We start from the raw sequence: 227,147 nt of genomic DNA, 5'->3' as shown, positions 1-227,147 counted from the left end.
CATTCCAGCATCTGCGCCACCGCCGGACGCTCCAGCCGCACCCGCTCGCAGACCAGCGCGTATTGGCCCAGCGCGGTCATGCTGGAGGTGAACGGGCGCACCAGACGCCCATTCTGCAAATCCTCCTGCGCCGTGAGGTTGTCGCCCATCGCCACGCCCTGCCCTTGCGCCGCTGCCTCCAGCGCCAGACCGGCGTGGGCGAAATACAACTGTCGTTCCGGGCGCAAATCGCCGGCATGGCTGGTGAGCCACGCGGTCCAGGTCTTGCCGTCCTGATCGTCGTGCAGCAGGCAATGTCGGGCCAGGTCCTTCGGGGTCTTCAGGTTGCCCTGGTTGAACAGGCCGGGGCTGCACACCGGGAAGAACTGCAACGCCGGCAACGGACGGACGAAATACGCGCTGCTGTCGACCGGGCCGGTGCCGTAGGTGATGGCCAGATCGATGTCTTCGCCGGGCGCCGTGGCGTCGATCGGTTGCTCATAGAGATGCAAGGTGATGTGCGGATAACGCGCGTAGAAATCGGTGAGACGGTTCATCAGCCACTTCTGCGCCAGCTCCGCCGTGACCGCCAGCCGCAACACGGCGAGCGAGGACGGATCGCGCAACTCGTCGCAGGCATCGCCGATCAGCTCGAAGGCCTGTTGCAGGCTCTGCATCAGGCGCCCGGCGGCGATGGTCGGGCGAATCTGCCGGCCCTCGCGGATGAACAACGACACGCCCAGTTGCTCTTCGAGCTGGCGGATCTGATGGCTGACGGCGCTGTCGGTGACGCACAGCTCGGCGGCGGCACGACCGAAATGCGCGTGGCGGGCGGCGCATTCGAAGGTTCGCAGGGCGGCAAGGGAAGGTAGTCGGCGCATGGGTTTGGGTCCCTTTTTTTGCGGACATGCTGACCGGGCTTTGCGCGGGCGTCCAGTTGCACCGCGTTATCGTTCTTCGCGAGCAAGCCCGCTCCCACACTTGAAATGCGCTCCCAATGTGGGAGCGAGCCTGCTCGCGATGGCGGCAGCACATTCACCCCATCTCCTCTAGGCTGAACCGCATCGACAAAAACATTGGAGGCCACTCATGCACCTCGAAGGCTCCTGCCACTGCGGCGCGGTTTCATTCACTCTCGACAGCGCCCACCCCTACCCTTATCAGCGCTGCTACTGCTCGATCTGCCGCAAGACCCAGGGCGGTGGCGGCTTTGCGATCAACCTCGGCGGCGACGCGGCCAGCCTCAAGGTGCGCGGGCGCAAACACATCACGATCTACCACGCGAAAATGAAAGGCGAAGGCGATGCCCGCGCCCACCGCAGCACCGCCGAACGGCATTTCTGCTCGCTGTGCGGCAGCGGTCTGTGGCTGTTCAGCCCGGAGTGGCCGGAGCTGATCCACCCGTTCGCCTCAGCCATTGACACGCCGCTGCCGGTGCCGCCTGAACACACTCATCTGATGCTCGGCTCCAAGGCGCCGTGGGTCGAAGTGCAGGCGAGCGCCAGGGATCAGCAATTCGACGTCTACCCCGAAGAGTCCATCGCCCAGTGGCATGAACGCCTTGGCCTGACTCGCTGAGCATCGATTCCGTTTATTTTTCAGACCCCGGTTCCCTTTTGCATCGCTCGTTCGGTTAACCCACCAGAAACACTTCAACTACCGATCGATTCGATGCAAAGGGATCTCCATGTCGCACGTCCGTTTCCGTTTTGCCTTGCGCCCGCTGGCGCTGGCCGTTGTGAGTTTTGCCGCCACCGCCCACGCCGCTGAAATCCCGGCGAAAAAAGAAACCCTGCAACTGGGCGCGACCAATATTTCCGCCCAGGGCCTGGGGGCGACCACCGAAGGCACGCAGTCTTACACCACCGGTGCGACGTCCTCGGCCACCGGTCTGCCGCTGTCACTGCGCGAAACGCCGCAATCGGTGACGGTGATCACCCGCCAGCAAATGGACGACCGTGGAGTGCAAAGCATCGGCGATGCGCTGCGCAACACTCCAGGCATTTCGACCCAGAAATACGACAGCGACCGCACCGAGTTTTCCGCTCGTGGTTTTGCCATCACCAACTTCCAGTACGACGGCGTCAACCTGCCCTACGACGGCGTCTACGGCGAGAACCCGAACAACGGCGACGACGCCTCCAGCATCGACCGTGTGGAAGTGATCAAGGGCGCCACCGGCCTGATGACCGGCTCGGGCGATCCGTCGGCCACGGTCAATTTGATCCGCAAGAAGCCGACCAAGGAGTTCAAGACCTCGATCAGTGGCACTGTCGGTTCGTGGGACGCTTATCGCACGGTGGGCGATATTTCCGGTTCGCTGACCGATTCGGGCAATGTGCGCGGCCGCTTTGTCGGCGCGTATTCGGACAAGAATTCCTATCTCGATCACTACAGCCAGAAGAAGGATCTGTTCTACGGCATCCTCGAAGCCCACCTGACCGACGACACCCTGCTAACCTTCGGCATCGACAAGTCCAGCACCACCCCGCGCGGTACGTCGTGGACCGGCAATCCGGTGTATTTCGCCGACGGCGGCCGCACCGACTTCCCGCGCCACTTCAACAGCGGCGCCGACTGGAGCCGTCGCGATTTCGACAACATCACCTACTTCGCCTCGCTGGAACAGGCGCTGGCCAACGACTGGAAATTCAAGGTCAGCCTCGACCAGAAAACCACCGACCACGACACTCGACTGGCCTCGGCCAGTGGCGGTAACCCGGATCGCGCCACCGGCGAAGGCATGTTCCTGTACTGGGGCCGCTGGGAAGGTCATCGGGTGCAGAACACCGCTGACGTCAACGTCTCCGGCCCGTTCACCCTCGGCGGCCGCGAGCATGAGCTGATCGCCGGCGTGATGACTTCGCACTCGCGCCAGACCGGTTCGACCTACGACACCAGCGCTTTCGAACTCGTACCGGGCAGCATCTACGACTGGAACGGCGACCTGCCGAAACAGGACTTCCCGAAGAACGGCAAATACGAGCGCACCCAGAGCCAGAACGGCGTTTACCTGGCCACCCGCCTGCACCCGACCGACGATTTGTCGGTGATCCTCGGCAGCCGCCTGAGCACCTTCAAATACAACGAAGACTACCGCTACAACGCCGGCGCCGGCCTCGACGACACCAATGCCAGCTACAAGGAACACGGCGTGGTCACGCCGTACGCCGGGCTGGTCTATGACCTCGACGACACCTACTCGGTGTACGCCAGCTACACCAGCATTTATCAGCCGCAGACCTACAAGGACATTAACGGCTCGACCCTGGCCCCGGTGGAAGGCGACAGCTACGAAGCCGGTCTGAAAGCGGCGTACTTCGACGGTCGCCTGAACGCCAGCCTGGCGTTCTTCCGCATCGAACAGGACGGGGTCGCCGAGTCGATCGGCACCAACGCCGTCACCAACGAAGGCATCTACAAAGCCATCGACGGCGCCACCACCAAGGGCGTCGAGCTGGAACTGGCCGGCGAACTGGCCGACGGCTGGAACGTCTCCGCCGGCTACACCTACGCCCGCACCCGCGATGCCGACGAACAGCGGATCTACGGTTATCCACTGTCCACCACCAAACCGGAACACGTGGTGCGCACCTTCACCACCTATCGTCTGCCGGGCATGCTCGACAAGGTCACCGTCGGTGGCGGCATCAGCTGGCAGAGCGCGTTCTACGGCAAGATCTACAGCGCTCCGGCCGGCGATTACACGCGCATCAAACAGGGCGGCTACACCCTCGTCGACCTGATGACCCGCTATCAGTACAACGAGCACCTGAGCTTCACCGTCAACGCCAACAACGTGTTCGACAAGAAGTACCTGACGGGGCTCGGCAACTTCGACACCACGTTCTACGGCGAGCCGCGCAACTTGATGCTCACCACCAAGTGGGACTTCTGATTCAGCACAACCGGCGGCTTCACAGTCTTTGACAGTTTCCCGACAAAGCTGCCAAAGATTGCCGGCCGCCACCTCACTAGCATGGGCGCATCCAACCTCCCCCTCGGGTGCCCCATGCCGGTTTCGTTACGCACATTTTCGCTGTCCCTGACTTCCCTCTGCCTGCTGCTGCCGGGCGATTCGCTGCGCGCCGAAGACTGGCACGCCACCCTGCGTGCTGGTGCGGCCAGTGCGCCGCGTTACAGCGGCAGTGATGAACGGGTGATGGCGCCTTTGGTGGGTGTGGAAATTGTCAGCCCTTACGGCGTGTTTCTCGACAGCAGCCGAGGCCTCGGCTGGGGGGTCGACGAAGAGGATTTCGGCCTCAGCGTCTACGTCGGCGCCAGCGATGTGCGCAAGGATCGCAAGACCGGATTCAAAGGTTCGGACGAGCTCAACGGCATGGGCTCGATCAAGTCGCGCCCGGTGATCGGGCTCGACGGGACCTATCACATGGGCCCGATCATTCTCGGCGCGAGTTTCGAGCATGCGCTGGAAAAGGACGACGATGACCACGATACCGGCTCGTCGTGGAACCGCCTCAAGCTGAGCATCAGCGCGCCTTTCTACGAAGGCCGTTACGGCAAGGTTACCGGCGGCCTCAACAGCCAGTTCGGCGACAGCAATTACATGCGCACCTGGTACGGCGTCAGCGATGCCCAGGCCTCGCGCAGTCAGTTCCGCGCGTACAAGGCCCGGGCCGGGTTGGTCAGTCGCGGTGCGGACCTGACCTGGTCGTTGCCGCTGGATGAGCAATGGAGCGTGTCGACCGTTCTGGCGGTGCAGTACCTGAGCCACGAAGCGGCCGACAGCCCGATAGTCGAGCGCCGGTTGCAGGCCTCACTCGCCGGGCAAGTGGTCTACACCTTTTGATCGCGCTCAGAACAGCTCGCTGAACGGGATGAACCGCAGCGGATCGCCCCTCTGCAAGGTGCTGTTCTCGGGGATTTCCACCAGCCCGTCGGCCCAGGTCGCGCCTAGCAGAACCCCGGAACTCTGGTTCGGATACAGCGCCGCCTGCCCGCCCTCCAGGCGCACCCGCAGGTATTCACGACGGCTGCCGGGTTTCGGCCAGTCGAAGCCGGCGTTGACCGTGAAGCTCAGCGGCACCACCTCTTCCACGCCTTGAATGCGCAGCAGGTACGGGCGCGCCAGCAGGCCGAAGGTCACCAGCGCCGAGGTCGGGTTGCCCGGTAGGCCGATCACCGGCACTGTGCCGAAATGGCCGACCGTCAGCGGTTTGCCGGGTTTGATCGCGAGTTTCCACAGCAGCGGTTTGCCGTTGTCGCGCAGCACTTGGCCGAGGCAGTCGGCGTCACCGGCAGACACGCCGCCGGTGGTCAGAATCAAGTCGGCCGCGACCTGCAGTTGCTCAAGTTTGAGCCGGGTCTGCGCCGGACGATCGGGAAGAATCCCGGCGTCGATCACTTCGCAACCCAGTTCGCGCAACCAGTGGTCGAGCAAGGTGCGGTTGCTGTTGTAGATACTGCCGGGGCGCAACGGTTGCCCTGGTTCCACCAGTTCATCACCGGTCGACAGCAATGCCACGCGCGGGCGACGCACCACCGGCAGATGAGTCATGCCCTGTCCTGCGGCGACGGCCAGTTCGAACGGGCCGAGGCGTTTGCCGGCGCGCAGCAAGGTGTCGCCGACGCGGTTCTCCTGGCCCTGGGGACGGATGTTCTGCCCGACCTTCAGAGGTTGCAGGAAATGTACGCGACCGTCCTCCAGCACTTCGACGTTTTCCTGCATCTCCACGCAATTGGCGCCCATGGGCAACGGCGCACCGGTGAAAATCCGTGCGCAGGTGCCGGACAGCAAGGCGTCCGGCGCCATCCCGGCATAGATCCGTTGCGACACGCTCAACGGCTGGCGATGTAGGTCGGCGAGGTTCAAGGCGTAACCGTCCATGGCGCTGTTCGGCCACGGCGGCAGATCGAGTGTGGCGACCAGATCGCTGGCCAGCACTCGTCCGCGCGCCTCGTTGAGCGGTACCGATTCGCTGTCCGGCAGACGTTGTTCATCGGCCATCGCCAACAGTTGGTCGAGGGCGTCCTCGACCGGCATCAACCCCGGCTTGCTCATCCGCGCGGCCCGCAGGCTTGCACCGGTTTGAGGTGCGGAACGAAGTTGCACGGGCGATGGCGGTTATCCAGTTGTTCGGCAAGGATGCCTTCCCAAGCCGTGCGGCAGGCGCCGGTGGAACCCGGCAGGCAGCACACCAGCGTGCCGTTGGACAGCCCGGCCAGCGCGCGGCTTTGTACGGTGGAGGTGCCGATGTCGAGAATCGAGATGGCGCGAAACAGCTCGCCGAAACCGTCGATCTGCTTGTCCAGCAGGCAGGCCACGGCTTCCGGAGTGCTGTCACGCCCGGTGAAACCGGTGCCGCCGGTGATCAGCACCACTTGAATGTTGTCGTCGGCGATCCAGTGCGCAACCTGGGCGCGGATCTTGTACAGATCGTCCTTGAGCAGATTGCGTTCGCTCAAGGTGTGGCCGGCCTCCAGCAGGCGGCTGACCAGCAACTGGCCGGAGGTGTCGCTGGCGTAATCGCGGGTATCGCTGACCGTCAGCACGGCAATATTCAGGGGAACGAACAAGGCATCCGATTTAACACTCATGGCACTCTCCGGCCGTCGTCAATTCAATGGATGACGAGCCTAAGTGCCGCTTGTGAGGACTGTCTAATCACTCTGGCCAACCACACTATCGACCTGCTCTATCGGTGAATTTTTTCAGCGCCTCGACCGCAGTCCGGCCCAATGAAACCGGGCGTCATCGAAATCCTCGATAGGCTCTTAAACACTGCCGATTGGACGAAAAAAGCCCTCGATGGGATCGTCGCTTCCTGCGCTTTCCGTGCGCCGTACGCATCTGCGTCAATACTCAATCAAAATTCCTTATCGAGCAGGTGCCGTCGTGGACATCAAACAACTCAAGTTCCTGATCGCGCTGGACGAAACCCGCCACTTCGGCCAGGCCGCCGCGCGCTGCCACATCACCCAGCCGACCCTGTCGATGCGCCTGCGCAATCTGGAAGACGAGTTGGATCTGGTGCTGGTCAATCGCGGCCAGCGCTTCGAAGGTTTCACCCAGGCCGGCGAGCGCGTGCTGGCTTGGGCCCGCACGTTGCTGGCCGCCCACGACGGGCTGTTTGCCGAAGCGGCAGCCTGCCGCGGGCAACTGGTCGGTAGCCTGCGCCTGGGGCTGGTGCCGCTGAGCAACTTCAATCCGGTGAATTACATTCAGGGTTTGTCCGGGACTTATCCGGAGCTGAAATACAGTCTGTCGTCGCTGAGTTCGGACGAGATCATCGAGGGCCTCGGCAACAATCAGCTGGACCTGGGCGTGTGTTATCTGGACCACGTCAACCCGAACTATTTCGAGTTTTTCGAGATTGGCGAGACCCGCGTCGGCCTGCTCTACGACACCCGTCACTTCCATTTCGAAGGCCCGGAAATGAGCTGGGAAGACGCCGCCGAACTGCCGCTGGGGATGATCACCACCGGCATGCACTACCGAAAATCCATCGACCTGAGTTTCCGCAGTCGCGGGTTGAATCCGCAGCCGATCATGGAAAGCGATTCGACCTATCAATTGCTGCAGGCGATTCACCAGGGCTTCTGCTGCTCGATCATGCCGCTGGACAGTGGCCTGGAAGAACCGATCGAACACCTGGCCTTCATCAACCTGCCGGATGCCAGCGTGCTCGCGCCGCTGGGGCTGGTGATGCGCAAGACCGAACCGCGCTCGGCGATTGCCGAGAAGTGTTTTGCCGAGGCGCGCAAGATGTTCGGGATCGAGGCGCCTGTCGTTTAATTCTTTGCGCTTGAGTCCGCCTTCGTCGGATCGCCGCCCGGAGCAAGCTCGCTCCCACAGGTATCGAGTCGCGCCACAGATCTGTGCGCGCCACAAAACACTGTGGGAGCGAGCTTGCTCGCGAAGGGGCCGGAACGGTCATCGACCAATCCAATCACTGCATCGGAACAAGCGATTGGACGCACTTTTCCCTGCCCCGTAGCCTGACTCCACTTCAGCGCTTCGGGGACTTTTCAAGATGCTGTGCCAAGTTGAACAACTCATCGAACCGGGCGACGCCAACGCCCCCGCGCCACAACCAGCGCAAGTGGCCTACCGCGAATACCTCGACGACGCGCCGGTGTCCCACGCGGCGCTGGCGGCCGAAATCGCTTTGGCCATCAGCTACAACGGCTTGAATCAAGCGGTGATGATGGTCTCGCCAGGCAACATCGAAGACTTCGTTCGCGGCTTCAGCCTGAGCAACGCCATCGTCGACCGCCTCGACGATATCCATGACATCCGCCTGACCCATTTCGACCAGGCCTGTCAGGCCGACGTGCAGATTTCCAGCCGTGCGTTCTGGGCGCTGAAGGATCATCGCCGGCAGATGGCGGGCACCAGCGGTTGTGGCCTCTGCGGCGTGGAAGCCCTTGAACAGGCGCTGCCGCAACTGGAGATCCTGACCCCGACGCCGCTGCCACCAGCAGCGCATTTCGACGGTATCCGCCAGCGCATCGAACAGGCCCAGCAACTGGCCCGCAGCAGCGGCGCCCTGCACGCAGCGTTGTACTTCGATGCCGACGGCGAAGCGCTGCTGTGCCGCGAAGACATCGGCCGCCACAACGCCCTCGACAAACTGATCGGCGCCCTGCAGTTCGAAGGTCTCGATGCGCGTCAGGGCTTCGTCGTGGTCACCAGCCGTTGCAGCCTCGAACTGATCCACAAAGCCGTGCGCGCCCGCCTCGGCACCCTCGTAAGCCTGTCCGCCCCTACTGCGCTGACCGTGCGCTGGGCGCTCAAGCACCACTTGAACCTGATCCACGTCCCGCACCGCAACGCCCCCCGAATCTACAGCCCGATCCAGGAGCCCACCGCATGAGCAACAGCCTCACCCACCTCGACGATCAGGGCCGCGCCAACATGGTCGACGTCAGCGACAAAGCCGCAACCCGCCGCGAAGCCACCGCCCAGGCCTGGGTGCAGATGCGTCCGGAAACCCTGCAAATGATCCAGTCCAACGGCCACCCCAAGGGCGATGTATTCGCCGTGGCGCGGATCGCCGGGATCCAGGCGGCAAAACGCACCCACGAGTTGATTCCGCTGTGCCACGCGCTGCTGCTCAGTTCGATCCACGTCGAGCTCAAGGCCTGCGAACCGGACCGCGTGCAGATCACCAGCACCTGCCGCCTCACCGGCCAGACCGGCGTCGAGCTCGAAGCCCTGACTGCCGCCAGCGTCGCCGCGCTGACCATCTATGACATGTGCAAAGCGGTGGACCGGGCGATGGTCATCGGCGACATCCGCCTGCTGAGCAAACAGGGCGGCCGCTCGGGCCACTTTCAATGGGAGAACCCGCAATGATTCTGATCAACTACTTCGCCAGCTACCGTGACCGGCTCAATCTGGGCGGTGAAAAGATTCCGGCCAGCGACACCCTCGTTTGTGTCGAGGACGTGCGGCAGCTGTTGATGCAACGTGGCGATATCTGGCGTGAGGTGCTCGGCGCCGGCAACCTGATGTGCGCGGTGAATCAGGAGCTGTGTCAGCCGGATCAGGTGATCGAGGATTTCGACGAGATCGCGTTTTTCCCGCCAGTTACGGGGGGTTGAGGCATGGGTGTTCGAGTCCAGCGTAAAGGCTTCGATGCCGGTCAGTTGATTGCCGACCTGCATGCGCGCAATCCACGGGTGGGCGCAGTGGTGGATTTCATTGGTTATGTGCGGGATCTGAACGTCGGGCAATCGGTGACCGAGCTGTTTCTGGAGCACTATCCGGGCATGACCGAGAAGGCTCTGGAGCAGATAGCCGAACAGGCTCGCGAGCGTTGGCCGTTGCTGGCTGTGGAGATTGTGCATCGGGTCGGCGCGCTGTCGGTGACCGAGCCGATCGTGTTCGTTGGCGTCAGCAGCAAGCATCGGCATGCGGCGTTCGAGGCCTGCGCGTTCATCATGGATGTGCTGAAGACGCGGGCGCCGTTCTGGAAGCGTGAGACTACGCCTGAGGGTTCGCATTGGGTCGAGGCGCGGGAGAGTGATCAGAATGCGGCGTTTCGCTGGAGTCTGGCGCATGCCTGACCGGGTACTGTCGAATGCGACAAAAGCCTGATTAGATAGCAGCTCCCGCCGATTCGAACGTGGAGCCACACTTGAGCCAGACACCAAAGGACTTGCCCCGCCCGCAACCCATCACCCTGCGCCAGGCCTGGCCCTTCTGGCTGAAGCTCGGCTGCATCGGCTTCGGCGGCCCCGCCGGGCAGATCGCGATCATGCATCAGGAACTGGTGGAGCGCCGGCGCTGGATCTCCGAACGACGTTTCCTGCATGCGCTCAACTACTGCATGTTGCTGCCCGGCCCCGAGGCCCAGCAACTGGCGACTTACATCGGCTGGCTGCTGCACCGCACCCGTGGCGGCGTGCTGGCCGGGGCGCTGTTTGTGTTGCCTTCGCTGCTGATCCTGATCGCTCTTTCCTGGGTGTACATCGCGTTTGGCGACGTGCCAGCGGTGGCCGGGGTGTTTTACGGGATCAAACCGGCGGTGACCGCGATTGTGTTGCACGCGGCCCATCGCATTGGCTCGCGAGCCTTGAAGAACAGCTGGCTGTGGGCGATCGCCGGGGCGGCGTTCGTGGCGATCTTTGCCTTCAACGTACCGTTCCCGCTGATCGTGCTCGGCGCGGCATTGATCGGCTATTTCGGCGGACGCTGGGCGCCGCAGCGGTTCAGCAACGGCGGTCATCGCGGCAGCGAAAAGTCCTTCGGCCCGGCCCTGATCGATGACGACACCCCGCCACCCGAACATGCGCGGTTCAGCCTGCCGAGGCTGCTGCGTCTGCTGCTGATCGGTGCGTTACTGTGGAGTCTGCCGATGGCGCTGCTGACGGCGCTGTTCGGCTGGGGCGGCACCTTCACGCAGATGGGCTGGTTCTTCACCAAAGCGGCGCTGCTCACCTTCGGCGGCGCTTACGCTGTGCTGCCTTACGTGTATCAGGGCGCGGTCGGGCATTACGGCTGGCTGACGCCGACGCAGATGATCGACGGCCTGGCCCTGGGCGAAACCACGCCGGGGCCACTGATCATGGTGGTGGCGTTTGTCGGGTTCGTCGGCGCTTACGTGCAACCGACGTTCGGCCCGGAACACGCGTTCGCCGCCGGCGCGCTGGCCGCGACGCTGGTGACCTGGTTCACCTTCCTGCCTTCGTTTCTGTTCATCCTCGCTGGCGGGCCGTTGGTGGAGTCGACGCACAACGAACTGAAATTCACCGCACCGCTGACGGCGATCACCGCAGCGGTGGTCGGGGTGATCCTTAATCTGGCGTGTTTCTTTGCTTACCACGTGTTCTGGCCCAACGGTTTTACCGGTCAGCCCGATGTTTTTTCGATCGTGCTGGCCCTCATGGCCGCCCTCGCCCTGTTCTTTTTCAAGCGCGGCGTGATCGAGGTGTTGATCGTTTGCGCCCTCGTCGGGCTGGGGTTTTACCTGCTGCGTTGAACCGGGGGGCACGCCACCGCTCGCGGAATCAGGCGTTTACTTATCCGGGGATTCCCCCTTACTATCCAGCCACACCGGCATGGCGGGACTCTCCCGCCGCCGACGTTTTCCGCCAACGGAAACACGCGTCATGAGCACGTCACTCCAACAATCAGAATCGTTGAACGTCTCTGCACTGTGCGCCCTCCTTCACAGGGGCCGCGCATGAATCGCATCGTCAATCTCCCCATGGCCCTGAGCCGTTCCAAGCTGCGTCACTCCGCACGCCCGCCGGATATCTGCCTGCCCGTCTGATCGCGCCGCTAAAAATCGCGACAGCTCCCCCTCTTTTTTCGATATCCCTGCCAGGACGCCCGCGCCTTTTGCCGAGCTGCGTCCGGCCTGAATCTGCGCGCCTGTGCGGCGCCATCGTGAGTGATTGATTATGAAATTTGCAGCCATTGAAGACGCCCGTCATTTCCTCGAGCAGAACCCCGACATCGACATGATCGAGCTGTTCATCCTCGACGCCAACGGCGTGCCGCGCGGCAAGCTGTTGCACCGCGAAGAACTGCTCGCCGTGTACGAAAGCGGACGCCCGCTGCCAAGCACCATTCTCGGCCTGACCGTGCACGGCGAGGACGTGGAAAACTCCGGTCTGGTCTGGGACGTCGGCGATATCGACTGCCGCGCCTATCCGCTGGAAGGCAGTCTGGTGCGCTTGCCGTGGCGGCAGATTCCGACCGCTGCGGTGCAGGTCAGCATGCACCCGGAACAAGGCATGCCGGCGAGCATTGCCGACCCTCGCCACCTGTTGATCAAGATCATCGACCGCTTGAAAGCCGAGGGTTACCACCCGGTGATGGCCTGCGAGCTGGAGTTCTACCTGCTCGACGCCAAACGCGATCACAACGGTCGCCCGCAACCGGCGCTGGATGCCGACGGCGGTCGACCGAGACACACCCAGGTCTACGGTTTGCGTGAGCTGGAGCAGATCGAACCGTTCCTCGCCGATCTTTATAGCGCCTGCAAACTGCACGGCATTCCGGCGCGCACGGCGATCTCGGAATACGCGCCGGGCCAGGTGGAAATCACCCTCGAACACGGCGATGCGCTGGAGGCGATGGACCAGGCTGTGCGCTACAAGCGGCTGGTCAAAGCGGTGGCGCACAAGCACGGCATGCAGGCGACGTTCATGGCCAAGCCGTTCGATCACCTGGCCGGCACCGGCATGCACATGCACGTCAGCCTCGCCGATGCCGAGGGACGCAATCTGTTTGCCTCCGAGGACCCGGCCGGCACCCCGCTGCTGCGCACGGCGATTGGCGGGATGCTCGCCTCGTTGCTCGATTCGCTGCTGCTGTTCTGCCCGAACGCCAACTCCTACCGGCGTTTCCAGGCCAACAGCTACGCGCCACTGGCGCCGACCTGGGGCGTCGACAACCGTACCGTCAGCCTGCGCGTGCCCGGCGGCCCGGCCAACACCCGGCACATCGAACACCGCATCTGCGGCGCCGATGCCAACCCGTACCTGGCAGCGGCGGCGATCCTGGCGGGCATTCATCGCGGGATAAAAGAAGACATCGATCCGGGCGAGCCGGTGGAAGGCAACGGCTATGCCCAAGCGAAAGAATTGCTGCCGACCGACTGGCTGACCTCGCTGACCGCGTTGGAAAATTCGGTGTGGGCGCGGGATGCGCTGGGACAGGAATTTCTTGGGGTGTATCTGGCGGTGAAACGCGCGGAATACCGGCAGTTCATGGCCGAAGTGGGCGAGCAGGACTGGCGCTGGTACCTCACAGAAGCCTGATAAATCACTCCGCCCCCTTGTGGGAGCGGGCTTGCCCGCGAAGGCGTCGTCACATTCAACACTTCAGGTGACTGACACATCGCTTTCGCGAGCAAGCCCGCTCCCACAGGGTTCGTGCACCGACTCCCGAATCTGGACACTGAAATGACTGAACGCAGCAATTCCTACTACACCGCAACCCTCAACCGCGACACCGACTACCCGACCCTGGAAGGTCGGCACAAGGTTGATGTGGTGATCATCGGCGGAGGTTTCACCGGCGTCGCCACAGCCGTCGAGCTGGCCGAAAAAGGCCTGAAAGTCGCCATCGTCGAGAGCCACAAGATCGGCTGGGGCGCCACCGGGCGCAATGGCGGTCAGGTCACCGGAAGCCTGTCCGGCGACGGTGCGATGCGCAAACAGATGCGCAACACCTTGGGCGATGAGGTCGACGATTTCATCTGGCACCTGCGCTGGCGCGGCCACGAAATCATCAAGCAGCGGGTCGAGAAATACGCCATCGATTGCGACCTCAAGCACGGCCATTTGCACGCCGCTTATAAGCCGAGCCACATGGCCGGTTTGCGCAGCGACTACGACGAAGCCGTGCGTCGCGGCATGGGTGATGAAGTCAGCCTGCTCGACCGCAGCCAGGTGCGCGACCTATTGCAAAGCGAGCTCTATCACGGCGCAATCAAGAACACCCGCAACATGCACCTGCACCCACTCAACCTGTGCATCGGCGAAGCGCGGGCGGCGGAAAGCCTCGGCGCGCTGATCTTCGAAAACAGCGAAGTGCTGGAGATCATTCACGGCGACAGCCCCGGCGTGCGCACCGCCCACGGCCAGATCGACGCCAATCAGGTGCTGCTGGCCGGCGACGTCTACCACAAGCTCGAGCCGGCTCAGCTCAAGGGCAAGATTTTCCCGGCCATGGGCGGCATCGTCACCACCGAACCGCTGGGGTATCTGGCCAAGCAGATCAACCCCGAAGACCTCGCCGTTTACGACTGCCGCTTCGTCCTCGATTACTACCGCCTCACTGCCGACGGCCGCCTGCTGTTCGGCGGTGGCGCCAACTACAGCGGCAAGGATTCACGGGACATCGCTGGCGAACTGCGGCCGTGCATCGAACAGACCTTCCCGGCGCTCAAAGGGGTGAAGATCGATTACCAGTGGAGCTGCGCGATGGGCATCGTCATCAACCGCATCCCGCAACTGGGCAAGCTCTCGGACAACGTCTGGTATTGCCAGGGCTACTCCGGCCACGGCATCGCCACGACCCACATCATGGGCGAGATCATGAGCCGGGCGATCACCGGGCAGATGCAGCAGTTCGACACGTTTGCCGCGTGCTCGCACATTCGCGTGCCGATGGGCGAACTGCTGGGAAATCCGATGCTCGCGGCGGGCATGTGGTACTACCAGATGCTGGAAAAACTGCGCTGATTTATCCCTCAGCCGCATGCCGGTTTATGCATTGGGGCGACTGGCCTCTTCGCGGGCAAGCTCGCTCCCACAGGGTTTGGGGTGTACCTGCGTTTTGAGTACGCCTCGGACACTGTGGGAGCGAGCTTGCTCGCGAAGAGGCCTTTAAATTCACCACAAAACTCAATCCTGCAGTTGTTCGACCTCAATCCCCAACCGCCGATAATCCTCGACACTCCCCGACGCCACATGCCGTTCGGTGATCAGCGTGTGCAAGCGCTCGCACGGCGCCACCACAAACGGTTCGACCGCACCAAGCTTGTCCGCCGTGGTCACGGCAATCACCCGCGCCGCACAGTCCAGCAGCGCCTGCTTGACCGGCACTTCATCGAAATGCAGCGAGGTGATACCCACCTCCGGATGAATCGCACAGACCCCGGTGATCGCCAGATCAGCCTTGATCCCCGACAACAGCCGCAGCGCCTCGTGACCACCGGCGGACATGGTTTTCGGATTCAACTGCCCGCCCGCCAGAATCACCTTGATGCCCGGGTATTCGGACAACGCAATTGCCGTCATCGGTGATGCCGTGACCGCCGTGAGGCTGATATCCCTGGGCAACGAGCGCGCCACCTGCAAAGAGGTGGAACCGGAGTCGAACATCACCGTTTGCCCATTCCGAATCTGCTGCGCCGCCAATTGCGCCAGACGAATCTTCACCTCGTCGATCTCGTCCAGCCGGGTGAAGTAGTCCTTGCCGGTGTCCTTGGGCCTCGGCAGCGCGCCGCCGTGCACGCGCTGCACCAGTCCGGCGTTGTCCAGTTCAGCCAGATCGCGGCGAATGGTGTCTTCCGACACCGCAAAATGCTGGCTCAACTCGGACGCCATGACCTTGCCGTCACGTTCAAGGATCAGAAGGATCTTCTGCCGGCGCAGAGAGGGAAGCTCGGAAGCGGAATGATCGTGCATGGTTTTGCCTGTTTGTGCTTTTAATTGCAGGTTTGCGCGAGCTTAGCCAAGCAAACCTGCAAACACAACGCCGGTATCAATGGCTTCGATCATTGGAATCACGAAGCCGAATTTTTTCTTTTGACCCGCCCCCGGCAGAATGGCCCCACTTTCAAAAGGACCAGGATGAACACCCCATGAACCTCAATTTCGCTTTCGCCTGCATGGTTGTCGTATCGTTTGCCATCGCGCTCGGGCACGCCTGATCAGACCGACGCCGCCAGATGCTCGCGAAACCATTTGTGCGCCGGGTCGCGGTGCGAACGCTCGGCCCAGAGCATGGCCATTTCGTAGCCCGGCACTTGCAGCGGCGGCTCGACCACTTGCAGCGCGGGATTGCCGCGCGCCAGCCTTGACGGCAGCATCGCCACCAGATCGGTGCTGGCCAGCACCGACATCAGCAACAGAAAGTGCGGCACCGACAGCACTACGTTTCGCGTAAGCCCCACCTCCGCCAGCACCTTGTCCGTCACCCCGAAAAAACCTCCGCCCTCCGGCGACATCAGCACATGCTCCAGCTCGCAGAATTGCGCGCGGGTCGGCTTGCGTTGCAGTTTCGGGTGCCCGGCGCGACCGGCCAGCACATAACGTTCGGTGAACAGCGCACGCCGGTGCAGTTCCAGCGGCGCGTCCTCGCTGGTGTGCAGCGCCAGATCGATCACACTCTGCTCCGTCTGCTTGACCAATTGCCGAGGCGACAAATCAAGCACCGCCAGCCGTGTGCCCGGCGCCTGACTGCGCAGCCCGCCGAGGGCCGGCAGCAGAATGGTCGATTCACCATAGTCCGAGGCCGCAACTTTCCAGGTATGGGTCGCCTGCGCCGGGTCGAACGGACTGGCCGGTGCCACCGCCCGCTCCAGCGCTTCCAGCGCCTCGCGCAACGGTTCGCGCAATTCATCGGCCCGCGCCGTCGGGCGCATGCCGCGAGGACCCGGCAGCAACAGCGGATCACCAAAAATCTCCCGTAACCGGGCCAGATGCACGCTCACCGACGGCTGCGACAGATGCAGCCGTTGCGCGGCGCGGGTGACGTTGTGCTCGGACAGCAGCACATCGAGGGTCAGCAGCAGGTTGATATCCAGCCGTCTCAAATTATTCATGGCTATACCAGACATATCAGACATTCATTTCCAATATACCTGCCGGGCGCCGATCCTGCTGTCACTCAGCAACGGAGCCTCACCATGAATGTGCTACTGGTCTACGCCCACCCCGAACCGCAATCGCTCAACGGCGCGCTCAAGGACTTCACCGTCCAGCGCCTGGAAGCCGCCGGCCACACCGTGCAGGTTTCCGATCTCTACGCGATGAACTGGAAAGCCAGCCTCGACGCCGACGACAGTCCCGGCCGCGACAGCACTCGCCCGTTCGACGCGTCCCTCGATTCGAAACTCGCCTTCGAACAAGGCCGGCAAGCCGCCGACATCACCGCCGAGCAGGCAAAACTGCTGTGGGCCGACACCCTGATCCTGCAGTTTCCGCTGTGGTGGTTTTCCATGCCGGCGATTCTCAAGGGCTGGGTCGAGCGCGTGTACGCCTACGGATTTGCCTACGGTGTCGGCGAGCATTCGGATTCTCGTTGGGGCGACCGTTATGGCGAAGGCACCCTGAAAGGCAAACGGGCGATGCTGATGGTGACCGCCGGCGGCTGGGAATCGCATTACAGCCCGCGCGGAATCAACGGCCCGATCGATGACCTGCTGTTCCCGATTCATCACGGGATTCTGTATTACCCCGGCTTCGAGGTGCTGCCGCCGTTCGTGGTGTATCGCACCGGGAAGATGGATGAAGCGCGGTTTGCCCAGACGTGCGAAGAACTGGGCGCGCGGCTGGATGAGTTGCGGAGTACGCGGCCGATCGGATTTCGGCGGCAGAATGCCGGGGATTACGAGATTCCGGCGTTGACCTTGAAGGACGATATTGCGCCGGGCAGCGAAGGCTTCGCCGCCCACCTGAAATAGCCGCCCACCTCAAAAAACAGGGGGCCTGGCCCCCTGTTCTTTTATTCCACCACCACCCGCGCCTTGCGCACGAACAGCGCATGCACCTTGTCCCAGAAATTGCCGCCCAGCACGAAGAAGCTGCCGATGAACATCAAGTCGCCCAGCGCCTGCATCTGCCAGAGGTTGGGTCGTACGCCCGGGAAAAAGTTGTCGAAATAAGGTTCCAGAAAGGATGACAGCAGCGGCAGGCAGAACATCACCACGCCGATCTTGTGGCGCATCGGGCTGACTTCGGCCACCGGGGTCGGAATCACGCCGGAAATATAGTGGCCGATCGTGCGTTTGAGTTCGGCGAACCCGGCCTTGCCCATCACCGCGATCACCAGCAGCAACAGCACTTTATTGCTGATGAACAACACCCCGGTCAGCGCCGCGACTTTCGAGCCCGGCACGTCGAGGGCGGCGGCGATCGGCACCATCAGCCACGAACCGAGCATCAGGCAGATGATTGCCACGCCGACCTTGAAACGCCAACTGGCGCTGATGGGGGCAAGCGGTTCTTGAGCAGTGTCCATGGCTTCCTACCTTTTTATCCGGGGCCGGGTTCGGTGGCGTTCGCCTGAAAAAGCGTAGCAGCTGATTGCTTCGAACAACCCGCAATCTGCGGTCTATGCTCCAGTGACATTTCCCGCTGGGGCCTCCCGGTATGCCTGCAACGCCAGCCCTGCTGATCCGTCCCGGCCACCTGCTGCTGCTCGGTGCGCTGAGCCTTGGCGGCTGCCTGCGGCTGGGCCCGGATTTCCAGCCACCGGCGGAGGCCTGGAGCAAGCAGTGGCAAAGTCCGGCGCTCGAGCAGGCCAGCGAACGCGGCACCGTGCCAGATCTTCGCCAGTGGTGGCAGGTGTTTGCCGATCCGATCCTCGACCGTTTGATCAGCGACGCCGAAGCCCGCAACAGCAGCCTGAAGATCGCCGGCCTGCGAGTCCTCGAAGCCCGCGCGCAACTGGGCATCGCCGACAGCGGACGCTACCCGCAGCTGCAACAGGCCAGCGCCGACAGCCTGTACATCGACCGCCACCAGTCCGGCGGCACCAACCCGCAGGACTTGCACTTCTGGCAGCACAGCGCCGCGTTCGATGTCGGCTGGGAGCTGGATTTCTGGGGCCGTTTCAGCCGCGCCATCGAGTCCGCCGACGCCAGCTACTTCGCCGCCCAGGCCAACTACGAAGACGCCCTCGTGCTGCTGCGCGCTCAAGTGGCCGACACCTACTTTGCCCTGCGCACCACCGAAGCCCGGCTGCGCGTTGCCCGGGAAAACGCCGCGCAGCAAAAGCGCAACTTCGAGATCACCGAAAAACTCTTTCGCAGCGGCCAGACCGCCGAACTCGACCTGCAACAGGCCAGAACCCAGTACCTCGGCACCCTGAGCAGCATTCCGGCGTTCGAAGACCAATTGCTGCGCACCCGCAATGCGCTGGCGGTGCTGGTCGGCCAGCCGCCCGGTGGCGCGGCGTTTCTGGCGGAGCAACCGGGGCTGATTCCGCTGGTGGATCGCGCCGTGTTGCAGGACGTCCCGGCCAACCTGCTGCTGCGCCGTCCCGATGTGCGCGCAGCGGAACTGAACGTTGCCGCGCAATCGGCGCTGGTCGGTGTGGCTGAAACCGATCTGTACCCCTCGCTGACCTTGCTCGGCAGCATCGTCTGGTCCAGCGACACCCTCGGCGCCACCCCGCGCAGCCTCGACCTAATCGGCGGCCCGAGCCTGCGCTGGAACCTGTTCGACTACGGCCGCATCCACAACAACATCCGCGTACAGGACGCGCGCTTGCAGCAACTGATCGAGGCCTATCGCGACAAGGTCCGCCAGGCTGCCCGCGAAGCCGACGACGCCGCCAGCGGCCTGACCAAAGCGCTGGAACGCGAGCGCATTCTCGGCGAGGCCGAAGGCGCGGCGCGGCGTTCGCTGGTGCTGGCCAACACCCAATATCGCGAAGGCTATTCGGACTTTCAGCGGGTGCTCGACGCCCAGCGTGCGTTGCTGGAGCTACAGGACAACTATCTGGTCAGCCGCAGCAACGCCGTGAGCAACCTGATCGCGCTTTACCGCGCCGTCGGTGGCGGCTGGCAAAGCGCCGGGCCGCAGATCGATCCAGCGACCCGGCAGCAAATGCAGCAGCGCACCGATTGGGGCGAACTGCTGAGCGCCCCGCCGCCCCAACCGACCTATCCGATTCCCTCGCAGGTAGACCGCCATGAGTGATGAAGCGCCGCCGGATCCGGCGAAAAAAGGCATCCGCTGGGTGCTGCTGGTGATTGTGCTGAGCCTGGTCTGGTATCTGCTGGCCGACCGCTTTACGCCGTATACCCAGCAGGCGCGGGTCGGCGCGTTTGTGATCCCGGTGGCGACGGAAGTCGCGGGCCGGGTGATCAAGGTCAACGTGCGCAACAATCAGGACGTGCAGGCTGGCGACATCCTCTTCGAGCTCGATCCACAGCCGCTGCAAATCGCCGTCGACCGGGCCCGCGCCGATCTGGAAAACACCCGGCGCACGGTCGGCGCCAGCACCGCCGGCATCGCATCGGCACAGGCGTCTTTGCGGGCCGCGCAAGCCAATGAACTCAAGGCGCGCCAGGACAATCGACGGCTCGAGGGCCTGTACAAAGAAGATCCGGGCACGGTGTCCGTAAGGCTTCTGGAAGTCTCCCGGGCCAACCACGAAGCGGCGGTCAGCAAGGTCGCCGCCGCCAAGGCCGAAGTGCTGCGCGCGCAGGAGCAGGAAGGCGGCAACACCGACACCAACGCCAAACTGCTCAGCGCCGCCGCCACTTTGGCCAAGGCTGAACTTGATCTGGCCAACACCCGCATCGGCGCGCGTTCGGCGGGGCTGATCACCGACCTGCGTACCGACGTCGGCCAGTTCGCCGCTGTCGGCAGTCCGGTGATGACGCTGATCACGATCCAGGATGTGTGGGTCAGCGCCGACCTCACCGAGAACAACCTCGGCCGGATCAAGCCCGGCACGCCGGTATCGATCATCCTCGACGCCCTGCCCGGCGAAGTGCTTGACGGCCGGGTGCGCAGCGTCGGTTATGGCGTCAGCGTCGGCCAGACGCCGCCGCCCGGTACCCTGCCGACGATCCAGAACAGCCGTGACTGGCTGCGTCCGGCGCAGCGTTTTCCGGTGATCATCGAGTTCAGCGAAGAGGCGAAAAAGCGCTTGTTCGAGAGCCGTTCGATTCGCGCCGGCGGGCAGGCGGAAGTCATGGCGTTTCCCAGCGAAGGCAATCTGCTCAATCCACTCGGGCGGCTGTTTGTCTGGCTGATGAGCTGGCTGTCGTATGCCTATTGAACGCAGCGTCCCGGCGCAACGGGCCTTGCGCCTGGCCTGCGGTACGGCGTTGTGCACCGCGGCGAGTTACGGGCTCGCCTTGCCGCTATCGTTTCTGTCGCCGGTGTTAGCGGTGTTGCTGCTGGCCAGCATGCCTCGACCGTTGCCAGTCAAAATGGCGCTGGTGCTGACGTTGGTCGCCGCATTCACAACCAGTCTCGGGCTGTTGCTGGTGCCGTTGCTGCGTTATTACCCGGTATGCGGCGTGCTGCTGATCGGTGTCGGGCTGTTTCTGGTGTTCACCTACGGCTTGCGCGGCGGCAACGTGCTGATCATGACGTTTCTGGTGATCGGCATGACCATGATTTCCGCCGCAGGCTTCGCCTCATTCGAGCTGGCGATGGCGGTGATCGGCGCGCTGGTCAAAGGCCTGTTGCTGGCCGTCGTCATCGTCGGCCTGAGCCACGTCCTGTTCCCGGAACCGGCCAACAGCCCCGCGCCACCACCCGCTCCCGCCCTGCCCGCCGAAGACGTGCCCCGCGTAGCGATGCACGCAACGCTGATCGTGCTGCCGACCTTCCTGCTGGTGCTGATCGACCCGGCCAGCTACCTGCCGATCATCCTCAAAGCCGTCAGCCTCGGCCAGCAGAGCACCACCACCCGCACCCATCACGCCGGACGCGAACTGCTCGGCTCGACCTTATTGGGCGGACTGCTGGCGGTGCTGTTCTGGTGTGCGTTGAGTCTGTTCGTGCACCTGTGGATGTTCTTTCTGTGGATGCTGCTGTTCGGGCTGTTTGTAGCGCGCAAACTCTATCGGCTGCACCCGACGCAACTGACGCCGGGGTTCTGGCTCAACACCCTGATCACCATGATCATCCTGCTCGGCCAGTCCGTTGAGGACAGCGCGGCGGGCAAGGACGTCTACACCGCGTTCGCGGTGCGCATGGGCTTGTTCATTCTGGTGACGCTCTACAGCGGCGTGATGATGCTCCTGCTCGTCGCGCACCGGGAAAGCCGTCAGGGCGTGACCTGATAACCCCGCCCTTGCAGGCAACCTATGTAGGCGCTTGAACTGGCTGAAGCATCGTTCCGGCGCTGCTCGCGCCGATCCTGCCGCTGCCGCGCACCGCCAACCACCGCACCGGCGGCAGCCGTCTCTTTGGCTCGGTTCTGGCGGTAATCCTGCTTGCGATCATCGTCCACAGCTTCGTAGAACTCGTCGTGCTGACGACCGCGCACTTCCGCGGCGGTGGCGCCGGCAGCGGCACCCACGGCAGCGCCCTTCAACCGACCGCCGGCCTGGGGTGTCGACGTGGTTGAAGTGGACGCGATGGAATGGCAGTCGTTGATGTCGATCTGGGTTTGCTGGGAAGTCTGGCCTTTGAGCGGGACGACGGATTCAGCGCTGGCCTGTGTGGCGCACAGGCACGCTGCGATGAACAGTGAATGGCGGAACATGATGACCTCCGACGCGGCGGGGTTTGCATCGGGGGCGGGGTAATCTGGGAGTGTAGTTCATGGGGGTTCACAACTCCGGGCGAACGCATCAATGGTTCACACCCCGCTTGTTGGGTACCATCCCGACACGCCAATCTCTTTGTGTCCCCCATCCCGATGAATCTACTCAGCCGAATCATGGCTTTCGCGAAACCCGCAAGACGAAAGCTTTTTGCCGGTTACAGCGAGCAAGCGCTCAAGACCCGATTCGCCTCACCGTTACCAAGCGCCAGCCTGCCGAAACTATCGACGGTGGTATCTGTAGCAGCGTCCGGGATCAATGCTTATTACAGCTCCCTTCTGATGGTCGCCGATGACTTTTGCAAGTTTCAGCGACTGGTGGAATCACATTTCCAAAAGATCGACGAGCGCAGATTCAAAGACCTGACCGTTTTTGAATACGAAGATGTCACGAAGCAGGAGCTGTTGATTTACTTCCCCTCCACCACCGAGTTCAACGCGCTGACCATTCGTATCTTGACCAACAGCGTCGAGTTTCTGAGTAGCCTTGGAAATCAGACCTTTTGCGTGCCTCCGCCCTGGATTGCCTTCGACGATTACCCCGCCTCGTGGTGGGGCGGCAATATGCAGGGCACGCAGGGTTTCTATAACGACAACTACTTTCTTCCGTATTTCATCCGACTCGGTGACGCTGAGAAACAAGCGTACTTTGCAAGATTCCAAGCCCCTACCGAGTGGATTGAACAGTTAGCACTGATGTATGCCGACGGATGTTGAACCCTGAAGGTGGCTATCGAAGTCCCGGTCAGACGCCCTCCCGCACCCGCCGAACCTGCACCAACAACGCCGGTGCGAAGTGCAGCACCACCATGCGCGCCAGATGGTGAGTCAGGATAAACACCACATTCAGCCCGCCGGCAAACGCCACAATCGCGATGGTTTCGATGGCCCCCGGCATGTACGCGAGCCACAGCGACAATGCATCGCTGCCCAACAATCGCGCGGCCGCCAATGCAAAAACCGCCGCGACCAGAATCATCAAACCCACCGAGACCAGTGCCGTGCGGCCATGACGTCCCAGTTCCGCGAGGCCAAGTCCCTGGAATCGCGAACCGATCCGCACACCCAGAATCAGCGCCGCCAGATTCAGGCTCCAATCCGGCATGTGAAAGCCCTGCAGCCATCCTGATTTCACGAATACGGCGGTGATGATGATTGCCGTCAACATGAACGGCGCCGGCACGCCAACGGCCAGCAGCAAACGCCCGACCACCACGCTCAAACCGATCACCGACAGCACGGTCAACGCCATGCCCGTCGACAGCGGCTCGACCTCGGCCACGGCAACCGGTGCCATTCCGGGAATCAGCAAACTCACCAGCACCGTGATCAGCAGCAGCCGCATCAAGTGCACGATGATGACCTTGCTCGATGCCTGATGCGATTCCAGCAGATCGAACACCGCCGCCAACGCCCCCGGATACACGGCCAACAAGGCATCCGTGCGATTCCACCCTGCCCCGCGCGACAGCCACCACGCGGCCAGCGCGACTTGCACTGCCAGGCACAGCAGCAATACGCCGAGGCTCGGTAACATCGTCGAAACGGTCGCGCTGTCCCACGCTTCGAACATCAACCCGGTGGCAATGCCCAGCGTGACCTGGATGTAGCCCAAACCATAGGGCGTCGCTGGCGCGAATTTGAATTTGGTGACGACCAGTGCCGTCACAAGAATCGAGCCCAACAGCAAACCGTGGGGCACGCCTTCGAACTGCAACAGTGCGCCGAAGCCGGCAGCAATCAACAAACACAGAATGGATTTCATGGTCGCCTTCCTGGCTATTAAAAGGAGTTACGAGCGCAACCGTCCAATCGCCCGCCGATATTTTTCGATCCGTTCCAGATCCTCCCAACTTGGCGAGGCGATCCGCGACAGGTCGCTGTTTTCTTCCAGATCCGCCAGCTTCACCACCCGCCCGATCGGGTTCTGCGCCGCGCGCTCGACGAAGTCCTCGTAGGATTCACCCGGCACTTTGGTCACCGATTCGATGGCGGACAAAACGACTTCGCTGAAGCCTTCCTTGCGCAAATCCTCCAGGCTGATGCCGCAGTCCTCGACCACATCGTGCAGCACCGCGACGATGCGTTCTTCCAGGCTGCTCATGCGCAACATGACCTTCAGCGGATGCAAAATATACGGCGCACCGCCCTTGTCCACCTGCCCCGCGTGGGCTGTGGCGGCAATGGCGATGGCGCGTTCCAGTGTCTGAGTCATGGGCTTTCCTCGGGTCAGACGCCGTACCGGCCGCCAATATAGAAGTGACGCTTGAACCAGCGCCCAATCGCCTGCAAACGCCCGGCTGGCTGCGCCGGCTCGGCGTAGCGCTGAAGGATCAGCGAGACCAGATCAGCCTGGCTCTCCCTCGGATGAGCATCCAGCAACTCAACCACCCAGGTGCATCCGGCCTTCTTCAAATGCTCACGCCACTCGCCGGGCCAGCCATCCAGCTCATCCAGCGCCAACCACCGCGCACCACCCTGCTCGACATGCCCGCCGCCAATCGATTGCTCGAAACAGAACGGCGTCGCCGGGCGGGACAGGTCGATGCTGAAGACGTAGATGTCCTGGGTTTTGTGTTGCAGCGTGGGGGCGTTGTTGCGGCTGCCGATTTGAATCATGCGCACTGCTCCAATCCTTGGGTGCCAAGTGTGTCCGATTGTTTCTCACTCTGTGCGCCCGGCGCAAATCAAAATCCTGATGGAACCTCCCGAGCCCGCCCCATCTCGAAACCATAAGCGCCCCGCTCAAGATCAAACACGGGGCCATGGGAGAGTTCCGCGATGAACATCCGACTGTTGCTTCTGATCGCCACTTTCAGCGTCATCCCCACCTGCGTCATGGCTGAGGGCTGCGACGTCAAGACCCGCTCCTCCAGCCCCTCGGTGCCCGCCGTCGAGACGCACAGCTGCTACGAATACGAAGGCATGCCGGTCAACGCCATCGACTGGTCATGCAGCAACGAAAGCAAGGACATGCTCAACAGCAGCAAAACCAAGGTCGAACACTGCGCCGACCACTATCAGGCCTCGTGTATCGCCACCCTCACCCAGGAATCCCTGGCCAACCCGCACTCCACCAGCAAGGACAAAAACGCCAAAGCGCTGAACATTCCGGACAGCGCACAAGTGACCACCTATTACTACGACGTGGAGCATCTGGCGCAGGCGCGGATTGATTGCGAGAACGGGGGTGGGCATTGGAAGGCGAAGTAACGTCGTCTAAGTGCGCATGAAAAAGGGACGCCTATGGGTGTCCCTTTTTGTTCTCAATGGCGGGTGGATTCAGCGTTTCATGGCCTCACACTGACTGCGCAGATCATGATCGCCGATTGACGAACAACTACTGCCCTTCTTCGCTTCACAAAGCGCCCGCTGGTCATGATCACCAATGCTTGAACATGAACTGCCCTTCTCCGCTTCGCAGGCCGCGCGCAGGTCGTGATCGCCGATGGAGGAACAACTGCTGCCCTTTTTGGCTTCGCAATAAGCGCGCTGGTCATGATCGCCAATGCTTGAGCACGAACTGCCTTTCTCCGCTTCGCAGGCCGAACGCAAATCGTGGTCGCCGATGGAAGAACAACTGCTGCCTTCCTCCCTGGCCTGGCAGTAACTGCGTTTGTCGTGATCACTGATGCTGGAGCAACTGGCGGAAACATAACCGCTGAACAGCAACAGCATCGCTAGAATCAGTTTCATCTCACACTTCCTTGGGCTTGCCGGGAAACAGCCTGGCACTGGTTGACGCAATCAAAACCAGATCAGCGCTTCATAGCCTCACACCGCGTACGCAAATCATGGTTGTCGATATTCCCGCAACTGCTGCCGCCCGTGGTGGCATTGCAGTAGGCACGCTGGTCGTGGTCGTCGATGTTGCCGCAGGAACTGCCACCCTGCTCCGCGTTGCACCGCGCACGCAGGTCATGATCATCGATGTTGCCGCAGCTGCTGCCGCTCTTTTTGGCGTTGCAATAGGCACGCTGGTCATGGTCGTCAATATTGCCGCAGGAACTGCCCCCCATTTCCGCGTTACACGCCGCCCGCAGATCGTGATTATCGATGTTGCCGCAACTGCTGCCGCTCTCCCTTGCATTGCAATAGGCACGCTGATCGTGGTCATCAATGTTGCCGCAACTGGCAAAGCTGTAGCTGCTGAACATCAACAACATTGCGAGTAATAGTCTCATCACACACTTCCATGGTTGACCAGGAACCAGCCTGGCACTGCTTGAGCCGATGAATGAGCGTCGCGACACGCCATCAAATTGACATCGGCTTTGTGGAAAGTTCCGGGGCGGGGATGCGTGATGATTTTTTGGATCTGAAAATGCCGTAGGAAATCACTCGATGTTGTGAGGGAGCTTGTTCTTGCGGGGATGCGAAGCGGGCCGAAATCTGGCAAGTCGCTTTCCCCTGTTACTCCGCAGCCCTTGATTTACGCCGGTTGCGCCGCCGAACGCGAGCGAACTCTCTGGCCAGACGTGGTGATTTAGCGTCCTACAGGCTGATTGCGACGGTGGGAGTCGGTGCCTAGAGTGGGTCTGTCGCTGAACAAATTTGGCGATAGGGTTTCGCAGCCCTTAAGATTGACACCCTGTTCCGTCTGGCACGGCCGACTCTCGGCTGCGCAATCTTTATGGCGGTTGTGCGTGGGAGACCTTCGGGTCTGCCGGGTCTTGGTGTTAATCCTCCGGTCTGCGAACCCGCGCATAGCTGCCACCCATTTTGTTTCGCAGCAGAACGGTGGCAATTCTTCTCATTAAAGGATTAGCACCATGGCGAACAAAAAACCGCTCTACTACTGCGCTGACATGTCCTATCCGGCTTCGGATCACCCTGTCCTGCTGATTAATGCCGAAGCCCCCTTAAGTGACCTACATGCCTGCGCATCCGAACGCCTTGAGGCAGTCCTCAAGTATCTAGATCTCATGGCGTGCACCAGCCTCCCCGACCATTCCGAACACGACATCAGCACCATCACCACGATCGCGAGGATACTGGTGCAGGACGTTAGGGATGTATTTCGGGTAATTGGGCAACGAGCAATTGAATCCTGACCCAAGCGCTCTGCCCCCCCTTTGAAACCATAAAAAACCGCGATACCGCGGTTTTTTAGTCCCTTGGATGGGTCGGAGTAAAAACTCAGTCGCAAAGTCGGCTGAGCCTCCGCCGGCTATCGACTTTGGTCTCAGCGTCTTCCACTGACAAAAACTTAGTGGCACTCTGATATCCAGCAATTGATCGGTGTACTGAGGATCTTCGATCCTGATCAGCGACAATCACGGCAACAGTAGACTAGGGAAGGATATCTCCATGAAAAAACTGCTCTTCATTCTCACACTCTTCAGCTCATTTTCTTGCACCGCCGCGACAATTCTCAATCCGATGGATTTCGACGGTTCAGAAGCACAGAAACAACAGGTCATTGATTCCATCACCGCAACGGTGAGGAAGGATTACTGCGAAAAAATCGACATGTGTCAGGAAAGCACTCTTCGCATGATGGAAAAGAAGAATCTTGACTCCTTCAAAGAAGCGACCAAAGCCACAGATCGAAAAATAATGAACGCAGTTATTCATGACTACTGCGAGAAAATTGACATGTGTAATTACAGCACTATATGGATGATGTATAAGAAAAATTTTGAAACCAAGAACAAAAGCCTTACATGGTAATTAAAGTAAGAAACTTAAAGGTGACAGACCTATAAAACACCACACAAATAAATCTGTCACTTTTTCACTTTTTCACTTTTTCACTTTTTCAGCAAGAATACAAGCGATCATAAGTCAGCCGAAAAACGGATATTAAAATGAGCAATAGTTCTGAAAAAAACTGGTGGGAATTTTACGGAATAAGATATGCACAAGGAACTGTAATTGGTGCAATGATCGTATATTTTTTATTTTCACAAAACAGCAACTTAAAAAAACTTCTATTCATGCCCACAGAGGCTAAAAGACTTCGGAGTGGCTCACCTCACACTGCTCGCGATATATGGCCTGACATATTGCTACATTGCAAGCGCGCCAATTCTAGTAATGCATGCGGGTCGAGCCTTAATATTTAAAAGCGCTGTGAATCCCAAACCTTATAAGGGAGCATCAATACGCACCCTATCGTTACTCACAATATCAATAGGTATCCCCGCTTTTCTTTCCTCAACCAATAGAATAAGCAATGCAGAAACCGGAGCACTAACCGCGTACCTAATACTTGTATTACTTCAACTGCAAATCGTTACAAGAATTATAAGTGGCAGCTGGAGCATAGCAATAACATTTTACACAGCAATCATAGACAAGAGAAAAGAGCCCAAACACGCCGAATACATCGAATCCTACAGACACATGAGAGAACACGGCAATTCTTTTCTAATTGTTATATTTCAAATGCTACTCGCAGTCCCTTTATACATACTTGCATGTTCCCCAGAACTCCCAGCAACAACCTCCATAACCAACTTATTTATGATAATTTTTTTCTGGACGGTTCCCGCCGCTTTCATTTGGGCGTACGCCACGAAAATCGAAAACAATATTCAAAATCTATAACCGCACACCCAAAAAAGCAAAAACATGGAAGACAACATGACAGATGAAACCGAAGAAACCCCTAACAAATCTCATTACGAACTATTGCTTAGATGTGCACAAAAAGAAGACTTTAGCGAGTGGAACGACTTCGTATCTATTAGTGATGACGTTATAAAGCTTCGTGGAGCTGACTTAAGCGGGCTCACGTTAACATCCATTTTACTCACAAACAAAAAAGGCAAAGGCGCAGATCTTTACGCCGCAAACTTAGAAAACTCAAAAATTGATACAATCGACTTCTCAAAGGTACACCTTTCAAAAGTAAATTTTCGAAATGCTAAAATTTCAAACTGTTTATTTTCAGAAAGCACCTGCATAAAAACAAATTTCACAAGCGCAACATTTGTACTTGTAAACTTTTCTCGGGCAAACTTACATCAAGCAGACTTCAGAAACACTGAATTTTATGAATGCGACTTTTATGAAGCATTATTTACGATGGCAAATGTGGAGAGTGCAAAATTCATGGGAGGCGGACGCAACCCTTTTTTAAAAAAAGAGCAACGACGAAACATGTGCGGAGCATCGTTCAACAGAGCGAAATTTAACAACGCCACTTATTTCGATTTATTTAACATATCTAAAAACACTGATTTCAGATCTAGCACTTTCGAAAACTCGACATTTTCGTGTGGCCTTAAACAATCACTACAATACTGCAATCGCCGACACAATTGGATAGATTGGTATAGAGATCAAGGACACCTTAAAAGCTTTCTGGTGAGAACATTCTGGTTACACTCCGACTATGGAAGATCAGCAAGACATGTTATCTATGCCTTCCTAATCGCCTCCATATTTTTCGCCTCAATATATTTTCTCTTTCCAGGACTCATCAAAGGTCTAGGCACGCACGAACCCGTACAATCTCTTTATTTCTCCATAGTTACGATGACAACATTAGGCTATGGAGACATGTCAGCATCTCTAGGCAGTTGGACAGCCCAATGCGTAATAATCGCGCAGGTTCTTTATGGGTATGTATTACTAGGCGCATTAGTATCCCTTTTAGCAAATATTTTCATTGCAGACGGACCTCCTCGCGGCCTGATCAAACATCCGGCTCCTCCGGTAAAAATAATGATAAAAACAATAAAGTCTATTTAGCGATCAGCCCACGAAAGCGCATGTAAACTTAAAAATAAAAGACGTCTAAAAAATATAGCCTAGAGGCAATTAGCCGACAGCAAGAAACCATCTATTGTAGTAGCTACGAAAAATTTAGCCGGCAGTATTTGCACGCCGGCTTTTACTTTAAACATAAAATTATTCACGCGCTGCAGTTGTACGAATCAAAAATTCGCCGGCGTATTCGCACTAATAATCTCCGCCTCATCCGCCCCAATATTCCGGAACTTATGCGGCAGCGTCGTCGGAAAATAATACCCATCCCCCGCACTCAACACGCTCACCTGTCCATCCACCGTCAACTCCACGGTGCCACGGGTCACCAACCCACACTCCTCACCTTCCGAGTGCACAATCGGCTCTTCCCCGGAACTCGCGCCCGGCGCGTATTGCTCGCGCAGCAAGCGCATCTGGCGGCTGGGGACCGAGGCGCCGATCAGGAGCAAGCGCAGGCCGTGGCGGCCGAGGTCGGGTTGTTCGCTGGCGCGGAAGACGTATTGGTGTTCGCGGGGGGGCTGGTCGAAGGTGAAGAAGTCGGCCAGGGACATCGGGATGCCTTCGAGCAGCTTTTTCAGTGAGCTGACGGAAGGACTGACACGATTCTGTTCGATCAGGGAGATGGTGGCATTGGTCACGCCGCTACGCCGGGCCAGCTCGCGCTGGGAGAGTTTGTAGCTTTCGCGTACTAGTTTGAGTCGAGAACCCGTATCCATGACAGCCTTATGTGAGAACGACTTAAGGGTAATGGGGGTGGGTGGCGGGTGCCGCGCAGGTCGCGCGGATCACGTTGCTCCCGTGTCCCGGAACCGTGAAAGGCGGCTATTAAATCACGTTTGTCGGTGTTGCTCAGCAGGTTCGATGGACGGCACATGAAAAAGCCGGCGACGCCCTTTTTGGGGGCGCCGCCGGCGAGGTTAATCAGATGCCGAAACGGTCGCGCAGCGAGTAGTACACGGCGCCGAGGGCGGTCAACGGCGCGGAGAAGGTGCGGCCGCCGAGCATTGGCATGTGCGGAAGCGAGGCGAAGGCGTCGAAGCGTTCGGCGTCGCCGCGGATCATTTCCGAGATCAGTTTGCCGGCCAGGTGCGAGCAGGTGACGCCGTGGCCGCTGTAGCCTTGCATGTAGTAGGCGTTTTTCTCGATGCGGCCGAATTGCGGCATGCGTGACATGGTCAGCAGGAAGTTGCCGGTCCAGCGGTAATCGATTTTCACGTCCTTGAGCTGCGGGAAGGTCTTGAGGATCTTCGGGCGGATCAGGGTTTCGATGTCATCCGGTTCACGGGCGCCGTAGACCACGCCGCCGCCGTAGAGCAGACGGTTGTCAGCAGTGAGTCGGTAGTAGTCGAGCAGGTAGTTGCAGTCTTCGACGCAGTAATTGTTGGTGATCAGGCTGCGGGCCTGCTTCTCGGTCAACGGTTCGGTGACGCAGATCTGCGAGCCGCACGGCATGCTCTTGGCCGTCACGCGGTTGTCGAGGCCTTGCGGCAGGTAGGCGTTGCCGGCGATCAGCAGGTACTTGGCGCGGACCTGGCCTTTGGCGGTGCGCACAACGTTGGGCTCGCCGTATTTGATTTCCACCGCAGCGGACTGCTCATAGATCTTGCCGCCCAGACGCGCGATGGCCGCGGCTTCACCGAGAGCCAGGTTCAGCGGGTGAATGTGGCCGCCCTGCATGTCCAACAGACCGCCGACGTAGGCGTCCGAGCCGACTTCGCGACGGATGTCCGCAGCGTCGAGCATCTTCAGGTTTTTATTGCCGTAACGTTCCCAGCTACGTTTTTGTTCGGCCAGGCCCTTGAGCTGTTTGTTGTTCATCGCTGCAAAAATGCCGCCCGGGCGGTAGTCGCATTTGATGTCGTATTCCTTGATGCGCGAACGGATGATGTCGGCGCCTTCGAAGATCATGCTGCCGAGGATTTCGGCGGTCTTGTCGCCGTAGCGCTCTTCGATCACGTCGACGTCGCGGCTGTAGGAGTTGACCAGTTGGCCGCCGTTGCGACCGCTGGCGCCATAGCCGACTTTCGCCGCTTCCAGCACCGTCACTTTGTAGCCGGCTTCGCTCAGGAACAGTGCCGAGGACAGGCCGGTGTAACCGGCGCCGATGATGCAGACATCGCACTCCACCGACTCTTCGAGGACCGGAAAATCGATCACTTCGTTGCGGGTGGCGGCGTAGTAGCTGTTCACGTGTTGTTGTTTCATTTTTTTATTCTCCGAGGGTCACCGGTTGCAGGCGACCACCGCTGTAAAAGAGTCAGAGCTTGATCCAGGTCGCTTTCAGCTCGGTGTACTTGTCGAACGCATGCAGCGATTTGTCGCGACCGTTGCCCGACTGCTTGAAGCCACCGAACGGCGCGGTCATGTCGCCGCCGTCGTACTGGTTGACCCACACGCTGCCGGCGCGCAGGCCACGGGCGAAGGTGTGGGCCTTGCTCAGGTTGCTGGTCCAGACCCCGGCGGCGAGGCCGAAGATGCTGTCGTTGGCGATGTGCAGTGCTTCTTCAACGGTGTCGAAGGTGATCAGCGACAGCACCGGGCCGAAGATTTCTTCCTTGGCGATGGTCATGGCGTTGGTCACGCCGTCGAAAATCGTCGGCTCGATGTAGGTGCCGCCGGTTTCTTCGAGAGTGCGCTGACCACCGGCGATCAGCTCGGCGCCCTGCTCGCGGCCGATGCTGATGTAGCGCAGCACGTTGTCCAGTTGACGCTGATCGACCACGGCGCCGACGGTGGTCGCCGGATCCAGTGCGTGACCCGGTTTCCAGGCTTGCAGCGCTTCCACCAGCAGCGGGATGAATTGCTCGCGGATCGAACGCTCCACCAGCAGGCGCGAGCCGGCGGTGCAGACTTCGCCCTGGTTGAACGCAATGGCGCCGGCCGCTGCTTGTGCTGCCGCGCGCAAGTCCGGTGCGTCGGCAAACACCACGTTCGGGCTCTTGCCCCCTGCTTCGAGCCAGACGCGTTTCATGTTGCTTTGGCCGGCATAAATCATCAGTTGCTTGGCAATCGCCGTGGAGCCGGTGAAGGCCAGCACGTCGACGTCCATGTGCAACGCCAGCGCCTTGCCGACGGTGTGGCCGAAGCCTGGCAGGACGTTGAACACGCCTTTCGGAATGCCGGCATCCAGCGCCAGTTGCGCGATGCGGATCGCGGTCAGCGGGGATTTTTCCGAAGGCTTGAGGATGAACGAGTTACCCGCCGCCAGGGCCGGGGCGAATTTCCAGCTGGCCATGATCAGCGGGAAGTTCCACGGCACGATCGCAGCAACAACGCCGGACGGCTCGCGGGTGACCAGACCGAGTTGGTCGTGCGGGGTGGCGGCGACTTCGTCGTAGATCTTGTCGATGGCTTCGGCGCTCCAGCGGATCGCGTTGGCGGTCGCCGGGATGTCGATGCTCATCGAGTCGCTGATAGGTTTGCCCATGTCGAGGGTTTCGAGCAGCGCCAGTTCTTCCTGGTGTTGCAGGATCAGATCGGCGAAGCGGATCAGGATGCGCTTGCGCTCGGCCGGGGCCTTGTTCGCCCACACGCCGGAGTTGAAGGATTGGCGCGCGGCTTCGACGGCCAGGTTGGCGTCGGCTTCATCGGTGCTGGCGACGGAGGCCAGGAAACGGCCGTCGACGGGGCTCAGGCATTCGAAGGTTTCGCCACTGATGGCCGGACGATATTCGCCGTTGATGAAGGCACGGGATTCGAGGGTCAGGGACTGGAAGCGTTGTTCCCAGTCGTTGCGGGTCATGGTCATGGGGGTGACTCACACAGAGAAAGAGGTGACCGCCGCTCCCACGGGAGCGGCGATGCTTGTGAGGTGAGCGCTTGAGCGTCAGACGGTATGCAGATACCAGTTGTACTCAAGGTCAGAGATCGAGTTTTCGAACTCGGCCAGCTCGCTTTCCTTGCACGCGACGAACACGTCGATGTACATCGGGTCGATGTAGCGGGCCATGACTTCGCTGTCGTCCAGCTCACGCAGGGCGTCGCGCAGGTTGTTCGGCAGGCTCTGTTCGTTCTGCTCGTAGCTGTTGCCTTCGACCGGGGCGCCCGGCTCGATTTCGTTCGTCAGGCCGTGGTGGATACCGGCCAGCACGGAAGCCATCAGCAGGTACGGGTTGGCGTCGGCACCGGCTACGCGGTGCTCGATGCGCACGGCATCCGGCGAACCGGTCGGCACACGGACGGCCACGGTGCGGTTGTCGATGCCCCAGCTCGGCGAGTTCGGCACGTAGAACTGTGCGCCGAAGCGGCGGTACGAGTTGACGTTCGGGCACAGGAAAGCCATTTGCGCAGGCAGGGTCTCCAGCACACCGCCGATCGCGTGGCGCAGCGCGGCGTTCTGCTCGGGATCCTCGCTGGCGAAGATGTTGTTGCCTTCTTTGTCCAGAATCGAAATGTGCACGTGCAGACCGTTGCCCGCCTGGCCCGGATACGGCTTGGCCATGAAGGTGGTGTCCATCTCGTGGTCGTAGGCGATGTTCTTCACCAGACGCTTGAGCAGGACGGCGTAGTCGCACGCCTTGATCGGGTCGGACACGTGGTGCAGGTTGACTTCGAACTGCGCCGGGGCGCTTTCCTTGACGATGGCGTCGGCAGGAATGCCCTGCTCTTTCGCGCCTTCGAGGATGTCTTGCAGGCAGTCGACGTACTCGTCGAGGTCGTCGATCAGGTAAACCTGGGTCGACACCGGACGCTTGCCCGACACCGGCGAACGCGGCGATTGCGGACGGCCGTTCACGTTGTCCTGGTCGATCAGGTAGAACTCAAGTTCGAACGCGGCGCAGATGGTCAGGCCCATTTCGTCGAACTTGCGCACCACGTTGGCCAACACTTCACGCGGGTCGGCAAAGAACGGCTCGCCTTCCAGTTCGTGCATGGTCATCAGCAGTTGTGCGGTCGGGCGCTTCTGCCAAGGCTCGATGCTCAGGGTGCCGGGGATCGGGTAGCAGATACGGTCGGAGTCGCCGATGTCCAGGCCCAGACCGGTGCTTTCCACCGTGGAGCCATTGATGTCGAGGGCGAAGAGCGAGGCCGGCAGATTGATGCCTTTCTCGTAAACCTTATGAAGACTGGTGCGCTCGATGCGCTTGCCGCGCACCACACCGTTCATGTCTGCAATCAGAAGGTCGACGTACAAAACCTCAGGATGTTTCTTAAGGAATGCGTTTGCTTCGTTGAGTTGAACGGCACGCAGAGGGACCGACATGATGCACCTATTTAGCTGTTAATTATTATGTTCACTGCTGTTTCGCCGAGCCAGTCAACCCGAACGGCAAAGTGAAGTCAATAGCGAACACAGGGCCGCTCAGCGTTTATTTTTCGGGCTTTTTTTAACACTACCGTGCCAATGCAGGCGCCAGAGCCCCGGTCTTGATGAAGATTTGATGAACGGCGTTTAGAATTTTTTACATGGGAGTTGTTAATTAAAATCAACGAGGCTAAGCTCCGGAAAAGCTCGTTCAAGTGTCAAACTTCGAGGTGAATAAAAATGGCATTCAAGCCATTGATCGGCGTTACTGCGTGCGTCAAACAGATTGGCCTGCACCCCTATCACATCAGCGGCGACAAGTACGTTCGCGCTGTCAGCGTTGCGGCGCTGGGGTTGCCCGTCGTCATTCCTTCCCTTGGCAAACTGACTGAAATCGAAGACCTGCTGGGTCAGCTCGACGGTCTGTTGCTGACCGGCTCGCCGTCCAACGTGGAACCTTTCCACTATCAGGGCCCGGACAGCGCTCCCGGCACGGATCACGATCCGGCGCGGGATGCCACTACCCTTCCTCTATTGCGTGCAGCCATCGCCGCGGGCGTTCCGGTACTCGGCATTTGCCGGGGTTTCCAGGAAATGAACGTGGCGTTCGGCGGCAGCCTGCACCAGAAGGTGCATGAGCTGCCGGGCATGCTCGATCACCGCGAAGCCGACAGCCCGGATGTCGCCGTGCAGTACGCCCCGGCCCATGCCGTGACGGTGCTGGCCGGTGGCGTGTTCGAAGCGCTGGAGTTGCCGGGTGAATTCCAGGTCAACTCGATTCACAGTCAGGGCATCGACCGCCTCGCTCCCGGCCTGCGCGCCGAAGCCGTGGCGCCGGACGGCCTGATCGAGGCGGTCTCGGTGGAGCACAGCCCGACCTTCGCCCTCGGCGTGCAATGGCACCCCGAATGGCAAGTGCTGGACAACCCGAACTACCTGCGGATTTTCCAGGCGTTCGGCGAGGCCTGCCGCCAGCGTGCGGCGCGACGCAACCAGCGCTGACGCCACCCAACGATTGCAAAACCATTTACTGCCCCCGCGGGGTCGGCGGCTGCGCGTTTGCGCATCCGTCATCCGCGATCAGCAACACACCGCGAAAACAAAAAGCACCACCCGGCAGCCAGGACGGCGGCGCCGAACAACCCGCACGGTGCGGGTCTGCAATCCACTCTTAAGCCAGGCCGCGTTGGCCCGGCGACTGAAACCTGTTGGGAGTTTCACATGGCAAACGCCTCCAGCACTTACAGGAAGGCTCTTGAAGGTCATCAGCAACCGAAAAAGGTTCTGGTGAAGGTCGATCGAGTCACCAAGAAGTTCGACGAAACCACTGCGGTGGACGATGTGTCCCTGGAGATCCATCAGGGCGAAATCTTTGCCCTGCTCGGCGGCTCCGGCTCGGGCAAATCGACCCTGCTGCGCATGCTCGCCGGTTTCGAACGGCCGACTGAAGGACGCATTCTGCTTGACGGTGTCGATATCACCGACATGCCGCCGTACGAGCGGCCGATCAACATGATGTTCCAGTCCTACGCCCTGTTCCCGCACATGACCGTGGCGCAGAACATCGCCTTCGGCCTCAAGCAGGACCGTTTGCCGGCCAGCGAAATCGATGCCCGCGTCGAAGAAATGCTGCGTCTGGTGCACATGACCCAATACGCCAAACGCCGCCCGCATCAACTGTCCGGCGGCCAGCGCCAGCGCGTGGCCCTCGCCCGCTCACTGGCCAAACGTCCGAAGCTGTTGCTGCTCGACGAACCGATGGGCGCACTGGATAAAAAACTGCGTTCGCAGATGCAGCTGGAGCTGGTGGAAATCATCGAGCGCGTCGGCGTGACCTGCGTGATGGTGACCCACGACCAGGAAGAGGCCATGACCATGGCCGAGCGGATCGCGATCATGCACCTGGGCTGGATCGCCCAGATCGGCAGCCCGGTCGACATCTATGAAGCGCCGGTCAGCCGCATGGTCTGCGAATTCATCGGCAACGTGAACGCCTTCGACGGCACCGTGGTCGAGGACCTCGAAGGTCACGCGATCATTCACAGCCCGGACTTGCAGCAAAAGATCTACGTTGGTCATGGCGTCAGCACGTCGGTGCAGGACAAGTCGATCACCTACGCGATCCGCCCGGAAAAAATGCTCGTCAGCACGATCAAGCCCGAGACCCGCTACAACTGGTCCGAAGGCAAGGTGCATGACATCGCCTACCTCGGCGGCCACTCGGTGTTCTACGTCGAATTGCCGAGCGGCAAGATCGTCCAGTCGTTCATGGCCAACGCCGAACGCCGTGGCGCGCGTCCGACCTGGGACGACAAGGTCTACGTCTGGTGGGAAGACGACAGCGGCGTGGTACTGCGCTCATGAGAACCTTCAATCAGCAATTCCTGCGCCTGGTGCCCAGCGGGCGAAAGTTCGTCATCGGCATCCCGTTCATCTGGCTGTTCCTGTTCTTCATGCTGCCGTTCTTTTTGGTGATGAAGATCAGCTTCTCGGAAGCCGCGCTGTCGATCCCGCCGTACTCGGAGATCTACACCTACGCCGAACAGAAATTCCAGCTGTTCCTGAACATCGGCAACTACACCATGCTCGGCGAAGACGAGCTGTACCTGTCGGCCTACCTCGGTTCGCTGAAAGTGGCGCTGCTCAGTACGCTGATGTGTCTGGTGATCGGTTTCCCGATGGCCTATGCGATCACCAAGACCGGCAAGGAAACGCAAAACGTCCTGCTGCTGTTGATCATGATGCCGACCTGGACCGCGATCCTGATCCGCGTGTATGCGTGGATGGGCATCCTCAGCAACAACGGTCTGCTCAACGCGTTCCTGATGTGGACCGGGCTCACCGATCACCCGATCGAGATCCTCAACACCAACACGGCCGTGTATATCGGCGTGGTCTACGCCTACCTGCCGTTCATGGTGCTGCCGCTCTACGCCAACCTGGTGAAGCACGACGGCAGCCTGCTGGAAGCCGCGCAGGATCTGGGTTCGAGCAACTTCAACAACTTTTGGAAAATCACCGTGCCGCTGGCCAAGAACGGCATCATCGCCGGCTGCATGCTGGTGTTCATTCCGGTAGTGGGCGAGTTCGTGATTCCGGAACTGCTGGGTGGCCCGGAGACCCTGATGATCGGTCGCGTGCTGTGGCAAGAGTTCTTCAATAACCGCGACTGGCCGGTGGCGTCTGCCCTGGCGGTGGTGATGCTGTTGATCCTGATTGTGCCGATTCTGCTGTTCAACCGCAGCCAGGCCAAAGAGATGGAGGCACGGGGATGAAACGCTTCGGTTTTGCAAAGTTCATGTTGATCTTCGGCCTGACGTTCATTTATCTGCCGATGCTGATTCTGGTGATCTACTCGTTCAACGCATCCAAACTGGTGACGGTCTGGGGTGGCTGGTCGGTGAAGTGGTACGTCGGCCTGCTCGACAACACCCAACTGATGGGCTCGGTGGTGCGCTCGCTGGAAATCGCCTGCTACACCGCGATTGCCGCCGTGGCGCTGGGCACCCTCGCCGCCTTCGTGCTGACTCGTGTAACGCGCTTCAAGGGTCGCACGCTGTTCGGTGGTCTGGTCACCGCGCCGCTGGTGATGCCTGAGGTGATCACCGGTCTGTCGCTGTTGCTGCTGTTCGTGGCGATGGCGCAACTGATCGGCTGGCCGCAGGAGCGTGGCATCGTCACGATCTGGATCGCCCACACCACGTTTTGTGCCGCTTATGTGGCGGTGGTAGTCTCCGCCCGCTTGCGCGAGCTGGACCTGTCGATCGAAGAAGCGGCGATGGATCTGGGCGCGAAACCGTTCAAGGTGTTTTTCCTGATCACCATTCCGATGATCGCGCCGTCGCTGGCGGCGGGCGGCATGATGTCGTTCGCCCTGTCGCTGGACGATCTGGTGCTGGCGAGCTTCGTGTCCGGCCCGGGCTCCACCACCCTGCCGATGGAAGTGTTCTCGGCGGTGCGTCTGGGCGTTAAGCCCGAGATCAACGCCGTGGCCAGCCTGATTCTGCTGGCAGTGTCGCTGGTGACCTTCCTGGTCTGGTACTTCGGCCGCAAGGCAGAAGCCAGCCGCAAGCGTGCGATTCAGGAAGCGATGGATCAGACCGCCAACGAATCGTGGCAGCAACCGCAACCTCAACGAGTGGCAGCGACGGCCTAGGGCCGTCGCGTTTACGGCTTTGCGCTTTTGCTTAAAAGCTTTTGAATAAAAAGAATGGAGTTTCACCGATGAAAATGTTTGGCAGGACTCTGCTGACACTGTCCTTATTGGGCGCAATCGCCACGGGCGCCCAGGCCAACGACAAGGTGCTGCGCGTTTACAACTGGTCGGATTACATCGCCCCGGACACCGTCAAGAAGTTCGAGGACGAGACCGGCATCCGCGTGACCTACGATGTGTTCGACAGCAATGAAACCCTCGAAGCGCGTTTGCTCGCGGGTAAATCCGGCTACGACATCGTGGTGCCGTCCAACAGTTTCCTGGCCAAGCAGATCAAGGCCGGGGTCTATCAGACCCTGGATAAATCGAAGCTGCCAAACTGGAAAAACCTCAACCCGGTGCTGCTGAAAAACGCCTCCGCCAGTGATCCGGACAACGCCCACGCGTTCCCGTACATGTGGGGTTCGATCGGCATCGGCTTCAACCCGGACAAGGTCCGCGAAGTGCTCGGCAAGAATGCGCCGACCAATTCCTGGGACCTGCTGTTCAAACCGGAGAACGCCGAGAAGCTGAAGGCCTGCGGTATCAGCTTCCTCGACTCGCCGACCGAAATGCTCCCGGCCGCCCTGCACTACCTGGGCTATCCGGTGAACGACAAGGACGTGAAGCACATCGCCGAAGCCGAAGCGCTGTTCATGAAGATCCGGCCGTCGGTGGCGTACTTCCATTCCTCCAAGTACATCTCGGATCTGGCCAACGGCAACATTTGCGTGGCGGTCGGTTACTCGGGTGACGTGCTGCAGGCCAAGGCCCGCGCGGTCGAATCGGGCAACAAGGTCGAGATCGACTACAGCATTCCCAAGGAAGGCGCCGGCAGTTTCTATGACATGGTCGCCATCCCGCGCGATGCCGCCAACGTCGAGAACGCCTACCTGTTCATGAACTTCCTGATGCGCCCGGACATCATCGCCGAAGTCACCAACAGCATCGGCTACAGCAACGCCAACGAAGCCGCGACGCCGCTGGTAGACGAAGCGATCCGCAACGACCCGGGCTCGTACCCGCCGCAAGCGGTGATGGCCACGCTGTATGCGGTGCCGGATCAACCGATTGCCACGCAACGGATCATGACCCGGGGCTGGACACGCGTGAAACTCGGCAAATAAATCCGGAGTGCTCGCGGTAATCGTTCCCACGCTCCGCGTGGGAATGCAGCCCGGGACGCTCCGCGTCCCAAAGCGGACGCAGAGCGTCCATTGAGGCATTCCCACGCAGAGCGTGGGAACGATCAGTCAGAAAGAATTGATGATTTTCCGTTCACGTAGCGCCTTACCACCGCTGCCCCCTGCTCTGAACGGCCTCACCTGGCTTCCTCGGTTCAGGTGAATTCAGGCGCCCTCGGGCGCCTTTTTTTGTGGGCTCAGATCAGTGGCCAGTCGGCCAGCGAGCGGTAGCGGCCCTTGTGGGATTCGAACAGCGCAAAGCGTTCCGCCCGCAGAAAGAACTCCGGTGGCGTGGCGGATTCCGGTTCCGGCGCCCGGTAGTCCCGGGCCAGCGTCAGGTGCGGGCGATACTCGCGCGTCGCCTCTTCAAACCCGAACGGCAACATTGCCTGCTCCAGCGCATACACCAGCCGCAACAATCCCTGCGGCGCCTGTTCCGGCGCCAGCGACAACACCCCGGCGCGCCGCCAGACCTGCAACCGATCCAGTGAAATCCTCAGCGCCTCACCCGGCGTGCGCACCTTCGCCGCCGCCTCGCAGACTTCGCCAATCTGCGCCAACGGCACCGCGCCGAGAAACAGCAGCGTCAGGTGAAAGTTGTCCGCCGGTACCGGTTTGCCGGTGCGCAACCCCAGTTCGCTGCGCCACTGGGCAATCGCCTTGCGCTGCGCCGGCGGGCAGTCCAGGGCGAAGAACAGCCGCTTGACCGGTTGATCCCCGCGCGTTTCGTCCGTCATGGCCACGCTCCTTCGTTCGTCGAGATCCGTGGATTCTACACGCCCGTTTCTGGCGACTCTCGGCATGGGGTTTATAGTTCAACGATTGCCATCAACCGGAGGACGTCATGCGCGAGATCCTCAGCAAAGAACCCTGGTGGGCCCGACCGCCGAATCCCGGGCAGGATGAAAGCGAACTGGAATGGGGCTGGCTGGTGCATTACAGCGAAGGTGAGCCGCGTTTCGAATTCGTCCGCGAGCGGCCGACGGACGAGCAGATCCGCAACCGCAAAGGCTGCCGGATCACCCCGTCGGCGGAGTGACCCGGCAACGCGGCATCAAGGCTCGAGAATGTCCTTGAAGCCACCGAAGATCATCCGCTGCCCATCGAACGGCATCGGATTGACGTCCGGCTGCATGCGCGGGTCTTCCATCATTTTTGCCATGCCGGCATCGCGGGTGGCCTTGTCCGGCCAGACCAGCCAGCCCGCCGATACGGTTTCGCCTTCCTTGAGTTTCACCGCCATCGGGAATGAGGTGACCTTGCCGTCCGGCACGTCATCGCCCCAGCCCTGAATCACCTCCAGCGCACCGTATTCCTTGAACAGCTTCGCGGCGATCTCGCAGTGTTTCTTGTACTGCTCGCGATTGGCATTGGGCACGGGCGCCACGAACACATCGATGTAAGCCATGATCATTCTCCTTGCAGGGTGGGTTCGATCTGCTGAGTAGTCGACTCGGGCGGCCGCCATTCGACACGATTGACGCCCAACCCGACCGACGGCTCATCCCGCCCGCCAAGATTGCCCTCGACCTGCGCCGCCATGTGCAGCGTGCCGGCCATCACGCCGGTGGTCGGGTTCTGCACCAGTTTCACCCAGGCCTTGTCGAACGTGTTGCCCAGGCTGCTGCGGATCAAGGCCTCGCTGTCGGGGCGGTCATTGGCCTGAATGATCGCGCGGATGCCCGCCACACCGACCGAAATCAGCGCCCCGGCCAGTTTGCCTGCCGCTGCCGCCACCGCGCTCGCGGCGCCGCGCGGGGCAATTTCCGCCTCCATGCGCTGACTGGCGCGCTTGGCCACCGGCGCCATCGCCGTATCGGTCGAGGCCACGCCTTTCGAGCCGCCGTCGGTGTGGATCTTGTCGATCAGCGCGGCGTAGGCCGGCAGCGTGTTCAACGGCTGCGTGCTGACAACCTGGTACAACGAGGCGTCCCGGGCTGGCGGCGGGCCAAGGGCGATGGCGGGGATTTTCTGCAACCGCCCGTTGAGCTGGGCGATGGGCACGCCGTGGCGCTGGGCGATGACCGGCATTTGCTGCGCCATCAGTTGCGCGTAGAACGCGGTGGACTGGCCGAGGATCGCGTCCGGGTCGATCTCCACCGCCACCGGCGCCAGCACCCGTTCCTGATATTGCTCCAGCAGATAGGCCGCCAGACGCTTGGCCGAGGCATCCTGCTCGCCGCTGGCACTGATCGTGTACCAGCTGACCTTCATCGACAGCCATTCCTGGGTCCAGTAACTGCTGAACCACGGGATGAAATTTTCTTCAGTTTGCTCATAGACCCGAATGCGCCAATGTTCCATCGAGCCACGGGCGAACAGCTTGACCTGCTCGGTGGCCTGCTTCGAGGCGCTGACGATTTCCCGGTCGATCTGCTGCCAGGTGGCCGGCGAGACCACCACCGCCGGCGCGCTCACCGGGGCCCGCGCCGTGGTGGCGCAGCCGGCCAGCAACACCAGTGCGGCGACGAGCAGCGCACGCAGGTTCACGGTGGCGGTCCTTATCTGTTCTTCGGGCAGGAGACCTGAAGAATCCGGGAGAGATGAAATGAGTATAGGTGCGTGCGGTGCGCCGTTTATCCGCTGGTCAGGGCTGCATCAGTCCAACCATCAATGGCGTCGATATTCACCATTGCGACGATTGCCTTCCGCCGACCGCTCGCCAAAGGCACGATTAACCCATCCGAAACACACAGCACGAGGAGTTCACATCATGATCAGTACCGTCACCCTCGCCGTGAGTTTCCCGGTCTTCGGCAGCAACTACTACGATCAGCACGCCGTGTCGCGCAAGACCCAGGCGTTGGTGTTCGACGAAGCTTTCGAAGATCTGTTGATGCCCGCCGCGAGCAATCATTTCAGCAATGAAGTGGTCGGCCTCAACGATCAGTTCCGTTTTCTGAGCGACATTCTCGCCACCCATTTGCTGGACATCGAGGCCTCCGTGCCTGCGCGATCCAGCGTCCGGGCGAGCGCTCATTTTTAATGCCAGAGGGCGTTCCGGTCGGGGAACGCCCTCTTCGTTTCAATCAGTCATCATCCCGGTCGCGGTGATAACGACGCCCGTCGCGGCGATCGTCGTCGCGGTCGTCCCAGCGTCGGTCATGATCGTAGTAACGGCCATGATCGCGGTCGTAATGCCGGCCATGGCGATGGTCATCATCGAAATCCGCCACACAGCCGCCCAGCAATACGGCGGCGGAAACAGTCAGCAGCAGGCTTGTTGCACGCATCATTCAGAATTTCCCTAAAACCAAGGTCTTGACGTCGGAGACAGTCAGCGCGGGTGCACGCTGGCGCAGATACGACCGGGGAAAAAGGCTTTGATTCACTGGCCACCAATGACCGTTCATCGCCCATCCTCCCGCGTCCGGCCCATTCACCCAGTGGCCATTTGATGGCTTTGACTAGGGCGAAATCCGACAAAACCTTTTCCTCCCCCCTGCGGTCACTCCTAGAACAGACCAAGACTGGCTACCACGCCGGCGTGCCCTGGCGGGTCATTTGCAACCTGCCGACCTGATCAGAGGAAGCCCAGCCATGAACGACCATCCGCCGTTGGCGATTTCCCGACGCCGTTTCCTGATTCTCGGGGCCGTGACCGCGACTGCGTTCGCGATGCCGCCCTTCATCAGCCTCAAGGCCTACGCGGCCACTCTGGAGCAACCGGCCATGGCCAAAGTGACCCTTGAAGTCAACGGCAAGCCGCAGACGCTGGAGATCGACACCCGTACCACCCTGCTCGATGCCCTGCGCGAACACCTGCAGCTGACCGGCAGCAAAAAGGGCTGCGACCACGGCCAGTGCGGCGCCTGCACGGTGATCGTCGATGGCCGGCGAATCAATTCGTGCCTGACCCTGGCGGTAATGCAGGACGGCGCCAAAGTCACCACCATCGAAGGCCTGGGAATGCCAGACCACCTGCACCCCATGCAGGCGGCGTTCGTCAAACATGACGGTTACCAGTGCGGCTACTGCACGCCGGGGCAGATCTGTTCGGCGGTGGCGGTGCTTCAGGAAATCCGCGACGGCATCCCCAGCCACGCCAGTCCCAGCCTCACCGAAGCACCGCAACTGATCGCCAGCGAATTGCAGGAGCGCATGAGCGGCAACATCTGCCGCTGCGGTGCCTACTCGAACATCATCGAAGCCATCAGCGAAGTCGCGGAGGTGCCAGCATGAGAGCGTTCAATTACAGCCGCGCCGACTCCCCTGCCGCAGCCGCCGCCCAAGCCGCGCAAATCGAAGGGGCGCGTTTCATCGCCGGCGGCACCAACCTGTTGGACTTGATGAAACTCGACATCGAAACGCCACAGCAGCTGATTGACGTCAATCACCTGGGTCTCGACCAGATCGAAGCCACCGAGGACGGCGGCTTGCGCATCGGCGCACTGGTGCGCAACACCGATCTGGCCGCGGACAGCCGCGTCCGAAAAGACTACGCGCTGCTCGCTCGCGCCTTGCTTGCCGGTGCATCGGGCCAGTTGCGCAACATGGCGACCACCGCCGGCAATCTGCTCCAGCGCACGCGCTGCCCGTATTTCTACGACACCAATCAGGCCTGTAATAAACGCAAACCCGGCAGTGGCTGCACGGCAATTGGCGGTGTTAGTCGACAACTCGGGATCATCGGTGTCAGCGACGCCTGTATTGCGACCCATCCGAGTGACATGGCGATTGCGATGCGTGCGCTCGATGCCCAGATCGAAACGCTCAAAGCCGATGGCAGCACCCGGCGCATCGCCATCGCGGATTTCCATCAATTGCCCGGCGCCACCCCGAATGTCGAAACCAGTCTGACGCCCGGCGAACTGATTACCGCCGTCACCCTGCCCGCGCCGGTGGGCGGCACCCATGTCTATCACAAGGTGCGCGACCGCTCGTCGTACGCCTTCGCCCTGGTTTCCGTCGGCCTGATCCTGCAGAAGGATGGCAGCGGTCGCCTCGCCGTCGGCGGCATCGCGCCGAAACCCTGGCGGGTCGAAGCGGCGGAAGCGCTGTTGCCGCAAGGCGCGAAAGCCGTCAGTGCACGTCTGCTCGACGGCGCCACACCGACCCCGGACAACCAGTTCAAAGTGACGCTGGTCGAGCGCACGATTGCCTCGGTGCTGGCCCAAGCGAGGGACGAAGCATGAAATTCGACACGCCCGCCACGACCAACCCGATTGATCAGCTGAACGTCATCGGCAAACCCACCGACCGCATCGAAGGTCCGCTGAAGACCAGTGGCCAGGCGCCTTACGCCTACGAGCAACATGAAGCCGTGAAGAATCAGGCCTATGGCGTGATGGTCGGTTCGGCCATTGCCAAGGGCCGCATCACCCGCATCGATCTGGAGGCCGCCCGCGCCGCGCCGGGGGTGCTGACCATCGTCACCGCCGCCAACGCCGGCAAGCTTGGCAAAGGCAAATACAACGCCGCGCACCTGCTGGCCGGGCCGCAAGTGCAGCACTATCACCAGGCCGTGGCGCTGGTGGTCGCCGAAACCTTTGAACAGGCGCGGGCCGCCGCGCAGTTGGTCAACGTCGAATACGCGACCGACAAAGGTCAGTTTGATCTGGCCAGCGTGCGCGATCAGGGCGTGGAGCCGAAAGACGAATTGCCGGACGTCACACACGGCGATTTCGCCACCGCCTTCGCCGCCGCGCCCGTGCAGTTCGACCAGACCTATACCACGCCGGATCAATCCCACGCGATGATGGAGCCCCACGCGACACTCGCCGCCTGGAAAGGCGATCACGTGACGCTCTGGACCTCCAACCAGATGATCGCCTGGAGCGTCGGCGACATCGCCGCCACTCTCGGTCTACCCAAGGAAAACGTGCGGCTGATCTCGCCGTACATTGGCGGCGGTTTCGGCGGCAAGCTGTTCATTCGTGCCGACGCGATCCTCGCCGCCCTCGGCGCACGTCTGGCGAACCGACCCGTGAAGGTCGCCCTCGCGCGCCCGCAGATCGCCAACAACACCACTCACCGCCCCGCCACCGTCCAGCGCATCCGCATGGGCGCCACGGCGGACGGCAAACTCACCGCTATCGCCCATGAAGGCTGGTCGGGCAACCTTGCCGACGGCAAGGTCGAAGTCGCGGCGCAGCCAAGTCAGTTGCTCTACGCCGCAGAAAATCGCCTTGTGAGCATGCGCCTGGCACCGCTGGATCTGCCCGAAGGCAACGCCATGCGTGCCCCCGGTGAAACGCCGGGACTGATGGCGCTGGAGATCGCCATGGACGAGATGGCGGAACAGCTCAAACTCGACCCGATCCAGTTCCGCATCCTCAACGACACGCAGGTCGATCCGGTGAAAACCGAGCGGCCATTCTCCCAGCGGCGACTGATCGAATGCCTGCAAACCGGCGCCGAACACTTTGGCTGGGATAAACGCAATGCAACGCCCGGCAGCCGTCGCGAAGGTCGCTGGCTGATCGGCATGGGCGTCGCGGCGGCGATTCGCAACAACCTGCTGGTGAAGTCCGGCGCGCGAGTGCGGCTGGAGCGCGACGGCAAGATCAGCGTTGAAACCGACATGACGGACATCGGGACCGGCAGCTACACGATCATTGCCCAGACCGCCGCCGAAGTGATGGGCGTGCGTCTCGACGATGTGGCTGTGCATTTGGGCGATTCGAACTTTCCGGTGTCGTCCGGCTCCGGCGGCCAGTTCGGCGCCAACTGTTCGACCGCCGGGGTCTACGCGGCTTGCATGAAACTGCGCGAAGCGATCACGGCCAAACTCGGCATGAGCGCGGGTGAGGCGCAGTTTGCCGATGGCCACGTGCGGCTGGGCAGCAAGAACGTGCCGTTACGTGAGGCCGCGCAACACGCCCCGATCGAAGTCGAGGACAGCATCGAATTCGCCGACCTCGCCAAGCAGTACCAGCAGTCGACCTTCGGCGCGCACTTCGTCGAAGTCGCCGTCGATGCCGCCACCGGCGAAGTCCGCGTAAGGCGCATGCTCGCGGTCTGCGCCGCCGGGCGGATCCTCAATCCAAAATCGGCCCGCAGCCAGGTGATCGGCGCGATGACCATGGGCGTCGGTGCGGCGTTGATGGAAGAACTCGCGGTGGACAAGCGCCAGGGCTTTTTCGTCAACCATGACCTGGCGGGCTACGAAGTGCCGGTGCACGCCGACATCCCGCATCAGGAGGTGATTTTCCTCGATGAAACCGACCCGATTTCATCGCCGATGAAAGCCAAGGGTGTCGGTGAACTGGGGATCTGCGGCGTGAGTGCGGCGGTGGCGAATGCGATCTACAACGCCACGGGCGCGCGGGTGCGGGAGTACCCGATTACCTTGGACAAGATTCTCGCGTCACTGCCGGAGATGATTTGATTTGTGGACTGGCCCCACGGTGAAGACGTTCGGTCTCACCGTGGGCGACTTGTTGATTATCGGACGTCGGGATACTCCGACTCTCCCACCTGCTCCATCCAGTCCACCACTTTGCCATCCAGCATTTCAGCAATGGCGATATGCGTCATGGCCGTGGTCGGCGCCGCACCGTGCCAATGCTTCACGTCGGGCGCGATCCACACGGTGTCGCCTGGCCGAATCACCCGCACCGGCTGCCCCCATTCCTGCACAAAGCCTGACCCAGCGGTAACAATCAGCGTTTGCCCCAACGGATGGGTGTGCCACGCCGTACGCGCTCCCGGCTCAAAGGTCACGGTGGCGCCGCTTATCCGCGCCGCATCGCTGCCCTTGAACGGCGCATCGACCCGTACCGTCCCGGTAAACCAGTCGCTCGGGCCTTTGGCCGACGGTTGTGAGCCGTTGGGGGTAACGGTCACGCGAGATGTTTCGCTGGCCTGGACTTCGCCCGCCAGCAGGGAAAGGGTCAGCGCCGAAGCGGCGATCGGATTCATGTTGAGGCTCTCCAGAAAAGGGACAGCCTCCACTTTAACCAGCCCGACTCTTCAGATAATCGACTAGAATTCAAAAAAACTTATGCAGGGTACTCATTAATGCTTCGGGAAAATGCCAGTGATCTGCTCGCTTTCCTCGCCGTGGCGCGTGAGCGCAGTTTCACCAAAGCAGCTGCCAAACTTGGCGTTTCGCAGTCGGCGCTCAGTCATACGATCCGCAGCCTTGAAACCCGGCTGGGCCTGCGCCTGCTGATCCGCACCACCCGTAGTGTCTCTCCCACCGAGGCTGGTGAGCACTTGCTGCAAACCATCGGCCCGCGCTTCGAAGAGATCGAATCGGAACTGGCCGCCCTCAGCAACCTGCGGGAAACGCCCGCCGGCAAGATCCGTCTCAGCGCCACCGATCACTCGCTGAACTGGCTGTTGCGACCGGTCCTCAAAGAATTTCTTATGCAATACCCGGACATCTCCGTCGAAGTCAGCTGCGACTACAGTTTCGTCGACATCGCAGGTCAGGGTTTCGATGCCGGCGTACGGCTGGGCGAGGATGTCGCACAAGGCATGATCGCCACTCGTATCGGCCCGGACATGCGCATGGCGGTGGTCGGCTCGCCCGCCTATTTCGCCAGACGTTCCGTACCGAAAACCCCGCGTGATCTGACCGACCACGCTTGCAATAACTTGCGCCTGCCTACCAACGGCGGTCTATACGCCTGGGAGTTCGAGAAGAATGGCGAACGCTTGAAGGTGCGAGTCTGCGGACAGGTCACCCTCAACGGCGTCTATCCATTACTGGACGCCGCACTCGACGGTTTCGGCCTGAGTTACATCCCGGAGAACATCGTCGCCCCCTGTCTGGCTGAAGGTCGCCTGATACAAGTACTGGAGGATTGGTGCCCGGTGTTTTCCGGATATCACCTCTACTACCCGAGCCGGCGCCAGACAGCGCCGGCTTTTGCATTGTTGCTGGCGGCGCTGCGCTATCAAGGCTGAAACCGTCTAGTCCACCAGCGCAATCAACTGCTGACGCTGCGCATCGGTCAGCATCAGCCCGAACCCGGCGCCGGCGTTGTCGGCCATGTACAGCGGATTGCTGGTGCCGGGAATCACACAAGTCACCGCTGGGTGCGCCAGCAGGAATTTCAGTGCCAGTTGCGGCCAGCTCTTGGCCCCGACTTGCGCGGCCCAGCCCGGCAACGGTTTGCCCTTGAGCCGCGCGAGCAGGTCACCGCCGCCGAACGGCCGGTTGCAGATCACCGCCACCCCGCGTTCGCGGCACAGCGGCAGGATGCGCTTCTCGACCCCGCGATCATCCAGGGCGTAGTTGATTTGCAGGAAGTCCAGCGGCTCGGCTTTGAGTACCGCTTCGACCTCTTCATAGGCCGACGGCGTGTAGTGGGTGATGCCGATGTAGCGGATGCGGCCCTGCTCTTTCCAGTCGCGCAGGGTCGGCAGGTGGGTTTGCCAGTCGAGCAGGTTGTGGATCTGCATCAGGTCGATGCGCTCGGTGCGCAGCAGACTGAACGACTGCTCCATCTGCGCGATACCCTCCTCGCGGCCTCGGGTCCAGACCTTGGTCGCCAGAAACGCCGGCGAGCGCGGTTCGTGGATCGACAGCAATTCACCAGTGGTTTCCTCGGCGCGGCCGTACATAGGGGAGCTGTCGATCACCGTGCCGCCCTTTTTGAACAGCTCGCCGAGCACCGCCGGCAATTGTTTGTAGACCGGATCGCCGGGGGCGACATCGAAACCGCGATAAGTGCCCAACCCCACCAGCGGCAGTGGCTCGGAGCTCGAAGGGATGGCGCGGGTCTGCATGGTCTGGGCTCCTGTGGCGTTCGGCAACGAAATGGCGGCCAGCGCCCGGTCAAAGGTGAAAACCGCTGACACCCCGGCTGCCAGCGTCAGCAACCGGCGGCGGGAATATCCCTCAGTGTGGTTCATGCTGGCGCCCTTGCCCCGTGGATCTGTTGCACCTTGTGTTTTGATGCAGCCCGCAAAACCGTTGGACTACACTGCGACAGCCAACCTGCGCGCCCGGTTAAAGTTAGTCGAATGTCCAGAACCCTGTTGTCACTCGTCGCATTGATCGTCGCCGTGTACCTGATCCTGTGCGCGGCGCTGTTCGTTTTTCAGCGGGCGCTGATTTATTTTCCGCAGCCCGCCAGCCTCGATTCGCCAGAGTCACGGCTGACGCTGGCCATGCCCGACGCCGACGTCCGCGTGACGGTGCGCGAGCGCGCCGGGCCCAGAGCGCTGATCTATTTCGGCGGCAATGCCGAAGACGTTTCGCGCAATCTGCCGGAGTTTTCCGAGGCGTTCCCTGACTATTCGTTGTATTTGCTGCATTACCGGGGTTTTGGCGGCAGTGGTGGCTCGCCTTCCGAAGAGGCGATCGCCGAGGATGCGCTGGCGCTGTTCGATCAGGTGTACGCCAGTCATCCGCAGGTCGCGCTGCTGGGACGCAGCCTCGGTTCCGGGGTCGCGGTGCGGCTGGCCAGCCAGCGGCCGGTGGAGCGGCTGATTCTGGTCACGCCCTACAACAGCCTCGAGGAAATTGCCGCCCGTCAGTACCCGTGGGTGCCGGTGCAGTGGTTGCTCAGGGATCGTTTCCGGTCAGGTCAGTACGCGGCGCATATCCGCGTGCCGACGCTGTTGCTGGCGGCGAGCGATGACGAGGTGATTCCAAGGGCCAGCACCGAACGCTTGCTGCACAGTTTTCCCGACGGTGTGGCCACGCTCAAAGTGGTGAACGACTCGGCACACAATTCGATTTCCGAACGGCCGCAATATCTGCAATGGATCGAAGATGTGTTGAATCGCTGAGCACTTCGTCGGCGGCCGTTAAAACCCGCCAGCGCTTCGTGAACCAAGTGCAAAAAGGCCAGTCCTACCCGCGCCGCGTTCTGCGGTTCACTCCCCTTCTGTTTTGTCCTTTTTCAGAGCTTTGCGTCCCATGCGCCACGCCGTTCGTTCGTCTCGCTTCGTTTCGCTGTGCCTGTTGATCCTTTCTCCCCTGCTTTCTCCCTCTGCCCACGCCGGCGCCGAGCGGCAACTGGTGGCTGCCATCAACGACTACCGCGCCCATCCGCAACGATGTGACCGACGCCCGGCCCAACGGCTGGCGCCGCTGACACTGAAGTCGAACCTGGCGTTACCGGTCGGCTATGGCTACGGCGGTGGATTGCGCGAACGATTGAAAGACTCCGGCTATGCCGCCGTGGCGGTGCGCAGCATCCGGATCGTCGGTGCGCAGGACGCCGAAGAGGCGTTCGAAATGCTGCAAGACGATTACTGCGGTGCGCTGCTCGACGGTCAATACGCCGACATCGGCATCAGCCGCGCCCGCAGCGAATGGCAAGTGGTGCTGGCGCGGCCAGTGCTCGACAGTCGCGTCGGCGACAACCGCAGTGTCGGCAAGGCCTTGCTGGCCGAGGTCAACGCCGCCCGCGCCCGACCGCGCATGTGCGGTCGCCAGCGCTTCGCCGCCGCCCGCCCGTTGAGCTGGAACCCGGCACTCGGCGCCGCCGCTCAGGGGCACAGCAAGGCCATGGCCTACGGCAATTATTTCGCCCACCGCGACCCGGACGGCGACGGCCCGGCAGATCGCGCCCGGGCGGCCGGCTACCGTGGCCGACAGATCGGCGAAAACATCGCCGCCGGGCAAAGCTCACCGGGCAAAGCCATGGCCGGCTGGCTGGCCAGCCCCGGACACTGCGCCAACCTGATGAACCCGATGTTCACCCAAGTCGGCGCCGGGTTTGCCAGTGAGACGCGCAGTGATGAAGGGGTGTATTGGACGATGCTGTTCGGGGCGCCTTGATCCGGTTCCTTTCAAAACGTTGAAGAACGCTGCATGCCGCAACGCAACAGCTGATCGTCAGACCGGAGAAATCGTGGCAAGGACGCCAATCATGATGGTCAACACAAGAAAGCCGCCGAGGAAAATCGCCATCTTAGCCATGAAGGCCTCCTGAATACTGAATGTCCGGCGCACCGGGCGCTCCGGAATGAAGCGCGTCGCGTATGGCCGAACGGCAGGGGTATTTTGGGCGCATGGCTGAGATGGTTACAGATGCAGATTCGACAGGAAAAAGCGGATCAGATGGATCGGGCTGGCGCATGGGTCGACATTCAGATCGGTACAGATGGTTTCCATTGCGCCGCTTTGATCTAGAGTCATGGGCGCCGCGCAAAGAACAACAAAAATACAGGAGTGAAACCATGTCCGACCTGAACCTGCACCCCCACGCCGCCGAATCCCTGAACCGCTGGCACGAGATGATCCGCACCGGCAACCTCAAGGCCCTGCCCGAGCTGCTCGATTCCAAAGCGGTGTTCCGCTCACCGATGGCCCACACACCTTACCCGGGCGCCCCCGTGGTCTCGATGATCCTCAACACCGTTTTCGAGGTGTTTGAAGACTTCAAATACCACCGTGAACTGGCCACGGCCGACGGTTTGAATGTGGTGCTGGAATTCAGCGCCAAAGTGGGGGCGAAAGAGCTCAAGGGCATCGACATGATCCGTTTCGATGAACAGGGCAAGATCGTCGAGTTCGAGGTGATGGTACGGCCGTTGAGTGGGTTGCAGGCGTTGGGCGAAGAAATGGGCCGGCGGCTGGGGGCTTATCTGGCGGCCGCCAAGGCCTGAAACCCGGACACAAAAAAGCCCACTGACCGTCGCCGGTTCAGTGGGCTTCGTGTGTCAGGCGTCTAGTTACAGAGCCATGTCACGTGCAGCGCTTTCTTTTGGAGCCGGGGCTTTTTCAGCCGAGGCGTCCGCCGCTGGAGCTGCAGCCTGGCCAATCACCGGAGGGGTTGGCAGTTGCAGGATCTTGGCGGTGTAAGCCCACTCTTCAGCCACTTTGGCTGGATCGTTGTTCAGCTGGGTGCCGTAGCTTGGAACGATCTGGTGCAGCTTGGCTTGCCACTCAGGGCTGGCGACTTTGTCCTTGAAGACTTTCTGCAGCACGCTCAGCATGATCGGTGCAGCGGTCGACGCGCCTGGGGATGCGCCCAGCAGACCGGCGATGGAGCCGTCTTTGGAAGCAACGATTTCGGTGCCCAGTTTCAGCACGCCGCCAGCAGCTTCATCACGCTTGATGATTTGCACACGCTGGCCGGCTTGCCACAGGCGCCAGTCTTCGGCCTTGGCGTTCGGGAAGTATTCCTTCAGCGCGTTCAGACGGTCTTCATCCGACAGCATCAGTTGACCGGCCAGGTACTCGACCAGCGGGTATTCCTTGATGCCGACCTTGGTCATAGGCCAGATGTTGTGGGTGGTAGTGCTGGTCAGCAGGTCCAGGTACGAACCTTCTTTCAGGAACTTGGTGCTGAAAGTTGCGAACGGGCCAAACAGGATGACGCGCTTGCCGTCAAGGACACGGGTGTCCAGGTGCGGAACGGACATCGGAGGCGCGCCAACCGAAGCTTTGCCGTAGGCCTTGGCCAGGTGCTGTTCGGCGATGGCCGGGTTATCGGTCACCAGGAACGAGCCGCCTACCGGGAAGCCAGCGTATTCCTTGGCTTCTTCGATACCGGACTTCTGCAGCAGGTGCAGGGCACCGCCGCCGGCACCGATGAACACGAACTTGGCGTCGGTTTCAGTCTTGGTGCCGTCTTTCAGGTTCTTGTAGCTGACGCGCCAGGTGCCATCGGCATTCTTGGTGATGTCCTGCACTTCGCTGGACAGCTTCATGCTGAAGTTAGGCTTGGTCTGCAGGTAACCGGCGAACTGGCGGGTGATTTCGCCGAAGTTCATGTCGGTACCCAGCGGGCTCCAGGTGGCCGCGATTTTCTGGTTCGGGTCACGCCCTTCCATCATCAGCGGGACCCACTTCTTGATCACAGCCGGGTCTTCGGAATACTGCATGCCGGCGAACAGCGGGCTCGCCTGCAGGGCTTCGTAACGCTTTTTCAGGAACTTGATGTTGTCATCGCCCCACACGAAGCTCATGTGCGGAGTGGTGTTGATGAACGAACGAGGGTCCTTCAGGACGCCTTGACGAACCTGCCAGGCCCAGAACTGACGGGAGACCTGGAACGCTTCGTTGATCTCGACCGCTTTCGGGATCGTGACGTTGCCCTTGTCGTCTTCCGGGGTGTAGTTCAGCTCGGCCAGGGCGGAGTGACCGGTACCGGCGTTGTTCCAGCCGTTGGAGCTTTCCAGGGCGACGCCGTCGAGGCGCTCGACCATTTCCATCGACCAGGTCGGTTCCAGCTCATTGATCCACACACCCAAGGTGGTGCTCATGATGCCGCCGCCGATCAGCAGGACGTCGACTTTCTTTGCTTCTTCGGCATTGGCGGAAGACATCCCCATCGCCAAAGCCAGCCCCAGCAAGGCTGTGTTCACTTTTTTAAACATCTGTTGCACCTATGATAAAACGCCTTCCGCCCGCCGCTGTTGTACGTATGAGGTCCCCTTTTTTCGCGACACTCAGGCCAGCGTCGCGGGTTCCGGCACACTTCAATTTTGACGGGTGGGCACACAAGGCCGACAGGCTGCGTCGACCTCAGTTATATGTCCCTTCTGAACTGACTTCTTATCATTATTGGCTTCAGCTACTTGAGCGACAGGGGTTCTGTCTGGCCCGCCGAAAAGCGCGCCAGACTGAATTAGGTCAAACCAAGTGGGGCGAAGAATATCACGTCATGGCAAACCCGCGCGTCTGTTCGCGACCGGATAGTTTTCAATAGGTTCCTTGAGCGCTTTCTAACGTTGGTGCATTCCTGCTAAGTTGTACGACGACTGACAAATTAGCCAGTCGTCTTCATTACCTACAACAACAAGGAATACCCATGAACAAATCCAGACTGCTGCTCGGTCTCATCTGCCTCTTCAGCGGCTACGCCGCCGCCGCCCCGGCGGAACAGGACGTCGCCCAGGCCGTTGATCACCTGACCCAGGCGATGTTGCACAAGGACATCGCCGAACTGAACGCGCTGACCGCCGACAACCTCACCTACGGCCACTCCAGCGGCAAGATCCAGGACAAGAAAGCCTTCATCGACGATATCGAAACCGGCAAGAGCGCGTTCAAGACCCTGGAGATGCAAAACCAGACCATCACCCTGTCCGGGGACACCGCGCTGGTGCGCCATCATTTTTCAGCACAGGCCCTTAAAGGCACCGAGGTCGTGCCGACGGAAATCGAGAACTTCCAGATCTGGCAGAAGCAGGCTGGCAAGTGGTTGCTGGTGGGGCGTCAGGCGTACAAGTTCTGATGCATGAGTTCTGCCGCCAATGCGGCGGCAGAGCCTGCTCTCACAACCGAAACCGATCCACCGACTGCGCCAGCCGCCCCGCCAGACTCGACAGCTCGTCCGTGGTATTGGCCGTCTGGCCGATCACCTTGCTGTTGCCCTCCGACATGCCCGCGATCATCTCCACCTGATGGGCGATCTCGTTGCTCGCCTGGCTCTGTTCGCCGATGGTGCGGGTGATGTCGTTGACCAGTTGCGTGGTGCTGAGGGTGGCGTCGAGGATTTCGCGGATGGCGCGTTCGACGTCGGCGGTGACCGCCATGCCCTTGTCGACCTGGGCCACACCGGCCTCCATGCTGCTGACGGCCTCGCGGGTGCTGTTCTGGATGCGCGCGACCATCGCGGCGATTTCCTGGGTCGAGGCGCTGGTGCGCGCCGCCAGACTGCGCACCTCATCGGCCACCACCGCAAAGCCCCTGCCCTGCTCGCCCGCCCGGGCTGCCTCGATGGCTGCATTGAGCGCCAGCAGGTTGGTCTGGTCGGCGATGCTCTTGATCACCTGAATGATGTTGAAGATGCCCTCGGATTCCTGATCGAGGGTGCGGATCACCTGCGCCGACTGCTGGGCGGAACGGGCGATGTCGTCCATGTCGCTGACCACCTGATGGATCACCTGCCCGCCGTTTTTCGCCAGTGACTCGGCCTGGCTGGCCATGTTCAGCGCGCGCTCGGCGTGACGTGTGATTTCCTCGATGCTCGCGGTCATCTGGCTCGCAGCGGCAGCCATGGTCCCGGCGGCGGTGCTTTGCTGCTGGCTGCTGTCGGCCACCTGATGGCAGCCGTGGCTCAGTTGTTCGCTCATGCCGCTGACGCCGTGGGCGTTGCGTCGCACCACGTCGATCATGTCCCGCAGGTCGCGCTGCATGGTGGCCAGCGTGCGGATCAGCGCACTGGCTTCGTCCTTGCCGGACGGTTCGACGATCGGTTCGCTGAGGTTGCCGTGGGCGATGCTTTCGGCGATACGGCTGGCGGATTTCAGCGGCCCCATGATGCTCAGGATCACCCAGCGGCCCTGGGCCAACAGCAGCAACAGGCTGGCGATCAGAACGATGCCGAGCGCGACATTGGCGTTGTGGATCGCCGCCTCGGTGCCTTCACTGGTCTGCCGGGTATTGGTTTCGATCAGCTCGCTGAGGGCGGCCATCTGTTCTTCGAGCTGGCTGAATGCGGTGCTGAAGGTGCCGAGATGCTGCTGGGCGCTGTCCGGGTTTTCCAGTGCAAGGCCGACGATCTGCTCGCCGGCGCTGATATAGGTGTCGAGGCTGGGCTTGATCTGCTCCAGCGCGGACCTGATCGTCGGGTTCACCGGCAGCTTGAGGTTTTCACCCAGCACCTCGCGAAAATGCGCCGCATGCTCTTCAACCGAATTGCGTACCTCGTCCGCCGAACTCGTGCTTTTGCCCAGCCCCACCAGCATTGCCGAATACACGTCGGCACGCAGGGCGTCGTGCATCATGTCGGCTTCCATGTGGTTGCGCAGCGCGCTCATGCTGACCGCATTGTCACTGACCGCCGAAGCCATCCGCTGATTGCCGACGTAACTGACCAGGCTCACGATCAGCGCCGTCAGCAGGCTGGTCGCAATCAGCAACACCAAACGCAGTTTGATCGACACCGTGATTTCCTCCCTGGTCGCGCCACACGGCGCCTTTCAACGCTTCAGTTAAGCCTATTTGGGTAAATCCGCCGCTTTAGAGCGTCGCAGGGTGTGTCGTTACATCCGGTAAAAATGAGGACTGTGCGGCGGTTCTCGTTCTGTGCCCGCTACCGCTTGGCCCGGCGCATGGAACTCCAGCGCCGTCCGGCACCTCTCACATTATGTGGTACTTCCTTTTCGCTTTACGCTGCTGGAGGAACACCGTCATGCGCCGTTTATTACTCGTTTCGTCTCTCATGCTGTGCCTGCCGTTCGGCTCGGCCCTTGCCCGCGTGGACGCAGGGGATGTCGCCACCTCGGCGGGGGTTTCGGCCTCGCTGTACTCGACCTTCAAGGATCACAAAATGGTGATTCCGGCCCGTGACGACTTGTCCGCATTCGTCGCCAGCGGCGGAACGATCCGTGGCGTGTATCTGGAATCGGTGCTGCAACAGGTGCGTCAGGAAAATCCCGGCCTGAACGCCAGCGATGAAGAGCTGGCCAATGCCATCCTGGTTCACTACGAAGGTTTGTCGCAGTAACCACGGCACGTTCGATGATGGTGGCTGACGGACTCGCCACCGTTGTGCCCTGCCGATGGACGGCTGGCGAACGGCCATGGGCAAAACCGTCGAACGGCCTCTATGATGGAGGCCATGACGATTTCCGCCTCCCTTCGCTCCCCTTGCCCGCCGGGTCTTTGCATTTGCGGGCGTGATCCGCTGCTGGATACACCCGGCGCGGACGTGCGCATCTTGCTGCTGACCCGCGAGGAAGAAAAGCGTCTGCTTGAACGTCTGGAAAACCTCAAAGACCTCGCCGACCTCGAGCGCCTGCAAGGCAAGATGTTCGATCAACTAGGGATTCGCGTTCTGATCGCGCCGAAGTTCGGTGAGGTGCGGACCGTTCGCGGAGGCATCGAAATCGAGGTCCAGGACCTGCCGGGACTCTGCCGCAAAACCCGCAAAACCATCCCGGCCGCCATCCGCCGTGGCCTGGAAAACAATCCGCAAGTCGCCTTCGACCTGCTCAACGCCCACGACTTGCTGCGCGGCACCTGATCATTTCTTCATGCCCACCCGCTTGCGCATCTCGGCCGTGATGCTTTGCCGGGTTTTCTTAATGTCCGCCCAGGGCTTATCGCCCACTTCCGCCAGCCGTTCGTGAACGTTGCGCACGTTCCATTGATCGGCGCCTTTGATCTCGCCGACCTCTTCCCGAAACAACGGCACCGACACCGGCAGCCCCTCGCGGGTGCGCGCTGCGTAGGCACAAATGGTGGTGGCGCCCAGACCGTTGCGCAGGTAATCGATGAAGATCCGCCCGACACGATTTTTCGGCCCGGACACCGCTGAAAAACGCTCCGGCAAAAGCTTCGCCATGTGAGTGACGATGGCGTGGCTGAAATCCTTGACCTCCTCCCAGCCATGTTTGCGGGTCAGCGGCACCACCAGATGAATGCCCTTGCCGCCGCTGGTCTTGAGAAACGCCTTGAGGCCCAGTTCATCGAGCACGGTCAGGGTCAGCGCCGTGGCTTCGACCATGCTTTTCCAAGGCAGCGCCGGATCCGGGTCGAGGTCGAGGACAAAGCGGTCGGGCTTGTCCAGATCCGTCGTGGTGGCGTTCCAGGTGTGCAGTTCGACCGTGCTCATCTGCACCGCGCCGATCAAGGCTTCGGCGTTGTTGATCAGCATCACCGGCTGGCCGGTCAGCTCTTTGTCGAGCGTGCGGATGCCGGGGATCGCCAGGTTTTCGGCGTTCTTCTGGAAGAACAGATCACCGGCGATACCGTCCGGCGCACGAACCAGCGCCACCGGGCGATCCTTGAGCTGCGGCAGAATCCATTCGGCGACGCTGGCGTAATACTCGGCCAGCTGCATTTTGGTGGTGCCACTGCTGGCGTCGATCACCCGGTCGGGATGAGTGATCCGAACCTTGCCGTCGGCCAGATCGGATTGGGACGGCGCGGTAGTTTGAGCCTTTGAAGTCTTCATGGGTTTGGCGCGCTCCTCGGTGATGTCCTTGGCCGGTTTGTCCTCGCGCAGGCCATGGAACACGGCGTGGCGCACCGAGCCGTCCTGGGTCATTTCGGCAAACGCCACTTCCGCCAGCAGACTCGGCTTGAGCCAGTGCACACCCTTGGCCTCGAACCCCGTGGGCGGATTGACCACCGCCGGTTTCTTCACCCGCAACGGTTTGAGTTGCGCGAGGATGCTCTTGAGGGTGGTTTCGTTGAACCCGGTGCCGACCTTGCCGGCGTACCGCAACTCGCCGCTGTCACGATCATGCAGACCCAGCAGCAACGCGCCGAACGAACTGCGCGCGCCTTTCGGATCGGTGTAGCCGACGATCACGAATTCCTGACGATGCTTGCACTTGAGCTTGATCCAGTCGCTGCTGCGGCGCGACACGTAAGGCGAGCCGAGGCGTTTGCCGATCAGCCCTTCCATGCGCATCTGACAGGCGCTGTTGAGCAATGCCTGCGGGGTTTCGTCGAATGCTTCGGAAAAGCGCAGCAACGGATCTTCATGGGCTTTCAGCACCGTGCCCAGCGCCGCGCGCCGCTCCTGCACCGGCACTTCACGCAGATCGACACCGTTGAGATATGGCAGATCGAACAGGTAATAGAGGATGTTTTCACTGCGGCCCGCATCAAACGCGTTTTGCAGGGCCTGGAAATCCGGCACGCCGTCCGCGTCGGCGACGACCATCTCACCGTCGAGCCACGCCGACTCCAGGCCCAGTGCCGCCAAGGCTTGCGCCTGCTTCGGCAACTTGTGCGTCCAGTCATGACCATTGCGGGTGAACAACTGCACTTCGTCCTGATCGATGCGCGCCATGATCCGATAGCCGTCGAACTTGATTTCGTACTGCCAATCCCCTTCCGGCGCACTCTCCACCAGGGTGGCCAGTTGCGGTTTGAGTTGCGCGGGAATCCTGGCCTTGTGCGCCCCGGCGAGTTTGCCCGAAGCCGGCTTGCGCGGTGCTTTCGGCGAGGCTTTCAGCGGCTTGACCTGCTTCGCACTGAGGCTGGGTTTGTCGACAATCGTGCGTTCACTGAGCACGCTGTCGGGCTCGGCGACCAGCACGTCGTAATCGCTTTGCGGGCGCGCGGCGCTGTCCTGATGCTTGATCAGAAACCACTGCTCTTTCTTGCCCGGCATGTGGGTGCGCACCAGATTCCACACCCCGGCGAGCTTCTCGCCTTGCAGTTCGAATTTGAGTTTGCCCTTGGCGTAGGCCTTCTCCGGGTCTTCCAGCGGAATCCACACGCCGCGATCCCAGACGATCACATCGCCGGCGCCGTAATGCCCCTCGGGAATGCTGCCCTCGAACGTCGCGTAGTCCAGCGGATGGTCTTCGACGTGCACGGCCAGGCGCTTGACCTTGGGATCCAGCGACGGCCCCTTGGGCACCGCCCAGCTCTTGAGCGCGCCGTCGAGCTCCAGTCGAAAGTCGTAATGCAGGTGCGAGGCATCGTGCTTCTGAATACAGAACTGCAGGGCATGGTCGCCGGCGGATTTTTTGCCCCGACGGCGTTCAGCCGCCGGTTCAGAGGTCGCGGAAAAGTCGCGCATCCGGTTGTAGTCGTCGAGATTCCTGCTCATCCTGCACCTGCCTTGTTTCAGCCTGTTCGAGTCACAGTCAGTGCGACCACGGCAATCCGGTCGACGCGCTGATAGCCTGGATTCAGCAACTCTTCACCAAACACATCGGGATCGAGTTCGCGGTAGGTCCAGCCGAAGCGTTTTTCATCCAGCCGTGGCAATACGGTTTCGAGGAAGGGATCGCGGCCATCGACCATCGCCACACCGGTGTACAGCAGCAGCGAGCCGCCGGGTGTCAGGCGATTGAGCGCCTGCTCGACGATCCGCAGCGACAGGCCCGCCCCCAGCGTCCCGCCACCGTGGCGGTAAGCTCGCCCGGCCGGATCGGCCATGTAGGGCGGGTTGGCGACGATCAGGTCGAATTCGCCGTCGACGCCTTGCAGTACATCACTGGCGCGCACTTCGACATTGGCCACTTCAGCCAATGCCGCGTTGATCGTGGTCAGGCGCAACGCGGCGGGGTTGATATCCACCGCCAGCACTTGCGCTTCTCGCCGGGCACGGCCAATCAGGATCGCGCCCACTCCGGCGCCGCAACCGATGTCCACCGCACGGTGGATGGGCGCAAAGTTCTGCTGCAAATGGCTGTGGATCAGTTGAGCAAAGCGATAGGTGTCCGGGCCGAAGAACACCGAATCGGCTGCGTCGGTGGGAAACCCGGAATGCACGAAAAGCAGGTCATTCAGGCTCGACCAGCGCACCCGGCTCTTCAAGTGCCCGTCGAACTCATCGATCACCTGGGCTTCCTGCAATTGCCGCTGTTCATCGGCAGACAGAAGGCCCGGTTCGAACGGACGCGACCATCCGAACACATCCCGCAGGCAATCGGCTGGTTGTCCTTCGTCGCGCTGGTTGACCCGTTGATGAGTCAGCGGCGTCGGGGTGATGAAACGATAGCCGTCGGCCTGCAAGCGCCGCCCCAGTTGCAGCAGCACGAGATCGTTGGCAGACAGTTGTTCTTCCTGATTCATTGATGACTTCCTTAGCGCAGGCCGGATTTGAGTTGGATGAATCGGCGAGTGGCAAGCAGCCCGGCCGGATGCGCATGGCGTGCCGGTGCGAGCCAAGGGATCAACGTTGCGATTTGGGTGTGAGCGTCCTGCCCTTGCAGTGCCGCATTCAGGCGCTGCACATCGGGGTCCTGTTCGGGCACCTCGATCGGTGCAGGGACCGAGGGGCGGCGGCGGAACGCGACGGTTTTTTCTGCAGAAATCCAGTCACCGGCAATCCAGTCGTGAACCAGTTGCTTTTCATAGGCGCTGAACACGCCGAACATCGCCGCACCATCGCCATCGATCAATTGCCAAAAGCGGCTGCCCTGCGGATCTTCGTTGCGCTTGATCCAGCCCTTGTCCTGCAAGGCTTGCAGGAACCCGGGCAACTGCTGCGGATCGGCCAGCCATTGATTGACGGTCTTGCCTTCGAAGCGGCAATAGTCGGAATGCATGTGCTGAGCGAATGGACACTTGCGTTCAAGCATCGCCAACAATTCGCGCTCCAGATCGAACCCCTCGATGATTGCGCGGCTGCCCTGCCCCAGGTCATTGAGCCGATAACCCAGCGATACCCGGCGCAGAAAATCGCTGCGATCGGCCTCCAGAGGCAGAAGATCAAGAACGGCCTGAACGGCTTTTTGCGCATGGCCCGTACTGGCGTTGTCGATGGTCACGTGCAGGGTGAAATAGTAAGGATCGATCCCCAGCTCACTCAGCTCGTAACTGCTGATCAGCAGGTGCAAGGGCAGTTGCTCGTAACCCAGGTTGTAACCGATCACCTCCGGCAGAAAATCCATGCCGCCGGCACCGAGGGCCAACTGCAGCGCGCCTTGCAGATAGCGCTCGTCGGGCAGCGGGCTGCCGGGCTCCAGACCGTGTTCGGCGAGCAGTTGCCGGTAGATCACCACGTGATTCTGCGCCGGATTGCCCTCGCCCAGTTCTTCCAGATAGGTGCTGATCAGACTGCTGAATCGCGGATCGCGCCATTGGGCCAGCAAGCCGTAAAGCCAGGCGCCATCAACCAGTTTGGTGGGCGCCACCGCTTGCAGGAAATACAGCGCATGAGCCTTGCAACTGAAGAATTGCCGCGATCCTCCAGCCTTGCGCTGTTGCAGATAGTCGGCATATTGCTGGGCAACATCGGCACAGTGCTGCGCCACCCAGGTGTGCCAGAGCGCTGGATCTGACGGCAGTTCTTCCTTCAATTGCGCGGCGTGCTGGAGATGGTGTTGCAGAAAAGCGCGCGCCAGTGGCTGCGGATGCTCGTCGGATAAAAGTGCTGCGTGGATGCGCCGCCACTCACCCAGTGAATCGAGCGGTTGCGATTGGGCAGGTGCACCTTGCAGGCGTGTCAGGACAGTCATGGCAATGTTCTCGGTCGATTGGCAGGACGCTCAGTCACTCGCCTCTAATGCAGCAGAGAGGCGGCGCCTGCCGAAAATTCAATCGACGTTAAATTTGCCCGGACGGACGGAACCTTCGGCACGTCACTGGCTTGAACAGAAGCGGTCGAAGGCTGCGAGGTTTTGCGGTCAGGCCGTGCCCTTGGCCTGCTGCTCGAGGTGAACCTGCAACTCGGGGTCGATCTGCAACGCCGCCGCCAGTTCATCCAGATAATTGCGCTCGGCGTCCTGCTGATCGTCCACCAGCATCACGCTGGCCAGGTACATCTCGGCGGCCATGGCCGGATCGTTCTGCGCCGCCTGCGCCACTTCGGTGGGATCCAGCGGTTTGGCGACTTCGTCGTCGAGCCATTGCTGCAGGTTCGGGTCATTGGTGTGCTTGCCGATTTCACTGCTGATGAGGTGTTTTTCCGACTCGTCGATCCGCCCGTCAGCCTTGGCCGCCGCGATCAATGCACGCAGGACGGCGTGGCTGTGTTCTTCGACTTGCGGGCCCGACAGCAGATCCGCGGTTTGCGGGGTTTGCTGCGGCGCAGCAGAAGCCTGACTGCGTTGCCAGGCCTGATACGCCTGGAAGGCCATCATGCCCAGCGAGGCCAGTGCTGCGTAATTGGTGCCACCGGAACGACGCTGAGCCCCGCCGCCCAGCGCCCCGCCACCGCCGAGCAATCCGCCGAGCAGCCCGCCCAGGCCACCCAGTCCTCCGGCAGGAGAACCGCCGCCACTGCCGCCGCCCAGCAGACCACCGAGCAACCCGCCAAGCCCACCCGCTCCCCCGCCGGCCGACGCGCCACCTTGTTGTCCCGCCGAGGCCTGGCCTCGCAGCAGTTGTTCGAGCAGATCACTGGTGTTCATGACGTCGTCCTCAGGCAAAGGGGTATGACTGCGTCAGGCAACGATAGCCCTCCTTATGCGTTGCGCCAGCACCGTTGGGCTGACGTGGCCATTGGCGAGTGATTCTCCAGAGAAATTTTTCCCCAGGCAGCTAATCTTCACGAATGGGTGAACCTTGACCCGGCCCGACCGGTCGATAGCTGCAACCCCGACCCGGTTAGTCGCCGCCCTTGCTGCCCAAGGGTCTACGCGGCTTGCTGCACTTTCTGGAGAACGCCTTCGTGATATCGACCGTCCACATCGCCAGGCTCAAGGCCTGGGGCGCCCATGGTTTCACCGCGACCGGCGTGGTCACTGCCTTTCTGGCCACCCTTGCCCTGCTGGAAAACCAGCCGACCCACTGCCTGATGTGGCTGGGCGTGGCGCTGATCGTCGACGGCCTCGACGGGGCGCTGGCGCGCAAGGTCAACGTGCAGTCGGTGCTGCCGAGTTTCGACGGATCGATCCTCGATCTGGTGATCGACTACCTGACCTACGTGTTCATCCCGGCGCTGTTCATCTATCGCTACATTCCCCTGCCCGACTACACCCTGCTGCTGACCGTGTCGCTGATTCTGGTGTCGTCGCTGTTCTGCTTCTGCAACGTCAACATGAAGAGCAAGGACAACTATTTCGTCGGTTTCCCCGCTGCGTGGAACGTGGTTGCGTTGTGTCTGTACATCATCGATCCGGGGCCGTGGATCACCTTTCTGACGGTGATCGGCCTGGCGCTGTTGACCGTGACCCGAATGAAGTTTTTGCACCCGTTCCGGGTACGCCGGTTCATGCCGATCAACATTGCGGTAACGGCGATCTGGCTGCTGTGCAGTCTGTCGCTGGTGCTGAACCACCCGGTGATCAACCCGCTGGTGATGGGCCTTTGGCTGCTGGCGTCGGCGTACTTCCTCGGCATCTGCATCTGGCGCACGGCGCTGGAATGGTTTGACAGTGCGCATCTGAAATAGAAAAACCTGTGGGAGCGAGCCGGCTCGCTCCCACAATGGCTTCAGCGTTTGGTAATCACCACCTCCAGATATTCACTCGGCAGCACCATCGATTCCGCCCCCGCCCGATTCAGTCCGTCGATCAGTAGCGTCAAATCCCCTTCCAGCGCCAACCCGCTCTCCGGCGGCAACGCCGCGAACGCCTTGTGCACCGGGCCGTACCAGTGGCGAAACACATCAATGAAATGCGCCGCCGAGCGGTAGCGAAAGTTGAAGTGGCGGCGAGTCACCTGCACCTGGAACTGGCGATCGTCGAAATGCGAATGCAGCCAGGCTTCCGCGCCCCAGTTCGAGGGCGGTTGCGCACCGGGTGGCGGTGGCAGGTGCCGGCCAAGGGTCTTGAACATCTGGCCGACGAAGCCTTCCGGCGTCCAGTTGGCCAGACCGATCCGTCCGCCGCGACGACAGACCCGCGCCAGCTCCTTGGCCGCTTTCGCCTGATCCGGGGCGAACATCACGCCGAAGGTCGACAGCACCGCGTCGAAACTGGAATCGGCAAACGGCAGCGCTTCGGCATCGGCGACCTGAAAAGTCACGTCCAGATGCTCGGCGCGCGCCCGGTCTTGGCCGCGTTCCAGCAGCGCCGCGACATAGTCGGTGGACGTCACCAGACAACCGCGGCGCGCCGCCGCCAGCGTGGCATTGCCGTTGCCGGCGGCGACATCCAGCACTTCTTCATCGCAGCGCAGGTCGCAGGCTTCGGCGAGGGTTTCGCCGACGATCTGCAAGGTGGTGCCGATCACGGCGTAGTCGCCACTGGCCCAGGCGACTTTTTGGCGTTCCTTCAGGGCAGTGAGATCAATGGGGGTACTCATGAATGGGTGCTCCACGGCAGAGGGGTCAATCGGCGGTGGTCGGGTCGATGATGCTCGTCACCCGGGACACGCTGTTGGCCGGAAATCCCCCACGCTTGGCGTGTTCGCGCACCAGCTCTTCGTTGGGTGCGATGTACACGCAATAGATCTTGTCGGCAGTCACGTAACTCTGCAGCCACTGCACCTCTGGCCCGAGCTCACGCAGCACGTTGCAGGACGTTTGCGATACGGCCTTGAGTTCTTGCTCCGATAGCTTTCCGGCTCCTGGAATCTCGCGTTCAATCACGAACTTCGGCATGGCAACCTCGCTTTCTTCTTATGGATGTCAGAGCCGTGGCGGCCCTGCTCGCCCACTATCGCGCGGGCGCTGTACGGCGTCCCTGCCAATCGTCCGGAGAGCCCGTAAAACCGGGCGCTGGCCGATGAATGGCGTGATTCTGTAAAGGCCCCGAAACACTGTCGGGGGGTTGCCAACGCGCCGGCTGATCGGCTCTCATGCAGGCCCTCCCCCGGAACGGAATTCGATCATGTCCTTGCGCTTCGAATGGCTCGCCGATCACATGCAGCACAGCGACACTTACGCGGCATGGATCCACCAACAGTTTCATTACGAATATGCCGAGCAGCCACTGGCCGAATGGCAGCGCGAATTTGCCGAGGGCCAGACCAATGGCGACTGGCGTTGCCTGATTGCGCTGGACGGGGATCGACTGCTGGGCGGTGCGGCACTGGCCCGGGCGGACCTTGCCCTTCGACCGGATCTGGGGCCGTGGCTGGCCTGTGTGCTGGTCAGCCCCGAATCACGCGGCCAGGGTCTGGCAGAAAGGCTGATCGAGGGCATTGCCGAAGAAGCGAAACACCGGGGCCTGCCGCGTTTCTACTTGCACACTCAAAGCAAACAGGACTATTACGCCAAACGCGGCTGGACGGTGCTGGAGCGTTTTCACGCCTGGGGCAACGAACAATGGCTCATGGTGCGCGACCTGTGAGCCATTGAGTTTTGCGGTTTACGCAGCCGGCGCCTTGGCCTCTTTGAGCAGTTGCTGAATCATCTGCTCCTGCGCCTGATAACTGCCCTCACCAAAGTGGGTGTAACGCACTTGCCCCTTGGCGTCGACCAGGTAATGCGCCGGCCAGTACTGGTTATCGAAGTTGCGCCAGATCGCGTAGTTGTTGTCGATGGCCACCGGGTAGGTGATGCCGAGCTTCTTCACCTGATCCTTGACGTTGTCGATGATCCGCTCGTAGCCGTATTCCGGGGTGTGTACGCCGATCACCACCAGGCCGTCCTTGCCGTACTTCTTCTCCCACTCCTTCACATACGGCAGGGTGTGCTGGCAGTTGATGCAGTCGTAGGTCCAGAAGTCCACCAGCACTACTTTGCCGCGCAGGGATTCAGCCGTCAGTTCCGGTGAGTTCAGCCATTGCACCGCGCCGGACAGCGACGGCATCCCACCTTTGCCGGCCTCGTCTTCAGTCGAGTCTGCACGGACTTTGCTGACAAAGTAGTCCACCACCTTCGGCACGTTTTCCAGCACGCTTTTCTCGACCGACGCCACGCCTTGGGACGAGGTGTTGGCCAGCAGCAGATTATCGGCACCGGTGGCGATCACCGCCGCCGTCGCCAGCACCGCGACACCCGCACCGCGACGGAACCAGCCGGTGAACGGAATCGACGGTTTCAGCCGATTGACCAGGCCGCGACCGGCGAAGATCAGCGTCCCCAGCGACAGCGCACTGCCCGCGCCGTAGGCCAGCAGCAACAGACTGGTCTGGGCGTTGGCGCCTTGCAGCATGGCGCCGGTAAGGATCACGCCGAGGATCGGCCCGGCGCACGGCGCCCACAACAGACCGGTGGCCACACCAATCATGATCGACGCCATGGGGCCGGTCTTTTTCCGGCTGTCCGGGTCGAGGCGATTGCCCAGCAGCACGAAGGGTCGGGCCAGCCAGTCACCGATACGGGCGGAAATCAGCGACAGCGCAAACAGCACCATCACCGCCAGCGCAATGTGGCGACCGGTGTTGCTGGCCTGGATCACCCACTCGCTGCTGACCACCGCCAGACTGGAGATCAGGGCAAAGGTCAGTGCCATGCCGCCGAGGGTCAGCAGGATCGAAGAACGGGTGCGGTCGGCACCGGCGAACAGAAACGGCACCACCGGCAGGATGCACGGACTGAGGACAGTCAACAGACCGCCCAGGAAAGCGATGAGAAACATGAGGTTCACCTTTTGAATGAGGGGTGGTCTGTCGACTGGATCGGGGACCGTCTGTTACAGGCAGCACCCTTCGATCCTCAAGCCGTCTGGCTGTCCAGCCATTGGCTTTGTGGCGTACGGCTGGCACCGTTTTCAGCCACCATCTGGCCTTGCGGCGTATGGCTGGAACCGTCGGCGGCCAGTGTCTGGCCCTGTGGCGTGCGGCTGGAGCCGTCGGCAGCCAGTGTTTGGCCTTGTGGCGTACGACTGGAACCGTCGGCGGCGATCAGGCCGTCGCTGCCCGGCTTGGCCACCGGAGCCAGTTGGAAGCAGGTGCTGCTGCCACAGCTGTTCTGTTCGACGGCAGCGTTGGCGTGGGCTGCGACGCCGGCGAGGGAGAAGGCAACAGCGGTCAGATAGCGCGATACGTTGTTCATGGCGATGTTCCTTTTATAGAGGTGGGTAATCAGTTGTCTTCGTTGCAGCCGTCGGCGAATTTGCGGTAGTCGAGCACCTGGGTCTTGCCAGCCGAGTCCAGGTAGGTCAGGCGGGCGTCGACGATGCCGCAGGCCATCGAGTTGTCCTGTTTCAGCGACAACACTTTCTGGATGTCCAGGTGGCTGCCGTAGGAGTAGGTTTGCGGGGTGACATCGGCTTCGGCGCGGGCCGACAGGGTGCAGATGTTCAAAGCGGCAAACAGGCAAGCGGCAGCGATGGATTTGGTCTTGGTGTTCATGGCGTTTTCCTCGGGCTTCAATGGTTGAATCGTTGATTTGGCCGAGGCGTTCTGTGTGTGCCTCGATGGAGCTCATTTAAAGCTCGCGAGGTATCGCGCATGTGTCGGCAAATGCCGTGTATAAATCGCTACGTATCCGCACGCGCCCGGGATACACAGCGATACAAAACCCTGTAAAAATCCGCTTTTTGCGTCGGCGTGTATCCGTCACAGCGCTGGATACACTGCAATACAAAGGCAGGCAGGCGGCCTCGCGCAGGCTCGATAGACTGCCCGGCAATCCCCTTTGATTGAGGTTTGGCCCCATGGAACATGTCGATCACATCCTGATCGTCGACGACGACCGCGAGATTCGCGAACTGGTCGGCAATTACCTGAAGAAGAACGGCCTGCGCACCACAGTGGTTGCCGATGGCCGGCAGATGCGCAGTTTTCTGGAAGCCAACACCGTCGACCTGATCGTGCTCGACATCATGATGCCCGGCGACGACGGCTTGCTGCTGTGCCGCGAATTGCGCTCGGGCAAACACAGGGCCACGCCGATCCTGATGCTCACCGCGCGCAATGATGAAACCGACCGCATCCTCGGCCTGGAAATGGGCGCCGACGATTACCTGACCAAACCCTTCGCCGCCCGCGAACTGCTGGCGCGGATCAACGCCGTCCTGCGACGCACACGGATGCTGCCGCCGAATCTGGTGGTCACCGAAAGCGGTCGGCTGCTGGCGTTCGGTCGCTGGCAGCTCGACACATCGGCCCGGCATCTGCTGGACACCGACGGCACCATGGTCGCGCTGAGCGGCGCGGAATACCGTTTGTTGCGAGTGTTCCTCGACCATCCGCAACGGGTGCTGAGCCGCGATCAATTGCTGAATCTGACCCAGGGCCGCGACGCCGATCTGTTCGACCGATCCATCGATCTGCTGGTCAGCCGCCTGCGCCAGCGCCTGCTGGATGACGCCCGTGAACCGGCCTACATCAAGACTGTGCGCAGCGAAGGCTATGTGTTCTCGCTGCCGGTCGAAGTCCTCGGAGCCCCCGCATGAATGTCGCCCTGCGCTGGCCGCGCACCCTCGCCTCACGTTTGTCGCTGATTTTCCTGGTCGGCCTGATCCTCGCCCAGGCGCTGTCGTTCGGCGCGCAATATTACGAGCGCTACGAAAGCGCGAAAAACACCATGCTCGGCAACCTCGAAACCGACGTCTCGACCTCGATTGCCATCCTCGACCGCCTGCCCGCCGAAGAGCGCCCGATGTGGCTCAAGCGCCTGGCCCGCAAGAATTACGGCTATCTGCTGAGCGAAGGGGAACCGGGCACCCCGCTGGACCCGCAGGACGTGCCGATTGCCGTCACCTCGATTACCGATGCAATTGGCGAGGCCTATCCGCTGACGTTCACCGACATTCCCGGCCCGAAAAAACACTTTCAGGGCCACCTGCGCCTGAGCGACGGCAGCCCGGTGACCATCGATGTACGTCCGTCGATGGTGCCGCTGTCGCCGTGGCTGCCGGTGGTGTTACTCGGGCAACTGGCGCTGATGCTCGCCTGCACCTGGCTGGCGGTGCGCATCGCCATCCGCCCCCTCACCCGCCTCGCCAACGCGGTGGAAACCCTCGACCCCAACGCCCACCCGATCAACCTCGACGAAAAAGGCCCGAACGAAGTGGCCTACGCCGCCCGCGCCTTCAACTCGATGCAGGCGCGCATCGCCGCGTACCTGAAGGAGCGCATGCAACTGCTGGCAGCGATCTCCCACGACCTGCAAACCCCGATCACCCGCATGAAGCTGCGGGCGGAGTTCATGGACGATTCGGCCGAGAAAGACAAACTGTGGAACGACCTCGGCGAGATGGAACATCTGGTGCGCGAAGGTGTGGCATATGCCCGCAGCATCCATGGCTCGACCGAAGAAAGCCGGCGCACCAATCTGGATTCGTTCCTCGACAGCCTGGTGTTCGACTACCAGGACATGGGCAAGGAAGTGCAGTTGAGCGGCAAGAGTGAGGCGGTCATCGACACCCGCCCCCACGCGTTGCGTCGGGTGCTGGTCAACCTGACCGACAACGCACTGAAGTTCGCCGGGGCTGCCGAGTTGCTGATTCAACGGGACAAGAACGGCCTTTCGATCAAGGTCATGGATCGCGGCCCTGGCATCGCCGAAGAAGAACTGGCCCAGGTGATGGAGCCGTTCTACCGCGTGGAAAACTCGCGCAACCGCAGCACCGGCGGCACCGGGCTGGGGCTGGCGATTGCCCAGCAACTGGCGATGGCGTTGGGCGGTTCGTTGACGCTGAGCAATCGCGACGGTGGCGGATTGTGTGCGGAGCTGAAATTGCCACTGAGCTGAGCGCCAGCGGTCGCTACTGTCAGATCTGACAGTAGCCGGCCCGGCAGAATTATTGTGGGATGACACCTCGCTCAGCCGTCGCGTGGTGGCCCATGTCTCTGCTCGAAATTGTCAATCAAGCCTGTCGGCGGCTCGCGCCGGGCGGCTGGCACTCGCTGTTGCTGGCCCATGGTCTGGATATTCTCGCGGTACCGCTCAAGGCCGAACTGCTCAAACCGCTGCGTATCGACCGGTCCGTTCTCGGTTTCGAAGACTTTTGCCCCACCGGCAATCGGGCGATCGAGCCTGCCCGGCCGGCTCAAAGCCTGCTCTTTCATGCGCTGGCGTCACCACGGGTCACGCGCGACTCGGGGGGGCAGCCTCTCCAAACGTACCCAACCCCTACCGAAATCGAGGCGGTTCTGAACTATGTCTTTGGCGTCCGCCCGCCCACGCTCAAAGATTTGCAGCGACAAGTTCAGGGCGAACCGCTGGCCGTGGCAGTGTTAGCCTGCGAATACCGTTGTGCCGCCGACACGGTGCATGGTGAGCACGCCGATCTGTGTTACTCGCGTACAGGAGTTGCCCGGGTGGGCAATACCGACGCACTGTACTCCCCCGGTCTGCGCTCTTTCCTGCCGCTCGTAAAGAATGACGCCCATGGCATTCGCATAATGCCGGTGCGTTACAGCGCCTATATCGCCGTGCAACGGCAAGGGAATCACAAGCAGTTCGGACCGATGGATTTTCAGCCGGACGTCGATCCCGCACTGAAATTCTGGGTGCCGATACACAAGCTGTTCGATGGCAAGGAATGCCTTGCGGGACTGGATCTGGACGTGAGATTCAAAGCTTTTCATATCAATGAAAAGATTCGCCACATCCATCTGCGTCACAGCGGCACCGGCTGGCAAGAGCCGGATATTTCCCAATACCCCTTTGTCATCACCGATGGTCTGGCAACGCTGGAGGTGGAACCCGGATCGGGGTCGGGTCTGCTGCTGCCCCGGCCCAGACCCCGGCTCACCGAGCAGGCCCATTATCGGGGCCAGTTGTTGTCGTTCACGATGCCCAGGGACTCGGGAGGCATGATCAACGGTCGATCAATGCTCCACGACGATGGCACCATCGAAGATCTGAACCACCGCGAGGGTGTCGCCGAGCTGGTGAGACAAGGCGGCTATCGCGCCCTGCACTATCGGGACGGCACCGCCGACGGTTATATCCGTGCGCGCTGCACGTCGCTAGGGCACCTGCACTCGATACCGGCCTATTCGATCATTGCCCCCCCGGATTTCTTTCCGTTTTGCCAGCCGCGCCGCCTGATGCACTGGGCCAGCCAGGTGCCGGCCTTTACCGACCCGAACATCTGGCATGCCCGACTGCAGGCGTTATCGAATGTGCGCTATTGCGCCAACCTGACACTCGAGGGTCAGCCATTCTCCCCGGAGGATCGGGGCGTCACCGCGATTGTCGGCTTGCCGCGCAAACAGGGCTCACCGCCGTTGGCCGGCACACACCCTGCGGGCATTGACCGTCCTGTCACATTGCCGGACGGCGAGGCCGGACTTTTTGCTCCGGGGTGGGGGGTAGGCTGGGTTCGTGAGCAAAGTCCGGACGGCAGCTGGATCAACCGTCTCGCCGGTTACCAGATGGCCAGCCCTTTTCCCGAGGACGCTAAAATCTGCGCAGCATTGGGTTCTTTCTGGCCAGGCCTGGCACCCGATTCCGCTCGCACGTTCGAGCCCCGATCCAGCCTGCACACCATCATCCCGTTGACCGATGCGGAAACCGGAACCGGCAACGTCTCCTGGGACAATCAGCCTCCCCCGCAACTGATCCAGGATCAGGGCCGGACGTTCGTTCGTTACCGCGCCTACGAATACAGCGATTACACACAAGTCGCCCTTGAAAACAGACTCTCCCTGCAACAGACCGGCGCAATCACCCAGCAGGAATACCAGAACCGGGTGCTCTCGATGTACCGCGTATACAACGTACTCGGCGCAGGAACCGACAAGCCCCTGCGTCATGCGTGGCCGTTGCTGTCTTTCATCCACGTGCAGCGCCCAGACCCGGAACTTGATTCGGCGCAACAGCAGGTCGGCATAGTGTTGCGCGGCTGGGTCTTCCGCTTCCTGATGTACGAACGAGGAACCGAAAGCATCCCTGCCGAAGACTTCAGATGGAGGGATGTGCAGGTCACGCAACAAGTTCGACTGTTCGTCAGCGCCGAAACGATACTGGTCAAACACGAAAATGCTGCGTGGCAACTCGCCCTTGAAGCCCTTTGATGTCGTGGTGATCGGCGGCGGTCCGGCAGGGTCTGCTGCGGCGATCAGCTGCGCACAGCGTGGCCTGCGAGTGGCCTTGATCGAGCGTCATGACTTCCCGCGTTTTCGCCCCGGTGAAAGCCTGCATCCAGGCGTCGAACCTGTACTGCAGCAACTGGGCGTCGCCGGAAAACTGTGCGCGCAAAGTGCGTTGCGTTTCGACGGGTACTGGGTGGAATGGAACGAGCCGTTGCGTTTCATCGGTTTCGGTAGTGACGACAAGGGTCCATGGCAGGGCTTTCAGATTCCCCGTGAAACGCTGGACACGACGTTATTGCAGCACGCCGCAGCGCTGGGAGTGATAGTGCGTCAGCCCTGTCACGCACTCGCAGTCCTCAACGAAAAGAATCGCGTGACCGGCGTGCGAACCGATTCAGGCCCGTTGCACGCCGACTATGTGATCGATGCCAGCGGCGCCTCCGCCTGGTTGCATCGACAGCTGGGGTTGACCATTCGCCGCTGTTCACCACGTCTGATTGCCCGGTACGGTTATGTCCGGGGTTGTCCACCCGGTTATCAGCATGCACCGCACTTATCGGCGGGCCCCGAGGGGTGGACGTGGATCGCAAAAGTGCAGGCGCAATTGACGCACTGGACGCATCTGGCATTCGACGCGCCAGATCTGCGCTGCCCGGCCGTTCCCGAACCGCTGCAACACTTGCCCACGCAGGGCGCCATGCACGGCGCCGATGTGACGTGGCGCATCAGCACGGCAGCAGCCGGTGTTGGTTACTTCATGGTCGGCGACGCGGCCAGCCAGCTCGATCCGGCGTCTTCGCATGGTGTGATCAAGGCCTTGATGACCGGAATGCAAGCCGCACAGGCGGTGTACGACTGCCTCGGGCAACCCTCTGTGCAAACGTCAGCTCAGCGGCAATACAAACAATGGCTGGGCGACTGGTTCGAGAAGGACATGGCACAACTTCGTTGTTTCTATCGCCTTCATCCCGATCCGCCACGCTGGCTGCAACCTCACGACTGACTCAGACAATGCCGATCACCCCGTCCTCATGCAGTTGCTGCAACAGCGCCAGGCCGCTGTCCATGAACGACACCGTTGCCGGCAACCCCGCCTCCAACGCCAGCCCTTGCAGTTGCTCGCGACCGCTCAGCAACGGGAACTCCTCGATCCGCTGCAACAACCGCCACGCCAGCAGACTCAGCTCGGAAAACTTCACGCTCCAGTCCACCGTTCGCCGAACCAGCAAAAGCGTCGGCTGAGCTGGCGGTGTGGCCGGTTGATGATCCGGCCCGAGCATCTGCACCGGCCAGGTGTACGCTAATGGCCAGGCCAGTGCCGAAACCTGCAACGGCTTCTCCAGCAACTGCGCCGGATCGCTCGCAGGCAAAGGCTCGGCGTCGGACTGCTGCAACACCATTTCCACCCATTCGTAATGCGCCAGTTCGACGAGAAACGCCGGCCATTTTCCGTCGTTCAATACGGCCGGCTCCGAGGCGAGGTAACCGACGAACTCCTCGGCGATCTCGCCGAATTTCGGCGTCTGCGCGCGGTAGTCCCGCAGGAAACCGCGGATCAACGTGCGCCAGCGTTCCTGGCCGATGATCCGGATCAGCACCGGAAACGTACCGCCCAGCAGTTGCGAGACGTTGTTGAACACCAGATCGCGATAGACATTGACCCGCGCCGCGTTCATGTCGGCTGGCGGCGCTTCGTGTTCTGGATCGCGCAAATAGCGGGTCAGGGCCTGTTGTTGCAGCAGAAGATTATCCACGCGAGCCCCCTTCGGCTTGCAGGCGGCGGATGGTTTGCAACTCGGCCACCAGTTCAGAAAACGCCGGGAAATTGAAATCCCGCTCCAGCAAGGTCGGCTGCGCGCCGAATCGCGCATAGGCGTCGGCCAACAACGACCAGACAACTGGTTTGACCGAGGCACCATGGGTGTCGATCTTCAACGTGTCGGACTCGTCGAAATGCCCGGCCACGTGCATCCCGACCACCCGGCCCGGCTCGATGGCAGCCAGAAATGTCTGCGGATCGAAACCGTGGTTGATCGAGTTGACGTAGACGTTGTTCACGTCCAGCAGCAAGTCGCAATCGGCCTCGCGCAGCACGGCGTTGGTGAAGGTCACTTCGTCCATGTCCTGCCGGGGCGCGGCGTAGTAGGAAACGTTTTCCACCGCCAGCCGCCGGCCGAGAATGTCCTGTGCCTGGCGGATCCGTGCGGCGACGTGGTGCACCGCTTCTTCGGTGAACGGCAACGGCAGCAGGTCATAGAGGTGACCGTCATCGCTGCAATAACTCAGGTGCTCGCTGTACAGAGGCACTTTGTGATGATCGAGAAAGGTCCGCACTTCCCGGAGGAAACCGACATCCAGCGGCGCCGAGCCACCGAGCGACAACGACAACCCGTGACAGGACAACGGATACCGCTCGGCCAGGTCGCGCAGCGCAGCGCCGTGGGCACCGCCGACGCCGATCCAGTTTTCGGGGGCGACTTCAAGAAAGTCGAAATCGCCAGTACGTGCGGCCTGCAGGTCTTTCATCAGGCCGCGACGCAGGCCGAGCCCGACACTGGCCTGCAAGGTGGGGTGGGGAATCTGCATGGGCAAGGTCTCTGCTGAGGAGCCGCCGGGCGTGGCGACTGACAGGCTCAGTTAAACTGGCGGGTGTATCGCAGCTGTGTGGGTAATGCGCGGGAAGTGGCGGGATTTGTATCGGAGGTGAGCCTGTACACAATGGGATACAGAACCACTGCCTTCTCCTGAACGGCGAGTTCATCGGTTTAAACCAACTCAAAAACTGCACACACAACCCTGTATATCCAGAGCTTACGGATGACACCTACAGATGCAGACGAAATGCCCTACCTTCGCACGAGAACCAGCTGCGACATCAGGTACTGAAAACACTGCCCAAGATCTCAAACTTACCTGCTCATGGTGGGTAAAAATTGCATTGCAAGGACAGAAAAAGCTCAATAGCATGACTTCCACGCCAGTGCTTCCGGTGAGACGCACTAAGCCTCAGCCGCAATCTGAGGCTTGCTAAAAAACCGCCCCGCAAGGCGGTTTTTTTTCGCCCATCATTTGCTCCAGGCGGACATGGGCCAGCGCTTTGTCTTGGCCTCTTGGCGAGATCGCCCTTAGTCGGATCGTTTCGCATAAGACAGGAACCGTCGGCGAAAAAATCGGGAGCCCACGCTGGAGTGGGAGAACGCACCATGGCGATACGAGCCCCGAAATCCACACAGCCCGCTCCCACCGGCGCCAACAGCGGCTAGACTCAATCAGTACCCAGTCGAGGGGGACGCAGGACAGCAGTGTCGCCCTGCCCGTTTCCACGACCACCGCCCGGTGGTGAATGCCTCGACCCCCAACGCCACCGGACTGTGATCCTGTCAAAGGAGCACATGAAATGGACGAGGCCAGACTCAACGAATTCATGGGCAAACTGGTCAACGACATGGGCGGCGCGGCGATGCTGGCCAATGTCATTGTCGGCGAAGAACTCGGCCTGTATCGGGCAATGGCCGACAGCCAGCCGGTCAGCCCCGAAACCCTCGCTGCAAAAACCACCTGCAATCCGCGCCTGGTGCGCGAATGGCTGAGCGCCCACGCGGCGTCCGGCTACATGGAACACCACGAAGGCAAATTCCGCCTGCCGGAAGAACAGGCGCTGGCGCTGGCCAAGGAAGATTCGCCGGTGTACGTGGCCGGCGGCCTCGGCGTAGTGGCGTCGTTTTTCCATGACAAGGACAAACTGGTCAAAGCCATGCGCGGCAACGGCGCCCTGCCCTGGGGCGATCACCATCCGTGCATGTTCACCGGTACCGAGCGGTTCTTTCGTCCAGGTTACAAGGGGCATTTGATCGCCGAGTGGCTGCCGGCGCTGGACGGCGTGGTGGCCAAACTTGAGGAAGGCGCCAAGGTCGCCGACATCGGCTGCGGTCACGGTGCGTCCACGGTGATCATGGCTCAGGCCTATCCCAACTCGCGGTTCGTCGGCTTCGACTATCACGCGCCTTCGATCACCGTTGCCACCCAAAGGGCCGAAGAAGGCGGCGTCAGCAGTCGCGCGCGGTTCTTCCAGGGCACGGCGAAAAGCTATCCCGGCGATGACTATGACCTGATCTGCTATTTCGACTGCCTGCACGATATGGGCGATCCGGTCGGCGCTGCCAAACATGCCTTTGAATCCCTGAAAGACGACGGCACGGTGCTGCTGGTCGAGCCGTTCGCCAACGACACCCTGGACGAAAACATCACGCCGGTCGGGCGCTTGTTCTATGCCGCGTCAACGTTCATCTGCACGCCAAACTCGCTGTCCCAGGAAGTGGGACTCGGTCTCGGTGCGCAGGCGGGCGAGTCGCGCTTGCGCAAAGTGTTTACCGAAGCGGGCTTCAAACACTTCCGGCGGGCGACGCAGACGCCGTTCAACCTGATTCTGGAGGCGCGTAAATAACCGCCCCACGTTACCCGGTCAACAGGACGTGACCGGGTAAACACTTGCTCCCGTCATTTGTCGCCTGGAATGTAACCATTGACGAACCAATGGTATTCACCCTCAAACGCCACCGTTTCCAGCACGACATCCCCCGGCTCGCTTGCAATGGCCTGCAGGACAACTTCAGGTATCACGATTTTGCCGCGTTTGAAGATTAACGCAGGTACCCGGCGGGAGGTGCCGACATCGGCTTTATATGCGTCAGGCACAGGGTCCTGCCTCCATGTGGTTTCTCCGGCTTTGCGTCTGAAAACCAGATTGTCTCGCATGGAAAACTCATTCATGACGCTTGTGTCGAACAAGGGGCTGCTGGTCAAGGCTCTTATCCGTAAAAACAGCGGCAATGCCTGCTCTTTTTCCATTGGAGCCATGCGGACAATCGCATCATCTTCGCGCTTGAATCCTTTGGAATAAGGCGAAGGTGCCCCTAACAGGTGGTCGAGTTTGCCTCGTGAGTCGTGCAAACCATCGCTGACCAACCGCATGGCACTCGCCCCGCCGAAACGCCCGCTGGCCCACTGCTTCTTCATGACTGCATTGAGATCAGACAGATCGTCAGTGCAGTTATTCAGACATGGGGTCTTGAGTCCCATGACTTCGATGATGTTGGTGGCTATTTTGGTAACCTGCGGCCCCGAACCGGAATCGTAGGAATCGCCCAGGTCGGAATGAGCGCCTGGCAGACGAACCGTGAAGATCCGTTTGCCCAGCTCTCTGGACATGTATCCGGCGGCATACCCCTCATACTCGGAATCGTCGTCGATAATTGGATGAAACAGGGTTCGCGTTTCATTCTTTGCCACCAGGTGAAGGCCGAATTCAAGGTTGGGTGGAAACGCAAGGTTCAGCACATCGCCCTGGCCGGTTGCCACGGTATCAATGAGGATTGCCGACGACCAAACAGGCGCGTCAGTGCCTAACACATGCTCCACAGACGCTTCGTAAACCTCATTCAAGAAGTGCTTGGCGGTAGCGGCACCCCGACTGAAACCGATGACCACGACCTTGACCTGAGTCGCCGATGGATTCTGCGCAATGAATTGCTTGAGTTGGGAGAATGCGTCGGCTGCAACACTTCGAGAGCTGAATGCGAAGGCTGCATCCAGGGCGCACAGCCAGCTGTCGGCGCAACCCGGACCGCGAATATAGGCTTTGCGGATCGCCGAGCCCGGGTACTGAACCGGTTTGTCGGCCAGGTTGCCCTCAATCCTGTCAAACAATTGGGCAACAACAGTTTGAGTTTCGCCATCAGGGACTTGTTCGCGGTCGTTGTTGGTTCCGTCGAAACTCATGACAAAGACGATCGTACCGGGCTGTTTGTCATTGACCCTCGGTATCTTTTCCAGAAATCCTTTGGTTGCCAGGACGTTGGTCAAGTCCTCCATGGACGACTGGCTGATCGGGACATTGCGAGAACCTGAGAAAAAACCGCTGCAGCCACTGAGTGCCCCCAACAGGATCAAGGCTCCAAGCGTCCGTCCACCGATTGAAAAGGCATTAAAAGTCACTGGACCTTCCATGATTAAGGAGAGAGAGTTGCATCCATGCAAACCTTTGGTCGGCCTGCAAAACCTGCGTGCTCGCTTATCGGCCGGACACCGGCAAACTTAACGATGCAATATCATCCGCCGCATGGCTGGAGAGCGCTCTGGAGTTGACTGATGTCCCATCAAGACCACCTGAATGAAGTCGAAAGATTCCTCGATCAAGGCGCGTTTCTCGTCCTCACCGGTGCCGGCATCAGCACGCCGTCAGGCATTCCGGACTACCGCGACACCGACGGCGTACGCCGTGGCCGGCAGCCGATGATGTACCAGGAATTCCTCGCCGCCCCGGAATCGCGCCGCCGCTATTGGGCCCGGGCCATGCTCGGCTGGCCGCGCGTGCGCCAGGCACGGCCGAACGCGGCCCATGAGGCGTTGGCCAGTCTGCAAAGCCAAGGGCGGATCGGCGGTTTGATTACCCAGAATGTCGACACCCTGCACGATCAGGCCGGCAGTCACGACGTCATCGAACTGCACGGCAGCCTGCACCGGGTGCTGTGCCTGGATTGCGGTCAGCGCAGCGAGCGGGATTCGATTCAGCACTTGATGGAAACGCAGAACCCGTATCTGGCCGGCGTCGATGCCGTGCAGGCACCGGACGGCGACACCCTGCTCGACCCGGCTTTCGAGGCGCGCTTCCAGGTGCCGCACTGCCCGTATTGCGCAGGCGAGCGGATGAAACCGGACGTGGTGTTTTTTGGTGAGAACGTCGCGCAGCCGACAGCGGCGCGGGCCATGGCGCTGGCGGAAAATGCCGCCGGGATGCTGGTGGTCGGTTCGTCGTTGATGGCGTATTCGGCGTTTCGCCTGTGCCGGGTGATTGCGGATCGGGGCAAGCCGCTGATTGCGATCAATCTGGGGAAGACGCGGGCGGATGAGATGCTGGATTTGAAGATTGAGGGGTCGTGCGAACAGCTATTGCCGCTACTGGCACAAAGCCTCAATGCTCAGCCTTAAGGATGTCGAACAACGCCTGCGCCGCCGCCGACAATTCATTCCCCGGATCCGTCAGCACGCCAATCGCCCGCTCCACCACCGGCTCGTGCAATGTCAGACACCGCGCACCCAATTCGCGCATCTGCCCGGCACACAACGCCGGCACCGCACTGACGCCCAACCCGCTCGCCACCATCCGCCCGACCGTCGCCAGCTGATGGCTTTCAAACTCCACCGGCAGTTTCATCCCTCGGGCCTGCAAGTGTTCCTCCAGCATCACCCGCACCGTGGACGGTCGTTGCAGGGTGATGAACGGTTCCTGCAGCAAGGTCTGCCAATCAATGTCGCTACGGGCGGCCAGCGGCGAATCCTGCGGCACCACCGCAACGAAGCGATCCTTATAAAGAGGCGTGAAGGTCAGCGAGGTGTTTTGCATCGGCTCGAAGGCCACGCCGAGTTCGACCTGGCGATCGCGGACCATCTCCAGCACTTGCTCATTGATCACGTCATTGACCGTGACGTTGACGTTCGGATAACGCGCGCGGAAGGTCTTGAGGATCGGCGGCAGCAGGTTGCCGGCAAACGATGGCATCGCCGCCAGCGTCACCCGCCCGCGCTGAAGGCTGAAGCGCTGGCGTATTTCGTCTTCGGCGTTGTCCCAGTCGGCGATCAGGCGCCGGGCCAGCGGCAGCAGCGATTCGCCCTCCGGGGTCAACGCCACGTTGCGCGTGTTGCGGCTGAACAGACGCCCGCCCAGACCTTCTTCCAGCGCCTTGATGGTCAGGCTCAACGCCGATTGAGAAAGGTGCAGGCGCTCGCAGGCCACGGCAAAGCTCAGGCTCTGGGCCACGGCGAGAAAAGCGCGGATCTGTTTGATGGTCATGAACGATTCACTCAAGGGACTAGGCTGAACACCTCATTGATCGTTCCCACGCTCTGCGTGGGAACGCAGCCCGTGACGCTCCGCGTCACTGGGACGCGGAGCGTCCCCGGAGGCATTCCCACGCGGAGCATGGGAACGATCAACGAAGCCAATTGTTGAGCTTTATCAATTAATCAACCTTAAAAATCAACTTAACAAATATATCCTTCAGCGCGACACTCCAGTCATTCGGCTAGCCAGCCGCCCGACAAACAATAAAAGAGGTGCATATGGCAGGTTTCGACAAGCGCGTGTATTCCTACGAGGAAGCCATGGCAGGTCTTGAAGACGGCATGACCGTGATCGCCGGCGGCTTCGGCCTGTGCGGCATTCCGGAAAACCTGATCGCCGAGATCAAGCGCAAGGGCACCCGCGACCTCACCGTCGTCTCCAACAACTGCGGCGTGGATGGCTTCGGCCTCGGCGTGCTGCTGACCGACCGCCAGATCAGCAAGGTGGTCGCCTCCTACGTCGGCGAAAACAAACTGTTCGAAGAGCAACTGCTCAAAGGCGACATCGAAGTCGTCCTGACTCCGCAAGGCACTCTCGCCGAAAAAATGCGCGCAGGCGGCGCCGGCATCCCGGCCTTCTTTACCGCCACGGGCGTTGGCACTCCGGTCGCCGAAGGCAAGGAAGTGCGTGAATTCCACGGTCGCAAGTACCTGATGGAAGAGTCCATCACCGGCGACTTCGCCATCGTCAAAGGCTGGAAAGCCGACCACTTCGGCAACGTCATCTACCGCCACACCGCCCAGAACTTCAACCCGCTGGCCGCCACCGCCGGCAAGATCACCGTGGTCGAAGTCGAAGAAATCGTCGAACCCGGCGAACTGGATCCGGCACACATCCACACGCCCGGCATCTACGTCGACCGGGTCATTTGCGGCACGTTCGAAAAACGCATCGAACAACGCACCATCCGCAAATAATCCAGGCTGACGGAGAACAAGAACATGGCACTTACCCGCGAACAAATGGCTCAACGCGTCGCCCGCGAAATGCAGGACGGCTACTACGTGAACCTCGGCATCGGCATTCCGACCCTGGTCGCCAACTACATCCCCGAAGGCATGGAAGTCATGCTGCAATCGGAAAACGGCCTGCTCGGCATGGGCCCTTTTCCGACTGAAGACACCATCGACGCCGACATGATCAACGCCGGCAAGCAGACCGTGACCGCGCGCATCGGCGCTTCGATCTTCAGCTCTGCCGAATCCTTCGCAATGATCCGTGGCGGTCATGTCGACCTGACCGTGCTCGGCGCCTTCGAAGTCGACGTGCAAGGCAACATCGCCTCGTGGATGATCCCCGGCAAACTGGTCAAGGGCATGGGCGGCGCGATGGACCTCGTAGCCGGCGCCGACAACATCATCGTCATCATGACCCACGCCTCCAAGGACGGTGAGTCCAAGTTGCTGAGCCAGTGCAGCCTGCCGCTGACCGGCGCCGGTTGCATCAAGCGCGTCCTGACCGACCTCGCCTACCTGGAAATCGAAAATGGCGCTTTTGTCCTCAAGGAACGCGCACCTGGCGTCAGCGTCGAGGAAATCGTCGCCAAAACCGCTGGTAAACTGATCGTCCCGGATCACGTACCGGAAATGCAGTTCGCTGCCGAGTGAGGAATTCGAAAATGCAAGACGTCGTCATTGTTGCCGCCACGCGTACCGCGATCGGCAGTTTCCAGGGATCGCTGGCCACCGTCTCCGCCGTGGATCTGGGCGCAGCGGTCATCCGCCAGTTGCTTGAGCAGACCGGTCTGGACGGTGCTCAGGTCGATGAAGTGATCATGGGCCAAGTGCTGACCGCCGGCGCCGGCCAGAACCCGGCGCGCCAGTCGGCGATCAAGGCCGGCCTGCCCCACGCCGTACCGGCCATGACCCTGAACAAGGTCTGCGGCTCGGGTCTCAAGGCCCTGCACCTCGGCGCCCAGGCGATCCGTTGCGGCGACGCTGACGTGATCATCGCCGGCGGCCAGGAAAACATGAGCCTGGCCAACTATGTGATGCCGGGCGCGCGCACCGGTCTGCGCATGGGTCACGCGCAAATCGTCGACACCATGATCAGCGATGGCCTGTGGGATGCGTTCAACGATTACCACATGGGCATCACCGCCGAGAACCTGGTCGAGAAGTACGAGATCAGCCGCGAGCAGCAGGACGCCTTCGCTGCCGCGTCGCAACAGAAAGCCGCCGCCGCCATCGAGGCCGGCCGGTTTGTCGATGAAATCACCCCGATCCTGATCCCGCAGCGCAAAGGCGATCCGGTGGCGTTCAAGGTTGACGAGCAGCCACGCGGCGACACCACCGCCGACTCCCTGGCCAAACTGCGCCCGGCTTTCAAAAAGGACGGCAGCGTCACCGCCGGCAACGCTTCGTCGCTGAACGACGGCGCAGCTGCGGTCATTCTGATGAGCGCCGAAAAAGCCAAGGCCCTGGGCCTGCCGGTGCTGGCGAAAATCGCCGCTTACGCCAACGCGGGCGTCGACCCGGCGATCATGGGCATCGGCCCGGTGTCAGCCACTCGTCGTTGCCTGGACAAGGCCGGCTGGAACATCGGCCAACTCGACCTGATCGAAGCCAACGAAGCCTTCGCTGCGCAATCGCTGGCGGTGGCCAAGGATCTGCAATGGGATCTGGACAAGGTCAACGTCAACGGCGGCGCCATCGCCCTCGGTCATCCGATCGGTGCGTCGGGCTGCCGTGTGCTGGTTACGTTGCTGCACGAAATGATCAAGCGTGATGCGAAAAAGGGTCTCGCGACCCTGTGCATCGGCGGCGGCCAAGGCGTGGCCCTGGCGCTGGAACGCGCGTAAGCGCAAAGAGGTTCAACAGCGGGCAGTGGATCCACGACATCCATGGCCCGTTGGCAACAAACCCGGTACGACTCACGTCGCACCGGGTATTTTTTTGCCCGGCCGTCAGCCAAATTTCACCAGATTCAGCACCGGCAACGGCCCGCCCGGGAACTGCACCAGTCGTGCACCCACGCTCAACTCACCCAGATCGATACCGAAGAAGCCGAGCTGATCGATCAGCGCACCCACTTCAGCCTTGGCCTGCGGATCATCCCCGGACAGGAACAACACGCGCTTGCCACCCTCCGACGCCGGATCCGCTTCCAGCAATCGCGCCAGCAAATGGTTGAACGCCTTGACCACCCGCGCGCCCGGCACCCACTCGGCGAACACTTCGCTGGAAGGTCGACCCTGCAAGTCCACCGGTTTGAACGATGGCGCTTCAATCGAGTTGTTGGCGTCGATGACGATCCGCCCGCCGAAGTCCGGCAGCCCGGCCAGTGCCGTCGGCAGTTTCGACCAGTTCACCGCGACCAGCACAATGTCCTGGGCCGCCGCTTCTTCACGGGTAACGGCACGGGCAGTCGGGCCGAGTTCTGCGACCAGTTCAGCCAGGGTCTCCGGCCCGCGACTGTTGGCGATGACCAACGGGATGCCCTGACGCGACAAGGCTTTGGCAAACGCTGAACCGATGGCGCCAGCGCCGATGATTCCGATAGTGCTCATGGTGTTCTCCTCAAAGTGGGGTAAGACTCGAAACGAATCTTGCGCTTGCCATTCCCACTTGATTAGCCGGCAATGCCTTGAATGATCTTCAAGCATCGCTATCAGGTCGAAACCATGGAAACCCTCGCCAATCTTGAATCCTTCGTCCGCAGCGCCGAGACCGGCAGCTTCTCTGCTGCTGCGCGGTTGCTGGCGCTGACGCCGGCGGCGGTCAGTCGCAACGTGGCGATCCTTGAGCGCAACCTCGGCGTGCGGCTGTTTCAGCGCTCGACCCGCAAGCTGTCGCTGACTGAGGCCGGTGAAGGTTTTCTGGCGAGCATCGGCGGCAACCTCGACGCCTTGCAGGCAGCGATTGCAACGGTAGCGACCGAGCGCAGCGAGCCGGCGGGTGTGCTCAAGATCAGCCTGCCGCCGACATTCGGCATCGATCACATGCTGCCGCTGCTGCCAGAGTTTCTGGCGCGTTATCCGCTGATTCGCCCGGAATGGCACTTCGAAAATCGTCAGGTGGATCTGATCGCCGAGGGCTACGACGTGGCGATTGGTGGCGGCTTCGAACTGACGCCCGGCGTGGTCGCCCGGCCATTGTCGTCCGCCGAAGTGCTGGCGGTGGCGTCGCCGGCGTATCTGGCCGGCCGCACACTGCCGCGACATCCGGCTGATCTCGCCGATCACCACGGCATCGTCATGCGCGGCCTGCGCACCGGACGCCTACGCCAATGGCAGATGCACAACGAAGCCGGCGAACAGGCCAGCGCCCTGCTCAACCCGAACATCGTCCTGAATGACCCGATGGCCATGCGCAAGGCTGCGCTGCTGGGCTTGGGCGTGACGATGCTGGTGCTGCCCGATGTCAGCGCGCAGATCGAACGCGGTGAACTGGTGCGGCTGCTGCCCGACTGGCAATGCGATGCCGGGGCGATTTCGCTGTACTACCCGAGCAGAACCTTGCTGCCGGCCAAGACCCGGGTGTTCATTGATTTTGTGGTCGAGGCGTTTGGCCGTTAGGCCGCTAGCTGCAGAATCAGCCACGCATTCGCGCCGCTGATCACCACAAACAATCCCCACGCGAGAACCTTGGTTGGCAACCGATTCACAAACGGTCCCATCAGTTGCTTGTCGTTGGTCATGCGAATCAGCGGATACAGCGCAAACGGCAGTTGCAGGCTCAACACCACCTGGCTCAGCACCAGCAACTTGCCCACCGCGCCGTCGCCCATCAGCCACACGCCGATGAATGCCGGGATCAGCGCCAGCCCGCGGGTGATCAGGCGCCGCTGCCAGCAAGGGATTCGCAGGTTCAGATAGCCTTCCATGATCACTTGCCCGGCGATGGTGCCGGTGAAGGTCGAACTCTGCCCCGACGCCAGCAGCGCCACGCCGAACAGCACGCTGGCCAGCGCGCCGCCCACCAGTGGGTCGAGCAAGTGATAGGCGTCCTGGATGTCGACCACGTCGGTGTGTCCGGACTGATGAAAGGCTGCCGCCGCGAGAATCAGGATCGCCGCGTTGACCAGCAACGCCAGCGCCAGCGAACCAATGGTGTCGATGCGCGCCAGTTTCACCGCGTCTTGCTTGCTGGCCAGATCCTTGCCGATCAGTCGCGTCTGTACGATCGAAGTGTGCAGGTAAAGATTGTGCGGCATCACCGTGGCCCCGAGGATGCCAATGGCCAGATACAACGGCGCGGCATCGCTGATCGCCGACAGCGACGGTTTGAAGCCTTGGGCGACGTCCGGCCAGTACGGTTTGATCAGCAACAGCTCGACGAAGAAACACGCGCCGATGGTGCCTACCAGCACCAGCATGATCGCCTCGAGCCGGCGGAAACCACGGTTTTGCAGGGCCAGCACCAGCAACGTATCGAATGCGGTCAGGGCGATGCCGAACGTCAGCGAACAGCCCAGCAACAGGTGAAACGCCAGCGCACAGCCGAGCACTTCAGCCAGGTCAGTGGCAATGATCGAGATTTCCGCCAGCACCCATTGCAGCCGCGCCGTCGGAGTGCTGTAGCGTTCGCGGGACAACTGCGCCAGATCGCGTCCGGTGGCGATGCCCAATCGCGAGCACAGGCATTGCACGACCATGCCCGCCAGACTCGCCAGCAACACCACGAACAACAGGCTGTAGCCGAAGCGCGAACCGGCCTCGATGGCGGTGGCCCAGTTGCCCGGATCCATGTAGCCGATCGACACCAGCAAACCGGGGCCGGCAAAGCGCAGCACGCGTTTGAAGAACGAGGCGTTGGGATCGACCGGGACACTGCCGGCCACCTCCGGCGGGCAGAACGGCGCCGTGGCGATTTTGGGCAAGCTGAATTTCACGCACACATCCAGAAACAAGTCGAAAGACGCAGCTTAGACGTTTCAGTCGATGTGCCCAAGCGCAGATGTGCTGCGCTCAGGGTTTGGCGTTGCCGAGCAATTGCTGGCGCAGCTCGGGACTGCGCGTGCGCGGGTCGAGCCAGATGTCGAAAAACGCCCGGGCAAACTGCGGATCATCGATTTCATGCTGCAACTGTTGGCCGACAAAGAACCGTGCGCCCTGCCCCGGCAGATATACCCCGGTGATCCGTGTGCCGGCCTGGACGTCGACGAACGATTGCTGCATCTGGGTTTGCCACACGGCCAGTTGCACCGGGCTGAGGGAAGCACCGGCCAGACGCCTGATCTCATCGACGCTGGCCTTCACCAGGTCATCGCGGGAAATGGAGCGACGGTAGATCAGCTCAAGGGCAAAGGGCTGTCCGTCGGCCAGCGGTCGCGCCGCGCTCCACAACCGGGCGTTGTAGACGTCGAAACCGAACACGCTGAAATCGCCGGTGCCGATGATCTGTGCGCCGGGCACCGCGTCCTGCCAACTGGCCCAGGTGGGGGTCAGCAACAAGGCCCACAAGCCGATCCCGCAGCATCCACGCAACACCTTCGGTGTACTGCTCATCGCGGCATCGACTCCGGTAAACCCTGATACTCAGAGCATAGCCCGCTATCGCGCTCGGCATTTTGTATACATCTTTTGCATACAAGTGCAGCAATCCGTTCACGACAATGCTAACGTGGCCCTCATTCAACCCCACGGAGACACCTGCGTGCTGATCCTCAAACTGCTGCTGATTCCCGGTTTTTTGCTGCTGATTTCCCTGGCCGGGAAGCGTTGGGGCCCCAGCGTTGCCGGTTGGCTGTCGGGATTGCCGGTGGTGGTCGGGCCGATTCTGTTTTTCCTCGCCATCGAGCAAGGGCCGGCGTTTGCCGCGCAATCGGCGGTCGCGGCGCTGTCGGCCATGTTTGCGATGATCGCGTTTTGCGTCACTTATGCGCAGGTGGCGCAGCGGGCGAACTGGCCGCTGGCATTGGTGGTTTCGTTATCGGTCTGGGCCGTGCTGGCGTTGATCCTGTCGCTGATACCGGCCTCTCTGCCCTTCTCGATTGCCGCCGCTGCAACTGCCCTTCTCGCCGCGCCATACCTGTTCCCCAAGGTGCAACCGGTGGTCGGTGGCTCGGCGCCGAAGTCGGACAAACTGGTCTGGCGGATGATCGCCGGGGCCGCGTTGACGCTGGTGGTGACGATGCTGGCCAGCACCGTCGGCGAACGCTGGAGCGGTCTGCTCGCGGTATTCCCGGTTCTGGGCAGCGTGATGGCGGTGTTTTCCCAACAAACCCGTGGTCCGGCGTTCACCGCTGCGTTGTTGCGGGCGACAGCGACGGGGATGTATTCGTTTTCGGCGTTTTGTCTGGTGCTGGCGCTGACGGTTCCCAATCTGGGTTTCGGTGGCTTCGTGGTGGCCGTGGCCGTTTCGGTGGCGATGCTGGGCGTCACCCGGCAGTTGCTGGCCAAACCCGCGCCGGCACCGTCGCCGAACTGAGCCCGCCCGGACAAACCGCTCTGGAGTGCCGGGTGTGCTCCGTGGGATGATCGCCGCCCAAGCGCGACCATCCCTCGGAGATTCGAATGTCATTGCTTAGCAAGAAAGCCGTCGTCCTGTTGTTGGCGGCGGTGGCCGGTTTCGGCGCCATCAATGCTCAGGCAGCCAAGGCCAAAGAGAAGGCTGTCACCGAGAAGGTCTCGATGCTCGACGGCAAATTCAGTTTTGTCCTGCCCAAGGGCTTTGTCGGCGACCCGCTGCCGGCCGGGCCGACCGGTGCCAAGGGCACCATGTACAGCAACGATGCCACCAAGACTGTGGTCATCGTCGCCGAAAACCAGATTCCCGAAGGCAACAACGTCAAGGACAACGACAGTGCGTTCCTCGACGGCACCGTCTCCGATTTCATCGACGCCCAGCGCAAAGCCCTGCCGGACTTCAACAAACTCAGCGAAAAGAGCCTGACCCAGAAAGGCAATGGTCTCGGTCTGCGTCAGGTCGACAGCACCGCCACCCAGGGCGGCGGCCAGACTCTCAACACCACGTTGCTGGCCGGTTCCGGCACGCGCATGGCGCTGGTCCAGGTGATTTCCCGGGCCAGCGACAAGAGCGGTCACGAGGCATTGGTGAAAACCATCCTCAAGGAAAAGTGATTTTCAAGGATTGAGTTGCTGCAACCAGTCGTTCAAGTCCCGAAGTTCGGCCGCGCTGATGCTGTGGCCGACGCCGGGATAGGCATGAAATTGCGGTTTGTACGACAGCTTCTGCAACAACGCATCGGCCTCGGTGCCACCGCTGTACGGCACTCGGTCATCCGCGGTGCCGTGGCCGATGAAGATTTCCAGCGGCGGATGCTGTTGCTCTGACTTCAGCTCGCTCTTGAGCACCGGCAACACCCGCCCGCTCAACGCGGCAATGCCACCCACCGCCGCTGGCTGCCGCAGCCCGACCTCGTAGGTCATCATCGCGCCCTGGCTGAAACCGATCAGGTACACCTTCTCCGGTTGCGCGTGATATTTCTGCGCCGCAGCGACAATAAAGGCCCGCAGTTTCTGGCTGCTGGCCTTCAGATCGTCGGTCTCGCCGTTGTAGGCACCTTCGCCTTTCTTGCGAAACCACTGGAAACGCCCTTCCCCCAACGCCATCGGTGCCTGCACCGACAGGTAGTTGTACTGCTTGGGCAGCTGAAATTTCATACCGATCAAGTCTGCTTCGTTGCTGCCATAGCCATGCAGGAAAATCACCAGCGGACGCTGTTCGGCGTCCGGGTGCACCTGGGCCAGGTAGTTGAGCGGCAGATCGTTTTGCAACGAGGTCTGAGCCTGAACGGCAGTGGACGCGAGCAGCGTCAACAGCGCAAACACCTTCAACATAAGCCTTCCTTCACACAGTGCAGGGTTCGGGGCAGAGCCTAACACTGTGATCCGGAGGATGGGGTGTCAGTCGTTGATCAGCTTGCCGACTCGAATCGGCTCGCGCCCCGCCACTTTCGCCTGCCAGATGCCCGGCTGGGTGTAGCGGCCGCGATCGATGGCGAACAACACGCCGCTGGTGCCGGCGCGCACGGTGGTCACGCGATCGTTCAGCGGATCGACCACTTCGAATAGCGCATCGCCGCGCTCGACCCATTCACCGGCATTGCGCAGGAAACTCACCACGCCATGATGCGGTGCGAACAGGTATTCGGTGCCTTCGAACGGCATGCCTTCGCAGCATTCGTCCGGCGCTTTCGGCCAATCGCCGCTGATGAAGCCCTGCTCGGCCAGGAAGCCGAGGATCGCCTCGCAATTGGCCTGAGCTTGATCGACGCGGGTGTCGCCCATGCTGCCCAACTCAAGGGTGGTGGCGAGGTTGGCCGGTGGAATCGCCGCGTCCGGGAAGGCCCGGGCCAGGCGCAACCACGGCGAAGAGCAGGACTCATCGAACGAGCTGCCGCCGGAATCTTCACACAACAGCGCCACGCCAGCCTTCAGGCGTGCGGCGAGGGACTGCCACTGCGGCCAGTGTTGCGGCAGTGCGTAAATATGAATCGCGGCGTCGAAATCGCAATGCAGATCGAGGGTGATGTCGGCCTCGCAGGCGTGGCGCAGCAACAGGCGGTGCAGCGCTTCCAGTTGCGAGGCCGGGGCTGGCAGTTCGTCGAGGACCTGGCCCATGGTCTGGCGGATCAACGCAATGTTGGCTTGGGCATCACCACCCAACTGACTCCCGATGCGCTCGGCCACCGGCGCGCTGAGCTCGACGAAGGAGCGGTTGAAGTTCTTGCCGCTGCCCAGCTCGAAACGCCCCATGTGGCTGCCTTGCAGGTGCTGATCGAGGCCGATCGGGTTGGCCACCGGCACCAGTTCGATCACGCCTTGCAACTGACCGTTGCTTTCCAGCTCGGCCAGGCGCTTTTTCAGTTCCCACGCGGTGCGCATGCCCGGCAGTTCATCGGCGTGCAGGCTGGCCTGGATGTAGACCTTGCGCGGGCCGGCGCCGTAACGGAACACGCTCAGAGAACGTTCGCTGCCCAAGTGGCTCCAGGGCAGAAGATGATCGATGCGTTGCATGGGGAACTCCGGGAATTCTGTGGTCGTTGCCGGGGCAATGACTGCATTGAAAATGTGCTGACAGGATAAATCACGGGCGAAAAAAAAGTGGCCACCGCGCAAACGGGGCCACTTTTTTCTACGGCGTATTAATGGCCGTACACGTCAAAGTCGAAGTACTTGTCCTGCACTTGCTTGTACTTGCCGTTGGCGCGGATTTCGTTGATGGCGGTGTTGAATTTCTCCGCCAGCTCGGTATCGCCTTTACGCACGGCAATACCGGCGCCGCCGCCGAAGTACTTGGCGTCTTCGTAGGTCGGGCCGACGAATTCGAAGCCTTTGCCGGCGTCGGTTTTCAGGAAGCCGTCGCTCAGGTTGACCGAGTCGGCCAGCATCGCGTCGATACGACCGGACACCATGTCCAGGTTGGCTTCCTGCTGCGAGCCGTAACGCACCAGCTCGATCCCGGCCGGCACCAGCACTTCGGTCGCGTAACGGTCGTGGGTACTGGCGCGCAGAACGCCGACTTTCTTGCCTTTGAGCTCGACCAGCGGGTCTTTCACGCCCGAGCCTGCCTTCATCACGAAGCGCGCCGGGGTGTGGTAGTACTTGATGGTGAAATCGACGTTTTTCTTGCGGTCGTCAGTGATGGTCATCGAGGACAGGATCGCGTCGATCTTCTTCACTTTCAGCGCCGGGATCAGGCCGTCGAATTCTTGCTCGACCCAGGTGCATTTGACTTTCATCTGCTCACACAGCGCATCGCCGATGTCCACGTCGAAACCGGCCAGTTTGCCGTCAGGGTTTTTCATCGAGAATGGCGGGTAACCGGCTTCGATACCGATACGGATCGGTTTGGCGTCTTCGGCCACGGCGGTCAGGGACAACATCGACAGTGCCAGGGCACCGAACATAACCAGCTTTTTCATTTATTACTCCCGTGTGCGGAGGCTTTTATTGGCAGCTTTCGATTGTCAGGTTCGGCCTTGAGCTGTGTAGCGCAAAGAAACCGAAGTGGCCGGCAGTCTATGGCGGCGCGCACGGGGCAAATTGTGTTTGAGCGACAAATACTTACAGAAAATCGGCGAGTGCCATCACGTGGGAAAAGTGTGCGCCAGAGCGGTGCAAGGGTTGTAGGACAAAGCCGACAAAACTGCCGCCGAAGCGGCAACCCTCCGGCTATCAGCAATCGCAGGCGATCGGTGCTGTGGCGACACGCGGTGTCGCGACACTCAACTGAAATCCTTCATCCAGCCATCCAGTCACCCCGCCGATCATCTCCTTGACCGGATAACCCAGCGCCGCCAGTTTCACCGCAGCCTTGTTGGCGCCATTGCAGTGGGGGCCGGCGCAATAAACCACGAAAAGTGTGTTTTTCGAGTAGTCCACCAGCCCTTCCGCCGTCAGCAAACGCCCCGGAATATTGATCGCGCCTGGCACGTGACCCCGCTCGAAGGCCAGCGGCCCGCGCACGTCCACCAGCACAAAGTCGACTTCGCCGGCTTCCTGGCTGCTGAGGACGTCGGAACAATCGGTTTCGAAGGTCAGACGGTTGCTGAAATGCATCAGGGCAATGGCCGAAGGGGCTGCAGGAATTTCGCGAACCAGGCTGGGCATGTTGAATCACTCCGTTGTCTGTGGGGATGAACAGACTTTATCGAGCCGCCGCTTGCCGCTACAGTGGCGCACAAGACACTTACCGGGAATTTTCCGCCAAATGCCTGATTCACCTGGATTGGTCGCGATTCTGGCCTACGACGGCCTCTGCACCTTCGAGTTCGGCATCGCCGTGGAGATCTTCGGCCTGGCCCGGCCGGAGTTCGATTTCCCGTGGTACGAGCACTGCATCGCCGCCGTGGATCAAGGGCCGATGCGCGCCATGGGCGGGATTCAGGTGCTGGCGGACGGTGGCCTGGAATTGTTGGCGGATGCGCGCACCATCATCATTCCCGGCTGGCGTGACCGAAATGCGCCGGTGCCGGAAGTCCTGCTCGACGCATTGCGTGATGCACATTCACGCGGCGCCCGATTGCTGTCGATCTGCTCCGGGGTGTTTGTTCTGGCCGCCAGCGGCCTGCTCGACGGGCACGGCGCCACCACCCACTGGCGCTACACCTCGGAGCTGGCCGAGCGATTCCCGGCCATCGATGTCGACCCGGACGTGCTTTACGTCGATTCCGGCCAATTGATTACATCGGCCGGCAGCGCGGCCGGAATCGACGCCTGCCTGCACCTGGTGGCGCGGGACTTCGGCACCCAGATCGCCAACTCGGTGGCGCGACGGCTGGTGATGTCGCCGCAACGTACCGGCGGCCAGGCGCAATTCATTCCGACACCGGTCAGCCCAACGCCGCGCAGCGACCTGTCGCGCGTGATGCAGTGGGCCCGCGAGCGTCTGCACGAACCGCTGGAAGTGCGCGATCTGGCCAGCGAAGCGGCGATGAGCGAACGCACCTTCCTGCGAAGATTTACCGAAGCCAGCGGCCAGTCACCCAAGGCTTGGCTGCAACATGAACGACTGGCCCGGGCCCGGGAATTACTGGAAAGCACACCGCAGAACACCGAGCAGATCGCCCTGCGTTGTGGCTATCGCTCGGTGGAAAGCTTTCGTGTGGCGTTTCGCAGCGTGGTCGGAGTGCCGCCCTCTGTGTATCGCGAACGCTTTGGTCGCGAGATCAAGGCTTGCGCAGAAGATAAGTGTCCATGATCCAGCCATGCTCGGCTCGGGCAGCCTTGCGCACCCGTTCTATCTCATCGGCAACTTCGCCGAGCTTGCCATGGATGAGGATTTCATCCGCCGTGCCGAGGTAGGCGCCCCAGTAAATCTCGGTCTCCTGATCCGCCACGTGGTGGTAGGAATCTTCCGCGTCGAGCATCACCACCAGACTGTCGGTATCACTCACCTGCCCCGCCGCCAGGCGTCGGCCGGTGGTGATTTCAATCGAGCGGCCGATGGTGTTCAACGGCACCTTGTGCTGCGCCGCCAGAGCCTGAACGCTGGTGATGCCGGGAATGACTTCGAATTCAAACGCACATCGCCCCGAGGCCAGAATCGCCTGCAGAATACGAATCGTGCTGTCGTACAACGCAGGATCGCCCCACACCAGAAAACCGCCGCACTGCCCGTCAGACAATTCGTTATTGATCAGGCGTTCGAAGGTTTGCTGCTTGGCGCGGTTCAGATCATCGACGCTGGCGCTGTAGTCCACATCGCCGCGCTCGCGTTCCGGGCTGTGGGCTTCGGCGAAACGGTAGGTACGATCGGTGATGTAGCGCTCACAGATTTCGCGACGCAGGTCGATCAGCTTGTCCTTGCTCTGGCCCTTGTCCATCAGGAAAAACACGTCCACCTGATTCAGCGCCTTCACCGCCTGCATCGTGATGTAGTCCGGGTTGCCGGCACCGATGCCGATCACCAGCAATCGCTTCATTGCTCTGCTCCTTCCAGGCTCATGCCGGACAAGCGTAGCCGCCAGCGCCCGGTAAACTGCAGATCGACCGCCGCCAGCGGCTCGACGTCGATGCTGTGAAACGCCGCACCCTGCACGACCTGCATCAATGCAGCACGAATCACGAACGGATGGGTGACCGCCACCACGTGTCCCGGCGTGGCTTGCAGTGAAACCAGCCACGCCGCCACCCGTTCACGCAGTTGCGCCACCGACTCACCGCCGTGGGGTGCGGCGTGCGGATCCTCGAGCCAGGCTTGCAATGCCTCGGGTTCGTGTCGTTGCAAGTCCTTGATCGACTGACCTTGCCAGCGTCCCCAGTCGCAATCACGCAGGGCCTGATCGATTTGTGCTTCATGGCCAAACCACTCCGCTGTCTGGCGGGTGCGCAGCTCCGGGCCGCAAATCAGCCGTGAAGCTGTGTTGAAACGCGAAGCCAGCGAGCAGGACGCCAGCCCCGTTTCTTCAACAGGTTCGTTCGTAGGAAAACACGCCAATTTTTGTGCGACTGTTCTGGCATGGCAGATCAATGTCAAACGGGTGGTCTGCACGGGAAGTCACTCGGCTGGAAAACAGGACGGTCATCGGTGTAATCGCGGATAGAGCGGCAATTGTGCCGTAAACCGGGAGATTCCGGGCAAGTCGATTGGGCGACTCGAGCGTATGAAAGCGGCAATGTCTGACACCACTATGGGCAATGGACTACAAGACTGATCGACATCCGTGTAACCCTTGCGTTACGGGCTTCCCGCCCCATTTTGGGGCTTGGTTTAAACGCCGAAAAATTCGCTAGACATGTAGCATCAGTTACATAAATACTGTTTTAACGGATTATGAAGCGAATTCAACACCCCATCCAGCAGGAGCCCGGATGCCCCCTTTAAGAGACCTGATCACCGACCCCGGCCTTGACCTGACGCCGTCGGAGCGCAAAGTCGTTCGCGCCTTGCTCGATCAGTATCCACGCAATGGGCTTGGCCCGATGGCGCGCCTGGCCGAACATGCCGGCGTCAGCGATCCGACCATCGTACGGCTTGTGAAAAAGCTCGGTTTCGGTGGTTACGCCGAATTCCAGGACGCCCTGCTCAGCGACATGGACCATCGCCTGCGCTCGCCGCGCACGCTGTTGCAGCCGCGCTCGCATCAGAACAAGGACGATGCCTGGAGCCATTACCTGGCTCACAGCCACAACCTGCTGGCCGAAACCCAGGCCCTGACCCAACCGGAAGACGTGCGAATTCTGGCCGACTGGCTGCTCGACACCCGGCATCAGGTGTACTGCTTCGGCGGGCGCTTCAGCAGTCTGATGGCGACTTACCTGCTCAATCATTTGCGCTTGCTGCGCCCCGGTTGCTTTGCGCTGGAGGACAACGCGCAACTGCCCGACCGCCTGTTCGACCTGCAACGTCAGGATGTGATGCTGGTGTTCGACTATCGCCGCTACCAGACCCAGGCCCTGCGCGTAGCGAGCGCGGCGAAGAACAACAACGCTCGCGTCGTGCTGTTCACCGACATCTATGCCTCGCCGCTGCGCGAACTGGCCGACATGATCATCAGCGCTCCGGTGGAGTCGGCCTCGCCGTTCGACACCATGGTCCCGGCGCTGGCCCAGGTCGAGGCATTGATTGCCTGCCTGACCCTGCGTTGCCCGGACCTTGCCGATCGCCTGGAAGGCATCGATGCCCTGCGCAACGACTTCGACACCCATTTGCTGGAGGATAAATAAGGATGTTCAGCCTTCCCCATCGCTCGCCGCGGGACTTGCCGTTTGTCACCGACCACACCGCTCTGTTGCTGGTGGACATGCAGCGCGCCTGGCTCGAGCCGCAGTTCGACCCGCACCTCGAAGGCCCGGATGCCGCGTACTTCCTCAACCGCACGCGCTCGCAAGTGGTGCCCAATCAGGTTCGGCTGCTCAACGCCTTCCGCGACGCACGGCAGAACGTACTGCACACCCTGATCGAAAGCCTGACCGCCGACGGCCGCGACCGCTCGCTGGATCACAAACTGTCGGACATGCACCTGCCCAAGGGCAGCCCGCAGGCACAGGTCATCGCCGAACTGACCCCGGCGGAAAACGAAATCGTGCTGCCGAAGACCTCATCCGGAGTCTTCAACTCGACCAACGTCGACTACGTGCTGCGCAACCTTGAAACCCGTCACCTGATCATCGCCGGCATCGTCACCGACCAATGCGTCGACATGGCCGTGCGCGATGCCGCCGACCGTGGCTACCTCGTCACTCTGGTGGCGGACGCCTGCGCGACGTACACCGAAGCACGCCACGACGCCTGCCTGAACGCGATCAAGGGCTACTGCTGGATCACCGACACCGACACCGTACTCGGCCGGTTGCAGGAGATGCAGCCATGAGCGAACGCCTGTCGCCGTTGCCGATGACCACCATCGTCACCACCGACCTGATCGGCGTCACCCGTGGCCGTTCGTTTCCCACCGATGAGCTGGAGCACTATCAGGCCGCCGGTTGTGGCTGGGTGCCGGCCAACAGCGCGCTGACGCCGCAGGACATCATCGCCTCGACCAGTCCGTGGGGCGCTTATGGCGACCTGCGGCTGATTCCCGATCTGGCCAGCCGTGTCACCGTCGGCAATGGCCCGGACGCCGCAGCGCCAGCACTGGATTTTATCCATGGCGACATCCGCGAAACCGATGGCCGGCCATGGGCGGCGTGTCCGCGCACCCTGCTGCGTAACGAGGTCGAGCGCTATCGTGATGAACTCGGCTTGCAGGTCAACGCCGCGTTCGAACACGAATTCAACCTGCACGCCGGGTTTGCCGAACATCTGGCGTTCTCGCTGGAAGCCCAGCGCCAGGGCGCCGAATTCGGTGGCTGGCTGCTCAGTGCGTTGCGCGCCGGTGGCGTCGAGCCGGAAATGTTCCTGCCCGAATACGGCAAGCATCAATACGAAATCACCTGCCGCCCGACCCTTGGCGTGGCGGCGGCGGATCGCGCGGTCAACGTGCGCGAGATCACCCGCGAAATCGCCCGGCAGATGGGTCTGGATCTGAGCTTTGCGCCAAAAACCGCTGCCGACGCGGTGTGTAACGGTGTGCACCTGCACGTCAGTCTGCTCGACTTGGCCGGTCAGCCGATGCTCTACGACGCCGGCACCAGCAATGGCCTGTCGACCCTCGGCCAGCACTGGGCGGCGGGCGTGCTGCATTATTTGCCGGCGCTGTGCGCGTTCACTGCACCGACACCGGTGTCGTATGAACGCTTGCAACCGCATCACTGGAGCGCGTCCTACGCCTGCCTCGGCCAGCAAAACCGCGAAGCGGCGCTGCGCATCTGCCCGACCGTGAGCCTGGGCAACAAGCCCGTGGCGAAACAATACAACCTGGAATTCCGCGCCATGGACGCCACCGCCTCGCCGCATCTGGCAATGGCCGCACTGCTGATCGCCGGACGCCTGGGGATCGAGCAGCGTCTGGCGCTGAACGCGATCACCGATGAAATTCCTGATTCACTCAATGACGAACAACGCAAGGCCCGGGGCATCGTTGCCCTGCCCGCCTCTCTGGCTCAGGCACTGGATTGCCTGCGTCGCAGTGAAGCGCTGGTCGAAGCGCTGCCAAGCGCGTTGCTCGAAACATTTTTCGCCCTTAAAACCGAGGAACTGGCGCTGACGGAACAGCTCTCGCCCGCTGACCTTTGTGAGCACTATGCACGCCTGTACTGAATCCGCCGAGCTTGGGTTGTACACCCGACCGGTCTACAACCTGAGCCGTGAAGATTCGACGCACCCACTGATTCTGGTGTGCGAACACGCCAGCCGCTACATCCCCGAGGCCCTGAACAATCTGGGCCTGGATGACACAGCCGCGCGCGAACATATCGCCTGGGACATCGGTGCCCTGGCGCTGGCCGAGCAACTGTCGGAGCAACTGGGTGCGACGCTGCTGAGCGCCAACTACTCGCGCTTGCTGATCGACCTCAACCGCCCCCGGCATGCGCCCGACAGCATCCCGGCGCAGAGCGAGATCTATCAGGTGCCGGGTAACCGCGAGCTCGACGAAGCCACCCGCGAATACCGGCGCCAGTGCCTGTTCAAGCCGTTTCACACGCGGCTGCAACAACTGATCGATGCCCGTCTGGCCGAAGGTCGGCCGGTACGGGTGGTAGGGATTCACAGTTTCACCCCGGTGTACTACGGCCAGCCGCGTGAGCTGGAAGTCGGCGTGCTGTTCGGTCAGGCCAAGGCCTACGCCCAGCGGATGCTCGACGGTCTGGAACGACACCCGCTGAAAGTCGCCGGCAACCAGCCGTACAGGATCGACCCGCTGGGCGACATGACCGTACCGGTGCACGGCGATGCACGGGGCCTGGAGTCGGTGTTGATCGAAGTGCGCAACGATCTGCTGCGCAGCCCGGAAGCGGTAACCCGCTGGGCGGATTATCTGGCTCCATTGCTGTAAGGATTGTTGTAACCACTGCTGACGCTGTAAACGACGGACCGATATAACAACTAAAACGACCGATTGGCTGACAAGGAGTTGCGCTTCATGGAAATAGAAGAGTTCGGCTACAAACAGGAGTTGAAACGTAGCCTGACACTAACCGACCTGGTGGTGTACGGGATGATCTTCATGATCCCTATCGCCCCGTTCGGCGTGTATGGCTACGTCAACGCCGAGGCACCGGGGATGGTGCCTCTGGCTTACATCATCGGCATGGTGGCGATGGTCTTCACCGCGCTGAGTTACGGCAGCATGGCCCGGGCCTTTCCGATTGCCGGATCGGTGTATTCCTACGCGCAACGGGGCCTGAATCAACACGTCGGTTTCATCGCCGGCTGGCTGATGCTGCTCGATTACCTGCTGATTCCGCCGCTGCTTTATGTATATGCGGCGATGGCGCTCAACCATTTGTATCCGGACATTCCGAAAGTCGGCTTCATTCTGGCGTTCCTGGTCAGTGCGACCTTCGTCAACCTGCGCGGCATCACCTTTACCGCGCGCATGAACATTGTGTTCCTGCTGGCGCAGTTGGTCGTGCTGGGGATTTTCCTGTTCTACGCCTGGAGCGCCCTGCACAACGGTGGCGGCAACGGCCAGTTGACCCTCGCGCCGCTGTATCACCCGGAAACCTTCAACTTCGCCCTGCTAATGCAAGCGGTGTCGATTGCGGTGCTGTCGTTCCTCGGCTTCGATGCGATCTCCACCCTTGCCGAAGAGATCAAGGGTGATCCGGGTCGCAGCGTCGGCAAAGCGGCACTGATCACGCTGGTGGTGATGGGTGTGATTTTCGTCGCGCAAACCTGGATCGCTACCGATCTGGCTGCGGGCATGGGATTCAAGTCCGCCGACACCGCGTTCTATGAAATCGCCGAAATCGCAGCTGGCAGCTGGCTCGCAACCTTGACCGGTGTAGCCACGGCCCTGGCCTGGGGTGTGGCGGTGGCGATCACTTCGCAAGCGGCGGTCTCGCGCCTGCTGTTCGGCATGGCCCGCGACGGCAAGCTGCCGAAAGTGCTGGCCAAGGTGCACCCGAAACACAACACGCCGTACCTGAGCATTTATCTGGTGGCCGTGCTGTCGCTGGTGATCTGCTACTTGTTCATCAATTCGGTGGACACCCTGACTTCGCTGGTCAACTTCGGCGCCCTGAGCGGCTTCATGCTGCTGCACCTGACCGTGATCAACTACTACTGGCGCCGGCAGAAATCCGGGCAGGTGATCCGTCACCTGATCTGCCCGGTGATCGGCTTCATCATCGTCGCGGCCATCATGTACAACATGGGCGTCGATGCACAGAAACTCGGCCTGATCTGGATCGTACTGGGTCTGGTGTACCTGTTCTTCCTGAACAAGCTCGGCGCCAGTACCGCGCTGCCTGACCCGAGCAATGGCTGACAAGAAAAAGAGCGGCGTCTGACAACAAATCAGGCGACCGCCGCTTTAACGCGTGGAAACCGACAGTGATAGTCAGGTTCGGCGAATGGGCCGAACCTTTTGATACAGGAGTGCATCCATGCTGGTCTTACGTCCAGTCGAGCCAAACGACCTGCCTCAATTGCAACAATTGGCACGCGACAGCCTGGTGGGCGTCACATCCCTGCCGGACGACAGCGAACGCCTGGGCGAAAAAATCGCCGCGTCCTGTGCCTCGTTCGACAGCGATGCGGCGGTTCAGGGCCCGGAGAATTACTTCTTCGTGCTGGAGGACATCGACAGCCATCGACTGGTCGGCTGCTCGGAAATCCTCGCCACCGCAGGTTTCAACGAGCCGTTCTACAGCCTGCGCAACCGCCACTTCACCAGTGCCTCGCGAGAGCTGAACATCGAGCACGGCGTGCCGGCGCTGTCGCTGTGTCACGACCTGAGCGGGCATACACTGCTGCGCGGTTTTCACATCGATGAAGCGCTGGTGCGCACGCCGTTTTCCGAATTGCTGTCGCGGGCACGCCTGCTGTTCATTGCCGCCCACGCGCCGCGCTTTGCCGAAGCGGTGATCACCGAAATCGTCGGTTACAGCGACGAACAAGGCCATTCACCGTTCTGGGATGCGCTGGGCAAACATTTCTTCGACCTGCCCTACGTCGAGGCCGAACGTCTGTGCGGCTTGCAGAGCCGTACGTTTCTCGCCGAACTGATGCCGCAATACCCGATCTACGTGCCGATGCTGCCGCAAGCCGCGCAGGACTGCATTGGCCGCATCCACCCGGACGGCCAGGAAGCCTTCGACATCCTTGAGCGCGAAGGTTTTGAAACCAACAGCTACATCGATCTGTTCGATGCCGGCCCGACCTTGTATGCCCGCACCGCCAACATCCGTTCGATCGCGCAGAGCCAGACAGTCACGGTTCAGGAGGAACCGCTGATCGATGCTCGCGGTCGCTATCTGGTGAGCAACGATGCTCTGCATGGCTTTCGGGCGGTGGTCGCCGAGCTGGATTTCCAGCCCGGTCAGCCCCTGGCGCTCGATCCGGCCCTGTGCGCGGCGCTCAACGTCCGCGCTGGCGGCACGATCCGGTTGATCGCCCTGTGAACCGCGCCCCTACCCAACGACAGTGCCTGAGCAGGCGCGCAAAAGGAGTTGCAGCATGATTGTCCGTCCGGTCCAAGTCAGCGACCTGCCAGCGTTGATGACGCTGGTGCAACAGGCCGGGCCGGGGTTCACCACCCTGCCCGCCAACGAAGATCGCCTGGCCCACCGGGTACGCTGGGCACAGCGCGCCTTCGCCGAGCAGGTCGAACGGGCCGATGCCGATTACCTGTTCGTGCTTGAAGACGACGAGCAGCGAGTGGTCGGGGTCAGCGCTCTGGCCGGGGCCGTCGGCCTGCGTGAGCCCTGGTACAACTATCGCGTCGGGCTGACCGTCAGCTCGGCGCCGGACCTGGGCATTCAGCGGCAGATCCCGACGCTGTTCCTCAACAACGAACTGACCGGCCAATCGGAACTGTGCTCGCTGTTCCTGCGCCATGACCAGCGCCACGGCAGCAATGGACGTCTGCTATCGCTGGGGCGCTTGCTGTTTGTCGCCGAATTCCCGCACCTGTTCGGCGAGAAAATGATCGCCGAACTGCGCGGCAGTGCCGACGAACAAGGCTGTTCGCCATTCTGGGACAGTCTGGGCCGGCACTTCTTCCAGATGGACTTCAGCCATGCCGACCACCTGTCCGGGCTGGGCAACAAGGCGTTCATCGCCGAACTGATGCCGCGCCAGCCGCTGTACACCTGCCTGCTCACCGAGCAGGCTCAGGCCGTGATCGGCCAGGCCCATCCCAACACCGAACCGGCCCTGAAAATTCTTCAGTCCGAGGGTTTCGCTCACAAAGGCTACATCGACATCTTCGACGGCGGCCCGGTGATCGAAGCACCGATCCGCAGCATCCGCACCGTGCGCGACAGCCTGGAACTGACCCTGAGCATCGGCACGCCGGACGATCAGGCGCCGCTGTGGCTGATCCACAACCGCCGCCTGGAAAACTGCCGCATCACCGTCGCGCCGGGACGTCGGGTCGGCAGCAGTCTGGTGATCGACCGCCTCACCGCCAAACGCCTGCAATTGCAGCCGGGCAACTCGGTGCGGGCGGTGCCGCTGCCCAATCAACAGCAGCAGGCGGTTGCGGCCTGAGCGCCTCTGCCTGCTGCAAGAAAGCCTGAACAGGATTTTCCTGGTTAACTTCCTCGTTAATTCGTCATGATCCTTGACCCATTGGCGTGATAGCCTTTTCACCTTCGGCGTTGACACCTTTGCTCAAGCCTTTCCATTCCTTTGTATTGGTGGAACTCGTATGACCAGGCTTTCTCATCAAGATTTGCGCCGTAACTTCCGTCAGCTGCTGGCTTCCGACACCTGCTATCACACCGCCTCGGTGTTCGATCCGATGTCCGCCCGCATCGCCGCTGACCTGGGTTTTGAAGTAGGGATTCTCGGCGGCTCGGTCGCCTCGTTGCAGGTGCTGGGTGCCCCGGACTTTGCCCTGATCACCCTCAGCGAATTCGCTGAACAGGCCACCCGCATCGGCCGCGTGGCCCAATTGCCGGTGATCGCCGACGCCGACCACGGCTACGGTAACGCGCTCAATGTGATGCGCACCATCGTCGAACTGGAACGCGCCGGCGTCGCCGCGCTGACTATCGAAGACACCCTGCTGCCGGCTCAATTCGGCCGTAAATCCACCGACCTGATCACCGTCGCCGAAGGCGTCGGCAAGATCCGCGCGGCACTGGAAGCACGGGTCGATTCGGAGATGGCAATCATCGCCCGGACTAACGCCGGCATCCTGCCGAACCAGGAAATCATCAGCCGCACGAAGCAATACCAGGCCGCCGGTGCCGACGGTATCTGCATGGTGGGTATCCAGGACTTCGATCAGCTCGAGCAGATCGCCGAACACCTGACCGTCCCGTTGATGCTGGTGACCTACGGCAACCCGGCACTGCGCGACGACAAACGCCTGGCCGAACTGGGTGTGCGCGTGACCATCGACGGCCACGGTGCTTATTTCGCGGCGATCAAGGCGACTTACGACAGCCTGCGCGAACAACGCCAGATCTTCACCCAGGCCTCGGACCTGAGCGCCACCGAACTGACCCACACCTACACCCAGCCTGAGGAATACATCCTCTGGGCCAAGGAATACATGAGCGTCAAAGAGTAACCTCGCAACACGCTACAAAGAGGCAGAGCGGCCCGACGCCATCACGAGTCCACTCGCATGGCGCCCGCCGCGAAACCGCTGCCTGCCGTTACCGTTTCGCCAACTCCATAATCATCCGCGACAACAGATAAATTCGCGGCGCCACGCTCTCCACCTCCGCGTATTCCTCCGGCGTATGAATGTTGCCGCCGACAATCCCGAACCCGTCCAGCGTCGGCGTCCCAACCCCGGCCGACAAACTGGCATCCGCCGCCCCACCGCTGCCTTCTTCGGTCAACTTGCGGCCAATCTCACCGTAAATCCCCTGGGCCATCGCCATCAAACGATCCGACTCCGCCGTCTGCGGCATCGGCGGCAAGCCGCGTTGCAGCGAGGTCTTCACTTCGGTATCGGGGATCAATTTGTCCTGCGACACCCGCGCCAGATCCTTCTCGATCCGGTCGAACTCTTCCGGCACCGCCGCCCGCACGTCAGCCTTGGCCGTGGCCTGATCCGGGATCACGTTGGTGCGGTCGCCGGCCTTGAGCACGGTAAAGTTGATGGTGGTTTTCTTGGCCTCGTCGCCGAGCTTGCCCAGTTGCAGGATCTGGTGCGCCGCCTCCATCGCCGCGTTGCGCCCCAATTCCGGCGCGACGCCGGCGTGGGCGGCCTTGCCCTTGACCTCGACCAGCGCGGTGGCGCTGCCCTTGCGCCACACCACCAGACCATCCGCCGGACGGCCCGGCTCAAGGTTGAGGGTAACGTCGTGGAGTTTGGCGGTTTTCTTGATCAGGTCGGTGGCGACGTCCGAGCCGGTTTCCTCGCTGGCATCGAGCAGGAAGGTGATTTGCGCGTAGTCCTTGAAGTCGAGGTTCTTGAGGATTTTCAGCGCGTAGATGCCGGCGACGATCCCGCCCTTGTCGTCCATCACCCCAGGCCCGTAGGCGCGGCCGTCCTTGATGTGGAACGGTCGCTCGGCGGCGGAGCCTTCCTTGAACACCGTGTCCATGTGCGCCATCAGCAGGATTTTCGCCTTGCCGGTGCCTTTGAGCGTAGCGAGTACGTGGTTGGTTTTTTCCGGGGTGTTGGGCACCAGCTCGATGGTGGCACCGAGCTTTTTCAGCTCATCGATGGCGATGTCGCTGACTTGCTTGAGCCCCGGCTCATAGCCGGAACCGGAGTCGATATTGACCAGGCGTTCGAGCAGTTTCAGGGCTTCGGGTTTGTACTGTTCAGCGTCGGACAGCACCTGTTTGTGCGGTTCGGCGAAGGCGCCAGCGGTGGCGAAAGAAAGGGTCAGGCCGAGACCGGCGGCCAGCAGGGAACGAGGGAAATTGAACGTCATGAATCAATCCTTGTTTCGTGTCGGGTACTGAACCGTACCTGACATCGCGCCAAGGCTCTATCCCGGATGCGACACCCAATCCGTTCAAACCGAATCGAATACCTCGCGCCGCGGCTTGTCGTCGCTGCAGCAGATCACCCGGTTTCGCCCGCCGGCCTTGGCTTCGTACAGCGCCTGATCGGCGTCATCCAGCCAGCGTGTCGCGTCGCCGTGAGCCGGATCGAGCGCCGCCAGACCAATGCTCAGGCTGACTTTCAGCGCCGGGTTCTGTTCGTACACCAGAAAGGAAAAACGCTCACGCAACGCTTCCATCGCCTGCGCCGCGTTGAACAGCGGCAAGTCCGGCAGGATCACGCAAAACTCGTCGCCGCCGTAGCGCCCCGCCACATCGGCCATACGCAGGTTCTGCTTGAGCATCTTGCTCAGCTGGCGCAGGACGATATCGCCGGCCACGTGGCCGTAGGTGTCGTTGATCGCCTTGAAGTGGTCGATGTCGATCAGCGCAATCGCCGCACCTGTCTGCTGGCGTTTGCAGCGCTCGAATTCGACTTCCAGTTGATCCTTCCAGGCGCCGTGATTGAGCAGACCGGTCAGGCTGTCGGTGCGGCTCAGGGCCAGCAATTCACGTTTATGCAGACCGAGGGTGTAGGCCTGGCGAAAGCAGATCCAGCCCAACGCCAGCGGATACAGCATCAAAAGCGGCAGACAGGCATAGAGTTGCGCCGGCGTGGTGATCGGGACGAACGCGGGGGCAAACACCACCAGTCCAACGCCGACGCCGAGCAACTGCGCCGCCGCCCCGGCCAGTAGAAAACGCACGCCGCCGATGGCGACGTTGTTCATCGCCATCATCGAGATGGTCGTGGCACTGGGCAAGGGATTGAAGTGCATGGCGGCGACCCAGAAGCCACCGAGGAAGGCGTCGATCAACAGGTTGCGGTGTTCGGCGTGGTAAGGAACCTTCGCCCGGCGGGCCCATTGATACGCGAGGTGCGGCCAGACCAGTCCGTTGAACAGCATCAGCGCCCAGACCCAGGCCGGCGGGTCGAGCGGGTACATCGCGACGCTCACGCACAAAAGCCCCAGGACCAGCCCGAGGGTTCGCGATGTATAGAGCCTCCTGGCCAGTGAAAGTCCCTTTCCTCCCGTTCTTCCCATAGGGGCCTCGACCACTCGACGGCACTGCGCAGACCGCAGACCGGATGTGCTGGGAGTCTATCAGGGCGACGTTAAATAGCCATCACCGGCCAGCGGGCCGAATACCCCGTCGTTACCGCCATACGGCAGGCAAATGTTTGGCTATACATGAAAGTAGGAAAATGGAAAAAAGACTCTAAGAAGGAGGCCCATGCAAACCTATCGAGTGTTGATCATCGGCAGCGGTTTTGGCGGCCAGTGCGCGGCGGTCAATCTGCTCAAGGCCGGTATCGACGACTTTCGCTTGCTGGAACGCCGGGACTTTTTCGGCGGCACCTGGTGCCAGAACACCTACCCCGGCGCGGCGGTGGATGTGCCGTCGCCGCTGTATTCCCTGTCGTTTGCGCCTTACCGCTGGACTCAGATGTTCGCCGAACAGGCCGAACTGCACCGCTACACCGACCATGTGCTCGAGCGTTTCGGCCTGCGCGACCGGGTAGAACTGCAGGCCAACGTCGAACGCGTCGAATGGGACGACACCGAAAAACGCTGGGTCGTACACACCGGCACCAAAGGCATTTTTTATGCGCAGTTCCTGATCAATGCCACCGGGCCGCTGAGCCAGCCTGTCGTCCCACACTTCCCCGGCCAGGATCGCTTTCAGGGCAAGACCTTTCATACAAACAATTGGGATCACAGCTACGACTATCACGGTAAACGGGTGGCGATTGTCGGCAGCGGCGCCAGCGCGGCTCAGGTGATTCCGGCGATTGCGCCGAAGGTCAACCGATTGCATGTGTTTCAGCGCACCGCGCATTGGGTGCTGCCCCGCGCCGACCGCACATTCGGGCGATTCCAGCGCTGGTTGCTGGGTCTGAAACCGGCCTACAAACTGCTGCGCTGGATGATTTACTGGCAGTTCGAAACCCGAGTCATCGCCTTCAAGTATTCGAAACCGGCGATTCACATGGTGCAGCGCCAGGCCCTGAAGTTTCTCAAACGCCAGGTGACGGACCCCGAGTTGCGGAAAAAACTGACACCGGACTTCACCATCGGCTGCAAACGGATACTGCTTTCCAGCACCTATTACCCGGCGCTGACACGGCCCAACGTCACGTTGCACAGCCGCGAACAGGGCATCGCCAGCCTCGACGAAACCGGCATCGTCACCACGGACGGTCAGCACATCGACGTCGATCTGATCGTCTGGTCGACCGGATACGACGCCACCGATGGCGTGATTTCCTACCCGGTCAGCGGAAAAAACGCTGTGCAACTGCGCGACGTTTGGGCGCAATACCCGCGCGCCTACCTCGGCACCAGCCTGCCGGACTTTCCCAACCTGTTTATCGTCACCGGGCCGAACACCGGCATCGGCCACACCTCGGCGCTGTTCATCATCGAATCGCAGATGAACTACATCCTCGACTGCATCCGCACCTTGCAGGCCAAAGGTCTGTGCAGCATCGAAGTTCGCCCCGAAGCAGAACGTACCTACACTCAGATGATTCACCGGGAAATGGAACGCACGGTCTGGAAAACCGGCGGCTGCCACAGTTGGTATCAAAGCAAAAGCGGTCATGTGATCGCGATGTTCCCCGGCTTCAGTTTCAGCTACCACCGGTTGACCCGGGCGCTGAAACCGGCTGACCACATTCTGTCTTGAACAAGGAAGACCCACGATGCTTTTGCTGTTTGTCGCCCTCGCGGTTTTCGTGGCCTGGAGCTGGTTGAGCTACCCGGCGGTCGGCCACTGGCTTTACGATCTGAGCGCGGCCCTGGAGGCCAGGCTGTACCGGTTGCACAAGATTGAAGTGCCGATTGCCGAAATGACCGTGTCGACCTGGCAAGGCGGGCCTTATGAAGCGTCGAGCAGCATTCTGATGCTGCACGGCTACAGCGCCGAAAAGAACCTGTGGCTGCGCTTTGCCCGGCATTTTGTCGGGCAGTACCGGGTGATTATCCCGGACCTCGCCGGCCACGGAGAAACCGGCTTCAAGGCCGGCGGCGGTTACGATATTCCGGTGCAGGCCAAGCGCATGATTCAGTTGCTCGACGTCTGCGGCGTCGAGAAGGTCCACGTGATCGGCAACTCCATGGGCGGTTACATCGCCGCGTGGCTGGCGGCGACCTACCCGGATCGCATCGCCTCGGTGGCGCTGATCGACCCGGCCGGCGTCACCGCACCTGAAGCCAGCGACATGGAGCGCCACCTGGCCCGTGGGCACAATCCGTTCCTGATCAATTCCCGGGAAGAATTCCGACGTTTCTATGCGATGACCATGGCCTCGCCACCGTGGGTGCCCGGTCTGGTGCTCGACGCGATCGCCCAGCGCTACGAACAATGCCGCGACGAACTGGAAGAGATCTTCCGGGATTTTCGCGCCAGCCCGCCGATGGAACCGAAACTGCCGGACATCAAATGCCCGGCGCTGTTGCTCTGGGGCCGCAAGGACCGGTTGATCGACGTCAGCAGCGTGCCGGTGTGGAGCAAAGGCATCAGCAATTTGCGGGTCGATGTCTGGGATGGGGTCGGCCATATGCCGATGGTCGAACAACCGTCGAACACGGCACGTCTGTATCGGGAGTTTCTGGGGGAGAATTCGCGTCAGGACAGGTAAACGGTCAGTCGTTGGCAGAATGAAGTTCGTAGGATTCTTCGTTTGCCCGTGTCGGCGAAGGCTGCGATCTTTTCCGACATCCTTTACGTGACCGCGCCAGGAATTTTTTTCATGACCGTGCAGCCTTTCGTCAGCCCCGACCTGATTCGCCAACGCTTCTCCAAAGAGATGTCCGACATGTACCGCGAAGAAGTGCCGCTGTACGGCGCCTTGATGGAACTGGTGGAACAGACCAACCGCGACGTGCTGGCACGCGAGCCGCAAATCGCCAGTCAACTGCACAGCACCGGCGAAATCGAACGGCTGGACATGGAGCGCCACGGTGCGATTCGCGTCGGCACCGCCACCGAACTGGCCACCCTCGCCCGCCTGTTTGCGGTGATGGGCATGCAACCGGTGGGTTATTACGACCTGACCCCTGCCGGGGTGCCGGTGCATTCCACGGCGTTTCGCGCGGTGCATGAAGATGCGCTGCAGGTCAGCCCGTTCCGGGTGTTCACTTCGTTGCTGCGACTGGAGTTGATTGAAGACCCCGAGCTGCGGGCCTTTGCTCAATCGGTGCTGGATAAGCGTTCGATCTTTACGCCTTCGGCGCTAAGGCTGATCGAACAGGCAGAAGCCGCTGGCGGCCTGAATGAATCCGAGGCCGAGGAATTTGTCCTGCAAGCGCTGGAGACTTTTCGCTGGCACCACAGCGCCACCGTCACCGCCGCGCAATACCAGACCCTCAGTGCTCAGCATCGTTTGATCGCCGATGTCGTGGCCTTCAAGGGCCCGCACATCAACCACCTGACCCCGCGCACGCTGGACATCGACATCGTCCAGGCACAGATGCCGCAGCATGGCATCACGCCCAAAGCGGTGATCGAAGGTCCACCGCGTCGGCAGCACCCGATCCTGTTGCGTCAGACCAGTTTCAAGGCGCTGGACGAGCCGATCGCCTTCACCGACCAGACGCAAACCCGCGGCAGCCACAGCGCCCGCTTCGGTGAAATTGAACAACGCGGCGCGGCGCTGACACCCAAGGGCCGTGCGTTGTACGACCGCCTGCTGAACGCGGCGCGTGATGAGCTCGGCGACTTCCCCAACGAAGCCAATGCCTCACGCTACAACGCGCTGATGACCCAGCATTTCAGCGAATTCCCTGACAGCCTCGATGGCATGCGCGAGCAAGAACTGGCGTACTTCCGTTATTTCCTGACAGACAAAGGGCTGGCGGCGGGTCATCCCGCTGATGTTTCGCTGCAGGCATTGTTGCGCGACGGCTATGTGAAAGCCGAACCGCTGGTGTACGAAGATTTCCTGCCGGTGAGTGCAGCGGGGATTTTTCAGTCGAACCTGGGAGACGCAGCGCAGACGCACTATGGCGAGCATTCCAACCGACAGGCGTTCGAGCTGGCGTTGGGGCGTTCGACCATTGATGAGTTGGGCCTGTATGCCGAAACCCAGCAACGCTCGATCGAGGAATGCCTCGCTACAATCACCCGCTCCGTGTGAAAAGCGGCGATTGGCCATACTGCGCAAGAAGTTGCGCACTTGCTCCCTGAAAACGCTCACCGATTCCGCTGGAGGCCATGTTTTTCAAGGCCTCCAGCCAAGTGCGCAAGAAGTTGCGCAGTACTGCGCAACTTCTTGCGCACTTCCAGCCATTTCGCTGTTCAAAAAACGCTCAATGCCGCGAAACAGAGCGGCGAAGTCCCCAGCTCCCGGGGATGTGCCAAAAGCTGGCACGCTCCTTGATAACAGTCAGCCACCCACCGGGCGATTTCGCCTCCCGGGCACCCTAACTTTATCCGCAAGGAGCACCTCCCATGGCAACACCAGCGTACATGTCGGTTACCGGCGAAAAACAAGGCCTGATCACTGCCGGCGCTTTCACCGCCGACTCCGTTGGCAACACCTACCAGGAAGGTCACGAAGACCAGGTCATGGTTCAGGCGTTCAGCCACGACGTGATCATCCCGCGTGACCCGCAATCCGGTCAGCCAACCGGTCAGCGCGTTCACAAGCCAGTGATCATTACCAAGGTCTACGACAAGGCTTCGCCACTGCTGCAAGCTGCTCTGACCTCCGGCGAGCGCATGAGCGAAATCGTTATCCAGTGGTACCGCACTTCGGCTCAAGGTACCCAAGAGCACTACTACACCACCAAACTGGAAGACGCGATCATCGTCGCCATCAACAACAAAATGCACAACTGCCAGGATCCAGGCAACTCGCACTTCACCCACCTGGAAGAAGTGCAGTTCACCTACCGCAAAATCACCTGGACCCACGAAGTATCCGGTACTTCGGGTTCCGATGACTGGCGTGCTCCAGTCGTTTAATTACGGCTGATCGTTTCAAGCATCGGCCAGCTCTGCTGGTCGATGTTGTTTACGCCCCTCCAGAATTTCGCGTGCGTTGAACCGCCTGGCGGTCGTCGACACACGCCGTATGCAGCACGAGGAACAAGGGATGTTCGCGCCGGCCAATGAAACCCACTTTGCCCTGACCATCGAAGGTCTTTCCGCCGATTTCCAGGTGTTTACCCTCACCGGTCGGGAAGCCGTCAGCCAGCCTTTCGTATTCGAGGTGGAGCTGGTCAGTGAGCAGCCGTCGCTGGACCTCGAAACCCTGCTGCACAAACCGGCCTTCCTGCAACTGTCGCCCGACGGCAGCGGCATCCACGGCCTGATCTACCGCGCCGCGCAAGGCGATTCCGGCAAGCGCCTGACGCGCTACTCCGTGACCCTGCGCCCGCAACTCGCGTACCTCGCCCACCGGATCAACCAGCGGATCTTCCAGAACCTCAGCGTGCCGAAAATCATCGGCAAGGTGCTCGAAGAACACGGTATCCAGGGCAATGCCTATGAGTTTCAGACCGGTTCGATCTACCCCGATCGCATCTACTGCGTGCAGTACGACGAATCGGACCTGCATTTCATCCAGCGCCTGTGCGAAGAAGAAGGCATTCACTACCACTTCCAGCACACCGCGACGGCGCACAAACTGGTGTTCGGCGATGACCAGACGGTGTTTAAGAAACTGGCGCCGGTGGCCTATCAGCAGGACTCCGGCATGGTCGCCAGCGACCCGGTGATCAAGCGCTTCGACCTTCGCCTGGAAACCCGCACCAGCCGCACCACCCGCCGCGATTACGACTTCGAAAAACCGCGGATCACCCTCGAAAGCGAAAACCGTGGCGACGCCCTGCCCGACCTCGAGGACTACGATTACCCGGGCCGTTTCGTCGACCGCGAACGCGGCAAACACCTGGCCAAACGCGCCCTCGAACGTCATCGCAGCGACTTCCAGCTCGCCGAAGGCAAGAGCGACCAACCGTTGCTGGTCAGCGGCCATTTCCTCGCATTGAAAGAGCACCCGAAAGCCAAGTGGAATGACCTGTGGCTGCTCACCGAAGTCCTGCACGAAGGCAAGCAGCCGCAGGTGCTGGAAGAGTCGGTCACCAGTGACACCACCGCGCTGAAAGACGATTTCCATCAGGGTTACCGCAACCGCTTCCAGGCCACCCCGTGGGACGTGCCGAACCGTCCGCCGCTCAATCATCCAAAGCCGCGCATCCTCGGCAGCCAGAGCGCCGTGGTCACCGGCCCGAAAGGTGAAGAAATCCACTGCGACGAATACGGCCGCGTGAAAGTCCAGTTCCACTGGGACCGCGACGGCCTCGCCGACGACAAGACCAGTTGCTGGCTGCGCGTCTCCAGCGCCTGGGCCGGCGCCCAGTACGGCGGCATCGCCATCCCGCGCATCGGCATGGAAGTGCTGGTGACCTTCCTCGAAGGCGACCCCGACCAGCCGCTGATCAGCGGCTGCCTGTACCACAAGGAAAACACCGTCCCCTACGCCCTGCCGGCGAACAAGACGCGCACCACCTTCAAGACCCTGAGCTCCATGGGCGGCGGCGGCTTCAACGAACTGCGCATCGAAGACAAGAAAGGCCAGGAACAGATCTTCCTCCACGCCCAGCGCGACTGGGACGAGAACATCGAACACGACCAGAAAATCCGCGTCGGCAACGAACGCCACGACGTCGTGGAAAAGAACAGCTACACGGAATTCAAGGCCGAAGAACACCACACCGTTTACGCAGACCGCAAAGTCGAAACGCGAGCCAACGACCACCTGACCGTGGGCGTAAACCAGCACATCAAGATCGGCACCGGACAATTCATCGACGCCGGCCAGGAAATTCACCTGAGCAGTGGCATGAAGGTGGTGCTGGAGGCTGGGGCTGAACTGACGCTGGTCGGCGGTGGCAGCTTCATCAAGATCGATGGCGGCGGCGTGACCATGAGCGGGCCGGCGATCAACATCAATTCGGGCGGTGGACCGGGCAGCGGCACAGGTGCCGCGCCATTGATGCCGGGCGTGCTGAAACAGGCGGATGCCGACAAGGCTGGCGCCGTACTCACGCCGGCGCAAATCAACACCCTCAAACGTAATGCGCCGTTCTGCGAAGAGTGTGAAAAATGCAAGGCAGGTGCCTGTGCCATCTAATCGACTGACACCCAAAGACTGGCTGGCGCAACAGCCACTGCAGAAAGACGAACGTCTGTATCTGGTCATCAGCGCCGCGAGCGATGCAGAAGCGCTCAAGGCCTTGTATCAGAGCGAACCGTCCGTGCAGGCCATTCCCGTCTGGGGCGGAACGCCCTACTCCACCTGGCAACCGGTGATGCCTTACGTCGCCGAGCTCAAGGCCAACTCGGCCTTCCTGCCCTGGATCACCGAAACCGACGCCCTCGACTGGGGCTGGCTGGCGGTCTCCCGCTCGGAGCCCAACGAAGTTTTCGAACACCTGCGCAGCTTGACCCAAGTGAAGATGCCGGACGGGACCGAAGTGTTTTTCCGGTTCTGGGATGGGCGGCATATCTATCCGATTCTTGAAGGGTTGGGTGAGACGGCCGGGGAAGTGTTGCCGGTGTTTGAGCGGTATCTGATCAATGGGCGGAGGCTGGAAGTCGGGCCGCGGGTGGTGCCGAAGGCGAAGGATTGGCCGTGGTGGGAGGTGCCGAAAGACCTGCTGGACAGCTTGATGGCCGAAAACCCTTCGACCGTGATCGGCAACATGATGCAGTGGCTGCTGGACGAACATGCCGACCTGTACTTCTCGTTCCCTGAATCGAACCTGCAAAAGAAAGTGGCGCGTTTCGTAAAACGCACGCCACTCACGGAAGAAAATTTTACCGGCCTGCTGAAGGCCCATCTGGAAAGTGAGGTGGCTGTATGAGCATTTTGATGGGTGAGATTGTTGCCAATCTCAATGCAAAACAGCCTGATGCTCAGGCCATCATCAGCGACTTCAAGAAGTGCCTGAAGGATTATCGCGAGCATGCCGAAGCCTGGTACGGCGGCATTCTGGACGCAGAGCAACAGTTCAAGGTCGGTGACGAAGTCGGTACGGCGGACAAAGACAGCAAAAAGGAAAATACCCTTTATGCCAACTGCCCTGCCAACGGCAAACTCAAACTTGTACATAGTTTTGAGTCTGCGCGTTTTGTACCTATCGGCAATACGCCGGTGCGACTGGTGCCGGTGGAGAATGGCAAGCTCTACGGAAAGAACGAAGTCGGTCAACCGATCAACGTCAAAATCGGTCCAAGCGGGATTCTGGAGGTCACTGGCCTCAAACCGCATCAGCAATATGAAATCACTTTTTTCCCGAATCCCACCAAGGCTCAGATCGATAGCCTGTTCAACTCCTATCAAGGCGTAATCGGGGACCTTAGCGGCTGGCTGCAAACAGAGTGGACCACCGACTTTCTGCCACTTTGGCAAGCGCATACCAATGCATCCATGGCTGGACGGGCATTGCAGCAATTGGAGTCGGCGTGGAAGGGGTTCCTCAAGGCGATTATGGGGCTGTGGGGGGACATCAAAAGTCTCTACGACCTGGTTGCACACCCTCGGGAAAACTACGAAAAACTCAAAAAATTCTTCACCGAAGAACAGATAAAGAAGATCTATAACGCTTCAAAAGAAGCCATTCAAACAGCCCTGCTGATCGCCAGTGACGAGCCACTTATGTGGATCTACGTCGCAGCTATCGTAGCGTGGGTCAAAATGCTGCCTCCGCAGACCTGCACTGAAGTGCTGGCAGAACTGACTACGGAAGTACTGCTGAACATCCTGATCGGTATTGTTTTGACGGGCGGGATCGGTTTGGCCGTCCGTATTGGCACCAAGGGCCTTAATGCTGCAAGGAACAGCGGCAAGGTCATGACACTGATTGAAGACTTCACGTCGATGCTGATGAAGATCAGCAAGAAGAATGCGACAGCACACGCCGATACGGCGAAACCGTTGATGCTCAACGGCAATTCGCCACTGAACCAGGCGAGAAAGGCGAGCGTAGAAATTGCGCCTCCAAAACCCGCAGAGACCGCCACACCACCAAAGAAAAAACCACCCGTTTCCGGAGGTGCTGTAGAGACGGATGCGCAGATTCATGCACGCGGCAAGAAGGAAAACAGCACCCGCGCTCAACAACAGGAAAAAGTAGACAACGCGCCCAACCAGTCCAAAAACCCAGCGGATCAACCTGCTCAGTGCGCCGATAAGACCTGCACTAACGGTGAACCGGTATCGATGGTTACCGGCGAGGAATTGCTGACGCTCACTGACGGCGTATTGGGTGGGCTGCTACCCATTGAATGGACACGTCTCTATCGCAGCAGCGCGGTTGAAATCGACGGGCGTCTCGGCCATGGCTGGAGCCACTCCCTATCCCATCGCCTGCAAATCAACGATGAAGGCGTGTTGTGGACTGATAACGAAAACCGTCAGACCCGCTTCCCGATGCCGACCGAACAACGTCCAGCCATTACCAACAGTCTGGCTCAGGCGGCGATTTATCTGGGCAGCGCGCCGGGTGAACTGATCCTCACCCAAGCAGGGGCAAAACCACGCTTTTATCACTTCCGCGCAGACCGCCTGACGACGGTCAGTGACTCGTACGGAAATCAGGTGCATATCAGCTATGACCTCGTGGGGCGGATCCAGCGCATCGATAACGGTGCTGGCCGCGCGTTGCTGTTGCGCTACGACGATCGCCATATCGTTGCCGTGGATCAGCAACAACAGCGTTCCGAGTATGACGAGCGTGGTGAGCGCCAGGATCCGTGGCTGACCATTCAGACCCTCGTCACCTATCGCTACAACGCTAGCAATCAATTGGTCTCGGCCTCCAACGCTGCAGGCGAAACCGAGCATTACCGTTATAACGATCAGCACGTCATTCTTGAGCGGCAACTGGCCGGTGGCGCCAGTTTCTTCTGGGAATGGGAACGTGAAGGCAAACTCTCCCGCTGCGTACGTCATTGGGCCAACTACTCCCAACTGGAAGCTCGCTACGAGTGGGATGACAAGGGCACGGTAACGGTTCACAACGCCGATGGCAGTGAACAGGTTTACTTGCATGACGAAAATGCACGCCTGATCAGTGAAACCGCTGCCGATGGTGCTGAAACGCAAAACGCCTATGACGCTGAGGGGCGTCTTGTTGCTGTAAAAGATCCAATGGGGGCCATCACCGAGTATCAATACAGCGATGCCGGACGATTGATGGCTGTCATCCCGCCGGAAGAAGAACCGACCCACTACAACTATTTCGATGGTCAACTGATTGAAGTCAAACGTGGCAAGGCCCGTTGGCAGTACGACCGCAATCAACAAGGCGACATCACCCAGCAAATAGACCCACAGGGCAACGAAACCCGCTACAGCTACGACCGCCAGGGCCGCTTGCTAGAAATTCACCATCCTGATGGCAGCCGCCATCAACTGGGCTGGAACAACCTCGGCCAATTACTGGAGGAGCGCCTTCCGGACGGTGGTCAGCGCAAGTATCGCTATGACGCACTCGGACGCCAGATCACCCGGCAGGACGAATTCGGCGCCATTACCCATTACCAATGGGACGCCGTCGATCGCCTGACCCAGATCACCCTCCCCGGCGGTGCCACCCGGGCTTTCACCTACAATCCCTACGGACGCGTCACCGCTGAACGCGACGAGCTCGGCCGCATTACACGCTACGAATACGCCGACAACCTGCATCTGGTCAGCCGCCGCATCAATCCCGACGGCAGCCAGCTGCGCTATCGCTACGACAACGCGGGCCTACTGCTCACTGAAATCGAAAACGAACGCGGCGAGCACTACAAGCTCGACTACTACGCCAACGGCCTGATCCAGCAGGAAACCGGATTCGACGGCCGCCGCACCGCGTACGAATACGATCTCAATGGCCAGTTGCTGAAGAAGACCGAATTCGGCGATGACGGCAGCGAACTGGTTACCGAGTATCAGCGCGATGCTGCCGGTCGACTGCTGGTGAAAACCCTCGCCGATGGCGAAGAGATTCACTACAGCTACGATGCCCTGGGCCGTCTGGTGAATGTCAACGACGGGCACTGGCCGCTTGCCTACGAATACGACGTGCAGGATCGCCTGATCACCGAACACCAGGGTTGGGGCACCACACGTTACGAATACGACAGCGTCGGGCAACTGAGTCACTGCCGCCTCCCCGACGGCAGCACACTCGACTACCGCCATTTGTCAGGCGGACGTCTGAGTAGCATCGACCTCAACGGCTCACGCCTGACCAGCCACCAATTCAATGCCGGTCGCGAGCAGCAGCGTCAGCAAGGACTGTTGCTCAGCCAGTACCAGTACGACGAACAAGGTCGCCTGCAAGCGCACAGCTTCAGCCAGCGTGAAAAAAACCTGTTCCAGCGTAGCTATAACTACGACGCAAACGGCAACCTCGCCGGCATCGACGACAGCCGAAAAGGCAACCGCAGCTTCCACTACGACCCGCTGGACCGCTTGACCAGCGTACGTGGCGCGACACCTGAAACCTTCGCCCACGATCCGGCCGGCAACCTGCTCGGCCAGAACAACGAAGGCACAGCCAACCTCGCCAACGTCAAAGGCAACCGTCTGCTGATGCAAGGCGACCGCCACTACGACTACGACGCCTATGGCAACCTGATCCGCGAACGTCGCGGCACCGGACAGAAACTCGTCACCGAATATCGCTACGACTGCCAGCATCGTCTGGTCGGTGTCAGCCTGCCGGGCGGTAGCACTGCATCCTATAAGTACGACGCCTTCGGTCGTCGCATCGAGAAAACTGTCGATGGCCAGACCACCGAATTCTTGTGGCAAGGCGAACGCCTGATCGCCGAAAGCGGTGAAACCCGTTATCGCACCTATATCTACGAACCCGCCAGCTTCCGCCCGCTGGCGATGCTCGACGGCGAAGGCCCGCGCAAGGCGACGCCGTTCTATTACCAACTCGATCACCTCGGCACACCGCAGGAACTCACTGACTACAGTGGCGAGATCATGTGGTCCGCGAAGTACCGTGCATACGGCAACCTCGCTGCGCTGGATGTCAGCGAAATCGACAACCCTTTGCGGTTCCAAGGTCAGTATTTTGATGCCGAGACGGGCCTACACTACAACCGTCATCGCTACTACAATCCGGGTACTGGGCGGTTTTTGACACCGGATCCGATCAAGCTCGCGGGTGGGTTGAATAGCTACCAGTACGTGCCTAACCCTACGGGGTGGGTGGATCCGTTGGGATTGAGTTCTAATTGCCCTGGAAAAAAAGATAATCCAGTAGAAAGCAAACAGAGTGAGCCTTCACCACCAGAACTTTCTCGTAGCGGCGCCTTTAGGCAGGCAAAATCAGAGGCTGGGATTCCAAGATCGCAAAACCCTGACCCAGTATTTGACCCTACGACAGGAAAAACACAACAATACAAGTACGTGCGAATGACGGACAAGTCTGGAGAGAGCATCTTAAACAGTGATGGGAAACCAGTTCTTACTAGAGAATATCAATTCACACGTGCTGATGGTTCCAAAGTAGTCATCCAAGATCACTCAGCAGGGCATCAGTATAATGAGCCGGGAAATAAAGGTGACCAAACAGCACACTTCAATCTCAGGCCAATTGAAAATACGAGAACAGGCAAGGTTCCTGGTGCAAGAGATCACTATTATTTCAAGGAAAAAAAATGAATTCCTGGAACGAATTAGACGGAAGCAATTTTTTTAACAAGGTATTCACCTCACCCATCCCAATCGGGGAGATAGAACTGTTCTCCATAAATATTGACAACAGTAGACCAGTTATAATAATGGAGTTTGATATTCCAGATTACCCAGATGCACCGCCAGCCAAATGGAAGCAATCTGGATTTAACACCTGCCGCATAGGTTTAAATTGCAGCAACATCGAAGACCTTTTAATAAAAAATATTCCCACCCATGAAAAAATGACAATCAAAATCACATCCAACGAACAAAAATTCAGAGTAATTGCATCCAGTGAAAATTCATTAATTGAATTCACTACTAAACATCCGCTACTTTGCGGCCCATCCGCCTACTTGAACGCCCCAGAATAACCAAAAAACCAAAGGGGACGAATAAATATCAAAACGGGGGCAGATTTATTTTCTTTTAAAAATGAATCCGCGCCCTTCCCAGTTAACTTGAAGAACAAAAATGAGCTTCCAGAAGACAATCCTTAGAAAAACATGGTGGGGGTTTGGACCAAAGAAGGGGACAGATTTATTTTTCTTCGGACAAAATACGTCCGCCCTCCTTTCAATATGTAACACACGGATTTCCGGCATCTCCAGATCAAGTTCAAAAACAAATGGAAAATACCAAACAATATGAGAAGAAAACTTAAATACGAACTCCAACCCCACCGAGTACCCAGCGGATGGACAATCACAATCAACAACCTTTACGAGGTTGATCTCACCCCCGAAACTGCAGATTGGTTTAGTAGCTCAGTTTTACTAGGTGGTGCACGACAAACTACGGGACACTGCTTTGACTCCAGAGTTGAACCAGAAGGAGATCCATCGGGGGAGTTTGTAGTTGATTTCCTGACAATCAAGTATGACAACAAAGGAAAACCTCTAAAAAACTCTGAAATATTCCTAGGGGAATTCAGAACAAAGGACAAGATGGAATACATTAAGAAAATCGAAGACTTTATGCTTGAAGCATAAATTAAAGGAGACCGGTTTATTTTTCGCTGAAAAAAAAATAGAAAATCAACCTGCCCCCTATTCAGCCCCATATGTCGCCTACTATTAAAATTGAGTAACAATCATGAATAGCAAGGCCTTCGATGAATACAACTACTGGCTGGGACAAAGCGAGGATTCTAACTGGAATGAATACATTACAGAGCAGGTAGCCAAAGGAGTTCTAGGAAAATTCAGCGCTGAAGACTGGAACCGACTTAATGACACGATCCTATCAAGGAAAGAGTATTGGCAGGAGCGAAGTGCTGCGGCTCTTGGAGAGAATCGCTCCACTCAGGCAATTGAAATTCTAAAGAAACTTTTGGACTCTCCATTTACCGAAGTATTAATAGTCTCTGCCTCAGAACTGGATTGGAGCGAAGTCCCGATCGAGAATAAATACGCAAAAAAAATACAAGCTATTATTAACTCCCTAACCCACGAAGAACTTGAATCCTACCCCGAACTTGAAAACCTTCTAAAAAAATCCAGCAGCGCGCAACTTTAAATAGAACCAAATTGAAGAGGGCAGATTTATTATTCGTTAAAGAAAATAAATCTGCCCCCGTCCCTTTTCCGCATTTCAAAACCAACAGGCAAAATGAAAATTTCTCTCAACATTGAACACCTGAAAAACTTCAACTTCCCTAGTACATTCATAGAATTCGCGACTACGGAACCTGAACCGGACATTGAGCCTTGGTGGTTACTAATATATCAAGAGGGAAAAATAAATTACTGGCACAACACGCTAAAAAACCTTTACCCAAACCGCACTAGTTCCTTTCGCTAAATTCAATGCGAATGATGATATTGCTTGCTTTGACGGAGATGATTTATCCGGCAATCCAAAAGTGCTAATAATACATGCATATGCTTCAGAGGGATGGAAGCTTCACGGAGAACATCCTGACTTTAGCGCATGGCTAAAAATAGCCATTGAGCCCCATGCGGAATGGAATGAAGAAGATTAAAAACATCTACATCCAACATCTTATAGGTGTATTCAGTTCTCGCTGGAGAGCGCAATGATTTTCTCAATTGATATCACAGAGTGCTTTGGCGCAATCGACTCCGATAACGCAGGCGGGATTATAAGCTGTATCAGCATCCCACCCATCGAGAATCCTCAGGAAAAATTTCGCCTTAAGCTATCAAATTTTGTACTTAACCTGATCGACGAGCCCCTCATCGAGTCGATCAACAGGCAGAATTCAACGTTTTTGAAGAACATGACCGAAGACGGCTTCCTTATAATAAGACAAGCCAGCATTTCCTTTGAGTCAATAAAAGGCTACGAAAAACTACTGCGACGATCAAACCAAGATCACGGATACTTAATCCACGAGTGCTACGGTCAAAAATTAAATACCGGAGACAAGATTTACGACATCAGCGGAAGAGCTTTTTCGACCCCTGAGCTTTTGATTAACTTCGCATTCATTTCACCCAACACTGTAACACTTGAATTTAACTCATCAGACCACACATACATAGAAAGCTACCCAGAGTTTCAAAAGGCTTTAGAAAAATTAAACTCAAGAGAAAAACCTACTCAACCACCCCTCACAGGCCTATTCGACCCCACATATAGCAACACTCACACCACTATCAACCTTGACGCTGGCTATCGAATTTACAATCAATAATTAAAACACTTCAAAAAATGGAACAGGCTCACTTCTATTTATGCTTCAAAAAACAACAGGAATACCTCGATGAGTTACTTGGAAAAAGAAATCATATCTGCACTTGAAACAAACCATCTAAAAAACCAGCAACTCAAAGACAATGAATTAGAAAAAACAATCTCAAACATAAAAGCCTGTTTCCTTTGCTCCAACACAAATACCCTTGACCCCTTGAATCTAAAATCCGTAACAAAACAACACGACCCAGACTTTTGGAAAAAGGTCGATCTCCTATACCCTTCTGAGAAACCAACACTATTAGTCCTCGACAACCAAATCCATGCCTGGACGCTTCAGTCATCATCCGATTTGAAAATATTGCTTTCAGAAACAACTGGCTTTCCATTCTGGATAACCAATACAGCCCTTAGCTTCTTAACTTATGTAGACGACCACAATTGCGTACATACAGCATACCCTTCGTTTCCTCCCGCGATTAAAAAATCATGATCTTCAAATCCGAAAACAAAATCATTGACCCAATCTCTGTAACCTACCGCAGCCTTGGCTTCAGTGAACCTCACTCCAACAATGCCAAAAAATATACTTTATCAATAAAAATTCACGAACTGCCCGAGCAATTCTACGAGCTGACAAATGCATTCATCGCCGAATGCATACAAGACGATAACGAACAAGGCTACGCCGACATCCCGGCATTACGAGATTGCAACTACCCGCCATTTTCAACCCTGATAAGAAACCACCCAGACGTAGCGGTAATTCTCATCAAGGACTATTTATTCTTTGAGCTGTTCTATTTGCTATTTCCATCAAAGGAAAAACTCGAACTGGTAATAAACTCGATTTCCAGAGTTTATTATCTGGACGATACGTTTCACCTATGCGGCGAAACGTATCCCTACAGAAACCTGTAATTGCGTTATTTCCTTCACACGGTAGAAACCCTAAGGCAAAAAACACAACCTACTGCTGCCTTTCAATGACTTGTTCCCTCACCTCATACATAACCACCACCCGATTCCCATACAACCGCTCCCTCTCCACCAACGCCCCCACCTGCCCCTTTTCCCTCACCTCCCGCCAAATTTCATTCTCCCGATAAACCCGCTCCCCCTCCCGCACAAACCGATGCCCCACCTCGAACACGTGATACCGATAAGCCCGCTCCCGATCACACAACAATTCCCCCTCCAGCTGCGTCTCCCCGACCTTCAGCTTCAGCTGAAAGCTGCGATCCGTCGGGTTGTGCAGTACCAGGTCGATGTAGTTGTAGAAGATCGCCGCGCCGGAGCCGAATGGCAGGACGCGGCCGTCGTCCGGGAAGGGGTCGAAGCTGTGGTTGGCGCGTTCGATGACGACCAGCGGTGAGTGAATGGCCATCCAGTGGATGAGGTTGCTGAGTTGGCAGATGCCGCCGCCGATGCCGGTGCGGGCTTCGCCGAATGAGAGTTCCATGCCTTCGAGGTAGCCGCGTTGGCGGGTCGGGCGGCCGACGAGGCGGCAGAAGGAGAAATATTCGCCGGGGGCGATGGTGACGCCGTCGATGGCGCCGACGGCGAGTTTGAGGTTGATGACTTTGTTGTGTTGCAGCGCAAGGTCGGAGTCGCCGAGTTTGCGAATCAGTTTTGAGGTGTGTTTGAGGTAGCGGTAAGGCAAGCGCTCGGACGTCGTGGCAGGCCGCGCATAGCGTTTGCTCGAGCAGTGCCAGGCGATGTGGCGGAACAGTCTTTTTTGCCACACGCGCAGCCAGTAAAGGGCCGGGTGGTAGAGGGAAAGTGGTTTCATCCTTGGCGAACGGCGCGGGCCGTTGTCTTCCTTGAGCTTGAAATGGCGGCGCATCTTACCGTGTAACCGCGCTTGGTCGCCAAGCGCCTCGCCGTCGTCGCAAGCGGTAACAAGTCGCCCGGCCCGGGCGCTCGAAAATTAAGTTTCAACTAAGGTTGCGTCCCTACCATCCGGGCCACAAAGCAGCGGTTCTGTGTGCTGATTGCCGTCAGCAGAACCCTTCAACTTGAAGTGAGCCCGGACCATGAGTGCGATCGATTCCACCTCTAAACAACTGCCCGCCTTCAGTCTTGTATTGGTCAATTACAAGACGCCGGAAATAACCCGGATGTGCCTGGAGTTTCTCCAGCAATACGTCAAGGAGCATCAAATTCCGGTGTGGGTGGTGGACAACGATTCCGCCGATGAAAGCCTGATTTACTTGCGGTCTCTGGACTGGATCAACTTGATCGAGCGCCCTTCTCCCGGCAAGGAAGCGGGGCATATTGCTCATGGCAAGGCACTTGATCTGGCACTTGCGAAAGTTGAAACCGATTACCTGTTTTTGCTGCACACCGACACTTTCGTTTTTGACAGTACTGTCTTTTCAATGATGATGAATGAGTGCATGCAATCTTTGGATACCGCGGCGGTCGGTTGCGTCGAGCAATTGGATCGCGGCGTCCTTAGAGACACCTGGCGTTTGTCTTCTCGTTATTTCAAACACTATTTCCGCCGGGCAAAACAGCACTTGGGGTTGCCGTCCCGAGATCCAAAACCCTACCGGGAAACTCACCTGAAAAGCTTCTGCACCTTGTGGAATGCACGGTTGATCAAGGCTCACAGGCTGCATTTTTCGATGGACGACCGGGTCCCGGGATACACGCTGCAGGATCGTTTAAGCAGCCTTGGCTACGGCGTCAAATGCCTCTCTCCGCGGACGATCTTCCGCTACCTGGATCACATCCAGGCCGGCACCGTGGCCGCGATCGGTGGATACGGCAAACAGCACCGCCGCACCACCATGTATCAGGAAACGCTCAAGCGCCTTCAGTTACAACAGGGCATGCGACCCGCCAAATCGTAAGACAATAAAAAAGGGCGACTTCAAAGTCGCCCTTTTTGCATCTGAATTCTTTGGCCTCCATTCCGAGGAGGTGTTCGCCCAGTGTAATGGCCTGGCAATCCATGCACCGGTAAAGAGCCCTGACACTGGGCGAACGGGAGGGATTTTAATGGAAGTTGGCGGATATGTCGTGCTAATTGAAGATGAAATTTATGTACTGAAAAGTTAAAGGACATTGCTTACCGATTTTTCCCGACAAACTTTCTGACATCATCACCTCGAATACTTCATATGACTGTTCTCATACAATTACTTGTACAAGAACAGCCATTCTGTAGAGTCAATACTCAACTTTCATGCTGACTGGTCACTTTTAATACATCGGTGTAAGTGACCACGACGCTTTGCCCGACTTTCAAATCTTTCAGTTTGGCCTGAATCTCAGGCTTTTCGACGTTGAGGGTTTTCGACTGGCCCGACGGGTTTTCCAGGGTCACCTGGTTTGTCGCCAAATCAATTTTGGTGATTTTCAACTGGACCTGAACCTGGCGGAAAGCCTCGCCACCGGGGTTGCTGCTACCCACGGCGTTGCGCAGTTCACCGGTGCGCTCGGTGGAGCCAGGCAGACCTTTATCCACGTCGGTGTCCAGATAAGCGGCCACAGAGCGGGTCACTTCGATCTGTACCAGATCGCCCACTTTCAAATTACCGAGGTTTTTCGCCTTGTCGCTGAGCTGAATGTGCACCTGGCGACCTTCCGCGCCTTCCAGAACCACTTGATGATTGGCCGGGTCAACCGCCAGCACTTTGGTGGTGACCCGGTCGGCCTCGACAGCGGCCGAAAGCGGTATATCGGCGGCCACCGCCGAAAAGCTGGCAGTAGAAAGGACAGTGGCAAGTGCAATGGCGTGCGTCAGTGCTTGGAGCTTCATAAGCGGTACTTTCCCTGTGATGGATGGCAACACCCGGCGCCAACGTGGTCCGCGACGGATGTGCCAGTGAGCATAGACGCGCTTCAGGGTTTGTTCCGCGATCGTTGCGCAGTGTCCTGCGCCGTGGACTCGCCACTGGGGGTGCCTTTACCGGAGCTCTGCCGCTGTTTGGGATCGGTGGGGCGCAGCGCGTCGTTGTCGCGCTCGGTTTCACCCGGCGGACGAGGTTCGTCGGGGTGCTCGTTATCAGGAACAGTCTTCATGTCGGACCTCCTCAGGCTTCCGGGTCATCGAGTTCCCGCGTGACGTTCACAGCAGGTGAGTCCTTGTGCAGGTCATCGGCTTTGGCTCTAAGGATCTGCCACTGCTCAAGATCGATTGCACCTTGACCAAGCAAATCGTCAGCAATGCGCTGCAGATCGAAGTAATGGGCATCCGGGGATTGTTGCCAGTACGTCTGATCGTCAAACATCTGCTGCCAGGTCGTCAGGTCTGGAGATTTCAGCTCCTCGCTCATGGATCGGATCCTCGGCCATGTTCCTCGGTAGAGGTGGCATCCCGGACAGAGTTCCAATCGATTCCTTCGCGGCACGGCGCGCGGAATCAATACCCGGTCATCTCCAGATAACCCTGCCCGCTCCGATTGCCGCTCAGGCGCACCGGCCCTTCCCAATACGGAATGCGCAGGTTCATCCAGGCGTCGGGGTTGATTGCATCGAGGGTGATCTGCAGGTTTTTTTCCGGAATGCCGATCGACCAGCGCACCGGCATCGAACGGCCGGCGACCTTAGCAGTGTCCTGCGGGGTCAGCTTGATCTGGTCGGCGTGCAGGGTTTCGGTCTGGCCATCGGCGGCAATCCACGTGCCGGTGAGATATGGCGCCCCTTCCTTCTGGCGCATGCGGTACAGCATGACGTGTTCGCCGCTGTCCAGATGCAGGGAGAACCAGTCCCAGCCCGTCTGGTTGGCGGTCAGCGGTTGACTGCTCCATTCGCGATCAAGCCACGCCGGGCCGTTGACGGTGTAGGTCTGGCCGTCGATCTGCAGGGTGCCGCTGGCCTGGAAAAACGGTTGGCTGTAGTAATACGACGCCTGGCCCTGTTCGGATTTCTGGCTGAAACCCTTGTCGCCCTGCAGCACCAGCGGGCGGCTGGAGGTCAGGCGCAATTGATAGCTGAAGTTCTTGTCCCGGGCGCTGAGTTGCAGGTCGGCCAGCGGATCGCTCGCCTGACTGATGAAGCGCCAGTCATCGATCCACGCCTCGAACGGCGCCGCACGCACCCCGGCCTGCCCGACGCCGCCACGGGCGTAACGCTCGGCGGCGTGGTGGACGCTGGCCGAGGTCACTGCCGCATGCCCGAGCCAGATCGTCTGGTTGGCCCAGCCCGGCTGCTGCGGCGAGGCGTTCAGAGCGCTGCGAAACAACGTCCACTGCACACCGAAATCGTTGCCCTGGGCATCCTTGAGATTGGCCGTCACGTACCACCATTCAATGCGAAAACCGTCATGGGCGCCGTGATCCGCCGGAAAACTGAATACCCGCCCCGGCACCACCGGCGTGAAGGCCTGTGCCTGAGCGCCCATCCCGGCGAAACCCTTCTGCTCCGCTGTGGGGTTGTCGCAACCACTCAACAACAACGCCAGAAACACCAGCGCAAACCTAGTCCTCATGGGCAAACGTCCTCAGCAGGTCCGCCGGTTGCGTGCGGTACAGCGAATACAGCGGCCACGCCGAGGCCAGCAACGTCGCCAGCAGCGCCAGCCCCATCAGTTGCAGCAACTGCAATGGAAACACCCGCAGCGGCAGACGCCAGCCGAAGGCCTGAACGTTGATCACCGCGTCCAGACACCACGCCAGGCCGATGCCCAACGGCAAGGCCAGCACCAGCGTCAGCAGCGCCAACAGCCACGTTTGCCCGAGGTTGAGCAGCATCAATTGCAGTCGCGTCACGCCCAGGGCCCACAACGGTGCGAGCTGGCCGAGACGGCTCTGGCTCTGGGTCAGCAGGCTGATGAACAGCGCCACGCCGGCAACGGCAAGCGTCAGGCTATTCAGCGCGGCAGTCGCGGCGAAGGTGCGTTCGAAGACTTGCACCGACCAGCCCTTGAGCCGCGCCTGATCGACGATCCGGCTGTCATCGAGCTGGAAACGTGCCTGCAAGGCCGTGAGCAACGCCGGGATGTTCGGCGGGTCGATGCGCAGGTTGAAGCGGTTCGGCGTCAGCTGCGGCCAGCCGCGCAACAGGTGATTGCTGTTGACCAGCACATGACCCTTGGGATTGCCGTAATCGGCGTAGATCCCGACGATGCGCGGCGACCATGACCCGCCCGGCGTGGGGATCGTCAGGTGATCGCCCGGCGTCACTTTCAAGCGACGCGCCAGTTGTTCGCTGAGCATCACTGCATCGTCCTTGGCCAGCGCCGCCCACGAGTCGTCTCCTCGAGATTCGAGCAACGGCCAGTGCTGGCGATAGTGCGGATGATCAATGATCCCGAATACGTCCGCCGGCCAGCCTTGCAGCGTCACCGAAACCTGCCAGTTGGGCATGATCGCGGTGACGCTCGGTTGCTGTTTGAGCCAGGTGTACAGCTCTCGCGCCTGCGCCGGGTTGCTCGGGTTCAGATAGAGCTCGGCGGTGAGCCGTTGTTCGAGCCAGTCGTTGAAGGTCTGGCGGAAACCGGCGGTCATGCTGCCGGCACCGATGTTCGCCGCCATCGCCAGCAGCAACGCCATCAACGCCAGGCTCAGCGCCGGCAATTGCTGGCGGCAATCGGCGAGAAACCATTGCCCGAGCACCGAGCGGCTGCGACCGAGCAAACCGTTGAGCAGCGCGCTGAGCAACACCGGCAACGCCAGTGCGGCGCCGAGCAGAAGCCCCGCCATCAACACAAAACCGCTGGCCAGGCTGTTGCCCCATACCAGCGCGGCCAAGGCAATCACTGCACAGATACCCGCGACCCAACCCTGACGCCGCAACCAGCGCGCATGTTGCTGATGCCAAGCCTGTGGATCCGCCACCGCCAGCAACGGCAGACGCGCCGCCCGCAGCAGACTGTTGGCCCCGGCCAGCAACGCGCCGAGCAGGCTCAAGCCGATACCGCTGAACCACCACCACGGACTCAGGCGCAACTGCCCCGCCACTTCTGCGCCGTACAGACCGCGCAGGCTGGCCGCGACGTCCGGTAACAGCACGCTCGCCAGCCAGTAACCGCTGACCACGCCGAACAATCCGCCGATCAACGCCAACGCGCCAAGCTCAACGATCAGGCAAGTGATCAGCATTCGCGCGCTGACCCCGCAGGCCCTCAAGGTGCGCAGCAATCCCCGGCGCTGCTCCAGCGCCAGACCGATAGCCGCGTGAACAATGAACAAGCCGACGATGAACGAGAGAAAACCGAGGGCATCGAGGTTGAGGTGGAAGCTCTCGGTCAGTCGCGCAAGGTTGTTTTCCTCGCCACTGCTCTTGAGCTGCAACTGGCCTTTGAACGCGGCCGGGACGTCGGCGTGAAAATCCTTCGGCAACAGCAGGCGCGACAGTTGATCGGGTTGCTCGAGCACGCGCTGAGCAACGCCAATATCCACCAGCAGCACGCCGGGGGCCATGTCGGTTTGCGCGCGCAGCGGCGGCAGCGTCTGACCGGTTTCGGTGGCCGGGGTCGCGCCCTCGGCGAGGTTCAGCGCCCGCAAGGTTTCGGGAGAAATCCAGGTGCTGCCCGGTGGGCTGAAGAATTCGACAATCCGCTCGATCGGCATCGCCTGCCCGGCCACTGCACTGTCGCCGGGCAAAGACAAAGGCTCGATGCCCATCAATTGCAGACGCTGGTTTTCGTGGTCCTTGAGCGTCAAGCGCCCTTGCAGCACCGGCGACGCCGGCCAGCCCAGACGCCGCAGGTCAACGAACCATTGTTGCGGGAACGTCGCGCCGTTCGGCGTGCTGAGGCTGGCCTGAGGTTCGCCGCCGATCAACTGGCTGGCCCGGGCGTAACTGTCCCGCGCCTGACTGTTGAGCGCTTCGACTCCGGTCAACAGACTGGTGGCCAGCCACAACCCGGTCAGCACGCTGAAAAACTGCACCGGATGGCGCCGCCAGTGACTGAGCAGCGCCATCAGCGCGGGGCGGAAAACCTTCACGTCAACCGACCGCTGGACAGCACCACGCGCTCCGCCAGCCGCGCCGCCACGCGCTGACTGTGGGTGACCATCAGCAAGGTGGTCGGCGTGTCGTCGAGCAATTCCAGCAACAGTCGCAGCACTTCGTCGCTGGTGGCTTCGTCGAGGCTGCCGGTGGGCTCGTCGGCCAGCAGCAGTTTCGGTTGCGCCGCCAGCGCCCGGCCGAGCGCAACCCGCTGTTGCTGGCCGCCGGAGAGTTGTTCGGGATAGCGCTTGAGTAATTCGCCCAGCCCCAGACGCTGCACCAGATGACGCTGCCAGCGCGGATCATGCCGCCCGGCCAGCCGCGCCTGAAACGCCAGATTGTCTTCGATGCGCAGGCTGCCAATCAGGTTGTACTGCTGGAACACCAGACCGATTTCGGTGCGCCGCCAGTTGGCCAGTTGCGCCTCGTTCATCCGGTCCAGCCGATGTTCGCCGCTGCTGATGCTGCCGCTGTCGACTTTGTCGAGCCCGGCGATCAGGTGCAGCAGCGTGCTCTTGCCGCTGCCCGACTCGCCCATCAGCGCCAGGCTGCTGCCGGGCTTGAGCGTCAGGTCGATGCCTTGCAGCACCGGCAACGGGCCTTGCGGGGTGAGGTAGCTTTTGAAGACGTTTTGAACCTGGAGCATGCCGCCATCCGATCGATCCGTGTCGGCCAAGGATAGCGGATACAAGGAATGGATCTGAACTCTACTGTGTTTGATCCGCCCTCATCGCGAGCAAGCTCGCTCCCACAGGGAACTGCATTCCAAATGTGGGAGCGAGCTTGCTCGCGATGAGGCCAGCCAAGACAACCAATAAATCACTGCCCCACCGCCACACTCGTCGGCGCCTCACCCGGCGTCACGATGCTGTTCAGGTCGATGTGCTTCCACTCGGGTTTGGCCCCCAGCCGTGCGTTGAAGCGGTAGTTGAAGGTGAATTCGTCCGCCGTCGCCACGCTCAGCGGTTTGCCGTACACCGCTTCGATTCCCGGCAGGTCGTAGCCCATCAACTGCAAGAGGGTCGGGAAGATGTTGTAGTGACTGGAGCGATCCTTGTTCGCCGCCAGTTGCGCCGACCAGTCGAGTGTCTGCAACTGATCGCCCTGAATCACCACCAGCGGCACCAGCCCTTCTTCCTCCACCGGGTCGCCGCCGCAGTGGGTGTTGAGTCCCGGATTACCGCGCTCGTGCAAATCCTGGCCGTGATCCGAGGTGTAGATCAGCAGCGCGTTGTTCAGATTGGCCTGGGCAAACACCCGCGAGAAGAACTCGCCGACGTTCCATAGCACGGTGTTCTTGTAGGCATTGCGATACAGCATCCAGTCATCCGGCTGGCCGTTGAAACCGGTGCGTTCGCCGGTGTCGGCGACTTCCGTGAACTGCCCGCGCGGCAAGGTCGGGCGGTAGGCCATGAAGGCGTCCGGGTATTTGTCGTGCACCGGAAAATGCGCGCCGACCTTGTTGATCAGCACCAGCTCCGGTTTGTCGTCGTTGAGCAGTTCGATCAGCTTGGCGGCGGCGGCCATGTCGCGGTCGCGCACGCTGGTCTGGTCGAATTGCACGAATTCGTCGATGTCCTTTTTCTCGGCATCGTTCATCAGGTTCTGCAGGTTGCCGCCGGTGCGCTGAGCGTCGATGTAGACCGTGCGCATGCCGGCCTTCTTGGCGTACTGCCAGATCGACGGCAGCGTGCTGTTGATCCGCATGTAGTCGGCGCGGGTGCCGCCGTAGCGCAGGGTGATGTTGGTGTCGGCGCTGCAATTGGCGATGGACGCCGCGTAGCCGTAATTGAAGATCTCGACGCCCGGACGGGCCTGCTTGAGGTTGCTGTGCACACCGAACGGCGCGTTGATGTCCAGGTAATTGCCGGAAATGCTCTCGTCGATGATCAGCACGATGTCGTGGCCGACCGCAGGACCATTGCGCGCCAGGGTCACCGGCTCACGCGGGCCGACGGTGTTGTGCAGCGCTTCGTAGCCGAACAGGTTCAGATAGGCCAGCGGCGTGTACATGATCGGCAACCCGCGCGCGCCCTCGCCGGCCCGCACGAACAACACGGCGCTGAGCAGCAATACACCGCACAACGGCGCAGCGATCCGCAAGGCATTGGGCACCGGGATCGCGTGCCGGGGCTTGAGACCGATCCCGAACAACAGCAACAACCCGTTGAGCAGCCCGTGGATAATCGCCCCCCGGTACTGATACGCCGCCTCCTGGATGAAGCCGCCGGAGTACACCAGCGAGACGAAACTGCTGTAGGTCAGGTAATCGGCGGTCACCCTCGTATAAACATCGAAGAACACCGCCGAAACAAACAGGGTTAATGCGAACAAATGCCGAATGAAAGTCTGACGTATATAGGCTGTTAGTAATAATGCGAAAGTCAGCGTCAAAAACATCGCGCCAAAAAGAAGTACTGCCAACCCCATACCCATCGCATTTAAGCGGTCAAGGTAATATTCGAAATAAAGCAGCAGATAAATAATTAAAAGCAGTTCTTTCAGGTATCGAAACATGGCAATTCCGGGGCGCGTCCGACGAGACATGGTCAATCATTTGTCGGTCAAAATCTGACACTAGCACCGGGCCATCAAAGCGCAAGAAATGTCGGACATAATGCAAAAGCGTCAAAAAACTGTTGACTCAAATCTGACACACCCAAGTCGTTAAAACCCTTGAATTTCGCGGCCTACGACCGTTTATCGTTTTCTTCGGAATGTGAAAAACCCGTCAAGAACGGGACAAATCCATCTACAGCAAGCACTTGATGGCCTTTCGCCCCCAAAAATGGGGGTGTTATACCCTTGCAACATGTCATTTTGCTGACACGCTTTCCCCACGCTGCGCTATACCCCTTTTGACAGTTCCATTTCGATCTTCCATCACCGTCTTACGAGGCACGCCAATATGGACGTGAGCGTATTTGGTACGGGCTATGTTGGCCTGATACAAGCAGCCGCACTTGCCGATGTCGGACATCGCGTATTGTGCGTCGATATTGACCCGAACAAGATTAAACAACTGCAACAGGCAGTACCGCCTATTAGCGAACCGGGTCTTTCGGCAACTTTGGAAGAAAACATCAAGGCCGGGCGTTTGCTGTTCAGCACCCAGGCCAGCGATGCGGTGGAACATGCCGCACTGATCTTCATCGCCGTGGGCACACCGGCCGACGAAGACGGCTCCGCCGACCTCAGCCATGTACTCAACGTGGCGCGGCAGATCGCCAGTTTCATGGACGACGATCGCACGCTGATCATCAAATCCACGGTGCCGGTCGGCACGGCGGATCAGGTGCTGCACACCGCTGAAGAAGAACTGCAACGGCGCGGCAAAAGCGCGCTGGCGGTGCGGGTGGTGTCCAACCCCGAATTTCTCAAGGAAGGCAGCGCCCTCGCCGACTGCATGCGGCCGGACCGGATCATCGTCGGCACCCAGGACGATGAGGCACGGGCGCAGATGAGCGAGCTGTACGCGCCGTTCTGCCGCAACCACGAAAAACTGATGTTCATGGACAACCGCAGCGCCGAGCTGACCAAGTACGCGGCCAACGCGATGCTCGCCACCCGCATCAGCTTCATGAACGAGCTGGCCAACCTCACCGAACTGCTCGGCGCCGACATCGAAGCGGTGCGCAAGGGCATCGGTTCCGACCCGCGCATCGGCTATCACTTCATCTACCCGGGCTGCGGCTTCGGTGGCTCGTGCTTTCCCAAGGACCTGCGCGCCCTGCTGCACACCGCCGAACACAACGGCATGCCGCTGAAACTGCTGCGCAGCGTCACTGACGTCAACGATGCGCAGCGGCACATCCTGTTCAGCAAACTCAGAGCGCAATTCCCACAAGGCCTGGCCGGCAAGTCGATCGCGATCTGGGGCCTGGCGTTCAAGCCGAACACCGATGACATGCGCGAAGCCCCCAGCCGTTATCTGATGGAGGCGCTGTGGGCCGAAGGCGCCAGCGTGCAGGCCTACGATCCGGAAGCCATGTCCGAGTGCCGGCGCATTTACGGTTACCGTAATGACCTGCACCTGTGCGCCACTCGCGACGACACCCTGGAAGACGCCGACGCTCTGGTGATCTGCACCGAGTGGAAGAATTTCCGCGTGGTGGATTTCGAGCTGCTGGCCAGCAAGCTGCGCTCGAAAGTCATCATCGACGGACGCAACCTCTACAACCCGGAACAAGTGGCGGCCGCCGGCCTGCACTACAGCGGCATCGGTCTGCGCCACATCGCGCCTGACGGATTGCGGCCATGAAAATCCTCGTCACCGGTGCGGCCGGGTTCATTGGTGCTCATGGCGTGCTGCGGCTGGTGCGCGACGGGCATCAGGTGATCGGCCTGGACAACTTCAACGGCTACTACGATCCGCAGCTCAAACACGATCGGGTGGACTGGGTGCGCGAGCAGGTCGGGGATTTCCAGCTCGCCACGATTGATCTGGCGGATGCGTCGGCGCTGGAAGCGCTGTTCGTCCGCGAACGGCCGCAAGTCGTGGTGCACCTCGCAGCGCAGGCCGGGGTGCGTTATTCGCTGGAGAATCCACGGGCCTATCTGGACAGCAACCTCGACGGTTTCCTCAACATCCTGGAGTGCTGCCGCCGGCACCCGGTCGAGCACCTGATCTACGCCTCGTCCAGTTCGGTGTACGGCGCCAACCAGCGCACGCCGTACTCGGTACAGGACGGCGTCAATCACCCGCTGTCGCTGTACGCCGCGACCAAGAAAGCCAATGAATTGATGGCCCACAGCTACAGCCACCTGTTCGGTATTCCTTGCACCGGGCTGCGGTTTTTCACGGTCTACGGGCCGTGGGGCCGGCCGGACATGTCGCCGATCCAGTTCGCCAAGGCGATCAGCGAAGGTTCGCCGTTGAAGCTGTTCAACTACGGCGAGCATCAGCGCGATTTCACCTACATCGACGACATCATCGAAAGCATCGCACGCCTGATCGAGCGGGCGCCCCGGGCCAATCCCGAGTGGAACCGCGAGCAACCCGACCCGGCCAGCAGCATGGCCCCGTGGCGCCTGTTCAACATCGGCGGCCAGCACCCGGTGGCGCTGAAAACCTACCTCGCCCTGCTGGAAAAACACCTCAGCCAGAAAGCCGTGGTCGAGTTGCTGCCGCTGCAGCCGGGCGACGTACTCAACACCTGCGCCGAGGCCAGCGACCTGGCCCAGGCCACCGGGTTCCAGCCCCGGATCGAGCTGGATGAGGGACTGGGGCGGTTCATCGCCTGGTTCCGCGATTACTACCCCACTGCCTATCGCCCACGCGCCGCACGCGGCTGACCATCAGCGGAGGACTCCATGACTGGACATGAGAAAGGTGTACCGATCCAACAATTGGTGCGTGACAAACGCATGGATCCGGAACAGCGAATGCGCCTCGACGCGGCGATCCATCGCCAGGGTCAGGGCTGGATGACCGGCCGCGAAGGTGGCCGGCCGTGGCAACTGTCGCGCACCAATCGGGTAGTCGCCTGTCTCGGCGCACTGATGATTCTGCTGATGATTTCGCCGCTGCTGATCGGTCTGGCGCTGGCCATCAAGTTCACCAGCAAAGGCCCGGTGATGTTCGTGCAAAAGCGCACCGGTTATCGCGGGCGCAAGTTCGGCATGTACAAGTTCCGGACCATGGTCGCCAACGCCGAAGAGCTCAAGGAGTCGCTGCGCCACCTGAACAAGCACGGTGCCGACGCCATCGACTTCAAGATCGACCAGGACCCGCGCATCACCGGGATCGGCGGCTTCCTGCGGCGCACCAGCCTCGACGAGCTGCCCAATCTGATCAACGTAGTGACCGGCGACATGCGCCTGGTCGGCCCTCGCCCGACCTCGTTCAACGCCTACCGCTACAAGGACAGTCACCTCGCCCGTCTGGCGATCTACCCCGGCATGACCGGCCTGTGGCAGATCTCCGGACGCAGCAATATCGACTTCGACCAGCGCGTTGAGTTGGACCTCAGCTATATCGCCGAGCAGAGCCTTTTGCTTGATCTGAAGATTCTGTTGAAAACCCCCTTCAAAGTATTCAGCGGCCACGGAGCAAGCTAATGGACGGTTCAACCAACAAAAGCCTGAGCATTGCCAGCCCCAGCGAGTCGAACCTGACCTCGACCGTGCTGGACCTGGATCTGCGGATCCTGTTCCTGACCGCCGCCAACCCCGGCGCCGGCACCACCACCAGCGCCCTGGCGCTGGCCAGTCAACTGGCGCAGATGAGCAGCGGCCAGGTGCTGTACGTCGACGCCAGCCAGTCGGCGAGCAACCTGACCCAGCAACTGAACCTGAGCAAGGAGCGCGGCCTGCGCGACCTGCTGTTCAACCCGGACAACCCGCCGCTGCTGCAGGACTGCGTGGTGCAGGTGTCGAGCCTGCCGTTTCATGTGCTGCCCAATGGCCGGCCGATCCGCACCATGGAACACCTGACCGCCGAGCGCCTGAGCCCGCTGCTCGATCAACTGGGCGCTCAGTACCGCTTTGTGGTGATCGACGGCGACGCGGTGTATTCGGCCGCCGACACGCTGGTCATCAGTACTCAGGTCGACGGCGTGGTGTTCGTGGTACGCGCCGAAGACACCCGTTGGGAAGTCGCGCAAGCGGCGGTGCAGCGGTTGACCCAGGCCGGGGCGAAAGTGGTCGGCAGCGTGTTCAACCGGCGCAAGTACTACATGCCCAAATGGCTCTACAAAAACCTGTAAGCAACCGCAAAGGATGACGCCATGAACGCCAGGATTCTTGTGCTGCTGATGCTGCCGCTTGCAGGCTGCTCGAGCACCTCCGAAACCCAGAACATGCCGGTGAACATTCTCACCGCCACCCCGGCCAACGCCCAGGCCACCGACATGCCGAAGATCGAGCAGACCCTGCGCCCGCAGGATGTGCTGGACGTGATCTTCCACATCAGCACCAGCGGCTCGGACGCCTACCGCGTGCAGTCGGGTGACCAGATCGGCCTGAACTTCACCGCCGCCAGCCAGCTCAACGGCAACCAGTTGGTGCTGCCGGACGGCACCATCGAACTGCCGGGCGCCAACACCTCGGTGAAAATCGCCGGGCTCACCAGTGAAGAAGCGCGCCAGGAAATCCAGCGCGCCTACCAGCGCAAACAGCTGTTCCAGCCCAACCGCAATCAGTTGACGGTGCAGATCATCAGCCCGCTGACCAACGAGCAGAACCTGAAAAACGCCCTCAACCACCCGGCCACCGGCATGAGCCGCGAGATCACCGTCGGCACCGACGGCTACGCGAGCTTCCCGGAAATCGGCGCCGTGCCGCTGCAAGGCATGACCGTCAACCAGCTCGAAGCGTTCCTCAACAAGAAGTACGCGCAACTGCCAGGAAGGATGACCGTGGACGTGCTGCTCAAGTCCACCGCCGGTAACGAGATCTACGTGCTGGGCGAAGTCGGTCAGCCGGGTTCCTACCCGATCCGCCGGCCGGTGTCGGTGCTTGAGGCACTGACCCTGGCACGCGGCACCAACGTCAAGGCGCGGCTCGATTCGGTGGTGATCATGCGGCGCAACGGCAATCAGGTGCAGGCCGTGCGTTACGACGTCGAGAAAGCGTTGTCGGGCGAGGCGCCGCAAATCGCCTACCTGCAACCGGACGACATGCTGTACGTGCCGAAAACCAAACTGGCCAGCGCCGGCGAACTCGCCCGGCAACTGGCCGACGTGGTGCTGTTCCAGGGCGTGGGCTTCAGCTTCGGCTACCGCGTCGACAACAAAGACAGCAACAACAACTGACTCTCAGGTGACCGACCATGAATCCAAAGGAAAACTACCTGCATGAGTTCTTCAGGATCTTCTTCGCCAACAAGCAATTGGTGAAACGGGTCTTCCTGGTCTTTGCAGTGATCGCGCTGGTGCTGCCGCTGCTGCTCAAACAGAGCTTCGATATCACCGCTCAGGTGATCGTGCAGTCGAAAAAACTGTCGCAGGGCGACGCCACCACGTCGCTGACAGTGGACAACGCCACCTTCATCCCGCCATCGCTGGCGGACATGGAAACCGAGAGCAACATCCTGCGTTCGCCGGCGCTGATCCGTCAGACCATCAGCGAGTTGCGCGACAAGGGCGAATACACCCCGTCGCCCGGGATGTTCAACAAGCTGGTGAGCGAGCCGTTCAAACGCTACATCAGCTCGCCGCTGCGCCAGTACGTGATCAACCCCGTGCGCAACGCTTTGGGGCTTGAGACCGATCCGGTACGCGACACCGCGCTCGATGCACTGACCCAGCAAGCCATCGACAGCCTGAAAATCGAGACCCTGCCCGGCTCCAACGTGATCTCGATCGTCTACAGCTTCCCCGATCCGCATCAAGGCACGACTTTCGTCGCCGCCCTGTTGCAGAACTATCTGGTGAGCCGTCAGGCGCTGCAATCGATCGACCTCCCGCAGTCGTTCTACGAGTCCAAGAAGCAGCTTTATCAGGTGCGCCTCGATGGCCTGGAAGGCAACCGTCAGGCACTGCTGGAAAGTGTCGGCTCGTCGGATCCGAAGGAAGAAATCACCTTCCGCCTGAACGCGATCAACACCGAAGAGCAGGCGCTGAACCTGTACCAGGATCGTCTGCTGCAAAGCCAACGCTGGCTGGAGTACCTGAAAACCAGCCTGGCCGCCGCCAGCAACAACAAACTCAATGACTACACCTTCCCCTACACCTTCACCACCACCGTGGACAACGTGGCGTTCGAGGACCGGGAAATCAAACAGCTCGGCGAGCAACTGACCACTCAGGTCAGCCGCTACATGAACGATCTGGCGGTGTTCCAGCCCGGCAGCGAGCCGATGCTGCTGACCCGCGAGCAGATCGCCCGCACCCGCCAGCAGTTCCTCAAAGTGGTCAGCAACCGCATCCAGGAACGCACCAACGACCTGGCCGTGGTGAAACAGGTGATCGATCAGAAAACTGCGCGCATCGCCGAGTTCAAGAACCGCATCCACGAGCTGCAGCAAACCCAGAGCAAGCTGCGGCAGATGGACACCGAGATCGACGCCATGCACGCCGCGTTCTCGACCTACGCCCAGCGTTTTGCCGAAAGCAGCACCACCCGCTCGCTGAACGACGACTTGTCCAACGCCCGGGTCTTGAGCCCGCCGTTCGAACCGACCGAAGCGGCGTTCCCCAAACCGATGCTGATCATTCCGTTCGGGCTGTTCACCGGTCTGTTGCTGGCGATTGCCCTGGTCTATGTGCGTGAGTTCTTCGATCACCGCTTCAAACACCCGGCGCAAATCAGCCACGAGCTGGGCCTGCCGGTGCTGCTGGTGATCAACGACCAGAACGCGCTGCCGAGCAATCCGCACAAGAACTGGACCGTACCGAGCTTCCTGCACTGGGTGCGCAATTGAACACGCCCTCCACCCAGAACGCCGCGCTGCCGATCATGCATTTGCTCAGCAGTGGCGGGTTCTACGGGGCCGAGCGGATGTTGCTCGATCATTGCCTGGCGACGCCGGGGCAGCACCAGGTGCTGTTCCTCGACGCGCCACCGGAACTGATCGCGCGCTTTCGCGAGGCCGGCGTCGATGCACAAGGCTGCGCAGGGCTCGCTGCCCTGCTGCGGCACTTGCGTCAGCGGCGCGGTGAACGGCCGTTGATCAACACCCACAATTTCAAAGGCCTGTTGTTCGGCTGGGTCGGCGCCACGCTGTTGCGCCTGCCGCTGGTGATCACTCAACACGGCTTTACCCCGCGCAGCCGCAAGCAGAAGTTCTACACCTGGCTGAGCCTGCAACTGTGCCGCACGGCGTCGGTGGATCGAGTGGTGTGCGTCGCCGAGAGCATTGCGGTGTTGCATCGTCAGGCCAGCGTGCGTGCGGAGAAGTTGCAGGTGATCCCCAATGGATTGCCGGCAGCCGCTGCCCTGCTTTCCGATGCGCCAAGACAACGCTGGCTCGCCGGCTACGTCGGGCGTCTGAGCAGTGAGAAAGGTCCGGATCTGTTTCTCGACGCGCTGATCCCGCTGTGTCACCAGCACCCGCAACTCGACGCGGTAATGCTCGGCGACGGCCCGGAACGCGAAGACTTGCAGGCGCGAATCGACGCTGCCGGTTTGCAGCAGCGCATCCGCTTGCCGGGTTATCAGACCGACATGCGGCACTGGTGGCAGCAACTCGATGCGCTGGTGATCAGCTCGCGCACCGAAGGCACGCCGATGATTCTTTTGGAAGCGATGCAGGCCGGGGTGCCGGTGGTGGCATTCGGTGTCGGCGGAATTCCCGATGTGCTGGAGCACCGCCACAACGGCTTGCTCGCTGCCCCGACCGACAGCGCCGCCCTCGCCCGCCAGCTCGACACGTTGCTGTCAGAGCCGGGACTGGCGCGGCAACTGCGCGACAACGCAAAACGCACGCAACAGGACCGCTACGACCTCAAGGCCCTGGCCGAACGCTGGTCGCAGCTGTACATCCGCACGGCACGGGAGGCACGCGCATGATTTTCCCGCTCTCGATCGTCAGTCTGCTGGGCCTGGCCTGCATCGCTCTTTTGGCCAGCCCCTGGCCCTACCTCGCACCGGGCGCAGTGCTCGGTCTGGTGGGGTTCGCGGTGTTGTACCGCAAACCGACCTGGGGCCTGCTCGGCATTGCCACGCTGGTGCCGTTCGAGGGCTTCTTCAAGGACAGTTCACTGTCAGGCAGCAAGCTGATCGGCGCTTCGCTGGCGGTGATCCTGATGCTGCAACTGGCGATGCACCAGATTCCCTCGGATCGACTGCGCAGCAATATCTGGCGCTTTCTGATCGCCTTCATGACCCTGTACTTTCTGAGCCTGCTGAACACCGATGACATGGGCATGTCGCTCGGTCACCTGCGGGAAATCAGCGTCGGCCTGATTCTGTTTGTCATCACCCTGCTGATCGGCCGCGAGCTGAACCTCGACCTGTTCGCCCGACTGGTGACCCTGGCTGTCAGCACGACCTGCGCCATGGCCATGTTCTCCACCAAATTCCAGGATCAGGGCCGCGCCGCCGGCCTGCTCGAAGACCCCAATGCCTTCGCCCTGCTGATCGCCTTCGCCATACCGCTGGGGCTGCTGCTGGTGATCCGCAGCCCGAACCTCTTGCATCGGCTGTTCTGGGGTGGTTGCTGCCTGCTGTTGCTCGGCGGCATGACCAAGACCGAATCGCGCTCCGGGCTGGTGGTGCTGGCCTTGAGTCTGGTGATCGGTTGGTGGCACTACCGTGCGCAACTGGCACGGATTCGTCCGCGTCACCTCGGCTTCGCCATGCTCGGAGCAGCAATCGTGATTCCACTGGCGATCTACGCGATGCCTGCCGGTTACATCGCCCGTATCCAGTCCCTCAGCGTATTGAGCGCCGGCGCCAAGGGGCACAATGACGAATCCCTCGGCCGCCGCGCCTCGTACATCGTGGTCGGCAGCCAGATGATCCGCGAGAACCCGCTGCTCGGTTCCGGCCCCGGCACCTTCCCGCTGCACTACGCCACCACCGGTTATGCCAAGGCGTTTTCCGCCAACCGCAAGATCGGCGACCTGTACCGTCGGGCGCACAACACCTACCTGGAAATCTTCAGCGAACTGGGGGTTCCCGCCGGTTTGATGTTCGTCGGCATGCTCGGGCTGGGCCTGTACAACCTGGCGCGGGCACGCAAGGAATGGATGCTGCGCCGCAACTGGCAGCAGGCGGATCTGATGACCCACCTCGGGGTGAGCTTTCTGTCGCTGACGCTGTTTCTGATGTTCCTCAGCGCGCCGAACCAGAAATACCTGTGGATCATGCTCGCGCTGACCAGCGTCCTGCGCCTCAAAGCCGAGCAGGCACCGATGACGGAGGCCAAAGCATGAGCCGGATCAGTATCGTCATCCCGATGTACAACGAGGCCCGGCACATTGGCCGCACCCTGCTGGCCGCGCAAAAAGCGGCGCATGCGGCGGATGTCGAATGTGAGCTGATCGTGGTCGACAACGGTTCGAGTGACGAAGGTCCGCAGATCGCCCGGCAGTTCGGCGCCCAGGTGCTGGTGATGCCCGGCCTGCTGATCGGCGCGCTGCGCAATCGCGGCACGGCAATCGCCACCGGGGAATGGCTGGCGTTCATCGACGCCGACATCGAAATGCCCGAAGACTGGCTCACGCAACTGTTCGCCCTCGAAGCCGAAGGCCAGGCCGATGTGTTTGGGCTGGACCTGCACACCCCCGCCGCCGCGCCGTGGTACGCCACCGCGTGGCAACGCCGCACATTACGCCCGACCACCCAAACCAGCCATGTCGTCGACTGGCTGCCCAGTGCCAACCTGTTGATGCGCAAGCGCTGGTTCGACAAGGTCGGCGGTTTCAACGAAACCCTGCGCACCGGCGAGGACAAGGAGTTCACCTTGCGCCTGAGAGAACACGGCGCGCGGCTGCTCTCGATCAATGAAAGCGTGGCCCTGCACTGGGGCTACGAAATGAACTGGCGCGAGTGGATGGGCAAGGAACTGTGGCGCCAGGGCAGTCATCTGCAATTGCTGCGCAGCCACGGTTTCAGCCTGCGGCTGCTGCGATTTCCAATGTTGTCGATCTTCGTCTGGATTCTCGATTTCCTGGCGATATCCGCGCTGCTCGACGGTTTTCCCCATCACGCCGCGATCATGGTGATGTTGACGCTGGTGCCGGGGCTGGTGCTCAGCGTGCGTCAGAGCGCCAAGCATCAAAACGTCTGCCTGACCCTGCAACTGTGGGGCCTGCACTGGGTGCGCCTGCACCTGGCGGGCGCCGCGTTCATTCTTAGTCTGTGTCATTGGAACGCCAGGAGGCCTGCCCGTGGCTGAATTCATTTTCTGGATGTGCCTGCTGCTGCCGGCGTACGCCTATGTCGGCTATCCACTGCTGCTGACGCTGCTGGCGCCGCTGTTCCCGGCGTGGCGCCACAGCCCGGCACCGCCGCTGAACATCAGCATCGTCATCGCCGCCCACAACGAGGCGCGGCATATCGAACACAAGCTGCGCTCGTTGCTGTCCCAGGATTATCAGCCGGCTACCCTGCAAATCATTCTGGCCAGTGACGGTTCCACCGACGACACCGTGGCCTGCGCGCACAAGGTTGTCGACCCGCGAATCACCGTGCTCGACCTGCCCCGCCAGGGCAAGGCCGCCACGCTGAATGCCGGCGCGGCGCTGGCGACGGGCGACATTCTGGTGTTCACCGACGCTGACAACCAATGGTCGCGGGAAACCCTCGGCTACCTGCTGGCGCCCCTGAGCGATCCGCAGGTCGGCGCCTGCGCCGGGCACATGGTGATCCCGGTCACCGGTGGCGGCTTGAGCATCGGCGACAGCCTTTATCGGCACTACGAAGGCTGGTTGCGTCGGGTCGAGAATCGCACAGGTTGCATGGTTTCCGCCGACGGCGCCCTGCTCGCCCTGCGCCGCGAACTGTTCGAGAATGTGCCGGCCGAGGTCAACGACGATTTCTTCATCAGCACCTGCGCGCCAGTGAAATTCAAACGCATCGTCTACGTGCCCGAAGCGCAAGTGATCGACCACGGCGTGGACGAAGCGGACAAGCAATTCCGCCGTCGCCAGCGGGTCACCGTCGGCGGCCTGCAAAGCCTGGCGCAACGCAGTGAACTGCTCAATCCGTTCAAGCATGGCCTGTATTCGATTGCGTTGATCAGCCACAAGCTGATCCGCCGCCTGGCGCCAATCCTGTTGCTGCCGCTGCTGCTGAGCAATTTCTGGCTGTGGGAAGAGCACGGTTTCTATCGCCTGAGCCTGATCGCGCAACTGGTCGGCTACGCCATCGCGATTGCCGGCCTGCTGGATTCGCAACACCGCTTACCCAAACCGTTCCGCCTTGCGGCATTCCTGCTGGTGACACTGGCGGGCATGAGCATCGGCCTGTGGCAGTTCCTGCGCGGCCAGCGTTACGCCCAGTGGAACCCTGACCAAAACCGTTGAAAGGGACAGAGCCATGGCGATCAAACAACTGATTAAACGCACCAGCGGCTGGCTCTATCTCAACTCGTCCGTGGGAAGAAACCAGTTACACGGCGCCGGCGTGATCCTGATGTTGCACCGGGTGCTGTCCAACGACCGCGCCGCCGACCTGCCGCACCGCAACGAACTGTGCGTCGGGCCCAAGGCCTTCGAGCACTTGCTGGTGTGGCTGCGCAAGCATTTCGATTGCGTGCCACTGATGGAAATCCTCCAGCCCAACGCCTTGCGCACCGAGCGCCCGCGAGTGGCGCTGACCTTCGACGACGGCTGGCGCGACAACGCCGCCAACGCCTTCCCGTTGCTGCAGAAACATCAGGTGCCGGCGAGCATTTTTCTCTCCACCGATTTCATCGGCAGCCGTCAGCGTTTCTGGTGGGAAAGCATCGGCGAAACCCTGTGGGGCAGCCACGGCGAAAAACCGCGCATGCACCTGATCGAATATTTGCAGTCGATCCATCATCCCGTGCCGGTGCTGCTGGATGACATCGACGTGGACCGGCGCAGTCTGACCCTGTTGCATTACCTGCAAGGGCTTAAAGCGCTCGACCCGATGATGCTCGAACGCCTGACCGACGAATGCCCGCAAGAGTCGCAGCCTCAGGCACTGGACTGGCATCAGGTGCGGGCGATGGAGTCTTCCGGCCTGGTGCGTTTCGGCCCCCACGGCGCCAGTCACGCGATCCTCACCGGCCTTGACGATGTACGCCTTGGCGAAGAAATCAGCCGCAGCCGCGATGCCATGCTCAACGGCTGCAACCGGCCGCTGCCGGTGTATTGCTACCCCAACGGCGACAACGATGAGCGGGTGCGCGAACAGATCGCCCATCACGATTACCCGTTCGCCCTCGGCACTGGCAGCGGCATCTATCGCGGTATCGGCGATCCGCTGAACCTGCCGCGCTTCGGTGTCAGCCAGCGCACCGCGCGCAATCCGGAACTGCTGTCGTGGCGGATCTATCGCGGGGCGCGGCCATGAGTCGAAGCAGTTACCTCAAGCATCTGGCGCTGAGCATGGGCACCAAACTGGCGATGATCGCCCTGCGCCTGCTGAGGAATGTGCTGCTGGCGCGAATTCTCGGGCCCAGTGAGCGCGGGCTGTTCGCCCTGCTCAGCACCCTGCCCGATCTGATCAGCGCGGCCACCAGCGGCGGCTTGAATTCTGCTGTTGGTTATCAAGCGGCCAAGCAACGGCCGATGGGTTTGTTACTCGCGCAGGTGCTGGTGTTCGGTTGTCTGCTGGCGGGTCTGCTGACCTTGTTGGTTGTGGCGCTGGTGCGCGAGTTCGGCAGTGAACTGGACGTGACGATGCAACTCGGGCTACTGGCGTGGCTGTTGCTGCTGGCGGTGCCGTTGACCGTGCTCAAAAGCGGTCTGCTGACCTTGCACAATGCGTCCGGCGGCGTGGTCGCGTTCAATGCCTTGCGACTGGTGGAATCTCTGGCGCCACTGCTGCTGTTTCTCGCGCTGTTCTGGATGTGGAAAGAAGCGGCCCTTGAAGCGGCGCTGATCAGTTGGTTGGCCGGCATCAGTCTGGTGGTACTGGTCGGCTGGTTGTGGCTCAAACGCGCGCAGCCGTTGCAGCTGCAATGGGATCGCGCCAGCCAGAACGAACTGCTGCGCTTCAGTGCGCGCAGCCACCCGGACTTGCTGTTCCAGCAAGTGATCCTGCGCTCCGATTACCTGTTCATCGGCGCCCTGCTCGGCAGCACAGCCCTGGGGCATTACGCGATGGCCAGCGCCGCCGCCGAGTTGCTGCTGATCGTCCCGGAAGCGGTGACCACGCCGCTGATGAAACGCCTGCTGCAACAGGACGAAGGCATGGACAAGGTCACGCCGCTGGCCCTGCGCCTGACCGCCACGGTGATGCTCGGCGCCTGCCTGACCATGGCCGTGATCGGCGAATGGCTGATCGTCACCCTGTTCGGCGTCGCCTACCAACCGGCATATCCGGCGCTGCTCGCGTTGCTGCCGGGGCTGCTGGGCCTGTGTTACGCGAGCATCCTGCGCCTGGACCTGATCGGCAAGAATCGCCCCGGCACGGTGTCGCTGCTGATGGGAATCGGTGCGCTGCTCAATCTTGCGCTGAACCTGCTGCTGATTCCGGCCTACGGCATCGTCGGCGCGGCGGCGGCTTCGTCGATTGCCTATCTGGCGGTGACCGTGGCGATGCTGGTGTTGTACTGCCGGTTGAGCGGCGTGGCGTTCTGGCAAACCCTGATCATTCTGCCCAGCGACCTCACGCCGATGTGGCTGATGTTGCAGCGTCGTTTTTTACAACGGAAATCCGCATGAAAGGCCTGGCCCTGCTGCTCGGTCTCGGCCTGTCGCTGGACGCCTTCGCGGCGTCGATGCGCTGGGGCGACATTCGCGACGGCAGCCTGTACCTGCAAGCCGATCGCCCCGACACGGTGACCGTGCGCTGGGCGCCGGCGTGGCAGGCGGAGGCCAACGAAGAGCACATTTTCCTGCTCGACAGCCGGGGCCAACTGCAGGGCGAGCGCTTCATCAAGGCCAGTGAAACCCGTGGCAGTCAGAGCTGGCCATTGGCGCCGGGGGCCGCGAGTTATCAGCTGGAAATCCCCGGCTACAGCTTCCGCAGTTACCGGGTCGAACACGACGAAAACACCGTGGCCCTGTTCGCCCCGGCCAAGGTGCATTTCAGTGCGGAAACCCATAACGGCGATGAACTGTATTTCAAGGTCGCCGCCGGTGAGCACGCGATATTGGCGGGCAAGTTCCACGGCGGGGTCAGCGCCCTGCAAGCGCAGCGGGTCGGTGACGGGCAGCCCCTGACATTGGCGCTGAAACCCTATCGCGCCTATTGGCAGTTCGATCAGGTGGCGTTGCCGGTCAGCGAACGCGAGCAGGTCTGGCGCCTGCGTCTGCAAGGCAGCGGCAAAGCGGCGTTCTGGCTCGACGGCACGGCCAATCTGTTCGCGCAAACCCCGCAACAGCTCAAACCGTTGCGTGAAGACGACGGCCAGACGCGCCTGACCCTGCACGACAAAGTCCTTGGCCGCACCCCGGATCTGGGCATCGCCCTGCCCTACGTGATGCCGCCGCCCGCCAGCCATCCGGTGCTCGATGCGCTGAAACCGACGGCCGCCAGTTACTACAGTTTCGTCGACGTGACGGCGAAAAAGCCGCACTTCGAAGATGCGTTTCGCCAGGTCTATCAGGATCGTTTCGGCATTCGTCAGGACATCACCTTGCTCGCCGGCAGTCAGCGCCAGGCCGATCTGCGCGCCGACGTGCAAAGCAACAGCGGACTCGACGCCTGGCTCGCCGGCACCCGTGCGCTGGGCGGCAAAGGCACGCACTACATCGGCTTCGCCGACGAGCCCAACCTGAATTATTCGAGTTACGAGCAATACCGTTCGATCTTCACCAGCATGGCCCGGCAAGTGCGCAGCGATCCGGCGAATGCCAAGGCCGGCGTGCGCATCGCGATGCCGGCCAGTTCGCGATTGGTCAACGGGCCGTTCGCCGACAACGCGGCGAACAAGCGTGGCATCGACTGGGCCCGGCGCCTGCTGAGCGAATCCGCCGATCAGGTCGATGCGCTGGCCTGGCACGAATGGATGATTCGCGACCTGCTCGCCACCCGGGTCTACCGCGACAGCGTGCGCCGCGCGGCCGATCTGGTCGGCCTCGACGCCAAGGGCCAGCCGCGCAAAGCCTTGCTGCTGGACCAGACCAACCTGTCCAGCGGTTCGAGCCTGAGCCCCTACGATCAGGAAACCCATTTCACCTCGCTGTGGTGGGCCTCGGTGGTGATCAACGCCTCCCAGGACGGTTTGCTGACCATGCTCAACTGGTTCCAGGCCGCCGATGAGCCGCAGTACCCCAAAGGCATGTTTCGCGTCTCCGCGGATTTACAGCACTTCGAACTGAAACCGGTGGGTCTGGCCCAGCAGTTCATCCAGCAACACTGGCTGCACAACGTGCTGTGGCTGGAGAACGATGCGTTCGAAGTCGATGTGCTGGCGATGGCCGGCGACGATCAACGCGGGCTGCTCGGCGTGAACAAGGGCACGCGTTTGCAGCGTGTCGATCTGGCAGGCGCCAAATGCCCGCTGAACAACGGCGCGCTGCGCTACTTCGGCGCCGACAACCGCAGCCGCGACGCGCCTTTTCGCTGTCAGGACGGTCGCGTGCGCTTCGAGCTGCCGGGACAGACTTTGTTTGCCCTGAGCTGGAGCGCCTCATGACCGCCCTGTTGATGTCCGGCCGCGCTGGCCTTTGGCTGCGCGATGACTCGTCATCAGGAGCAACGACCATGAACATGCTGCGCAAACTGACTGAAAACCTACGGCAGAAAGGACTCACTGCCACCGTGAAAAAGATCTGGAAGCACTGCATTTTTTCTCACCAGGAACTGCTGTGGATGGAGCGCGATCTGGTCAGTCCGGTGCCACCCCACAGCCTCAAACCCTATCCGCCGCTGCGGGTGGTGAAGATTACCCCGGACAACGTCAGCGCCTTCGCCCGCCACTTCGGTGACCGCGTCGGCACCATGGCGGAGCTGGCCCGGGAACATCACACCGGGCACATGCACCTCGACGATCAGGGCCATGCGGTGGCCTTCATCTGGGGCAGCGCCCGGGATTACTTCGACCGGCACTACTACGGCTGCATGTTCCCGGTGAAACCCGGCGAGTTCTTCGAGTTCGGCGGCGAGCTGACCCGCTCGTACTGGGGCACCGAGTTGTCGGTGGACCTGCAACTGGAACTGTGGAAAGCCATGGCCGCCCAGGGCTGCGACAAGGTCGTGGACGTCTGTGAGTTCCACAACATCCCGGCGCTCAAGCTGCACCTGCGCATGGGCTATACCGAACAGGGCCGGATCATGAATGTGTATGAGTTGTTCGGTCGCTGGCGCTTCTACCGCGAAACCCGCTACAGCGGCTCGCGCCTGGATGCGCTGCGCAAACCTTCCCGTCCACCTGTCACAGCAACGGCGACCTGAGCCTATGGCGCAATTCGAATGGCGCACCTCGTTGTGCGCACCTGACTTCCCGGCGGCGGCCTATGAAGCGCTGCGCCTGCGGGTGACGGATCACACGCCGTTCAACAGCCTCGACTGGCTGTGTGCGGCAGAGCAGGCGCTCGACGCGCACGAGCGGCTGCATGTATTGCTGGGTTGGGAAGCAGACGAATTGCGCCTGTGCCTGCCACTGGTGGCGAGCCGTGAGCGGTTTTTCGGTTTGCCGTTTCGGGTGGCGCATCACCTCGGTTATCCGCTGGCCGATCGCCTCGCGTTGCTATCACTGCTGGACGCCGAAGACATGCGTCAGGCCCTGCGGCTGATTCGCCAGCGAGTGCCCCACGCCCTGCTGCAACTCAACGAAATCGCCGAGCCGGTCGGCGACGAAAGCGTGCTCACCGAATGGATGGCCCACAGCTCCACCGGCGAACGTCGCTTGAGCTGTCGGGTGCCGGTGCACCTGATCAGCGACACCGACCGTCAGGAAGTCTCGGGCGATCCCCGCTACAAACTGCGCCGAGCCCGCAAGCGGATTGCCGCGTGCGGTGCCGAAGTCCGGCGGATCATTCCCGATGCGACCAGCATGGGCCCGTTGCTGCAGGCCATCAGCGAAGTCGAAGCGGTGAGCTGGAAAGGCGACGAAGGCGTCGGGATCTTTGCCAGCGAGCGCAGCCGCCGTTGCATGGAAAACGCCTTCACCGCCCTCGCCGCTTCGGGCCGGGTGCGCGTGGTGATGCTGGAGCTGGACGGACGTTGCATCAGCTATCGACTCGGCCTGTTCGAGCAGGGCCGGCTCTACGATTACAACCTCGCCTTCCTGCCGCAGTACGCCGACCTGGGCAGCGGCCGGGTGTTGCTGGAGGAATGGATTCGCTGGGGGCTGGACGATAACTGGCGCTGGATCGATGCCTCGCGGGTCAGCCTGGAAAACTCCAGCCATCAACTGCACGAACGCATGACCGGGCAACTGGAACACTGGCGCTGGAGCTTCTACTCGTGGCGCCCCAGCGGCCTGTTGCTGGGGCTGGGGCTGCGTGTCTGGCACCGGCTCAAGCCCTCGTTGCAACAATGGCGGGCGAAGCGTGCGGCGGCCAAAGCGGCAGTCATTGCGACACCTGTGATCAACCCCACCAAGGAGGGCGAACATGCCTCGCCAAGTCATTGTCAACGCTGACGATTTCGGCCTGAGCCCGAACGAAAACGCGGTGATCCTCGGCGCGTTCGAGGCCGGGGTCATCAGTTCCGCCACCGCCATGGCCAACATGCCGGCGTTCGAAGCGGCCTGCGCCATGGCCCGGCTGCCGTTGCTGGAAGGCCGGATCGGCCTGCACTTCAACCTGACCTACGGCCGGCCCTTGAGCCGGGCCATTCTCGAACGTCGCACCTTCTGCGACAGCCACGGCGTGTTCGACCTCAACCTGCCTCGCCACAGCCTGTGGCTGGGCCGGGAAGATCGCGAGGCGGTGCAGGAAGAATTGCAGGCGCAGTGGCAACGCTGCGTCGATCACGGCGTGCGTCCCAGCCACCTCGACTCGCATCAGCACGTGCACAACATCTGGCCGATCGGCGAGATCGTCGCGCGCTTCGCTGCCCATCAAGGGGTGCCCGTGCGCCTGGCGCGCAACCTGGGGCAAAACCTCAGCCTGCCCAAACGCGTGTTCAAGGGTTTGCTCAACCGTCGGTTGCAAGGTCTGGCCGGGGCCACGGCGGATTACGTCTGCACGCCGGTCGACCTGCGCAACGCTGGCGCGCCGACCGACGGCGTGCTGGAAATCGTCGCCCATCCGAACCAGCTCGGTGCGGATTTCGGTGACGCCTATCTGCAACCCGGAGAGTCCCTGAGCCGCGTGCTAGAGCAGCGGCTTGCAGGCGTCCCACGGGTTTCCTATGCCGATCTGAACAAGGATTTTTTGCGGGGTGCCGAAGCGATCTGAGCCGTTACACAACTTGCAATATTTTCAAAGCCGGCGCTTTGACATGCATTTGCCGGCTTGATCTATACCCACAACAGCGTCATCCACAACACCCGGGCTCCGGCCTCGGAGGGCATCATGAGCGTCATTGAAAAGCTGCGCGAACGTATCAAGCAAAAAGGCCTGGGCCGTACCTTCGGCACGTTGTGGAAACGCTACGTGTTCTTCCATTGGGAACTGTTGTGGATGGAGCGCGACCTAGTCAGCCCGGTACCGCCGCACAAGCTGCGCCCCTACGACGGCCTGCGCAAAGTCGACATCACCGCCGAGAACGCCGGCGCGTTCGCCAAGCACTTCGGTGACCGCGTGGAAACCATGGCCGAACTGGCCAACGAGGGCCACACCGGGCACATGTACCTGGACGCCGACGGCCATGCGGTCGGTTTCATCTGGGGCAGCATTCGCGACTACCACGACCGCCACTATTACGGCTGCACCTTCCCGGTCAAACCCGGCGAGTTCTTCGAGTTCGGCGGTGAAATGATTCGCGCCTACTTCGGCAGCAGCCTGTCGGTGGACGTCCAGGTCGCCCTCTGGGAAGCCATGGCCGCCCAGGGTTGCAACAAGGTGGTTGACGTCTGCGAAACCCACAACATCCCGGCGCTGAAACTGCACATCCGCATGGGCTACCACGAACAGGGCCGCGTCACCCACGTCTATTGCCTGTTCGGCAAATGGCGCTTCTTCCGCGAAACCCGCTACGAAGGCTCACGCCTGGACCCGCTGCGCAAACCGGGACGGCCGGTGGTGACGGCGGCTGCGCAGGCTTGAGGGGTTTAACCTGCGGCGGCCGGGACGGCGCCGCAGAATCTTCCTACTCTCGTAAAGGAATCAGCGTCATTCAGTTTCGGCTCCATCTGGGTGATCGCAATCATGTGAATGAATACATTCATGCAGAAACGCAGAGACAAACCGATGGAACAAAACACATCCGATTTTGAAATGACGGCACTTCTGGTTGATCTGAATACCATCCGTGAGTACCTCTCTCAGGTACTGGCAGAAGGTGACGATGAAGAGTTGTTTCGAGCAATCGGATACGTGACGCAAGCCCGTATCCGACTCACCGAAAAAGTAACAGCGCCTCTCGCCTCCCCCTCTTGTACCTGCCTCAGCGCTTCACCCCCACCCACGTAAAACACATCGGCATCTGCGCCTCGCGGTTCTGGTACTGGTCATACACTTCTTCCCGGTTCGAGTGCGGGTGCTCCTTGAAGTGCGTGATGTTCAGGCCGGCCTCGATGGCGGCGGTGAAGATTGCGCCGAGGGTGTGCACGAACCAGTAGGACTTGGCCGCCGGCTGTTCGACCTTGCCGACGTAGACGATCGGTTTTTCCAGCACGAAAGGTTCTTCCCGAAAGTAAGAGGTGGCGAGGCGAAACGGGTCTTCGGCCTCGGGGTCGACCATTTCCAGGAACGGGTGGGTTTCGTAGATCACCAGTTGTCCGCCCGGTTTCAGGGTCGAGGCGACGTGGCGAAAAAACTCGCCGATGTCGGGCATCCAGCCAAAGACGCCGATGGTGATCAGCGCGACATCGAAACGGGCGCGCAGCGATTCAGGCAAATGATGAATATCGGCTTCGATGAACTCGGCACTGTGCGGCGAACGCTTGTTCAGTTCCCGGGCCTGTTCGAGAAACGCGTTCGACTGATCGATACCGACCACGCTCCGTGCGCCGAGGGCGAACAGTGACAGGCTTTCGCGGCCGTTGTTACAACACAGCTGCACGACGTCTTTGCCATCGACACCGACCTGCTCGAGCAAGCCGCGAAGGGTGTCGTCGAGGCAGGAAAAGTCAGCCTGCGTGACTTCGGTCAGCAACGCCTGCCAGTCGGGGGAATCCTGGTGATGACGGGCGGAATCGTTCCACGCCTGACGATTGCTCTCGACGGCATTTTTATTGTTTGGCACTTCCATGGCGCACTCCGGGCGATGCTCTTGATTTAGCGTCCCGAGTCTAGTTCAGCCTCGCGCAACAGGTTGTTGCGAACTTGTAAGCCGACAACGCCTGCAACAACGCCGTGCACCACGGGCAGCTATAGTTAATAGCCTTGGGGAAATCCGCTTCCACAGGTGCTGCCATGGGAATGTTCAATCGACTGCTGTTATCCGCCTGTCTGCTCGCCGCCACCCAGGCGCAGGCGCTGGACAGCAACTTCAACTACTACGGGGCGGACCAGCCCTTTGCCCACCCTGCTCCACCGTCGCTGTCGGCCCAGCCGCCCCGGCCGTTCGATGACACGCCGCCACAGGACTTCATCGTCATCCCGGATCGCCACGTGTTCCATGACTCGCAACTGCCGACCGTGGCCGATGCGACGGTGCGGGTGTTTATCCGCACCTACGATGCCGAACGCGGCATCTACGTCAACGACGAAGTGCTGGACCCGACGTGCGTGCTGGAATGCCTCGGCACACCGAGTCCGCGCAGCAACGCGGTCTACCACTGACGCTTGTCCGGACGGGCCAGGCCGAGCTTTTCGATGCGGTAGCGCAGCATGTCGCGGCTCAGGCCCAGCAGGCGCGCCGATTTGGTGACGTTCCAGTCGGTCTTGTCGAGCATCTTGCGCACCATGTCGCGCTCGACCTCCGGCAGGTTCATCGATTCGGTGTTGCTCGCCGGGCGCGGTTCGAAGTGCGTGTGCGGCACCTCGTGCTGATGCTGCGGTGGCAGCTCATCGCACAGGCTCATGCACACGTTCAGTTGATGCGCGGCGATGGTGTCGCTCGGCGCCAGTAGCACGGTCTGTTCGAGCATGTTGCGCAATTCGCGCACGTTGCCCGGCCAGGTGTAACTGAGCAGCAGCTCTTCGGCCTGATCGCTGAAGTGCAGGTTCGGTTTGCCATAGCGCTTGCCGTGGCTGGCGAGGAAGTGCCGGGCCAGCAGCAGGATGTCTTCGCCACGGGCGTACAGGCGCGGCACCTTGATCGAGATGATCCGCAAACGGAAAAACAGATCGCGGCGGAATTTGCCCTGCTGGACCATCTGCTCAAGGTTGCAATTGGTGGCGCTGATCACCCGCAGGTTGACCTTGCGTTCCTTCACCGAGCCGACCCGGCGAATAGTGCGATCTTCCAATAGCTTGAGCAGTTTGGCCTGCAGCAACAGGTCCATTTCGCCGATCTCGTCGAGAAACAACGTGCCGCCGTCCGCCGCTTCCACCAGCCCGACCCGGCGATCCTTGGCGTCGGTGAATGCGCCTTTCTCGTGGCCGAACAGTTCCGATTCCACCAGGTTGGACGGAATCGACGCGCAGTTGAATTCAATGAACGGGCCTTTGCTGCGCGGGCCGTCGAAGTGCAGCGCGCGGGCCACCAGTTCCTTGCCGGTTCCGGTTTCGCCCTCCACCAGCACCGGCGGCAGATCGGTGTTGGCCATGCGCCGCTCGGCGTCGAGCAACTGGCCGATGGTGTTTTTCAGGTACTGCATCGGCGACGACTCGCCGATCAGCGCCTGCACCCCGGACTTCTGCGCCTCGCGCTCCTGATAGAACGACAGCGTGCGCTCCATCCGTTCAGTGGCCAGGGCCTTGTCCAGCAGCAGTTTGAGTTCCGGCAGCGCGACCGGTTTGGTGACGTAATGAAAGGCGCCCTCCTTCATTGCGACCACCGCGTCTTCAACATTGCCGTAGCCGGTCATCATGATCACTTTCAGGTCCGGCGCGCTGATGCGCAGCTTCTGGATCAGATCGTGACCGCTCATGCCCGGCAGCGAGTTGTCGGTCAGGACGATGTCCGGCATGAAGCTTTCCAGTTGCCCCAGCGCGTCCTCGGCCGAGTGGCAGACCGTCACCTCGAAGTCTTTGCGCTCCAGGTAGGTCTGAATATTCTCGGCCAGCAGTTCGTCATCCTCGACCAGCAGAATGCTGTGTTCCATATTCCCCTCCCGATGCCACTCTAAAGTTGAGACTGACGCGGGTTCCTTCCTGCTCCCGGCTGGTCAGAATGACCGAACCCTGAAACCGCTCCATGATTCTTTTGACCAGCGCGAGGCCAACCCCGAGGCCGCCCTGCTTGGTGGTGAAAAACGGCTTGAACACCAGCTGTTGCTGCTGCGCGCTCATGCCTTTGCCGGTGTCGCTCAGGGTCATGCGCACATGACCGGTGTGCGGTGTTTCAATCTCGACAGTCAGTACGCCCCCCTTGGGCATCGCTTCCAGGGCGTTGGCAAACAGGCTATTGAGTATTTGCGTCAGCAGCACCTTTTGACTGACGACCGGCGGGCAATTTTGTGGCGTGAATCGCACTTCGACGCCATTGCGCCGGATCAGCGCGTCAAACGCCCCCAGGGTGTCCTCGACCGCCGCCAGCAATTCCACCGCCTCGCCGTCGTCACTCATCGGGCGCAACGACACCAGCAGTTCGCGCACCCAGCGCGACATGCGGTCAACCTGGCTGATGATGTCGCCGATGTTGCGTTGCGCGCCGGGGCTGGCGATTTCCTGGGCCAGTTCGGCGCTGGAACGAATGGTCGCCAGCGGATTGCGCAGGCTGTGGGCCACCGCCGAGGACATCTCGCCCAGGGCGACAAAGGTTTCGTTGCTGATCAGCTGCTGTTGCTGGCTTTGCAGCAGCGTCGAGGCGCGCCGCACGATCCAGAACAAGCCGAGATAAATCGCCGCGCCGCCAAGAATGGTCGCGGCCCAGATCGAAGCGAACCCACGGTCGATACGGTCCACCAGATCCGCCGGCTCCTTGTAGATCTCGACCATGGCGACGACTTTGCTTTTGTCGGCGTTGAACATCGGAATGTAGTTTTCGATGAACAGGTATTTCGGTTCGCGGGACAGCTTCTGCTCGGGCTTTTCGTCGTCGATCTTGTGGTAGCTGGAAGAGACCGGCACCTTCATTTCGAACGACTCGTCCAGCTCGTCGTCGTCTTCGATCCTGACGTTGATCAGCTCTGGGTTGGTCGACCAGATAATCGTGCGGTCCAGGGCGTACACCGTGGCCAGCAACACGTCGGGCAAGTGTTCGACATGATCGAGAAACTCGGCGCGGGCCGACGCATGGGCCAGCGGGTCGACGTCGGGGTAGTTCCCGTCCTGGCGCGGGTCGAGCATCTCGCCCATGGTTCGTTGCGGCGTGATGTTGGCGTGGCGCATTTCCGCATCGCCGATGGCCTGCACGAATTGCGCGGTGAGCAGCGCATCGCGCTCCACGCTTTCGGTGACCACGAAGCGCGTGGAGATATACCCCAACCCCAGCGCCACGGCCGCGATGATGAAAAAACTGGCCAGCGAGAACCAGCGCAGCAGATTGAACTGCCCGCCCCAACTCTTGATGGCTGCCAACGCCACGTTCGGCGCTGCTGTTTTTTGTTCTTCCAGTCGCTGCATGGGAATGCCCTGGCGTTTTTGTGTCGAGCCCGTTACAGCCGCCTTCTCGAATGAGTGTAGGTGGCAATGACCGTGACACACGGTTCAATGATGCTATTTAGCCGCTACTGCATACGACTCACCGCGTCGCTCGCAGAACCCGGTTTTACTGGCGTCAACGCCCCGTCGGCCAAGGGTTGCACGGACGGATGCTGACGCTCGGTTTCGGCACTCAGAAAGTCGATGATCGACTGCGCCGAAGCTTCATCCAGACGCAGGTTGGGCATCGGGATGCGCTCGTATTGCTCGAACAGTTGCAGCGCGATCGGGTCTTTCTCTGCCAGCACGCGATCCGGTTCGCGGATCCAGCGATTGAGCCAGGCCGGGTCACGCTGGCGGGTCACGCCGATCAGATCCGGGCCGATGTTGCGCATGCCGATGCCTTCGCCATCCTGCGGGCCGAGGCTGTGACACGAAGCGCAGCGGGTGCGGAACAGTTCTTCGCCATTGCTCGGCGGACGAATCTGCGGAGCGTCGGCGTAGCTTTCTTCGGTGCTGGCCTGTTTCCAGTTCTGCAAGGTGTTGGCGAGCTGGTCGGCGAGGATCCACGGGTTCTCGAACGGCGAGGCTTTCATCCAGCGCCCGGTGCTCTGGTTGCCGACGATCAGGCTCAGGTTGTGATCCTTGGTGCGGCCGTTGTCGACGCCTTCGATGAACAGCCCGAGCTTCTTGCGCAGGTCGGTGACGTCTTCGAACTCGCCGGTGAGGAATTTCCAGCCGGGGCCGACCTTGAAGCGTTGCGAATAAGCCTTGAGCACTTCGGGGGTGTCGCTCAGTGGATCGATGGTGATCGAGTAGAAAAAGATGTCTTTCCCGACCCGGTCCCCCAGCAGTTTCTGCACCTGGCGCAGGCGCGCGGTTTCCAGTGGGCAGGAGTCGCTGCACGAGGTGAAAATGAAGTTGATCACCACCACCTTGTCTTTGATCAGGTCATCGAAAAAGCGCACCTGCCGACCGTCCTGGTCGGTCAGCAGGGTGTTGGGGAAATAGTCGCCACCCCACGGGGTGGCCGATTCACTGGCGCCTTCGGGCTGCGCCTGATGGGCGATGAGCACCTGACTGCCGAGCAGGCAGGTGACCAGCACCAGAATCAGGTGCATGCCCAGGGCGCGGGAGCGCGGCGTTGGCTGTGTCATGTCGGCTCCCTCCCTGCTCATGGTTTCACGGTCACTTGCGGGCCGAAGCCGTCGCCGGTGCGGAAGGTTGGCAGCGCGGCGGAGTTGACGTAGCGCACGCCATCCCAGCTCGGCAGCGGCGTCGGCATCAACTGCAGTTGCCCGGGTTTCTCGAGGTCCCAACGCAGCAGCATCGAGTTGTCTTCATGCTGGGTGTTGTGACAGTGCTCCATGTAAGTCCCGGCAAACTCGCGGAAGTTGATCGCCATTTCCACGCTGTCCAGCCCGTCGGCCTCCGAACCGATGCGATAGACGTCCTTGCGCGCCCATCTTTCCCACTCAGGCGGGGCCTTGCCGCCACGGCTGAGGATGATCCCCTCCTCGAAGTGCACGTGTACCGGATGGCTCCAGCCCGTGCCGCCGGCCTTGATGTTCCACACTTCCAGGGTGCCGATGCCGCTGACTCCGGCGTCGGTCGGGCCGCTGGCCAGTTTGGTCGAGGCATTCAGCCGGCGCGGGTCCATGTGGAAGCCGAAACCGCCGTCGGTCTTGATCGTCCATGGCGCTTCATCGGTGCCGTCGGAGCGGCCGAAGATAAAGGTCCGGTGCAGCGCCTTGGCGAGCAAGGCCTTGTCGGCAGCGTTGTCGCGATGGATCTTCAGCGGAATCATCACCATGCCTTCGGCCTTGCCCGGTTTGGCCGGTTCGTAGGCCGCCGGGTTCATCGACAGATCCTGGCCGGTATAAGCCTTGACGTTGAGTTGCAGAACCTTGCCTACCACCGGGTCGCCCCGGTCCCATTGCGGGCCTTTGCTGGTCTGCTTGATGACCGCCAGATATTTCTCCGAAAGCACGTCGGCCAACGGGATCACTTCTTTCGGGCCCTTGCCGTCGTCCTGGGCTTGCAGGTTGACGAAGAACAGCTTGTCACCCGGCTTGATGCCGTTTTTCGCGAAGTTGACGATGATGTCGAACCGCTCGGCGATGCCTTGGGTCGGCAGGATCGCGTTGTGGTTCTGTTTGTCGCCATCGGCATCGAGGTCCATCGAACCGTCGAACGGCACGCTGTGCTCCATGATGTTGCCGTCGTTGGCGATCATGTGGAACGGCACGCGGGTGTACGAAACGCCGGAGTTTTTCGGCCCCTGGAATTCGCCGCCGCTGCCTTTGACTTCACGCACCAGTGCAAGCTTGAAGTAGCGCGATACCGAACCGTTGAGGATGCGGAAGCGATAACTCCGGGCCCGCACGTCGAGGGTCGGTTTCCACTGCCAGTTGACCAGCACCTGATCGCCGATGAAGCCGTCGGTGTTGAACGGGTTGAACCACAGCTGACCTTGCTGATCCCAGGCCTTGTCGGCGAACACCAGGTTGACGTCGTAGTCGCGGTTGCCCCACGGCAAGGCGCTGCCGCTGGGGAAACGCAGGTTGACGCCGTCGTTCACCGATTCGTTGCCACGGTCCAGGGCGCTGTAGTAGTTCATCATCGCCGCGTTGCCCTTGTAGACGTTCTGCGCGGTGAAATCGAGCATGTGGTCGTGGAACCAGTGGGTGCTCATGGTTTCGCGCCAGTCGCCGCGAATCTTGATGGTGCCGTGGTCGCAGGTCTTTTTCGCAGGCTGCAGGTCGTTGACCCACAGGGTTTCCCCCGGTGCGCACGGGAACGCCGCGCGTGGATCTTCAGCCTTGGTGTTGATGCTGTCGTAACCGGCGAGCTGGATCGGCCAGCGATAATCGTAGTACTGGCCGGGGAAGAAGAACGCGTTGGCATAACCGTCGCTTTCCGCCGGCGCGTGGCCGTTGTGCTCGTGGGTGCTGATGGTGTGCAGACCGAAACCACGGTTGGCCGACGGATCGATCGGCAAGCCGTTGTAGTGACGCATCAGCACCGGCTGGCCGTAGCGCACCATCAACAGTTTCGGCGGCAGCGTACCGTCGAAGGTCCACACCGAGTTGTGGTCCTGCACCGGCATTGCCGGGTGGAAGCGTGGGTCGACACCTTTGGCCGTGCCATCCGTCGCCGGCACGCCCGCGACGTTGTGGTACAGACCGCCGGGGCCGAATTCGCCGAGCGCATAACCGTGCATCTGTCGGCTGTCACGCAGGCCGCCGTTCAGGCGCGCACCGGTCTGCACGGTCTTGTAGGCGACTTGCGGGTAGAACTCGTTCCAGCGCTGATGGGCCCAGCCTTTTCCCGGTGGCCGGCCTTCGGCAGACGAACCGATGTGCCGGTTGAGGAACAGTTCGATCTGCGCCTGCCAAGGGTTGCGGTCGACCGTGTTAGCGAACTGACTCGGAAACGGCGTGAGCCCCGGTTGACGCAGGAACGCATCCAGCGCGGTGCCGGGAGGCGCACTGCGGGCGATGTTGTTCGGGTCTTGCGCCGGCGCCGGGCCGATAGCCGCCGGCGGAAAACTCAACGGCGCGGCCGGTGTGGTCGGGTCGAGTTTTTCCGGGCCGAACTCTTCGAACAGCACCAGTTGCTGAGTGAACGGCTGGGCACCGTACAGCGGGCTCGGCTTGCCGTTCGTTGGGTAATTGAAACTGGTCTGGACGGTGGGCGGCAGGATGTTTTCCGTGCGCGTCGTGTTCCGCGTGCCTTTGATGCCATCGGGCAGATCGAAGGAGTCTTCGTTGGCCTCGGGCATCGTCAGGATCGCGTTGAGCGCGCCGGCGCGGTCTGCGGGCTCGTCGTAATAGGCCGACGGGTCAGACGTTTCCGGCTGATTCTCGTCGTCGATCGGGCTCGCTCGGACCGCGGACATCTGGCCTAGGGTCAACATCAGAAAGACGCTCAATGGCGTCAACAGGAACAGCTTTTTGGGGTCACGCATTGCTCTGTCCATCACCAGCCGCCTCATCTAAGGAAGGGGTGATGGTGTTTTGCAATTACCTCGCCAAAAAATCATTTCCAGTTGTTACAGGGACTTGGACGCGCTGTTGCATTCCCCACTCCCCGGTGACCGGGGCCTGACACCCACTGCTGGGGGAAAGTTCACCCCAATTTACTGGATGAGCTGAAATGCCAGACGAACGGTGGTGCCCTCGCCTTCGCGGCTGTCCAGGCTCACGCCGCCGCCGAAGCGTTCCATGATCCGTTTGACCAGCACCAGCCCCACGCCGAGGCCGCCCTGCTTGGTGGTGAAGAACGGCCGGAAGGCCATGCTGCGCTGCTCCTCGTTCATGCCTTTGCCGGTGTCGCTGAGCATCACGCTCACGCCACGGCTGTCGCTCGGTTCGAGGGTGATGGTCAGCGTGCCGCCCTTGTCCATCGCCTCCAGCGCATTGGCCAGCAGGCTGTTGAGGATTTGCGTGAGTTGTACCGGCTGGCTCAACACCATCGGCGTCTGCTGGGGTTGAAACACCACCTGCACGCCAGCCCTGGCGATCTGCTGCTCGAACGCCATCAGGCTGTCGTGCAGCGCCGCCACCAGGTTCACCGGTTCCGGTTCGTCATTGAGCGGGCGCAACGATTGCAGCAGTTCGCGCACCCACTTCGACATGCGGTCGACCTGGCCGATGATGTCCTTGATGTTCTTCTGCGCCGGCCCCGCGTCGAATTCCAGCGCCAGTTCGGCGCTGGAACGGATGGTCGCCAGCGGGTTGCGCAGGCTGTGAGCCACCGCCGATGACATCTCGCCCAGCGCGACAAAGGTTTCGTTGGCGATCAGTTGTTTTTGCTGGGCCGCCAGCAGAATCGCCGCCCGCCGCACGATCCAGTACAGCCCCAGGTAAATCAGCCCGCCGCCCAGCGCGGTGGCCAGCCAGATCAGCGTCAGCCCGCGCTCCATGCGGGCGATCAGGTCTTTGGGCTCTTTATAGATCTCGACCATCGCCGTGACGTTCTTGCCCTCGGCGTCGAACAGCGGGATGTAGTTTTCGATGAAGATGTATTCCGGCGGCACCACGAACTTCTGTTCTTCACGGCCCTTGTCCACATCGTGATAACTCGCCGACACCGGAATCTTTTCATCGAACGCCCGGTCGAGGTCTTCGTCGGCATGAATACGGGTGTTGACCAGCGCGGGGTTGGTCGACCAGATCACGGTACGATCCGGCGCATATATGTTGGCGAGGATCACGTCCGGCAAATGCTCGATGTGATCGAGAAATTCGCCCCGGGCGCTGGCTCGGGCTTGCGGGTCGACGTCGGGAAAGTTCTTGTCCTGGCGCGGGTCGAGCAATTCGCCCATGGTGCGGATATTGGGGATCGAGACGTGGCGCACTTCCGCCGACGCGATGGCCTGAATGAACTGCGCGGTCAGCAAGGCATCACGCTGCACGCTTTCTTCGATCACGAACCGTGTCGACACCGCTCCGAGCGCCACGGCCACGGTGCCGATCACTGCCATGCTGATCAATGAAAACCAGCGCAACAGGTTGAACGGCTGCTTGCGCGAGTTCAGCCGCTGGCTGCTCTCCTCGATCGGTAGCGATTTTGACTGCATGTTCATGGCGGCGACTTCCCGATACGTCCCTATAGGGTTATAGCCCACGGTTGGGTGTTTGCCCGGATCCGGGGGGTGAACGGCCCCACGCTCGGCCGATTTCCCGGTCATGCAAAAACCGCCAGGCGTTCATGCCCCCACAATCCCCAATGCTGGGGACAGTCGCCCTATCCGGGCTTGCGCCCTTTCCCCCCACGACAAGCCGCGAACCCTTGCGCCACGGGCGTTTGCGGCCGGTTGGTCCGTCGTTGGTATGGAAGTTGTAAAGCCCTCTGCAACTGACCCATCCCCAAGGGGCAGGTACTTTGATAGAGGGATTAACTCATGCACCCTTTACTGTCCAAAACCGCGACCGTCCTGGTCGTGAGCGCCTTGGCCCAGGGCATTGCCCAGGCCGCTCTGTTCGCCGTCGATCCGGGTCCCTACACACCGGCCAATGGCGGTTTCGCCAGCTGGTATCAGGACACCCACGGTCGCACCCTGGATCTGTGCCTGTCCAAAGCACTCAGCTCCCGCGTGCCGAGCACCCCGGGCGCCCCGTCGTACATGTGCTCGCTGCTGCCGACCCCCGGCGTGTTCGATGACGCGCAGCCGATCGTGTTCCCCAGCAACTTCCCCGATGAAGCGTTCTGGTTCACCGGCGAGACCTCGCTGGTCGATGCCGCGCGCGGAATCAACCTCGGTTACGTGAGCGCCATCGAAGCCGCGTTCGCCGCCGAAGAACCGGTGGAAGGTGATCAGGTCAGCTTCGCGCGGATCCGCATCCGGGTCGACGTGCCCACCGCTGGCACCTACGTCATCACCCACCCGTACGGCGTCGATGTGTTCACCGTCGATACCCCCGGCCGGCGCGCGATCAACATGACCCGCGACATCGGCATCGGTACCCCGCAAACCTACGACGGCGCGCTCAAGGGCGACATCGGTCCGTTCCTGCGCAGCGTCAACGGGCCGTACACCGAGACCAACCCGGTAAGCGGCGCGGCCGAGCAGTTTGTCGGCGACCCGAACCTCAACGAAGCCGTGACCGGCAGCCCGTTCAACACCAACTACGTGCGCATCGAAGGCCCGGGCGGCATTGACCTGCGCACCACGACCTTCGCCGTGTCCGGCAAGTTGTCGACGGTGGTGCGGCCGACCCCGCTGATCCCGCAGCGCAGCACCTACTCGCGCAAACCGGGCGACAGTGCGCCGGTGGCCCAGCAAGACGTGTTCGTCCAGGCCCCGCCAGCGCCGGGCACCGCCGCCATCACCAGCAGCACCCCGGTGGTGAACATGAAGGAAGCCGACAGCACCGGCAGCTGGTACGCGCAATCGGCGGTCAACCCGACCTTGCCGACCGTGCTGCAAGTGACCGCCGACAACCACCTGGCCATTGCGACCAGCTCGCCCACCACTTTGCCCATGACCCTGACCGACCTGGTGGTGATCCAGCGCGCCGAGTACAGCCTCAGTTCCGGGCAATTGACCGTGGTGGCCTCGACCAGTGACGAAACCTCGCCACCGGTGCTCACCGCCACCTCCGGCACCGGCGCCACCATCGGTGCGCTGGGCGGTGACGGCGCGGTGAAAACCCTGGCCACCGGGATCACGCCGATTCCACCGGCCAAGGTTCGGGTGACGTCGTCCAACGGCGGCAGCGATACCGAAGAAGTGGTCATCGTGCAATGAACGCTCACATGCCCAGATCCGCATCAGGAGGCATCATGAACAAGTGGCCACGCTTCGCGCTCAACGCGCTCGGGCTGACAATCTCGCTGACCGGCAGTGCGTTCGCGCAACTGGCCGCCGTCGATCCCGGCCCTTACACCTTCGCCACCGGGAAATTCCCGATGTGGTACCAGGACAACAACCTGCTGTCGATGGAACTCTGCCAGTCGCGCGCCGCCAGTTCGCGGGTGCCGGTCAGCACCCCGCCGGCGTACATGTGCACCCTGCTGCCGGAACCGGGCGTGTTCGATGACACCCTACCGATGGTGTTCCCCGACAACTGGCCGCCGGAAGCTTTCTGGTTCCTGGCTGAAACCGCGATCCCCAACAACGGTGCCGGTTTCGGCGTGGACGCCTACGTCGCCGGCATCGAAGCGGCGTTCGCCTCGGAGAATCCGGTCGATGGCGATCAGCAAAGCTTCGCGCGGATCCGCATCCGGGTGAACGTCCCGGTGGCCGGCACCTACACCATCACCCACCCGTATGGTGTTGAAACCGTCAACGTCACCACACCGGGGCGGCGCGCGATCAACATCACCAAGGACATCGGCATCGGCGCGCCGGGCAACTTCAGCGGTGCGCTCAACGGCGCCATCGGCCCGTTCCTGCGCAGCATCAACGGCCCGTACACCGAAGTGAACCCGGACACCGGCGGCATCGAAACCTTCGTCGGCGACCCGAACCTCACCGAAGCGGTGACCGGTAGCCCGTTCAACACCAACTTCCTGCGGATCGATGGTCCGTCGGGTGCCGGCTCGATTCAGACCAACCTGTTCACCGTCGCCGGCAAGGTCCTCGACAATCGTCAGCAAACCCAAGTCGCCATCGACCGCGCCACCTATCGCCGGACCTCGGCCGGTGTGCGTGCCGAGGTGTTCGCCAAGGCTGACAGCAGCTCGACCCTGTGCTTCCGCGAAACCGTGGCGCTGCTGCCCGGCCCACCACCGACGCCGTGCCAGACCAGTCTGCTGGGCGACAACAACGGGCTGTTCTTTGGCCAACGCCTGGGCACCGGCACCCTGCCGTCGGTGGTGGTCGTGACCGCGACCAACCCGGCCGGCACCACCCGTCCGACCGCCGTCTCGGCCAAGCTCACCGACGTGGTGAAAATCCAGACCGCCCGCTACAGCTGGGCCAACCACAGCCTGCTGATCGAGGCCACCTCGACCGATGAAGTCGCGGTGCCGGACATGGTTGCCCAAGGCTACGGACGCCTGTCGAAAACCGGCACGCTGCAAAAAATCACCGTCGCCGACCTGACCCAGCCACCCGCCACCGTCACGGTGAAATCCGCCGCCGGCGGCAGCGATACCGAGCCAGTCGTAGTGGTCGGTGCAGCACCGGACACCGGTGAGAACCAGGCGCCACTGGCCAACGCCGACACCGGCAGCACCAGCTTCGGCGTGCCGATCACCCTCAGCCTGCTGACCAACGACAGCGACCCGGACAACAACGTGCCGCTGACCATCACCGCGCTGACTCAACCGGCCGCCGGCCAGGGCACCGTCGCGCTGAGCGGCACCACCTCGGTGGTCTACACCCCGCCAGCCGTGGTGACGACACCGTTGACCACGACCTTCACCTACAAGGCGCAAGACAGCAAAGGCCTGGCCTCGGCCAATCCGGCGACCGTGACGGTGACCGTCGCGCCTAACCGGCCACCGACCGCCGTCGCCGACAGCGTCGCCACCCTGGGTGTCGCAATCCCGATCAACGTCCTGGCCAACGACACCGATCCGGAAGGCAACACGCCGCTGGGCGTCGCCAGCCTGACCCAACCGCCGGCAGGACGCGGCACGGTCAGCACCGACGGCACGGTAATCACCTACACCCCACCGGCCACCGTGACCACGGCCTTCACCACGACCTTCACCTACATCGCCCGGGACAGCTTCAACGCCCAGTCGACGCCGGCGACCGTCACGGTGCAAGTGTCGCCACGGCCAGCGGCGGAAACCTTCACGATCACCACCTCGACCGTGCAGGCCCGTTCCGGCGGACGCTTCAACTGGGACTTCGCCGGCACCTCGTCGGTGACCACCGGCAACACCATCACCGTGCAGGTCACCACCCCGACCGGGCTGGTAACGCTGGGCACCACCACGGTACCGGTGACCGGACGCTGGCGGCTGACGCTGAACAACACGCTGGTCGTGCCATCAGCCAACCCGACCGCCACCATCCGTTCGTCCCAGGGCACCGTTCGCACCATCTCGGTGACCACGCTCTGAGCCCACGCCCCACCCGACCCACACCGCCTGGCGCGGGGTGGGTGGGGCTGACTCAGCCGCGATTCCGGATTTGAGCAACATACAACACAGGACAACGCCATGAACACGCCGACCGCCGCCCTGCTTTGCCTGCTCGCCCTGTGCGTCAGTGCGGGCGTGCGCGCCGACGACCTGATGGAAAACGATGACCTGGCGCCCAACAGCGCCGATCTCGGCGAACTGCCACCCCCCGTGGGCCAGCAAGCCCTGATCGACCAGAACGGCCAGGTCAACCTCGCGCTGCTCTCGCAGAACGGTCAGTCGCTTCTGGGCAAGATCGTGCAGTCGGGCAGCAATCAGGAGGCGTACATCCTGCAACAAGGCAGCGACCTGATGGCCTTGATCACGCAAAACGGCTCCGGCAACGCCGCTTCCATCACGCAAACCGGCAGCCACAACCGTGCGCAGATTTCGCAAAACGGCAACAACAACGACGCCAGCATCGAGCAGGCCGGGACGGGGCTGCAAAGCGCCGTGACCCAGTCGGGCAACGGCATGAGCGTTTCGGTCAAGCAATATCGCTAAGCACTGCAATCATCGGAGAGTTCATCATGTTCAAACTGACGCCCCTCACCGCCGCCATCCTGGTCATGATCAGTGCCCAGGCCATGGCCGACGACAGCCTTTCCACCCAGAGCCAGCTCGGCACCGCCAACATCGCCAACGTCAAACAGACGCAGGCGCCGTTCAGCACCGCCACCCAGACCCAACTGGGCCAGGGCAACGACGCCGCCGCCGTGCAAGACACCGCCACCAGCGTCATCACCCAGGACGCGGTCGGCGACTACAACGCCGGTTACGCCGAACAGCTTTACGAAGACAACAGCACCATCACCCAGCAACAGGTCGGCGCCTTCAACACCACCCACGCCAGCCAGTCCCTCGGTTTCGGCGCCGGCAACCAAGCCCTGCAACAACAGCAAGGCACCGGCAACTTTTCGTTCGTCTATCAGGACTCGCAGAACGGCAGCGAAGGCAAGACCTTCCAGTTCGGCGACAGCAACGAAGCCAACATCGAGCAACTGTACGAAGGCACCGGCAACAGCTCGGTGATCACCCAGTACGGCACCGCCAACTACGGCACCGCCGAACAAGTGCTACACAACGGCGGCCAGATCGGTATCAACCAGGCCGGCGAAAACAACTACGCCTACGGCGACCAGCGCAACGGCACCGGCGGCAACATCACCATCAACCAGTTCGGCAACCTCAACGGCACCGAAATCTGGCAAGACTCGCAACTGGCCAGCCAGGCCACCGTCAACCAGTACGGCGACAGCAACGAAACCGTGGTCGACCAGAGCTTCGGCGAAAACAACACCGCCGCCGTCACCCAGGTCGGCAACACCAACGCCATCTATGCCGACCAGTTCGAATCGGTCAACTCGACCCTGGCGCTCTATCAGGTCGGCAACGGCAACGTGCACTTCACCTACCAGAACGGCGACAGCCACACCCTCAACGCCACCTCGGTGGGCAACGACAACAAGGTCTACGCCAGCAACTGGAAAGGCCCGCAACTGGGCGGCCAGTTCGGCAGCAGCCAGCGCGCCACCGTCACCCAGGCCGGCAACGGCAACATCGCCAGCTTCAAACAGGACGGCATCGGCCACATCATGACCACCAACCAGACCGGGACTGGCAACAAGACCACGGTCAGCCAGGCTGATTCCTACAACGAGCTGTACTTCGATCAGAACGGCAGCGACAACATCCTCATCGCCGACCAACGCGGCACCACCAACCTGGTCCAAGGCTCATCGAACGGCTCGGGCAACAGCGCCGAATTCGATCAATCCGGCACCGGCAACCAGGCCTACACCGCGCAGCTGTATGGCAGCGACAACATGATCACCGTGAAACAGGCTGACACTATGAACGTGGCGTACGTGACCCAGGGCGGGACCGGGAACATTGCCAATGTGGATCAGAGCGGGATGACGCAGACCGCGACGATTCAGCAGTTTGGGTCGGCTAACCAGGCGACGGTTTTGCAGCAGTAAGTGTTGGGTGTTGGAAAACCGCGATCTTGAGGTCGCGGTTTTTTTTGCGCTGATGATTGGGTATTGATCGTTCCCACGTCGAGGCGTCGAACCGTCTGCGTGGGAATGCCTCGAGGGACGCTCCGCGTTCCAACTCGCGAATTTGACGCAGAGCGTCAGGGGCTGCATTCCCACGCAGAGCGTGGGATCGATCAACAGCTAAATCATCTGCGCCTGATAGCGAATCAATGGGTTGATAGAATGCCGACAGGACAGTGTCTTTTTGACATCATCAAATTTTGCTCAATAATGTGCAGCGCAATCTAATGAAAAACCTGTCGGGTTGGCGGGTCTGTCCACCCAAGAAATCTCTAATAAAGGGCTTTTATGCAATCAGTTCCGGTTTATCGATTTTGGCAGTTTGGAACGACCGTTCGGTTCCTTCAGGATGCTAGAGAGGGTTTCTCCATTCATGGAAGATCCTTCATCCTTCCAAACATTGAGGCGCTGCTTCGAAAGCTGGATGAGTTGGAGCTCAGAGTTACAGTACGTGCGGCCGATACACTTCGCAAAATCCAGAAAGAGCTGAAGGAAACACCACAGGACGCCAAGCTGACGCAAGCTCAGGCGTCCAAGTTATCAACGGCAATTCAAAGATTGAGAGAAACTATGGAGGCGGAGCTTAAAGGACTAAATGCCTATACCATTTCTCCCAAAAGATTGGATATCGACAAGCTTCTATCAAACATTCCCTCCTTATTTGCTCCGGACACGTTTGACTCCTTAACTGCAGTAGCTCAATACGATCTTTCTGAGGCAGGACGTTGCATAGCTTTTGAGCGCCCTACTGCCGCAGCCTTTCATCTCATGCGAGCAACTGAGGAGGTCCTACGTCGATATTATTGCTACTTTGTGAAGCGAGATCGTATGAGTCCTATGTTGTGGTATCCAATGGTTCAGGCTTTGCAGAAACATCGCCGCGCCAAAACAAACGATGTTCTTCATCGAAATCTCGACAATATTCGTCTTTCGTTTAGAAATCCCACACAGCATCCCGACAAGGTATATGACATCCAAGAAGCTCAAGACTTATTTGGTCTATGTGTGGACGTTATTAATAGAATGCAGCGGGCAATGTCGGTGGTTTGACCATAGTGTGCCAGTCGGATTAACTGACCCTGTCAGACCTATGCTTACTGCACCCTAGCGAAAACTGAGTCCTTACAGAAAATCCAGGTGTCTGACGCATTTCAGAAATGCTATACACCATGCTTGCGAACTTGCTACGGAGTTCACTCAGCGATTTAGGAAAACGTCCAAGTTCGACAAGGTAATTTGATCTGTACCAGCATAGGAGCGTGGCTATACACGAGTAGCCTGACTCAATAATGTGGCTTTGATAACTCAAGGAGGGCCGGGTAACGTAATCAAATGGGAATAACCGGCTCGATCGGACTCCCGGCACTCGAGAAGCTGTAGTACATTCAAGCTATCTGATCAACTATTGGGTAACTAATCGATTAGAAATCGTGAACGTACTGCACACGCGTCAGGAATATCCGCGAACTTGTTGTTTCTAATTCGTTTGTCGCTCCGTTCCAAACAAAAACCGCGCTCCTGTCAGGGAGCGCGGTTTTTTCGTATTGCCGCTGCAAGAGCGTCACCCCGTCTCATGCTTTCTTCGTTTTTCCTCCATCAGGGCCGACATTTCAGCCATCACCTGTTCATTCGGAATGCTGGGTCGTGGGTCATCGATTGAAGCCTGTATTTTGGCAATCAACCAGCGGTCGTAGCTGTCGGCCTGCTCTTCGCTTTCGAAGTCTGAAACGATTGTGGAGATGAGGGAATCCATGGTGACTCCAGTTTGAATGTGAAAAACGCGACCCATTGCAGGGCCGCGTTTTTTATTGGGCATGTGCTGGATCAGCCCTTCAGTTCGACGTGATCCAAGGCCTGATTTACGGCCAGTTCACCCAGCATGAGGATCTGCGCGATGCCCAGGGCGGTCTTGCGGTGGGCAGGGTCGAGGGTGGCGGCGAAGTTGTTGAGCATTTCGCTGGCCGAGCCCAGGGATTCGCTGGCGTTGGCGAGCAGGGATTCGGTGTTGTAGACCGGGTTGGCGAGGTACATCGGGGCGGGTTCGTTGACGCTGCCCATGATGTGGGCGCCGGGGCAGAGGTAATGATCGAGCGCGCGTTCGGCGGCTTCGTGGAGTTTTTTGGAGTGGGTGGAGGTGTATGGGGAGGTTGGGTCGGTTTCGGGGTTGGCTTGGGTTTCGGGTGGGTTGGGTGTTGGTTTGAACATGGTGAATCTCCGATCCTGAAATGAAGCTGGCCCATTCGGTTTCCGAACGAATGGGTGGCAGCTGTACGCAGGCTGGAAACCCGGGGAACGGAGAACCCGGTTGACCCGAAGGTCTCCCGCGCACAGCCGCCATAACGGAGTGCACACTTTTCAAGGTGCGCAAGCATACGTTATGAAAAGCGCTTGTGCGCTCGGTTCTAGTCGGGGTTTCCAATCCCGATCGCTGAATTGGCAGCGACAGAAACAGGCTAGAGCCCGCGCTTCCGACGGACAACCTGAAAACCTTGTGGGAAGGATCGGCAAAACCGAAACAACTTTTAAACATTCGAGAATGGAACGCGGAGCGTCCCGGGCTGCATTCCCACGCGGAGCGTGGGAACGATCAAAGCAAAAGCAATCCGCTTTCTGCTTTCTGCTTTCTGCTTTCTGCTTTCTGCTTTCTGCTTTCTGCTTTCTGCTTTCCGCTTTTCGCTTTTCGCTTCCCACCACTCAACACGATGAGCGTTAGCTCGAGTAAAGCTTTTGACGTGCTGGCCCCTTCGGAAGGCTGAGTGGAGGGATTCATCCGGGGGTGGGAGCGCAGCGACCGTGCGGCGAAGCCGCATGCATCGAGAGGAGGTGCAGCGAAGCAAACCGTAGGCGATGCCCCCGGATGAATCCCGGAACGAAGGAACCCCGAGCCCCAGCGAGGGGCCGAACGCCGGGGCCAAGCCTTTTGCTTACTTTTTGGCGTTTGAAAAAGTGAGCCGCTGTAAGAGCGGAACCGCCAGCGGCAACACCCGAAGAAACGGATATTCACCCAACCCAATAAGAACCTGGTCGGCCCGAAGGCCGCCACGTTCACTCGGCATCCGGGTCAATCTTGTTCTGAGTCAGGTACCGATTCAAAACATCATCCTGCGAAGGCGTAGAAGCATCCCCCGCCACCTGCCACAACCGCCGCTCAATCCCCTGCGCCACCATATGCCCCACCGCCGCCTCAATCGCCGACAACACACACAACTGCGCCGGCTCATTGGTCGTATACCCGACCTCAGCCTCAAGCAACTTCTTGAACTCGATAAACTTGAAAATCCCCGCACTGCGCGCAACCGAATAAATCGTCTTGCTGGTCATCACATTCGCCAACACCTGCCCGCTACGAACATCCACCGCCCGCAAGTTCACAGTCACCTGATCCACCCGGTACTCACGGGACAAATCGATCCCCAGATACCGCGCCCCTTCCCCACCGCTGCGCACGTTGGTGTCATAAGCGATGATCCCGCCCTCGAGCATCATGTTCGCGGCCTGCAACGGTGGCAGTTCACCCTGAATGTTCACCGGCGTATTCGGCTTCTTCTGCGAAGCCCGAATGATCTTGCGTTCAGTCAGCAGGTTCTGCAGCCCTTCCCGCTCGAGCACCACAAACCAGCCGCTGGCCTGCATCGCGTCCATCAACATCGACGCCGCGCCCTGGGTGACGCTGGTGGAAAACGAACTGGCCGGCGTCGGTTTGTACTGCCCGGTCTGGTCACGGAAGCCGTACACCACCGCCATCAGCCGGCCCTTGGGTCGCGGCATTTTCAGCAAGTCGTAGTAGGTCGAGGCCCTGGGGGTCAGGGTCGGGGTATCGGTGTCCTGCTCGGCCGGCATCGGCTCGCGCAGACTGCACCCTTGTAATGCTGCCAACATCAGCCCTAGCGCTATTATTTTTTTCATGTCCATCACTCCCCGGAACCGTCATCCCGTCATGGGTTGAGGCCGTTCACCTGAATTTCGGAAACTTCGCCGCTCGCTCGGTCGGTCACTTCAATCGTGAGTGCCCCCGAGTCATCAACGACGTTGACGATAAAAGCGTCGGTGGACAGGCTCCCCGTGTTGCCGGTGGAGATGTTGTCCAGCAGTTGCCCTAGCAACCGCGACTGCAATTGACTGGTGAAACGTTCGAGGGCCGAAGTGCCGGCCACCGTCGAGCGTTTCTTGAGGTCCGGATCGTCGTGGTCGTTTTGCGCCTGGGCGTTGTTGAGCAACCAGGTGCCGTTGAGCGGGTTACCGCCGAACGACGGGTTGACCGGCGTGTAGACCAATTCGGTGGCCTGGACGGCAGCGGCGCTGGCAAGCCCGATCAACAACCCCGAGATCCAGAATCCGCTGCGCCGTGAGAACGTTGTCGTGTTCATAGTTCGTCCTTCTCAAGGTCGGTGGTGTCCTGCAACAAGGCTTCCAGCTTGCGCCGGACGACCTCCAGTCGAACCGAGTCGGCGGCCTCGTAGGCCTCGTCCTTCAGTTCCACGGTGTTCGGCGGCAGGAAGCGCCGATACACCAGGCGTTGTTGATATTCGACGGTCACAAGGCTCCCCCAGCGCGCGTCGGGGCGCTCGCGCACCACCAGGTTGAAATCCATGCGGCTGGTGTCGCGCAGGCGCTCGCTGAACGAGTAGTAAAAGTCGTGGCCGATGTGCGAGATCGTGTCGTCGACGATGAAGCCCATCATTTCGTCTTCTTCACTGGCGCTGGCGAAAGACGCCACGGCCGCGAGGATCAACGCGCACCACCATTGGCGGCTCATGGCTGCAACGCCTGCGGCAGTGTCGACTGGCCTTTTGCAGGGCCCCCGTTGCCAGAGCCGGTGCCATCAAGAAAGGCTTTCTCGGCCACGAACTGCCAGTCCGAATAACGCTGCATGCCTTCGAAATCCGACCACTGCGACGGGAAGTCCGCCTGCTTCAACGGCACCTCGGTGGAGGCACTGTTGATGCCGGTGATGCGTCCGTCGAAACCCCGTTGCAGTGCCCATTCACCGCCGCCGATCGGGTCCGGATAGAGCTGACGCAGATGGTGGCGGGCTTCCGGAAAACGCTCGTCCTGCAGCAGGTCGACCAGTTCTTTCGGGTACTGCGCCAACCCTGGCGAACTGCGGTAGTAGCTGCGCAGCGCCTGGGCGTACTGGGTGCCGACCCACAGCAGTTGCTTCTCGCGATCGCGGCGCGACACGGTCGACCACAGCTCGCCGGCGCTGGCCAGGCCCATGCCCATGATCACGATCAGGAACAGCACGCCCAGGTAGGTGAACCCACCCTGCTCCACGTGCTTACCACTCGGAATACTGGCTGCCATCACGCGCCCTCCCGGTAGCTCCGCTCTTGATATCGGCAACGCCGCCCGCCACGCCGTCCGGCGGAGCGATCAGCACCCATTGGTCATTGCGTTCGGTGATCGGGTCCAGCGGCGCATTGCGCAGGTAACGCATCTCCACCAGTTGCTCGATGGAATCGGGATAGCGCCCGGTGTCGCCGTAGTAGTGATCCAGCGCCTCGCGCATGGCCGACAGGCTCTGGTGCAACGTGGTCTCTTTCGAGGCCTCGAGGCTGTTGAAGTAGCGTGGCAAGGCGATGGTCATCAGGGTCGCGATGATCGCCATCACCACCATCAGCTCGAGCAAGGTAAACCCCTTTTCCCGGCGCATGAGAATCACCACTCGCGGTAAGCGATGCCGTTGAGGCCTTTACCCCGGGCGTGGGAGTAGACGTCGAACACGTCCTCGCCATCGCGCGGGTTCTGGGCCGAACTGTTGTAGGCCCGCAGGCCCCAACCGCCGTTGTCGTCACGTTTGGCCGGCACCAGCGGATCCCGCGGTATCCGGCGCAGAAAGTAGAACTTCGCACCCTTGGCACTGCGCACGTCGCGCACGCCTTCGACCAGCACTTTCAGGTTCGGCGGATAGCCGCTGCTGTTCAGGGATTTCTCGATGTAGCCGGCATCGAAGGCACGCTTGTAGGCGTCGATGCCATCGCGAATCTGATACAGCGCGGTGCGCAGTTCCTGCTCCTTGCCACGCCGTACCAGGGTCTCGGTCAGCGGCGCGGCCATACCGGCCAGCAGGCCGATCAGGGCCAGCGTCACCACGACTTCGATCAAGGTAAAACCGCGCTGGGAGGCGTTCATGATCAAGGCTTCTCGACGGTAACGTGAGTGGTTGCCACGGCCGCTTCACCGACTGCACGAGGCTGCACGGCAGGCGCTGGCATGGTGTAGTTCTGCGAACGGTCCGGCGCCTGGATGTGCATGCTGGTTTCGGTGCCGGTCGGGAATTCCATGTCCGACGGGCTCTGGTACGGCAGGTTGCGCACGATCCGTGGGGTGATCGAGAGCACCAGTTCCGATTTGCCGATGGTGTCCTTGTTGCTGCCGAACAACCGGCCCAGACCCGGAATGTCGCCGAGGCCCGGAATCTTGTTGCCGGTGGCGCCGTGGTCGTTGCGCATCAGGCCGGCGAGGATCTGGGTTTCGCCGTCATGCAGGCGCAGCGAGGTCTGGGCATTGCGGGTGTCGACCTGCACCGGAATCGTCCCCTGGCGGGTCGGTTCCAGCGGCGTGGCGTTACTCACTTCCAGAGCAATCTTGATCGCCACTTCGTTGTTCAGGTGCACGGTCGGTTGCACTTCGAGCTTCAGACCGACGTCGAGATAGGTCACGCTTTCAGTGATCACCGGGCCCTGGGTCGAAGGCACCGAGGTGGCGCTGATGATCGGCACCCGCTGGCCGATGTGGATGCGCGCCTGTTCGCGGTTGCTGACGCGGATCACCGGGCTGGCCAGGGTGTTGATGTCGTTGTCCTGCGCGTTGATCTTGGCTTGCGGCGACGGCGAGATCGAAATCCGGCTGGAGTTGATGCCTTTCAGTTGATCGAGAAGGGTCACCGCCGAACCGTCGCTGTTGACCACACCGAAGGTGTTCGGCCATTGCAGGCCGAGGTCGAGAATGCGCTGGGTGGCGACTTCCATCACTTCCACTTCCAGCACCACTTCGGGGTTGGACTGGTCTTGCGATTGCAGGAGTTTCTCAGCCATGCGCACGGCGTCTTCGGTGTCGCGCATGGTCAGGGTATTCAGGCGTTCGTCGACGAACACGTCGCGGGTCTTGAGCATGGTCTTGATCATGTTCAGCGCGGTGTTGGCGTCGATGCTGGTCAGGTAGAAGGTGCGCATCACCAGCTCTTGATAGTCCTTCAGCTTCTGCGGCGAGTCCGGAAAGATCAGCAAGGTGTTTTCGTTCACCACTTTCTGGTGCAGCTGGTTCTGTTGCAGCAGCAGTTGCACGGCGTCTTCGATGCGCACATCACGCACGAAGATCGTGGCTTTCATGTCCGGGCGCAGGTCCTTGTCGAAGATGAAATTCAGGCCGGCAACCTGCGACAGCACTTCGAAAATGGTCTTGAGGTTGGCGTCGCGAAATTCCAGGGTCACCGGGCGATCGAGCCGGGTACGCAGTTGCGGGTACTGGATCACGTTGCGGCTCTGCACCAGACGGATGTTGCCTTGCAGTTCCAGCGCGCCGTCGTTTTTCGGGTCGAGTTCGAGGATCTGTTTGACCTGACGGTCGGCGCCGTAGATGTCACCCCGGCGCAGATCGCCACGGGCCAGCTCCAGCTTCTCGTCCATGCTGCGCAGGTAGTCGAGCTGGCGCAGGGCATCCTGGGCGCGGCGGTTGTTCGGCTCGATGGTCAGCACCCGGCTGTAGGCGGTGCGGGCCGAAGCGAAATCGCGGCGGGCGCGGTCGGTGTCACCGGAGGTCAGCAGCGCGGTAATGGCTTTGGCCCGTCCGCTGTTGAGCAGCAAATGCAGTTCGGTGTCGCGAGGATCTTCGCGCAGGCCTTCTTCGATCCGGGCCAGCCCGGCCTCGTATTGACCTTGCTCGATCAGGTCGGAAGCCTCCTTGTTGGCGACCTGCGCGGAACTGCACGCGGCCAGCCCGGCACACAGGCCGAGGCTCATCAGCAAACGGGATCTGTTCATTGCGTACTCCCCACAGACAAGGTCTGCGACAAATGCAAAGGCAGGTAGACCAGGCTCAGTTCCACATCGGAAATCGCCGCAATCTTCCAGGTGTCGTCGATCACATCCCCGCTGCGCACGACGTAGATTTTCTCGCCGTCCTGCAAGAACACCTGCAGGTCGCTGCGGTCATGCAGCCTGCCGACGAACTGAAACGGCACCGGTGGCAGGCTCGGGGCTTGCACCACCGGGGTTTGGTTGATCGCTTGTTCGGTGACCGTCGCCAGGGTCGGCGCGGCCTTCCAGGATCTGCTCGCAAACAGGTCGCCGGCCGGGCTCAGGTCCTTGATCGGCGCCGCATTCGCCTTGGCGCTGCTGGCGGGCAAGCCGCCACGGGCGCTGGCTTTGGCCGGGCTGGCCACGGCGACTTCGGTCAAGTCAGCTTCGTCGCTCGGCGAGAAATATTCCGGTAACCAGGCCAGCGCCGCCGCCACGCCGAAGAACCCCACCCAGCCAGTTATGCGTTTGGTGTCCATCACGACCTCGACAGATAGAGGGTCATACGGATCCGGCCGCTGAGGTCGGTATCGGCAATCTTCTTGCGTTGAAACTCGACGTCTTCCACCACCACCGCTGGCAACTGGCCGAGCAAGGCGTGCAGGAAACGGCGCAGTTGCGGGTAGCTGCCGCGCACCGGCAACAGGATCTGGTAGCGCGCCAAATGGGTCTTGGGATCGACGCCGAGGGCGTATTCGCCGCGCGCCAGGGTGATGTGTTCCTGCGCAGCCAACGCGTAGATGCGGTCGATGGCGACGGTGGCCTGCGGCTGGGCCGGCAGCTTGTTACGGAAATCATCCAGCTGACGTTGCGGCACCACCGGCGGCGCGATGCTGCCGTCCTCGACCTTGGCCAGGTATTCGGTGGCTTCCTGGGTTTGCTGGCTGAGCTGTTGCAGCGACTGCCAGCCCGGCAGCAAACCGCCGAGTGCCCAGGCCAGCGTGACCAGCAGCAGCGCCAGACCGGCCAGGCCCGGAACACCGAGGCCTTGCAGGTATTCGTGAACGATCAGTCTAGGGATTCGCATCGCCTATCTCCCAGGTCGCCGACAGGTTGAATTGCACCGGTTGCTCCGGCGATTTGACGACGATTTCGTGGCTCAGCAGCGACACGTCGGACAGCTCGTCACTGGCCTCCAGCCGTTTGTGGAAATCCAGCATCGCTTGCAGATCCCGCGCCTCGGCGCTGATCCGCACCTGGCCCTTGCGTGCATCCGGGGTCAGGGTCAGCAAGGCGATGTCGTCGCGCGGCATGGCTTCGAGCATGGCGAACAGGCGCTCCCAGGGCCGGCGCAGTTGCTGCGAGACCTTGCGCATTTCAGCAAGGTTCTGCGCCTGCTCGCGGGTTTCCGCCGGGCTCAAGGTTGTCTTGGCGCCGCTGTCGCCGGTGAGCTGGCGCTGGGTGTGCTGCAGGTGACCTTGCTGTTGTTCGGCCTGATCGCCGAGGTGCTGCTGCACGCCGAAGCACACCAGCGCGAGCAACACACCGCCGCCGAGCAGGCTCCAGCCCAACGGGCCGGAGCGAGGACGAGGCTGGAAGTCGAGGTTCAAGGCGCGCATGTCAGGCCACCGCCCGGGACATGACGTACAAGGCGTCACGCACGGTCATCGAGTCGTCTTCGAGGGTGCGCAGGTGCACCCCCGCCACATCCGGTTGCGCATCAAGGCGCGCCGGGGCGTGCAGATAAACGTTGAAGGCGCGTTCGCTGGTGGAGGCTTGCAGTTGCCGTTCACGACCGATCAGCGCGCTGAGTGCCGCGTCGCTGTCGCTGCCGCCCACCGAACGCACCGACGACCAGCGCCCTTCCCGCGCCAGCAGCAACACGCTGCGTTGCGGTTCGGCGACGATGAACAGGAAGTCGCCGGCGTCGAGGCTTTTGTCGAAACGGTTGAACGCGGTCATCAGGTACGGCTGCACCGAACGCAGACGCAGGCCGCGAGCGCTTACCAGCGTGCGCAGGCGTTCCAGCAAATCCTGCGGCAAGGCACTGGCGATCCGGTCATGCCCGGCGGGCTCAGCCGACAGCACCAGGCTCCAGGGTTGGGTCGGGGCGCCGAACAGGTCTTCGAAGCACAGTTGGGCGAAGCCGCGCAGTTCGTCAGGGCTGCTGATCTGCTCGCTCCACGGCACCAGGCAGAAACGGCTGAAGTGGCCGGAGATCACCACGCTCAGCTCGGCGCCGGCACGGGTGTGTTCGCCGAGCAGGCGGTCGAGGGTGTCCAGCGCCACCGCGTAGCTCTGAAAGCCTTCGTCGATGTAGCCGACGCTGCCCAGCCACAGGGTGTCGCAGCCCCGGCGCTGGCCGAGGCCGACACCGCTGGCGCCGAGCACGGCGATAAATTGATCACGCGATAAAAGTGACACGATTGATCTCCTCCAGCGTGGTCCGACCGTGCTCCACCAGCTCCAGCGCCGATTCGCGCAACAGGCGCAAACCACGGGCGCAGGCCAGGGCTTTGATCTGGGTGATGGGTTGGCGCTCGACGATCATCTGCCGCAGTTCGTCGTCCAGGTGCAGCAGCTCGGCAATCGCCGTGCGTCCGCGATAGCCGCTGCCCCGGCAGTGGCCGCAGCCCTTGCCGTGGACGAAGTGGTAGTGATCGACTTTCTGTGGATCGAGGCCCGATGCGCGCAGCTCTTCATCGCTCGGGTTGACCGGCGTGCTGCAACTGCTGCACACCAGCCGGATCAGACGCTGGGCAAGAATCGCGTTGAGCGCCGAGACCAGGCTGTAGGGATCGATTTCCATCTGGGTAAAACGACCGATCACGTCGAACACGTTGTTGGCGTGAATGGTGGTGAATACGAGGTGACCGGTGAGCGCCGATTGCACGGCGATCTGCGCGGTGTCCGGGTCGCGGATCTCGCCGACCATGATCTTGTCTGGGTCGTGGCGCAGGATCGAGCGCAGGCCACGGGCGAAGGTCAGGCCTTTTTTCTCGTTGACCGGGATTTGCAGCACGCCGGGCAGCTGATATTCCACCGGGTCTTCGATGGTGATGATCTTGTCCACGCCGTGGTTGATCTCGGTGATCATCGCGTACAGCGTGGTGGTCTTGCCGCTGCCGGTGGGGCCGGTCACCAGCACCATGCCGTAGGGTTCGGCGGCGAGGCGACGCAACTGGCGCAGGGTTTCGTCTTCAAAGCCCAGCGCTTGCAGTTGCACGCCGCAGACCTTGTCGGCCAGGTCCTGTTTGTCCAGCACCCGCAGCACCGCGTCTTCGCCGAAGATGCTCGGCATGATCGACACCCGGAAGTCGATCTGCCGGCCGCTGATGCCGATCTTGAAGCGACCGTCCTGCGGCACGCGTTTTTCGCCGATGTCCAGTTCGGCCATGACCTTGACCCGCGAGATCACCTGCTCGGCGAACTCGCTGCCCTGGATCTTGCCGATGTTGTTCAGCACACCATCGATACGGTACTTGATCACCAGGCCCTGGCCGGTGGTGCCGAGGTGGATGTCGCTGGCGTGCATTTTCAGCGCGTCGTACAGGGTCGAGTTGACCAGTTTCACCACCACGCTCGAGTCTTCGCTGATGCTGGTCAGCGACAGGCTTTGCAGGGTGTCGGTCTCGCTGCCGGCGTCGGCCTGGGCGTTGAGCGATTCGACGGCGTGGAAGCTTTCTTCGTGGCGGGCCAGATAGGCCTTGAGGTCGTCGGCGTGCACCAGATACAGCGGCGCGCCGTGCAGGCATTCGTCGATCCAGGCCAGGCGCGCGGTGTCGAAGGGGTCGGCGAACACGCCGATGACTTCGTCGTTGTGGCGCAGCAGGATGAATTCACGTTTGAGGCATTGCGCGAGGGTGACCCGATCGAACACCGGGGTCGCCAGAAACAGCGTGTCGGTGTCGAGCACCGGGTAATGCAGGGTGGCGCCGAGGCTGGCAATGAACGGCATCGGCGCCAGTTCGCAAAGCACGGCCAGTGCATCGAGCACCCGTTCCCCGGAAGTGGTAGCCCGTGCCCGGGCCTGGGCCAGTTGTTCACTGGAAAAGCGTGGCGGGGTCTGTGCCTCCTGTGGAGGATTGACCGACAGCGGTTCGACGACAACGGACAGACGATCCATGGCTTGCTCTCCAACACCCGGGGCTTGAGGCCCTGACGGCGCGGGAGGCGAATTCGGCGAGTGCCGGAACGTCTATCGCGCCATTACTCCCCGGTGAGCATTTGATCGTCGTCCGGTGCCATGGCCTCCGACCTGTTTCGTCGGCGGTCCGCCAGCACCCAACTGCCATCGTACAACTGCAACGGGAAGCTCTCGGTCCTGCTCTGGCGTCGTTCGACAAAGCCTTCGGATGGGCTCGCACCGGGTTTCGCTTCGCGCTGGATCCCCAGAAGGTCGCAGACAGCTCGGGCCAGTTCCGCCAAAGGAAACGGTTTGAACAGGATGTGACTGACCCCCAGTTGCCGCGCCCGCTCACAGACTTCAGCGGTCGGGTGACCCGTTATCAGCACGAAATGACACGTCCTGTTCTGGCGAACCGCGTCGAGCACCTCGAACCCTTCCATATCGGGCAAGCGGTAATCGAACACCAGCACGTCGGGGGCGAAAGTCTCGGCCTGGCCGATTCCGTCTGCGCCGTCATGTGCAATCCGGACTTCCAGCCCTTGCGCCGACAGATAATCCTGAAGGTTCTGTGCAAGCAGCTGTTCGTCTTCGACAACCAGTACTTTGTTAACCAAGGTGGACTCCCTGAAACCTCAAGTGCCGGCAATTGAAATTCAATGACCCGAACCTGCTGGAGTGCGCCTCACAAGAGGTAACGCACACTTCATGCCAGGCTGAATGCCGGTAATTTTTTGTCTTCATGTCCTTGAATTGAATGGAAATGCCCGCTCGTCCCGGTACCCCGTTCCCCAGAAACGGGGAAGCACCTGAATGGGCATCGAAGCCATTCCCCACTATTGGGGGGGAACCTTCAGTCGTCGTCAATTCGTTCGATCCTGTTCTCTGCCCGTAATTGCGCGAGCACCTGACGACGAGCCTGGGTCTGTTGCTGTCGGGCGAGGTACGCCCTGACTGTTTCCAGCCCTTGCTCCTCTGGGACATCGGCCGCCTCCTTGTGGTTCTCGACAAAAATCAAATGCCAGCCGAACGGTGTGCGCACCGCCGCGCTGACTTCGCCAGGCTTGAGGGCAAAGGCCGCCGTTTCAAACGCCGGCACCATTTGCCCACGGGCGAAATACCCCAGGTCCCCGCCCTGGCTGGCGGTGACATCTTCCGATCCCGATTGAGCGACGCTAGCAAAGGTTTGCCCCCCTGCGATAGCTGCGCGCAACTCTTCTAAGCGTAGCCGCGCCGCTTCAACCGTGGCGGCATCGGCATCGCCGGCAACCTTGATCAGAATGTGCCGGGCCTGCACCTGCTCCGGCGCGCCCATTTCAGCGCGGTGTTCTGCAAAAAACGCCCGCACCGTTTGCTCGTCCGGGGCCTGGACTTGGGTCAGCTCGGCAAACATCCGCTGCGCCGCCAGTTCGCGGTGGGTGTACTCGGTGAACGAGGCTTCGTCGAAACCGGCGTCCTGCAAACGCTGGAGGAATTTATCGGTGCCGCCAATGGCGGTGCGGGTCTGTTCGACCTGTTCGCGCACGGCTTGCGCATCGATCTTCACCCCGCGCTTGCGCGATTCCTGCCAGAGCAGTTCCTTGTCGATCAGCGTGTCCAGCGCGGCCTGACGCAGTTGTTTATAGGCCTTGGGGTTGCGGATGCTCGCCACGGCGCGGCCCTGATCTTCCAGGTATTCGGCGAAAAAGCGTTCCAGGCGAAACTCGGAAATCGCCTCGCCGTTGACCCGGGCGGCCACCGGTTCATTGTTCGCCAGCGCCACCGGCAACCAGCATGTCAGCAACAAACACAGGGTTTTGAGCTTCATGATCAGGGCCTCCGGTCAGGGCGTGGCAATAATCGGTTTGTAGGGAGCGACCAGATAAAAACGCTGGTCGGGCAAGTCAACGGTCACCACATGCGCCCCGCTCAGGCCCAATCGTCGGCCGGGGCCGAAGCTCAGGCGCGGGGTCAGGCCGGTGTCGAAGTCGTGCAGGCCTTCGAGCGCCGCCACCAGTTTTTCGCGGCTGGCGTCGCGGCCGGCCTGCTTCATGCCTTCGCTGAACAACAGCATCGAGGCGTAGGCGCCGACTTGCAGCACCGCGTGCTGGGCGCCGAGGCCTTGATGCTCGCGCAACAGCGTCAGCGCCATGCGCCCGGCCTGGGTCCAGTCGCTGGGCACGAACGGATACGCCAGAAACACCCGCCGGGAAAAACCCTCCGGCACCTGCAACAGATCCCCCGCCACCTGGCTCGAAGCGGCAAACAGGTACGGCACCTGCCCGGCGTTCTGCAACCCGGTCGCCAGCCGGCTGAAACCGCCGCCGCTGCCCAGGTAGAACACCGAGCGCGAGCCCAGCGGCAAGCTGTCCGCCGTCGGGTCGTAGGCCTGCAAATGGACTTTTTGCCAGCCGTGATCCTGCAGATAGCGGCCAAGGGTCTGTGCCGCCAGCACCTGGGCCGGGTCATCGGGATAGGCAATCAGCGTCGGCCCTTGCAGCACCCGCAAACTGGCGGTGGCGTAATCGGCCAGCGCGATCAGTTGCTCGCGCAGCCCCGGCAGCGGTTCGAAAATCTGCGGGCTGGCCTGCACCGGGCCGAGCAGCGACATGGCCCCGATCAGCGGCACGCCGGACTGTTCCAGACGTGGCGCCAGTTCGCTGTCCAGCGCCGGCGCCAGCGGTGCGATCAGGGCGAAGACTTGCTCTTCCTCGATCAGCCGTTGCAGGGCCTGTTCGGCGCTGGCGCGATCCGGGCCGGGATCGGCCACGGTCAGGCGCAACTGCCGGCCGTGAATGCCACCGGCCTGATTGATCCGCGCCACACTGCCGTTGAGCACCGCCGCGATGGTTGCGCCCTCCTCGGCCAGCGGCCCTTGGCTGGGCAGCAAGGTGCCCAGGTGCAAGGTCTGGTCATCGAGCCCCGGATCGCGGTCATCGGCCAGGCGTTTGAGGTACGCGGTGAGGTTGCGCTGATCCTTCATCGACAGCAGGAAGCGCGGCATGCTCGGGTCGAGGCGATTGTTGCCGGGGTCGCGGCCCTGCTGGATCACCCGCGCCAGGCTGTTGTCGGTATAGGCCGGGTAGTTGCGGCCATTGACCTGCTGCTGACCGTGGATGCTGGTCAGCCGCGACCAGTTCAGTTCCGGCGGACGCACTCCGCCTTCGGGCCGGCCCAGACCATCGGCGCCGTGGCAGTTGGCGCACGGCAGGCTGGTGGCCGGCAGCAACACATCCGCCGCGCCGACCCGCGCCATGATCGGCTCGCCGCTGGCGGACAGGCCTTCGCGGTACAGGCGCTTGCCGGCGCTTTCCTCATCGGTCAGCGGCAACGCGGCCGCGCCGAGGCTGACGCCAGCGAGCAGGATCAGGGCGAGGACGCGGCCGAGGTTCATGGCGCGGACTCAGCGGCCGGCCACGGGCATTGTCAGCAGCTGCAAGCGCTGGGCAATGGCGGCGGCCGGGGCGTCGGGACGGATTTTGCTCCAGCGTTTGTTGGCCACATCGCCGACGATCAACTGGGTCGAGTGCTGCTCGGGCGTCGGCACGATCTGGCCGATGCGGCCCAGCACCAGGTCCATCTGCGCCTTGTCGCCGGTGAGGAAAAGCCAGTGAGGGTCATCGGCACCCTGCTTCAAGGTGTAAGCCTTGAGCACCGCCGGCGTGTCGCGCAGCGGATCACTGGTAAGGGAAATGAAGGTGATGCCGTCGGCCTTGTCGCCCAGCAGCTCGCGGACTTCCTTGAGCTTGCGGGTGATCAGCGGGCAGGCGTCATTGCAACTGGTGAAGATCACGTTGAGCAGCACCACGCGGTTGTGCAGCGCATCGCTGTAGAAACGCTGGACGTCGCCGTGCTGGTCGAGCAACGGGGTGTCGGTGAACCAGGTTTTCGCATCGTGGGTGCCTTTGGCCGGTGCGGGCGCAGCGCTGGCTGTGGCGGGTGCGGGTTGCTCGTGGCCTTCGTGAGCCAGGGCCATGGCGCTGAAAATCCAGAAACAGACCGTCAGGGTGATCCAGTCCAGGGTTCTCATGGTTGTTGCTCCATGGCAATCGCGGTGTGTTTGGCGTGGGTGCGCAGGCCGCTGAGTTTCTCGACTTCCTTGGCCAGCAATGCCGGGTCGGTGAAGCCGTAATAGCGCGTCCAGTGGCGACTGTTGCCGTCACCGACGAGGATCAGCGGCTGGTGATTCTTGAAGTCGCCGCTGAAACTGCCGAGGCCCTTGAGGGTGGCGGTGATCGATTGCGGCGAACCGGTCAGCCAGCTCCAGCCCGGGCCTTTCTGGAAGGTGCGGGCGTAATCCTGCAGACGTTTCGGGTCGTCGCGCTGCGGGTCGATGCTGATCGACACCAGCTGCACTTCCGCGCCGACCCGGGCACCGAGCTGTTTCTGCACCTTGCCCATGATCGACGAGACCACCGGGCAGACCGTGGTGCAACTGGTGTAGATGAAACTCATGACGACGATCTTGTTGTGCACCAGATCCTGCTCCAGGTGCACGGTCTTGCCGTTCTGGTCGAGCAGCGGCACGTCGGCGAACTTGACCTGGGCGTGCTCCTGGCTGTTGGCGGCGGGTGCCGTGTGCCCGGCATGCTCGTCCGCCGAGTGGGCGCTGGCCTGCTGGATACCGACGGCCAACAGGCACAGGGTCAGCAGGCCACGGGATGCAAATCGGTTCATGGTCTTTTCCTCGTCACTGAGTCTGGCCGGGCAGCACCCGGACACTGGCAAATGTCTTGTCGTCGAAACCGGCGCCCAGCGAGGCCGCGCGCACATGCAGGTACCAGGCGCCGCTGCGGTCGAGAGTCACCGGCGCTTCGTACACGCCGTCGGCGACTTCCCGTGCGGCCACTTCACGGGGCCGGGAAGTCGGCGCGAGGAAGTAGCGCAACTGCACGTCGGTCACGCCGCTGCGCTGGATCTTCTGTTTGCCCTGGACGATGCGAAAACGCACCACGTACGGGTCGTTGAGGGCCACGGCGGTCTTGTCCAGCAGGAACTCGACTTTTGCCGCGCCCAGGTGTTTTTCCGGCTCGCCATCGGACCCCACCTGGGCGCTGAAGCAATGGATGATGTTCGGCTGGTTGAGCAGGAACGCCACGTCGAAGCGCCCCGCCGCCGGCAGCTTGACCCGGGCGCTGTAGAGTCCCGGCGAGAGTTCGCGCAGGCTGCGGTCGATCACCAGCGCGGCGCGGGCGATTTGCCCCCGGTTGGGGTAACCGGACATCGGCGCGTTCATGCCTTCGGCGTAGAAATAGGTGGTGTTGTCCACCGGGTTGACCACGAACACCGCGTTGTCATCGCGCGATACCGCGAGACTCGACGCCAGCGGCAGGTCCCCGGCCAGCCGTGGCGGCTGCGGCCCGGCCTCGAAACCCTGGGTAATCGGCTGACGCCCTTCGCCCAGCGAAGACAGGTTGATCATGGTGACTTTCGGCGAGGCCAGTCCGCGCACATAGGCATACGCCTGGGTGAACACCACTTGATAGGGTTCGGCCGAGACTTCCAGATCATGGATCGCCGAATCGTTGGCCGCGTCGATGACCGTGGCACGGTTTTCCACCGTGTTCAGCACCACACCAAAACGGCCGTCGGCGCTGAAGCCCATCGGGCCGAGGCCCTGTTGCAGCTTGATCACCCGGCGTACGGCTCGGCTGTTGCTGTCGATCACGGTGACAGTGCCGTCCTTGCCATCCGCAACGTACACCGCGCCGGACAGCGGCGAGTACGCCACCGACAACGGGCTGGCACCGGTCTTGACCTGTTGCAGCAGGCTCAGGCTGGCGATGTCGATGACGCTGAGGGTGCCGTCGTCGCGGTTGCTGACGAAGGCGAAACGGCTGTCCTTGCTGAAGGTGATTTCGTGGTGGCCGCGCCCGGTTGCCAGGTGTTTGAGCGGTTTGAGGCTCTGGGTGTCGATCATCGTTACGCCGGATTCTTCAGCCTTGCTCGCGTTGTTGCCGACCCACAGCAGGCGCTCGTCCGGTTGCAGCGCGACCCGCACCGGTTGGCTGCCAGCGGCCACCGAGTCGATCACCTTGAATTGCTCGCTGTCGATCACCGCCACTTCCCCCGCCATCGGCATCGACACGAAGACCTTTTTGTTGTCCTTGGGCGTGACCCAGTCCATCGGCGATTGCTTGAGTTCGATCCGCGCCAGGGTGCTGGTGATGCCGCCGACCGAGACTGACGGATCGACCACCGAAACGCTGGCATCGCGGTTCATCACCAACAGGAAATAGCTGTTGAGGTCGAGCAGCGGCCGCGCGCCGATGTTGGATTTGAGGAACGTGCCGACCCGCGACTTGCAGCTCTGATCACGGCCCTGGGCCTGATCGGCGGCGACGGCTTGCGGATCGATCCACGCCCCCGGCGCCACACCGGACAACGGCTGGCCGGACGCACCGTCGGTGACGCGAAACTGCACGTCGGCGAACTCGCCCTCACGCAACTGGCCGTCGCTGGCCAGCGGCTTCAGATCGAAGGCGATCGACACGCCGTCGCGGGTCAGCACCTGCCCGGCGCCGGTTTGCGCCAGGGCAATCTCGCTCAGCGTGAGCAGCGCGCCGGCCATCGCCAGCAGGCAGACGCCAATGATGTTGATGATCCTGTTCATACCTCTCTCCCCTACAAACCTTTCCCCACCTGTGGGAGCGGTTTCACCGGTTCCCACAGGTCGCGCATTGGCACCTACTGAGCAGGCGGCGCCGGCTCCGGCTCATTGGTCACCCGCAGCAATCCCCACAGCCCCGAGGTGTTGCCATAGGCGGCGTAATCGCGGAACAGGTAGTCCCCCGGTATCGCGTTGCTGCCCCCGGCGCTCGGGATCATGAAGCTGAAGTGCGCCGCCGGCAGGATGCTTTCGTGAGCGCCGATGTACATCGACATCGGGTTGTAACCGAAGCGCACCGAACCCACGCCCGGCGCACCCATTGGGTAGCCGCCGGTGTCGCTCTTCTCGGCCTGGAACGGGTTGAGCGACCAGACGTGTCCGTCGAGCTGGAACGTCGTGCCGCGACTGCCGCCGCTCGGCATCAGGATGTGCGTACGGAACGGCTGACCCGGTTTGGCATACAGCACCGGCGTCTGCGGATCGCCCCCCACCAGCGCATTGCTGTAGGCCATGTGCGCGTTGGTCATGTCGCCGTAACCCGCGCCATCGGCGCGGCCGAACGGCGCATCCGGGGCGAGGCCGAAGCGATACCACAGCGGTTCGGTCTTGTAGTTGATCGCCATGCTCGAGTTGTCCTGCGGATCGGTCGGCACGCCGAAGCCCTCGGCTGCGATGCCTTCGACCGGCCGGCCATTGGCCCAGCGGGTGTTCAGCGCCTTGTGCCAGACCATCGCGAAGTCGCGGTAGGTCGTCTGCCCCGGTGCGGTGACCGTGGCGTTGACCTTGCGTGCATCGTCGACCCAGGTCGCGCCGATCGGCAGGATGCTCATCGCACCACCCAAACCTTTTTGCGGTTGCTTGATCACATCCGCCGGGGTGAAGTTCAGGCCACCGAACTCCACGGCCGTGGCGTTGATGTTGTCGACACTGCGGCCCAGTTGCGTGACCGGTTTGCCTTCACGCTCCAGGTGCCCGGCGTAGTACTGATAGGTACGAGTCGGGTAGGCGCCGCTGCTGCCCACCCGTGGTGGTACGGTCTGGGTCGGGTTGGCGCCGACGTTGGTGCCGTCGGATTTGGTGATGTCGTAGGCCAGCAGTTGGGCGTGCAGCCCCACGTGGCTGGACGGCCGCATCAGGTTGTTGCTGAAGGTGGTCGAGCCCAGGCCGCTGTTGCGGTCGCGCTTGACCATGCCTTGCATCACCGCAGTCTGGGTCAGGTCCGGCATCACGCTCGGCAGACGGTTTTCCAGGGTGATGTTGATGCAGTCCCCGGCCGCTGCGCGCAGCACCAGCGGTTCGACCGGAATGCCGGGTTTGAGCTTGCCGCTGACCGGATCGAGGTCGGATTTACGCACGTACAGGATCGCCGTCGGATCATGCAGCGGCCCGCTCTGGCCACCAATGGTGATGGTCTCGCCGTCCTCAGGATCAGTCACCGTGACCTGCGGAATGCTCACCGTGCGCGAGTTCAGCACCAGGGTGCCGCCCGCCGGATTCAGCGGCCCGCCGACATGCTGACCGAGCCCGGCCGAATCGCCGATGCTCAGGCCCAGCGGATTGCCGAGGATGTCGTTGGCCAGCGCGGCGACCACTTCATAGTTGCGCTGCACCGTCGGCCGGGTGCCGATGCCGTTGGGGTTGGCGCTGATCCGTGGGCAACTGCCCTCGAAGGCCACGGTGTTGCGCATGCCGGCCGGGCTCGGGTTGTTCGGGATGGCGAACAAGTCATTGCGTTTGGCCGTGTAGTTGCGCATCACGCCCCAGATCCCGCTCCAGTAGCCTTCGATCGAAGCGTCCATCGAGTACAGATAGTCACCGGTGGTCGCCGCAGAGCTGGACAGCATCGACACAGGTGCGATGAAGCCCATCTGTTCGGAAATGCCGATCATCTGCGAGGCGCGCCAGCCCGAGTTGGAGCTGTTGCCGAAACCGGAACCGCTCTGCAGCCATTTCACGCCGTGCAGGGTGACGTTGTGCTCTTCTTCGTGGCCGCCGGCATGCACCCGCAGACGCACGTTGTCGCCGGTGTAGGTACGCAGCATCGGGGTGAACGGGTCGCCCGGCTCGCTGCCGCCCTTGTTGATGTGCGGCGGGAACAGTGTGGTGCCGCCGGTCGGGCCGGTGGCGGCCGTCACCAGGTTCGGTGCCAGGTTCATCGCCGGGATCGCGCGGTCGGTGCGGCTTTGCATGGCGTACGCCAGATCACCGCCGAGGCCGTCGGCCTGCATGCCGCGCTTGCCGTCCGGGCCGACCTTGTTCGGGTCGTAGACCCGCAGGGCCAGCGGCTCGTTGCGATAGTTGACGACGAACATGCCCGGATCATCCACGGAGATCGCTTGCGGGCAAGGCCGGCTCGGGCAGCCCGGCACCTGACCGCCCTGCACTTCCAGCACGCCTTCGAGCAGGGTGCTGGCGTTGTTGCGCACCGGCGGGTTGATCGCGTAGCGGAAGCTGTCGGCGGTCGCCGGGAACGCTTGCGGATTAGGCACGCCGTTGGGGCCGGCGCCCACGTACACACCGGCTTCATAGGCATGCTGGAAGTCGCTGTATTCGAGGAAGAACTCACGGAAGCTGTCGTTCTTGCCGTCGCCGTCAAGGTCGCCGGTGTTGATCACCGCCTGCCATGAAGTCGGCCCGCCGTCCTGGCGCGCGCCGCTGTACAGAGGCTCGCCGGTTTCGGCGTGGAACCAGGTGGAACCGGCCGGTTCCGCCAGCACCGTGGCATACAGGCCAATCTGCTGGTGAGTCGATGGGCCGAGGTGGTCGTGGGTGAAGATGGTGCCGAGCCCACGATCCACGCCCTTGGCGTTGACCACCGGGTCGACGAACCAGCGTTGCATGGCCGTGCGCGCGCCCATCCAGTCACTGCGCCCGAACTGGCCGAAGAACGGATGCGCCTTGGCTTTCGGGCACGCCTGGGTGCCGTCGCGCGGATCGGTGCCCTCGCACTGGTTGAATTCGCGGATCGCGTGAATGCGTTCCTGAACGGCGCCCGGGGAGAGCACGCCGTCCTCGTAGTTCCAGCCGTTGGAAGAACCGTCGGCAGCTGTCAGGTCCCACTTCGGCAGGTGAATGTGCTGGCCGATTACGTCGGTCGGCGTGCGCACCTGATAGTCGTCCATCTCGTAGGTGGCGGGCACCAGGTTGGTTTGCTGGTATTGCACGCAGTCGAAGGTGTTCATGCGCATCACCAGAGGCTCTGGCGGACGCTGTTTGGTGATCACCGGCCAGGCGTCTTCCCACAGCGCCAGAATCCGGGCTTGCGGGAAGTGATAGCCGACCTTGTTGTAGACCGCGTCGAACTGAATGTTGGCAGCCTTGTAGATGCGCGGGCGGTCGGCGGTGAAGGTCGAGGCGCCGACGAAGGACATGCCGTCCAGCCGGTCGCCGCTGGCGAATTCACCGGTGCCGGCGCTGCTGGTCAGGCGTTTTTGCCGGTCATCCATGCACGGTTCGTAGTACGGCGCACCGGCAATCGGCAAGGCGCCGTTGGTGCGGAAGGCCTTGGCCACGATCTGGTTGCCGGGCAGCAAGGCAAAGCTTGGGTGATCCTTTTTCGCGTGGAACGCCATCGCGGCCTGTTCCACTTCAGTGCCCTCTTCAGGCAGGTAAATCGGTTTGGCGCGGGTGACTTCCTTGGAGAAGTCCAGCGAGGTGGTCACGGTGTGCGCCGCGCCTCCGGCCGACACCCCGTCGAGGGTGTGACGCTGCAAGCCGCCGTCCCAGCCGCCGGACTGATTCGGGTCGAGGTTGGCCCACAGCGCTTTGCCGCTGGCTTTCAACGATTGCGCGGTGGCGGCGTCGAGCATGTCCAGCGGTGGGGTTGGCGGACGCTGACCCACCGAACTTTCCATGCCGCCGATCCAGAACGGATAGCCAGGGTTTTTCAGGCTGCCGTCGGCGTTGCGGTTGGCTTCGCTGCGATCGACCAGTGCCAGGGAACCGATGGCTTGCGATCCACCGTTACCGCCATGGTGTTCGCCGTCGTCATCGCCCTCTTCTTCCTCATCGTCGTCATCGTGGCCGGCGACCAGGGTTTCACCGATTTTCGGCACCACCACCACTTTGCCCGGCATCGGGGCCATGGCTTTGCCGGGCAGCGGCACAACGGCAGGAATCGGCGTGCCGGCAATGATCTCGCCATCCGGCAAGGCGCGGGCACCGGCGGCCGGTTTACCGCTGCGCAGTGCGTAAGGTTCGCTGTGATAACCATCGGCGCCCTGTTGCGAGACTTCCAGCCGGGTGCCTTCTTCGAACACATCGTGCACCCGCCACATCGACCACATGCCCTGGGCGAAGTGCGGGTAGAAGTGGCAGTGATAGATCGCATCGCCGGCCACCCGGTTGCGGTTGCCGGAGCCGCCGTTGGCGATTTCGTAGGTATAGCCGGCGCCTGGGCCGATGCCTTGGGCATCGACGTAATCGGAGTTGTCGTCGTTGGGGTTGAACAGCCACTGATGGCCGTGCAGGTGGAAGATGTGCTGCTCGTGGCCGTTGTGGGTGTTGCGGAATTTGACGAAGTCACCGATGTAGCTGTGGTTGACGTTCGACGGCTCCGACGGATACAGGGCCATGGTGGCCTTGACGCCGATTTGATCGGCGCTCGGTGTCTGGCCGGGGGCGATGTTCTCAAGCCCGGTGTTGGCCGGCACGTCCACCAGCATCGCCACGTCGCCGACGGTGTGCGAGCTGAGGAAGAATTCTTCGTAGGCACACGACAGGCAGTCGTGCATCGGGCCCACGCCGAGACGGTTGGCGACCACTTCAGCGCCCATGCCGCCGGAACCGTAGTTGATCATGAACGAGTCGCGGGTTGGCTCCAGCACATGGGCCATGACCGGGTCGGCCCAGTAGGCGGGGAATGCCTGGGTGGCGGCGGTTTCGTCCTGGAACTGCGAGGCGAAATCGCGAAACGGCTCGAGGCGGTTGGGGATCGCCGGGTTGCGTTTGCCCACTGATTCCAGCGGATAGGTGCTGGGCGCAAAACTGCCATCGGCGTTGCTGCCCATGACGATCGCGTCGCTTTCGCTGGAGATGATTTCGTTGCCGTCGACCATGCTGATGATCGGCGTGCCGGCCTTGCCTTCACGCAACCACGGTTCGCGCTGCGGGTAACGGGCCTGGTAATCGACGATGGGGTGACCGGCCGGTGTGCGGCCGGTGGTTGCCAGGCGCATTTCTTCTTCAGTGAGGGTGTTGCGATAGGTGCGTCCCGATTTCGGCACCACCACGACCTGGCCGAACAGGCCATTGGCGACGTTGCCGGCCGCGCCCTCCCCGCCGAATGTCGCGCCACGGCTGCTGACGGCAAACGCCCCTTCGCGCTCGGCGTACAGCACGTACGAACGGCTCGCGCCCGGCGGCACCAGGGTGTTGGCGTTACGCCCGGTGTAGGAGGAAATGTCGTCGATGCTGTTCACCGCTTGCAGGCCGTTGACCTGGAAACCGACATGGCGGTCGGCAACCTGCTCGTCGACCTTGAAGTCTTCCGCGCCGCCGGCGTTCTCGATGCCCTCCTCGCCTTCTTCTTCGCCTTCAGGCCCTTCGAAGTGCTTGTTGGGGTTGGCCTGATAATCGAGCAGGTTCTGCAGATTGATCGTCAGGCAATCACCGGCGGCCACCCGCAGCACCAATGGCCGTGGACGCTTGTCCGCACGCAGCGACACTTTGCCCGGCACCGCGCTGCCGCCATAGGCCAGCGAGACGTCATGGTCATCGACCACATCGCGGCGCAGCGCGAACATCATCCCGTTGACGTTCTGCGCACCGAGGCGGTTGAACATCAGCGGTTGATCGAAGGCGACCACATTGGCCACCAGATTGCGCTCGCAGCGCACGGCCGAGCTGGCGACCTCGATGCTGAGCATCGAGGCGACAAACACCAGCAGGTTGAAAAGGGACGGAGCGTGATGAAGGCCGACCATGATCAGAAACCTCGTAGTGGGTGCTCACGGGAATGATTCTCGACAAAAACCTTGGAGCAATCCGCGTGCCACAAAAATTTGTCTTGCTGTTCAACCAGTTACACAAACCACTTGAGAATCCGGGGGATATTCCCCACCCGATTCCCCACTTTTTCCGGGGCCATCGGTTTGCCCCGATAGTGGGGAAACCGGGGACATCCTTTACAGCGGTGCATCCACCGCCAGCCCCTGCAGGCGCCGGTACTGACGCAGCACGCTCGGGACATAACGCTGGGTTTCGGCGAACGGCGGAATCACCCGGCCCCGGCTGAGCACCGCGTCGGGCCCGGCGTTGTAAGCGGCCACGGCCAGGGCGATGTCGTTGTCGAACATCGTCATCAGGCGCTTGAGGTATTTGGCCCCGCCCTGGATGTTGGCCTTGGGGTCGTAGACGTCGGTGACGCCCATGTCCCGCGCGGTGCCGGGCATGAGCTGCATCAGCCCGCCGGCACCCTTGGGCGAGGTGGCGCCGGGGTTGTAGTTGGATTCGGACTTGATCACCGCATGCAGCAAGGCTTCGGGCAGCTGATTGGCGGTGGCGGCGGCTGACACCAGCTCGGCGTAGGGCTGGTTGGCGATCAATTGCGGTTGCCGGTCAAGGCTGACCAGCGGCGCATCGGCTTCGCGGATCACCCGCTCGTAAGTGCGTCCGGGACGGTGGACGTTGGACAGCACGTAGCTGCCCTTGGCGTCCACGGATACGAAGACATCGGCTTGCGCGACACCGACCGACAGCACGCAGCCGAGCAGTCCTGCAGTGAATGAATGGATCATTGGGCCTCCCCTGACAGGCCCCGAAAAATTGGGGGAAATGCCCCACTGACCCGTCGTCAATCAGCCGTACGCAAGCACTGTGCCGACTCTTGAAAAGCCCGTAATACAAGGGCTTCAGCCCGACAGCCGAAATTATCGGGGGCTGAGCATGGCAATTGCATAAGCCCTTTCGGCGACACGGCTGCCACTCACGGGAGGTCATCATGAAGCTGCATTTTCGTCCGCGTGCCCAACGCGGTTTCACCCTGCTCGAATTGCTTGTGGTGCTGGTGGTGCTCGGCCTGTTGGCCGGGATCGTCGCGCCCAAATATTTCGCCCAGCTGGGGCGTTCCGAGGTGAAGGTCGCCAAGGCGCAGATCGAAGGCTTGAGCAAGGCACTTGATCTGTACCGGCTGGAGGTCGGCCATTACCCGTCCACCGAACAGGGCTTGCAGGCGCTGGTGACCGCACCGAGCGACGAAGCCAAATGGACCGGCCCGTACTTGCAGAAAAAACTGCCGCAGGATCCGTGGGGGCGTAACTACACCTACCGCTATCCCGGCGAAAACAGCGAGTACGACCTGCTCTCGATGGGCAAGGACGGCCAGCCTGGCGGCGAAGGCGAAAACGCCGAAGTCACCAACTGGCAATAAGCGGAGCACACGGCATGCGATTTCAACTCAAAGCAGTGGGCAAGGCCGGGGTGGTGTCGCTGAGTGTCGAGGCGCCCGGTCAGAGCGAAGCGCGGCGCATCGCCGAGGATCAGGGCTTGCGCGTGGTCAGCCTGCACGCCGAGCGTCACTGGCGTTCGTTGCGCCTGAGCAAACGTGAAACCTTCAACCTGGTGCTGTTCAGCCAGGAACTGACCACCCTGCTCAACGCCGGCCTGCCGCTGATCGATGCGCTGGAAAGCCTGGCCGAAAAAGAAACCGCCCCCGCCGCCCGCAAAACCTTGAGTGAGCTGGTGCGGCTGCTGTACGAGGGCAAATCCTTCTCCCAGGCACTGGGCCAGTTGTCGGCGGTTTTCCCGCCCTTGTACGTTGCGCTGGTACAGTCCAGCGAGAAGACCGGCGCGGTCGGCGATGCACTGGGCCGTTACGTGAGCTATCGCCAGCGCATGGACGAGGTGCGGCAGAAGATCGTCAGCGCCTCGATCTACCCGCTGCTGTTGCTGGTGGTCGGCGGTGGCGTGGTGCTGTTTTTGATGGGCTACGTGGTGCCGCGCTTCAGCCTGGTGTTCGAAGGGCTGGGCTCGAACCTGCCGTGGCTGTCGCAAATCCTGATGAGCAGCGGCATGTTTCTGCACGCCCATCAGGGTGAGTTTTTCGGCCTGTTGGCGACAATCGTCATCGCCCTCGCCGTGCTGCAAAAACAACCGGCGTTTCGCCGTGGGCTGGATCGGCTGGTGGAGAAACTGCCCGCCGTGCACCAGCGGATTTTCATGTATGAGCTGGCGCGGTTTTACCGGTCGCTGGGGATTCTGCTGCAAGGCGGGATTCCGCTGGTGACCGCCATGGGCATGGTGCGCGGCTTGCTCACGGTAGCCTCGCGAGCCCGCCTGGATCAGGCCTGCGAGCGGGTGCGCGAGGGGCAGTCGCTGTCCACTGCGCTGGAGCTCAACCGTCTGGTGACACCCGTGTCCCTGCGCCTGCTGCGCGCCGGCGAACAGTCCGGCAACCTCGGGCAAATGATGGAACGCAGCGCCGATTTCTACGACGAGGAAATCAGCCGCTGGATCGAGTGGTTCGTGCGCTTGTTCGAACCGCTGCTCATGACCTTCATCGGCCTGTTGATCGGGGTGATCGTGATCCTGATGTATATCCCGATCTTCGAACTGGCTTCGAGTATCCACTGACCTCGGGAACGGGTCGGATCACACGCAAAAACAAGGCACATCCACGTTCCCAATCAAGACAACAAAGACGGAGAACGATATGCACATTAAAAAGCTCGTGCTCGCAATGGCCATCGGCGCAGTCCTGTCGGCGTCTACCGTACTGATTCCGGACAGCCTGTCCGGGGTGTCGAGTGTTCAGGCCAAGGATGGGGGAAGTGGTGGTGGCGGCGGTGGTGGAGGTAGTGGCGGAGGCGGAGGCGGTAACGGCGGGGGTGGCAGCGGAGGCGGTGGTGGCGGCAATGGAGGCGGCGGTGGCGGCAATGGAGGCGGCGGTGGCGGGAATGGAGGTGGCGGCGGCAGCGGTGGCAATGGTGGTGGTCACGGCGGCAGCGGCAGTGGCGGCAACAGTGGCAGTGGCGGCGGTGGCAACAGTGGCCACAGCGGCAGTGACCATGGCTCGGGCCACTCCGGCAACACGGCATCATCCGGTCGCAGTGGCGCGCATTCAGAACCTGGCGACGACCATGGTGTTCATCGGTCCGGAGAGATCGGCGATGACCACGGTGTGCATCGCGCCGGTGAAATCGGTGATGACCATGGTGTACACCGCGCTGGCGAAATCGGCGATGACCGTGGCGTACACCGCGCCGGTGAAATCGGTGATGACCATGGCGTACATCGTGCCGGTGAAATCGGTGATGACCGAGGCCTGCATGCTGCAGGCGAACCCGGTGATGATCGCGGCGTACATGTCGGCGGCGAGCCTGGCGATGACAAACGCGCCAACTGACTCACGTTGAAACACACCACCTGTGGGAGCGAGCTTGCTCGCGAAGGCGTCGGCACACACAACCTCATCGCTGGCAGACAGAAAGCTTTCGTCGGAACGCCGCCCGGAACAAGCTCGCTCCCACAGTTATCGGCTACTGAATCTTTGAGCGGCTACAAAATCGCTTGTGCCTTATCCAGCCGCTCCCGCAAAAACTCGATCAACGCCTGCACCGGCCGCGACGCCTGGCGATGCTGCGGATACACCGCCGACAGCGTCAGCGGTTCCGGCCGAAATTCGTCCAGCACCGGCACCAGCCGCCCATCCTTCAGCGCCGCGCCGACAATGAACGTCGGCAGATAGGTAATCCCCATCCCCGCTACCGCCGCATCCCGCAGCAACTCACCGTTGTTGACGCGCATCCGCCCGGTGACATTCACCAGCAGCGGCTTGCCCTGCCCCGCGTTGAACCGCCACTGCACCGAGCGCCCGTGACCGTAAGGCAGGCAGTCATGGCCGAGCAGATCTTCCGGTTTGACCGGCGTACCGCGTTCGGCCAGATATGCAGGACTGGCGCAGTACACCCGCTCGATTGACGCGATGCGTCGGGCGATCAGGGTCGAGTCCTCCAGCACACCGATGCGCAGCGCCAGGTCGTAACCCTCGCCCAACAGATCCACCGGCCGATCACTCAGGTCCACCTCAACCGTGACCTCGCGGTAACGCTGCAGAAACGGCGGCAGCAAGCAGCCCAGATGGGCCAGCGCAAACGACAGCGGCGCACTCACGCGAATCGCCCCGCGCGGCTCGGCGGTCTGTCCGGCGATGCCCTGCTCCACCGATTCCACTTCGCCGAGCAAGCGCAGCGCCGACTCGTAATAACTCTGGCCCAGCGGCGTCACGTCCAGGCGCCGGGTCGAGCGGTTGAGCAATCGCACGCCGAGGCGCTCCTCCAGTTGCATCAACCGACGGCTGACGAACTGCTTGGACAGGCCCAACTGATCGGCCGCCGCCGTGAAGCTGCCGGAGTCCATGACCTGGCAAAAAATACGCATGTCTTCGAACGGGTTCATTGTCACTCTCTGGTTGACAGTTAAACGCTTTATAGCCGCTTTTTCACTTTCCGGCACCTCATTAATCTGTGCTCACGGTGTTGCTGAGGCCTGAAGCCCAGCGCCACAGCAGCCCGATCCCAAGGCATACAAAAACTCAAACGACTTAAAAAGGAATTGCACATGAACATCAAGAAAACCCTCGCCGCTTCCCTCCTCGTCCTGTCCATCGGCAACGCTTTTGCCGCTGAAGGCACTGGCGTCGAACACAACACTCAGGCCTTCCTCGACGCCCTCGCCGCCGGGGGTGGCAAACCCCTTGAGCAACTGAGCCCGAAAGACGCCCGTGCGGTGCTGACCGGCGCCCAGGCTTCGGTGAAGGTTGACCTGTCCGGCGTTGAAGTCAGCGACAAGGCGATCAAGGTCGATGGCCAGACGATCAACCTGAAAGTGGTGCGTCCGGCCAAGGTCAAAGGCGAGCTGCCGGTGTTCATGTTCTTCCACGGTGGCGGCTGGGTGCTGGGCGACTTCCCGACGCACCAACGCCTGATTCGTGATCTGGTGGTGGGTTCTGGCGCGGTCGCGGTGTACGTCGATTACACGCCGTCGCCGGAAGCGCAGTACCCGACCGCGATCAATCAGGCTTACGCGGCAACCAAATGGGTGGCCGAGCACGGCAAGGACATCGGAGTCGACGGCAAACGTCTGGCGGTGGCCGGCAACAGCGTCGGTGGCAACATGGCGGCGGTCGTGGCGTTGATGGCCAAGGAACAGAAAACCCCGGCCCTGCGCTTCCAGTTGCTGATGTGGCCGGTGACCAACGCCGGGTTCGATAACGGCTCGTACCAGCAATTCGCCGAGGGGCACTTCCTGACCAAGGGCATGATGCAGTGGTTCTGGGACAACTACACCACCAACCCGACCGAGCGTGCGCAGATCCATGCCTCGCCGCTCAACGCCAGCGCCGAACAGCTCAAGGGCCTGCCCGCCGCGCTGGTGCAGACCGCCGAGTTCGACGTGTTGCGTGACGAAGGCGAAGGCTACGCCCGCCACCTCGACGCGGCCGGTGTACCGGTGACCTCGGTGCGCTACAACGGGATGATTCACGACTTCGGCCTGCTCAACCCGCTGAACGGAATTCCTGAAGTGAAAGCCGCCGTGCGCCAGGCCGCAGCAGAACTCAAGACCCATCTGAACTGAGTGCAACCCCTCGCCACACCTTCGGGTGTGGCGTTTTCTTTTGTGCCCGCCGGAGTTCACCTCATGAGCCTTTTTTCTGCCCACCTGCTGTCCTGGAGTGCCCTGCTGCTGGTGCTCGACACCTTGCTCTGGCATCTCGTGCCGTTCAAGCATCGCGCGCAACGGGTCGCTGTGCGACTGGTGCTGTTTCTGGCCTTCAACGCACTGGCCATCAACGCCGGTGTCAGCCCGTTGCAGGCGCCGTTGTTTGCCGAAGACCCGGTGGCGCAACTCGGGGCGACGGCGCTGGGGATTCTCTGGTGGCTGTACGCCGCGCGGGTGCTGACCGAAGTCATCGGCCTGATCCTGATGCGCCGCATCGGCCACAGCGGCCGGCTGTTGCAGGACGTGATCGGGGCGCTGGTGTTTCTCGCGGCCATCGTCGCGGCGGCCGGTTATGTGCTGGATCTGCCGGTCAAAGGCTTGCTGGCGACCTCCGGCGTGGTGGCGATCGTCATCGGTCTCGCGCTGCAAAGCACCTTGGCCGACGTGTTTTCCGGCATCGTGCTGAACACCACCAAGCCGTATCAGGTGGATGATCTGGTGGTCATCGACGGCGTCGAAGGCAAGGTGCTCGACATCAACTGGCGCGCCACGCACCTGCTGACCAGCACCGGCACCCTGGCCGTGGTGCCGAACTCGGTGGCGGCCAAGGCCAAGATCGTCAACCTCAGCCGCCCGAACAACCTGCACGGCGTGTCGATCAGCATCAAGGTGCCGAACCACATCCGCCCGCGCCGGGTACTCGACGCCCTCGACCGCACGCTGCAAGGCAGCAGCAGTCTGCTGCTGTCGCCTGCACCGAAAGCCGTGCTGAAGGAGGCCGGCGACGAAATGTCGGAATACGTGGCCAGCGGTTTTATCGCCGAGTTGGGCAAGAAAAGCGAGGTGCGCAATCAACTGTTCGACCTCGCCCACCGCCATCTCGAAGCGGCCGGCATTTCGCGGCACCCGGACGGCGTGATCGAACCGTCGACCCGCGCCCGTGCGTTGCTCGATGAAGTGAAAATCTTCCGCTCGCTGAGCCATGAAGAACGCGATCGCCTCGCCGAATCGATGGTCGCGCAGCAGTACAGCGCCGGGCAGGTGGTGCTCAATCTGGAGGAAGTCCCGGACAGCCTGTTCGTGATCGCCACCGGCGTGGTCAGCGCCAGCGTGCCGGACGGCAACGGCTTCACCGAGGCCGGGCGCATGGGGCCGAGTGAGGTCATGGGCGAGCAGAGCATTCTGGCGGATACGCCTTCGCAAGCGACGTTCACAGCACTCACCTCTTCGATCATTTATCGCCTCGACAAGAACCTGACTCGCGCTTGTATGGAGCAGCGCAGTGAAGTGGGTCGGGCGTTGAACAAGTTGCAGGCGGTACGGCAGCAGAACAGTCGGCTGGCGTTGATGGCGAAGCCTGTGCCGGTTCGCAAGGGTGGGTTTTTGGGGTGGTTGCAGAAGCGCTGAGCCCTTTGCGACAGACGAAAAAATGCCCGCTCTTCAGCGGGCATTTTCTTCAGCCAATTACTGGGCAGTGAACTTGGTGTAGCTGTTGATCAGATTGCGATAGTTAGGCAGACGCTGCGACAGCAGATTCGCCAACCCTTCCATGTCGTTGCGCCAGTCGACTTGCAGCTCACAAGCCACAGCGAACCAGTTGAGCAGGTGCGCGCCGGCAGCCGACATCCGCGCCCACGCTGCTTGCTGCACGGTGGTGTTGAAAGTGCCGGAAGCGTCGGTCACCACGAACACTTCAAAACCTTCAGCGATGGCGGACAGAGTCGGGAACGCCACGCATACGTCAGTCACCACACCGGCGATGATCAGTTGCTTGCGGCCGGTGGCCTTGATGGCCTTGACGAAGTCTTCGTTGTCCCAGGCGTTGATCTGGCCAGGGCGGGCAATGAACGGTGCGTCCGGGAATTGCTCTTTCAGCTCAGGCACGATCGGGCCGTTCGGGCCGGAATCGAAGCTGGTGGTGAGGATAGTTGGCAGGTTGAAGAACTTGGCGATGTCGCCCAGTGCCAACACGTTGTTCTTGAACTCGTTCGGCGAGAAATCCTGTACCAGCGAGATCAGACCGGTCTGGTGGTCGACCAACAGTACAACGGCATCGTCTTTGTTCAGGCGGCTGTAAGGAACGTTGCTCATGTGAAACTCCTCGATGGATGGTTGTTGCGGGGAGCGCCGCTCACACAGAGCGGCGCTTTTTCAAAAGCATCAGAACGCGAAGCAGGAGCAACCGAACGCGCCCCAGAAACCGGCGAAGTCGCTGACCGGCGCATTCGACATCCGCGCTTTTTCATGGCTGTGGGTATGTACTGCGCACGGGCCGCTGCACTGGTGAACCTGGGCCTGCAAGGGCGAATTAGGGCGCCAGTGGCCCGGGACTTTCACCACTGGCGACCAGTCCGGCAGCACCGGCACGCTGGCCGGCCCGAGTTTTTCGAAGTCACCGGCGGCGTAAACGATCTTGCCGCCGACCACGGTCAGCACCGACTCGATCCACTTGATCGCTTCTTCCTCGACATGGAAGAAATCCGCGCTCAGTGCCGCCAGGTCCGCCAGTTGCCCGACCTTGATCTGGCCCTTCTTGCCCTGCTCGGACGAGAACCAGGCGCTGCCGTGGGTGAACAGTTCCAGCGCGGTGGTGCGTGGCAAACCTTCTTCGTACAGCGCCAGACCGCCAACGGTGCGACCGCTGACCATCCAGTACAGCGAAGTCCACGGGTTGTAGCTGGACACCCGCGTGGCATCGGTGCCCGCGCCGACCGGCACGCCTTCGGCGAGCATGCGTTTGATCGGTGGCGTGGCTTCGGCGGCCTGCTTGCCGTAGCGATCGACGAAGTATTCGCCCTGGAATGCCATACGATCCTGAATCGCGATGCCACCGCCCAGCGCTTTCACCCGCTCGATGTTCTGCGGAGTGATGGTTTCGGCGTGGTCGAAGAACCACGGCAAGCCGTTGAACGGAATGTCGCGGTTGACCTTCTCGAACACGTCCAGCATGCGGCTGATCGATTCGTTGTAGGTGGCGTGCAGACGGAACGGCCAGCGCTGCTCGACCAGGTGGCGCACCACCGGCTCCAGTTCCTGTTCCATGGTTTGCGGCAGGTCCGGGCGCGGTTCGAGGAAGTCTTCGAAGTCGGCTGCCGAGAACACCAGCATTTCCCCGGCGCCGTTGTGACGCAGGAAGTCATCGCCCTGATGCAACTTGACGCTGCCGGTCCAGTTCTGGAAATCGGTCAGTTCTTCTTTCGGCTTCTGGGTGAACAGGTTGTAGGCAATGCGCACGGTCAACTGATCGTCTTTGGCCAGTTGTTCGATCACCTGATAATCGTCCGGGTAGTTCTGGAAACCGCCGCCGGCATCGATGGCGCTGGTCAGGCCGAGGCGGTTGAGTTCGCGCATGAACTGGCGGGTCGAGTTGACCTGATATTCCAGCGGCAGCTTCGGCCCCTTGGCCAGTGTCGAGTACAGAATCATCGCGTTCGGCCGCGCCACCAGCATGCCGGTCGGGTTGCCGTTGGCATCGCGCACGATCTCGCCGCCCGGCGGGTTCGGCGTGTCGCGGGTGTAACCGGCGACGCGCAATGCGGCGCGGTTGAGCAGCGCGCGGTCATACAGGTGCAGGATGAACACCGGGGTGTCCGGCGCCGCCTGGTTGATTTCTTCGAGGGTCGGCATGCGCTTTTCGGCGAACTGGAATTCGTTCCAGCCACCGACCACGCGTACCCATTGCGGGGTCGGCGTGCGGTCGGCCTGATCCTTGAGCATGCGCAGCGCATCGGCCAGCGACGGCACGCCTTCCCAGCGCAGTTCGAGGTTGTAGTTCAAGCCGCCACGGATCAGGTGCAAGTGCGAGTCGTTGAGGCCGGGAATCACGCAGCGGCCCTTGAGGTCGACCACTTGAGTGCCGGCGCCGCGCAGGGCCATGGCTTGCGTATCGTTACCGACGACGACAAAGCGGCCGTCCTTGATCGCCACGGCACTGGCGAGGGGTTTTTCGCGGTCTACCGTATGAAATTGGCCATTGAACAGAATCAGATCGGCGTTCATCGCAGTTCCTTCGAGATAAGTGAAACGGAGCGAAACCCGCCGGCTCAGCGCGGCGGGTTGGCGTTGGATTCGTGGTGTTTGTGTGACTGCCCGGCTTCCAGCCACGGCGCGAACAGACGGGTCACGGGCGGCATGAACACGTAGACCACCGACACTACGATGGTCAGGGTGATCAGGAACGTGGCGACCACGTAGTTGGACAGGAATGCATTGAGTTGCAGCAGCGGCCCCCAGATCAGCGGCACCAGCAAGGTGTGCGGCAGAATCACCAGCAGCGTGACCACGGCCTGCTTCCAGCGCGGTGGCGGCGAACCTGCCTCGGCCGTCGGTGTGAACCAGAATTCATTGGCTGCGTTGACTTCGGTCTGGTCGCCGTCGGCGAGCATCGGCGCCGCTTCATCGATCAGCTTCTGACGCTGCGGCGAATCGAGCCAGCGCTGCATCGCTTCTGTCGAGCAATAACGCAGCACGCAGGTGAACAGTGCGAGCCCGCCCTGCTGACTGCGCATCACGTCCACGCCCAAATGCCCTTCTTCGCGCCCCGCCACGCTGACGATATTGCGCAGCCAGGCTTCGTAAGGCTGCTCGAAACCGGCCTTGACCCGGTGCTTGACGATCAGCGTCACGGTTTCTTCGGGTCCCGGTTTTTTCAGGGTCTGGGCATCAGGCATAACGGAGTACTCCGGGCAAACGAACATTGAGCGCCAGCCGTCCCGGCCCGGCGATCAGAACAGTGGTGAAGAGGATCAACAGCAACCAGCCGAACTGCCCTTCGGCCACACTCCATTGCGGATGCACAAGCAGCAGCGCTACCAGCAGCACAAACAGAATAGGCAAGCACGCCAGACGCGCCAGCACCCCGGCGACGATCAGCAGCGGACAGAGGACTTCGGCGAAGATCGCCAGAATCAAAGTGAGGTGGGCCCCGAGGTGAAACGGGTCTTCGATCAGTTGCAGCTGCGCGGTGAAATCCAGCAGCTTGGGCAAGCCGTGGACGAACAGCAGAAACAACCCGCCGGTCACCCGCAGGAACAGCAGGCCAAGGTTTTGCGCCTGGTCATCGCGTTGTACAGCGTTCATGGGCCCACCCTTGATCAATCATTGCAGGGAATAGTGCAATGATTGATCGGGGGGAAATTGGATGGGTGTGCTCTCTTTGCGAGAACACGCAGAACCCACGAACGACACAAATTATTGTGGGAGCGAGCTTGCTCCCACAGGGTTATGAGGCGATGAACGAATTGTGTTTCAGGTCTTGTTACGCCGGAATATCCAGCGTCACCGACATGAACTGACTGATCCGCGACCGCAGCCATTTCTCCGCCGGGTCGTTGTCATGCACCCCGCTCCAGGCCATCGACAGTTGCGCCGCATCAATCGGAAACGGCGGATCCTCGGCCCGCAACGCACAGCCTTCGACCAACGCACACGCCGCGTAATCCGGCACGGTGGCGATCATTTCGGTGCCCGCCAACAGCGCGCGCAACCCACTGAATTGCGGCACTCCAAGCACCACGCGGCGGCTGCGGCCAACCTTGGCCAGGTCCACATCGATGTTGCCGCTCAGATCCCCCGAAAACGAGACCATCGCGTGGGGCCGCTCGCAGTATTCGTCGAGGGTCAGCGGGCCCGGGCGGTTGTCGCCGCGCAGGACCTTGCAGGGAATGTCGCGCAGTTTCTTGCGCTTGGCGTTGGCCGGCAGATCGGTGGTGTAACTCACGCCGACGGAGATTTCCCCGGAAGCCAGCAAAGTCGGCATCAGCAGGTAGTTGGCACGGCGCACCACGACTACGATCCCCGGCGCCTCTTCCTGCAACTGGCGCAATAGCGGCGGGAACAGACCGAACTCGGCGTCATCCGACAGGCCGATGCGGAACACGTCGCAGCTGGTGGCCGGATCGAATTCCTTGGCCCGGCTGACCGCGCCGGAAATCACGTCCATCGCCGGTTGCAGCTCCCGAAGAATCGCCAGCGCCCGCGCCGTCGGTTCCATGCCGCGACCGTTGCGCAGCAACAGCGGATCGTCGAACAGATCGCGCAAGCGGCCCAGCGCCGCGCTCACCGCCGGTTGGCCCATGAACAGTTTTTCGGCGACGCGGGTCAGGTTCTTTTCGAACATCAGTGCTTCGAAAATCACCAGCAGGTTCATGTCGACGCGGCGCAGATCGTTTCGGTTCATGGGGCACGTTTTCCTTGTTTGAGCCTGACGTGAAAGGTGGGCACTTTACTCGATGAGCGGTACTTTGGCCGCGCGTTTGTAGGGACCGTATTCGACCGGCACCCACTGGAAGTGTTTGTCGACCGCGGTGATATGGCCGATGCCCGGGAACGGCAAGTGCGCAGCCGTTACCCAGGTCTTGCTGGCCGCCGCTGCACTGAACACCGCATTACGACTCTTGATCGCTTGCTGGCTGTTGACGTCGAAGCTGATCGCTACCTCAGGATGATCGAACTGCACCGCGAGGTTGTGCACCAGATCCCCCATAAACACGATGCTCTGATTCTGTGAAGTAAAACGGTAAGTGGTACTGCCCGGCGTGTGCCCGGCTTCCAGCGTGGCTTCGACCAAGCCCGGCAACGGCGACTGGCCCACCGCGAATGTCTTGAAGCGCCCGGCGGAGACGTATGGCGCGGTAGAGTCCTGAGCGATCTTGAAGAACTCCCGCGCGCCGGCTGGTGCCTTGGCGAGGGCCTGCGGGTCGAGCCAGTAATCGGCTTCTGCCTTGGCGGCGTAAACCGTCGCATTGGCGAAGATCGGTTGTTGCTGGCCGTCGACCAGTCCACAGACGTGATCCAGGTGCAGGTGAGTCAGCAGAATCGCATCGACCTGCTCAGGCTTGTAACCCGCTGCCTGCATGTTCGCCGAGAGCTGGCCGGCAGTGGCGCCGATGCACTGGCCCGCGCCGGTATCCACCAGAATCAGTTGTTTGCCGGTGTTGACCAGGAACGCATTGAACGCGGTCTGCACACCCGGCGTTTCAATCGAGCGGCGGGCCAGCAAGGCGCGAATCTGGCTCTGGCTCATGCCCTGCAGCAGCTTCGGCGACAAATCGTTGTAGCCGTCGAAAAGCGCCGTCACTTCGTAATCGCCCAACGCCAGTCGAAAATAGCCCGGCGCCTGCGTGCCGACCTGCGGCGCCTGCGCCATGGCGGTGGACATCACACCGACCAACGCCACGCCGATTGCGCCGTTGAACAAACCTTTCATATTCATCCCCTCGAACGAGCCCGATTCTGCGGCCCTTATGGCCCGCTCCCCATCGTCGCCATCCTGCCCGGTTCCCGTCATGGGGACTTGCAGCGGTGTGCTGAGTTGAAGCTGACAGTGGAATTAACAACGTTTAACTCGTCAGCCTTCGCCCCTCGCCAAACAATGAATCCCTCTGCGCAGCGTTGTTTTATTGACCTGAGGGAAAGCGCTGACCGTGCGTTCCCCACCGACACGGACCTTGGCCATGGCTCACTTACAGCAAACCGTCGCCCGCGCCCCTGCCAGCGAACCCCGCAAGACCAGCACCGGCGGCCTCAGCCCGCAGCGCGAGCGGCTGGTGAAACAACTGATCCTCGAACGCCTCGGCGACAGCCTTGAAGTCACCGAACTGGCCAGCGCCTGCTCACTCTCACGCAGCCATTTTTCCCGGGCGTTCAAGTGCAGCACCGGGTACTCGCCGCAAGACTGGATCCGCACCCAGCGCATCGCCCGGGCCAAGCTGTTGATCCAGCACACCAACCACAGCCTCACGCAGATCAGCCTGGAGTGCGGCTTCTGCGATCAGGCGCACTTCTGCCACATCTTCACCCGCAGCGAAGGGATCAATCCGTTTGCGTGGCGTTGTCAGGTCATGAAAAACCGCTGAGGCGGTTTCAGCCTCGAGCCATCCGCTGAGCCAGTCGCGCCACCCGCTCGCCCAGGTGCGCGGCGGTTTGTTGGTCCTCCAAAGGCGGTGCCTGCTCGGGCGGTTGTTCGACACTGGATTGGGACATCGCACCGAGGGAGCTGCCGAGGCGATTCAACTGGCCGTCGAACACACCTTCGCACGCACGCGCCGGCAACAGATCAAGCCCGACCCAGATCATCGAATGCTGGGCCGCGAACACCGCCATCTGCACCAGGGTATTGAGCTTGTCGCCGCACAGGCTGCCGGAATTGGTGAAGCCCGCCGCGAGTTTGTCGCGCCACGGCCGGGCGAGGTAGAACGAGGCCGTGGCCTCCATGAATTGCTTGAACGCCGCCGAGGCGCTGCCCATGTAGGTCGGCGCGCCAAAGATGATGGCGTCGGCGCGGTGCAGGTCATCCCAGTGGGCTTCCACGTCTTCCACCGCCAGCAGCAGGCAAGTGCTGCCCAAGTGGCGTTCCACACCTTCGGCCACTGCCTGCGCAATGACGCGGGTGTGCCCGTAGCCACTGTGATAGACCACCACTACCTTGCTCATCGCAGCGTCCTCCGGACGTATGCATTCCATTGCCCCGGAGTTTTGGCTCTGAAGCGGGCGCGGACGAGTTAATCGTTGTTAATTTTTCCCGGCTGTCGGGTGAGCCGGCACAGGTTCCGGCCTTTAAATACAGTAGTGACGGCACTGGATGCCGAGCGATGCCGGGGCGCGTGCACTGCGCGCACGTTGCACTGGCGACAAATCCTGAGGAATATGCCCGGATACTGCGGATTAGACGGCTTGCGTGACCCTCGAGTCGCTCCCCGCCCTGCCCGTCACGGATTCTTCACCGAGGCGGACCAGGATCATAAAAAACGTCGAAGGAGTGAGCGGTTGAGTCTTTCCCCGAATCAGGCCATCGGTTTCGGCCCCTATCGGATCCACCCCGGCCAGCGGCTGGTGCTTGAAGGCGACCAGCCTTTGCGCCTGGGCCGCCGCGCCATGGACATTCTGCTGATCCTGCTGGCCCACGCCGGCGAGGTGGTGAGCAAGCAGCAACTGATCGCCGGGGTCTGGCCGGACAGCGTGGTGGAAGACATCAATCTGCGGGTGCACATGGCCGCGTTGCGCAAGGCGCTCGGCGACGGTCAGGCCGGGCAACGTTACATCGTCACCGTGGCGCAGCGCGGCTACAGTTTCGTCGCGCCAGTGGTGATGCAATCGATTGAACAACGTCCCACCGCCGCCAACCTCGGCCGGCACAACTTGCCATTGCGTCGTACGCGGATGATCGGGCGCCAGTCGGTGGTCGACAGTCTGATGACGCAGCTGCCACGCCAGCGCTGCATCACCCTGGTCGGCCCCGGCGGCATCGGCAAAACCACCGTGGCCCTGCGCGTCGCCGAACAGCTGATCGGTCGTTATCGCGACGGGATTCGTCTGCTGGATCTGGCACCGCTCAACGATCCCGGCTCGATCTGCTCGCACCTCGCCGCCCTGCTGGATCTTTCGCTGCACGACAGTGAACCGATGACCTGCCTGATCAACAGCCTGCGCGAGCGGCAGATGCTGCTGGTGATCGATAACTGCGAGCACTTGATCGACGCCGTGGCGTTGCTCAGCGAAAGCATTCTGCGTGGCGCGCCGCAGGTGCATATTCTGGCCACCAGCCGCGAAAGTCTGCGCGCCGAGGGCGAGTTTGTGCAGCGTCTGGAATCTCTTGATTGTCCACCACCGATTGCAGTGCTCGACCGCGATCAGGCGATGGGATTCTCTGCGCTGCAACTGTTCGTCGAACGGGCGATGGCGGCGCACGAACACTTTGAGCCGGGTAACGCTGATCTGCCGTTGATCATCGACATCTGTCGACGGCTGGACGGCATCCCGCTGGCACTGGAACTGGCCGCCGCGCAGGTGGCAGGTCTTGGGCTGGACGGTTTGCTGAGTCAGCTTCAGGGGCGTTTGCCGGCGGGCAATCAGACTCGCCTCGGTCGGCATGAAACCCTGCGCGCTACGCTGGACTGGAGTTTCAATCTGCTCAACGCCTGCGAGCAGACCGGCCTGCGCCGACTGGGCGTGTTTCGTGGCGCATTCACGCTGGAATCTGCGGCGGCGGTTATCGTCGGTCAGCACATCGAGTCGAACGAAGTGTTTGCCTCGATCACGCAACTGGTCGCCAAGTCGCTGCTCAACGTCGAGGTCGGTGATGAAGAAGTGTTTTATCGCCTGCTCGACACGACTCGTCGCTATGCATTGGAAAAACTCGACCAGGCCGCCGAGCTCGGCGAAACCCGCGAGCGTCATGCCGAACGCAGCCTGGCGCTGATGCATCAGGCCCAGGCCGATTGGGAAAACACGGCGACCGAAGTCTGGATCGAGCGTTATGCCCGTGGTCTTGAAGACCTGCGCGCGGCGCTTGAGTGGACGCTGAATGACCAAGGCTCGCGCGCTCTTGGCGTGCGCCTGACGGCGACCTCGGCGCCGTTGTGGCAGGAGCTGTCCCTGCTCAAGGAGTACGGCGTGCATGTGCGCCGGGCACTCGCGTTGCTGGCGTCATCCGACGAGCCCTGCCCGCGACTGGAAATCGCCTTGAAACTGGCCCTCGGCAGCGCCTGCTACCACACCTGGGGTGGCACACCGGAAACCATCGAAGCCTTTGCCAGTGCCCGTCTCTTGGCGCAAAGGCACGACGACAAGGCCGGACAATTGCGCGCCGTGTCGGGGCACATGGCGGTCAACCTCAGTTGCGGGCATTACCAGATGGCGCTCGAGCAGAGCGAGCAATTCGAAAGCCTCGGAGTGCACGGCGATGCGCAGTTGTCCCTGAGTACCCATCGCTTGCGGGTACTCGCGCTGCATTACGCCGGCGATCAGCATCAGGCGCGAATCCACGCCGAACAGGTCATTCAGCGCATGGCCCACAGCGGCCATCTCAACCGCTTCACTCACGGTTTCGGCGTGCAATACGACCAGAGCGTCGCCTCGCTGACCGTCCTCGCCCGAGTGTTGTGGCTGCAAGGTTTTCCCGAGCAGGCCTGGCGCACGGCACGGCAGGCGCTGGACATCGCGGTACAGATCAACCACGGCACCTCGATCTGCTACACCCTGGCACTCGCCTCGTGCCTGATCGCGCATTACAACGGCGACGTACAAAACGCCCGCGCGCTGCTGCAACTGTTGCTCGAACAGGCGCAAAAGCATTCGGTGCTGCTGTTCTACACGTGGGCGCGGCACTACGCGCAGGTGATCGACGCCGACAAGGCCCCCGCCATCCCGCCCGCCGACAGCGGTCTGGTCAGGGAAATCATGGTCACGCTGGATCCGGGTTTCGTCGATGACGCGTTGCTGGAACGGGCGCAAAGTGGCGCGGCCGGCTGGAGCACGGCGGAGATTTTGCGGGCCCGGGCCGAGCGATTGCTGGCGGCTGAATCGCACTGTCATCACACGGTCGAAAGCGCCTTGCAGCAATCGCTAGAGATTGCGCGGACACAAGGCGCCCTGGCCTGGGAACTGCGCAGCGCGACGTCGCTGGCGCAGTTGTGGCAGCGTCAGTCGCGCTACCGTGAGGCACTCGAATTGCTGACACCGATCTACCAGCGCTTCACCGAAGGCTATGCCACCCCGGACTTGCGCAAGGTGCGGTTACTGCTCGACGAACTGCGCGGTCAGTCGGCCGCTTGAGGCTGGCCGGGTGCGACCCAGGTAACGCGCGTGCCGACGCTCGACATCACTCAGTTCGCCGCCCTGCTCCAACTGTTCGCGGGCATAGCGGCGCGTGGTGTTGAGCATTTGATAGCGCAGTGTTCCGCTGGATCGATCTGTGGTCAGCAACGACTTGGCCGCGAGCTGTTCGACCACTGCCACCAGTGTCGAGGGTGGTAATTGCGCGCAACTGATCACGCCGATGGCGGCATCCAGGGTGAATGCCATCTTGAACACCGACAAGCGTTGCAGCACGCGTTGTTCCCGCTCGCTCAAGCGCTGATAGCTCCAGTCCAGCGCAGCCTTCATCGACTGGTGGCGTGTCACGGCGGTGCGACGACCGTGACTCAGAACTTGCAGGCCTTGATCCAGTTGGGTCTGAAGGCCGACCAGCGCCAGCGCATCGATCTGCGCCGCCGCCAGTTCGATCGCCAATGGCAGACCGTCGAGCCGCCGACAGATATCGCGCACCGTTTCCAGATCCTGCTCACGCAGACAAAAACCGTGTTGACGCGCACGGGCACGACTGACAAACAGCTGCACCGCTGAATAGCCCATGACCTCGGCGACACTGTTGAGGGCCGAGGCTTTGGGAAGGGTCAGGGGCGGCAGTGGCTGGAGGACTTCCAGAGCGAGACGCAACGGCTCGCGGCTGGTGGCCAGGATCGACAGACGAGGTGCGGCGCCGAGGAGTGTTTGCAGCAGGTTCCGGCAGGCTTCGTGCAGATGCTCGCAGTTGTCCAGCACCAGCAAGGCGTGACGCGCGGCCAGGGTGGGGAAATCGATGTCGAGGGTTTTCAGCAGGTGATCGAGGAGCGGGGTGTCTTCGTCGATCTGCGACAGATCCACCTGCCACACGCCGTCACGAAAATGCTGCAGCAGCAGTTCCGCTGCACGCAGTGCCACGGTGCTTTTGCCGACACCGGCAGGTCCCGTCACCGTCATGAGCCGGGACAACGGCAGTTGCCGGACCAGACCACCGACCAGTGAATCGCGCCCGGTGACCGGCGTCAGCCGTGCGGGCAAGTTGTGTTGGGGCGCTTGCAGACTTTCGAACACCACTTGGGCGACGCTGTCGCCCTGCACCGGTGCCACGAAGCTGTACCCGCATTGCGGCACATTGACGATGTAGCGCTGACCGTTTTCACCATCACCGAGGGCCCGGCGCAACGCGGCGATGTGCACCCGCAGGTTGATCTCCTCGACCACCGAGGTCGGCCACACCAGCGCGATCAATTGCTCCTTACTGACCACCCGCCCGGCGCGCTCGACCAGCACTTGCAGAATGTCCAGCGCACGACCGCCCATGCGCAATTGCCGATCCCCTTCGAGGATCAGCCGTTGGCGCAAATGGAACGCGTACGGCCCGAAACGCAGGACCGACGCCGAGTTCAATTCGTTGAGGCTGTTCATGTCCGTTATCTTCGCAGGCCTCGATGACGGTACAACCACCACGCGGGGTCCAGCACGGACATCCGGATGCCCGTAACGGACAGAACCGCTCTAGCTGAACTGTTCGCGATATTGCGTCGGGGTCAGCCCGAGCTTTTCGCCGAACAGAAACCGCATGTGCCGCACACTGCCAAAACCGCTCTTATAGGCCACGGTTTTCAGCGGCAGATCGCTGGTTTCCAGCAGATTTCGCGCGCAATCGATGCGCGCACTTTGCAGGAATTCCATGGGCGTCATGTTGACCTCGCGAGCAAACACACGGGCGAAGTGCCGTGCACTCATGTTCGCAAGCCCCGCCATGCGCTCCACAGTGAAGGCTTCCTCCAGATGCTCCAGCACATGATTCTGCACCCGGGTGATCGGGGTTTCCTGGGGCGCCACTGCCGCCATCAACGGGCTGAACTGCGCTTGCCCGCCCTGGCGTTTCATCACCACCAGCAGCACCTTGGCCACGTCCTGGGCAATCTTTTTGCCATGATCACGAGCCACTACCGCCAACGCCATATCGATGCCGGCCGTGACGCCTCCGGAGGTGATCAGGTTGCGATCCTCGACAAAAATTTGGTCGGTCGCGACGTTTGCCTTCGGAAAGCCCTTGATCAGGCGTTCGGTGTAATTCCAGTGGGTGGTCACACGGTAGCCGTCGAGCAAGCCGGCGTGACCGAGCACGAAGGCGCCGGTACAGATCGAGCCGTATTGCCCGGCGCGCGTCACCGCGCCTTGCAGCCAGTCGAGCAACGGCGGGTGTTTTTCGTTGTAGGCGCCAGGACCACCCGGCACCAGCAGCAAGTCGTAGCGCTCATCGGCTTCGTCGATATGCCGATCGGTGTGCACGAGGACGCCATTGGACGCACGCAATGGCCCGCGCTCGGTGCCCAGGGTGGTCAGGTGATAGTGGGCTTGCGGTTTCAGGTAACGGTTGGCAACCGAAAAGACCTCCAGCGGCCCGGCCATGTCGAGCAGCAGAAATTCCGGAAACAGCACCATTGCCACGGTCTTCATGGGGGTATCACCAAAATCTATGTGGAATCATAAGTCTGCGCATTATGGCCAGATACGGTGGAACCGTTGGAAAAGAATGCGTGATCCAGTGCTCACAACTGTCAACTAAAAACGGACAGTATTTCAATTTTCATCTACTTATTGCATCGAATGGTAACCAGTAACCTTCTCCTCACTCGGACGAATCAACGTCCTGAAAGGAGATTTCATCATGCTGACCCTTCGTAAAGCTTCCGACCGTGTTCTGGCCAATCATGGCTGGTTGAAGTCGTTCCACACCTTTTCGTTCGCCAGCTACCGTGACCCGCGTGAACAGGGTTTTTCCGACCTGCTGGTGATCAACGATGACCGCGTCGCCGCCGGCAAGGGCTTCGGCCAGCACCCGCACCGTGACATGGAGATTTTCTCCTATGTGCTCGAAGGCGCCCTGGAACACAAGGACACCCTCGGCACCGGTTCGGTGATCCGCCCCGGCGATGTGCAACTGATGAGCGCCGGCAGCGGCGTGGCCCACAGTGAGTTCAACCATTCGGCGACCAAGCCTGTGCATTTCCTGCAAATCTGGATCGTGCCGGACGTCAGCGGCGCGAAACCGCGTTACCAGCAAGAGCACTTCAGCGAACAGAAAAAACGCGGTCGCCTGCAACTGATCATTTCGCCCGAAGGCAGCCACGGCTCGCTGAAAGTGCGCCAGGATGCACGAGTGTATGCCGGACTGTTCGATGGCGAGGAAAGCGCCACCCTCAAGCTGCCTGCCAACCGCTATGCCTACGTGCACGTTGCTCGCGGCAGCGTTGAACTGAACGGCGTGCAGTTGAAGGAAGGCGACGGCGTGCGGGTTCGTGAAGAACAGGCACTGACCCTGAGCAATGGCCAGGATGCCGAAGTCCTGGTGTTTGATCTGCGCCCGCAAGAGTTGCCGGAAATGCCATGAGTCGGTGGTTTTCATCACTCGAAAAAACGGCCTTCGTTGAAGGCCGTTTTTCATTCTGCAGGCAAGGTCATCAGCACTGCCGGCGCAGGGTTTCCAGCCTCTTTCACCGATTGAATCATGGCCAGGGTGGTCTGCATCGTGACGAGCACGTTTGCCTGATTGGCGTAGTAAGAACCCGCTAGTATGGCAACCATTCCGAGAAAATGTACGGCCGTTGCCGCCCAGTAATTCGCCTTGATCGTCGAGACCTGCCTGACGGCTTCGTCAATTCGCTCCAGAGACCTGTCAATGCGAGCCGAGACGATCGCGTAACGCTGGTCGCGCTCCAGGTGAGCCTTTTCTTGCTCCAGTCTGACCTTTTCGTAGGCTTTCTCGCGCTCGACCCGGGCGGTCTCCCGCTCCTGTCGGGCCGTCTCCAAGACCTTTTCATGCCCCAGCCGAGCCTTCAAGCGCTCCTGCCGCAGGTTTTCCAGATTCTTCTCGTGCGCCAGCTGAATTTTTTCCAGAGCCAGCTCCCGCTCCTGGTGAACCTTCTTCTGAGCCGCCTCCCGCTCAACGCGCAACTTCTCCTGGGCTTCCTCCCGCTCAACGCGCGAATTTTCCTGAGACTTCTCCCACGCCTGTCGCGCAGTCTCCTGCTCTCGCTTCTGCTCCAGCCGCGCCACCGCATGAGCCTTCTCCCACGCCTGCCGCGCCGTCTCCTGCTCTCGCTTCTGCTCCAGCCGCGCCGCCTCCTGAGATCGCTCCCACTCGAAGCGTGCCTCCTCCATGGAGCGTTTCTGCTCCAGCCGGGCCTGCTCCTGACTTTTTTCGAGCTCCAGCCGTGCCTGATCCCGCTCGGCTTGCTGGGTCAGAAAGCCATCGATCTTGGCGGACATGGATTCGATCCGTGCATCGATTCTTGTCTCGATGACTTCGATCCTGGCGCTGAATTCGTCTCGCGTTATGTAGGTCATAGACTCAGTTCTATCCGTTTGCCCGGCCATGTCGCTTGCTTGAAATTGGCTGACTTCCCTTGCAATCAATTCCACACCTCTGACGTTTATCAATACTTCCCTGGATTGATCACCTCGGAGCATTTCACCTGTTCACTCCGGGCGTGAGAAACGATAGGGCCCGGCCAAAAAACTCACAAGCCAGCGGATTCTGGCGCTGTTGTAGGCAAGATCGTCAGCTGATGTAGCCGTCCTACACGGCATCAAGGACTACTCATTCTCCAGCGCAAACGCTTCGACAATCTGCTCGATCACCGCCCTGACCCGCGCGGTATGGCGCAGATCCGCATGGGTCACCAGCCACACTTCATAAGGCAACGGCCGCGTACGCTCCGGCCACAGCCTGACCAGACCATCGCGCTCGCCCATGTAGACCGGAATTTCTCCTACACCCAGCCCGGCGGCAATCGAGCGTCGGACCAACAGACTGGAGCTGAGACCGGCGACGATCCGCCCGCGAGTCACGGGTTCAGTCACCAGGGTCAGGTCCTTGTTGCCTTGCAGATATGGCTGGTACACCACCAGATCATGGCCCTCGAACGCACTGCCCGGCGCCGGCACGCCATGCCTGTCGACATAAGCCTGCGAGGCAAACAGCCCCACCGGCCAACGCGCGATGCGCCGGGCGATCAGGTCCGGGTTGTCCGGGCGGGTATTGCGTACGGCGATGTCAGCTTCGCGTTTGGCCAGGCTGAGGATCTGCGTGGAGGCGTCCAGTTGCACGCGCACGTCCGGATGCCGTTCGTGCAACTGCGCGATGGCCGGGATCAGGAAATCGATGGCCAGCGAATCAGTGGTGCTGACTCGCACGCTACCGGTCAGGCGGTCGTCCAGGCCCTGGATACGCCGCTCCAGCTCCAGCGCCGAATGCTCCATTTTTTCCACCGACTTGAGCGCCGCTTCGCCGACGGCCGTCAGTGCATAGCCCTCGGAGGTGCGCAGGAACAAGGTCGCGCCCAGCGACTTTTCCAGTGCCGTGATGCGTCGCCCGACCGTCGCCTGATCCACGCCCAGTACACGCGCGGCGCCGCGTAATGTCGATTCGCGGCAGACCGCAAGAAACACCCGTGCATCATCCCAGTTCATATCGTCCTCTATTGATGCATAAACGCATCACAACAACGCAAACTCGCTGCATTAACGCAGCAACGATAGTCGATATGCTGGACGCCATAAACCTTTCCACAGGATTGCCGTCATGCGCACTTCAACTGCTTCGCCCGAACGTCCGGACACGAGTGTCTGGCTGGCGATCTTCGCCGGACTCTGCGCCAGCCTGGTCAGCATCGGTCTGGCGCGTTTCGCCTACACGCCGCTGATCCCTTCGCTGATTCAGGCGCAGTGGTTTTCCGCCCATGATGTGGTCTATCTCGGCGCGGCCAACCTGGTCGGTTACTTGATCGGCGCCCTCCTCGGTCGCCCGCTGGCACGCCGGCTTACCCAGAGAAACGCTCTGCGACTGATGATGCTGGCGGTGACCGTGGCGTTTTTCGCCTGTGCGTACCCGGTGTCGGTGAGTTGGTATTTCGGCTGGCGCCTGCTGTCCGGAATCGCGGGCGGCGCGATCATGGTGCTGGTGGCCGCGACCGTATTGCCCCATGTACCCGCCGCGCGCAAAGGCCTGGCCAGCGGGGCGATTTTCCTCGGCATCGGTCTTGGCATCGCTGGCTCCGGCACGATCGTCCCGCTGCTGCTGAGTCTGGGCCTGCAAGCGACATGGCTGGGATTGGGCGTTTTGTCGCTGGCGCTGACGGCATTGAGCTGGTTCGGCTGGCCTTCGGAGCTGCCCCATGCAACCACCGCAACGGCTCAGGCGGAACCGGTCGAGCCGACACCGCCTGCTGTTTATCTGCTGTTTGCCCAGTACGCGTTCATGGCCGCCGGGCTGGTGCCGGCCATGGTTTTCCTGGTGGATTACGTCGCCCGTGGCCTGGGCGCCGGGGCGCACGTCGGCGCGCTGGTCTGGATCATGTACGGTCTGGGCGCCATCGTCGGTCCGGTGAGTTATGGCTTTCTCGCCGATCATCTCGGTGCGCGGACCGGCATTCGTCTGGTGCTGGTGGTGCAGGCGATCACCCTTGGTTTGCTGGCCATTTCGCATTCGTTCCTGGCGCTGGCACTGCTAGCGGTGATCCTCGGTTCGTTTCCGCCGGGCATCGTTCCGCTGGCGTTGGCTCGGGTGCATGAGCTGGTGCCGGATCATCATCGCCAACAGGTGGCGTGGAGCCGGGCCACGGTGTCGTTCGCCACGTTTCAGGCGCTGGCCGGATTCGCCTATTCGGCGCTGTTCAACGCCACGGGCGGACACCATGTGCTGCTCTTTGTGATTGCCGGCGGTGCCATCGTGATCGCGCTGATACTTGAGCACGCCATGAAACTGCTGCCCTCCTCAATCGAACAACGCTGCTGCGCCCAATGACGGGAATCATTGGGCCCTGACGGTGCTCCCATCTACTGATCACTTTTTCAAGAGGAATCGAAAATGACGTTGCCCACCGAAATGACCCGAATCGAAATCACCGAACCGGGCGGGCCCGAGGTTCTGCAATCCCGACGTGTGCCGCTGCCAATCGCCGCAGAAGGCGAAATACTGATCCGCGTGAAGGCTGCCGGCATCAATCGCCCCGACGCTCTGCAACGCGCCGGCAAATACCCGATGAAGCCCGGCATGAACCCGATTCCGGGCCTTGAAGTGGCCGGCGAGGTCGTGGCAATTGGCAGCGGTGTCAGCACATTCGCGGTCGGTGACCGGGTCTGCGCGCTGACCAATGGCGGAGGTTACGCCGAATACTGCACGGTCCCGGCCGGCCAGGCCCTGCCGATTCCCGATGGGCTGGACTGGATTCAGGCGGCTGCAATTCCGGAAACCTTTTTCACGGTGTGGGCCAATCTGTTCGGCCTCGGCGGCGTCAGCCGTGGCCAGCGCGCCTTGATCCACGGCGGCACCAGCGGCATCGGCACCACCGCGTTGATGCTGTGCCGCGAGTTTGGCATCGAAGCCTTTGCCACCGCCGGCAGCGCCGATAAATGCGCAGCGATCCGCAAACTGGGCGGCGAAGCGATCAACTACCGGGAACAGGATTTCGCGGCTGTCATCGCCGAGAAGACCGCCGGCCAGGGCGTGAACGTGATCCTCGACATCATGGGCGGCTCGTACCTCAACGGGAACATCAGCGCCTTGGGGATGGATGGGCGGTTGGTGATGCTCGGTTTCCTTGGTGGCGCGCGGGCCAATGACATCGATCTGCTGGCGATCCTCGGCAAGCGTGCGGTGGTTACCGGCTCCCTGCTTCGCGCCCGTACCTCGGCGGAAAAAGCTGCCATCGCCGATCATTTGCGCGAACACGTCTGGCCGGTGCTCGCCGCCGGCCGCTGCCTGCCGATCATCGACAAGGTCTACCCGCTCGCCGACGCAGCCAAGGCCCATGCGCACATGGAAGCGGGCGACCACATCGGCAAGATTGTGCTGAAGATCGACTGAGTCGTTGCAGTATTTTGTAATCGTTGCAGGCGTGCGGTGGTCGAAAATGTCACGCACGGGTCAAGGCATCTGGTAAAAAGCGTTCTTTGTCCACGCCGTGGTGAAACGTTTAATGTTCCTTGCCTTCATGACCCGACTTCGACGCCGCCGTCTGGCGTTCGCCTGCATGGCCGCCCTGATCATCGGCGTGCCGGCGAGTTGTGCCGTGCTGGAACACACCGAACGCAAGCTGTTGTTTCGCATCGAACCGGGCACCGCCGGCTGGTATCACGGATTGCCCGGCAGCGTGGAAGAACTCGACCTGCAACCGAAGAGCTTCAAGGCCGGGCAAAACATTCACGCCTGGTGGTGGCCGGCGGAGCGCGCCGATGCTCCGGCCATCCTTTATCTGCACGGCGTACGCTGGAACCTCACCGGGCAACTGTTTCGTATCGAGCAATTGCGCGCAGCAGGTTATTCGGTACTGGCCATCGACTATCGCGGCTTCGGCCAGAGTCATGGCGACCTGCCGTCGGAAAGCACGGTGTACGAAGATGCGCGGGTGGCCTGGGAACGCTTCCAACTGCTGCAGCCCGATCCGAACAAACGCCTGATCTACGGGCATTCGCTGGGGGGCGCGGTCGCCATCGACTTGGCCGCAGAGCTCGGCCGCGATGCAGCCAGAAATCACACCCCACTGCCGGTGCGTGGGCTGGTTATCGAATCCACATTCACCTCATTGGCAGATGTCGCGGCTGCCGTGGCCAACACCTCTCTTCCGGTGCGTTGGTTGCTGTCGCAGAAATTCGATTCCATCGACAAGATCGCCGAGATCCACATGCCGCTGCTGGTGGTGCACGGCCTGGCCGACGCCTTCGTGCCGTCACGCTTTAGCGAGCAACTGTTCGCCGCTGCCCGACAACCGAAACGCCTGCTGTTGGTGCCCGGCGCAACGCACAACAACAGCATGGCGCTGGGCGGACAGAACTATCGCAAGGCGATTGATGCGCTGATGCAGACCCGACCTGCCCCCCGAGTGGCGGGCGCTGCGGTGCAAAAGAACCCGCGCGACTCCTGACGTCCCTCCCCGCAGACCATCGGTCACTCCGAAAGGAAATTCTTGCAGCATCGGCTGGCAATCCAGCTTTCTAACGCTTTGCTGGATGGAGTCAATCCATGACGCTGCTTCGGCACACCCGGCCGCGCGGCGTTCCACTGCCTATTCGGGAGCACCACCATGAAAATCAACCCGTACCTGATCTTCAACGGCGACTGCCGCGCTGCCTTCACGTTTTACGAGCAATGCCTGCAAGGCAAGCTCGAAGCGATGATGACCTTCGGCGAAACGCCGGCCGCCGAACATGTCCCCAAAGAGCATCACAACCTGATCATCCACACCTGCCTGAAAGTCGGCGATCAGATGCTCATGGCTTCGGACACCACGCCCGACCGCCCGACCCAAGGCATGAGCGGTTGCTCGATTTCCCTGAATGTCGACAGCATCGCCGAGGCCGAACGGGTGTTTAACGCCTTGGCCAAGGATGGTCGCGTCGACATGCCGCTGGAAGCCACCTTCTGGGCCGCGCGCTTCGGCATGCTGGTGGATCGTTTTGGCGTGTCGTGGATGGTCAATTGCGAAAGTGACAAGTGACGCTGTCATTGCACCGGACATGAAAAAGCCCGGCCTCTTCAGGTCGGGCTTATGCGTTTAACGCTGGGCCAACTCGTGCCGGACGCACTGTTCGTAGTAGGTCTGCTTGACGGCCGCCGGCTTTAGCCGCGACGCGCTGTCGTAGGTCTGCTCGGTGATGCCCATGGCGGTCATACGCATCCACGGTTGCTGGAACTTGCGCGCCTGCAAGCGCTTGCGGGCACCATAAAGAGAAATACCCGAAAGCTTCGATTGTTGCGCACCGGCGGCAATGTCCGAACCCCAGGTACACGCAAAACGATGGCTCTTGCTCAGCTCCCTGGCCTGGGCCTCCAACGCGAACAGAGCGAGGGAAAGCGTTGCTACGGTGATGACAATCGTCCGCATATGGCCCACCTAACCTTTTGAAAAAAGGCGAGTTTGCCGGGACTTGAAACATTCGGGGGCCAGCAATTTGCCGCCTATTGCTCCCGGTCGCGAACTTCAACCCTCAACCGTTCTGCACCTTCTTCCTCGCACTGGATCGTGATCGGTACAAAACGCTCAATGACCAAAATGTTGCTATGCAAATGCTCGGTCATCCTGGGCGTGGTAAACGATCCGCCTCCGGCCAGCACCATCGGCAACAGCAACTGGTCGGCCAGATGCTCTGCCACCGCTGCACCGCTGTGCAACCAATCCGCCGCCTGATCGATAGCGGCGTCCGCCACTTTCTCCGAACGCAGTGAAGCCTGACCGAAAGCGCTGAAAACCTCCGTGACGTGTTCAAACGCATACTCCAGCAGCAACACGTTGCCCGGGCCACAGGCCGGATCAAGGATGACGGCGTTCAATTCTGCTGACGCCATGTTCAAACGACGCGCCACCCGGTCAAGTTCGCGTATGCCGACGTTCGGTGCCAGCCCGGCCGTCAGCGCAAACGCCTGTTGCGAACGCGGCAAGCCGCGCTCACACAGGTGCAGTGCTGACAGTTTCGATGGTTGCACTCTGACATCGATTTCGCCGCCTCCCGCCGGTACGAAACCGTGGCGCAGCAACGTCAGTTCAACCTCCGCGCCCATGCGTCGCAACAACGGTAGCCAGCTGCGGCTGAGAAAATCGGTCGGTGGCGCCAGCGGATTATGCGTTCCGCCGCTGATCCGCACCCGACTGGTTTGCGGCGCCAACAACAACGCGGGCAGCAAGGTCTGCAACACCAATGTGCAACTGCCGGCGGTTCCAATGGCAAAGCTATATTCGCCACCACGAATCGACCCCGGCTCGAAGCTCAATGTCTGTGAGCCCAGTTCAGCCCCCTGGATCTTTGCACCGCAGACCTGCGCCGCCGCCATCACGGCGGTCAGGTGCTGGCGCAACAGGCCCGGACGACTGCGCCGGGCCCGAATCCGCTCAATCCGAAACGCCTGGCCCGTCACCATCGACAGAGTCAGCGCACTGCGCAACACCTGGCCTCCGCCGATGGCGCCGTCCAGTTCAATAACGTCCTGTTTCATTTTTTTCCTTATGCGTACAAATCAACGGTTTCCCGCAGGTATCGATCGAGCTGCCGCGAATCCTCCCGGGTTCGGGGCAATGCAGGTACCGCACGCTCGAGTTCCGCCTCGATGAACGCATGCAGCGCCGGACGACGCGGACCGTAAGCGCTCTCGTCGACATTGCGTTTGAGCGCGAGCAGTTCGTCGACTTCATCGAGTAACGCCCGGTCATCGACGGTGCTCAGCAGATCGCTGAACGTCATCGGCGGCCGACCGCGCCCTTGGTCGATCCAGCGCACCGCGAGCAGCGGCCGCAGTACGTAGAAATACTTCTTGAACCGCACGCTGTCGCCTTGCAGATAACCACGAAAGTTCTTCTTCGCCATCGACAAATAATGATTGCGCGCAGCCGGCGGGCTGTAGAACGCCTCGGCCAGTGCCCGCAGTTGCGAAACCGCGGCGGTCTCGCTGCGATAAACCAGCGGTGAGTCGAGCCATTCGAGCAAGGTCGGGTTGGATTTGCGCAACAGCCCGAGGGTCTTGCGCAGCTCCCAGCCACTGACATCCAGCTCGTCATCCAGCGGCCGCTCGATCACATCACTTGGCGCATCGACCTGGACGAACCATTCCGGTTTCTCCACATAAACGAAGCGCACATCGTAATCACTGTCCGGCGAGGCAAAACCCCAGGCCCGGCTGCCCGATTCGCAGGCATACAGGACCGTGACATTGCGTTCGCGCTCTATGCGCGCGAGTTCTTCCAGCACCCGGGCGCGCATGGCGCTGCACAGCGGGTGACGTTCTCCGAATTTCATGTCCTTCAATCCTTGTTCCGGCGTGCCTTGCGGCACGCGTTATCCCTTGACGCACACCACCTGACGCAGGGTGTGCAGCACTTCCACCAGCTCACGCTGGGCGTGCATGACTTTGTCGATGTCCTTGTAGGCCATCGGAATTTCATCGATCACCGCAGCGTCCTTGCGGCATTCGACATGCGCGGTGGCGCGGATCTGGTCTTCGACGGTGAACATGTTTTTGGCCTTGGTACGGCTCATGGTCCGACCGGCACCGTGGCTGCAGGAGCAGAACGATTCTTCGTTGCCCAGACCGCGCACGATAAAGCTCTTGGCGCCCATCGAACCGGGGATGATCCCCAACTCGCCCTTCTTCGCTGACACAGCGCCTTTGCGGGTGACCAGAATGTCCTCGCCGAAATGCCGCTCTTTCTGCACGTAGTTGTGGTGGCAGTTCACCGCTTCCAGCGCGACTTCGAATGGCTTGCGGATGATCTGCCGCGTGGCCTGAATCACCGCTTGCATCATCAGCGCGCGGTTCTGTTTGGCGAAATCCTGGGCCCAGCCCACAGCCTCCACATAATCATCAAAGTGCCGGCTGCCTTCTTCGAAGTACGCCAGGTCACGATCCGGCAGGTTGGCGATGTGCTGACGCATATCCGCCTGGGCCATCTGGATGAACAGGTTGCCGATGGCGTTGCCGACACCGCGCGAGCCACTGTGCAACATGAACCAGACTCGGTTGGCCTCATCCAGGCACACTTCGATGAAGTGGTTACCGCTGCCCAGTGTGCCGAGATGCCCGCGGTTGTTGGTGTTGGCCAGTTTCGGGTACTTGTCGGTGATCGCCTTGAACCGTGGATTCAGCGCCGCCCAGGCCTGATCGGCCTGTTGCGGGATTTCATCCCAGGCGCCTTTGTCACGGCGCGACCGGGTCGAACTGCGGCCATGAGGCACCGCTTGCTCGATGGCACTGCGCAGGCCATGCAGATTGTCCGGCAGATCGGCCGCCGTCAGCGAGGTTCGTGCGGCAATCATGCCGCAACCGATATCCACCCCGACCGCTGCCGGGATGATCGCGCCGACCGTGGGAATCACGCTGCCGATGGTCGAGCCCTTGCCCAGATGGACGTCCGGCATGACCGCCAGGTGCTTGAAGATAAAAGGCATCTTCGCCGTGTTCATCAACTGCTCGCGCGCTTCGTTTTCCACCGGGACGCCTTCGGTCCAGAGCTTGATCGGTTTGCCGTTGGCGACTTCCAGCAGTTGGTAAGTGTGTTCTTTCATCATCTCGATTCTTCAGGTCGTTCCACCGGCATTCGCCGGCAGATTCAAAAAAGGTGGCACGACAAAGGTTGATGACTGTTGCGCGTTGCCGCGCACCGGGGTTAGCCGGCCTCAGATGTACAGCCATCGGCATTCGTGCCGTCACGCGCACTGACAAGGGTTTGGTGAGACGTCTTGGATGTAGTCCCACCGGCATTCAGTGCCCGTGACAAATCAATTCTTTGGGCGGCTCATCGCCTCATCCCATGCTTTCAATCGCTTCGACCCAGTGCTGCGGCCCGTACCGGCCGGCAGTGAACTGCTCGATCACATCGAACACCGCGTCACTGAAACCGCCGACATTCAGGATGTCGTCACGATCCGCCGCCGGCGTCGCCCAACCCGGTTGCAGGTCAATGCAGATCAGGCGTGCCTGCGGGTTGATCCGCTTTATCCGTTCCCATTGCAGCATCGTCTCGCTGGCGCCCTGACGTCGCGCATCGATCCAGGATTCGTTGTCCGACACCATGATCAGCGTATCGACCTTGGCCTTGCTGTCCGCCAGCTTCTTCAACGGCGCCGAGCAGCAGGTTCCGCCGCCGAAAATGCCTGCAAGCTTTTCGGCATTGCTGATCACACTGTCGCGCGGGTTGAGGGTGATATCCACCACCTTCCATTCGAACGGCATCACCCGCGCCGTCGGCTGTTTACGCAACACCGCCGCCGTAATCAGCGCCGCCACATCAATGCAGCGCACCGCCGTGGTCGCGCCCTGACGGTAACCGGTCAGCGGGCTGCCCATCGAGCCGGAAACATCCGGACAAACCACCACCGCACCCTGAAGCTTCGGCACATTGGTCAACGACAGCTCCAGCGCATCCTGCAAAGCCTCGCGAATCAGCGCCGGCACGTCATCGCCGACCATCCGGTACGCTGCCAGCAATTGGTACGGATACACCCGCGCCTTGGCAACGGCTTCAGGATCCGCCAACCGCGCGGCCACGTATTCGGTGCAACCCGGCACTTCAAAAGCACCGTGGCGCGCCAGTGTATTGAGGTTGATGCGCAGCCCCTGCCAGCCCATGTTTCGCGCCTGCGCTGCCCATTGTTCCTTGCTCAACGTTTCGTTACCGAGCAATTGAAAAGGCACTTCAGGCACTTGCTCACTCGCACCGCTGCGAAAGGCCAGCAGATCGCGAGTCAGTGCGGGCAACGCCTGAGCATCCACCGGTTTGCCGATCACCCAGGCGAAAAACGCTTCGCGCCAGGCCTCGGACGGTTTCGGGTGAACCATCTTCACCACATCCGCCAGCGAAGGCTGATTGCCGATTGATGCCTGCAACAGCTGTCGTTCGGTTGCGCTGTTCAGCCAGTTCTGCACCAGACGCTTGGGTTGGGAGCCGAGGGAGCGGCGACCGGTGGCGCCACTGCGCAGGATCTGCACGAAGTTGCGCAGCATCTTGCCGCTGTCCACCACCTGCCCGAACACCTCCGGCACCAGCGCCGAGCGCTGAGCCGCCAGCGCCGCCAGCAACAAGGCCGGCATGTCTTTCATGTGGCCCTTCTGGCGAGCGTAAAGAGCGGCATTCGCCACAAAGCGGCTGTCCAGTTCCGCCACCAGCTTCAACACCTGATCCAACTGACTTTGAGCGGATGCGTAAAAGGTCGAATTCAGGCAACCGGTGACTGCCAACTGGGCCAGTTGATGCTTGGGCGTGTAGGCATAAGCCGCAGCTCCGGAAGCATTCAAGGTGTCGCACGCCGGCAGGTTTTTCGATTGCGTATTGAAGAGGTTGAAGTTGGCCATCGTGGCGTCTCGCTGTGTTGTCCTGTTCGTTGTGACAGGTATTGCAGCCGCTGTGCCAGTTTTTGAAAACGCTCGCTAAATATTTCTATCTAGTTGATTTTAAAGGTTTTTATTCTAAAAACGAGCATCCTTGAATTTTCGTCACGACAAATAACGCCCTCGAACACTATCATTGGTTATCGTCATTTATCTTTCAGGATAATAAATGTCCAGCAAGCGCACTGTCGCCATCGGTTTCATCGGCGCCACCCTCGATCGCGTCGGCAAAGGCGCCAACCGCTGGAACCATTGGCGGCCTAGCGTGGGCCTGTGCCAGCAACCGGACGTCTTGATCCATCGACTGGAACTGATACACGGCACGGACGCCCGGGACGCGAGCCTGGCCGAACGCATTCGCGAGGACATCCGTCAGGTGTCGCCGGGCACGGAAGTGCGCCTGCACCCGATGGCGTTGCGCAACCCCTGGGATTTCGAAGAGGTCTACGGCGCACTCCACGACTTCACCTCCGAATACACCTTCGATACCGAGCGTGAGGACTATCTGGTGCACATCACCACGGGGACCCACGTCGCGCAGATCTGCTGGTTCTTGCTGACCGAGGCGCGCTACCTGCCGGCGCGCCTGATCCAGACCTCCCCCGCCCGCCGCCAGAGCGAAGAAGAACCGGCCACCGGCACCCACGCCTTGATCGACCTGGATCTGTCGCGCTACGACCGCATTGCCTCACGCTTCACCCACAAACGTCTGGAAGGCCTGGAATTTCTCAAGTCCGGCATCGCCACCCGCAACACCGCGTTCAACCGCTCGATCGAGCAGATCGAACGCGTGGCCGTGCGCTCCAAAGCGCCGATGCTGCTGATCGGCCCGACCGGCGCCGGCAAGTCCTTTCTCGCCCGACGCATCTACGAGCTCAAACGCAGTCGCCATCAAATGCAGGGACGTTTCGTTGAAGTCAACTGCGCCACCCTGCGTGGCGACGGGGCAATGTCCGCGCTGTTCGGCCACGTCAAAGGCGCCTTTACCGGCGCACAAAACGCCCGCGACGGCCTGCTGCGAGCGGCTGACGGCGGCATGTTGTTTCTCGACGAGATCGGCGAACTCGGGGCAGACGAACAAGCGATGCTGCTCAAGGCCATCGAAGAAAAGCGCTTCTTCCCGCTAGGCTCGGACAAGGAGGTCGACAGCGACTTCCTGATCATCGCCGGCACCCACCGCGACCTGCGCAGTCGCGTCGCCGAAGGCCTGTTCCGGGAAGATCTCTACGCACGGATCAACCTCTGGACGTTCGACCTGCCAGGCCTGGCGGGACGCCGCGAAGACATCGAACCCAACATCGATTTCGAGCTTGAACGCCACGCGCGCGAACACGGCCAACTGGTGCGCTTCAATCTTGAAGCCCGACGGCGCTACCTGGGTTTCGCCAGCTCGCGGGAAGCTGCGTGGCTGGGTAACTTTCGCGAACTCTCGGCCTCGATCACGCGCATGGCGACGCTGGCCGACAGCGGGCGAATCGATGAAGCGCAAGTCGAAGAGGAAATTGATCGACTGCGGTATGCGTGGGGTCTGGCGCAACCGGCCGGGATGACAAATGAGCTGCCGGGCGATGCCGAGACGCTGGATCTGTTTGATCGATTGCAATTGAAGGCAGTGCTGGAGGTTTGCAGACAGGCAGACAGCTTGTCGGATGCCGGCAGACGACTGTTCGGCGTGTCGCGACAGGCGAAAGCACAGCCCAACGATGCGGACCGATTGAGGAAGTACCTCGGACGGTTCGGCATTGACTGGAGCCAGTTGCGCGAGCAGTGAAACATGACCGTGACCAATTGAGTCGATGAGATAAACTGCGCCGCACCGCGATACCGGCACCGAACGAAGGACAAAAACGGATGGACTTACTGGATTTTTTTTCAAACCTGCTATCGATTCTTGACGGCCTCCAGACGTCCGGCCAAAAGCCTCGCAGAGTCTTCACCCGCGGATTTGTCGTGACCTGCGTCTTTGTGGCAATCATCGAGCTGTTCTTACTGAACCACATCTACAGCGGGCGCCCGTGAACGAATAGATACGAGTTCCCGCCGGTCAGTTGACCGGCACTTTACCCCGCGTCAGAACTTCCAACGCCTACCCACCTGACGCGGAAGCCCGACTATGAACAGAACCATTGCAGCCCTCATGCTTGGAAGCCTTTTATCCGCCACCGCGCCGCTTGCGATGGCGGGCAGCAGCGTCCCGCCAACCGGCATTCCCGGAGTCAATCAGGGAGGCACCGAATCCAAAGAGGACAAGGCCGACAAGAAGGGTGAAGAAGCCTCGGGGTCGAACTCCGGTGCAGAGTCCCATGAAACAGAGAAGGATGCGCAAACCTCCAGCGGCTCAAAGGATGGGATGGAAGAAAAGAAACCCTGAACGACTTAGCCGCCTCAGCAGTTTTCGCAGGCATTAAAAAGCCGATCTTCCGATCGGCTTGACTGTTTTACGCGCATCCCTTTTCCAAGGCCGGGATGATGGACTTCAGCGTTTGAGCTTGCGCTTGTTGCGGTATTGGTCGATCACCACCGCGACCACGATGATCAGCCCCTTGATGATGTCCTGGATGTAAGCATC

Annotated in this window: 214 protein-coding genes and 1 pseudogene (2 of these 215 cut by a window edge); 112 read left to right on the top strand and 103 right to left on the bottom strand. The window is 61.2% G+C overall.

Annotated features, from left to right (window positions below; genetic code table 11):
- Positions 1-860, bottom strand: partial view of a LysR substrate-binding domain-containing protein gene (locus tag AC0R79_RS12225; RefSeq protein WP_085608994.1) — the 5' portion only. 25 nt of this gene lie to the left of the window's left edge; 860 of the gene's 885 nt are visible here — the first part of the coding sequence; the start codon lies at positions 858-860; its stop codon lies beyond the left edge, outside the window.
- Between the two features lie 208 nt (positions 861-1,068).
- Between AC0R79_RS12225 and AC0R79_RS12220 the strand changes: the two genes are divergently transcribed.
- The 3 genes from AC0R79_RS12220 (at position 1,069) to AC0R79_RS12210 (ending at position 4,789) form a co-directional block, all read left to right on the top strand.
- On the top strand, positions 1,069-1,557 hold the full coding sequence (locus AC0R79_RS12220; protein ID WP_474734566.1) for a GFA family protein: 489 nt from the start codon (positions 1,069-1,071) through the stop codon (positions 1,555-1,557).
- A 109-nt stretch (positions 1,558-1,666) separates the two neighbouring features.
- Positions 1,667-3,877 carry a TonB-dependent siderophore receptor gene (locus AC0R79_RS12215; protein ID WP_474734565.1) on the top strand — a complete coding sequence of 737 codons (2,211 nt, stop codon included), beginning with the start codon at positions 1,667-1,669 and terminating at the stop codon, positions 3,875-3,877.
- A 114-nt stretch (positions 3,878-3,991) separates the two neighbouring features.
- Positions 3,992-4,789, top strand: a complete 798-nt coding sequence (locus tag AC0R79_RS12210) for a MipA/OmpV family protein (protein WP_474734563.1) — start codon at positions 3,992-3,994, stop codon at positions 4,787-4,789.
- Between the two features lie 6 nt (positions 4,790-4,795).
- On the opposite strand, the gene AC0R79_RS12205 is transcribed toward AC0R79_RS12210, so the two are convergent.
- Entirely contained in the window at positions 4,796-6,001 is a 1,206-nt protein-coding gene (locus AC0R79_RS12205) for a molybdopterin molybdotransferase MoeA (protein ID WP_474735097.1), read from the bottom strand.
- Positions 5,998-6,537, bottom strand: a complete 540-nt coding sequence (moaB, locus tag AC0R79_RS12200; RefSeq protein ID WP_127797663.1) for a molybdenum cofactor biosynthesis protein B — start codon at positions 6,535-6,537, stop codon at positions 5,998-6,000. Before moaB ends, AC0R79_RS12205 begins: the two co-directional genes overlap by 4 nt.
- A 298-nt stretch (positions 6,538-6,835) precedes the next feature.
- Here moaB and AC0R79_RS12195 point away from each other — a divergent pair, with 298 nt between their 5' ends.
- From AC0R79_RS12195 to AC0R79_RS12160, 8 genes are all read left to right on the top strand, one after another.
- A complete protein-coding gene (locus tag AC0R79_RS12195; RefSeq protein WP_127797662.1) occupies positions 6,836-7,735 on the top strand; it encodes a LysR family transcriptional regulator in 900 nt (299 codons plus the stop codon).
- A 238-nt stretch (positions 7,736-7,973) separates the two neighbouring features.
- Positions 7,974-8,816, top strand: coding sequence for a formate dehydrogenase accessory sulfurtransferase FdhD (gene fdhD, locus AC0R79_RS12190; RefSeq protein ID WP_474734562.1), 843 nt, complete (start codon positions 7,974-7,976; stop codon positions 8,814-8,816).
- Positions 8,813-9,298, top strand: a complete 486-nt coding sequence (gene moaC / locus AC0R79_RS12185; protein WP_375746749.1) for a cyclic pyranopterin monophosphate synthase MoaC — start codon at positions 8,813-8,815, stop codon at positions 9,296-9,298. Before fdhD ends, moaC begins: the two co-directional genes overlap by 4 nt.
- Positions 9,295-9,546, top strand: a complete 252-nt coding sequence (locus AC0R79_RS12180) for a MoaD/ThiS family protein (protein WP_375746748.1) — start codon at positions 9,295-9,297, stop codon at positions 9,544-9,546. The genes moaC and AC0R79_RS12180 overlap by 4 nt, the downstream gene beginning before the upstream one ends.
- A gap of 3 nt (positions 9,547-9,549) precedes the next feature.
- Entirely contained in the window at positions 9,550-10,011 is a 462-nt protein-coding gene (moaE, locus tag AC0R79_RS12175) for a molybdopterin synthase catalytic subunit MoaE (RefSeq protein ID WP_474734561.1), read from the top strand.
- Between the two features lie 71 nt (positions 10,012-10,082).
- A complete protein-coding gene (gene chrA, locus AC0R79_RS12170) occupies positions 10,083-11,426 on the top strand; it encodes a chromate efflux transporter (RefSeq protein ID WP_474734559.1) in 1,344 nt (447 codons plus the stop codon).
- Between the two features lie 424 nt (positions 11,427-11,850).
- On the top strand, positions 11,851-13,215 hold the full coding sequence (locus tag AC0R79_RS12165; RefSeq protein ID WP_474734558.1) for a glutamine synthetase family protein: 1,365 nt from the start codon (positions 11,851-11,853) through the stop codon (positions 13,213-13,215).
- Between the two features lie 144 nt (positions 13,216-13,359).
- Positions 13,360-14,643 (top strand): NAD(P)/FAD-dependent oxidoreductase, encoded by a 1,284-nt coding sequence (locus AC0R79_RS12160; protein WP_474734556.1) that lies wholly within the window; start codon positions 13,360-13,362, stop codon positions 14,641-14,643.
- Between the two features lie 162 nt (positions 14,644-14,805).
- Here AC0R79_RS12160 and AC0R79_RS12155 read toward each other — a convergent pair whose 3' ends face one another.
- Together AC0R79_RS12155 and AC0R79_RS12150 are read right to left on the bottom strand one after the other, a co-directional pair.
- Entirely contained in the window at positions 14,806-15,591 is a 786-nt protein-coding gene (locus AC0R79_RS12155; protein ID WP_474734554.1) for a DeoR/GlpR family DNA-binding transcription regulator, read from the bottom strand.
- 245 nt (positions 15,592-15,836) lie between these two features.
- On the bottom strand, positions 15,837-16,730 hold the full coding sequence (locus tag AC0R79_RS12150) for a LysR family transcriptional regulator (RefSeq protein WP_474734553.1): 894 nt from the start codon (positions 16,728-16,730) through the stop codon (positions 15,837-15,839).
- 84 nt (positions 16,731-16,814) lie between these two features.
- Between AC0R79_RS12150 and AC0R79_RS12145 the strand changes: the two genes are divergently transcribed.
- Complete coding sequence (locus AC0R79_RS12145; RefSeq protein ID WP_474734552.1) at positions 16,815-17,591, top strand: NAD(P)H-dependent oxidoreductase; 777 nt, start codon at positions 16,815-16,817, stop codon at positions 17,589-17,591.
- Positions 17,592-17,632: 41 nt separating this feature from the next.
- On the opposite strand, the gene AC0R79_RS12140 is transcribed toward AC0R79_RS12145, so the two are convergent.
- The gene (locus AC0R79_RS12140; protein ID WP_474734551.1) at positions 17,633-18,148 is read right to left on the bottom strand and encodes a transporter suffix domain-containing protein; all 516 of its coding nucleotides are present in this window, start codon (positions 18,146-18,148) and stop codon (positions 17,633-17,635) included.
- Positions 18,149-18,279: 131 nt separating this feature from the next.
- On the opposite strand from AC0R79_RS12140, the gene AC0R79_RS12135 reads away from it, so the two are divergent.
- The 3 genes from AC0R79_RS12135 to AC0R79_RS12125 are packed head-to-tail and all read left to right on the top strand — an operon-like array spanning position 18,280 to position 21,938.
- Positions 18,280-19,833: an efflux transporter outer membrane subunit gene (locus tag AC0R79_RS12135; RefSeq protein ID WP_474734549.1), complete on the top strand. Its 1,554-nt coding sequence runs from the start codon at positions 18,280-18,282 to the stop codon at positions 19,831-19,833.
- Complete coding sequence (locus AC0R79_RS12130) at positions 19,826-20,923, top strand: HlyD family secretion protein (protein ID WP_127797650.1); 1,098 nt, start codon at positions 19,826-19,828, stop codon at positions 20,921-20,923. The genes AC0R79_RS12135 and AC0R79_RS12130 overlap by 8 nt, the downstream gene beginning before the upstream one ends.
- Entirely contained in the window at positions 20,913-21,938 is a 1,026-nt protein-coding gene (locus AC0R79_RS12125; protein ID WP_474734548.1) for a DUF2955 domain-containing protein, read from the top strand. Before AC0R79_RS12130 ends, AC0R79_RS12125 begins: the two co-directional genes overlap by 11 nt.
- On the opposite strand, the gene AC0R79_RS12120 is transcribed toward AC0R79_RS12125, so the two are convergent.
- Positions 21,923-22,363, bottom strand: a complete 441-nt coding sequence (locus tag AC0R79_RS12120; RefSeq protein ID WP_474734546.1) for a hypothetical protein — start codon at positions 22,361-22,363, stop codon at positions 21,923-21,925. The genes AC0R79_RS12125 and AC0R79_RS12120 overlap by 16 nt on opposite strands.
- 177 nt (positions 22,364-22,540) lie before the next feature.
- Here AC0R79_RS12120 and AC0R79_RS12115 point away from each other — a divergent pair, with 177 nt between their 5' ends.
- Positions 22,541-23,140 carry a hypothetical protein gene (locus AC0R79_RS12115; RefSeq protein WP_474734545.1) on the top strand — a complete coding sequence of 200 codons (600 nt, stop codon included), beginning with the start codon at positions 22,541-22,543 and terminating at the stop codon, positions 23,138-23,140.
- 28 nt (positions 23,141-23,168) lie between these two features.
- Here the strand turns inward: AC0R79_RS12115 and AC0R79_RS12110 are convergent, their stop codons facing one another.
- Genes AC0R79_RS12110 through AC0R79_RS12100 form a run of 3 tightly spaced genes read right to left on the bottom strand, consistent with a single transcriptional unit; the run spans position 23,169 to position 25,042 of the window.
- A complete protein-coding gene (locus AC0R79_RS12110; RefSeq protein ID WP_474734543.1) occupies positions 23,169-24,188 on the bottom strand; it encodes an AbrB family transcriptional regulator in 1,020 nt (339 codons plus the stop codon).
- Between the two features lie 27 nt (positions 24,189-24,215).
- On the bottom strand, positions 24,216-24,638 hold the full coding sequence (locus AC0R79_RS12105; RefSeq protein ID WP_210709522.1) for an HD domain-containing protein: 423 nt from the start codon (positions 24,636-24,638) through the stop codon (positions 24,216-24,218).
- A gap of 14 nt (positions 24,639-24,652) precedes the next feature.
- Positions 24,653-25,042 (bottom strand): hypothetical protein, encoded by a 390-nt coding sequence (locus tag AC0R79_RS12100; RefSeq protein WP_474735095.1) that lies wholly within the window; start codon positions 25,040-25,042, stop codon positions 24,653-24,655.
- Between the two features lie 162 nt (positions 25,043-25,204).
- Here AC0R79_RS12100 and AC0R79_RS12095 point away from each other — a divergent pair, with 162 nt between their 5' ends.
- Positions 25,205-25,636, top strand: a complete 432-nt coding sequence (locus AC0R79_RS12095; protein ID WP_127797646.1) for a hypothetical protein — start codon at positions 25,205-25,207, stop codon at positions 25,634-25,636.
- 69 nt (positions 25,637-25,705) lie between these two features.
- Here the strand turns inward: AC0R79_RS12095 and AC0R79_RS12090 are convergent, their stop codons facing one another.
- Together AC0R79_RS12090 and AC0R79_RS12085 are read right to left on the bottom strand one after the other, a co-directional pair.
- On the bottom strand, positions 25,706-26,119 hold the full coding sequence (locus tag AC0R79_RS12090; RefSeq protein ID WP_240664988.1) for a hypothetical protein: 414 nt from the start codon (positions 26,117-26,119) through the stop codon (positions 25,706-25,708).
- A 62-nt stretch (positions 26,120-26,181) separates the two neighbouring features.
- Entirely contained in the window at positions 26,182-26,607 is a 426-nt protein-coding gene (locus AC0R79_RS12085; RefSeq protein ID WP_127797645.1) for a hypothetical protein, read from the bottom strand.
- Positions 26,608-27,195: 588 nt separating this feature from the next.
- Between AC0R79_RS12085 and AC0R79_RS12080 the strand changes: the two genes are divergently transcribed.
- The 3 genes from AC0R79_RS12080 to AC0R79_RS12070 all read left to right on the top strand — a co-directional run bounded on the left by AC0R79_RS12080 (position 27,196) and on the right by AC0R79_RS12070 (position 30,124).
- A complete protein-coding gene (locus AC0R79_RS12080; RefSeq protein WP_103386517.1) occupies positions 27,196-27,477 on the top strand; it encodes a fructose-bisphosphate aldolase in 282 nt (93 codons plus the stop codon).
- A 256-nt stretch (positions 27,478-27,733) separates the two neighbouring features.
- Positions 27,734-28,096 (top strand): hypothetical protein, encoded by a 363-nt coding sequence (locus AC0R79_RS12075; protein ID WP_127797644.1) that lies wholly within the window; start codon positions 27,734-27,736, stop codon positions 28,094-28,096.
- A gap of 915 nt (positions 28,097-29,011) precedes the next feature.
- On the top strand, positions 29,012-30,124 hold the full coding sequence (locus AC0R79_RS12070; RefSeq protein ID WP_474734540.1) for a pentapeptide repeat-containing protein: 1,113 nt from the start codon (positions 29,012-29,014) through the stop codon (positions 30,122-30,124).
- A gap of 185 nt (positions 30,125-30,309) precedes the next feature.
- On the opposite strand, the gene AC0R79_RS12065 is transcribed toward AC0R79_RS12070, so the two are convergent.
- The 4 genes from AC0R79_RS12065 to AC0R79_RS12050 all read right to left on the bottom strand — a co-directional run bounded on the left by AC0R79_RS12065 (position 30,310) and on the right by AC0R79_RS12050 (position 35,345).
- On the bottom strand, positions 30,310-30,858 hold the full coding sequence (locus tag AC0R79_RS12065; protein WP_127797641.1) for a cupin domain-containing protein: 549 nt from the start codon (positions 30,856-30,858) through the stop codon (positions 30,310-30,312).
- Between the two features lie 205 nt (positions 30,859-31,063).
- Complete coding sequence (locus AC0R79_RS12060) at positions 31,064-32,347, bottom strand: NAD(P)/FAD-dependent oxidoreductase (protein ID WP_474734537.1); 1,284 nt, start codon at positions 32,345-32,347, stop codon at positions 31,064-31,066.
- 52 nt (positions 32,348-32,399) lie between these two features.
- Entirely contained in the window at positions 32,400-33,890 is a 1,491-nt protein-coding gene (locus AC0R79_RS12055) for an aldehyde dehydrogenase (protein ID WP_127797639.1), read from the bottom strand.
- 78 nt (positions 33,891-33,968) lie between these two features.
- Positions 33,969-35,345: a glutamine synthetase family protein gene (locus AC0R79_RS12050; RefSeq protein ID WP_007957099.1), complete on the bottom strand. Its 1,377-nt coding sequence runs from the start codon at positions 35,343-35,345 to the stop codon at positions 33,969-33,971.
- 282 nt (positions 35,346-35,627) lie between these two features.
- Here AC0R79_RS12050 and AC0R79_RS12045 point away from each other — a divergent pair, with 282 nt between their 5' ends.
- From AC0R79_RS12045 to AC0R79_RS12025, 5 genes are all read left to right on the top strand, one after another.
- On the top strand, positions 35,628-36,389 hold the full coding sequence (locus AC0R79_RS12045) for a gamma-glutamyl-gamma-aminobutyrate hydrolase family protein (protein ID WP_007957108.1): 762 nt from the start codon (positions 35,628-35,630) through the stop codon (positions 36,387-36,389).
- A 219-nt stretch (positions 36,390-36,608) separates the two neighbouring features.
- Positions 36,609-37,751 (top strand): polyamine ABC transporter ATP-binding protein, encoded by a 1,143-nt coding sequence (gene potA / locus AC0R79_RS12040; protein ID WP_007957110.1) that lies wholly within the window; start codon positions 36,609-36,611, stop codon positions 37,749-37,751.
- Positions 37,748-38,662 (top strand): ABC transporter permease subunit, encoded by a 915-nt coding sequence (locus AC0R79_RS12035; RefSeq protein WP_007957117.1) that lies wholly within the window; start codon positions 37,748-37,750, stop codon positions 38,660-38,662. Before potA ends, AC0R79_RS12035 begins: the two co-directional genes overlap by 4 nt.
- On the top strand, positions 38,659-39,543 hold the full coding sequence (locus AC0R79_RS12030) for an ABC transporter permease subunit (protein WP_474734535.1): 885 nt from the start codon (positions 38,659-38,661) through the stop codon (positions 39,541-39,543). The genes AC0R79_RS12035 and AC0R79_RS12030 overlap by 4 nt, the downstream gene beginning before the upstream one ends.
- Before the next feature lie 68 nt (positions 39,544-39,611).
- Complete coding sequence (locus AC0R79_RS12025; RefSeq protein WP_007957121.1) at positions 39,612-40,709, top strand: polyamine ABC transporter substrate-binding protein; 1,098 nt, start codon at positions 39,612-39,614, stop codon at positions 40,707-40,709.
- Between the two features lie 254 nt (positions 40,710-40,963).
- On the opposite strand, the gene thpR is transcribed toward AC0R79_RS12025, so the two are convergent.
- Positions 40,964-41,503: an RNA 2',3'-cyclic phosphodiesterase gene (thpR, locus tag AC0R79_RS12020; protein WP_007957123.1), complete on the bottom strand. Its 540-nt coding sequence runs from the start codon at positions 41,501-41,503 to the stop codon at positions 40,964-40,966.
- A gap of 107 nt (positions 41,504-41,610) precedes the next feature.
- Here thpR and AC0R79_RS12015 point away from each other — a divergent pair, with 107 nt between their 5' ends.
- Entirely contained in the window at positions 41,611-41,805 is a 195-nt protein-coding gene (locus AC0R79_RS12015; RefSeq protein ID WP_007957125.1) for a hypothetical protein, read from the top strand.
- A 15-nt stretch (positions 41,806-41,820) separates the two neighbouring features.
- On the opposite strand, the gene AC0R79_RS12010 is transcribed toward AC0R79_RS12015, so the two are convergent.
- Both AC0R79_RS12010 and AC0R79_RS12005 read right to left on the bottom strand, forming a co-directional pair.
- Entirely contained in the window at positions 41,821-42,174 is a 354-nt protein-coding gene (locus AC0R79_RS12010) for a DUF1428 domain-containing protein (protein WP_085748278.1), read from the bottom strand.
- Positions 42,175-42,176: 2 nt separating this feature from the next.
- A complete protein-coding gene (locus AC0R79_RS12005) occupies positions 42,177-43,256 on the bottom strand; it encodes a hypothetical protein (protein WP_474734533.1) in 1,080 nt (359 codons plus the stop codon).
- Positions 43,257-43,479: 223 nt separating this feature from the next.
- Between AC0R79_RS12005 and AC0R79_RS12000 the strand changes: the two genes are divergently transcribed.
- A complete protein-coding gene (locus tag AC0R79_RS12000) occupies positions 43,480-43,752 on the top strand; it encodes a hypothetical protein (protein WP_085607515.1) in 273 nt (90 codons plus the stop codon).
- Between the two features lie 43 nt (positions 43,753-43,795).
- Here AC0R79_RS12000 and AC0R79_RS11995 read toward each other — a convergent pair whose 3' ends face one another.
- A complete protein-coding gene (locus tag AC0R79_RS11995) occupies positions 43,796-44,002 on the bottom strand; it encodes a hypothetical protein (RefSeq protein ID WP_064382340.1) in 207 nt (68 codons plus the stop codon).
- Between the two features lie 304 nt (positions 44,003-44,306).
- Here AC0R79_RS11995 and paoA point away from each other — a divergent pair, with 304 nt between their 5' ends.
- Genes paoA through paoC form a run of 3 tightly spaced genes read left to right on the top strand, consistent with a single transcriptional unit; the run spans position 44,307 to position 48,096 of the window.
- The gene (gene paoA / locus AC0R79_RS11990; protein WP_474734532.1) at positions 44,307-44,948 is read left to right on the top strand and encodes an aldehyde dehydrogenase iron-sulfur subunit PaoA; all 642 of its coding nucleotides are present in this window, start codon (positions 44,307-44,309) and stop codon (positions 44,946-44,948) included.
- A complete protein-coding gene (locus AC0R79_RS11985; protein WP_474734531.1) occupies positions 44,945-45,901 on the top strand; it encodes an FAD binding domain-containing protein in 957 nt (318 codons plus the stop codon). The genes paoA and AC0R79_RS11985 overlap by 4 nt, the downstream gene beginning before the upstream one ends.
- Complete coding sequence (gene paoC / locus AC0R79_RS11980; protein WP_474734530.1) at positions 45,898-48,096, top strand: aldehyde oxidoreductase molybdenum-binding subunit PaoC; 2,199 nt, start codon at positions 45,898-45,900, stop codon at positions 48,094-48,096. Before AC0R79_RS11985 ends, paoC begins: the two co-directional genes overlap by 4 nt.
- Positions 48,097-48,152: 56 nt before the next feature.
- Here the strand turns inward: paoC and AC0R79_RS11975 are convergent, their stop codons facing one another.
- Positions 48,153-48,629, bottom strand: coding sequence for a (R)-mandelonitrile lyase (locus AC0R79_RS11975; protein ID WP_064595382.1), 477 nt, complete (start codon positions 48,627-48,629; stop codon positions 48,153-48,155).
- A gap of 99 nt (positions 48,630-48,728) precedes the next feature.
- Here AC0R79_RS11975 and AC0R79_RS11970 point away from each other — a divergent pair, with 99 nt between their 5' ends.
- The gene (locus tag AC0R79_RS11970; protein WP_085607527.1) at positions 48,729-49,622 is read left to right on the top strand and encodes a LysR family transcriptional regulator; all 894 of its coding nucleotides are present in this window, start codon (positions 48,729-48,731) and stop codon (positions 49,620-49,622) included.
- A 6-nt stretch (positions 49,623-49,628) separates the two neighbouring features.
- On the opposite strand, the gene AC0R79_RS11965 is transcribed toward AC0R79_RS11970, so the two are convergent.
- Positions 49,629-50,573, bottom strand: coding sequence for an aldo/keto reductase (locus AC0R79_RS11965; protein WP_474734528.1), 945 nt, complete (start codon positions 50,571-50,573; stop codon positions 49,629-49,631).
- Positions 50,574-50,684: 111 nt separating this feature from the next.
- Here AC0R79_RS11965 and AC0R79_RS11960 point away from each other — a divergent pair, with 111 nt between their 5' ends.
- From AC0R79_RS11960 to AC0R79_RS11950, 3 genes are all read left to right on the top strand, one after another.
- Positions 50,685-51,455 (top strand): alpha/beta hydrolase, encoded by a 771-nt coding sequence (locus AC0R79_RS11960; RefSeq protein WP_127797629.1) that lies wholly within the window; start codon positions 50,685-50,687, stop codon positions 51,453-51,455.
- A gap of 130 nt (positions 51,456-51,585) precedes the next feature.
- Complete coding sequence (locus AC0R79_RS11955) at positions 51,586-52,452, top strand: CAP domain-containing protein (protein ID WP_474734526.1); 867 nt, start codon at positions 51,586-51,588, stop codon at positions 52,450-52,452.
- Between the two features lie 401 nt (positions 52,453-52,853).
- A complete protein-coding gene (locus AC0R79_RS11950) occupies positions 52,854-53,282 on the top strand; it encodes a nuclear transport factor 2 family protein (RefSeq protein ID WP_474734525.1) in 429 nt (142 codons plus the stop codon).
- A 66-nt stretch (positions 53,283-53,348) separates the two neighbouring features.
- Here the strand turns inward: AC0R79_RS11950 and mqo are convergent, their stop codons facing one another.
- Entirely contained in the window at positions 53,349-54,998 is a 1,650-nt protein-coding gene (gene mqo, locus AC0R79_RS11945; protein ID WP_007957153.1) for a malate dehydrogenase (quinone), read from the bottom strand.
- Positions 54,999-55,432: 434 nt separating this feature from the next.
- Between mqo and AC0R79_RS11940 the strand changes: the two genes are divergently transcribed.
- Complete coding sequence (locus AC0R79_RS11940) at positions 55,433-55,858, top strand: nuclear transport factor 2 family protein (RefSeq protein WP_127797625.1); 426 nt, start codon at positions 55,433-55,435, stop codon at positions 55,856-55,858.
- Positions 55,859-55,898: 40 nt separating this feature from the next.
- On the opposite strand, the gene AC0R79_RS11935 is transcribed toward AC0R79_RS11940, so the two are convergent.
- Positions 55,899-56,624, bottom strand: a complete 726-nt coding sequence (locus AC0R79_RS11935; RefSeq protein ID WP_371857362.1) for a methyl-accepting chemotaxis protein — start codon at positions 56,622-56,624, stop codon at positions 55,899-55,901.
- A 129-nt stretch (positions 56,625-56,753) separates the two neighbouring features.
- Positions 56,754-57,512: pseudogene (locus tag AC0R79_RS11930) on the bottom strand (MCP four helix bundle domain-containing protein); the annotation flags it as partial.
- Between the two features lie 248 nt (positions 57,513-57,760).
- On the opposite strand from AC0R79_RS11930, the gene AC0R79_RS11925 reads away from it, so the two are divergent.
- Positions 57,761-58,075 (top strand): DUF2388 domain-containing protein, encoded by a 315-nt coding sequence (locus AC0R79_RS11925; protein ID WP_007957157.1) that lies wholly within the window; start codon positions 57,761-57,763, stop codon positions 58,073-58,075.
- Between the two features lie 114 nt (positions 58,076-58,189).
- Positions 58,190-58,594 (top strand): hypothetical protein, encoded by a 405-nt coding sequence (locus tag AC0R79_RS11920; protein WP_170929433.1) that lies wholly within the window; start codon positions 58,190-58,192, stop codon positions 58,592-58,594.
- Here the strand turns inward: AC0R79_RS11920 and ligD are convergent, their stop codons facing one another.
- The 4 genes from ligD to AC0R79_RS11900 form a co-directional block, all read right to left on the bottom strand.
- A complete protein-coding gene (ligD, locus tag AC0R79_RS11915) occupies positions 58,595-61,141 on the bottom strand; it encodes a DNA ligase D (protein WP_474734524.1) in 2,547 nt (848 codons plus the stop codon).
- A gap of 17 nt (positions 61,142-61,158) precedes the next feature.
- On the bottom strand, positions 61,159-62,112 hold the full coding sequence (locus AC0R79_RS11910; RefSeq protein ID WP_474734523.1) for a methyltransferase: 954 nt from the start codon (positions 62,110-62,112) through the stop codon (positions 61,159-61,161).
- An 11-nt stretch (positions 62,113-62,123) separates the two neighbouring features.
- Positions 62,124-63,500: an iron-containing redox enzyme family protein gene (locus AC0R79_RS11905; RefSeq protein WP_474734521.1), complete on the bottom strand. Its 1,377-nt coding sequence runs from the start codon at positions 63,498-63,500 to the stop codon at positions 62,124-62,126.
- A 168-nt stretch (positions 63,501-63,668) separates the two neighbouring features.
- Positions 63,669-64,394 carry a tellurite resistance TerB family protein gene (locus AC0R79_RS11900; RefSeq protein WP_474734519.1) on the bottom strand — a complete coding sequence of 242 codons (726 nt, stop codon included), beginning with the start codon at positions 64,392-64,394 and terminating at the stop codon, positions 63,669-63,671.
- A 260-nt stretch (positions 64,395-64,654) separates the two neighbouring features.
- Between AC0R79_RS11900 and pcsA the strand changes: the two genes are divergently transcribed.
- Positions 64,655-65,377, top strand: coding sequence for a phosphatidylcholine synthase (gene pcsA, locus AC0R79_RS11895; RefSeq protein WP_115079921.1), 723 nt, complete (start codon positions 64,655-64,657; stop codon positions 65,375-65,377).
- A 41-nt stretch (positions 65,378-65,418) separates the two neighbouring features.
- Here the strand turns inward: pcsA and AC0R79_RS11890 are convergent, their stop codons facing one another.
- Together AC0R79_RS11890 and AC0R79_RS11885 are read right to left on the bottom strand one after the other, a co-directional pair.
- A complete protein-coding gene (locus tag AC0R79_RS11890) occupies positions 65,419-66,231 on the bottom strand; it encodes a class I SAM-dependent methyltransferase (protein WP_127797619.1) in 813 nt (270 codons plus the stop codon).
- Positions 66,232-66,256: 25 nt separating this feature from the next.
- Positions 66,257-66,529, bottom strand: a complete 273-nt coding sequence (locus AC0R79_RS11885; protein WP_007957179.1) for a DUF4242 domain-containing protein — start codon at positions 66,527-66,529, stop codon at positions 66,257-66,259.
- A 229-nt stretch (positions 66,530-66,758) separates the two neighbouring features.
- Here AC0R79_RS11885 and AC0R79_RS11880 point away from each other — a divergent pair, with 229 nt between their 5' ends.
- A complete protein-coding gene (locus AC0R79_RS11880) occupies positions 66,759-67,220 on the top strand; it encodes a GNAT family N-acetyltransferase (protein WP_007957180.1) in 462 nt (153 codons plus the stop codon).
- Between the two features lie 18 nt (positions 67,221-67,238).
- Here AC0R79_RS11880 and AC0R79_RS11875 read toward each other — a convergent pair whose 3' ends face one another.
- The 3 genes from AC0R79_RS11875 to AC0R79_RS11865 all read right to left on the bottom strand — a co-directional run bounded on the left by AC0R79_RS11875 (position 67,239) and on the right by AC0R79_RS11865 (position 69,168).
- The gene (locus AC0R79_RS11875) at positions 67,239-68,453 is read right to left on the bottom strand and encodes a cytochrome c biogenesis protein DipZ (RefSeq protein WP_127797617.1); all 1,215 of its coding nucleotides are present in this window, start codon (positions 68,451-68,453) and stop codon (positions 67,239-67,241) included.
- A gap of 77 nt (positions 68,454-68,530) precedes the next feature.
- Entirely contained in the window at positions 68,531-68,869 is a 339-nt protein-coding gene (locus tag AC0R79_RS11870; protein ID WP_127797616.1) for a hypothetical protein, read from the bottom strand.
- A 29-nt stretch (positions 68,870-68,898) separates the two neighbouring features.
- Positions 68,899-69,168 carry a DUF2790 domain-containing protein gene (locus tag AC0R79_RS11865; RefSeq protein WP_127797615.1) on the bottom strand — a complete coding sequence of 90 codons (270 nt, stop codon included), beginning with the start codon at positions 69,166-69,168 and terminating at the stop codon, positions 68,899-68,901.
- Between the two features lie 305 nt (positions 69,169-69,473).
- Here AC0R79_RS11865 and AC0R79_RS11860 point away from each other — a divergent pair, with 305 nt between their 5' ends.
- From AC0R79_RS11860 to AC0R79_RS11845, 4 genes are all read left to right on the top strand, one after another.
- A complete protein-coding gene (locus tag AC0R79_RS11860) occupies positions 69,474-70,214 on the top strand; it encodes a response regulator (protein WP_085607563.1) in 741 nt (246 codons plus the stop codon).
- The gene (locus AC0R79_RS11855; RefSeq protein WP_474734517.1) at positions 70,211-71,515 is read left to right on the top strand and encodes an ATP-binding protein; all 1,305 of its coding nucleotides are present in this window, start codon (positions 70,211-70,213) and stop codon (positions 71,513-71,515) included. Before AC0R79_RS11860 ends, AC0R79_RS11855 begins: the two co-directional genes overlap by 4 nt.
- 92 nt (positions 71,516-71,607) lie before the next feature.
- Complete coding sequence (locus tag AC0R79_RS11850; protein ID WP_474734515.1) at positions 71,608-73,788, top strand: hypothetical protein; 2,181 nt, start codon at positions 71,608-71,610, stop codon at positions 73,786-73,788.
- A complete protein-coding gene (locus tag AC0R79_RS11845) occupies positions 73,775-74,809 on the top strand; it encodes an NAD(P)/FAD-dependent oxidoreductase (protein ID WP_474734513.1) in 1,035 nt (344 codons plus the stop codon). Before AC0R79_RS11850 ends, AC0R79_RS11845 begins: the two co-directional genes overlap by 14 nt.
- 1 nt (position 74,810) lies before the next feature.
- Here AC0R79_RS11845 and AC0R79_RS11840 read toward each other — a convergent pair whose 3' ends face one another.
- Positions 74,811-75,560 (bottom strand): HvfC family RiPP maturation protein, encoded by a 750-nt coding sequence (locus tag AC0R79_RS11840; RefSeq protein ID WP_127797611.1) that lies wholly within the window; start codon positions 75,558-75,560, stop codon positions 74,811-74,813.
- Positions 75,553-76,392, bottom strand: coding sequence for an HvfB family MNIO-type RiPP peptide maturase (locus tag AC0R79_RS11835; protein WP_474734512.1), 840 nt, complete (start codon positions 76,390-76,392; stop codon positions 75,553-75,555). The genes AC0R79_RS11840 and AC0R79_RS11835 overlap by 8 nt, the downstream gene beginning before the upstream one ends.
- 811 nt (positions 76,393-77,203) lie before the next feature.
- On the opposite strand from AC0R79_RS11835, the gene AC0R79_RS11830 reads away from it, so the two are divergent.
- On the top strand, positions 77,204-78,250 hold the full coding sequence (locus tag AC0R79_RS11830) for a class I SAM-dependent methyltransferase (protein ID WP_474734510.1): 1,047 nt from the start codon (positions 77,204-77,206) through the stop codon (positions 78,248-78,250).
- Positions 78,251-78,303: 53 nt separating this feature from the next.
- Here the strand turns inward: AC0R79_RS11830 and AC0R79_RS11825 are convergent, their stop codons facing one another.
- Entirely contained in the window at positions 78,304-79,800 is a 1,497-nt protein-coding gene (locus AC0R79_RS11825; RefSeq protein WP_375746680.1) for a DUF2235 domain-containing protein, read from the bottom strand.
- A gap of 153 nt (positions 79,801-79,953) precedes the next feature.
- On the opposite strand from AC0R79_RS11825, the gene AC0R79_RS11820 reads away from it, so the two are divergent.
- Positions 79,954-80,793 (top strand): NAD-dependent protein deacetylase, encoded by an 840-nt coding sequence (locus AC0R79_RS11820; protein WP_375746678.1) that lies wholly within the window; start codon positions 79,954-79,956, stop codon positions 80,791-80,793.
- Here AC0R79_RS11820 and AC0R79_RS11815 read toward each other — a convergent pair.
- The gene (locus AC0R79_RS11815; protein ID WP_474734508.1) at positions 80,777-81,655 is read right to left on the bottom strand and encodes a LysR substrate-binding domain-containing protein; all 879 of its coding nucleotides are present in this window, start codon (positions 81,653-81,655) and stop codon (positions 80,777-80,779) included. The two genes, AC0R79_RS11820 and AC0R79_RS11815, sit on opposite strands and share 17 nt — an antisense overlap.
- Positions 81,656-81,924: 269 nt before the next feature.
- On the opposite strand from AC0R79_RS11815, the gene AC0R79_RS11810 reads away from it, so the two are divergent.
- The 3 genes from AC0R79_RS11810 to AC0R79_RS11800 are packed head-to-tail and all read left to right on the top strand — an operon-like array spanning position 81,925 to position 84,506.
- Entirely contained in the window at positions 81,925-82,623 is a 699-nt protein-coding gene (locus tag AC0R79_RS11810) for a CoA transferase subunit A (RefSeq protein WP_007956274.1), read from the top strand.
- Positions 82,624-82,647: 24 nt separating this feature from the next.
- Complete coding sequence (locus AC0R79_RS11805; RefSeq protein ID WP_007956272.1) at positions 82,648-83,313, top strand: CoA transferase subunit B; 666 nt, start codon at positions 82,648-82,650, stop codon at positions 83,311-83,313.
- Between the two features lie 11 nt (positions 83,314-83,324).
- A complete protein-coding gene (locus tag AC0R79_RS11800; RefSeq protein ID WP_285357989.1) occupies positions 83,325-84,506 on the top strand; it encodes an acetyl-CoA C-acetyltransferase in 1,182 nt (393 codons plus the stop codon).
- A gap of 105 nt (positions 84,507-84,611) precedes the next feature.
- Here AC0R79_RS11800 and AC0R79_RS11795 read toward each other — a convergent pair whose 3' ends face one another.
- Positions 84,612-85,214, bottom strand: coding sequence for an NADPH-dependent F420 reductase (locus tag AC0R79_RS11795; protein WP_474734507.1), 603 nt, complete (start codon positions 85,212-85,214; stop codon positions 84,612-84,614).
- Between the two features lie 114 nt (positions 85,215-85,328).
- Here AC0R79_RS11795 and AC0R79_RS11790 point away from each other — a divergent pair, with 114 nt between their 5' ends.
- Positions 85,329-86,222 (top strand): LysR family transcriptional regulator, encoded by an 894-nt coding sequence (locus tag AC0R79_RS11790; protein ID WP_474735094.1) that lies wholly within the window; start codon positions 85,329-85,331, stop codon positions 86,220-86,222.
- Here AC0R79_RS11790 and AC0R79_RS11785 read toward each other — a convergent pair.
- Entirely contained in the window at positions 86,219-87,538 is a 1,320-nt protein-coding gene (locus AC0R79_RS11785; protein WP_007956264.1) for an Nramp family divalent metal transporter, read from the bottom strand. The two genes, AC0R79_RS11790 and AC0R79_RS11785, sit on opposite strands and share 4 nt — an antisense overlap.
- Before the next feature lie 76 nt (positions 87,539-87,614).
- Entirely contained in the window at positions 87,615-88,154 is a 540-nt protein-coding gene (locus AC0R79_RS11780) for a chalcone isomerase family protein (RefSeq protein WP_127797603.1), read from the bottom strand.
- A gap of 148 nt (positions 88,155-88,302) precedes the next feature.
- Between AC0R79_RS11780 and AC0R79_RS11775 the strand changes: the two genes are divergently transcribed.
- Entirely contained in the window at positions 88,303-89,076 is a 774-nt protein-coding gene (locus AC0R79_RS11775) for a hypothetical protein (protein WP_127797602.1), read from the top strand.
- Positions 89,077-89,162: 86 nt separating this feature from the next.
- Positions 89,163-89,729 carry a DcrB/PsbP domain-containing protein gene (locus tag AC0R79_RS11770; RefSeq protein WP_085748241.1) on the top strand — a complete coding sequence of 189 codons (567 nt, stop codon included), beginning with the start codon at positions 89,163-89,165 and terminating at the stop codon, positions 89,727-89,729.
- A gap of 3 nt (positions 89,730-89,732) precedes the next feature.
- Here AC0R79_RS11770 and AC0R79_RS11765 read toward each other — a convergent pair whose 3' ends face one another.
- The 4 genes from AC0R79_RS11765 to AC0R79_RS11750 all read right to left on the bottom strand — a co-directional run bounded on the left by AC0R79_RS11765 (position 89,733) and on the right by AC0R79_RS11750 (position 93,224).
- Positions 89,733-90,449 (bottom strand): alpha/beta hydrolase, encoded by a 717-nt coding sequence (locus tag AC0R79_RS11765; protein WP_127797601.1) that lies wholly within the window; start codon positions 90,447-90,449, stop codon positions 89,733-89,735.
- Positions 90,450-90,515: 66 nt separating this feature from the next.
- Positions 90,516-91,628, bottom strand: coding sequence for a succinylglutamate desuccinylase/aspartoacylase family protein (locus AC0R79_RS11760; protein ID WP_474734506.1), 1,113 nt, complete (start codon positions 91,626-91,628; stop codon positions 90,516-90,518).
- Between the two features lie 128 nt (positions 91,629-91,756).
- Entirely contained in the window at positions 91,757-92,536 is a 780-nt protein-coding gene (locus AC0R79_RS11755; RefSeq protein WP_474734504.1) for an ABC transporter substrate-binding protein, read from the bottom strand.
- Between the two features lie 253 nt (positions 92,537-92,789).
- Positions 92,790-93,224 carry a rhodanese-like domain-containing protein gene (locus tag AC0R79_RS11750; RefSeq protein ID WP_474734503.1) on the bottom strand — a complete coding sequence of 145 codons (435 nt, stop codon included), beginning with the start codon at positions 93,222-93,224 and terminating at the stop codon, positions 92,790-92,792.
- Positions 93,225-93,324: 100 nt separating this feature from the next.
- Between AC0R79_RS11750 and ftrA the strand changes: the two genes are divergently transcribed.
- Entirely contained in the window at positions 93,325-94,314 is a 990-nt protein-coding gene (gene ftrA / locus AC0R79_RS11745; RefSeq protein ID WP_474734501.1) for a transcriptional regulator FtrA, read from the top strand.
- On the opposite strand, the gene cobF is transcribed toward ftrA, so the two are convergent.
- Together cobF and AC0R79_RS11735 are read right to left on the bottom strand one after the other, a co-directional pair.
- Positions 94,283-95,038, bottom strand: coding sequence for a precorrin-6A synthase (deacetylating) (gene cobF / locus AC0R79_RS11740; RefSeq protein WP_474734500.1), 756 nt, complete (start codon positions 95,036-95,038; stop codon positions 94,283-94,285). The two genes, ftrA and cobF, sit on opposite strands and share 32 nt — an antisense overlap.
- A complete protein-coding gene (locus AC0R79_RS11735; protein ID WP_474734498.1) occupies positions 95,035-95,607 on the bottom strand; it encodes a histidine phosphatase family protein in 573 nt (190 codons plus the stop codon). Before AC0R79_RS11735 ends, cobF begins: the two co-directional genes overlap by 4 nt.
- 320 nt (positions 95,608-95,927) lie before the next feature.
- On the opposite strand from AC0R79_RS11735, the gene AC0R79_RS11730 reads away from it, so the two are divergent.
- From AC0R79_RS11730 to AC0R79_RS11695, 8 genes are all read left to right on the top strand, one after another.
- The gene (locus AC0R79_RS11730) at positions 95,928-96,782 is read left to right on the top strand and encodes a MurR/RpiR family transcriptional regulator (protein ID WP_474734496.1); all 855 of its coding nucleotides are present in this window, start codon (positions 95,928-95,930) and stop codon (positions 96,780-96,782) included.
- A gap of 2 nt (positions 96,783-96,784) precedes the next feature.
- Positions 96,785-97,429, top strand: a complete 645-nt coding sequence (locus AC0R79_RS11725) for a cysteine hydrolase family protein (protein ID WP_127797595.1) — start codon at positions 96,785-96,787, stop codon at positions 97,427-97,429.
- Positions 97,426-98,757 (top strand): type I glutamate--ammonia ligase, encoded by a 1,332-nt coding sequence (locus tag AC0R79_RS11720; protein ID WP_007956243.1) that lies wholly within the window; start codon positions 97,426-97,428, stop codon positions 98,755-98,757. Before AC0R79_RS11725 ends, AC0R79_RS11720 begins: the two co-directional genes overlap by 4 nt.
- Positions 98,741-99,493 carry an N-formylglutamate amidohydrolase gene (locus AC0R79_RS11715; RefSeq protein WP_474734495.1) on the top strand — a complete coding sequence of 251 codons (753 nt, stop codon included), beginning with the start codon at positions 98,741-98,743 and terminating at the stop codon, positions 99,491-99,493. Before AC0R79_RS11720 ends, AC0R79_RS11715 begins: the two co-directional genes overlap by 17 nt.
- Before the next feature lie 87 nt (positions 99,494-99,580).
- Positions 99,581-100,930, top strand: coding sequence for an APC family permease (locus tag AC0R79_RS11710; protein ID WP_474734494.1), 1,350 nt, complete (start codon positions 99,581-99,583; stop codon positions 100,928-100,930).
- Positions 100,931-101,048: 118 nt separating this feature from the next.
- On the top strand, positions 101,049-102,065 hold the full coding sequence (locus AC0R79_RS11705; protein WP_474734493.1) for an arginine N-succinyltransferase: 1,017 nt from the start codon (positions 101,049-101,051) through the stop codon (positions 102,063-102,065).
- A gap of 55 nt (positions 102,066-102,120) precedes the next feature.
- Complete coding sequence (gene astA / locus AC0R79_RS11700) at positions 102,121-103,155, top strand: arginine N-succinyltransferase (RefSeq protein WP_007956239.1); 1,035 nt, start codon at positions 102,121-102,123, stop codon at positions 103,153-103,155.
- Positions 103,156-103,315: 160 nt separating this feature from the next.
- On the top strand, positions 103,316-104,185 hold the full coding sequence (locus AC0R79_RS11695; protein ID WP_007956238.1) for an isocitrate lyase/PEP mutase family protein: 870 nt from the start codon (positions 103,316-103,318) through the stop codon (positions 104,183-104,185).
- Positions 104,186-104,273: 88 nt separating this feature from the next.
- Here AC0R79_RS11695 and AC0R79_RS11690 read toward each other — a convergent pair whose 3' ends face one another.
- Both AC0R79_RS11690 and AC0R79_RS11685 read right to left on the bottom strand, forming a co-directional pair.
- Positions 104,274-105,509, bottom strand: coding sequence for a M20/M25/M40 family metallo-hydrolase (locus AC0R79_RS11690; RefSeq protein WP_474734491.1), 1,236 nt, complete (start codon positions 105,507-105,509; stop codon positions 104,274-104,276).
- Positions 105,510-105,593: 84 nt separating this feature from the next.
- Positions 105,594-106,667 (bottom strand): diguanylate cyclase, encoded by a 1,074-nt coding sequence (locus AC0R79_RS11685; protein WP_127797589.1) that lies wholly within the window; start codon positions 106,665-106,667, stop codon positions 105,594-105,596.
- Positions 106,668-106,857: 190 nt separating this feature from the next.
- On the opposite strand from AC0R79_RS11685, the gene AC0R79_RS11680 reads away from it, so the two are divergent.
- From AC0R79_RS11680 to AC0R79_RS11620, 13 genes are all read left to right on the top strand, one after another.
- Positions 106,858-108,312 carry a flavin-containing monooxygenase gene (locus AC0R79_RS11680; protein WP_375746651.1) on the top strand — a complete coding sequence of 485 codons (1,455 nt, stop codon included), beginning with the start codon at positions 106,858-106,860 and terminating at the stop codon, positions 108,310-108,312.
- Between the two features lie 16 nt (positions 108,313-108,328).
- Entirely contained in the window at positions 108,329-109,267 is a 939-nt protein-coding gene (locus AC0R79_RS11675) for an alpha/beta fold hydrolase (RefSeq protein ID WP_007956226.1), read from the top strand.
- A 111-nt stretch (positions 109,268-109,378) separates the two neighbouring features.
- Positions 109,379-110,764, top strand: a complete 1,386-nt coding sequence (gene hglS / locus AC0R79_RS11670; RefSeq protein WP_474734489.1) for a 2-oxoadipate dioxygenase/decarboxylase HglS — start codon at positions 109,379-109,381, stop codon at positions 110,762-110,764.
- Between the two features lie 314 nt (positions 110,765-111,078).
- Positions 111,079-111,594: an Hcp family type VI secretion system effector gene (locus tag AC0R79_RS11665; RefSeq protein ID WP_003226246.1), complete on the top strand. Its 516-nt coding sequence runs from the start codon at positions 111,079-111,081 to the stop codon at positions 111,592-111,594.
- Positions 111,595-111,724: 130 nt separating this feature from the next.
- A complete protein-coding gene (locus AC0R79_RS11660; protein WP_474734487.1) occupies positions 111,725-113,767 on the top strand; it encodes a type VI secretion system Vgr family protein in 2,043 nt (680 codons plus the stop codon).
- Positions 113,757-114,500, top strand: coding sequence for a DUF4123 domain-containing protein (locus AC0R79_RS11655; protein ID WP_474734486.1), 744 nt, complete (start codon positions 113,757-113,759; stop codon positions 114,498-114,500). The genes AC0R79_RS11660 and AC0R79_RS11655 overlap by 11 nt, the downstream gene beginning before the upstream one ends.
- Positions 114,497-119,308 carry an RHS repeat-associated core domain-containing protein gene (locus AC0R79_RS11650; protein WP_474734484.1) on the top strand — a complete coding sequence of 1,604 codons (4,812 nt, stop codon included), beginning with the start codon at positions 114,497-114,499 and terminating at the stop codon, positions 119,306-119,308. The genes AC0R79_RS11655 and AC0R79_RS11650 overlap by 4 nt, the downstream gene beginning before the upstream one ends.
- Positions 119,305-119,697 (top strand): Imm50 family immunity protein, encoded by a 393-nt coding sequence (locus AC0R79_RS11645; protein WP_102686526.1) that lies wholly within the window; start codon positions 119,305-119,307, stop codon positions 119,695-119,697. Before AC0R79_RS11650 ends, AC0R79_RS11645 begins: the two co-directional genes overlap by 4 nt.
- A gap of 273 nt (positions 119,698-119,970) precedes the next feature.
- The gene (locus AC0R79_RS11640; protein WP_474734482.1) at positions 119,971-120,315 is read left to right on the top strand and encodes a hypothetical protein; all 345 of its coding nucleotides are present in this window, start codon (positions 119,971-119,973) and stop codon (positions 120,313-120,315) included.
- A 103-nt stretch (positions 120,316-120,418) separates the two neighbouring features.
- Positions 120,419-120,841, top strand: coding sequence for a HEAT repeat domain-containing protein (locus AC0R79_RS11635; RefSeq protein ID WP_474734480.1), 423 nt, complete (start codon positions 120,419-120,421; stop codon positions 120,839-120,841).
- Between the two features lie 520 nt (positions 120,842-121,361).
- Positions 121,362-121,982 (top strand): hypothetical protein, encoded by a 621-nt coding sequence (locus AC0R79_RS11630; RefSeq protein ID WP_474734478.1) that lies wholly within the window; start codon positions 121,362-121,364, stop codon positions 121,980-121,982.
- 69 nt (positions 121,983-122,051) lie between these two features.
- On the top strand, positions 122,052-122,474 hold the full coding sequence (locus AC0R79_RS11625) for a hypothetical protein (RefSeq protein WP_474734477.1): 423 nt from the start codon (positions 122,052-122,054) through the stop codon (positions 122,472-122,474).
- The gene (locus AC0R79_RS11620; protein WP_474734475.1) at positions 122,471-122,902 is read left to right on the top strand and encodes a hypothetical protein; all 432 of its coding nucleotides are present in this window, start codon (positions 122,471-122,473) and stop codon (positions 122,900-122,902) included. The genes AC0R79_RS11625 and AC0R79_RS11620 overlap by 4 nt, the downstream gene beginning before the upstream one ends.
- Before the next feature lie 49 nt (positions 122,903-122,951).
- On the opposite strand, the gene AC0R79_RS11615 is transcribed toward AC0R79_RS11620, so the two are convergent.
- Positions 122,952-123,773 (bottom strand): VanW family protein, encoded by an 822-nt coding sequence (locus tag AC0R79_RS11615; protein ID WP_474735092.1) that lies wholly within the window; start codon positions 123,771-123,773, stop codon positions 122,952-122,954.
- A 244-nt stretch (positions 123,774-124,017) separates the two neighbouring features.
- Between AC0R79_RS11615 and AC0R79_RS11610 the strand changes: the two genes are divergently transcribed.
- Positions 124,018-124,839: a glycosyltransferase family 2 protein gene (locus tag AC0R79_RS11610; RefSeq protein ID WP_474734473.1), complete on the top strand. Its 822-nt coding sequence runs from the start codon at positions 124,018-124,020 to the stop codon at positions 124,837-124,839.
- 326 nt (positions 124,840-125,165) lie between these two features.
- Here the strand turns inward: AC0R79_RS11610 and AC0R79_RS11605 are convergent, their stop codons facing one another.
- From AC0R79_RS11605 to AC0R79_RS11575, 7 genes are all read right to left on the bottom strand, one after another.
- Positions 125,166-125,750, bottom strand: coding sequence for a hypothetical protein (locus tag AC0R79_RS11605; protein WP_102688552.1), 585 nt, complete (start codon positions 125,748-125,750; stop codon positions 125,166-125,168).
- Positions 125,751-125,833: 83 nt separating this feature from the next.
- Positions 125,834-126,013, bottom strand: a complete 180-nt coding sequence (locus AC0R79_RS11600; RefSeq protein WP_127797576.1) for a hypothetical protein — start codon at positions 126,011-126,013, stop codon at positions 125,834-125,836.
- Positions 126,014-126,024: 11 nt separating this feature from the next.
- Positions 126,025-126,267, bottom strand: coding sequence for a hypothetical protein (locus tag AC0R79_RS11595; RefSeq protein WP_127797575.1), 243 nt, complete (start codon positions 126,265-126,267; stop codon positions 126,025-126,027).
- Between the two features lie 86 nt (positions 126,268-126,353).
- A complete protein-coding gene (locus AC0R79_RS11590; RefSeq protein WP_127797574.1) occupies positions 126,354-127,421 on the bottom strand; it encodes a lipocalin-like domain-containing protein in 1,068 nt (355 codons plus the stop codon).
- A complete protein-coding gene (locus tag AC0R79_RS11585) occupies positions 127,411-129,882 on the bottom strand; it encodes an FtsX-like permease family protein (RefSeq protein WP_474734470.1) in 2,472 nt (823 codons plus the stop codon). Before AC0R79_RS11585 ends, AC0R79_RS11590 begins: the two co-directional genes overlap by 11 nt.
- Positions 129,879-130,532, bottom strand: coding sequence for an ABC transporter ATP-binding protein (locus tag AC0R79_RS11580; RefSeq protein WP_474734469.1), 654 nt, complete (start codon positions 130,530-130,532; stop codon positions 129,879-129,881). Before AC0R79_RS11580 ends, AC0R79_RS11585 begins: the two co-directional genes overlap by 4 nt.
- Positions 130,533-130,705: 173 nt before the next feature.
- Entirely contained in the window at positions 130,706-132,403 is a 1,698-nt protein-coding gene (locus AC0R79_RS11575) for a sulfatase-like hydrolase/transferase (RefSeq protein WP_474734468.1), read from the bottom strand.
- 391 nt (positions 132,404-132,794) lie between these two features.
- Between AC0R79_RS11575 and AC0R79_RS11570 the strand changes: the two genes are divergently transcribed.
- The 18 genes from AC0R79_RS11570 to AC0R79_RS11485 all read left to right on the top strand — a co-directional run bounded on the left by AC0R79_RS11570 (position 132,795) and on the right by AC0R79_RS11485 (position 151,935).
- Positions 132,795-134,147: a UDP-glucose dehydrogenase family protein gene (locus AC0R79_RS11570; RefSeq protein ID WP_474734467.1), complete on the top strand. Its 1,353-nt coding sequence runs from the start codon at positions 132,795-132,797 to the stop codon at positions 134,145-134,147.
- A complete protein-coding gene (locus AC0R79_RS11565; protein WP_474734465.1) occupies positions 134,144-135,181 on the top strand; it encodes an NAD-dependent epimerase in 1,038 nt (345 codons plus the stop codon). Before AC0R79_RS11570 ends, AC0R79_RS11565 begins: the two co-directional genes overlap by 4 nt.
- A gap of 18 nt (positions 135,182-135,199) precedes the next feature.
- Positions 135,200-135,946, top strand: a complete 747-nt coding sequence (locus AC0R79_RS11560; protein ID WP_007956191.1) for a sugar transferase — start codon at positions 135,200-135,202, stop codon at positions 135,944-135,946.
- Complete coding sequence (locus AC0R79_RS11555) at positions 135,946-136,593, top strand: CpsD/CapB family tyrosine-protein kinase (protein ID WP_230737022.1); 648 nt, start codon at positions 135,946-135,948, stop codon at positions 136,591-136,593. Before AC0R79_RS11560 ends, AC0R79_RS11555 begins: the two co-directional genes overlap by 1 nt.
- A 21-nt stretch (positions 136,594-136,614) precedes the next feature.
- Entirely contained in the window at positions 136,615-137,640 is a 1,026-nt protein-coding gene (locus tag AC0R79_RS11550; protein ID WP_474734463.1) for a polysaccharide biosynthesis/export family protein, read from the top strand.
- 17 nt (positions 137,641-137,657) lie between these two features.
- Positions 137,658-139,250, top strand: coding sequence for a GumC family protein (locus AC0R79_RS11545; protein WP_127797568.1), 1,593 nt, complete (start codon positions 137,658-137,660; stop codon positions 139,248-139,250).
- 35 nt (positions 139,251-139,285) lie between these two features.
- Positions 139,286-140,338, top strand: coding sequence for a glycosyltransferase family 4 protein (locus tag AC0R79_RS11540; RefSeq protein ID WP_375748072.1), 1,053 nt, complete (start codon positions 139,286-139,288; stop codon positions 140,336-140,338).
- A complete protein-coding gene (locus AC0R79_RS11535; protein ID WP_474734462.1) occupies positions 140,335-141,705 on the top strand; it encodes an O-antigen ligase family protein in 1,371 nt (456 codons plus the stop codon). Before AC0R79_RS11540 ends, AC0R79_RS11535 begins: the two co-directional genes overlap by 4 nt.
- Positions 141,702-142,670 carry a glycosyltransferase gene (locus tag AC0R79_RS11530; RefSeq protein ID WP_474734461.1) on the top strand — a complete coding sequence of 323 codons (969 nt, stop codon included), beginning with the start codon at positions 141,702-141,704 and terminating at the stop codon, positions 142,668-142,670. The genes AC0R79_RS11535 and AC0R79_RS11530 overlap by 4 nt, the downstream gene beginning before the upstream one ends.
- Complete coding sequence (locus tag AC0R79_RS11525) at positions 142,663-143,799, top strand: glycosyltransferase (RefSeq protein ID WP_474734459.1); 1,137 nt, start codon at positions 142,663-142,665, stop codon at positions 143,797-143,799. Before AC0R79_RS11530 ends, AC0R79_RS11525 begins: the two co-directional genes overlap by 8 nt.
- A 13-nt stretch (positions 143,800-143,812) precedes the next feature.
- On the top strand, positions 143,813-144,814 hold the full coding sequence (locus AC0R79_RS11520) for a polysaccharide deacetylase family protein (protein WP_127797563.1): 1,002 nt from the start codon (positions 143,813-143,815) through the stop codon (positions 144,812-144,814).
- On the top strand, positions 144,811-146,130 hold the full coding sequence (locus AC0R79_RS11515; RefSeq protein WP_007956175.1) for a lipopolysaccharide biosynthesis protein: 1,320 nt from the start codon (positions 144,811-144,813) through the stop codon (positions 146,128-146,130). The genes AC0R79_RS11520 and AC0R79_RS11515 overlap by 4 nt, the downstream gene beginning before the upstream one ends.
- The gene (locus AC0R79_RS11510) at positions 146,127-148,049 is read left to right on the top strand and encodes a hypothetical protein (RefSeq protein ID WP_474734457.1); all 1,923 of its coding nucleotides are present in this window, start codon (positions 146,127-146,129) and stop codon (positions 148,047-148,049) included. The genes AC0R79_RS11515 and AC0R79_RS11510 overlap by 4 nt, the downstream gene beginning before the upstream one ends.
- A gap of 68 nt (positions 148,050-148,117) precedes the next feature.
- Positions 148,118-148,807: a GNAT family N-acetyltransferase gene (locus AC0R79_RS11505; protein WP_258713591.1), complete on the top strand. Its 690-nt coding sequence runs from the start codon at positions 148,118-148,120 to the stop codon at positions 148,805-148,807.
- A 4-nt stretch (positions 148,808-148,811) separates the two neighbouring features.
- Positions 148,812-149,999 carry a GNAT family N-acetyltransferase gene (locus AC0R79_RS11500; protein WP_474734456.1) on the top strand — a complete coding sequence of 396 codons (1,188 nt, stop codon included), beginning with the start codon at positions 148,812-148,814 and terminating at the stop codon, positions 149,997-149,999.
- The gene (locus AC0R79_RS11495; RefSeq protein WP_474734454.1) at positions 149,971-150,759 is read left to right on the top strand and encodes a ChbG/HpnK family deacetylase; all 789 of its coding nucleotides are present in this window, start codon (positions 149,971-149,973) and stop codon (positions 150,757-150,759) included. The genes AC0R79_RS11500 and AC0R79_RS11495 overlap by 29 nt, the downstream gene beginning before the upstream one ends.
- A gap of 117 nt (positions 150,760-150,876) precedes the next feature.
- Positions 150,877-151,569, top strand: a complete 693-nt coding sequence (locus tag AC0R79_RS11490; protein WP_375746598.1) for a GNAT family N-acetyltransferase — start codon at positions 150,877-150,879, stop codon at positions 151,567-151,569.
- 108 nt (positions 151,570-151,677) lie between these two features.
- Complete coding sequence (locus AC0R79_RS11485) at positions 151,678-151,935, top strand: hypothetical protein (protein WP_338009802.1); 258 nt, start codon at positions 151,678-151,680, stop codon at positions 151,933-151,935.
- Here AC0R79_RS11485 and AC0R79_RS11480 read toward each other — a convergent pair.
- Positions 151,910-152,716 (bottom strand): class I SAM-dependent methyltransferase, encoded by an 807-nt coding sequence (locus AC0R79_RS11480; RefSeq protein ID WP_375746596.1) that lies wholly within the window; start codon positions 152,714-152,716, stop codon positions 151,910-151,912. The two genes, AC0R79_RS11485 and AC0R79_RS11480, sit on opposite strands and share 26 nt — an antisense overlap.
- A gap of 164 nt (positions 152,717-152,880) precedes the next feature.
- On the opposite strand from AC0R79_RS11480, the gene AC0R79_RS11475 reads away from it, so the two are divergent.
- Positions 152,881-153,249, top strand: coding sequence for a hypothetical protein (locus AC0R79_RS11475; protein WP_375746594.1), 369 nt, complete (start codon positions 152,881-152,883; stop codon positions 153,247-153,249).
- Here the strand turns inward: AC0R79_RS11475 and AC0R79_RS11470 are convergent.
- The 5 genes from AC0R79_RS11470 to AC0R79_RS11450 form a co-directional block, all read right to left on the bottom strand.
- A complete protein-coding gene (locus AC0R79_RS11470; RefSeq protein ID WP_127797555.1) occupies positions 153,240-154,676 on the bottom strand; it encodes a sigma-54-dependent transcriptional regulator in 1,437 nt (478 codons plus the stop codon). The genes AC0R79_RS11475 and AC0R79_RS11470 overlap by 10 nt on opposite strands.
- Positions 154,645-156,138: a sensor histidine kinase gene (locus AC0R79_RS11465; RefSeq protein ID WP_474734452.1), complete on the bottom strand. Its 1,494-nt coding sequence runs from the start codon at positions 156,136-156,138 to the stop codon at positions 154,645-154,647. Before AC0R79_RS11465 ends, AC0R79_RS11470 begins: the two co-directional genes overlap by 32 nt.
- A 104-nt stretch (positions 156,139-156,242) precedes the next feature.
- Entirely contained in the window at positions 156,243-157,313 is a 1,071-nt protein-coding gene (locus AC0R79_RS11460) for an SCO family protein (RefSeq protein ID WP_375746590.1), read from the bottom strand.
- A gap of 17 nt (positions 157,314-157,330) precedes the next feature.
- Positions 157,331-160,138: a multicopper oxidase domain-containing protein gene (locus AC0R79_RS11455; RefSeq protein ID WP_474734450.1), complete on the bottom strand. Its 2,808-nt coding sequence runs from the start codon at positions 160,136-160,138 to the stop codon at positions 157,331-157,333.
- Between the two features lie 159 nt (positions 160,139-160,297).
- Positions 160,298-161,746, bottom strand: coding sequence for a sensor histidine kinase (locus AC0R79_RS11450; RefSeq protein ID WP_474734448.1), 1,449 nt, complete (start codon positions 161,744-161,746; stop codon positions 160,298-160,300).
- Positions 161,747-162,064: 318 nt separating this feature from the next.
- Here AC0R79_RS11450 and AC0R79_RS11445 point away from each other — a divergent pair, with 318 nt between their 5' ends.
- The 5 genes from AC0R79_RS11445 (at position 162,065) to AC0R79_RS11425 (ending at position 168,851) form a co-directional block, all read left to right on the top strand.
- On the top strand, positions 162,065-163,411 hold the full coding sequence (locus AC0R79_RS11445) for a hypothetical protein (protein WP_474734446.1): 1,347 nt from the start codon (positions 162,065-162,067) through the stop codon (positions 163,409-163,411).
- 35 nt (positions 163,412-163,446) lie between these two features.
- On the top strand, positions 163,447-165,681 hold the full coding sequence (locus AC0R79_RS11440) for an Ig-like domain-containing protein (protein ID WP_474734445.1): 2,235 nt from the start codon (positions 163,447-163,449) through the stop codon (positions 165,679-165,681).
- 99 nt (positions 165,682-165,780) lie between these two features.
- Positions 165,781-166,245 carry a curlin gene (locus AC0R79_RS11435; protein ID WP_007956150.1) on the top strand — a complete coding sequence of 155 codons (465 nt, stop codon included), beginning with the start codon at positions 165,781-165,783 and terminating at the stop codon, positions 166,243-166,245.
- Between the two features lie 26 nt (positions 166,246-166,271).
- Entirely contained in the window at positions 166,272-167,723 is a 1,452-nt protein-coding gene (locus tag AC0R79_RS11430; protein WP_474734442.1) for a curlin, read from the top strand.
- A 366-nt stretch (positions 167,724-168,089) separates the two neighbouring features.
- Complete coding sequence (locus AC0R79_RS11425; protein ID WP_474734440.1) at positions 168,090-168,851, top strand: hypothetical protein; 762 nt, start codon at positions 168,090-168,092, stop codon at positions 168,849-168,851.
- Positions 168,852-169,362: 511 nt separating this feature from the next.
- Here the strand turns inward: AC0R79_RS11425 and relB are convergent.
- The 22 genes from relB to AC0R79_RS11315 all read right to left on the bottom strand — a co-directional run bounded on the left by relB (position 169,363) and on the right by AC0R79_RS11315 (position 193,211).
- Positions 169,363-169,554, bottom strand: coding sequence for a type II toxin-antitoxin system RelB family antitoxin (gene relB / locus AC0R79_RS11420; RefSeq protein ID WP_474734438.1), 192 nt, complete (start codon positions 169,552-169,554; stop codon positions 169,363-169,365).
- A gap of 71 nt (positions 169,555-169,625) precedes the next feature.
- Positions 169,626-170,006, bottom strand: a complete 381-nt coding sequence (locus tag AC0R79_RS11415; RefSeq protein ID WP_375746575.1) for a DUF6124 family protein — start codon at positions 170,004-170,006, stop codon at positions 169,626-169,628.
- Between the two features lie 840 nt (positions 170,007-170,846).
- Positions 170,847-171,707 (bottom strand): CsgG/HfaB family protein, encoded by an 861-nt coding sequence (locus AC0R79_RS11410; RefSeq protein WP_064378912.1) that lies wholly within the window; start codon positions 171,705-171,707, stop codon positions 170,847-170,849.
- 29 nt (positions 171,708-171,736) lie between these two features.
- Positions 171,737-172,168: a curli assembly protein CsgF gene (locus AC0R79_RS11405; protein ID WP_007956141.1), complete on the bottom strand. Its 432-nt coding sequence runs from the start codon at positions 172,166-172,168 to the stop codon at positions 171,737-171,739.
- Complete coding sequence (gene csgE, locus AC0R79_RS11400; protein ID WP_127797541.1) at positions 172,165-172,557, bottom strand: curli production assembly/transport protein CsgE; 393 nt, start codon at positions 172,555-172,557, stop codon at positions 172,165-172,167. The genes AC0R79_RS11405 and csgE overlap by 4 nt, the downstream gene beginning before the upstream one ends.
- Positions 172,554-173,105 (bottom strand): type II secretion system protein, encoded by a 552-nt coding sequence (locus AC0R79_RS11395; protein WP_127797540.1) that lies wholly within the window; start codon positions 173,103-173,105, stop codon positions 172,554-172,556. Before AC0R79_RS11395 ends, csgE begins: the two co-directional genes overlap by 4 nt.
- On the bottom strand, positions 173,080-173,454 hold the full coding sequence (locus AC0R79_RS11390; RefSeq protein WP_011333435.1) for a type II secretion system protein: 375 nt from the start codon (positions 173,452-173,454) through the stop codon (positions 173,080-173,082). The genes AC0R79_RS11395 and AC0R79_RS11390 overlap by 26 nt, the downstream gene beginning before the upstream one ends.
- Positions 173,455-173,459: 5 nt before the next feature.
- The gene (locus tag AC0R79_RS11385; protein ID WP_007956136.1) at positions 173,460-173,933 is read right to left on the bottom strand and encodes a type II secretion system protein; all 474 of its coding nucleotides are present in this window, start codon (positions 173,931-173,933) and stop codon (positions 173,460-173,462) included.
- 2 nt (positions 173,934-173,935) lie between these two features.
- Positions 173,936-175,783, bottom strand: a complete 1,848-nt coding sequence (locus AC0R79_RS11380; RefSeq protein WP_474734436.1) for a secretin N-terminal domain-containing protein — start codon at positions 175,781-175,783, stop codon at positions 173,936-173,938.
- Entirely contained in the window at positions 175,780-176,298 is a 519-nt protein-coding gene (locus tag AC0R79_RS11375) for a hypothetical protein (protein WP_474734435.1), read from the bottom strand. Before AC0R79_RS11375 ends, AC0R79_RS11380 begins: the two co-directional genes overlap by 4 nt.
- Positions 176,298-176,846 (bottom strand): GspMb/PilO family protein, encoded by a 549-nt coding sequence (locus AC0R79_RS11370; RefSeq protein ID WP_011333432.1) that lies wholly within the window; start codon positions 176,844-176,846, stop codon positions 176,298-176,300. Before AC0R79_RS11370 ends, AC0R79_RS11375 begins: the two co-directional genes overlap by 1 nt.
- Entirely contained in the window at positions 176,833-177,378 is a 546-nt protein-coding gene (locus AC0R79_RS11365; RefSeq protein ID WP_179695650.1) for a PilN domain-containing protein, read from the bottom strand. Before AC0R79_RS11365 ends, AC0R79_RS11370 begins: the two co-directional genes overlap by 14 nt.
- Position 177,379: 1 nt before the next feature.
- Positions 177,380-178,183, bottom strand: a complete 804-nt coding sequence (locus AC0R79_RS11360; RefSeq protein WP_474734433.1) for a hypothetical protein — start codon at positions 178,181-178,183, stop codon at positions 177,380-177,382.
- Complete coding sequence (locus AC0R79_RS11355; protein ID WP_375746567.1) at positions 178,164-179,885, bottom strand: GspE/PulE family protein; 1,722 nt, start codon at positions 179,883-179,885, stop codon at positions 178,164-178,166. The genes AC0R79_RS11360 and AC0R79_RS11355 overlap by 20 nt, the downstream gene beginning before the upstream one ends.
- Positions 179,886-179,968: 83 nt before the next feature.
- Positions 179,969-180,502: a response regulator gene (locus AC0R79_RS11350; protein WP_085607714.1), complete on the bottom strand. Its 534-nt coding sequence runs from the start codon at positions 180,500-180,502 to the stop codon at positions 179,969-179,971.
- Positions 180,503-180,738: 236 nt separating this feature from the next.
- Positions 180,739-181,692, bottom strand: coding sequence for a peptidylprolyl isomerase (locus AC0R79_RS11345; RefSeq protein ID WP_474734432.1), 954 nt, complete (start codon positions 181,690-181,692; stop codon positions 180,739-180,741).
- A gap of 15 nt (positions 181,693-181,707) precedes the next feature.
- Complete coding sequence (locus AC0R79_RS11340; RefSeq protein WP_474734430.1) at positions 181,708-183,258, bottom strand: cytochrome c/ABC transporter substrate-binding protein; 1,551 nt, start codon at positions 183,256-183,258, stop codon at positions 181,708-181,710.
- Between the two features lie 9 nt (positions 183,259-183,267).
- The gene (locus tag AC0R79_RS11335; RefSeq protein WP_221535739.1) at positions 183,268-183,894 is read right to left on the bottom strand and encodes an SCO family protein; all 627 of its coding nucleotides are present in this window, start codon (positions 183,892-183,894) and stop codon (positions 183,268-183,270) included.
- Positions 183,891-184,541 carry an SCO family protein gene (locus tag AC0R79_RS11330; protein ID WP_007956112.1) on the bottom strand — a complete coding sequence of 217 codons (651 nt, stop codon included), beginning with the start codon at positions 184,539-184,541 and terminating at the stop codon, positions 183,891-183,893. Before AC0R79_RS11330 ends, AC0R79_RS11335 begins: the two co-directional genes overlap by 4 nt.
- Positions 184,542-184,554: 13 nt before the next feature.
- Complete coding sequence (locus AC0R79_RS11325; RefSeq protein WP_474734428.1) at positions 184,555-186,477, bottom strand: YncE family protein; 1,923 nt, start codon at positions 186,475-186,477, stop codon at positions 184,555-184,557.
- 74 nt (positions 186,478-186,551) lie between these two features.
- Entirely contained in the window at positions 186,552-192,398 is a 5,847-nt protein-coding gene (gene mnxG / locus AC0R79_RS11320; protein WP_474734427.1) for a manganese-oxidizing multicopper oxidase MnxG, read from the bottom strand.
- 201 nt (positions 192,399-192,599) lie between these two features.
- The gene (locus AC0R79_RS11315) at positions 192,600-193,211 is read right to left on the bottom strand and encodes a lytic transglycosylase domain-containing protein (RefSeq protein ID WP_127797531.1); all 612 of its coding nucleotides are present in this window, start codon (positions 193,209-193,211) and stop codon (positions 192,600-192,602) included.
- Between the two features lie 203 nt (positions 193,212-193,414).
- On the opposite strand from AC0R79_RS11315, the gene gspG reads away from it, so the two are divergent.
- The 3 genes from gspG to AC0R79_RS11300 all read left to right on the top strand — a co-directional run bounded on the left by gspG (position 193,415) and on the right by AC0R79_RS11300 (position 195,817).
- Positions 193,415-193,843, top strand: coding sequence for a type II secretion system major pseudopilin GspG (gene gspG, locus AC0R79_RS11310; RefSeq protein WP_007956107.1), 429 nt, complete (start codon positions 193,415-193,417; stop codon positions 193,841-193,843).
- Between the two features lie 14 nt (positions 193,844-193,857).
- A complete protein-coding gene (locus tag AC0R79_RS11305) occupies positions 193,858-195,045 on the top strand; it encodes a type II secretion system F family protein (protein WP_007956102.1) in 1,188 nt (395 codons plus the stop codon).
- A gap of 79 nt (positions 195,046-195,124) precedes the next feature.
- On the top strand, positions 195,125-195,817 hold the full coding sequence (locus tag AC0R79_RS11300; RefSeq protein ID WP_474734425.1) for a hypothetical protein: 693 nt from the start codon (positions 195,125-195,127) through the stop codon (positions 195,815-195,817).
- 152 nt (positions 195,818-195,969) lie between these two features.
- On the opposite strand, the gene AC0R79_RS11295 is transcribed toward AC0R79_RS11300, so the two are convergent.
- The gene (locus AC0R79_RS11295; RefSeq protein WP_085607732.1) at positions 195,970-196,869 is read right to left on the bottom strand and encodes a LysR family transcriptional regulator; all 900 of its coding nucleotides are present in this window, start codon (positions 196,867-196,869) and stop codon (positions 195,970-195,972) included.
- A 162-nt stretch (positions 196,870-197,031) separates the two neighbouring features.
- Between AC0R79_RS11295 and AC0R79_RS11290 the strand changes: the two genes are divergently transcribed.
- Both AC0R79_RS11290 and AC0R79_RS11285 read left to right on the top strand, forming a co-directional pair.
- The gene (locus AC0R79_RS11290) at positions 197,032-198,048 is read left to right on the top strand and encodes an alpha/beta hydrolase (protein ID WP_474734423.1); all 1,017 of its coding nucleotides are present in this window, start codon (positions 197,032-197,034) and stop codon (positions 198,046-198,048) included.
- A gap of 63 nt (positions 198,049-198,111) precedes the next feature.
- On the top strand, positions 198,112-199,539 hold the full coding sequence (locus AC0R79_RS11285; protein WP_474734422.1) for a mechanosensitive ion channel domain-containing protein: 1,428 nt from the start codon (positions 198,112-198,114) through the stop codon (positions 199,537-199,539).
- Positions 199,540-199,596: 57 nt separating this feature from the next.
- On the opposite strand, the gene ycaC is transcribed toward AC0R79_RS11285, so the two are convergent.
- From ycaC to AC0R79_RS11255, 6 genes are all read right to left on the bottom strand, one after another.
- Entirely contained in the window at positions 199,597-200,223 is a 627-nt protein-coding gene (gene ycaC, locus AC0R79_RS11280) for an isochorismate family cysteine hydrolase YcaC (protein WP_039771508.1), read from the bottom strand.
- A gap of 69 nt (positions 200,224-200,292) precedes the next feature.
- Entirely contained in the window at positions 200,293-202,131 is a 1,839-nt protein-coding gene (locus AC0R79_RS11275) for an amidohydrolase (protein ID WP_007956093.1), read from the bottom strand.
- Positions 202,132-202,175: 44 nt separating this feature from the next.
- Positions 202,176-202,802, bottom strand: coding sequence for an antibiotic biosynthesis monooxygenase (locus AC0R79_RS11270; RefSeq protein WP_474734421.1), 627 nt, complete (start codon positions 202,800-202,802; stop codon positions 202,176-202,178).
- Entirely contained in the window at positions 202,795-203,211 is a 417-nt protein-coding gene (locus tag AC0R79_RS11265; RefSeq protein WP_179695668.1) for a DoxX family protein, read from the bottom strand. The genes AC0R79_RS11270 and AC0R79_RS11265 overlap by 8 nt, the downstream gene beginning before the upstream one ends.
- A gap of 178 nt (positions 203,212-203,389) precedes the next feature.
- Positions 203,390-204,310, bottom strand: a complete 921-nt coding sequence (locus AC0R79_RS11260; RefSeq protein WP_127797524.1) for a LysR family transcriptional regulator — start codon at positions 204,308-204,310, stop codon at positions 203,390-203,392.
- Positions 204,311-204,355: 45 nt separating this feature from the next.
- Entirely contained in the window at positions 204,356-205,339 is a 984-nt protein-coding gene (locus AC0R79_RS11255) for an MBL fold metallo-hydrolase (RefSeq protein ID WP_474734420.1), read from the bottom strand.
- Positions 205,340-205,586: 247 nt separating this feature from the next.
- On the opposite strand from AC0R79_RS11255, the gene AC0R79_RS11250 reads away from it, so the two are divergent.
- A complete protein-coding gene (locus tag AC0R79_RS11250) occupies positions 205,587-205,988 on the top strand; it encodes a helix-turn-helix domain-containing protein (RefSeq protein ID WP_007956080.1) in 402 nt (133 codons plus the stop codon).
- A 7-nt stretch (positions 205,989-205,995) separates the two neighbouring features.
- Here the strand turns inward: AC0R79_RS11250 and AC0R79_RS11245 are convergent, their stop codons facing one another.
- Entirely contained in the window at positions 205,996-206,565 is a 570-nt protein-coding gene (locus AC0R79_RS11245) for a flavodoxin family protein (protein WP_127797522.1), read from the bottom strand.
- Between the two features lie 333 nt (positions 206,566-206,898).
- Between AC0R79_RS11245 and AC0R79_RS11240 the strand changes: the two genes are divergently transcribed.
- A complete protein-coding gene (locus tag AC0R79_RS11240) occupies positions 206,899-209,685 on the top strand; it encodes an ATP-binding protein (RefSeq protein ID WP_474734419.1) in 2,787 nt (928 codons plus the stop codon).
- Here the strand turns inward: AC0R79_RS11240 and AC0R79_RS11235 are convergent.
- Entirely contained in the window at positions 209,647-211,119 is a 1,473-nt protein-coding gene (locus tag AC0R79_RS11235) for an ATP-binding protein (RefSeq protein ID WP_474734418.1), read from the bottom strand. The genes AC0R79_RS11240 and AC0R79_RS11235 overlap by 39 nt on opposite strands.
- Positions 211,120-211,209: 90 nt before the next feature.
- On the bottom strand, positions 211,210-212,160 hold the full coding sequence (locus AC0R79_RS11230) for a GlxA family transcriptional regulator (protein WP_258713200.1): 951 nt from the start codon (positions 212,158-212,160) through the stop codon (positions 211,210-211,212).
- A 211-nt stretch (positions 212,161-212,371) separates the two neighbouring features.
- Here AC0R79_RS11230 and AC0R79_RS11225 point away from each other — a divergent pair, with 211 nt between their 5' ends.
- Positions 212,372-213,094 carry a pirin family protein gene (locus tag AC0R79_RS11225; RefSeq protein ID WP_474734417.1) on the top strand — a complete coding sequence of 241 codons (723 nt, stop codon included), beginning with the start codon at positions 212,372-212,374 and terminating at the stop codon, positions 213,092-213,094.
- A 50-nt stretch (positions 213,095-213,144) separates the two neighbouring features.
- Here AC0R79_RS11225 and AC0R79_RS11220 read toward each other — a convergent pair whose 3' ends face one another.
- On the bottom strand, positions 213,145-214,050 hold the full coding sequence (locus AC0R79_RS11220) for a hypothetical protein (RefSeq protein ID WP_474734416.1): 906 nt from the start codon (positions 214,048-214,050) through the stop codon (positions 213,145-213,147).
- Positions 214,051-214,299: 249 nt separating this feature from the next.
- Positions 214,300-215,175, bottom strand: a complete 876-nt coding sequence (locus AC0R79_RS11215) for a LysR family transcriptional regulator (RefSeq protein ID WP_127797517.1) — start codon at positions 215,173-215,175, stop codon at positions 214,300-214,302.
- Positions 215,176-215,287: 112 nt separating this feature from the next.
- On the opposite strand from AC0R79_RS11215, the gene AC0R79_RS11210 reads away from it, so the two are divergent.
- From AC0R79_RS11210 to AC0R79_RS11195, 4 genes are all read left to right on the top strand, one after another.
- Complete coding sequence (locus AC0R79_RS11210; protein WP_474734415.1) at positions 215,288-216,508, top strand: YbfB/YjiJ family MFS transporter; 1,221 nt, start codon at positions 215,288-215,290, stop codon at positions 216,506-216,508.
- Between the two features lie 63 nt (positions 216,509-216,571).
- Positions 216,572-217,570, top strand: coding sequence for an NAD(P)H-quinone oxidoreductase (locus AC0R79_RS11205; protein WP_474734414.1), 999 nt, complete (start codon positions 216,572-216,574; stop codon positions 217,568-217,570).
- A gap of 112 nt (positions 217,571-217,682) precedes the next feature.
- On the top strand, positions 217,683-218,627 hold the full coding sequence (locus AC0R79_RS11200; RefSeq protein ID WP_474734413.1) for an alpha/beta hydrolase: 945 nt from the start codon (positions 217,683-217,685) through the stop codon (positions 218,625-218,627).
- 159 nt (positions 218,628-218,786) lie between these two features.
- Positions 218,787-219,200: a VOC family protein gene (locus AC0R79_RS11195; RefSeq protein ID WP_007956062.1), complete on the top strand. Its 414-nt coding sequence runs from the start codon at positions 218,787-218,789 to the stop codon at positions 219,198-219,200.
- Between the two features lie 57 nt (positions 219,201-219,257).
- Here AC0R79_RS11195 and AC0R79_RS11190 read toward each other — a convergent pair whose 3' ends face one another.
- From AC0R79_RS11190 to AC0R79_RS11170, 5 genes are all read right to left on the bottom strand, one after another.
- The gene (locus AC0R79_RS11190) at positions 219,258-219,587 is read right to left on the bottom strand and encodes a hypothetical protein (RefSeq protein WP_007956060.1); all 330 of its coding nucleotides are present in this window, start codon (positions 219,585-219,587) and stop codon (positions 219,258-219,260) included.
- Between the two features lie 74 nt (positions 219,588-219,661).
- A complete protein-coding gene (gene rtcA / locus AC0R79_RS11185; RefSeq protein WP_375746528.1) occupies positions 219,662-220,693 on the bottom strand; it encodes an RNA 3'-terminal phosphate cyclase in 1,032 nt (343 codons plus the stop codon).
- Positions 220,694-220,701: 8 nt separating this feature from the next.
- On the bottom strand, positions 220,702-221,490 hold the full coding sequence (locus tag AC0R79_RS11180; RefSeq protein WP_375746526.1) for a nucleotidyltransferase domain-containing protein: 789 nt from the start codon (positions 221,488-221,490) through the stop codon (positions 220,702-220,704).
- Positions 221,491-221,529: 39 nt separating this feature from the next.
- Positions 221,530-222,756 (bottom strand): RtcB family protein, encoded by a 1,227-nt coding sequence (locus AC0R79_RS11175; protein WP_474734412.1) that lies wholly within the window; start codon positions 222,754-222,756, stop codon positions 221,530-221,532.
- Positions 222,757-222,994: 238 nt separating this feature from the next.
- Positions 222,995-224,542: an RNA-binding protein gene (locus AC0R79_RS11170; RefSeq protein ID WP_375746522.1), complete on the bottom strand. Its 1,548-nt coding sequence runs from the start codon at positions 224,540-224,542 to the stop codon at positions 222,995-222,997.
- Positions 224,543-224,747: 205 nt separating this feature from the next.
- On the opposite strand from AC0R79_RS11170, the gene rtcR reads away from it, so the two are divergent.
- Entirely contained in the window at positions 224,748-226,349 is a 1,602-nt protein-coding gene (rtcR, locus tag AC0R79_RS11165) for an RNA repair transcriptional activator RtcR (protein ID WP_375746520.1), read from the top strand.
- A 342-nt stretch (positions 226,350-226,691) separates the two neighbouring features.
- Positions 226,692-226,949 (top strand): hypothetical protein, encoded by a 258-nt coding sequence (locus AC0R79_RS11160; RefSeq protein WP_007956057.1) that lies wholly within the window; start codon positions 226,692-226,694, stop codon positions 226,947-226,949.
- Between the two features lie 105 nt (positions 226,950-227,054).
- Here the strand turns inward: AC0R79_RS11160 and AC0R79_RS11155 are convergent, their stop codons facing one another.
- A protein-coding gene (locus tag AC0R79_RS11155; RefSeq protein WP_007956055.1) for an ABC transporter permease crosses the window boundary here: on the bottom strand, positions 227,055-227,147 show its 3' end. Its footprint extends 930 nt past the window's final position; only the last 93 of its 1,023 coding nucleotides appear in the window; its start codon lies off the right edge, out of view; it ends in the stop codon at positions 227,055-227,057.

It is taken from the genome of Pseudomonas sp. HD57-3 (assembly GCF_056113135.1).
This window is presented reverse-complemented; position numbering and strand designations above follow the sequence as displayed.

What these genes read in the sequence shown, in the direction of transcription:
- AC0R79_RS12220 (WP_474734566.1), top strand. Translation starts at nt 1,069, where the DNA reads ATGCACCTCGAAGGCTCCTGCCACTGCGGCGCGGTTTCATTCACTCTC.
- AC0R79_RS12215 (WP_474734565.1), top strand. Translation starts at nt 1,667, where the DNA reads ATGTCGCACGTCCGTTTCCGTTTTGCCTTGCGCCCGCTGGCGCTGGCC.
- AC0R79_RS12210 (WP_474734563.1), top strand. Translation starts at nt 3,992, where the DNA reads ATGCCGGTTTCGTTACGCACATTTTCGCTGTCCCTGACTTCCCTCTGC.
- AC0R79_RS12205 (WP_474735097.1), bottom strand. Translation starts at nt 6,001, where the DNA reads ATGAGCAAGCCGGGGTTGATGCCGGTCGAGGACGCCCTCGACCAACTG.
- moaB (WP_127797663.1), bottom strand. Translation starts at nt 6,537, where the DNA reads ATGAGTGTTAAATCGGATGCCTTGTTCGTTCCCCTGAATATTGCCGTG.
- fdhD (WP_474734562.1), top strand. Translation starts at nt 7,974, where the DNA reads ATGCTGTGCCAAGTTGAACAACTCATCGAACCGGGCGACGCCAACGCC.
- moaC (WP_375746749.1), top strand. Translation starts at nt 8,813, where the DNA reads ATGAGCAACAGCCTCACCCACCTCGACGATCAGGGCCGCGCCAACATG.
- AC0R79_RS12180 (WP_375746748.1), top strand. Translation starts at nt 9,295, where the DNA reads ATGATTCTGATCAACTACTTCGCCAGCTACCGTGACCGGCTCAATCTG.
- moaE (WP_474734561.1), top strand. Translation starts at nt 9,550, where the DNA reads ATGGGTGTTCGAGTCCAGCGTAAAGGCTTCGATGCCGGTCAGTTGATT.
- AC0R79_RS12165 (WP_474734558.1), top strand. Translation starts at nt 11,851, where the DNA reads ATGAAATTTGCAGCCATTGAAGACGCCCGTCATTTCCTCGAGCAGAAC.
- AC0R79_RS12160 (WP_474734556.1), top strand. Translation starts at nt 13,360, where the DNA reads ATGACTGAACGCAGCAATTCCTACTACACCGCAACCCTCAACCGCGAC.
- AC0R79_RS12155 (WP_474734554.1), bottom strand. Translation starts at nt 15,591, where the DNA reads ATGCACGATCATTCCGCTTCCGAGCTTCCCTCTCTGCGCCGGCAGAAG.
- AC0R79_RS12150 (WP_474734553.1), bottom strand. Translation starts at nt 16,730, where the DNA reads ATGAATAATTTGAGACGGCTGGATATCAACCTGCTGCTGACCCTCGAT.
- AC0R79_RS12145 (WP_474734552.1), top strand. Translation starts at nt 16,815, where the DNA reads ATGAATGTGCTACTGGTCTACGCCCACCCCGAACCGCAATCGCTCAAC.
- AC0R79_RS12140 (WP_474734551.1), bottom strand. Translation starts at nt 18,148, where the DNA reads ATGGACACTGCTCAAGAACCGCTTGCCCCCATCAGCGCCAGTTGGCGT.
- AC0R79_RS12135 (WP_474734549.1), top strand. Translation starts at nt 18,280, where the DNA reads ATGCCTGCAACGCCAGCCCTGCTGATCCGTCCCGGCCACCTGCTGCTG.
- AC0R79_RS12130 (WP_127797650.1), top strand. Translation starts at nt 19,826, where the DNA reads ATGAGTGATGAAGCGCCGCCGGATCCGGCGAAAAAAGGCATCCGCTGG.
- AC0R79_RS12125 (WP_474734548.1), top strand. Translation starts at nt 20,913, where the DNA reads ATGCCTATTGAACGCAGCGTCCCGGCGCAACGGGCCTTGCGCCTGGCC.
- AC0R79_RS12120 (WP_474734546.1), bottom strand. Translation starts at nt 22,363, where the DNA reads ATGTTCCGCCATTCACTGTTCATCGCAGCGTGCCTGTGCGCCACACAG.
- AC0R79_RS12115 (WP_474734545.1), top strand. Translation starts at nt 22,541, where the DNA reads ATGGCTTTCGCGAAACCCGCAAGACGAAAGCTTTTTGCCGGTTACAGC.
- AC0R79_RS12110 (WP_474734543.1), bottom strand. Translation starts at nt 24,188, where the DNA reads ATGAAATCCATTCTGTGTTTGTTGATTGCTGCCGGCTTCGGCGCACTG.
- AC0R79_RS12105 (WP_210709522.1), bottom strand. Translation starts at nt 24,638, where the DNA reads ATGACTCAGACACTGGAACGCGCCATCGCCATTGCCGCCACAGCCCAC.
- AC0R79_RS12100 (WP_474735095.1), bottom strand. Translation starts at nt 25,042, where the DNA reads ATGATTCAAATCGGCAGCCGCAACAACGCCCCCACGCTGCAACACAAA.
- AC0R79_RS12095 (WP_127797646.1), top strand. Translation starts at nt 25,205, where the DNA reads ATGAACATCCGACTGTTGCTTCTGATCGCCACTTTCAGCGTCATCCCC.
- AC0R79_RS12090 (WP_240664988.1), bottom strand. Translation starts at nt 26,119, where the DNA reads ATGAAACTGATTCTAGCGATGCTGTTGCTGTTCAGCGGTTATGTTTCC.
- AC0R79_RS12085 (WP_127797645.1), bottom strand. Translation starts at nt 26,607, where the DNA reads ATGAGACTATTACTCGCAATGTTGTTGATGTTCAGCAGCTACAGCTTT.
- AC0R79_RS12080 (WP_103386517.1), top strand. Translation starts at nt 27,196, where the DNA reads ATGGCGAACAAAAAACCGCTCTACTACTGCGCTGACATGTCCTATCCG.
- AC0R79_RS12075 (WP_127797644.1), top strand. Translation starts at nt 27,734, where the DNA reads ATGAAAAAACTGCTCTTCATTCTCACACTCTTCAGCTCATTTTCTTGC.
- AC0R79_RS12070 (WP_474734540.1), top strand. Translation starts at nt 29,012, where the DNA reads ATGACAGATGAAACCGAAGAAACCCCTAACAAATCTCATTACGAACTA.
- AC0R79_RS12065 (WP_127797641.1), bottom strand. Translation starts at nt 30,858, where the DNA reads ATGGATACGGGTTCTCGACTCAAACTAGTACGCGAAAGCTACAAACTC.
- AC0R79_RS12060 (WP_474734537.1), bottom strand. Translation starts at nt 32,347, where the DNA reads ATGAAACAACAACACGTGAACAGCTACTACGCCGCCACCCGCAACGAA.
- AC0R79_RS12055 (WP_127797639.1), bottom strand. Translation starts at nt 33,890, where the DNA reads ATGACCATGACCCGCAACGACTGGGAACAACGCTTCCAGTCCCTGACC.
- AC0R79_RS12050 (WP_007957099.1), bottom strand. Translation starts at nt 35,345, where the DNA reads ATGTCGGTCCCTCTGCGTGCCGTTCAACTCAACGAAGCAAACGCATTC.
- AC0R79_RS12045 (WP_007957108.1), top strand. Translation starts at nt 35,628, where the DNA reads ATGGCATTCAAGCCATTGATCGGCGTTACTGCGTGCGTCAAACAGATT.
- potA (WP_007957110.1), top strand. Translation starts at nt 36,609, where the DNA reads ATGGCAAACGCCTCCAGCACTTACAGGAAGGCTCTTGAAGGTCATCAG.
- AC0R79_RS12035 (WP_007957117.1), top strand. Translation starts at nt 37,748, where the DNA reads ATGAGAACCTTCAATCAGCAATTCCTGCGCCTGGTGCCCAGCGGGCGA.
- AC0R79_RS12030 (WP_474734535.1), top strand. Translation starts at nt 38,659, where the DNA reads ATGAAACGCTTCGGTTTTGCAAAGTTCATGTTGATCTTCGGCCTGACG.
- AC0R79_RS12025 (WP_007957121.1), top strand. Translation starts at nt 39,612, where the DNA reads ATGAAAATGTTTGGCAGGACTCTGCTGACACTGTCCTTATTGGGCGCA.
- thpR (WP_007957123.1), bottom strand. Translation starts at nt 41,503, where the DNA reads ATGACGGACGAAACGCGCGGGGATCAACCGGTCAAGCGGCTGTTCTTC.
- AC0R79_RS12015 (WP_007957125.1), top strand. Translation starts at nt 41,611, where the DNA reads ATGCGCGAGATCCTCAGCAAAGAACCCTGGTGGGCCCGACCGCCGAAT.
- AC0R79_RS12010 (WP_085748278.1), bottom strand. Translation starts at nt 42,174, where the DNA reads ATGGCTTACATCGATGTGTTCGTGGCGCCCGTGCCCAATGCCAATCGC.
- AC0R79_RS12000 (WP_085607515.1), top strand. Translation starts at nt 43,480, where the DNA reads ATGATCAGTACCGTCACCCTCGCCGTGAGTTTCCCGGTCTTCGGCAGC.
- AC0R79_RS11995 (WP_064382340.1), bottom strand. Translation starts at nt 44,002, where the DNA reads ATGATGCGTGCAACAAGCCTGCTGCTGACTGTTTCCGCCGCCGTATTG.
- paoA (WP_474734532.1), top strand. Translation starts at nt 44,307, where the DNA reads ATGAACGACCATCCGCCGTTGGCGATTTCCCGACGCCGTTTCCTGATT.
- AC0R79_RS11985 (WP_474734531.1), top strand. Translation starts at nt 44,945, where the DNA reads ATGAGAGCGTTCAATTACAGCCGCGCCGACTCCCCTGCCGCAGCCGCC.
- paoC (WP_474734530.1), top strand. Translation starts at nt 45,898, where the DNA reads ATGAAATTCGACACGCCCGCCACGACCAACCCGATTGATCAGCTGAAC.
- AC0R79_RS11975 (WP_064595382.1), bottom strand. Translation starts at nt 48,629, where the DNA reads ATGAATCCGATCGCCGCTTCGGCGCTGACCCTTTCCCTGCTGGCGGGC.
- AC0R79_RS11970 (WP_085607527.1), top strand. Translation starts at nt 48,729, where the DNA reads ATGCTTCGGGAAAATGCCAGTGATCTGCTCGCTTTCCTCGCCGTGGCG.
- AC0R79_RS11965 (WP_474734528.1), bottom strand. Translation starts at nt 50,573, where the DNA reads ATGAACCACACTGAGGGATATTCCCGCCGCCGGTTGCTGACGCTGGCA.
- AC0R79_RS11960 (WP_127797629.1), top strand. Translation starts at nt 50,685, where the DNA reads ATGTCCAGAACCCTGTTGTCACTCGTCGCATTGATCGTCGCCGTGTAC.
- AC0R79_RS11955 (WP_474734526.1), top strand. Translation starts at nt 51,586, where the DNA reads ATGCGCCACGCCGTTCGTTCGTCTCGCTTCGTTTCGCTGTGCCTGTTG.
- AC0R79_RS11950 (WP_474734525.1), top strand. Translation starts at nt 52,854, where the DNA reads ATGTCCGACCTGAACCTGCACCCCCACGCCGCCGAATCCCTGAACCGC.
- mqo (WP_007957153.1), bottom strand. Translation starts at nt 54,998, where the DNA reads ATGTTTAAAAAAGTGAACACAGCCTTGCTGGGGCTGGCTTTGGCGATG.
- AC0R79_RS11940 (WP_127797625.1), top strand. Translation starts at nt 55,433, where the DNA reads ATGAACAAATCCAGACTGCTGCTCGGTCTCATCTGCCTCTTCAGCGGC.
- AC0R79_RS11935 (WP_371857362.1), bottom strand. Translation starts at nt 56,624, where the DNA reads ATGGCTGCCGCTGCGAGCCAGATGACCGCGAGCATCGAGGAAATCACA.
- AC0R79_RS11925 (WP_007957157.1), top strand. Translation starts at nt 57,761, where the DNA reads ATGCGCCGTTTATTACTCGTTTCGTCTCTCATGCTGTGCCTGCCGTTC.
- AC0R79_RS11920 (WP_170929433.1), top strand. Translation starts at nt 58,190, where the DNA reads ATGACGATTTCCGCCTCCCTTCGCTCCCCTTGCCCGCCGGGTCTTTGC.
- ligD (WP_474734524.1), bottom strand. Translation starts at nt 61,141, where the DNA reads ATGAGCAGGAATCTCGACGACTACAACCGGATGCGCGACTTTTCCGCG.
- AC0R79_RS11910 (WP_474734523.1), bottom strand. Translation starts at nt 62,112, where the DNA reads ATGAATCAGGAAGAACAACTGTCTGCCAACGATCTCGTGCTGCTGCAA.
- AC0R79_RS11905 (WP_474734521.1), bottom strand. Translation starts at nt 63,500, where the DNA reads ATGACTGTCCTGACACGCCTGCAAGGTGCACCTGCCCAATCGCAACCG.
- AC0R79_RS11900 (WP_474734519.1), bottom strand. Translation starts at nt 64,394, where the DNA reads ATGAACACCAGTGATCTGCTCGAACAACTGCTGCGAGGCCAGGCCTCG.
- AC0R79_RS11890 (WP_127797619.1), bottom strand. Translation starts at nt 66,231, where the DNA reads ATGAGTACCCCCATTGATCTCACTGCCCTGAAGGAACGCCAAAAAGTC.
- AC0R79_RS11885 (WP_007957179.1), bottom strand. Translation starts at nt 66,529, where the DNA reads ATGCCGAAGTTCGTGATTGAACGCGAGATTCCAGGAGCCGGAAAGCTA.
- AC0R79_RS11880 (WP_007957180.1), top strand. Translation starts at nt 66,759, where the DNA reads ATGTCCTTGCGCTTCGAATGGCTCGCCGATCACATGCAGCACAGCGAC.
- AC0R79_RS11875 (WP_127797617.1), bottom strand. Translation starts at nt 68,453, where the DNA reads ATGTTTCTCATCGCTTTCCTGGGCGGTCTGTTGACTGTCCTCAGTCCG.
- AC0R79_RS11870 (WP_127797616.1), bottom strand. Translation starts at nt 68,869, where the DNA reads ATGAACAACGTATCGCGCTATCTGACCGCTGTTGCCTTCTCCCTCGCC.
- AC0R79_RS11865 (WP_127797615.1), bottom strand. Translation starts at nt 69,168, where the DNA reads ATGAACACCAAGACCAAATCCATCGCTGCCGCTTGCCTGTTTGCCGCT.
- AC0R79_RS11860 (WP_085607563.1), top strand. Translation starts at nt 69,474, where the DNA reads ATGGAACATGTCGATCACATCCTGATCGTCGACGACGACCGCGAGATT.
- AC0R79_RS11855 (WP_474734517.1), top strand. Translation starts at nt 70,211, where the DNA reads ATGAATGTCGCCCTGCGCTGGCCGCGCACCCTCGCCTCACGTTTGTCG.
- AC0R79_RS11850 (WP_474734515.1), top strand. Translation starts at nt 71,608, where the DNA reads ATGTCTCTGCTCGAAATTGTCAATCAAGCCTGTCGGCGGCTCGCGCCG.
- AC0R79_RS11835 (WP_474734512.1), bottom strand. Translation starts at nt 76,392, where the DNA reads ATGCAGATTCCCCACCCCACCTTGCAGGCCAGTGTCGGGCTCGGCCTG.
- AC0R79_RS11830 (WP_474734510.1), top strand. Translation starts at nt 77,204, where the DNA reads ATGGACGAGGCCAGACTCAACGAATTCATGGGCAAACTGGTCAACGAC.
- AC0R79_RS11820 (WP_375746678.1), top strand. Translation starts at nt 79,954, where the DNA reads ATGTCCCATCAAGACCACCTGAATGAAGTCGAAAGATTCCTCGATCAA.
- AC0R79_RS11815 (WP_474734508.1), bottom strand. Translation starts at nt 81,655, where the DNA reads ATGACCATCAAACAGATCCGCGCTTTTCTCGCCGTGGCCCAGAGCCTG.
- AC0R79_RS11810 (WP_007956274.1), top strand. Translation starts at nt 81,925, where the DNA reads ATGGCAGGTTTCGACAAGCGCGTGTATTCCTACGAGGAAGCCATGGCA.
- AC0R79_RS11805 (WP_007956272.1), top strand. Translation starts at nt 82,648, where the DNA reads ATGGCACTTACCCGCGAACAAATGGCTCAACGCGTCGCCCGCGAAATG.
- AC0R79_RS11800 (WP_285357989.1), top strand. Translation starts at nt 83,325, where the DNA reads ATGCAAGACGTCGTCATTGTTGCCGCCACGCGTACCGCGATCGGCAGT.
- AC0R79_RS11795 (WP_474734507.1), bottom strand. Translation starts at nt 85,214, where the DNA reads ATGAGCACTATCGGAATCATCGGCGCTGGCGCCATCGGTTCAGCGTTT.
- AC0R79_RS11790 (WP_474735094.1), top strand. Translation starts at nt 85,329, where the DNA reads ATGGAAACCCTCGCCAATCTTGAATCCTTCGTCCGCAGCGCCGAGACC.
- AC0R79_RS11780 (WP_127797603.1), bottom strand. Translation starts at nt 88,154, where the DNA reads ATGAGCAGTACACCGAAGGTGTTGCGTGGATGCTGCGGGATCGGCTTG.
- AC0R79_RS11770 (WP_085748241.1), top strand. Translation starts at nt 89,163, where the DNA reads ATGTCATTGCTTAGCAAGAAAGCCGTCGTCCTGTTGTTGGCGGCGGTG.
- AC0R79_RS11765 (WP_127797601.1), bottom strand. Translation starts at nt 90,449, where the DNA reads ATGTTGAAGGTGTTTGCGCTGTTGACGCTGCTCGCGTCCACTGCCGTT.
- AC0R79_RS11760 (WP_474734506.1), bottom strand. Translation starts at nt 91,628, where the DNA reads ATGCAACGCATCGATCATCTTCTGCCCTGGAGCCACTTGGGCAGCGAA.
- AC0R79_RS11755 (WP_474734504.1), bottom strand. Translation starts at nt 92,536, where the DNA reads ATGAAAAAGCTGGTTATGTTCGGTGCCCTGGCACTGTCGATGTTGTCC.
- AC0R79_RS11750 (WP_474734503.1), bottom strand. Translation starts at nt 93,224, where the DNA reads ATGCCCAGCCTGGTTCGCGAAATTCCTGCAGCCCCTTCGGCCATTGCC.
- ftrA (WP_474734501.1), top strand. Translation starts at nt 93,325, where the DNA reads ATGCCTGATTCACCTGGATTGGTCGCGATTCTGGCCTACGACGGCCTC.
- cobF (WP_474734500.1), bottom strand. Translation starts at nt 95,038, where the DNA reads ATGAAGCGATTGCTGGTGATCGGCATCGGTGCCGGCAACCCGGACTAC.
- AC0R79_RS11730 (WP_474734496.1), top strand. Translation starts at nt 95,928, where the DNA reads ATGCCCCCTTTAAGAGACCTGATCACCGACCCCGGCCTTGACCTGACG.
- AC0R79_RS11725 (WP_127797595.1), top strand. Translation starts at nt 96,785, where the DNA reads ATGTTCAGCCTTCCCCATCGCTCGCCGCGGGACTTGCCGTTTGTCACC.
- AC0R79_RS11720 (WP_007956243.1), top strand. Translation starts at nt 97,426, where the DNA reads ATGAGCGAACGCCTGTCGCCGTTGCCGATGACCACCATCGTCACCACC.
- AC0R79_RS11715 (WP_474734495.1), top strand. Translation starts at nt 98,741, where the DNA reads ATGCACGCCTGTACTGAATCCGCCGAGCTTGGGTTGTACACCCGACCG.
- AC0R79_RS11710 (WP_474734494.1), top strand. Translation starts at nt 99,581, where the DNA reads ATGGAAATAGAAGAGTTCGGCTACAAACAGGAGTTGAAACGTAGCCTG.
- AC0R79_RS11705 (WP_474734493.1), top strand. Translation starts at nt 101,049, where the DNA reads ATGCTGGTCTTACGTCCAGTCGAGCCAAACGACCTGCCTCAATTGCAA.
- astA (WP_007956239.1), top strand. Translation starts at nt 102,121, where the DNA reads ATGATTGTCCGTCCGGTCCAAGTCAGCGACCTGCCAGCGTTGATGACG.
- AC0R79_RS11695 (WP_007956238.1), top strand. Translation starts at nt 103,316, where the DNA reads ATGACCAGGCTTTCTCATCAAGATTTGCGCCGTAACTTCCGTCAGCTG.
- AC0R79_RS11690 (WP_474734491.1), bottom strand. Translation starts at nt 105,509, where the DNA reads ATGACGTTCAATTTCCCTCGTTCCCTGCTGGCCGCCGGTCTCGGCCTG.
- AC0R79_RS11685 (WP_127797589.1), bottom strand. Translation starts at nt 106,667, where the DNA reads ATGGGAAGAACGGGAGGAAAGGGACTTTCACTGGCCAGGAGGCTCTAT.
- AC0R79_RS11680 (WP_375746651.1), top strand. Translation starts at nt 106,858, where the DNA reads ATGCAAACCTATCGAGTGTTGATCATCGGCAGCGGTTTTGGCGGCCAG.
- AC0R79_RS11675 (WP_007956226.1), top strand. Translation starts at nt 108,329, where the DNA reads ATGCTTTTGCTGTTTGTCGCCCTCGCGGTTTTCGTGGCCTGGAGCTGG.
- hglS (WP_474734489.1), top strand. Translation starts at nt 109,379, where the DNA reads ATGACCGTGCAGCCTTTCGTCAGCCCCGACCTGATTCGCCAACGCTTC.
- AC0R79_RS11665 (WP_003226246.1), top strand. Translation starts at nt 111,079, where the DNA reads ATGGCAACACCAGCGTACATGTCGGTTACCGGCGAAAAACAAGGCCTG.
- AC0R79_RS11660 (WP_474734487.1), top strand. Translation starts at nt 111,725, where the DNA reads ATGTTCGCGCCGGCCAATGAAACCCACTTTGCCCTGACCATCGAAGGT.
- AC0R79_RS11650 (WP_474734484.1), top strand. Translation starts at nt 114,497, where the DNA reads ATGAGCATTTTGATGGGTGAGATTGTTGCCAATCTCAATGCAAAACAG.
- AC0R79_RS11645 (WP_102686526.1), top strand. Translation starts at nt 119,305, where the DNA reads ATGAATTCCTGGAACGAATTAGACGGAAGCAATTTTTTTAACAAGGTA.
- AC0R79_RS11640 (WP_474734482.1), top strand. Translation starts at nt 119,971, where the DNA reads ATGAGAAGAAAACTTAAATACGAACTCCAACCCCACCGAGTACCCAGC.
- AC0R79_RS11635 (WP_474734480.1), top strand. Translation starts at nt 120,419, where the DNA reads ATGAATAGCAAGGCCTTCGATGAATACAACTACTGGCTGGGACAAAGC.
- AC0R79_RS11630 (WP_474734478.1), top strand. Translation starts at nt 121,362, where the DNA reads ATGATTTTCTCAATTGATATCACAGAGTGCTTTGGCGCAATCGACTCC.
- AC0R79_RS11625 (WP_474734477.1), top strand. Translation starts at nt 122,052, where the DNA reads ATGAGTTACTTGGAAAAAGAAATCATATCTGCACTTGAAACAAACCAT.
- AC0R79_RS11620 (WP_474734475.1), top strand. Translation starts at nt 122,471, where the DNA reads ATGATCTTCAAATCCGAAAACAAAATCATTGACCCAATCTCTGTAACC.
- AC0R79_RS11615 (WP_474735092.1), bottom strand. Translation starts at nt 123,773, where the DNA reads ATGAAACCACTTTCCCTCTACCACCCGGCCCTTTACTGGCTGCGCGTG.
- AC0R79_RS11610 (WP_474734473.1), top strand. Translation starts at nt 124,018, where the DNA reads ATGAGTGCGATCGATTCCACCTCTAAACAACTGCCCGCCTTCAGTCTT.
- AC0R79_RS11605 (WP_102688552.1), bottom strand. Translation starts at nt 125,750, where the DNA reads ATGAAGCTCCAAGCACTGACGCACGCCATTGCACTTGCCACTGTCCTT.
- AC0R79_RS11600 (WP_127797576.1), bottom strand. Translation starts at nt 126,013, where the DNA reads ATGAAGACTGTTCCTGATAACGAGCACCCCGACGAACCTCGTCCGCCG.
- AC0R79_RS11595 (WP_127797575.1), bottom strand. Translation starts at nt 126,267, where the DNA reads ATGAGCGAGGAGCTGAAATCTCCAGACCTGACGACCTGGCAGCAGATG.
- AC0R79_RS11590 (WP_127797574.1), bottom strand. Translation starts at nt 127,421, where the DNA reads ATGAGGACTAGGTTTGCGCTGGTGTTTCTGGCGTTGTTGTTGAGTGGT.
- AC0R79_RS11580 (WP_474734469.1), bottom strand. Translation starts at nt 130,532, where the DNA reads ATGCTCCAGGTTCAAAACGTCTTCAAAAGCTACCTCACCCCGCAAGGC.
- AC0R79_RS11575 (WP_474734468.1), bottom strand. Translation starts at nt 132,403, where the DNA reads ATGTTTCGATACCTGAAAGAACTGCTTTTAATTATTTATCTGCTGCTT.
- AC0R79_RS11570 (WP_474734467.1), top strand. Translation starts at nt 132,795, where the DNA reads ATGGACGTGAGCGTATTTGGTACGGGCTATGTTGGCCTGATACAAGCA.
- AC0R79_RS11565 (WP_474734465.1), top strand. Translation starts at nt 134,144, where the DNA reads ATGAAAATCCTCGTCACCGGTGCGGCCGGGTTCATTGGTGCTCATGGC.
- AC0R79_RS11560 (WP_007956191.1), top strand. Translation starts at nt 135,200, where the DNA reads ATGACTGGACATGAGAAAGGTGTACCGATCCAACAATTGGTGCGTGAC.
- AC0R79_RS11555 (WP_230737022.1), top strand. Translation starts at nt 135,946, where the DNA reads ATGGACGGTTCAACCAACAAAAGCCTGAGCATTGCCAGCCCCAGCGAG.
- AC0R79_RS11550 (WP_474734463.1), top strand. Translation starts at nt 136,615, where the DNA reads ATGAACGCCAGGATTCTTGTGCTGCTGATGCTGCCGCTTGCAGGCTGC.
- AC0R79_RS11545 (WP_127797568.1), top strand. Translation starts at nt 137,658, where the DNA reads ATGAATCCAAAGGAAAACTACCTGCATGAGTTCTTCAGGATCTTCTTC.
- AC0R79_RS11540 (WP_375748072.1), top strand. Translation starts at nt 139,286, where the DNA reads ATGCATTTGCTCAGCAGTGGCGGGTTCTACGGGGCCGAGCGGATGTTG.
- AC0R79_RS11535 (WP_474734462.1), top strand. Translation starts at nt 140,335, where the DNA reads ATGATTTTCCCGCTCTCGATCGTCAGTCTGCTGGGCCTGGCCTGCATC.
- AC0R79_RS11530 (WP_474734461.1), top strand. Translation starts at nt 141,702, where the DNA reads ATGAGCCGGATCAGTATCGTCATCCCGATGTACAACGAGGCCCGGCAC.
- AC0R79_RS11520 (WP_127797563.1), top strand. Translation starts at nt 143,813, where the DNA reads ATGGCGATCAAACAACTGATTAAACGCACCAGCGGCTGGCTCTATCTC.
- AC0R79_RS11515 (WP_007956175.1), top strand. Translation starts at nt 144,811, where the DNA reads ATGAGTCGAAGCAGTTACCTCAAGCATCTGGCGCTGAGCATGGGCACC.
- AC0R79_RS11510 (WP_474734457.1), top strand. Translation starts at nt 146,127, where the DNA reads ATGAAAGGCCTGGCCCTGCTGCTCGGTCTCGGCCTGTCGCTGGACGCC.
- AC0R79_RS11505 (WP_258713591.1), top strand. Translation starts at nt 148,118, where the DNA reads ATGAACATGCTGCGCAAACTGACTGAAAACCTACGGCAGAAAGGACTC.
- AC0R79_RS11500 (WP_474734456.1), top strand. Translation starts at nt 148,812, where the DNA reads ATGGCGCAATTCGAATGGCGCACCTCGTTGTGCGCACCTGACTTCCCG.
- AC0R79_RS11495 (WP_474734454.1), top strand. Translation starts at nt 149,971, where the DNA reads ATGCCTCGCCAAGTCATTGTCAACGCTGACGATTTCGGCCTGAGCCCG.
- AC0R79_RS11490 (WP_375746598.1), top strand. Translation starts at nt 150,877, where the DNA reads ATGAGCGTCATTGAAAAGCTGCGCGAACGTATCAAGCAAAAAGGCCTG.
- AC0R79_RS11485 (WP_338009802.1), top strand. Translation starts at nt 151,678, where the DNA reads ATGAATACATTCATGCAGAAACGCAGAGACAAACCGATGGAACAAAAC.
- AC0R79_RS11480 (WP_375746596.1), bottom strand. Translation starts at nt 152,716, where the DNA reads ATGGAAGTGCCAAACAATAAAAATGCCGTCGAGAGCAATCGTCAGGCG.
- AC0R79_RS11475 (WP_375746594.1), top strand. Translation starts at nt 152,881, where the DNA reads ATGGGAATGTTCAATCGACTGCTGTTATCCGCCTGTCTGCTCGCCGCC.
- AC0R79_RS11470 (WP_127797555.1), bottom strand. Translation starts at nt 154,676, where the DNA reads ATGGAACACAGCATTCTGCTGGTCGAGGATGACGAACTGCTGGCCGAG.
- AC0R79_RS11465 (WP_474734452.1), bottom strand. Translation starts at nt 156,138, where the DNA reads ATGCAGCGACTGGAAGAACAAAAAACAGCAGCGCCGAACGTGGCGTTG.
- AC0R79_RS11460 (WP_375746590.1), bottom strand. Translation starts at nt 157,313, where the DNA reads ATGACACAGCCAACGCCGCGCTCCCGCGCCCTGGGCATGCACCTGATT.
- AC0R79_RS11455 (WP_474734450.1), bottom strand. Translation starts at nt 160,138, where the DNA reads ATGGACAGAGCAATGCGTGACCCCAAAAAGCTGTTCCTGTTGACGCCA.
- AC0R79_RS11450 (WP_474734448.1), bottom strand. Translation starts at nt 161,746, where the DNA reads ATGAACATGCAGTCAAAATCGCTACCGATCGAGGAGAGCAGCCAGCGG.
- AC0R79_RS11445 (WP_474734446.1), top strand. Translation starts at nt 162,065, where the DNA reads ATGCACCCTTTACTGTCCAAAACCGCGACCGTCCTGGTCGTGAGCGCC.
- AC0R79_RS11440 (WP_474734445.1), top strand. Translation starts at nt 163,447, where the DNA reads ATGAACAAGTGGCCACGCTTCGCGCTCAACGCGCTCGGGCTGACAATC.
- AC0R79_RS11435 (WP_007956150.1), top strand. Translation starts at nt 165,781, where the DNA reads ATGAACACGCCGACCGCCGCCCTGCTTTGCCTGCTCGCCCTGTGCGTC.
- AC0R79_RS11430 (WP_474734442.1), top strand. Translation starts at nt 166,272, where the DNA reads ATGTTCAAACTGACGCCCCTCACCGCCGCCATCCTGGTCATGATCAGT.
- AC0R79_RS11425 (WP_474734440.1), top strand. Translation starts at nt 168,090, where the DNA reads ATGCAATCAGTTCCGGTTTATCGATTTTGGCAGTTTGGAACGACCGTT.
- relB (WP_474734438.1), bottom strand. Translation starts at nt 169,554, where the DNA reads ATGGATTCCCTCATCTCCACAATCGTTTCAGACTTCGAAAGCGAAGAG.
- AC0R79_RS11415 (WP_375746575.1), bottom strand. Translation starts at nt 170,006, where the DNA reads ATGTTCAAACCAACACCCAACCCACCCGAAACCCAAGCCAACCCCGAA.
- AC0R79_RS11410 (WP_064378912.1), bottom strand. Translation starts at nt 171,707, where the DNA reads ATGAAAAAAATAATAGCGCTAGGGCTGATGTTGGCAGCATTACAAGGG.
- AC0R79_RS11405 (WP_007956141.1), bottom strand. Translation starts at nt 172,168, where the DNA reads ATGAACACGACAACGTTCTCACGGCGCAGCGGATTCTGGATCTCGGGG.
- csgE (WP_127797541.1), bottom strand. Translation starts at nt 172,557, where the DNA reads ATGAGCCGCCAATGGTGGTGCGCGTTGATCCTCGCGGCCGTGGCGTCT.
- AC0R79_RS11395 (WP_127797540.1), bottom strand. Translation starts at nt 173,105, where the DNA reads ATGGCAGCCAGTATTCCGAGTGGTAAGCACGTGGAGCAGGGTGGGTTC.
- AC0R79_RS11390 (WP_011333435.1), bottom strand. Translation starts at nt 173,454, where the DNA reads ATGCGCCGGGAAAAGGGGTTTACCTTGCTCGAGCTGATGGTGGTGATG.
- AC0R79_RS11385 (WP_007956136.1), bottom strand. Translation starts at nt 173,933, where the DNA reads ATGAACGCCTCCCAGCGCGGTTTTACCTTGATCGAAGTCGTGGTGACG.
- AC0R79_RS11380 (WP_474734436.1), bottom strand. Translation starts at nt 175,783, where the DNA reads ATGAACAGATCCCGTTTGCTGATGAGCCTCGGCCTGTGTGCCGGGCTG.
- AC0R79_RS11375 (WP_474734435.1), bottom strand. Translation starts at nt 176,298, where the DNA reads ATGGACACCAAACGCATAACTGGCTGGGTGGGGTTCTTCGGCGTGGCG.
- AC0R79_RS11370 (WP_011333432.1), bottom strand. Translation starts at nt 176,846, where the DNA reads ATGCGAATCCCTAGACTGATCGTTCACGAATACCTGCAAGGCCTCGGT.
- AC0R79_RS11365 (WP_179695650.1), bottom strand. Translation starts at nt 177,378, where the DNA reads ATGCGCGCCTTGAACCTCGACTTCCAGCCTCGTCCTCGCTCCGGCCCG.
- AC0R79_RS11355 (WP_375746567.1), bottom strand. Translation starts at nt 179,885, where the DNA reads ATGGATCGTCTGTCCGTTGTCGTCGAACCGCTGTCGGTCAATCCTCCA.
- AC0R79_RS11345 (WP_474734432.1), bottom strand. Translation starts at nt 181,692, where the DNA reads ATGAAGCTCAAAACCCTGTGTTTGTTGCTGACATGCTGGTTGCCGGTG.
- AC0R79_RS11340 (WP_474734430.1), bottom strand. Translation starts at nt 183,258, where the DNA reads ATGAACCTCGGCCGCGTCCTCGCCCTGATCCTGCTCGCTGGCGTCAGC.
- AC0R79_RS11335 (WP_221535739.1), bottom strand. Translation starts at nt 183,894, where the DNA reads ATGAGAACCCTGGACTGGATCACCCTGACGGTCTGTTTCTGGATTTTC.
- AC0R79_RS11330 (WP_007956112.1), bottom strand. Translation starts at nt 184,541, where the DNA reads ATGAACCGATTTGCATCCCGTGGCCTGCTGACCCTGTGCCTGTTGGCC.
- AC0R79_RS11325 (WP_474734428.1), bottom strand. Translation starts at nt 186,477, where the DNA reads ATGAACAGGATCATCAACATCATTGGCGTCTGCCTGCTGGCGATGGCC.
- mnxG (WP_474734427.1), bottom strand. Translation starts at nt 192,398, where the DNA reads ATGGTCGGCCTTCATCACGCTCCGTCCCTTTTCAACCTGCTGGTGTTT.
- AC0R79_RS11315 (WP_127797531.1), bottom strand. Translation starts at nt 193,211, where the DNA reads ATGATCCATTCATTCACTGCAGGACTGCTCGGCTGCGTGCTGTCGGTC.
- gspG (WP_007956107.1), top strand. Translation starts at nt 193,415, where the DNA reads ATGAAGCTGCATTTTCGTCCGCGTGCCCAACGCGGTTTCACCCTGCTC.
- AC0R79_RS11305 (WP_007956102.1), top strand. Translation starts at nt 193,858, where the DNA reads ATGCGATTTCAACTCAAAGCAGTGGGCAAGGCCGGGGTGGTGTCGCTG.
- AC0R79_RS11300 (WP_474734425.1), top strand. Translation starts at nt 195,125, where the DNA reads ATGCACATTAAAAAGCTCGTGCTCGCAATGGCCATCGGCGCAGTCCTG.
- AC0R79_RS11295 (WP_085607732.1), bottom strand. Translation starts at nt 196,869, where the DNA reads ATGAACCCGTTCGAAGACATGCGTATTTTTTGCCAGGTCATGGACTCC.
- AC0R79_RS11290 (WP_474734423.1), top strand. Translation starts at nt 197,032, where the DNA reads ATGAACATCAAGAAAACCCTCGCCGCTTCCCTCCTCGTCCTGTCCATC.
- AC0R79_RS11285 (WP_474734422.1), top strand. Translation starts at nt 198,112, where the DNA reads ATGAGCCTTTTTTCTGCCCACCTGCTGTCCTGGAGTGCCCTGCTGCTG.
- ycaC (WP_039771508.1), bottom strand. Translation starts at nt 200,223, where the DNA reads ATGAGCAACGTTCCTTACAGCCGCCTGAACAAAGACGATGCCGTTGTA.
- AC0R79_RS11275 (WP_007956093.1), bottom strand. Translation starts at nt 202,131, where the DNA reads ATGAACGCCGATCTGATTCTGTTCAATGGCCAATTTCATACGGTAGAC.
- AC0R79_RS11270 (WP_474734421.1), bottom strand. Translation starts at nt 202,802, where the DNA reads ATGCCTGATGCCCAGACCCTGAAAAAACCGGGACCCGAAGAAACCGTG.
- AC0R79_RS11265 (WP_179695668.1), bottom strand. Translation starts at nt 203,211, where the DNA reads ATGAACGCTGTACAACGCGATGACCAGGCGCAAAACCTTGGCCTGCTG.
- AC0R79_RS11260 (WP_127797524.1), bottom strand. Translation starts at nt 204,310, where the DNA reads ATGAACCGAAACGATCTGCGCCGCGTCGACATGAACCTGCTGGTGATT.
- AC0R79_RS11255 (WP_474734420.1), bottom strand. Translation starts at nt 205,339, where the DNA reads ATGAAAGGTTTGTTCAACGGCGCAATCGGCGTGGCGTTGGTCGGTGTG.
- AC0R79_RS11250 (WP_007956080.1), top strand. Translation starts at nt 205,587, where the DNA reads ATGGCTCACTTACAGCAAACCGTCGCCCGCGCCCCTGCCAGCGAACCC.
- AC0R79_RS11245 (WP_127797522.1), bottom strand. Translation starts at nt 206,565, where the DNA reads ATGAGCAAGGTAGTGGTGGTCTATCACAGTGGCTACGGGCACACCCGC.
- AC0R79_RS11235 (WP_474734418.1), bottom strand. Translation starts at nt 211,119, where the DNA reads ATGAACAGCCTCAACGAATTGAACTCGGCGTCGGTCCTGCGTTTCGGG.
- AC0R79_RS11230 (WP_258713200.1), bottom strand. Translation starts at nt 212,160, where the DNA reads ATGAAGACCGTGGCAATGGTGCTGTTTCCGGAATTTCTGCTGCTCGAC.
- AC0R79_RS11225 (WP_474734417.1), top strand. Translation starts at nt 212,372, where the DNA reads ATGCTGACCCTTCGTAAAGCTTCCGACCGTGTTCTGGCCAATCATGGC.
- AC0R79_RS11220 (WP_474734416.1), bottom strand. Translation starts at nt 214,050, where the DNA reads ATGACCTACATAACGCGAGACGAATTCAGCGCCAGGATCGAAGTCATC.
- AC0R79_RS11215 (WP_127797517.1), bottom strand. Translation starts at nt 215,175, where the DNA reads ATGAACTGGGATGATGCACGGGTGTTTCTTGCGGTCTGCCGCGAATCG.
- AC0R79_RS11210 (WP_474734415.1), top strand. Translation starts at nt 215,288, where the DNA reads ATGCGCACTTCAACTGCTTCGCCCGAACGTCCGGACACGAGTGTCTGG.
- AC0R79_RS11205 (WP_474734414.1), top strand. Translation starts at nt 216,572, where the DNA reads ATGACGTTGCCCACCGAAATGACCCGAATCGAAATCACCGAACCGGGC.
- AC0R79_RS11200 (WP_474734413.1), top strand. Translation starts at nt 217,683, where the DNA reads ATGTTCCTTGCCTTCATGACCCGACTTCGACGCCGCCGTCTGGCGTTC.
- AC0R79_RS11195 (WP_007956062.1), top strand. Translation starts at nt 218,787, where the DNA reads ATGAAAATCAACCCGTACCTGATCTTCAACGGCGACTGCCGCGCTGCC.
- AC0R79_RS11190 (WP_007956060.1), bottom strand. Translation starts at nt 219,587, where the DNA reads ATGCGGACGATTGTCATCACCGTAGCAACGCTTTCCCTCGCTCTGTTC.
- rtcA (WP_375746528.1), bottom strand. Translation starts at nt 220,693, where the DNA reads ATGAAACAGGACGTTATTGAACTGGACGGCGCCATCGGCGGAGGCCAG.
- AC0R79_RS11180 (WP_375746526.1), bottom strand. Translation starts at nt 221,490, where the DNA reads ATGAAATTCGGAGAACGTCACCCGCTGTGCAGCGCCATGCGCGCCCGG.
- AC0R79_RS11175 (WP_474734412.1), bottom strand. Translation starts at nt 222,756, where the DNA reads ATGAAAGAACACACTTACCAACTGCTGGAAGTCGCCAACGGCAAACCG.
- AC0R79_RS11170 (WP_375746522.1), bottom strand. Translation starts at nt 224,542, where the DNA reads ATGGCCAACTTCAACCTCTTCAATACGCAATCGAAAAACCTGCCGGCG.
- rtcR (WP_375746520.1), top strand. Translation starts at nt 224,748, where the DNA reads ATGTCCAGCAAGCGCACTGTCGCCATCGGTTTCATCGGCGCCACCCTC.
- AC0R79_RS11160 (WP_007956057.1), top strand. Translation starts at nt 226,692, where the DNA reads ATGAACAGAACCATTGCAGCCCTCATGCTTGGAAGCCTTTTATCCGCC.